Annotated in this window: 160 protein-coding genes, 2 tRNA genes and 3 pseudogenes (1 of these 165 running past the window's edge); 100 read left to right on the top strand and 65 right to left on the bottom strand. The window is 53.9% G+C overall.

Annotated features, from left to right (window positions below; genetic code table 11):
* The 5 genes from QEH53_RS09100 to QEH53_RS09080 all read right to left on the bottom strand — a co-directional run.
* On the bottom strand, positions 1 to 2,567 hold a 2,567-nt coding region (locus tag QEH53_RS09100), incomplete at its 3' end, for a hypothetical protein (protein ID WP_309022860.1).
* Positions 2,554 to 5,838, bottom strand: coding sequence for a VCBS repeat-containing protein (locus tag QEH53_RS09095; protein ID WP_309022859.1), 3,285 nt, complete (start codon positions 5,836 to 5,838; stop codon positions 2,554 to 2,556). The genes QEH53_RS09100 and QEH53_RS09095, both read right to left, overlap by 14 nt.
* A gap of 11 nt (positions 5,839 to 5,849) precedes the next feature.
* Positions 5,850 to 7,055: a tetratricopeptide repeat protein gene (locus QEH53_RS09090; protein WP_309022858.1), complete on the bottom strand. Its 1,206-nt coding sequence runs from the start codon at positions 7,053 to 7,055 to the stop codon at positions 5,850 to 5,852.
* A 176-nt stretch (positions 7,056 to 7,231) separates the two neighbouring features.
* Entirely contained in the window at positions 7,232 to 10,909 is a 3,678-nt protein-coding gene (locus QEH53_RS09085; protein WP_309022857.1) for a TonB-dependent receptor plug domain-containing protein, read from the bottom strand.
* Positions 10,910 to 11,530: 621 nt separating this feature from the next.
* Positions 11,531 to 12,448, bottom strand: coding sequence for a DUF1593 domain-containing protein (locus QEH53_RS09080; protein ID WP_309022856.1), 918 nt, complete (start codon positions 12,446 to 12,448; stop codon positions 11,531 to 11,533).
* A gap of 232 nt (positions 12,449 to 12,680) precedes the next feature.
* Here QEH53_RS09080 and QEH53_RS09075 point away from each other — a divergent pair, with 232 nt between their 5' ends.
* Complete coding sequence (locus tag QEH53_RS09075; RefSeq protein WP_309022855.1) at positions 12,681 to 14,039, top strand: Gfo/Idh/MocA family oxidoreductase; 1,359 nt, start codon at positions 12,681 to 12,683, stop codon at positions 14,037 to 14,039.
* Positions 14,040 to 14,069: 30 nt separating this feature from the next.
* Here the strand turns inward: QEH53_RS09075 and QEH53_RS09070 are convergent, their stop codons facing one another.
* From QEH53_RS09070 to QEH53_RS09060, 3 genes are all read right to left on the bottom strand, one after another.
* Positions 14,070 to 15,590: an SLC13 family permease gene (locus QEH53_RS09070; protein ID WP_309022854.1), complete on the bottom strand. Its 1,521-nt coding sequence runs from the start codon at positions 15,588 to 15,590 to the stop codon at positions 14,070 to 14,072.
* A gap of 58 nt (positions 15,591 to 15,648) precedes the next feature.
* Positions 15,649 to 16,353: a GDSL-type esterase/lipase family protein gene (locus tag QEH53_RS09065; protein WP_309022853.1), complete on the bottom strand. Its 705-nt coding sequence runs from the start codon at positions 16,351 to 16,353 to the stop codon at positions 15,649 to 15,651.
* A 251-nt stretch (positions 16,354 to 16,604) separates the two neighbouring features.
* Entirely contained in the window at positions 16,605 to 19,412 is a 2,808-nt protein-coding gene (locus QEH53_RS09060; protein WP_309022852.1) for a rhamnogalacturonan acetylesterase, read from the bottom strand.
* A 166-nt stretch (positions 19,413 to 19,578) separates the two neighbouring features.
* Between QEH53_RS09060 and QEH53_RS09055 the strand changes: the two genes are divergently transcribed.
* The 3 genes from QEH53_RS09055 (at position 19,579) to QEH53_RS09045 (ending at position 22,374) form a co-directional block, all read left to right on the top strand.
* Positions 19,579 to 20,922: a hypothetical protein gene (locus QEH53_RS09055; protein ID WP_309022851.1), complete on the top strand. Its 1,344-nt coding sequence runs from the start codon at positions 19,579 to 19,581 to the stop codon at positions 20,920 to 20,922.
* A 117-nt stretch (positions 20,923 to 21,039) separates the two neighbouring features.
* Positions 21,040 to 21,810, top strand: coding sequence for an EI24 domain-containing protein (locus QEH53_RS09050; RefSeq protein ID WP_309022850.1), 771 nt, complete (start codon positions 21,040 to 21,042; stop codon positions 21,808 to 21,810).
* 9 nt (positions 21,811 to 21,819) lie between these two features.
* A complete protein-coding gene (locus tag QEH53_RS09045) occupies positions 21,820 to 22,374 on the top strand; it encodes a sugar O-acetyltransferase (protein ID WP_309022849.1) in 555 nt (184 codons plus the stop codon).
* A gap of 121 nt (positions 22,375 to 22,495) precedes the next feature.
* On the opposite strand, the gene QEH53_RS09040 is transcribed toward QEH53_RS09045, so the two are convergent.
* On the bottom strand, positions 22,496 to 23,365 hold the full coding sequence (locus QEH53_RS09040) for a transposase (RefSeq protein ID WP_309022848.1): 870 nt from the start codon (positions 23,363 to 23,365) through the stop codon (positions 22,496 to 22,498).
* 142 nt (positions 23,366 to 23,507) lie between these two features.
* Positions 23,508 to 23,705: pseudogene (locus QEH53_RS24425) on the bottom strand (transposase); the annotation flags it as partial.
* A 436-nt stretch (positions 23,706 to 24,141) separates the two neighbouring features.
* On the opposite strand from QEH53_RS24425, the gene QEH53_RS09030 reads away from it, so the two are divergent.
* The 10 genes and pseudogenes from QEH53_RS09030 (at position 24,142) to QEH53_RS08980 (ending at position 33,910) form a co-directional block, all read left to right on the top strand.
* Positions 24,142 to 24,753 (top strand): LysE family translocator, encoded by a 612-nt coding sequence (locus QEH53_RS09030; RefSeq protein WP_309022846.1) that lies wholly within the window; start codon positions 24,142 to 24,144, stop codon positions 24,751 to 24,753.
* Positions 24,754 to 24,784: 31 nt separating this feature from the next.
* Positions 24,785 to 25,717, top strand: a pseudogene (locus QEH53_RS24160) (DMT family transporter).
* Between the two features lie 391 nt (positions 25,718 to 26,108).
* A pseudogene (locus QEH53_RS09015) lies at positions 26,109 to 26,895 on the top strand (IS5 family transposase).
* Positions 26,896 to 27,800: 905 nt separating this feature from the next.
* Positions 27,801 to 28,541 (top strand): hypothetical protein, encoded by a 741-nt coding sequence (locus QEH53_RS09010; protein WP_309022843.1) that lies wholly within the window; start codon positions 27,801 to 27,803, stop codon positions 28,539 to 28,541.
* Between the two features lie 53 nt (positions 28,542 to 28,594).
* Positions 28,595 to 29,176: a hypothetical protein gene (locus tag QEH53_RS09005; RefSeq protein ID WP_309022842.1), complete on the top strand. Its 582-nt coding sequence runs from the start codon at positions 28,595 to 28,597 to the stop codon at positions 29,174 to 29,176.
* Positions 29,173 to 29,973, top strand: coding sequence for a hypothetical protein (locus tag QEH53_RS09000; protein WP_309022841.1), 801 nt, complete (start codon positions 29,173 to 29,175; stop codon positions 29,971 to 29,973). The genes QEH53_RS09005 and QEH53_RS09000 overlap by 4 nt, the downstream gene beginning before the upstream one ends.
* Positions 29,974 to 30,016: 43 nt before the next feature.
* Positions 30,017 to 30,244: a hypothetical protein gene (locus tag QEH53_RS08995; RefSeq protein WP_309022840.1), complete on the top strand. Its 228-nt coding sequence runs from the start codon at positions 30,017 to 30,019 to the stop codon at positions 30,242 to 30,244.
* A gap of 206 nt (positions 30,245 to 30,450) precedes the next feature.
* Positions 30,451 to 30,702 (top strand): hypothetical protein, encoded by a 252-nt coding sequence (locus tag QEH53_RS08990; RefSeq protein WP_309022839.1) that lies wholly within the window; start codon positions 30,451 to 30,453, stop codon positions 30,700 to 30,702.
* 291 nt (positions 30,703 to 30,993) lie between these two features.
* A complete protein-coding gene (locus QEH53_RS08985) occupies positions 30,994 to 33,378 on the top strand; it encodes an ABC transporter permease (protein WP_309022838.1) in 2,385 nt (794 codons plus the stop codon).
* 343 nt (positions 33,379 to 33,721) lie between these two features.
* Positions 33,722 to 33,910, top strand: a complete 189-nt coding sequence (locus tag QEH53_RS08980; protein WP_309022837.1) for a hypothetical protein — start codon at positions 33,722 to 33,724, stop codon at positions 33,908 to 33,910.
* A gap of 52 nt (positions 33,911 to 33,962) precedes the next feature.
* Here QEH53_RS08980 and QEH53_RS08975 read toward each other — a convergent pair whose 3' ends face one another.
* Positions 33,963 to 35,048, bottom strand: a complete 1,086-nt coding sequence (locus tag QEH53_RS08975) for a hypothetical protein (RefSeq protein ID WP_309022836.1) — start codon at positions 35,046 to 35,048, stop codon at positions 33,963 to 33,965.
* A gap of 154 nt (positions 35,049 to 35,202) precedes the next feature.
* Between QEH53_RS08975 and QEH53_RS08970 the strand changes: the two genes are divergently transcribed.
* The 14 genes from QEH53_RS08970 to QEH53_RS08905 all read left to right on the top strand — a co-directional run bounded on the left by QEH53_RS08970 (position 35,203) and on the right by QEH53_RS08905 (position 64,616).
* The gene (locus QEH53_RS08970; protein WP_309022835.1) at positions 35,203 to 38,733 is read left to right on the top strand and encodes a DNA methyltransferase; all 3,531 of its coding nucleotides are present in this window, start codon (positions 35,203 to 35,205) and stop codon (positions 38,731 to 38,733) included.
* 439 nt (positions 38,734 to 39,172) lie between these two features.
* A complete protein-coding gene (locus tag QEH53_RS08965) occupies positions 39,173 to 40,786 on the top strand; it encodes a cation:proton antiporter (RefSeq protein ID WP_309022834.1) in 1,614 nt (537 codons plus the stop codon).
* Positions 40,787 to 41,111: 325 nt separating this feature from the next.
* Complete coding sequence (locus QEH53_RS08960; RefSeq protein ID WP_309022833.1) at positions 41,112 to 41,660, top strand: DUF3016 domain-containing protein; 549 nt, start codon at positions 41,112 to 41,114, stop codon at positions 41,658 to 41,660.
* A 460-nt stretch (positions 41,661 to 42,120) separates the two neighbouring features.
* Positions 42,121 to 44,907, top strand: coding sequence for a BTAD domain-containing putative transcriptional regulator (locus QEH53_RS08955; RefSeq protein ID WP_309022832.1), 2,787 nt, complete (start codon positions 42,121 to 42,123; stop codon positions 44,905 to 44,907).
* Between the two features lie 590 nt (positions 44,908 to 45,497).
* A complete protein-coding gene (locus tag QEH53_RS08950; RefSeq protein WP_309022831.1) occupies positions 45,498 to 47,150 on the top strand; it encodes a hypothetical protein in 1,653 nt (550 codons plus the stop codon).
* Positions 47,151 to 47,858: 708 nt separating this feature from the next.
* A complete protein-coding gene (locus QEH53_RS08945) occupies positions 47,859 to 49,907 on the top strand; it encodes a TonB-dependent receptor (protein ID WP_309022830.1) in 2,049 nt (682 codons plus the stop codon).
* Between the two features lie 172 nt (positions 49,908 to 50,079).
* Positions 50,080 to 50,868: a 4'-phosphopantetheinyl transferase superfamily protein gene (locus tag QEH53_RS08940; protein ID WP_309022829.1), complete on the top strand. Its 789-nt coding sequence runs from the start codon at positions 50,080 to 50,082 to the stop codon at positions 50,866 to 50,868.
* 78 nt (positions 50,869 to 50,946) lie between these two features.
* Positions 50,947 to 52,098 (top strand): HupE/UreJ family protein, encoded by a 1,152-nt coding sequence (locus QEH53_RS08935; protein WP_309022828.1) that lies wholly within the window; start codon positions 50,947 to 50,949, stop codon positions 52,096 to 52,098.
* Positions 52,099 to 52,114: 16 nt separating this feature from the next.
* A complete protein-coding gene (locus QEH53_RS08930; protein WP_309022827.1) occupies positions 52,115 to 52,366 on the top strand; it encodes an acyl carrier protein in 252 nt (83 codons plus the stop codon).
* Between the two features lie 6 nt (positions 52,367 to 52,372).
* On the top strand, positions 52,373 to 53,494 hold the full coding sequence (locus QEH53_RS08925; RefSeq protein ID WP_309022826.1) for an ornithine cyclodeaminase family protein: 1,122 nt from the start codon (positions 52,373 to 52,375) through the stop codon (positions 53,492 to 53,494).
* A complete protein-coding gene (locus tag QEH53_RS08920; protein ID WP_309022825.1) occupies positions 53,457 to 54,602 on the top strand; it encodes an acyl-CoA dehydrogenase family protein in 1,146 nt (381 codons plus the stop codon). The genes QEH53_RS08925 and QEH53_RS08920 overlap by 38 nt, the downstream gene beginning before the upstream one ends.
* Before the next feature lie 5 nt (positions 54,603 to 54,607).
* Positions 54,608 to 56,194 carry an amino acid adenylation domain-containing protein gene (locus QEH53_RS08915; protein WP_309022824.1) on the top strand — a complete coding sequence of 529 codons (1,587 nt, stop codon included), beginning with the start codon at positions 54,608 to 54,610 and terminating at the stop codon, positions 56,192 to 56,194.
* Positions 56,175 to 59,444: an amino acid adenylation domain-containing protein gene (locus tag QEH53_RS08910; protein ID WP_309022823.1), complete on the top strand. Its 3,270-nt coding sequence runs from the start codon at positions 56,175 to 56,177 to the stop codon at positions 59,442 to 59,444. The genes QEH53_RS08915 and QEH53_RS08910 overlap by 20 nt, the downstream gene beginning before the upstream one ends.
* A complete protein-coding gene (locus QEH53_RS08905; RefSeq protein ID WP_309022822.1) occupies positions 59,445 to 64,616 on the top strand; it encodes a non-ribosomal peptide synthetase in 5,172 nt (1,723 codons plus the stop codon).
* A gap of 61 nt (positions 64,617 to 64,677) precedes the next feature.
* Here the strand turns inward: QEH53_RS08905 and QEH53_RS08900 are convergent, their stop codons facing one another.
* On the bottom strand, positions 64,678 to 65,874 hold the full coding sequence (locus QEH53_RS08900; protein WP_309022821.1) for a KamA family radical SAM protein: 1,197 nt from the start codon (positions 65,872 to 65,874) through the stop codon (positions 64,678 to 64,680).
* Positions 65,875 to 66,014: 140 nt separating this feature from the next.
* Between QEH53_RS08900 and carA the strand changes: the two genes are divergently transcribed.
* The gene (carA, locus tag QEH53_RS08895) at positions 66,015 to 67,172 is read left to right on the top strand and encodes a glutamine-hydrolyzing carbamoyl-phosphate synthase small subunit (RefSeq protein ID WP_309022820.1); all 1,158 of its coding nucleotides are present in this window, start codon (positions 66,015 to 66,017) and stop codon (positions 67,170 to 67,172) included.
* A gap of 112 nt (positions 67,173 to 67,284) precedes the next feature.
* On the opposite strand, the gene kdsB is transcribed toward carA, so the two are convergent.
* A complete protein-coding gene (gene kdsB, locus QEH53_RS08890) occupies positions 67,285 to 68,025 on the bottom strand; it encodes a 3-deoxy-manno-octulosonate cytidylyltransferase (protein ID WP_309022819.1) in 741 nt (246 codons plus the stop codon).
* 95 nt (positions 68,026 to 68,120) lie between these two features.
* Here kdsB and QEH53_RS08885 point away from each other — a divergent pair, with 95 nt between their 5' ends.
* Complete coding sequence (locus tag QEH53_RS08885) at positions 68,121 to 68,420, top strand: HPr family phosphocarrier protein (RefSeq protein WP_309022818.1); 300 nt, start codon at positions 68,121 to 68,123, stop codon at positions 68,418 to 68,420.
* Positions 68,421 to 68,442: 22 nt separating this feature from the next.
* Here QEH53_RS08885 and QEH53_RS08880 read toward each other — a convergent pair whose 3' ends face one another.
* Positions 68,443 to 69,417 (bottom strand): TatD family hydrolase, encoded by a 975-nt coding sequence (locus tag QEH53_RS08880; RefSeq protein ID WP_309022817.1) that lies wholly within the window; start codon positions 69,415 to 69,417, stop codon positions 68,443 to 68,445.
* Here QEH53_RS08880 and trxB point away from each other — a divergent pair.
* Together trxB and QEH53_RS08870 are read left to right on the top strand one after the other, a co-directional pair.
* On the top strand, positions 69,416 to 70,354 hold the full coding sequence (gene trxB / locus QEH53_RS08875; RefSeq protein WP_309022816.1) for a thioredoxin-disulfide reductase: 939 nt from the start codon (positions 69,416 to 69,418) through the stop codon (positions 70,352 to 70,354). The genes QEH53_RS08880 and trxB overlap by 2 nt on opposite strands.
* Positions 70,355 to 70,520: 166 nt before the next feature.
* Positions 70,521 to 71,456, top strand: coding sequence for a hypothetical protein (locus QEH53_RS08870; protein WP_309022815.1), 936 nt, complete (start codon positions 70,521 to 70,523; stop codon positions 71,454 to 71,456).
* On the opposite strand, the gene QEH53_RS08865 is transcribed toward QEH53_RS08870, so the two are convergent.
* Complete coding sequence (locus QEH53_RS08865; RefSeq protein WP_309022814.1) at positions 71,439 to 72,812, bottom strand: M20/M25/M40 family metallo-hydrolase; 1,374 nt, start codon at positions 72,810 to 72,812, stop codon at positions 71,439 to 71,441. The genes QEH53_RS08870 and QEH53_RS08865 overlap by 18 nt on opposite strands.
* 135 nt (positions 72,813 to 72,947) lie before the next feature.
* Here QEH53_RS08865 and QEH53_RS08860 point away from each other — a divergent pair, with 135 nt between their 5' ends.
* Positions 72,948 to 73,613, top strand: coding sequence for a GPP34 family phosphoprotein (locus QEH53_RS08860; protein ID WP_309022813.1), 666 nt, complete (start codon positions 72,948 to 72,950; stop codon positions 73,611 to 73,613).
* A 25-nt stretch (positions 73,614 to 73,638) separates the two neighbouring features.
* Here the strand turns inward: QEH53_RS08860 and QEH53_RS08855 are convergent, their stop codons facing one another.
* A complete protein-coding gene (locus QEH53_RS08855) occupies positions 73,639 to 75,081 on the bottom strand; it encodes a hypothetical protein (RefSeq protein WP_309022812.1) in 1,443 nt (480 codons plus the stop codon).
* Positions 75,082 to 75,309: 228 nt separating this feature from the next.
* Between QEH53_RS08855 and QEH53_RS08850 the strand changes: the two genes are divergently transcribed.
* The 3 genes from QEH53_RS08850 (at position 75,310) to hemA (ending at position 77,753) form a co-directional block, all read left to right on the top strand.
* Positions 75,310 to 75,702: an ApaG domain gene (locus QEH53_RS08850; RefSeq protein ID WP_309022811.1), complete on the top strand. Its 393-nt coding sequence runs from the start codon at positions 75,310 to 75,312 to the stop codon at positions 75,700 to 75,702.
* 126 nt (positions 75,703 to 75,828) lie between these two features.
* Positions 75,829 to 76,707, top strand: a complete 879-nt coding sequence (locus tag QEH53_RS08845; protein ID WP_309022810.1) for a cytochrome c biogenesis protein CcsA — start codon at positions 75,829 to 75,831, stop codon at positions 76,705 to 76,707.
* Positions 76,704 to 77,753 carry a glutamyl-tRNA reductase gene (gene hemA / locus QEH53_RS08840; protein ID WP_309022809.1) on the top strand — a complete coding sequence of 350 codons (1,050 nt, stop codon included), beginning with the start codon at positions 76,704 to 76,706 and terminating at the stop codon, positions 77,751 to 77,753. Before QEH53_RS08845 ends, hemA begins: the two co-directional genes overlap by 4 nt.
* A 48-nt stretch (positions 77,754 to 77,801) precedes the next feature.
* Here hemA and QEH53_RS08835 read toward each other — a convergent pair whose 3' ends face one another.
* A complete protein-coding gene (locus QEH53_RS08835; protein ID WP_309022808.1) occupies positions 77,802 to 78,905 on the bottom strand; it encodes a PilT/PilU family type 4a pilus ATPase in 1,104 nt (367 codons plus the stop codon).
* 103 nt (positions 78,906 to 79,008) lie between these two features.
* On the opposite strand from QEH53_RS08835, the gene dapA reads away from it, so the two are divergent.
* From dapA to ruvA, 3 genes are read left to right on the top strand one after another with little or no spacing between them, the layout of a single operon-like run.
* A complete protein-coding gene (gene dapA, locus QEH53_RS08830; RefSeq protein WP_309022807.1) occupies positions 79,009 to 79,917 on the top strand; it encodes a 4-hydroxy-tetrahydrodipicolinate synthase in 909 nt (302 codons plus the stop codon).
* A 9-nt stretch (positions 79,918 to 79,926) separates the two neighbouring features.
* Positions 79,927 to 80,658, top strand: a complete 732-nt coding sequence (dapB, locus tag QEH53_RS08825; protein ID WP_309022806.1) for a 4-hydroxy-tetrahydrodipicolinate reductase — start codon at positions 79,927 to 79,929, stop codon at positions 80,656 to 80,658.
* A 10-nt stretch (positions 80,659 to 80,668) separates the two neighbouring features.
* A complete protein-coding gene (gene ruvA / locus QEH53_RS08820) occupies positions 80,669 to 81,289 on the top strand; it encodes a Holliday junction branch migration protein RuvA (protein WP_309022805.1) in 621 nt (206 codons plus the stop codon).
* A 140-nt stretch (positions 81,290 to 81,429) separates the two neighbouring features.
* Here the strand turns inward: ruvA and QEH53_RS08815 are convergent, their stop codons facing one another.
* Complete coding sequence (locus tag QEH53_RS08815) at positions 81,430 to 82,164, bottom strand: hypothetical protein (RefSeq protein WP_309022804.1); 735 nt, start codon at positions 82,162 to 82,164, stop codon at positions 81,430 to 81,432.
* Positions 82,161 to 82,763: a sigma-70 family RNA polymerase sigma factor gene (locus tag QEH53_RS08810; protein WP_309022803.1), complete on the bottom strand. Its 603-nt coding sequence runs from the start codon at positions 82,761 to 82,763 to the stop codon at positions 82,161 to 82,163. The genes QEH53_RS08815 and QEH53_RS08810 overlap by 4 nt, the downstream gene beginning before the upstream one ends.
* Before the next feature lie 367 nt (positions 82,764 to 83,130).
* On the opposite strand from QEH53_RS08810, the gene QEH53_RS08805 reads away from it, so the two are divergent.
* Positions 83,131 to 83,206, top strand: a tRNA-Lys gene (locus QEH53_RS08805).
* Positions 83,207 to 83,342: 136 nt separating this feature from the next.
* A complete protein-coding gene (locus tag QEH53_RS08800; RefSeq protein ID WP_309022802.1) occupies positions 83,343 to 83,840 on the top strand; it encodes an AAA family ATPase in 498 nt (165 codons plus the stop codon).
* On the opposite strand, the gene QEH53_RS08795 is transcribed toward QEH53_RS08800, so the two are convergent.
* Together QEH53_RS08795 and QEH53_RS08790 are read right to left on the bottom strand one after the other, a co-directional pair.
* On the bottom strand, positions 83,837 to 85,396 hold the full coding sequence (locus QEH53_RS08795; RefSeq protein ID WP_309022801.1) for a sulfatase: 1,560 nt from the start codon (positions 85,394 to 85,396) through the stop codon (positions 83,837 to 83,839). The two genes, QEH53_RS08800 and QEH53_RS08795, sit on opposite strands and share 4 nt — an antisense overlap.
* Before the next feature lie 174 nt (positions 85,397 to 85,570).
* Positions 85,571 to 86,578: a helix-turn-helix domain-containing protein gene (locus QEH53_RS08790; protein WP_309022800.1), complete on the bottom strand. Its 1,008-nt coding sequence runs from the start codon at positions 86,576 to 86,578 to the stop codon at positions 85,571 to 85,573.
* A 201-nt stretch (positions 86,579 to 86,779) separates the two neighbouring features.
* On the opposite strand from QEH53_RS08790, the gene nrfH reads away from it, so the two are divergent.
* From nrfH to QEH53_RS08745, 9 genes are all read left to right on the top strand, one after another.
* Entirely contained in the window at positions 86,780 to 87,415 is a 636-nt protein-coding gene (gene nrfH, locus QEH53_RS08785) for a cytochrome c nitrite reductase small subunit (RefSeq protein ID WP_309022799.1), read from the top strand.
* A complete protein-coding gene (gene nrfA / locus QEH53_RS08780) occupies positions 87,399 to 88,901 on the top strand; it encodes an ammonia-forming cytochrome c nitrite reductase (protein ID WP_309022798.1) in 1,503 nt (500 codons plus the stop codon). Before nrfH ends, nrfA begins: the two co-directional genes overlap by 17 nt.
* A gap of 63 nt (positions 88,902 to 88,964) precedes the next feature.
* A complete protein-coding gene (locus QEH53_RS08775; protein WP_309022797.1) occupies positions 88,965 to 90,245 on the top strand; it encodes a cytochrome c biogenesis protein ResB in 1,281 nt (426 codons plus the stop codon).
* A complete protein-coding gene (gene ccsA, locus QEH53_RS08770; RefSeq protein WP_309022796.1) occupies positions 90,242 to 91,027 on the top strand; it encodes a cytochrome c biogenesis protein CcsA in 786 nt (261 codons plus the stop codon). Before QEH53_RS08775 ends, ccsA begins: the two co-directional genes overlap by 4 nt.
* 100 nt (positions 91,028 to 91,127) lie before the next feature.
* On the top strand, positions 91,128 to 92,234 hold the full coding sequence (locus QEH53_RS08765; RefSeq protein WP_309022795.1) for an efflux RND transporter periplasmic adaptor subunit: 1,107 nt from the start codon (positions 91,128 to 91,130) through the stop codon (positions 92,232 to 92,234).
* A gap of 14 nt (positions 92,235 to 92,248) precedes the next feature.
* On the top strand, positions 92,249 to 95,389 hold the full coding sequence (locus tag QEH53_RS08760; RefSeq protein WP_309022794.1) for an efflux RND transporter permease subunit: 3,141 nt from the start codon (positions 92,249 to 92,251) through the stop codon (positions 95,387 to 95,389).
* Between the two features lie 43 nt (positions 95,390 to 95,432).
* Positions 95,433 to 96,797 (top strand): TolC family protein, encoded by a 1,365-nt coding sequence (locus QEH53_RS08755; protein ID WP_309022793.1) that lies wholly within the window; start codon positions 95,433 to 95,435, stop codon positions 96,795 to 96,797.
* Between the two features lie 170 nt (positions 96,798 to 96,967).
* Positions 96,968 to 97,426: a bifunctional nuclease family protein gene (locus QEH53_RS08750; protein WP_309022792.1), complete on the top strand. Its 459-nt coding sequence runs from the start codon at positions 96,968 to 96,970 to the stop codon at positions 97,424 to 97,426.
* Positions 97,427 to 97,519: 93 nt separating this feature from the next.
* The gene (locus QEH53_RS08745; RefSeq protein ID WP_309022791.1) at positions 97,520 to 97,759 is read left to right on the top strand and encodes a hypothetical protein; all 240 of its coding nucleotides are present in this window, start codon (positions 97,520 to 97,522) and stop codon (positions 97,757 to 97,759) included.
* A 38-nt stretch (positions 97,760 to 97,797) separates the two neighbouring features.
* Here the strand turns inward: QEH53_RS08745 and QEH53_RS08740 are convergent, their stop codons facing one another.
* Positions 97,798 to 99,345: an HDOD domain-containing protein gene (locus tag QEH53_RS08740; RefSeq protein ID WP_309022790.1), complete on the bottom strand. Its 1,548-nt coding sequence runs from the start codon at positions 99,343 to 99,345 to the stop codon at positions 97,798 to 97,800.
* Positions 99,346 to 99,548: 203 nt separating this feature from the next.
* Here QEH53_RS08740 and QEH53_RS08735 point away from each other — a divergent pair, with 203 nt between their 5' ends.
* On the top strand, positions 99,549 to 99,950 hold the full coding sequence (locus QEH53_RS08735; protein WP_309022789.1) for a hypothetical protein: 402 nt from the start codon (positions 99,549 to 99,551) through the stop codon (positions 99,948 to 99,950).
* A 46-nt stretch (positions 99,951 to 99,996) separates the two neighbouring features.
* Here QEH53_RS08735 and galK read toward each other — a convergent pair whose 3' ends face one another.
* On the bottom strand, positions 99,997 to 101,184 hold the full coding sequence (gene galK / locus QEH53_RS08730; RefSeq protein ID WP_309022788.1) for a galactokinase: 1,188 nt from the start codon (positions 101,182 to 101,184) through the stop codon (positions 99,997 to 99,999).
* Positions 101,185 to 101,287: 103 nt separating this feature from the next.
* Between galK and QEH53_RS08725 the strand changes: the two genes are divergently transcribed.
* A complete protein-coding gene (locus QEH53_RS08725) occupies positions 101,288 to 102,448 on the top strand; it encodes a XylR family transcriptional regulator (RefSeq protein WP_309022787.1) in 1,161 nt (386 codons plus the stop codon).
* A 386-nt stretch (positions 102,449 to 102,834) separates the two neighbouring features.
* Here the strand turns inward: QEH53_RS08725 and QEH53_RS08720 are convergent, their stop codons facing one another.
* On the bottom strand, positions 102,835 to 103,077 hold the full coding sequence (locus QEH53_RS08720) for a hypothetical protein (RefSeq protein WP_309022786.1): 243 nt from the start codon (positions 103,075 to 103,077) through the stop codon (positions 102,835 to 102,837).
* Positions 103,078 to 103,290: 213 nt separating this feature from the next.
* On the opposite strand from QEH53_RS08720, the gene QEH53_RS08715 reads away from it, so the two are divergent.
* Both QEH53_RS08715 and QEH53_RS08710 read left to right on the top strand, forming a co-directional pair.
* Complete coding sequence (locus QEH53_RS08715) at positions 103,291 to 103,656, top strand: hypothetical protein (RefSeq protein ID WP_309022785.1); 366 nt, start codon at positions 103,291 to 103,293, stop codon at positions 103,654 to 103,656.
* A complete protein-coding gene (locus QEH53_RS08710; RefSeq protein ID WP_309022784.1) occupies positions 103,653 to 104,762 on the top strand; it encodes a TlpA disulfide reductase family protein in 1,110 nt (369 codons plus the stop codon). Before QEH53_RS08715 ends, QEH53_RS08710 begins: the two co-directional genes overlap by 4 nt.
* Positions 104,763 to 104,841: 79 nt before the next feature.
* Here QEH53_RS08710 and QEH53_RS08705 read toward each other — a convergent pair whose 3' ends face one another.
* Positions 104,842 to 108,411, bottom strand: coding sequence for an FG-GAP-like repeat-containing protein (locus QEH53_RS08705; protein WP_309022783.1), 3,570 nt, complete (start codon positions 108,409 to 108,411; stop codon positions 104,842 to 104,844).
* Between the two features lie 170 nt (positions 108,412 to 108,581).
* Between QEH53_RS08705 and QEH53_RS08700 the strand changes: the two genes are divergently transcribed.
* Together QEH53_RS08700 and QEH53_RS08695 are read left to right on the top strand one after the other, a co-directional pair.
* Positions 108,582 to 109,904: a VCBS repeat-containing protein gene (locus QEH53_RS08700; RefSeq protein WP_309022782.1), complete on the top strand. Its 1,323-nt coding sequence runs from the start codon at positions 108,582 to 108,584 to the stop codon at positions 109,902 to 109,904.
* A complete protein-coding gene (locus QEH53_RS08695) occupies positions 109,901 to 111,343 on the top strand; it encodes a tetratricopeptide repeat protein (protein ID WP_309022781.1) in 1,443 nt (480 codons plus the stop codon). Before QEH53_RS08700 ends, QEH53_RS08695 begins: the two co-directional genes overlap by 4 nt.
* Before the next feature lie 172 nt (positions 111,344 to 111,515).
* Here the strand turns inward: QEH53_RS08695 and QEH53_RS08690 are convergent, their stop codons facing one another.
* From QEH53_RS08690 to QEH53_RS08670, 5 genes are all read right to left on the bottom strand, one after another.
* Complete coding sequence (locus tag QEH53_RS08690; RefSeq protein WP_309022780.1) at positions 111,516 to 115,121, bottom strand: TonB-dependent receptor plug domain-containing protein; 3,606 nt, start codon at positions 115,119 to 115,121, stop codon at positions 111,516 to 111,518.
* A gap of 1,080 nt (positions 115,122 to 116,201) precedes the next feature.
* Positions 116,202 to 116,948, bottom strand: coding sequence for a tetratricopeptide repeat protein (locus QEH53_RS08685; RefSeq protein WP_309022779.1), 747 nt, complete (start codon positions 116,946 to 116,948; stop codon positions 116,202 to 116,204).
* A 28-nt stretch (positions 116,949 to 116,976) separates the two neighbouring features.
* Positions 116,977 to 119,403 carry an ABC transporter permease gene (locus QEH53_RS08680; RefSeq protein WP_309022778.1) on the bottom strand — a complete coding sequence of 809 codons (2,427 nt, stop codon included), beginning with the start codon at positions 119,401 to 119,403 and terminating at the stop codon, positions 116,977 to 116,979.
* A gap of 175 nt (positions 119,404 to 119,578) precedes the next feature.
* Complete coding sequence (locus tag QEH53_RS08675; RefSeq protein ID WP_309022777.1) at positions 119,579 to 120,244, bottom strand: response regulator transcription factor; 666 nt, start codon at positions 120,242 to 120,244, stop codon at positions 119,579 to 119,581.
* The gene (locus QEH53_RS08670; protein ID WP_309022776.1) at positions 120,241 to 121,533 is read right to left on the bottom strand and encodes a sensor histidine kinase; all 1,293 of its coding nucleotides are present in this window, start codon (positions 121,531 to 121,533) and stop codon (positions 120,241 to 120,243) included. The genes QEH53_RS08675 and QEH53_RS08670 overlap by 4 nt, the downstream gene beginning before the upstream one ends.
* Positions 121,534 to 121,704: 171 nt before the next feature.
* Between QEH53_RS08670 and QEH53_RS08665 the strand changes: the two genes are divergently transcribed.
* Positions 121,705 to 122,154, top strand: a complete 450-nt coding sequence (locus QEH53_RS08665; protein ID WP_309022775.1) for a hypothetical protein — start codon at positions 121,705 to 121,707, stop codon at positions 122,152 to 122,154.
* A gap of 114 nt (positions 122,155 to 122,268) precedes the next feature.
* A complete protein-coding gene (locus QEH53_RS08660; RefSeq protein ID WP_309022774.1) occupies positions 122,269 to 122,778 on the top strand; it encodes a hypothetical protein in 510 nt (169 codons plus the stop codon).
* A 72-nt stretch (positions 122,779 to 122,850) separates the two neighbouring features.
* On the opposite strand, the gene kdsA is transcribed toward QEH53_RS08660, so the two are convergent.
* On the bottom strand, positions 122,851 to 123,693 hold the full coding sequence (kdsA, locus tag QEH53_RS08655) for a 3-deoxy-8-phosphooctulonate synthase (protein WP_309022773.1): 843 nt from the start codon (positions 123,691 to 123,693) through the stop codon (positions 122,851 to 122,853).
* 89 nt (positions 123,694 to 123,782) lie between these two features.
* On the opposite strand from kdsA, the gene orn reads away from it, so the two are divergent.
* Together orn and QEH53_RS08645 are read left to right on the top strand one after the other, a co-directional pair.
* On the top strand, positions 123,783 to 124,358 hold the full coding sequence (gene orn, locus QEH53_RS08650; RefSeq protein ID WP_309022772.1) for an oligoribonuclease: 576 nt from the start codon (positions 123,783 to 123,785) through the stop codon (positions 124,356 to 124,358).
* Positions 124,355 to 125,554: a S41 family peptidase gene (locus QEH53_RS08645; RefSeq protein ID WP_309022771.1), complete on the top strand. Its 1,200-nt coding sequence runs from the start codon at positions 124,355 to 124,357 to the stop codon at positions 125,552 to 125,554. The genes orn and QEH53_RS08645 overlap by 4 nt, the downstream gene beginning before the upstream one ends.
* Here QEH53_RS08645 and QEH53_RS08640 read toward each other — a convergent pair.
* Genes QEH53_RS08640 through trpD form a run of 3 tightly spaced genes read right to left on the bottom strand, consistent with a single transcriptional unit; the run spans position 125,536 to position 129,342 of the window.
* Positions 125,536 to 126,933: a tetratricopeptide repeat protein gene (locus QEH53_RS08640; RefSeq protein WP_309022770.1), complete on the bottom strand. Its 1,398-nt coding sequence runs from the start codon at positions 126,931 to 126,933 to the stop codon at positions 125,536 to 125,538. The two genes, QEH53_RS08645 and QEH53_RS08640, sit on opposite strands and share 19 nt — an antisense overlap.
* Before the next feature lie 10 nt (positions 126,934 to 126,943).
* Entirely contained in the window at positions 126,944 to 128,299 is a 1,356-nt protein-coding gene (locus tag QEH53_RS08635; protein WP_309022769.1) for a hypothetical protein, read from the bottom strand.
* Entirely contained in the window at positions 128,299 to 129,342 is a 1,044-nt protein-coding gene (gene trpD, locus QEH53_RS08630) for an anthranilate phosphoribosyltransferase (RefSeq protein WP_309022768.1), read from the bottom strand. Before trpD ends, QEH53_RS08635 begins: the two co-directional genes overlap by 1 nt.
* Positions 129,343 to 129,556: 214 nt before the next feature.
* Between trpD and rpmF the strand changes: the two genes are divergently transcribed.
* The 10 genes from rpmF to QEH53_RS08580 all read left to right on the top strand — a co-directional run bounded on the left by rpmF (position 129,557) and on the right by QEH53_RS08580 (position 137,191).
* Positions 129,557 to 129,736, top strand: coding sequence for a 50S ribosomal protein L32 (gene rpmF, locus QEH53_RS08625; protein WP_309022767.1), 180 nt, complete (start codon positions 129,557 to 129,559; stop codon positions 129,734 to 129,736).
* A 47-nt stretch (positions 129,737 to 129,783) separates the two neighbouring features.
* Positions 129,784 to 130,830, top strand: coding sequence for a phosphate acyltransferase PlsX (plsX, locus tag QEH53_RS08620; protein ID WP_309022766.1), 1,047 nt, complete (start codon positions 129,784 to 129,786; stop codon positions 130,828 to 130,830).
* Positions 130,831 to 130,888: 58 nt separating this feature from the next.
* Positions 130,889 to 131,887, top strand: coding sequence for a beta-ketoacyl-ACP synthase III (locus QEH53_RS08615; RefSeq protein ID WP_309022765.1), 999 nt, complete (start codon positions 130,889 to 130,891; stop codon positions 131,885 to 131,887).
* Between the two features lie 47 nt (positions 131,888 to 131,934).
* Positions 131,935 to 133,044 (top strand): tetratricopeptide repeat protein, encoded by a 1,110-nt coding sequence (locus QEH53_RS08610; protein ID WP_309022764.1) that lies wholly within the window; start codon positions 131,935 to 131,937, stop codon positions 133,042 to 133,044.
* Positions 133,045 to 133,093: 49 nt separating this feature from the next.
* Positions 133,094 to 133,600, top strand: a complete 507-nt coding sequence (gene lptE / locus QEH53_RS08605) for an LPS assembly lipoprotein LptE (RefSeq protein ID WP_309022763.1) — start codon at positions 133,094 to 133,096, stop codon at positions 133,598 to 133,600.
* Between the two features lie 76 nt (positions 133,601 to 133,676).
* On the top strand, positions 133,677 to 134,333 hold the full coding sequence (gene rpe, locus QEH53_RS08600; protein ID WP_309022762.1) for a ribulose-phosphate 3-epimerase: 657 nt from the start codon (positions 133,677 to 133,679) through the stop codon (positions 134,331 to 134,333).
* Positions 134,334 to 134,909 carry a hypoxanthine phosphoribosyltransferase gene (gene hpt, locus QEH53_RS08595; protein WP_309022761.1) on the top strand — a complete coding sequence of 192 codons (576 nt, stop codon included), beginning with the start codon at positions 134,334 to 134,336 and terminating at the stop codon, positions 134,907 to 134,909.
* 32 nt (positions 134,910 to 134,941) lie between these two features.
* Complete coding sequence (locus QEH53_RS08590) at positions 134,942 to 135,796, top strand: class I SAM-dependent methyltransferase (protein ID WP_309022760.1); 855 nt, start codon at positions 134,942 to 134,944, stop codon at positions 135,794 to 135,796.
* 104 nt (positions 135,797 to 135,900) lie between these two features.
* Positions 135,901 to 136,758 (top strand): polyphosphate kinase 2, encoded by an 858-nt coding sequence (locus tag QEH53_RS08585; RefSeq protein WP_309022759.1) that lies wholly within the window; start codon positions 135,901 to 135,903, stop codon positions 136,756 to 136,758.
* Positions 136,751 to 137,191 carry an NUDIX domain-containing protein gene (locus QEH53_RS08580; protein ID WP_309022758.1) on the top strand — a complete coding sequence of 147 codons (441 nt, stop codon included), beginning with the start codon at positions 136,751 to 136,753 and terminating at the stop codon, positions 137,189 to 137,191. The genes QEH53_RS08585 and QEH53_RS08580 overlap by 8 nt, the downstream gene beginning before the upstream one ends.
* A gap of 74 nt (positions 137,192 to 137,265) precedes the next feature.
* Here QEH53_RS08580 and QEH53_RS08575 read toward each other — a convergent pair.
* Both QEH53_RS08575 and raiA read right to left on the bottom strand, forming a co-directional pair.
* A tRNA-Arg gene (locus tag QEH53_RS08575) sits at positions 137,266 to 137,342 on the bottom strand.
* Positions 137,343 to 137,489: 147 nt separating this feature from the next.
* Positions 137,490 to 137,861: a ribosome-associated translation inhibitor RaiA gene (gene raiA / locus QEH53_RS08570; protein ID WP_309022757.1), complete on the bottom strand. Its 372-nt coding sequence runs from the start codon at positions 137,859 to 137,861 to the stop codon at positions 137,490 to 137,492.
* Between the two features lie 59 nt (positions 137,862 to 137,920).
* Between raiA and QEH53_RS08565 the strand changes: the two genes are divergently transcribed.
* The 3 genes from QEH53_RS08565 to QEH53_RS08555 all read left to right on the top strand — a co-directional run bounded on the left by QEH53_RS08565 (position 137,921) and on the right by QEH53_RS08555 (position 141,207).
* Positions 137,921 to 138,718: an SDR family NAD(P)-dependent oxidoreductase gene (locus QEH53_RS08565; RefSeq protein ID WP_309022756.1), complete on the top strand. Its 798-nt coding sequence runs from the start codon at positions 137,921 to 137,923 to the stop codon at positions 138,716 to 138,718.
* A 7-nt stretch (positions 138,719 to 138,725) separates the two neighbouring features.
* A complete protein-coding gene (locus QEH53_RS08560) occupies positions 138,726 to 139,514 on the top strand; it encodes an RNA pseudouridine synthase (RefSeq protein ID WP_309022755.1) in 789 nt (262 codons plus the stop codon).
* A gap of 328 nt (positions 139,515 to 139,842) precedes the next feature.
* Complete coding sequence (locus QEH53_RS08555; RefSeq protein WP_309022754.1) at positions 139,843 to 141,207, top strand: MFS transporter; 1,365 nt, start codon at positions 139,843 to 139,845, stop codon at positions 141,205 to 141,207.
* Positions 141,208 to 141,209: 2 nt separating this feature from the next.
* Here QEH53_RS08555 and QEH53_RS08550 read toward each other — a convergent pair whose 3' ends face one another.
* The 9 genes from QEH53_RS08550 to lpxK form a co-directional block, all read right to left on the bottom strand.
* Positions 141,210 to 142,220, bottom strand: a complete 1,011-nt coding sequence (locus QEH53_RS08550) for a hypothetical protein (protein WP_309022753.1) — start codon at positions 142,218 to 142,220, stop codon at positions 141,210 to 141,212.
* A 126-nt stretch (positions 142,221 to 142,346) separates the two neighbouring features.
* Positions 142,347 to 142,580 carry a hypothetical protein gene (locus QEH53_RS08545; protein ID WP_309022752.1) on the bottom strand — a complete coding sequence of 78 codons (234 nt, stop codon included), beginning with the start codon at positions 142,578 to 142,580 and terminating at the stop codon, positions 142,347 to 142,349.
* A gap of 78 nt (positions 142,581 to 142,658) precedes the next feature.
* Positions 142,659 to 145,205 (bottom strand): ATP-dependent helicase HrpB, encoded by a 2,547-nt coding sequence (gene hrpB, locus QEH53_RS08540; protein WP_309022751.1) that lies wholly within the window; start codon positions 145,203 to 145,205, stop codon positions 142,659 to 142,661.
* Between the two features lie 13 nt (positions 145,206 to 145,218).
* Positions 145,219 to 146,478 (bottom strand): diaminopimelate decarboxylase, encoded by a 1,260-nt coding sequence (locus QEH53_RS08535; RefSeq protein WP_309022750.1) that lies wholly within the window; start codon positions 146,476 to 146,478, stop codon positions 145,219 to 145,221.
* Between the two features lie 60 nt (positions 146,479 to 146,538).
* A complete protein-coding gene (menB, locus tag QEH53_RS08530; RefSeq protein ID WP_309022749.1) occupies positions 146,539 to 147,375 on the bottom strand; it encodes a 1,4-dihydroxy-2-naphthoyl-CoA synthase in 837 nt (278 codons plus the stop codon).
* A gap of 60 nt (positions 147,376 to 147,435) precedes the next feature.
* Entirely contained in the window at positions 147,436 to 148,365 is a 930-nt protein-coding gene (locus QEH53_RS08525; protein ID WP_309022748.1) for an RluA family pseudouridine synthase, read from the bottom strand.
* Positions 148,362 to 149,354 carry an adenosine deaminase family protein gene (locus tag QEH53_RS08520; RefSeq protein WP_309022747.1) on the bottom strand — a complete coding sequence of 331 codons (993 nt, stop codon included), beginning with the start codon at positions 149,352 to 149,354 and terminating at the stop codon, positions 148,362 to 148,364. The genes QEH53_RS08525 and QEH53_RS08520 overlap by 4 nt, the downstream gene beginning before the upstream one ends.
* A gap of 1 nt (position 149,355) precedes the next feature.
* Positions 149,356 to 150,471 (bottom strand): aminopeptidase, encoded by a 1,116-nt coding sequence (locus QEH53_RS08515; protein ID WP_309022746.1) that lies wholly within the window; start codon positions 150,469 to 150,471, stop codon positions 149,356 to 149,358.
* 60 nt (positions 150,472 to 150,531) lie between these two features.
* Entirely contained in the window at positions 150,532 to 151,743 is a 1,212-nt protein-coding gene (gene lpxK / locus QEH53_RS08510) for a tetraacyldisaccharide 4'-kinase (RefSeq protein ID WP_309022745.1), read from the bottom strand.
* Between the two features lie 300 nt (positions 151,744 to 152,043).
* On the opposite strand from lpxK, the gene QEH53_RS08505 reads away from it, so the two are divergent.
* Complete coding sequence (locus tag QEH53_RS08505) at positions 152,044 to 154,587, top strand: DNA topoisomerase III (RefSeq protein WP_309022744.1); 2,544 nt, start codon at positions 152,044 to 152,046, stop codon at positions 154,585 to 154,587.
* A 53-nt stretch (positions 154,588 to 154,640) separates the two neighbouring features.
* Here QEH53_RS08505 and QEH53_RS08500 read toward each other — a convergent pair whose 3' ends face one another.
* Together QEH53_RS08500 and QEH53_RS08495 are read right to left on the bottom strand one after the other, a co-directional pair.
* The gene (locus QEH53_RS08500; protein ID WP_309022743.1) at positions 154,641 to 154,961 is read right to left on the bottom strand and encodes a hypothetical protein; all 321 of its coding nucleotides are present in this window, start codon (positions 154,959 to 154,961) and stop codon (positions 154,641 to 154,643) included.
* A 214-nt stretch (positions 154,962 to 155,175) separates the two neighbouring features.
* Positions 155,176 to 156,555: a UDP-glucose 6-dehydrogenase gene (locus QEH53_RS08495; RefSeq protein WP_309022742.1), complete on the bottom strand. Its 1,380-nt coding sequence runs from the start codon at positions 156,553 to 156,555 to the stop codon at positions 155,176 to 155,178.
* Positions 156,556 to 156,712: 157 nt separating this feature from the next.
* Between QEH53_RS08495 and QEH53_RS08490 the strand changes: the two genes are divergently transcribed.
* The 3 genes from QEH53_RS08490 (at position 156,713) to QEH53_RS08480 (ending at position 158,563) form a co-directional block, all read left to right on the top strand.
* Positions 156,713 to 157,459, top strand: coding sequence for a M14 family metallocarboxypeptidase (locus QEH53_RS08490; RefSeq protein ID WP_309022741.1), 747 nt, complete (start codon positions 156,713 to 156,715; stop codon positions 157,457 to 157,459).
* Positions 157,460 to 157,565: 106 nt separating this feature from the next.
* The gene (locus tag QEH53_RS08485) at positions 157,566 to 158,111 is read left to right on the top strand and encodes a sigma-70 family RNA polymerase sigma factor (protein WP_309022740.1); all 546 of its coding nucleotides are present in this window, start codon (positions 157,566 to 157,568) and stop codon (positions 158,109 to 158,111) included.
* Complete coding sequence (locus QEH53_RS08480; RefSeq protein ID WP_309022739.1) at positions 158,108 to 158,563, top strand: hypothetical protein; 456 nt, start codon at positions 158,108 to 158,110, stop codon at positions 158,561 to 158,563. Before QEH53_RS08485 ends, QEH53_RS08480 begins: the two co-directional genes overlap by 4 nt.
* A 64-nt stretch (positions 158,564 to 158,627) precedes the next feature.
* On the opposite strand, the gene QEH53_RS08475 is transcribed toward QEH53_RS08480, so the two are convergent.
* Positions 158,628 to 159,794: an LptF/LptG family permease gene (locus QEH53_RS08475; RefSeq protein ID WP_309022738.1), complete on the bottom strand. Its 1,167-nt coding sequence runs from the start codon at positions 159,792 to 159,794 to the stop codon at positions 158,628 to 158,630.
* A gap of 115 nt (positions 159,795 to 159,909) precedes the next feature.
* Here QEH53_RS08475 and rlmN point away from each other — a divergent pair, with 115 nt between their 5' ends.
* The gene (gene rlmN, locus QEH53_RS08470) at positions 159,910 to 161,016 is read left to right on the top strand and encodes a 23S rRNA (adenine(2503)-C(2))-methyltransferase RlmN (RefSeq protein WP_309022737.1); all 1,107 of its coding nucleotides are present in this window, start codon (positions 159,910 to 159,912) and stop codon (positions 161,014 to 161,016) included.
* 136 nt (positions 161,017 to 161,152) lie between these two features.
* The gene (gene metF / locus QEH53_RS08465) at positions 161,153 to 162,043 is read left to right on the top strand and encodes a methylenetetrahydrofolate reductase [NAD(P)H] (protein WP_309022736.1); all 891 of its coding nucleotides are present in this window, start codon (positions 161,153 to 161,155) and stop codon (positions 162,041 to 162,043) included.
* 32 nt (positions 162,044 to 162,075) lie between these two features.
* Here metF and QEH53_RS08460 read toward each other — a convergent pair whose 3' ends face one another.
* On the bottom strand, positions 162,076 to 162,468 hold the full coding sequence (locus tag QEH53_RS08460; RefSeq protein WP_309022735.1) for a translation initiation factor: 393 nt from the start codon (positions 162,466 to 162,468) through the stop codon (positions 162,076 to 162,078).
* A 3-nt stretch (positions 162,469 to 162,471) separates the two neighbouring features.
* Positions 162,472 to 162,717: a hypothetical protein gene (locus QEH53_RS08455; RefSeq protein WP_309022734.1), complete on the bottom strand. Its 246-nt coding sequence runs from the start codon at positions 162,715 to 162,717 to the stop codon at positions 162,472 to 162,474.
* 262 nt (positions 162,718 to 162,979) lie between these two features.
* On the opposite strand from QEH53_RS08455, the gene QEH53_RS08450 reads away from it, so the two are divergent.
* From QEH53_RS08450 to QEH53_RS08435, 4 genes are all read left to right on the top strand, one after another.
* Positions 162,980 to 165,712, top strand: coding sequence for a 2-oxoglutarate dehydrogenase E1 component (locus QEH53_RS08450; RefSeq protein ID WP_309022733.1), 2,733 nt, complete (start codon positions 162,980 to 162,982; stop codon positions 165,710 to 165,712).
* Between the two features lie 27 nt (positions 165,713 to 165,739).
* Positions 165,740 to 166,990 carry a 2-oxoglutarate dehydrogenase complex dihydrolipoyllysine-residue succinyltransferase gene (gene odhB / locus QEH53_RS08445; RefSeq protein WP_309022732.1) on the top strand — a complete coding sequence of 417 codons (1,251 nt, stop codon included), beginning with the start codon at positions 165,740 to 165,742 and terminating at the stop codon, positions 166,988 to 166,990.
* A gap of 100 nt (positions 166,991 to 167,090) precedes the next feature.
* The gene (gene lpdA / locus QEH53_RS08440; protein WP_309022731.1) at positions 167,091 to 168,491 is read left to right on the top strand and encodes a dihydrolipoyl dehydrogenase; all 1,401 of its coding nucleotides are present in this window, start codon (positions 167,091 to 167,093) and stop codon (positions 168,489 to 168,491) included.
* A gap of 37 nt (positions 168,492 to 168,528) precedes the next feature.
* The gene (locus QEH53_RS08435) at positions 168,529 to 169,086 is read left to right on the top strand and encodes a hypothetical protein (RefSeq protein WP_309022730.1); all 558 of its coding nucleotides are present in this window, start codon (positions 168,529 to 168,531) and stop codon (positions 169,084 to 169,086) included.
* 18 nt (positions 169,087 to 169,104) lie between these two features.
* On the opposite strand, the gene QEH53_RS08430 is transcribed toward QEH53_RS08435, so the two are convergent.
* Genes QEH53_RS08430 through QEH53_RS08415 form a run of 4 tightly spaced genes read right to left on the bottom strand, consistent with a single transcriptional unit; the run spans position 169,105 to position 171,241 of the window.
* On the bottom strand, positions 169,105 to 169,428 hold the full coding sequence (locus QEH53_RS08430; protein WP_309022729.1) for a hypothetical protein: 324 nt from the start codon (positions 169,426 to 169,428) through the stop codon (positions 169,105 to 169,107).
* Positions 169,429 to 169,433: 5 nt separating this feature from the next.
* Positions 169,434 to 169,904 (bottom strand): hypothetical protein, encoded by a 471-nt coding sequence (locus tag QEH53_RS08425; protein ID WP_309022728.1) that lies wholly within the window; start codon positions 169,902 to 169,904, stop codon positions 169,434 to 169,436.
* A gap of 21 nt (positions 169,905 to 169,925) precedes the next feature.
* On the bottom strand, positions 169,926 to 170,693 hold the full coding sequence (locus QEH53_RS08420) for a cytochrome P450 (RefSeq protein WP_309022727.1): 768 nt from the start codon (positions 170,691 to 170,693) through the stop codon (positions 169,926 to 169,928).
* Positions 170,693 to 171,241, bottom strand: a complete 549-nt coding sequence (locus tag QEH53_RS08415) for a hypothetical protein (RefSeq protein ID WP_309022726.1) — start codon at positions 171,239 to 171,241, stop codon at positions 170,693 to 170,695. Before QEH53_RS08415 ends, QEH53_RS08420 begins: the two co-directional genes overlap by 1 nt.
* 187 nt (positions 171,242 to 171,428) lie before the next feature.
* Here QEH53_RS08415 and QEH53_RS08410 point away from each other — a divergent pair, with 187 nt between their 5' ends.
* The 7 genes from QEH53_RS08410 to QEH53_RS08380 all read left to right on the top strand — a co-directional run bounded on the left by QEH53_RS08410 (position 171,429) and on the right by QEH53_RS08380 (position 178,272).
* On the top strand, positions 171,429 to 172,541 hold the full coding sequence (locus tag QEH53_RS08410) for an amidohydrolase family protein (RefSeq protein ID WP_309022725.1): 1,113 nt from the start codon (positions 171,429 to 171,431) through the stop codon (positions 172,539 to 172,541).
* Between the two features lie 309 nt (positions 172,542 to 172,850).
* The gene (locus QEH53_RS08405; protein ID WP_309022724.1) at positions 172,851 to 173,282 is read left to right on the top strand and encodes a transcriptional repressor; all 432 of its coding nucleotides are present in this window, start codon (positions 172,851 to 172,853) and stop codon (positions 173,280 to 173,282) included.
* Positions 173,283 to 173,309: 27 nt separating this feature from the next.
* Positions 173,310 to 174,077 (top strand): Fe-S cluster assembly ATPase SufC, encoded by a 768-nt coding sequence (sufC, locus tag QEH53_RS08400; RefSeq protein WP_309022723.1) that lies wholly within the window; start codon positions 173,310 to 173,312, stop codon positions 174,075 to 174,077.
* A 45-nt stretch (positions 174,078 to 174,122) separates the two neighbouring features.
* Positions 174,123 to 175,532: a Fe-S cluster assembly protein SufB gene (gene sufB / locus QEH53_RS08395; RefSeq protein ID WP_309022722.1), complete on the top strand. Its 1,410-nt coding sequence runs from the start codon at positions 174,123 to 174,125 to the stop codon at positions 175,530 to 175,532.
* A gap of 43 nt (positions 175,533 to 175,575) precedes the next feature.
* Positions 175,576 to 176,934 (top strand): Fe-S cluster assembly protein SufD, encoded by a 1,359-nt coding sequence (sufD, locus tag QEH53_RS08390; protein ID WP_309022721.1) that lies wholly within the window; start codon positions 175,576 to 175,578, stop codon positions 176,932 to 176,934.
* A 50-nt stretch (positions 176,935 to 176,984) separates the two neighbouring features.
* Positions 176,985 to 177,563 (top strand): putative Fe-S cluster assembly protein SufT, encoded by a 579-nt coding sequence (gene sufT, locus QEH53_RS08385; protein ID WP_309022720.1) that lies wholly within the window; start codon positions 176,985 to 176,987, stop codon positions 177,561 to 177,563.
* An 85-nt stretch (positions 177,564 to 177,648) separates the two neighbouring features.
* The gene (locus tag QEH53_RS08380) at positions 177,649 to 178,272 is read left to right on the top strand and encodes an ATP-dependent Clp protease proteolytic subunit (protein WP_345785712.1); all 624 of its coding nucleotides are present in this window, start codon (positions 177,649 to 177,651) and stop codon (positions 178,270 to 178,272) included.
* Between the two features lie 136 nt (positions 178,273 to 178,408).
* Here the strand turns inward: QEH53_RS08380 and QEH53_RS08375 are convergent, their stop codons facing one another.
* From QEH53_RS08375 to QEH53_RS08345, 7 genes are all read right to left on the bottom strand, one after another.
* Positions 178,409 to 178,798: a CrcB family protein gene (locus QEH53_RS08375; protein WP_309022718.1), complete on the bottom strand. Its 390-nt coding sequence runs from the start codon at positions 178,796 to 178,798 to the stop codon at positions 178,409 to 178,411.
* Positions 178,799 to 178,814: 16 nt separating this feature from the next.
* A complete protein-coding gene (locus tag QEH53_RS08370) occupies positions 178,815 to 179,942 on the bottom strand; it encodes an N-acetylmuramoyl-L-alanine amidase (RefSeq protein ID WP_309022717.1) in 1,128 nt (375 codons plus the stop codon).
* 35 nt (positions 179,943 to 179,977) lie between these two features.
* A complete protein-coding gene (gene infC, locus QEH53_RS08365) occupies positions 179,978 to 180,664 on the bottom strand; it encodes a translation initiation factor IF-3 (protein WP_309022716.1) in 687 nt (228 codons plus the stop codon).
* 139 nt (positions 180,665 to 180,803) lie between these two features.
* Positions 180,804 to 181,181 (bottom strand): iron-sulfur cluster assembly accessory protein, encoded by a 378-nt coding sequence (locus QEH53_RS08360; RefSeq protein ID WP_309022715.1) that lies wholly within the window; start codon positions 181,179 to 181,181, stop codon positions 180,804 to 180,806.
* A gap of 64 nt (positions 181,182 to 181,245) precedes the next feature.
* Positions 181,246 to 182,157, bottom strand: coding sequence for a 4-hydroxythreonine-4-phosphate dehydrogenase PdxA (gene pdxA, locus QEH53_RS08355; protein ID WP_309022714.1), 912 nt, complete (start codon positions 182,155 to 182,157; stop codon positions 181,246 to 181,248).
* Between the two features lie 7 nt (positions 182,158 to 182,164).
* A complete protein-coding gene (gene lpxA, locus QEH53_RS08350) occupies positions 182,165 to 182,959 on the bottom strand; it encodes an acyl-ACP--UDP-N-acetylglucosamine O-acyltransferase (RefSeq protein ID WP_309022713.1) in 795 nt (264 codons plus the stop codon).
* A gap of 5 nt (positions 182,960 to 182,964) precedes the next feature.
* The gene (locus tag QEH53_RS08345; RefSeq protein ID WP_309022712.1) at positions 182,965 to 183,486 is read right to left on the bottom strand and encodes an NUDIX domain-containing protein; all 522 of its coding nucleotides are present in this window, start codon (positions 183,484 to 183,486) and stop codon (positions 182,965 to 182,967) included.
* A gap of 95 nt (positions 183,487 to 183,581) precedes the next feature.
* On the opposite strand from QEH53_RS08345, the gene QEH53_RS08340 reads away from it, so the two are divergent.
* Together QEH53_RS08340 and ovoA are read left to right on the top strand one after the other, a co-directional pair.
* Positions 183,582 to 184,037 carry a hypothetical protein gene (locus QEH53_RS08340; RefSeq protein ID WP_309022711.1) on the top strand — a complete coding sequence of 152 codons (456 nt, stop codon included), beginning with the start codon at positions 183,582 to 183,584 and terminating at the stop codon, positions 184,035 to 184,037.
* 165 nt (positions 184,038 to 184,202) lie between these two features.
* On the top strand, positions 184,203 to 186,335 hold the full coding sequence (gene ovoA, locus QEH53_RS08335; RefSeq protein WP_309022710.1) for a 5-histidylcysteine sulfoxide synthase: 2,133 nt from the start codon (positions 184,203 to 184,205) through the stop codon (positions 186,333 to 186,335).
* A gap of 172 nt (positions 186,336 to 186,507) precedes the next feature.
* Here ovoA and rpsU read toward each other — a convergent pair whose 3' ends face one another.
* Both rpsU and QEH53_RS08325 read right to left on the bottom strand, forming a co-directional pair.
* Positions 186,508 to 186,705, bottom strand: a complete 198-nt coding sequence (gene rpsU / locus QEH53_RS08330) for a 30S ribosomal protein S21 (RefSeq protein ID WP_008103948.1) — start codon at positions 186,703 to 186,705, stop codon at positions 186,508 to 186,510.
* A 48-nt stretch (positions 186,706 to 186,753) separates the two neighbouring features.
* Positions 186,754 to 188,880: an ATP-binding protein gene (locus QEH53_RS08325; RefSeq protein ID WP_309022709.1), complete on the bottom strand. Its 2,127-nt coding sequence runs from the start codon at positions 188,878 to 188,880 to the stop codon at positions 186,754 to 186,756.
* A gap of 160 nt (positions 188,881 to 189,040) precedes the next feature.
* Here QEH53_RS08325 and dnaE point away from each other — a divergent pair, with 160 nt between their 5' ends.
* From dnaE to QEH53_RS08290, 7 genes are all read left to right on the top strand, one after another.
* A complete protein-coding gene (gene dnaE, locus QEH53_RS08320) occupies positions 189,041 to 192,820 on the top strand; it encodes a DNA polymerase III subunit alpha (protein ID WP_309022708.1) in 3,780 nt (1,259 codons plus the stop codon).
* A gap of 115 nt (positions 192,821 to 192,935) precedes the next feature.
* The gene (locus QEH53_RS08315) at positions 192,936 to 194,051 is read left to right on the top strand and encodes a histidinol-phosphate transaminase (RefSeq protein ID WP_309022707.1); all 1,116 of its coding nucleotides are present in this window, start codon (positions 192,936 to 192,938) and stop codon (positions 194,049 to 194,051) included.
* 28 nt (positions 194,052 to 194,079) lie between these two features.
* On the top strand, positions 194,080 to 194,589 hold the full coding sequence (locus QEH53_RS08310) for a RidA family protein (RefSeq protein WP_309022862.1): 510 nt from the start codon (positions 194,080 to 194,082) through the stop codon (positions 194,587 to 194,589).
* 119 nt (positions 194,590 to 194,708) lie between these two features.
* Complete coding sequence (locus tag QEH53_RS08305) at positions 194,709 to 195,248, top strand: response regulator (RefSeq protein ID WP_309022706.1); 540 nt, start codon at positions 194,709 to 194,711, stop codon at positions 195,246 to 195,248.
* A gap of 240 nt (positions 195,249 to 195,488) precedes the next feature.
* Entirely contained in the window at positions 195,489 to 196,895 is a 1,407-nt protein-coding gene (locus QEH53_RS08300) for a DEAD/DEAH box helicase (protein ID WP_309022705.1), read from the top strand.
* 63 nt (positions 196,896 to 196,958) lie between these two features.
* Positions 196,959 to 197,120 (top strand): YqaE/Pmp3 family membrane protein, encoded by a 162-nt coding sequence (locus QEH53_RS08295; RefSeq protein ID WP_309022704.1) that lies wholly within the window; start codon positions 196,959 to 196,961, stop codon positions 197,118 to 197,120.
* Positions 197,121 to 197,250: 130 nt separating this feature from the next.
* Positions 197,251 to 198,015: a DUF5995 family protein gene (locus QEH53_RS08290; RefSeq protein ID WP_309022703.1), complete on the top strand. Its 765-nt coding sequence runs from the start codon at positions 197,251 to 197,253 to the stop codon at positions 198,013 to 198,015.
* Positions 198,016 to 198,020: 5 nt separating this feature from the next.
* Here QEH53_RS08290 and QEH53_RS08285 read toward each other — a convergent pair whose 3' ends face one another.
* Entirely contained in the window at positions 198,021 to 198,941 is a 921-nt protein-coding gene (locus QEH53_RS08285; RefSeq protein WP_309022702.1) for an SRPBCC family protein, read from the bottom strand.
* Between the two features lie 156 nt (positions 198,942 to 199,097).
* Here QEH53_RS08285 and QEH53_RS08280 point away from each other — a divergent pair, with 156 nt between their 5' ends.
* Positions 199,098 to 200,306, top strand: coding sequence for a glycosyltransferase (locus tag QEH53_RS08280; protein WP_309022701.1), 1,209 nt, complete (start codon positions 199,098 to 199,100; stop codon positions 200,304 to 200,306).
* Between the two features lie 8 nt (positions 200,307 to 200,314).
* Here the strand turns inward: QEH53_RS08280 and QEH53_RS08275 are convergent, their stop codons facing one another.
* Positions 200,315 to 200,433: the end of a DEAD/DEAH box helicase gene (locus QEH53_RS08275; protein ID WP_309022700.1), read on the bottom strand. The gene runs 2,275 nt beyond the window's last position; the window shows 119 of its 2,394 coding nt (coding positions 2,276-2,394); its start codon lies off the right edge, out of view; the stop codon is at positions 200,315 to 200,317.

Below are 200,433 nucleotides of genomic sequence, written 5' to 3'. Positions count from 1 at the left end.
AGCTCCGTCCAATCTCGAAGGTCCTCTGAATACTCGAAGCCATCTTCCACGCCTACCATAATGGCGTTCCGGCGATAGGAAACCGTCAAAGCCGGAGCCTCTGCCATGTCATTGAATTCGGCCTTTTCCAAGGCTTCACCATCGAAACGTAGCGGATTTCCAGCTCTCGCGAACTCGATCAAATTGGACGCGCCGTCACCATCGGGATCAGCGGAAACCAATGCATCCGCAGATTCGGAGTCCCAAGGGAACATGGACTTCCAGATGTCATAGCTCAGGCCGCTCGCTCCCTCTAAAACGACGTAGAGAGTGCCTTCTGGGAAATCGAACGTTGCGACTCCGTCTTCAATATCTAGAGGTAACTCCGCAATCGGCATTCCGTTGGCATCCAAAGCGTGAGCCGTTTGCAGGCCCGGATTCTTGACACTTATCTTGAGATCAGCCGACTCCAATCTCCAAGGAGCTTCGCCATAGCTAACGATCTTTCGTGCCGGTACTGGCTCACCGGATACCTCGATGGTCGCCTCTTCATCTTCCCAGCCCGTCGGACGGGAGCGTGTGCCAACTTGCACCAAGAGTTTACCTGAGGCAACGATCGGATAGCCGTCTAGGCTTATGACAGAAGCCGAAACGGATGGTCCCGAGCTTTCAAACGTGACCGCACTCAACGCTTGGACGGTGGGTTTATATGAGATCATCGATTGAACGTGCGACGCATCGACCGTAAACAGGTTTTGATCCGTATCCAAAAGGATCTGCCCCGTTTCGCTCCTAACCCTTTCACCGTTTTCAGTCCGCTCGATGTATGACTCCAAATCTTCCATCACTGCGTTGTCGCTTTCGCTACCTCCGAACTCCATAGTGACGGGCCCTACCAAAAATGCGAGCGGGTCGACACCGCCCTCCATGGACGAATCGGGAGCTTGGTCCCCGCTATCGCGGTTTGGGTCAAAGCTGGCGCTCTCTGCGATGATGGGCGACTTGCGCTGCCACAGCGATTCAAGCGAACGATGCTCCTGCACCACTGGCTTTCCCCGCTTGATATAGCCTTTGCGAAACGCTAACGCAGCCGCGGGCCACTGCCCTGCCATATCCGGGGTCAAACAAAGCCACTTCGCTTGAGAGGCATTGTATCCATTTGCCGAGCGCGGCGGAGTAAATCCTTCCGTCTGCCCCACAAACCAGAAATACGCATCGAAACCCGAAAGCGAAGAATAGGCTGAGAGCAGCATCGAGCTCTCAAAGCCAGTATCCGTCGGCATGACCCAAGTGCTTTCCGTCACCATCATGGGCTTACCCTTCACCTGCTTCACGCTAATCGGAAACGAGCGAGCCGCATCCTTAAGAACGGATCGATTTGTGTAAAAGTCCCCCGATTCAATCGCCCAACCGTTGTTGTCTCCTTGGTGGACTCCTCCGAAGTAGCGATTCACCGCGATCACGTCGCCGCTGGTCTGGCTGTACCGCTCACTGTCTTCCATCAAGATCACATCAGCTGTTTTCCAATTGCCGGGATTAATCAGCACAGGGCAATTCAGATCTTCTCGCACGAAACGGGCAATCTCCGCATTGAAGTCTCGCATAGTCTCCACCCAAAACTGCATCTGGTCATCTAAGCGAGGCGTCGAACCATGAGCAGCCTTACCGTCTCCCGTCAGGTCCCAAATATTGGCGATTCCGAGAACTCCGTTTTCGATGTCGTCATCTCCTGAATACGCCGTTCCCCAGTTTTCGAAGGCTGCTTCAATCGAACCATACTTGCCCTGCGCCCAAGTGAAGAACTGAGCGCCTAAGCGACGTTTTGGCCCCTCTTTAAGCGCATTGACGGTCCAAAACAGCAGGCTGTCTTCGTTCTGGATCTGGAACATCGCCAACGCAGGTTCCTCCGCTAAGGTCTTACCTCCGAGGTAATCGCTGGGCGTGGTGAAGAGCTGGCGTAGCCACTCTTTGTAGGCAGCTTGAATCTCCGCATCGAAGAAGAGCAGACCATGGTGACCGCCCTCCCAGTCCGTATCCCAACGGCTATCATTGCTCTCCATAGTGTTCGCCCAGTAGGGCGATACCATCGTGTACACGCCCGCTCGCTTCATGGCGCCGACCGAGCGAAAGATCCACTCCACCTCGCTGTCGTTCACCTCGTCCAATTCCTGCGTATCCGCACGCGGATTGATGTGGCTGTGCAAACGGATTAGGTTAACGCCACGCTTGGCCAACCATCGTGCATGACGATCAATATCAGGTGCGTCGCTCCATCCCGCGCCAGGTCGTGGTTGATATGGAAACTGGCGCGATACATCTGTATTCACCGCCCAAAAGCGTATCGATTCCCCATCGCCGCGCACAAAGTCGCCCGCATCGTCGACCTCAACCCAACCGCTCTGCCCGGCCTCGTCTTCGTTAAGCGATCGAAGATCAAACGATGCCGCAGCATCGAACGCATCGGGTTCCGGCTCGAAGGCCCAGCTATCTTGCGAGAAGGCTAGCGGCAACCCTTGAGAAGCAAGCAAGGCAGCTAATATCGCCTTAGCTCCCTGTATCCGAAAAAATGTTATATTATTCTTCATCATTTTGAAAAGTCTCTAGCGAAAACACCGCGGGGCTGCCTTCGCTTACGTTGATTATCAACTCAGGACGTTCATCACCCATGAGGTTACCCCACGCCAATCCCCTAGGACTGCCGTCGATAAGCAAACCGGATTTCCAGGAACTTACCGGGACCAGCCGACGGTCTCCCTCATTGAGCAACAGCTCTACCTGCCCATCCTCAAACCGTTCAGTCCAAGGCACCGGAGAGAGGTGCTCCAGCGATAGGATTACATCCCGGTCGCCATCGAGATCGAAATCTTCAACCATAAGCGACATCGCTCGCCCCGACTGCGCGAGATGCGGCAGAGCCTGCTTCTCAAATTCCCCGTCTTCTGTTTGCCAAAAAATACAACTCCTTAGCTCCACGACGGAAAGCTTCCGGTACTCCTCCTCTAAACTCGGGAAAATATCTCGAGGTGAACTGTTCGCGTATTTCTCGTAGCTAAACGAGCCGAGCTGTGTTGGAAAAACCTCCGCCATGCGAGCCTTCTCCGCCCGAAAGACTTCATCGCCGTTTTCGTACAATGTTTCGATTAACGAAACAGAGCCGTCGCCCGTTCTCTTATACCAGAGGTTGAGCGGACTCGATTCCGTAGTTCGATAAGTACTGTTCAAGCCTAGGTTGCCTGCCAGAATATCCTTTCTTCCATCGCCATCGATATCCTCCACGGCGATGCGATTCCAGAGCCCGTAGTTCTCACTCCGTGGCAAAATCGTGTCGTCCCGCTCAAGCATCCCTTCAACACTTCGCCAGATCTCCACCGCCCCCCACTCGATCGCGAGAACCAAATCGAGATCTCCATCGTCATCCAGATCGCTCCAGACCGCATCACTCACCCGGCCGGTATTCGCTAAGCCGGGAGCGATCGCGTCTGTAACTTCTTCGAGATTCCCCTCACGGTTTTCCCACAGACTGGAGGCGTCCGAAAGCGGATAGCTTCCCGGAATCGTGCGCACGCCGCAGAATACGTCCAAGTCTCCATCGTTGTCGTAGTCGGCGAAGCGGATCGCCGAAGTCGATCTCCTTAGAGACGAGAGCTCGCTCTCAAAGTCTCGCACGAAGTAGCCGTCACCATCATTCAAATACAGCCTATCCTCGTAAAACGCATCGCCCAACGGGGATTCGACTCCTCCAGACGCGACAAACAAATCGGGACGGCTATCAAGATTCCAATCCACGACCTTCAGATCCCAGTCTTCGCTTCCGAAATCGGTCTCGAAATCTAGATTGAAAACGTATTCAAAGTCGCCCTTTCCTCTGTTAAGCAGAATCGCGGTTTCCTGACCTTTGGCACCGGACAACGCGACATCCAAACGCCCGTCCTGATCGAAGTCCGCCAATACCATGTCTCCCCCCAGCCTCGACTCCGGAAAGGGCAAGAGCGGCTGCTCCTTGAAGTCGACAAAGTGCTCTTCCTTTCGTATCGCTTCACTTGGTAACGCCAACGCGACTCGCTGAAAAAAGGGCTTTTCTTTTTCGCGCTCTCTCGGCCCGGCGTCCTCTTCCGGCTCTGTCACGACATAGCGCCCGTTGGTCGGAAGATCTTCAAACTTCTGATATCCGCCACTCGGCCAAAAGACCTCGAGGCTATTCATCCTCTTGTGCTCACCCAGCCCGAACTGAAGGATTGGCTCATCCGTAGACATGTAACCTCTCATCGGATACAGTTCCTTCGTTTGCTTCAGCATGCCGGTCGTCGCAACCACTTTCGCGCCAACTCCGTAGGCATTGCTTCGCGTCCCGTGCAATCGGACCGTGATACGACTGTGTTGCCCTTCGTTGTTTCGAAAAACGGATACCGGTTTTTGGTAATTGTTGAGAACCATATCCATATCCCCATCTCCATCCAAATCGCCAAAAGCTACGCCAAAGCTCACTCCCAATTTCTCTAGCCCCCAAGCCTCGCCTCGCCTTTCGAAACGCAGGTTTCCTAGATTTTCGTAGGCCAGATTTCGTTCCTTGAGTACTGCCTCCCTTCGAAAAACTCGGAGAACCCAATTGCTACCGCCACGTTCGTACTGCTTCGCTGCCAAATCAGCATCATGAAAAGACCGAAGCATCCCGTTTGTAGCGAATGCATCCAGCCGTCCGTCATTGTTCAAATCCACCAAGCGTGCCGCCCAAGTCCAGTCCGTTTCCGCTAGGCCCGCCAAATAAGCGACATCCGCGAATTGGCTCGGAGATCGTTTGTGAATCAATACGTTTTTCGCGTATTGGTGCGGTAACTCGTCGCGACGACCGCGGTAGATATGCTGATGACTGCCAATGGTTCGCAGGTACTGCCGATGCGAAGTGGGAGCCATGTCCGCAACCCAGTAGTCCGAGTGTCCATCGTTATCGATGTCGCCAAAATCTGCCCCCATCGAATAATAGGGGATTTGAGACGTTACCTCAGTAATCACATCAGAGAAAGTACCGTCACCGTTATTCCGATACAGCTTGTCCGGTCTCTCATAATCGTTGGCTACATAAATGTCCGGATATCCGTCCTCATCGTAATCCCACCAAATCGCGGAGTGACCATACGCCGGTCCAGTAATGCCTGCTGCTTGCGTAACTTCCACGAATCGCGTGCCACGATTCTCGAAGAGCTGATCGGACAATTGCTCAAAGTGGTTGCCGTCGTTCACCAAGTTATTCTGCAGATAGAAATCGAGATCTCCGTCACGGTCGTAATCCACAAACGACGCCATCGTACTGCCGGTCTTAACCGCCACACCCCAGTCTTCCGCTCTCTCCTCGAAATGGCCCGTTCCGTCGTTAATCCAAAGCTCGTTTCCGCCTCTCACGTAACAGAGGTAGAGGTCAAGATCTCCATCGTTGTCGACATCGACGAAGCTGCATCCCGTTCCCGGATACGGCGAATCGAGAAAACCCGACTGGTCGCTAATGTCCTCGAACTTCATGTCGCCAACATTTCGGTACAACCGACTTTCTTCATCCTTGCTGGAAACGAACAGATCGGGAAGACCATCTCCATCGATATCGCCTAAGGCTATCCCTGTGCCGATCGTTCCCATAAAATACTCCCGCCAACGCTTTCCCCATACATCCGCCCCACTGTAGTCGTTGACAAAGCCGGACAAACCAGTCGCGTCTGGGTCGAGCTCTTCAAAGAGCGGTTTCCCCTCGATTCGATGCGAAGGAGCGTTTAAGTCTGTCCGTATCAGAGCGTCGCCCCCTTCTGCCACTGCAAACGGAAGCAGCGTCACTCCCGCCCACCCTAGGCAAATTGATCTCAAGAACGTCATCGTCTCACGAACTAGTTTGATCGAGCCTCTTGAAGTTGCCGCTTAGCCGTATTCGCTAGATCGCTACGAGTTTGCTCAAACAAACTCATCGCCTCCAAATCCCCGCGGGCTTTCGATGATTCATACGCTTTATCTATCACCTGAAAGGCGAGCTCGGGGTTGCCCAGCCCCAACTGCGTTCGAGCTAAATCGGCATAGTACTGGGGATCGCTAGGATAAGACTCCAATATTGACATGAACTGCTCATTGGCCGCTTCGAAATCCTCCACAGCAAGATAGGCCGAACCGAGGGCTTGCCGCGTCGAAGTATCATCTGGAGAGTACTCCAACGATCGATTGAAGTAGAGTGTGGCTCGGGACCAATCGTTTTCGCGCGCGGACTGCTCGCCAAGCAAGTGATAATAGCGAGCGAAGTAGTCGTCGAGCATCGGGTGCTCGGGCTCGGCTCGCCGCACTCGCTGCAACAATCGGGGAACCTCCTTCAACGCTCCAACCTCAAGGTGAGCTTCCAACAAACGAAGAACACGGTCGATTTCAGAAATTGTCCCGGCTTCCATCATTTGATCAAGCAGCGGAGTCGCGCCCTCGATGTCTCCCATTTTCAGATACAGACTTACCAGGCTTTCCGCATATTCTGTATTGTCGGAAAATTCTTCCACTAAGCTTCGATACAGTTCCACAGCGGGCTCTGTCTTACCGTTCGAAGCGAGGAGGCCGGCCAAGGTCCGACGCAGCGCTTCGTTCTTCGGCGATTGTTCAAGGGCTTTGCGAATCGTCGCAGTAGCTCGATAGAAACTGCCCTCCTCCGCATAAATCTTAGCCAATCCAAGCGACGCCAATTCAAGATCAGGCGCGAGTTCGAGGGCCTTCTGGAAACCAAGCTCTGCCGCATCCCTATCGCCCCGAAAGAGCGAACACAGCCCAAGAGCGTAGTGTACCCTCCCTGACTTGGGATTGGCCGCAGCTAGAACTTCGAGAGCCCGATAGGCCTCAGCAAGCACCGCTTGGCCCTTTTCGGTTTCCCCTGCTCTCAAGTAGGCCTCGCCCAGGCGTAGTTGCGGTAATACGCTCGCCGGATCTTTAGCCAACTCAGCGGCCATTCGTTCGGTAGGCGGCTCGCCTGAAAGTACCACGCAGTTCGCTAAAAGGAATATTGTAAGCGCAAGTCGAATGATCAAAGGGCTAGAAGCTTGTAAGGTTCGTATCATAAGATTCATGACAATACCCGTAGTTGCACATTGCCGTGGAGTCTCTTAACCGGGGGTAATTTCATTTAAAATTTGTAAACATCGGTGGAATATCAAATCCGCCAACGGAAAAGGAGCCCTGCATTCAAGCAGGGCTCCAGCTAAATGGTTATCCGTTCAGAGACAACAATCGTTTGATAGTTTCTCTAGAAGTCGAACGAGTTGCTTACCGACCAGCTCATGCCTTCTCGGATGCCTCGCAGACCGATTGATCCGTCCGGATTGCGGGAAAGCGGCACAGTCTCGTTGTCGCCAAACGCGTTGCGAACGTTCAACTGAATCTTCCAATCCAATTTGTCGTTCAATGCCTTGGCATAGCTAACCCAAAGATCGACTGTCTCACGCGCATCAGTTGCATAGGCTTGATCGATGTTCACTCCAAGATCACCGGTATCAGGATCAATCGTCGGCTCGTATCCGTAGACCTGCTCGTCTTCCCAACGAAGGGATCCGCCTAAGCCAAGCCCCTTAAATCGACCATCGCCGAAGCTGTAGTTGGTGATCACGTTAGATTTCCACTCGCGGATCTCTGGCTGGGCGGCGCCGTTGAGAGCCCTCGCCACAGCAACTTCCCCAAGGAACGGATTGAGGTGTGTGCCCACTTTGTTACCACCCTCCCACCATAGAGGAATCTCGCCGGCTGGTGTGTTACGCATTGAATCCACAATCAAGTCGATCACTGCCCCAAAGTCCTGGCCGGGGAGATTGGAACGAATCGCTTGCGTCTTCGACGCATTGAAGGCCACTCTCCAGTTTTCGGTTACGTTCGCTGTAAGCTCGAACTCGTAACCTTCCGAGACTTGGTCCTCCACGAGGGTGGCATTGTCCGGAAAACGAACCGAAGGTGCTTCTGCGTCACCCGGCTGGAATTCACTAAGGTACCAACCACGGGCAAGCGGGAAATTATTGAAGAGCTCGGCTTCGAACGCTCTCCAAGCAGGAGCCATGACTTCCTTTCGATACGCTCGCTCAGTATCGTATCCTGCCGCTTCGGCAGAAGCGCTAAGCGTTAGGTTTTCAGCGGCCCATCTACCAACATCAGTCTCAATCCTTCCAGCACCAACAGTACCCTGAGCGAGCACCTGCTCAATACGCCACTTCGCGTTATTTACCGTGGAGCTCGAAACTGCATCCTGCACGACCGTTCGGTAGTCCGTCGCGCGGAAGGACCAGCGACCATCATTGGAGATCAGCATAAGAGAAAGGTCCTCGGTATTACCCGTCGCGTTCGGCAACGTCCGACCAAACACGTCGATCCGTGATGGATCCGGCGTTTGCACCTCGCCCTCGGCGTAAAGAGCGTGTACCGAGAACGGAAGCTTGTCAGTAAGCCCGAAAACGTGGCTTACATTCAGCTTAGCAGACCAGTTGCGGCTCTGCACTTCCTGAGAACGGCTATTTACGCCTTCCTCGATCGAGAGATCGGTCTCGTGTCCATCGTCACGGTAGTCATGTCTAGGCCAAGCCTCGTAGGCGTCGTCCTTGCGCCAGCCGTACATTCCAACAAACGCACCGTCCCAGAAACGACCGGTCCAAACCAACGCAGTAGATTCCACGTCTTCAACATTAAGCGAACGGCGGGTAGTCAGGTACTCTCTCGATGCTTCGTCGTCGGAGGCACGTACAAAGGTATACTCTCCCACCGAATCCTGCCAACCCACATAATTTGCAGGATTGCGAGCCTGGTAGGCGAGTGCGTTACCATCATCGGCCGGTAGACCGCTGTACGCATTGTAAAAGGTCTCCATGGCAGCGTCTTCTGCGCTGAATCCTGGACGCGGTGTCCCATTAAATCCAGCGACTGTTACCTTGCCGGTCGGAACGTTGAGGCCATTCAATGCCCGTAAGCCAGTGTTCTGCGGACCGGTCGCATCGAGATAGATCTTAATCCCGCCGCTAGGGTCGCCAACCTCTTGAGCGAGTTCTGCCAAGCGATAATCAGAAGGAGGGAATCCACCCTCTGGAACTTCGTCACCTCGAAGCGTGGCATAGTCGTAACCCCATCCTACCGGACGGTAGTACTGACCTCGCGATTCCAGCTCGTACTGCTGAACCACACCCGTGAAATCTTGCTTGCCCAGCAAGCGAGACAAGAAGCCTTCGTTGTGGTGCTTCTCGAAATCATAAGAAAAGAAGGCCTGAAGGCGTTTAGATTCGCGATCACGAGATACCATGTTGCTTCCACCATGTGACGTATTCAGACCAATGTACGCACGTCCCCCGTACGGATTCGGAACCTGATTACCGATGGTCGCTGTTTGGTCGAGCGCGCCCACGTCGATTTCAATCGATGGTGTGTAGACGGTTCCGAGAGCAGCATTGACCTCGCTATCGTGCTCCTGTCGATAGTAGGATACATTCAAACCAAACATGTTGTCCTTGAAGGTACTCGACCAATCGAGCTCCAGAATGTTGAAGTCAGTTTCCTGACTCTTGAGGCCTCCATCGATCGTGTGGTTATAGAAATCGAAATAGGTGGTGTCGGCTAGCGAAGAGTCCTTCCAAAATCCTGCGTACTTTAATCCCATCGCGCCTGCCACCTCTTGCTTGGAACGCATCGAGAAGCTCGATGTACCGACAACCGAGCCTTGCTCAGTGTTGTCGATGGTCGCATACGGATCGAAATCTTCGTCATCGTCAGGTTCCGTCACGACATACGATCCACGAGCTTTGATGCCGCCCTCTCGAATCCTAGCCGGATTAGGAAAATTTGGCCCAGCCATATCGTAAGCGAACCCTGCGTCTGCACCAACGCTGCCGGTGAGCCACATGCTAACGGGCGTGTCGCTACTGTTGCCGTTGGTACGGGCTTCATTGCGGTAGATCTGGTTGATCAGTTGACCATTTTCTCCGGGAGCAAGTGTCTGTCCTGACTGTGCCTCTATCACAGAGTAGTTAGCCCACTCCCCGCCAAACCCCGTCTCACCCGGAGCCAAGTAGAAGGAAGAGATAGCGTCGACGGGAACGACATACCTCGGGCGGCTGCTCTCGCCAGTCCCTGTCTCGATGCTGGCTTTAAGCTTATTTAACATGCCATCCGAGTTGATGGCCTTAGGAGTGTAAGAAAGGGCAGCATAAAGACGACGGTCGTCATCATACGCCTCTTCCTGGCGGAAACGCTTGCGGTCGTTGAGCACAGCGACTCGAATCGCCAGTTCGTCTTCGACCAAAACCCGGTTCAAATTTCCGCTCATACGAGTGCTGCCGAACTTGTCGAAGCGAAGGTCGAATTTACCGCTGTTTCTAAAACTAGCCTCAGCTGTAGTGGCGTTAATAATACCTGCGGGACTCCCCAAGCCGAAAAGGATCGAATTCGCGCCACGTTGAATATCCACGCGGTTGATGATGTATCCATCCCACGAAACATCCGTCCTAAAATAATTGCGGGTGTTGTCCGCACTGGTCAGACCCCGTACGCGAGTGTTGCTATTTGGAGAGCTCAGGGCCGCGTTTTCCAAGCCGTTAGAGTTAGGGTTTACGAAGTTTCCGTTCGCGCCGCCGACTTCCGTTCCTAGACCATAGGCAAGCAGCGTCTCATTGTCCACGGCGCCTACGTCATCCAAGAAATCTTCCGTGTAAACAGAGATCGCTGAGCCGATATCGGCCAAGTCAGTCTTCAAACGCGTGCCGGCGAGTGAAGAGGTGGCACGATAGCCGACATCTTCTTCGCCGCTCACCGTAAACGGAGAAAGCTCGAAGACTTCGTCATCTTCTTGATCGGCTGCATCCTGAGCGGAGACAGAGCCGCCCGCTGCGAGCGAGGCGGCGAGCAAAGCGGCCGTGAAGGGGCCCACCCTGCTGGGATAGTTTTTGTTTTTTAGCATGATAGTTCGATTTGGGTAAGCAAGTCGCCCCGAGAACCTAAACTCACTTGAGAAATTAGCAGAAGAGCGAGCCACTAGAGCTCGATCCGCACGCAACCTTCTTAAGATGAAGCAAAGCGATTACCGAAAGGATACCGGGGTACGGGCAACTTGATTTTGATTGGGTGTGGGTATTTGAAAAACAGCGGCTGGAGCGAAAGCTCCGGGGCCCTCTGCGATTGGACTAGCAACGACGGGCGCAAGCGCCTGACGATCATTCAACTTTGTACTCCTCGTATCCTAAATCGAAAGGGTGTCCTGCATAAATCCGTTTACTAAAATGGGGTAAAAAAAGTTCCGAGCCAAACGCGACGGAGCACTGGGGTTCGTTCTAGATAACATTCAATCAAAACCCTAAGCTCAGCATTTCCCCGACCTAATTTGGACGTGGATAAGGGCGCTTACAAAATATTCCGATTTTGGATACACGGTCCGCTGCTAGGCAGCAAATCATTTGCTCAAGCTCCATTCGGGCAAGACATCGAGGCGCAGGCAGAAAACCGAGGGTCCCAGCAACCAAACCAGAACAACAACGATAGGCGCCAAGCTTACGTGTAACAGGAAGCCGGATTTCGCCCTTAGCTACCTTTCGAACTGAACTCGATCCATCCTCATTTTCCAGTCTCGCAAATAGTCAGCACGCCACTTGCTAACAGTTTTAGCTCCTGCTCGGCCGTTTGTATCAAAGCTGGGATTCGGGTCGTCATGCCAATAGGTCGGACGGTCCGGATAGGGTTGCACAAAGGCCCCGCCCCAGTGGTTTGCAGTCGGTGCGTCGGGATCGCCATGAAGTAGATAAAGCACGCTCGGCGTGTCGCCCATCTTTATCACTGGGAGCTTTTCCATAAACAGAGATCCGAGATGGCCATGCCCTGCTACATGGGCCTCCGGAAAGCGCTCATTGCTAAGTTCACCTGATTGATCTCCTCCCATGTACATACCGCGAAAGGTCGTATCGTTTTCTATCCACCAAAGATCTAGATGCTCGTTGAACAAGTAGTCTCGCGACCGTTTATCCTGCACTGTATTCCACGAACCGATCGAGTAGATTCTAAGCTTCGCCTTTATCCCCGGATCTGCGCGCACGGCTTGGGCAACGTCAGTAATCGAACCCCAAACGAGTACATACAACGGTCGTGGATCATCATAATTCGCCCGATCAATTAATAGCTTCGCTCCAGCGCTCAGATCGCCTTCTGTCGGCACTTCCCCAGACTGCGCTTCAATAGCTCCTTGACGCGAAACGCTGCGCAAGTAGTCGGCAGTCGGATAACTGCTAGAATAGGACTTTAAACGGGGATAGTCTTTCTCATAGAGATCGATGCACTCCAATATATTCCCGACTCGCCCAGCATGTGGAGGCGAACTGATTAATCCCTCAGTATCAAAAACGTCGGCGCAAACCAAATAATGCACCATCGATTGATAGTCATCGTTGTCGCTCCCTCCTATATCCGTGGAAATGACCACCCTCGGCCGTCCACCGTTATCGGAAGCCACTGCAGCGAAGCATACACTTGTAGCTATAAGTGATAAAAATGTTCTACCCATGGGAAAAATACGCTTTGGCGGATTAGAGGTTTCAACCATTCCCCGATGCACGGGCCGTGCGAACCTAAATTTACTTTACGCGTTTAGCCAACGTTCGCGTGCAGCCCGCTCCTTTACGATACATACGAGACTTGATTTGGCCTAATGAAACGGCCGAGACACTTTAAGACAGCTTCATTTCATGACAGACGATCTACCCAACGAAAAGCGGCGTTTTGCAATAGTCGGCACCGGCGCGCGCGCCTCGATGTTCCTAGTGGCCTTGACAAAAACATTTCAAGATAGGTGCGAGCTCGTAGCGCTCTGCGACAAGAACCCTCTCCGCATCCAAGCTTTTCAGCACGAGCAAGCCGCAAACCTTCCCGCCTTCCTACCAGAAGATTTTGAGCGGATGATCGCGGAGCTGAAAGTGCAAGAAGTGATCGTCACGACCGTCGACGCTACTCATCACGAGTTTATCTGCCGTGCCATGGAAGCCGGCTGCGACGTCATAAGCGAGAAACCCATGACTACTGATGTCGATAAATGTCATAAAATTCTGGATACCAAAAAGAAGACGGGAAGAAACCTCCGCGTCACTTTCAACTATCGCTACGCTCCAAGAAATTCGAAAGTAAAGGAGTTGCTCGATAGCGGAGCCATAGGGCACGTTCATTCAGTACACTTCGAGTGGCTCTTAGACACAAAGCACGGAGCCGACTATTTTCGTCGGTGGCATCGAGACAAAGCAAATAGCGGAGGGCTGTTAGTACACAAGTCGACCCACCATTTCGACCTCGTCAACTGGTGGTTAAACTCCAGCCCGAGCATCGTTTACGCCCAAGGCGACCTGTCCTTCTACGGCTCCGCCAATGCCCAAAAACGCGGCGAGGCGAGGCATTACGAACGCTCAACCGGCGCACCCGAAGCTCACAACGATCCCTTCGCCATCGACCTCGAGAGTGATGCCACCCTCAAGAGGCTGTATTTGGACTGCGAAACCGCCGACGGTTACCTGCGAGATCGAAACGTTTTTGGCGAAGGAGTCACCATCGAGGACGACATGTCAGTAATCGTTCGCTATGAGAATCGAGCTGTCATGACCTACCATCTCACCGCCTACTCCCCATGGGAGGGCTACCGCGTGGCCTTCAACGGCAGCAAAGGGAGAATGGAGCTAGCCGTAATCGAAAATCCATACGTTAGCGGCAGCGCGGGGGATCACAATTTTTCAAAAAACGTGCAAGGCGGCTCCGAGTCTCCCGTCCAAGAGCCAACCACTCTCACCGTTCAACAGCATTGGGCCAAACCAGTATCAGTCGCAATTGAACAGAGTAATGACGGCGGCCACGGCGGCGCGGACGCGATTATGCTAAAGGATATTTTCGATCCGACACCTACGAAAGACCCTCTCAAAAGAGCGGCCTCCCACATAGACGGGGCCACCTCCATTCTAACAGGGATCGCCGCAAATCTTTCCATGGCGAGCGGCCAAGCTATTGACGCGACGAAGATGGTCGAGCTCCATGGCTGTTCGCGACCAATGCCCATCTCCCATTGAATGTATATCTGGATACGTTTCTGACTCGAATCATTTGCCCAAGACCCACTCGGGCAAGACATCGAGGCGCAGGTCGAAAACGTAGGGTCCCAGCAACCAAACCAGAACAATAACGATAGGCACTAGGCTTAGGTTTAGCAAGAAGCCGGCCTTCGCCATTTGCGGTAAACTGAGGAAGCCACTACCGAATACGATGGCGTTTGGCGGCGTGCCGACCGGCATCATGTAGGAGCAATTTGCGGCCAGGGCGGTGGGTACGAGAAACAGGAGCGGATTTTGCCCAAGGCTGATGGCGACAGCGCCCACGATCGGCAGAAAGGTCGCTGCCGTAGCGGTATTGCTTGTCAGCTCTGTAAGCATCAGGATACCGAAACAAATGACTGCCATCGTCAATACTACGGGCCAAGCGTCGAGCGCTTTACACAATGTACCCAAATATTCTGACAGTCCATGAGACTGAATCATACTGGCCAAACTCAAGCCACCTCCGAAGAGTAAGAGCACGTCCCAAGGCAAAGCTTTGGTCGCGGCCCAATCCATTACGAATACTCCCTTGCGCGCATCGATCGGCAGCATGAAGAGAACCACTGCGCCAAAGATGGCTATCGTCGTATCCGAAAGGAAGGGAAGGTAGTTTGCCAACAAGGGACGAAAGATCCAGGCGAGGGCCGTGAACGCGAACACGATAGCCACCCAACTCTCCCCTCTCGAAAACCGTCCTAGCCGCGAGCGTTCTTCGACGATCAAGTCATCCATCCCCGCAAGCGGCTCTCGATTCAGACGAAAGATTACGCGAGTCAGCACCAAATAAACGATGGGCAGAGCCACGATCGTCATGGGGAGACCAATCATCATCCATTGGCCGAAACCTATCTCGTATTCATAAACTCGATTCAAGTAGCCCGCGAGCAAAGCATTCGGAGGCGTCCCGATCAATGTGGCCATGCCTCCAGTCGTCGCGCCGTAGGCAACTGCCAACATCAAGGCTGGCCCAAAGTCTTTTCCCGGCCCCCCACCCTTTTTCGCATCTCGGGCCAGGGCCACCACCGAACTCGCAATCGGCAGCATCATCAAGGCCGTTGCCGTGTTGCTGACCCACATGCTCACAAGGGCCCCTGCTAGGAGAAATCCAGCCAAGATCCGGTTTGGCCGCGTTCCTAAAGCTCCGATCAGGCCGATAGCAACTCTCCGGTGCAAATTCCATTTCTGCATGGCGAGCGCTATCACAAAGCCGCCGAGAAACAAAAATACTAATGGGTTCGCGTACGGGGCCGCTACTTCCTTGATGGTACCCAAGCGTAGCATGGGAAAAAGAGCCAACGGTACCAGTGCTGTCACGGGTATAGGCACCGTTTCGCAGATCCACCAAATCGCCATCAACGCTGCCGCACCAGCCGTGTGCCAGCCCTCGACTGACAGCCCACTGGGCGGCTCCGTGATCAAGGTAAGCAAGAGCGCTCCCGGTCCGAGCACCCAGCCCGACCATTGCCGCGCCCCATAGCTATCAGGGTGTTCTACGGCGTCTTGCACAGCTGGTATTCTGGCGCTCATAAATTAGGGCAGAGTTGGGATGAGGCTTGGCTAAAGCACTTATAAATACCCACGGGCATCAGTCCACTTCTTCGTACTTCCTCTCCGCAGGAACGATTTCCAAGCCTATAGCAGCGGCCCAAAGGTGGTATCCGACCGTGTTCAAATGAAGGTTATCTTCTAAAAAGATCTGTTCTCGGGGCTCGCCCTCGTCGTTCAACAAGAACTCGGCTACATCGATGAAGGTCAGCTTCTCGTCCTTCTCGCACGCTGCCTCGATTAAGCGATTGGTTTTCGCGATCCGCTTCTTTAGGTGCCAACGCGAAATGCTCGGCTTGACCCCGATGACGTAGATCCGGATGTCTGGGTCAAGCTCCTCTACCCGCTTCCGAAACGCCATGAAATCGCCTAGAACTTCCTTCGGAGTCATCCCGCTCCCTAGGTCGTTGTCACCTTCGTAGATGAGGATCGCTCGTGGTTTGTAAGCGGTCACCAACTTGTCGAAATGATAGAGTACGTCGCTAAATTTGCTGCCACCGAATCCGCGCGGAATCACAGTAAGCGGCGCCAAGTCTCTCTCGATCCGGTCCCCCCACATTCTCATGGACGAGCTGCCCACGCACAAGACCGCACCTTCCGGGATCTCGTTTTCAACCCGGTCCTTTTCGAAGGCGTCGATGTCCTTCTGGAAAGGAGGCTCCACGGGGTCTTCCGCGAAGCTAGATGAGGCAGCCAGAAAGAGGGCTGAGGATACGCACAGGAATACGAGCTTCAATTTTTGCATTAGAAATAAGGTGGGATATCAACTGTTGGGATAAGCCGAGGGGTGGCTGACCCGAAAACGAATCAGAGCGCTCGGAGGAGTAGGCTCCCTCAAAAAGACGGTGAGCAGAAAGCCTTCCAAGCTAAAATTGAATAGGCTGATACATAAACCCGTTAAGTTATTACGTAATTCCTCTTGTCACACAGCAAACTCAATCATGCGAAGACCAGCAATCCCCCGAAATCGCCATTTTGGAATATCTATTCGCGACGTCAGTTCCCAAGCGGAGCGAGGTCGCTGCTGAACGGGCTTGCCGCCATTTCAAACGTATCCACATCGTCGGGACGACTTGGGTCGTAGCCTTTGAAATCGGAGACCAAGGCCTTGGCCAGCGGTAGCTTCGCATCGATGATTCCCTGAGCCACGCACTTCGCTAGCTGGTAGGCACCGTAGTTGTTGTGATGAGTCGCGTCCTTGCCGCCGTTGCTGAAGGCCTTAGGCGCGTCCGCCGGTCCGAGCGCTTCGTAGAGGGCTACGCTCATCGGCTCCAGGTCGATTAGGGCAACTCCTTCGCTTCGGGCGACTTCACGCATGGCTTGCGGGTAGTCTCCCAATGTACTTACGATCTTTCCCTCGCTGTCGAATCGTCTCCGCTGCATGGAGGTCACAAGGACCGGAGTCGCGCCACGCAAGCGAGCCTCAGCGATCAAGACCTCTAAGTAAGCCTTATAAGTCGTACCCGCTTCGACGTAAGTCTGAGGCCATTGCTCTTTCTGGTCATTGTGGGTGAACTGTATGAAGAGGTAATCCCCTTCGTCCACTTCCTGCAAAACCTTGGCCAAGCGTAGTCCTGTCATAAACGACTTCAAAGTCTCCCCCGATTCCGCGTGGTTCGCCACAGCAACCTCGTCGTTGAAGAACCGAGACAACATCTGTCCCCAACTCGCCGCAGGCTCGTAGGGCTGGTCCGTTACGGTAGAGTCTCCAATCAAGTAAACAGTCGGCACGTCAACCCTCTGGATTTCCAAGGAACGCACCTCCGGAGCCCTGCCATTGAACTCGATCGTAAGCTTGCCATCCCAGTGCAGCTTTCCGATTTCTCGCTCGTTCAGGACAACCGACTTTCCGCCTGGAGCATACTTTTCCGGCGGGACCAAATCGGAGTTTCTCGTATTCGCGAATACACTACGCGTTGTGAAACGACCCGCTTTAGTTTTTACGTTTTCGAGTAGCAGTCGACGCGACTCAACCTTTACCGTATTACTTGACGCCTGCTCCTCGTCGCCAAACTCGATCGTCAAGCGGTAGTTTCCATCGGTCGCCAAAACCGAGAAATAAAAAACTCCGTCCTCAGAATCCGGGCTCGTCCCGAGATCAAAGCCGTAACCCCTCTCTTCGTTGTAGGTCATCGAGGGATCTACTATGATAGCTGCCTCCTGCGGCATTTCCGGAGAAAAGGTGAAGCGTACCGCGTCTCCGCTGCCGATATTCACTGTCATGAATTCCTGCAACGGATTCGGATCCAAGGCCCGCAAACCTACCGCCACGCACTGGGCGTTTAGGATAGCTCCTTCCCAGCTGGTGTGAGTGTGTGCGTCTCCAAAAAGTGGATTCACCGCGCTCTTTCCGAGAGCGTCGTATTTGTCAGCGACAAGAGAATTAAGATCGACGAAAGCGACACCGCCCTCATCGGCAACTTGCTTCGCCCAGTCGCGATAGCTGCCTACGCTGCGATTGATTTGGCCCTGTTCGTTCCAAGTCTTGCGCGGCACCAGCGAGCAAACGATCGGAGTCGCACCCTCAGACTTCGCAGTTTCGATGTACTGTCGCAGATACCAACCGTAGGTGTGCACCACCTCGGGCTGTCCTGTTAGCATGTTGTCGATTGCCTCCGTTTCGTCACCAGTCCCCTTGATCGTGCCTCGCGCCCGCTCGGCATCGTTGAGCGCGATATCGTCGTTGTGCCCAAACTGCATGATGAGGAAGTCTCCTGGCTTCATCATGCTCTTGACCCGCTCCCAGTAGGGTCCGGTGTAAAAGGTTCGGCTACTCAGGCCACCCACCGCTCGGTTTACGACGTTCACTTTCGTATTGTCGAAATGCGTATCCAGAAACGCGCCCCATCCCCATTGCCCATTCGATCCATCACCACGTCCGTTGCGGACTGTGGAATCTCCGATGAGGAAGATCGTCGGCTTTTCCGCATCCTCCGGAATCGGCAGCTTCAACCACGACAGTGTGTCGACCGGAACCGACTCGCCTTTTTCGGAAAGCCACCCGGCGACAGGATTGGGTCGCAAGCCTTTCAATCCCGAAAGAACCGCTTCCGCGTTAATCATCGCTCCTTCAGGACCCGTATGCACGTAGTCCTGAGGAAAATACACGTCGAGCGCTTCCTTGTTACCCAGCGGCTCGAAGCGGTCCACCACCGGATTCGTGATATCGATGAAAGGCACGTCCAGTTCCTTGGCCAACTGGTAAGTCCAGTAACCGTACTTGCCGGAACCGCGCTCCAGCCGACCTTCTTTCCAGAGATTTCGGGCCGTCAGCGAAAGGAGAACCGGGGTGGCTCCTTTTTCGCGCGTATCCGCAACCATCTTACGCATGTAGTGCCCGAAAGTGTAAACAATCTCCCGCTTGCCCGTTACCGCATTTAGGATTTCTTCACTCTCATCTCCCAGTCCCGGCAGACTTCCGCGGGCCCGTAACGGACGGCCTGAGCCCTCGGGCTCCCGGTTGATCGCACCGCCGTCGTTATGGCCAAATTGGATCAGGACCAGATCTCCCACTTCCACCTCCTGCAACATATCGTCCCAATGGCCTTCCGTAATGAACGTACGACTACTGCGCCCGCCTCGTGCTTTGTTGTGCACAGCCACCTTGCTTTCGTCGAAGAACTCGGAGAACGGATTCGCCCAACCCACGCGCCCCACTCCATCTCCAGGAGCCGCAGTGGAATCGCCCGCTACGAAAATGCGTGGCAGCGAACCTGCGTCCTCACCATCCACGGCAGCGATTGAAAAGGAAGCCAACGCACCGAAGGCGGCAGCGAGAATACAGAATGGGGAACGGAGTTTCATACCAATGCAAAAAAACGATCCTAGGATTATCCCACCCTCCAGCCAATCAAGCAATCCCGTACAGTCAGATCGCGTTCCCGAAGAGATCCCGCCAAATCGGACTGTAAACATTTATCGCCCGCTCTCGCCTTTGACTACAGCCGCGCGACATAGCAATCTGACTCTCATGAAAATCCCCTTACTCCTTCTGGCCATAGCCAGCTTTGCCGCCACAGTCACCCATCTCCATGCCCAGTCGCCCATCGGCACGAGGCTTCCCTCGGAGAAAAAAGTCATCGAAGATCCCGTTACCGGAGTGGAACTCGCCTTCCTCACGAGCAAACAATCCGGAGACTCGAAAATCTACCAAACCCACCCTCAGTGGACCTCTGACGGCAAATGGCTCGTCTTCCGCTCCGACCGCATCCCTGGCGAAGCGCTGGCGGTCAACGAAGAGACAGGCGACATCGTACAAGTCACCGAAGGCGGTTACTTCGGCATGCTCACCCTCGCTCGCAAAGCTATGAAGCTCTACGTTATGCGAGATCCAGAGATGCCCGCCACCGAGCAGCCCCGCTACGGTCGCGGAGATGCGGACAAAGCCATCGTCGAAATCGACCTCGAAACCCTGTTCATCGACAGTGCAGCTGGCTCGCTCAAATCCGCCGACCACTACCAGCGCATCGTCGGTAGGGTCGACGGCTCAATGGGAGCGGGAGGCGACATGGCGATCGACGCCAACGAAGACGTCATCTACTTCCGCATCGGTCCCGAGGAGGCAGCCAAGCACCTCGACTCCAGCGTGGAGATCAAGGAGAACTTCGGTCCTCGCGACATGGGAGCAGGCCCGACTGGAATCGCGTCCATGGACATCTCCACCGGCGAAATCGACATCGTCGCTGTGGCGCCCTTCCAAATGGGACACATCCAAACAAACCCTTGGGTCAGCGGAGAACTAGTCCTCTGCTGGGAAACCGGTGGCAAATCGCCACAACGCGTCTGGACCGTAAAAGTCGGCGGCGATATCGAGCCCCTGTATCCTGAGGCCGAATACGAATGGGTTACCCACGAAGCCATCATCTCGCCAGACGAGGTAGCCATTGCCATCATGGGGCACCGCGAGGTTGGCACCGACGACGAATGGGGCCCTTCTGGCAGTCGGGAAAAGCCCACCGGTCTCGGAATCGTAAACCTCCGTACCCGAGAAATGCGCATCGCCGGGCAAACGCGTAGCGGCAGCGGACTTTGGCACGTGCACGGTTCGGCCGACGGACGCTGGGCAGTGGGCGACGACTTTTCCCGAAGCCTCTACCTCATCGATCGCAAGACCCACGAGATGATGCTCCTGACCACTGGGCACAAGCCAAGCGCTCGCGACCACGTACATCCAACTTTCAGTCCCGGCGGCACCAAAATTCAAATACAGTCCGCTATGCTCTCGGAAGACGACCGCTCTATGAACATTTGCGTCGTCTATCTTCCCGAAAGTTTGCTGGACCGCGACTACAGCGGTGTGCTCCGTAAGGATTAACCGATAGTTTACGTATCCAAAAAACTTCCGCTGGCTGCCCTCGAAAAAGGGCAGCCATTTTTCTTCTGTAACGAAACCATCGACAAACGGGTACCGGATTCTCCAAAATCCGAAGCAATGATCAAACCCTTCATGCAAGGCCTGCACGCCTACAAACATGCACACCACCTCGTATGGAAAGAGGGCATGTGGAAGCACCTCATCATTCCAGGGTTCCTCAGCATGCTCTATTTTCCACTCGTCATCGGAGGACTCTTCGGAGGCACCTTCCTCGGCGTACAAGAGCTGAGCGCCCACATCAGCGAAAAGTGGTTGCCTAACGAAGTCGCAGAATGGGCAGCTTGGGGCTTGAGCATCATTGTCGGGCTGCTGGCGATCTATTTAGCCTTCCTGCTCTACCGCAGCGTGGTCATGATCATCTACGCGCCCTTTATCGGGCTCATATCGGAGACGGCAGAAGAGAAATACCACGGCACAAAAGGCCCCGGATTTTCCGTCGGTGGCCTTATCTACGACATTTATCGCGGATCGATGGTGAGCATCGTAATGCTGATCATATCGCTCATGCTCACCGTCGTTTGCTGGCTACTTTGGCTGCTCCCCGTCGTCGGCGCCGCCATTTACTTCGTCGGCATGTTCGCGGTCCAGGCTTTCTTCGCCGGAGCTGGCTTTATGGACCCCGTATTGGAACGCAGACGCTTAGGCATCCGGTCCAGCCTCGCCCACTCCAATCGCCACAAATGGCATGCATTGGGCAACGGCACCGGGTTCGTGCTCATGATGTTCATCCCGGTCATTGGCTGGTTCCTAGCACCCTCTTACGGAATCATCGCCGCCGCCATCAGCGGGGTCGACACCCTCTACGACGGCAAAACATTGAAACGCTGAAAACAAACGATGCCTACCGAGAAGGAAAAGATGATCGCGGGGAAAGACTACCTCGCAATGGATAAGGAATTGGCCGACGAGCGACTCCGCTGCCGCCAAGCCATCCACAACTACAACGCGACCCAGCCTGAGCAATTCAAGGAACGAGCCCAAATCCTTAAAGAGCTCCTCGGCACCTATCACAAAACCGCCTTCATCGAGCCCGTCTTTCGCTGTGACTACGGATACAACATCCACCTCGGCAAAGCATTTTACGCCAACTTCGGCTGCGTCATGCTCGACGTCTGTCCGATCAAGATCGGCGATAGCGTAAAGTTCGGGCCAAACGTGCATCTCTACACCGCAGCTCACCCTATCGATCCCGAAGAGCGAGCGACCTTCAAGGAATTTGGTAGGCCCATCACCATAGAAAACAAAGTCTGGATCGGTGGAGGAAGCATCGTCGTTCCCGGCGTCACCATCGGCGAAGGCACCACCATCGGAGCAGGAAGCGTCGTCACCAAGTCGATCCCCCCACGCGTAGTAGCCGCTGGTAACCCCTGCCGCGTCATTCGGGAGCTCTAAGCCGTCGTGTCTGCTGCGCGACACCCTCGCCGCATATTTCACCCCTAGACGAATCCGCCGGCTAACCTCGAAATCAAACTCTTCAACTGCAACCCGAATGCTTTAGCTCTACTTTGTTAGATTAAGATGGCGGTTGTCGGAGTCTATGTCGATCGATGTCTTTCTGCCTTCGTTTGTGCCTCTGCCTCATCGCTTCGAAGACCTCTTGCTCGGTCCTTCCTTTTCTGGGCAGGTAGTGCTCCAGCAGCTCGACGATGTCCCGCACGCTGAGCAGGGGCAGTTCGCTTTCGGCTAGCAGCTGTTCTTTGAGCGAAAACAGGCACGCCATGCAGACCAACGCCATGTGGTGGTGCCAGCCCTGCCATTTGCGCACCTGGTATTGCCCTATTCCTAGCTCGCCCTTGGCCTGACCGAATGCGTGCTCGATCCAAAACCTCTGGCGCTGCATGTAGACCAGCCTGGACGTATCCTCGACTTCGATACAGTTACCCAGGCTTAACTTGCGTTCCCCGTCCATGTCCTCGCTGACGATCAGCACCCGTTCGCGCGAGGCCTGGTCGTCGCCGCCCCAAGTCCATACCTTTAGCTTCCAGGCTCGGCAGCGCAGCTTGCCCTTGGCCCCCTCCCGATAGACGAGCATTTCGCATTCGCTCTCGAAGCGTTCGTCCTCCAGCTCGCCTACGCGGCGGCGCATGCCTTCGCAGGCGGGGTCCAGGACCGGTTTCTTGCGAGGGCGCCCCATCCCCGGCTTTGGGAAGCTGAAGGCAGGGCGAACCGTCCATACCCTCTGCGAGACGGTCACGTCGCCGACGTAGGTTTCCCCCGCGTCCTCGAGCCGATTGCAAAGCTTCTGGTCGGCCCCGTAGGCGGCGTCGAAACCTACCCACGCGTAGCGCAGCCCCCTGGCTCGGCTTCGCTCCTCCAACTCGAGCGCCAAGTCCTGCTTGCGCGCGTAGCGGCGTTCGCTCTCGGGCACCCCCGCCTTTGCCAAGCGCTTGGGGCTGGCGATCCATGCCTTGGAAAGGTGCAGCCTGAAGTCGCATATCCCCACGCCTGCCCTTGCCCAAGGCGGCGAAGACGCCCATCTGGCAGTTGTCGATCTTGCCGGTGGCGCCGCAGTACTGCCGGCCTACGCCTACCGACGAGTCGCCCTTCTTGCGGAAGGAGGTCTCGTCGATGTAAAGGGCGCTGTCGGCGTCGCCGCCGATCAGCTCGTCGAGCCGGGCGGCGACCTTGGCCGTCACCGCATGGAGGCTCCACGGGGAGGCCCCGACGAACTGCTCCATGCCTTGGTAGTCGCAGTCGAGAAGGGATTGGCTGAAGGCTTCCATGTTCTTTTTCCGGGCCGTGGAGAGCAATCCGCTCAGATAGCTGGCCGCATGGCCCGACCCGTTCATCCCCCTGGAGACGAAGCAATCGGAGAAGTCTCCGCAAAGATCGACGAAGCGGCCCGCCGAACCGCGAAGCAAGATGGCGTCATTTTTTTGTTCCTCTGCGTGGAGGAAATACAGATTAGCTCTTATGTAGTTGAAAAATAGATACTGTAAGGATGAAAAAACTCAAGACCTAATCTAACAAAGTAGAGCTTAGGTATGGCTGGGAAAACGTAGCCGCGGGGAATCTCTTTAACAAAGCTGGCATCCCCGCCTCTCCTTTCCGCACCGATTTCGAATGAAGATTAACTTGCTCACCTTGGCAACCAGTGCAAGGTTGCCCGCGTCTCGAAGTACCAGTGATCATCATGAGAACTCGAAGTTCGACGAACGCATGGAAAACTATCTACTTTATCTAAGTATCGCCGCTGCAACAGTCTTAATACCTGGACCTGCAGTGATGCTCACAATAAACAATTCGATACAACGAGGACTTGGTAAATCACTCGCTGGAGTCCTAGGGATTGCATCAGCAATTCTACTCGTAGCGGTGATATCCGCGACTAGCCTAGGCGTCATTCTGGCAACTTCGACAAAGGCATTCGCAGTAGTGAAAACAGCTGGTGCTCTCTACCTAACTTATCTTGGCGTTAAGATGTGGCGAGCGAATGCGAAAAATTCGAATTCTACCGATGCTAATAACAAAACACCAACAAGGTGCTTCCTCGAAGGGTTTTTCATTTCCCTATCTAACCCCAAGGCTGTTGTGTTTTTTATGTCAATCTTCCCGCAGTTCATAAATCTGTCGGAAGCATACTTGCCTCAATTCACATTGTTAGCCGTCAGCTTCAGCGTTCTGGTAATCTTGATTCACACTACTTATGCTCTCTCTGCATCTTTAGTGAAAGACAAGCTCTCTTCCCAGAAGAGAAAGACACTGCTTAGCAAGCTTAGCGGGACTGTCTTCTTCAGTTTTGGAATTGGATTGGCTGTATCCAGCAAGTAAAACTTGCGACGATCAAACGAACGCAAATTCGATGAATAAAAACTCGAATCACAAGACCTCCGGCTGGGGAAGCGGCCTCATCGGCGTTATCATATTCAGTGGATCGCTACCGGCAACTCGAGTTGCTGTTGCAGACTTTTCGCCAATATTTCTGACCTCTGCTCGAGCTGTCATTGCTGCAATAATCGGGCTAACTCTTTTGATTGTACTTCGACAACCACGCCCAGCACAAAAAAGTGTTCCGTCGCTGGCTATCGTGTCGCTCGGGGTGGTGGTTGGATTCCCACTACTGACCGCTCTTGCATTACAATATATAACAGCAGCCCATTCAATAGTGTTCATTGGTTTACTCCCGCTCTCAACAGCGATTTTCGGAGTGTTGAGAGGAGGAGAACGACCCAATCCCGCTTTTTGGGTATTCTCAATTTGCGGAGCAGCGACAGTAGCAGGCTTCTAAATTCTCAACGGAGGTGGAGGCTCCCTAGCAGGCGATACTTTTATGGTCGCTGCTATTCTACTCTGCGGATTCGGGTACGCGGAAGGAGCAACAATGTCTCGCCAGATCGGAGGCTGGCAGGTGATATCGTGGGCTCTACTGCTCTCTGCGCCTGTGATGGTTTTGATTTCCATCATCACCTTTCCCGATAAATTGAGTGAGATTGGGATCCCCGCTTGGGCAGGCCTAGCCTACGTGTCGATATTTAGCATGCTTGTGGGGTTTATATTTTGGTATCGAGGCCTTGCTTTAGGAGGAATTACCGGAGTTAGCCAATTGCAACTTCTCCAACCTTTTTTCGGATTACTGCTTGCGTCACTATTACTGCGTGAAGCTGTCGAGTGGACAATGTTCGCTTCTACGATCGTCATCATTTTTTGCGTCACAGGAGCCAAGCGCTTTGCGTCAACCTCGCTCAAAATCGATGTAAAAGAGGTATACAGAACTGCAGAAACCAGAGATATTTAGCCCTCTTCCGTACATATCAAAATGCTGGAATCCACATCGAGAGCAACACCTTCAGGCAATCAGATTGCACCCCGATTTTCCCAATGATTACCAGAGAAATTAACGACGCTTCCAAAGAATACAAAGAATCACTGATCCTAAGATCCGATGTCCTTAGAGTCCCTTTGGGCAAGGAGTTATCAGCATCGGACACAGTGAGCGAAGAAGACCAGCTACATTTCGGCTGCTTTAGCGATCATCATCTCAACGGCTGCATCGTAGCCAAACCCACAGAGCACCAAGGGCTGGTCAAATTAAGAGACTGTCCAATAAGTCGTGAGTCCGACATTTTTTTGATTTCCATTCACTTTGTTAGCGCTTTTTCTAAAATCCTTCCTACTATAGGGAGTCGATGGAAAAAGATTCATATCCAAGCGACCTCTCCGATACCGAATGGAACGTAATTGAACCCCTGATACCGGGCCTTCGAAACTCGGCCGTCCGCCACGTTACCACAAGAGGCGCGTGCTCGACGGGATCTTCTACGTGGCTCGAAGCGGTATCGCGTGGCGGATGATGCCCAAGGACCTGCCGCCTTGGCGGATTTGCTACCATTACTTCTCGAAATGGAAGGACGAAGGGATCTGGTTGAAGGTCCACGAGGAGCTTCGCGGGTTCCTTCGCTACCGCAGCGGTAAAAAAAAGCTCCCACGGCCGCGATCATCGACGCGCAAAGCGTGCGAGCTGCTGGCCACCCCGGCCTTCGCGGATATGATGCAGGAAAGAAGGTTAAGTGAATCAAACGACATCTACTCGTGGACACGCTTGGACTCGTGCTTTTCTGCGTGGTCCACTCGGCGTCAGTCAGGACTGGGACGGGGCTCGACTGGTCCTAGCGAAACTGGAGACGGCCTTCGGGTGGATACGCAAGGTTTGGGCCGACGGCGGGTACTCCGGAAAGCTGGTCCAGTGGGTATCCGAGATTCCAAGACACCGCAAGGGCGAGGTGAGATCATTCGCAGGAGCGACAAGGCCGTAGGCTTTGAGCTGCTGCCGCGTCGCTGGGTAGTCGAGCGGACCTTCGCTTGGCTCTCGCAGCAGGGAAGGCTAGTCGTGGATCGGGAGACCAAAACCTGCTCTTCGAAGCGATGATACACTTGGCAATGATAAGGCTCATGGTGAGGAGACTCGCAAATTAGGACTTATTGGACAGTAGGACTTATTGGGCAGTCTCTTAGAGCGTTGGATTCGCCAGAGTTCTTTGAACTGGAGTGATTGATTCACAGAACCAAAATATCGATGCGGAGAGACGCCAGAACCGAATTGTATCCATAACAAAGGTGAAACACAGTCCACTCTCCAACCTTAAGGCAGTTCCAAAGATGACAATCATCGATATCAACGTCTACTACTTATAGCTATAGACTGTTCCCGTTTCATCAGAAATCAGGCCAGCAATCCAGCGTCTCGAAAGAATCGATTTTCAATCTGCGAATGCCTGAAATCAAACGAGCTATTAACCCTATCCATCGGCGAATCTTAGCAGCAGTAGGTGAAACCCAAGGACTGCCATCCATCGAACTCCCCCCAATGATGCCAATAAAGTCCTGTGGTCCTCACCACTCCACGGAGTTTCTAACTAGAGAATGCGACGTAACGGAGTGAATATGGCCAATTAAACTAACCCCTTAGCCTCGCCTCCGGATCAAATCGGAATCATTGTGCTGTACGAAGCGATACTTTCATTTCCTATCGGCTCTCCGATCCCATGGTCGCTTGCCCAACGCTTTGCCTGATATACTATCCAAGAATTGACGCCTAGAATATGAATACAATTCCAACGATCTTACAGAATTAGAACAACCTGGGCCCGCCGCCGTCTTTTACTATTTGAACCAAAGCGATTGCCTCGAAATGTTCAGGAACGTCGTCACCCTCGAAGAGATGGTATACAGCCCTTCCCCCGACGCGTGTCGATTGCGGCGGGGTCGGAAAAAGAACCTTCCCAGACCTCAAATGTCGGCTTCAGTAAGAAGCCACGCTAGTACCGCAGCTCTCCCGCTCCACAGATTACCTCGGAACACGATATCCACCCCCCACCCCAATGGAAAAGCAATCCACCACCCCGCGTCCCAACCGATTGGCCTGGGGCTCTCTGCTGGTCATCTCCGTCGGACTAATGGGAATCATCGCAGGCGCATTCCTCGGCGCCCGTTTTTTCGTACCGGACAACGCAGGCTTAGCGGGCGGCGCCATGGTACTCTGGTATGCCATTCTCGGCTCCTTAGTTGGAACCCTCGCCGGGGCCGCGTTGGCTCGCTGGCTGCCGCGCCCTTGGCTACCCCGCAGTGCCATCGCCTGCGGGATCGGCGGCCTGGCGGCCCTCACCTTCATCGGCGTCGCCGTCTCCAAGAGCGCCAAGGAGCAGCAAATCGCCCGGAAGGAGTCGCTCGAGAACCTGCTGCGCTTCGAGTTCGACCTGAACTGGTCCGTCGACCACGACGACCGCCCCTTCGACCGTCTCGTCTACCGTTCGAATACGAATACAATGACCGTAGTGGGTCGTGACCGCGAAACCCGCACAGGCACGCTCCCGCTCGAAACTCGCTCTACGCTGCTCGGTATCCTGCGCCAATTCGATCTATCCGGCGTTCTCCGCACCCCCCCGAGCTGTCAACAAACCGGCCCGCAAATCGGCGAACTCCGCCTCACCATCTACGAAGGCATGCCCCCCAACACCTCCGGGCAACTGAAGATAACCGAAACCTGCCTAAACGAAAATTCAGAGCTTCAGCAGCTCGCCAAGGAGGCAGCCCGCCTCTGGAAAGCCGCAGAAAAGTCGTGAAAACGCCTCGAGAACAAGATCCTGATTAGCTACCCCCGTAAGCTAGGAGTAAGATGCCCCGACTGCACGTAAAACGCCTATTCCCTCTTTTCACGCTACCGGTCGCGTTAGCACTCGTCGGTGCGTTGCACGCGGGCGAACCGCATACCTCGCCCGCTCGCTGGTCCGGATCCCGGCTGTTCCATATCGGACCTCCGCCGGCTGATATCGCAAACCGTGTCCGCTTGCAGATCCACGAGCGCGCCGAGGCCGCAGGCAGCGCTACGTTCACCCCACGAAATCCCGACACTTCGGTCGAGGGACCTTGGAACGCAACCGTCTCCATACTTCTGGAGAATGACCGCGCATTGGAACTCCATCTAGAAAACGTTGCTGGCCCGGTTTCACCCCGCAACGTCAGCGACTCGCTGGTCTTCGTCCGCGTCCCTTTGGGGCGCGTTGCCTTCAGCGACCTGCTGATCGAAACCCGCCACGGCGAGCTGGTCTTCCACGAACTGCTGCTCGACGGCCAAATCGCCTTCGAGCAATACCAAGAAGCTCTCGCCCACCCTGACTTCGCCAAGACCTTCAATCACCTCGACGAGCCCCCGTATCCACCGACCAACGACACGCCTGAACAAAGCGACCGTCCATGAACAACGCCTTTATTCGCCTCGCAATCATCCTCGCAGTGCCCCTCCACCTCTCGTTGGAAGCCTGCCGATGCGAACAGCGCCCGCTCGAAGCCTATTTCGAATCCGCCACGCTTGTCGCCCTCGCAGAAATCCAAGGCGCGCAAACGATTCCGGACGAAATGCGCGGCGAGCGAAATGCATTCGAAATCCGGATCGACACCTTGTACAAAGGTTTCCAGGTCGATCGCCTCTATAGCGCAACTTCAACCGCTGCCTGCGGCGTAACTGCGGGTCCGGGTGACCGGCTCTGGATCTTCGCTTCTCCCACCGATCCCGGTTCCCGCGAGCTTTGGATTGACACCTGCAGCGGCACTCGCAGCGCCCGGGATGGGTTTCTCGACCTCGCTCCCGAGCGCGTCGCTGAATCCCTCCGCAGCCTATCGCCCGTGCCCGAAAATGAGGTCCACTCGGAAATACTCCAAAAAATCCGTCTGCTTAAAATCAACCGCGACCGCCTCGACCAACGCCAGGCCAACGCCCTGCAAAGCACCGAACTCATCGCTCCCAACAAAGCCTACCGCGCCGCCGTCCTGGCCCAACCCAAGATCAGCCGACCGCCCCGCATCACCCGAGTGCTCATCGATAGCGAAGCGAGCGAAATCGGGATACTCGAACTCCACAGCATAATCCTTCCGCAATCGCCCGAGTGGATCAACGAAAAGCTACTGCACGTACGCGGCGTCCTCGGCCAGGACATCCGCATCGAACTCGTTATAGACGTCGAAGCCAACGCTCTCGTCTACTCGCGTTTCGACTAACGTCACTCCGCTCTATCAATAATCCACCCAGCCCTACTAACCCATGAGACTCCTGACCGTTCTTCCGCTGATGCTACTTCCCTTGGTCACCCTCTATTCCGCCGAGGAGTTCACCGGAAGCTTCGACCTTGTCGCTTCGCAAAAATATCCATCCGGTAGCGAACGCAGCGACACCACCTCCTACCACTTCGGAACGGACAAGACCGCAATAATTATTCCAAGCCGGGCAGCGATCCCGAATTCCGCCTGGTATTCGATCCGGACGAAATGACCATAACCGGTCCCTTCGAGATGCGAGGCAAAAAGAGCGGTTACATTCTCCCCATGAACGAGCAGCAGTGGCCGGGCATGTCCCAGGCACTGTAAAAAGTCTTCAGCAACCCGAGCGACGACCTCAATTAAATCGGTGAACAGAAGGAGATCGAAGGATTCGCTTGTCGGGAACTCGTCGCCGAGAACGACGCCTATAGCGCTCGCATGTGCATCGCCACCGACATCCCGCTAAGCATGAAGCGGGTGCTAAGCTATCAAAGCGTTGGCAAAGGTGAAGCAAATGAGGAAGCCGCCCTATTCGATGAGTTCGCCGTCGATGACCTGCCTTTGGAGCTCTTCCTCAAAAGCGAGCAAGGCAAGGCTGACATCGCCCTTCGCCTTATCAGCGTCAAAAAGACCGTCGATTCCTCCGTATTCAATTCTGAAGGACATTCGCTCGCCGAGCCAAACCAATAACAGGCGCGGATCAAACCGGAAGCCGTAAAACGGGTCGGAATGTTATAACAAGGATTAGCCAGAGAGGGTCAGAGGTCAACGGGCTGTTGCCCAAATAAGTCGAAGTTGGTTTTGCTGATACCTTTCGGTCGCCAATGTTAGATGTCCTGAGACTTGAAGATGCATGAGCGCCCCAGCCTTAGTCCGCGCCTAAAATTCGAGACCTCCTAGCGGAAGAGCGCTTTTTGCAAGATTGGATTGGACTGTTTCCGCGAGGCGAGGTTTGGTCACCGGGTCCCCAACTCTTTTATTGTGTATATAATACGGAAAATTCTTAACTCGCGTTTGGTGAGCGGGTCCGTGGTTGTTATTTTGTCGTGTGCGACGGCCGCGGTTTTGATCGGGCTGCTGATGGTCGATACGGTTCTGCTGAAGAAACTCGATGTCGACGATCCGGATGCCTTGGTACGCATAAAAATTCCTTCGCCGACGGGTGGTATCAGCAATCCGGTTTTCAAGGAGCTGCAGAGAAGTGCAGATTCGTTCGACGAGCTCTTTCACTATATGGCGCTCAACCAGTTTGGCATAGGTGTAGATGGGAATGATATTATACTGGATGGAGCTTCCGTTTCGGGGACTTATTTCGAGTCGCTAGGTTTAGTCCCTACGGCGGGGCGACTGCTGCAGGAGGCAGACGGCGGCGAGGGTTCGAGCCCTGTGATTGTGATCGGTCACTCGTTCTGGATAAGAGAGTTGGCTGGGGATAAGGACTTGATGGGGCAAACGATTCAAATGGACGGAGCGCCGTTTACATTGGTCGGGGTTGCTCCGGAGGGCTTTAATGGACTGGATCCTTTGTCGCGGGAAGATTTTTGGATTCCCAGTGAGCACATCATTGATAAGTGGCAACTCACCAACCGTAGCTATCCGTTGTTTCACTCCTTGGGCCGCTTGACGGATGGCTACAGCCGTGATGCGGCTCAGCAAGAGCTGAACCAGATCGGCGAAGCGATTCGGAGGGAGTTTCCAAACGACGGCCCGAATTGGATTGTCACTTTACTTTCGCAGGACGAGTGGGTTCGCAGCGGCGGGGGAGCAAGGACTATTAATACGATCCTGCTCATCTTCGGTTTGGTATTGGCTCTGCTGGTGATTGCTTTGAGCAACCTGATGGCTCTCGTCGCCACAAGGACGGAGTCACGGAAAGTTGAATACGCGACTCAATTGGCGGTCGGCGCTCGGAGGGGACAAATCGTGAAGGCCTATCTGCTTGAGAATTTTGTCCTCTGTCTCTTGGGGTTTGGTATTGGTTTCGTCCTCGCTTGGGCCGCTCAGGCATATTTTGTGGCAGAGTTATTGGACGGTGTTTTGGTTTTGAATTTCGGCGACCTGTTTAGAACGGATCTTCTAATCTTCCTTATACTGATGCCGATTGCCTATGGCGTGGTGCTGAGTGTGGGTGGTCTTGGGACGATTTATCGTTTGAAGCCTGCTGTTGAGTTGAGGTCAGGCGGCAAGGCTTCGCGCTCCTATGGAGGACGGAAGTTGCTTATTTTTGTACAAGTCGCTCTGGCGATCGTCGTGGTATCGGCTTGTTCTTGGTTTGTCGAGTCGCTCAAAAATGTGGAGAGGCATGATTTTGGTTTTGAGAGTGAGCGCCTGGTTTTGGTTTCTACCAACCTTAAACTGAGGGGACCCAAGTTTAGCTATGCGGGCAATGCGATTACGGAGTATCGGAAGCTGAAGGAGTGGATGGAAACGGTTCCCAACGTTGAGACCGTAGGCTTGGGCACCCATCTCCCCCTGAGGCACGTCGGTATTTGCAAGGTCGATGTGGACGGCTTTGATCGTCGCCTCGAGCCGGATGAATGCATAGTGCGGCTTGTGTATGTAGGCCCTGGATACTTCAAAACGATGGGTGTCGAACTCTTGGAAGGAAGGGAGCCTCGTTTTGAGGAAATGAACTATCCCATGACGAAGGTCGTCGTGAATGAGGCGTTTGTGGACCGCTACTGGCCAGGGCAAGCCGTACTGGGCCGCGCATTCCGCCCGTGGCAGGGTGGGCCCGAGGTCACTGTCACCGGGGTCTGCGCGAACTTTTCCCAAGAGTTGGGCGAGGAAGTAAAGCCACAGATTCTGGTCGGATTCGCTCAAACATCCATGGTGTTTCATTTGAAGACCAGCATTCCGACAGAATCGTTTCTGCCGACGTTTCGAAGGCTGCTGCAAGAGAAAGATCCGTTTGTGCCGGTCCTCGAAACGACCTCTTTGCAGGGGAGTTACCGGGAAACCTTTTCCGCAATGCACTTATCGTTTTACACGGCAGCTGTCATCGCGGGACTATCGGTAATGATTGCTGCGTCGGGCTTGTTTGCCCTAGTGCGGCATTTTATTGAAAGTTCGCAGACGGAGATCGGCATCCGCATGGCGTTAGGGGCGGAGCCTTCTAACATTCTTAAATGGATTTTGAGGGAATGCGGGGTACCGGTGGTTTTTGGTTGTTTGGCGGGGACGGCGCTCGTGTATTTAATTTTCCCTTACGCTTCAGGATTACTATTCGAGGTGAATCGCTTGGAGCCACGCTTGCTATTGTGGGTGCTCGGGACCCTTCTGGCGGTGGCCCTCGCTTCTCTGCTCGGACCAGCCATTCGGACAGCGTACTCGTCGCCGGTGGCGTGTTTAGGCGGGCGTCGGTAGATCCGAATCCGCTCTCAATGGAAGGTGCAGGGCCTTTTTTTCAAGGCCGGTGAGAGAGTTTCATGAGCTGCGAGGCCTACCTGGACGGAGTGGTCGGCATCACGGACACACCAGCCGGAAGGAGGAAATACACACAGTACCTCGATTGGCTCAGCGGGAACGACCAAGCTCCCAAAGGACGCGGCTGTTCAAAAAGATAAACAAGGGCTGGGCTATCGCCACCAAGGACTTCAAGCAAGCGGTGATTGTAGACGAGAAAAATCGGCTGGCCGCAATTGAAACAGGCGACAGAAATTTCGCTAAAATAAGAGAGGAAACCTAGGAGGCAGAGGTCTCGCGTCGCATGGAAGCGTGGGGGAAATCGGAACAGAACGCAGCCCAAGAACCGAAGGCATCCGACTGGAAGATCGTAGTTGAGACGCGGCTTCAAACCAAGCACCTCTGCAAGAATCCACGGCTGTCCAGGCGCCTAAACATGGGAGCTACCGCAGGAGTCATCTGCTACCGTTCCGAGCTGAAACTGATCAGTTAAAACGTTACGGTCCGACCCATTAGAACTTCTCCCTTCCCTAGGATGCACGCGATCAGTCGCCCAAAGCCTCAAACAACCCATCAAACGCGTCGTCACATGCATCGCACGGCCCGTACTCCACCTCCACCTCGATCTCCGCAAACCAGGCCTTCGCGAGTTCCCGCATACCACGTTCATCCACAAAGACCCTGCCCGGACGACATCCGGCACGGTCCATCGATTCCAGCAATGTCACTAGGATCGCTTTGGTTCGGTCCTCCCTCCGACAAATCTCCGTAGCCAAAACCGCCCCGTACTCCCTCTCGCAAACCATAACCACATAGGGAACGTAAGGGCGCTTATCCTTCTCTTTGATCGGCGCCGGAGACAGCGAACTCGCCAATTCCCAATGAACCTGCTCGTTTTGAGGCAGTGCCCTATACTTCTCACGCGAAAATTCGTCGAGCTCCAGCAAGGGCTCGGACTGCTCGCCACGACCCGAGATAAGAGGTTTGAGCGCTTCCCAAATGATATCGCAGTCCGCCTCTGCCCCGAACTCGAGCACCGGAATCTCCCGCGAGGGAAAATCAGGGCAAAACGCCGGATCCTCTTCCAGGAAGCTCAGCCCACTGGCTACCCACTTCAACACCTCAGCAAACTCCCGACCTTCCTCGGCCTCGAGCCGCCAAGGCAAGTATCCAGGTTGCAATGACAAGAAACGCGGAACCATCGCGTTTCGTTTCGTCGGCAAGGATCGGCCTACCTTCTTAAGCGCCTTCCTATCCCAGCTATCCAGCTCCCTTTTCGAAACAAACTCCAATTGGAACATGCACTGCTCCAAGCCCACTCCGATCGGGTCGTAGTCATCCCCATCCTCTTCCGCCGCGATCAAAGCTCCCATCAACACAGACAAGCCCGCCATCCCCTTCGCGCCACGATACACATTGACTGCGAACACCTCGCCAGCTCCGCCAATCACGTTGACCCAGTACACCTCTCCCTTACCACCCTTTGCCCGGAGTCCGAACACTTGCTCTTCGAACAGAAACTCCCAAGGCGACAAGCGAATTATGAAGTCCGCCGAGGCGAACAAACGCTTCAAATCTGAGGCTTCGACGGGATGATCCTTAGCTGGAACTCGTTTCTTTGGGGCAGCCATGCGCCAGCCCAACCTAGTCGCCACCCAGTTGGCAAACCCATTTTCAACGTCTTTTCGGGCACGGCACTTAGATCGTCCCGCACTCTCCGAGTCATGCCAAAAACGCCGTGACATCCCCTACGCCATCCCCACACTCCGTAGTTTTCCCGATAAGATGCCAACTCCCTCCGACTCCTCACCCGACCCCGCGCAAATCCAAGCATTCATCGACCGCTGGCACGAGTCCGGCGGCCACGAGCGCGGCACCGCCCAACAATTCATCCTCGAGCTCTGCCAACTGCTCGAAGTTGAAACACCCCGCCCCGCCCCGCCCGAAATCGAAGCCCGCGAGTACTGCTTCGAACGCGGTATCCCCCGCGTCGATACACTCACCGGCAAGGAAACCACTGTTCGCATCGACTGCTACAAACGCGGCCACTTCGTCCTCGAAACCAAGCAAGGTATCAACCCCGACGAAACGCCCGAAGAACTCAAGCGCGTCAAAGACCGCCTCGACCAACGCCAAGCCAAAACCACCAAGCCCCGCGGTCACGGCATCCGCGGCACCCGCGGTTGGGACAAGGAAATGCAAAAAGCCAAAGGCCAGGCCGAAGGCTACGTGCGCGACCTCCCCGCCTCCGAAGGCCGACCGCCTTTCATCGTCGTCTGCGACGTCGGCTACATGTTCGAACTCTACGCCGAGTTCTCCCTCACCGGCGGCCGCTACGTCCGCTTCCCCGATCCCAAGTCGCACCGCATCTACCTCGAAGACCTCGCCGACCCCGCCAAGCTCGACCTGCTTCGCACCCTCTGGACCGATCCCCTCTCCCTCGACCCCTCCAAACGCGCCGCCGCCGTCACCCGCGAGATCTCCGACTACCTCGCCACCCTCGCCCAAAGCATGGAGGCCGACGGCCATAGCTCCCAGTCCACCGCCCTCTTCCTCCAGCGCTGCCTCTTCACCATGTTCGCCGAAGACGTCGGCCTGCTCCCCGCCAACGGCTTCCTCGACCTCCTCCTAAAACTAAAGGACAACCCCGCCGCCGCCCCGCAATTCCTCACCACCCTCTGGAAGGAAATGGCCACTGGCACCCCCACCTCCCTTCTCCTCTTCCAAGAAATCGCCTACTTCAACGGCGGCCTCTTCGAAGACGTCCACGTCGACGATATCACAAAACCGCAGATCGAGCTCCTCATCGCCGCCGCCAAGACCGACTGGTCAAACGTCGAGCCCGCCATCTTCGGCACCCTGCTCGAACGTGCCCTCTCCCCCAACGAGCGACACAAGCTCGGCGCCCACTACACCCCGCGCTCCTACGTCGAGCGACTCGTCAAGCCCACCATCATCGACCCGCTCCGCAAGCAGTGGGACGACATCATGCTGGAAGCCGCCAAATTCCAGGAAGAAGGCAAAACCGACAAAGCCATCGCCGCCGTGCACGAGTTCCATCACGAGCTCTGCCGTATCCGTATTTTGGATCCCGCCTGCGGCTCCGGCAATTTCCTCTACGTCACCCTCGAGCACATGAAACGCCTCGAAGGCGAAGTCATCGAGCTGCTCCAACAACTCGGCGACTCCGAACTCACCTTCGAAATGGAGGAATTCAAGGTACGTCCCCAGCAATTCCTTGGCCTCGAGATCAACGAACGCGCCGTCGCCATCGCCCAGCTCGTCCTCTGGATCGGCTACTTTCAGTGGCACAAGCGGGCCACCGGCTCCGCCGACACCAACGACCGCCCCCTCATCCCCAAAGCCCGCACCATCGTCCAGCAAGACGCCGTGCTCGCCTACGACGACTGCCAGCCTAGCAAAGATGCCCACGGAAACTTCGTCTGCATCTGGGATGGCCGCACCACCAAACCCCACCCCGTCACTGGCAAGGAAGTCCCCAACGAAACCGCCACCAAGCCCGTTTACGATTACCTAAATCCCCGCCGCGCCACTTGGCCCGATGCCGACTACATCGTGGGCAACCCGCCTTTCATCGGCACCTCCCGCATGCGCGACCTACTGGGAGATGGATACACCGAAGCCCTGCGAAAAGTGTGGAAAGGCGACGTGCCCGAGTCTGCCGACTTCGTCATGTTCTGGTGGCAAAAAGCCGCCGAGCTCGTCCGCGACGGAAAAGCCAAACGCTTCGGCTTTATCACCACAAACTCGATACACCAAACCTTCAACCGCCGCGTCCTCGAACCCCACCTCGCCAACGAGAAAAAGCCCCTCCACCTCGCCTACGCCATCCCCGACCACCCCTGGGTCGACTCAGCGGACGGCGCTGCCGTCCGCATCGCCATGACCGTCGCCACCACCGGCCAAGGCGAAGGCCAACTCGAAGCCGTCATTGCTGAGCACGAGCTTCCGGATGGTGAGCATGGAGTGACTTTGTCATCAAAATCCGGACTGGTCGTTCCCAATCTCAAGATTGGGGCAAACGTATCCAGTTCATCATCACTTCTGGCAAACACTAAAATTAGTTGCCCTGGAGTAAAACTGCATGGTTCAGGCTTCATCGTTACAGCAGAAGATGCAATAAAGCTGGGATCTTCTACATCGAAGGAGGTTAACAACAGGATCAAAGAATATAGAAACGGAAAGGACCTCACTAGCATCTCAAGAGGAGTAAAGCTGATAGATCTATTCGGATTAGATGAAAACCAAGCCAAGGATAAGGTTCCCAGTCTTTACCAATGGCTCCTCAATCGAGTTAAGCCTGATCGAGATGCAAAAGCCCATACCAAGGATGGAGCCGCATACGCTAAGCTTTGGTGGCTCCCCGGGAAACCACGACAAGAGCTTCGTAGTGCAATTTCAAATATCCCCCGCTACATCGCCACTGTCGAAACCAGCAAGCACCGCTTCTTCACTTTCCTCGACCAATCGATCCTTCCGGATAACATGCTCGTCAACATCGCGACTGACGACGCTCTGTTTCTCGGGGCACTCTCCTCGAGCATACACGTTAAATGGGCCCTCGCTTCCGGCGGCACCCTCGAAGATCGACCCCGCTACAATAAAACTCGTTGCTTCGAAACCTTCCCCTTCCCCTCACTTGAAGAAGGTGAATTGAAAAACCGGATACGCGAACTTGGCGAGCAACTCGACGCCCATCGCAAAGCCCGCCAAGCCGAACATGCCGACCTCACGATGACCGGCATGTACAACGTGCTCGAAAAGCTCCGCAAGGAGGAGCCGTTCACCGAAAAGGACAAGAAGATCCACAACGACGGCCTCGTCACCCTCCTCAAGCAATACCACGACAACATCGACGACGCCGTTCTCCAAGCCTACGGTTGGCAGGACCTCGCCACCTCAACTCCCATCGCCGACCGACTCGCCCGCGGCGACGAAGAGCTCGAACAGCAAATTCTCACCCGCCTCGTCGCCCTCAACCACGAGCGGGCCGCCGAAGAAAAACGCGGTCTCATCCGCTACCTTCGCCCCGAGTATCAGAATCCCAACTACCAAGCCGAGCACACCGAGCAAGACGACCTCGCCATCGAAGCCCAAACTGCCCAGCCTGCCGCCAAAACGAAGCTCAAGTGGCCCAAGCAAGTCCGCGAGCAAGGCGCCCTACTCAAGCAACTCCTCCCCACCATCGGCCCCAACACCACCTGCCTCAGCGCCCAATTCGGACGCAAGTCAGCCAAACGCGAAGCCGAAATCCAGCACCTCCTAAAAATCCTCTCCGACCTCGGCCAACTCTAGGCATTTTACGACTCAATCCGAACTTCCCCTCTAAGATAGCAAAAGACCTTACCACCTCGAAGATCGACCGTCAGAATATCCTGAACAATCCCTATGCTCCCCGCGGGCCAAGATTGCCGTAGACTTCATCGCCGGCAGATCGCCAGTGGGCTGCCAAACCATCGACGCGTACAAGGTAGGGCCAGCGAGTCGGGCGGATGACCTGATACGTCACGGGGGCGAGCGCCGGACCTTCCACAAGACCTCACGACCCGTCAATCGATCGCAAAGAGGAGCCTAGTACCAAGCGTGCGAATAGGATTTTCAAGGAGTCGAGTTAATACATCACGAGATGACATGGGGGGCTCTGCCCTTGTTGAGAATCGACTTTCAGAAAACCGGCCCTAGGAGAGCTCCGGCTCTCGACACGCAGCAGGCATAGATCTAGCTCACGACCTATATGGATGCCCTACTTCTCGCCATTGCCTTTTGCTTCGGACTGATAGCCCAACGGTTTCGATTGCCGCCCCTGGTTGGGTTCTTGGTCTCCGGATTCGTCCTGCAAGCGCTGGGCAAGACGGGAGGTCCCATGCTGGACGATATCGCGAATTTGGGCGTGACCTTGATGCTCTTCAGCATCGGAGTGAAACTTCGCCTGCGTACCTTGGCCCGGCCGGAAATCTGGGCAGGCACCACCCTCCATACGGGCTCGGTGCTTCTCATTTTCACACCTGTCGTCATCGGCGTGGCGGCCTTGTTTAGCGGAGCCACCGGGCTGGACTGGCAGACCGCCCTGCTGCTGGCCTTCGCCCTTAGCTTCTCAAGCACCGTCTTCGCGGTGAAAGCCCTTGAGGAAAGCGGCGATATGGGCGCTATGCACGGACGCATCGCGATCGGCATGCTGATCATGCAAGATATTCTCGCAGTCTTGTTTTTAACCTTCTCCACGGGGAAGATCCCAACCTTGTGGGCAATCCCCCTCTTGATCGCGTTGCTATTCGGCCGAAAGTTAATCAGAGCCCTTATAGGCTGGTCAGGACACGGAGAGATGATCGCCCTTTGCGGGTTGTTTCTGGCGCTGGTGGTCGGCGCCGAGAGCTTCGAAGTCGTGGGCATGAAAGCGGACTTAGGAGCTTTGTTTATCGGAGTCCTGGTCGGTTCCCACCCCAAGGCGAAGGAGCTCAGCAAGTCTTTGCTGGGGGTCACCGATTTGCTGCTGGTTGGCTTCTTCCTGCAAATCGGCTTGCAGGGGTCCTTGTCGCTCGAGGCGACGCTTTGGGCATTGCTCCTGATCGCGATGTTACCTTTGAAGAGCCTCGCCTTCTTTTTCATCCTCACCCGCTTTCACCTGCGAGCCCGTACCGCATGGATGGCCGGACTCAACCTCTCAACCTACAGCGAGTTCGGCCTGATCGTACTCGCGCTGGCCGTAAGCAAAGGCTGGCTCGGCAGTGAATGGCTCATCGCCATGGCGCTATCGCTCTCGCTGAGCATCCTGATCATGGCGCCGCTGTCGCGGAAGGCGGAAGAGTTCTATGACCCGATAAGCGAATTTCTAAAACGGTTTGAGACAAAGGGGCAGCATCCGGACGACCTGCCTATCCAGAACAACGGCGAGCGCATCGGGATCTTCGGAATGGGCCGGGTCGGAGTCGCTGTCTACCGAAGCTTGCACAGCCGTTTCCCCGGCCAGATCATCGGTTTTGACCGCGACCAGGCATCCGTCGAGCGACATCAAGCGGAAGGACGCAACGTGGTGCTAGCGGATGCGACCGACTCGGACTTTTGGGAACGGGCCCGGGTGAAGGACACCCTCGATCTCGTCGTGCTGGCGATGCCGAAACACAGCGCCAATGTGCATGCCTCTCAGACCCTCAAGCGACACGAGTTCGAGGGAGTGGTCGCGGCCACCGGAAAGTTCGACGACGAGGTGAAAGAGCTCCGTATCGTTGGCCTGGATACAGCGTTCAACCTGTACAGCGAAGCCGGAGCAGGCTTCGCCGATCACGTCTTTCAAGTATTCACTCAACAACGACCCGACCTCGCCAATCGCTGGCGGGGCCGCGATGAGTGAGTCACCCGAGGAGAGCTATCTCTCGAGAACCCAATTATCGAATTGCCCGAGAGGCAAGGCGATCAACGTGGGGTTGGGTTTAGGAAACCCGAGCAGCGCTGATGGTAAGCAGAAATGCTACGATCCCTTCGAGGGACCGCAGGAGTGATTCCGTCCCGAAGCGCTGAGATTCCTTTGCGAATTGCAGGATACGGGGTTGCTACCTGCATCCTCTCCTTCAATTGCAGCGACTATATCTGCTTGGTATGGTTACTGCGGATGTGGACACGTAATGATTCGGATGCGAAAATTCGAATGGAAACGAAAGCACCAACCACGTAGAAGCATGAAAAAATTAAAGATTGATAGTCTTAACAGAAAATTGATTGGCAGCCTTTTGACCATCAGTGCGGCGACGTCGCTCTCCGCTGCATCGCTAGAGATCAAATTCGACGAGCCGGAACGATTCAGTGACTTCGAGCAAAGTGGTCTCTACACGGACAAGCTTCCGGATGAATTCCGGGAGGAATTGCAAACAGAGGTCGCTTCGGACTTGAACAGGACCCTACCCGATGGGGCACACCTTCAGATTACCTTCCAGGATATCGACATGGCAGGCGAATACGAACCATGGCGGCCACAAGCCTACGACGTGCGCATCGTACGGGACGTTTATCCGCCCCGCTTGAAGTTCCATTACAAGGTTGTAGCGCCGGACGGCACTATCATGACCGAAGGATTGGCTCAGCTAACGGACAACTCCTTCCTTTGGAACCTGCACAGTCCGGAATCGCACAGCGAATCCTTCTATCACGAGCAAGAGCTTGTGGAAAATTGGGTAAATGGAAAGTTGGACGACCTGATAGAAAACAAATCTGGCGTATCAACTTCATAACTACGCATTCGCTTGCCAAGTCGAAAAAGCGGTCTCGCAAGAGACCGCTTTTTTTGCTGTCCGGGAAACTCTCGGCCTGAACGATCACTCTGAAGAGATCAATTAATGCTTAATAAAACCCGCGAAAGCCGCAAGGAAAGGTCGATCTCCGGAAGAGCTTGCCCTAAGAGGGTTAAAACTTCGGAAATCAAATGAACACCTAAGACCTGTCATTTACAGTCAGAATTTAAGCGTTCGCTGCTTTGCTTGTCCAAGAAAAGCAAATACGCGATTCCCGATTGATCCGTATCAAATGCTGCCCTTCGCAGTCGCTGCCGAGACCTCCCCAGAGCTACGCGTTGATCGTCGAGCTCCCCCTCTCTATTACAGCCCTCATCGCCAATTCAAAGATTGGAAATCCCGAGAAACTAGATACTCTTACGAGCAATCCTAATCTCTCGTACCTTTCCAACTCTTCTTCGTGAACCCTGAATTGCCGATACGCCTTCGCATCCAGTTACTGGGCGGCTTCTCCGTGACCATCGACAGCCAGCCGGCTCGATCCCTCGAAAAACCGCGTCAGCGCTCCCTGCTCGCCTACCTCGCCTTCCATCAAGGAAAACCGCAATCCCGCTCCCACCTGGCCTTCACCTTTTGGCCAGACTCGGAGGAGAAACAGGCCCTCACCAACCTGCGCAACCTCCTCTATGGCCTACGCCAAGCTCTTCCGGAGATCGACCCTTTCCTCGAAGTCGACAAACTCTCGATCACCCTTCGCAAGGACCCCGCCTGCTCCGTAGACTTAACCTCGCTCCAAGAAACATTGCTCTCAGCAAAACGCGCCACGATTGACGGGCGCAAAGACGACGCGCGCGTGCACCTCGAACAGGCCTCAACGCTCTACGGCGGAGACCTCGTACCAAATTTCCACGACGAGTGGATCCATACCGAGCGCGACTCACTACGCTTAAGGATCGACGAGGCCCTCGCTCAACTCATCGAGCTGCTGCGAAAGGAGGGCGACTTTTCCGAGGCCATTCGTTACTCCAAAATCCGAATACAAATCGAAAGCCTTAGCGAACGAAGCCACCAATCCCTGATGGAGCTCCTCGCCCTCAGCGGCGATCGAGCCGCCGCCCTACTTGCCTACCAAGCCTACACAAAACACCTACATGCAGCGTTGGATATAGAACCGGGCGAAGAAATCCAAGCCCTCTACCAAAAGATTTCCCAAGCCCGCCCCTCAACCCAAATTGCCGAACCCAAACCCACGTATCCAAACAACGAATTCACGCTCGCTCCCGCCCCCGATACGATATCGAAAGCTCCAACCCACCTTCCAAAAACCAAAACACCCGCCGCCCACTGGGTCGTTTGGTCGAGCGGCTTACTCGCCCTCCTGCTTTCCATCCTCTACTTCGCCAAAGACGATAAGTCACCAGCCCTTATCCTCGAAAAGTCCATCGCTATCCTCCCCTTCGAGAACCGCAGCGACACAGAAGACGATCGGTACTTCACCGACGGATTCCACGACGACCTCATTACCCGAGTCTCCCACATCCCCGAGGTCAAAATCATCTCCCGCACCTCCGTCATGAGCTACCGCGACCCGCAAAAAGACCTGCGGACGATCGCCCAAGAACTCGGCGTCGCCAACATCATCGAAGGCAGCGTGCAACGCTCCGGCGACCAGATCCGCATCAACATCCAGCTCATTGACGCCGCTTCCGGATTCCACATCTGGGCCAAGAACTACACTAAACAGATGTCCGCCCAAAACATCTTCGCGCTGCAAACCGAAGTCACCGAAGCCATCGCCGGCGAACTCAGCCCTCAACTCTCCCCCCTCTCGCTCAACCCGAGCGAAACCATCCCCACACGAAACCTAGCCGCCCTCGAAGCCTACTTCCGCGGAAAATCCGCCGCCAGCGCTTACACCAACGAGAGCCACGAGCAAGCGATCGACCACTACAGTCGTGCGCTCGAACTCGACCCCAATTTCGCCCAGGCCCACGCCGCCCTCGCGATCGCCTACCTCAGTCGCATCCACTACCAAGGTCTCCCCGTCGAGGAACAGGTCGCCAAAGCCCAACCGCATGTCGACCGCGCGATGCAATTGAATCCGCTCCTCAGCGAAGCGCACGTCGCCCGAGGTTTCCTCGAGTTCACCCAATTCAATACCACAGCAGCCATCACCGCTTTCGAGCGGGCCACCGAGCTCAACCCCAACTCCGACTTCGCCTACCAGCACCTCGCCCTCGCCCACATGTACCATCTCGGCGATCCCGCAAGCGCCTTGCAACTCGCCCAAAAAGCAGCCGAACTTAACCCAAACAACCTATCCGACCCAACCCTCGTCCCGGACATCCTCGTCGCCCTCAGACGAATCGACGAAGCGAAGTCCATCCTTGACGCCCTGCTAGAAAAGGACCCGCAAAACATCAAAGTCCTTTCCTCGTTGGGCCGCCTCTACCACCACGGCCTCTACCGCTTCGACCTCGCCATCCGCTACTTCCGGGAAGCTTTCGCCCTCGACCCAGCGAGCTCAAACATCTGCAGCGACATCGCATACGCCTACTTCAACCTTGGCGACACCGCCTCCTTTCTCGAATGGAGCGAGCAATACCTCGCCATCGCCCCGAGCTCCAACCGTTCCACCTTCCTCCGCGGTCTCGCCCACGAATTTAATGGCGAAACCGAACTCGCCGTCGCCACCTACTCCGCTCTCAAAAAGAGCGACGACTACTTCGACTGGTCCGCCTACAAAATAAGCGCCATAGCCATCCAGCAGGGCCAGCCCCAACACGCCCTCGAACGCTACCTTCAATCGTATCCCTGGGTCGCCGATCCAGAATGCCCGATAGACAAGAAGAACTTCATACTCGTCGTCGAATTCGCCTTTCTCCTTCACGCAGCTGGCCAAACCGAGCGAGCCCAAGCCCTAGCCTACCGCCTCAAGCAAATCGCTCCCCAGATGAACCGCTGGGGCCCCACCGGCTACCATGCCTACGACGTGCCCCTCTACATCGCGCTTGGCGACATCCCAGGAGCCATAGGCACCCTCAAGGAATTCATCGACGGCGGCGGCGCGCTCGCCCACGTCGCCACCGATCCCTACACCGGCGAGATCCACGACGAACCCGAGTTCCAGCACCTCATCGGCATCATGAACGCCCGCCTCGCCGCCCAAAAAACCACCCTCCGAAAAATGGAAGCCAACGGCGAACTCGCCCCTCTGCCAAAGCTCCCCACCACCCAAAAATTTTAAGAGCAATACCCTGGGGGAAGCGACCTCTTGCCGCGAATAAAGCAACGAAAAATAGCTTCCCACCAAGGCCACCCCCCAACAAAAGGTTCATCTCCATTAGGCGGGAAACATCTCTGACTAGACTCAATCGTAGGGCTGGAGCTCGCGCCACGCCGCGAGGCAAGAAGGAATTCTCCAGTTTGACCGTACAGCATCTTCCACCGCTTTTGATGAGGAACCAAAAAAAAGGTTCATCACCAAATGCAGGCGAAGTTGCTGTTTATTGATTCCCAGCTTATATTTGGTAGGGCCGTCGCTTGCGACGAGACGCAAGTCCCACATCAATCGCTCCTGCATAGCGGCTTGGCGCAAGCACCAGCCCTACAGTTGAGAAGTCAAGCTAGGCATATTTCCCGCATAATGGTGAGGAACCAAAAAAAAGCGACGTTTCTCCCCCAGAAACGCGCCGCGAAACGCTCTCGAAACGCACGCCCCCTAAAATAGGCCCACACCCAGAGGACGGAATTCGACTCACCGAATTCGCTCCACGCCTCTGCAAATCCTCAAGCCACCCAAAGCGCTTGAGATCCAACCACCACGCCTGCTTGCTCATGAAACTAATAACTCTTCGAACCACCGCCGCGCTCCTCGCGACCTTCCTCTCCGCCGCCACCGCCCACCCCCAAGCGAGCGAAGCCAAACGCTACGAAGGCTTCGGCAACTACGAACGCCCCATCTCCACTACATCCGCCGACGCCCAAACCTGGTTCAACCAAGGCATGCAGCTGCTCTACGGCTTCAACCACGACGAAGCCATCCGCTCCTTTCAGGCCGCCGCCGAAGCCGATCCCGCTGCCGCCCTACCCTGGTGGGGCATCGCCTACGCCAACGGCATCAACATCAACGATCCCATGATGACTGACGAGCGCTCGAAAGCTGCCCGCGAAGCCGCCGACAAAGCTCTCTCCCTCATCGAGAATACAACACCCGTCGAAGCCTCCCTCATCCAAGCCGTATCCGCACGCTACGAATACCCCGCGCCCGAAGACCGTTCGTCTCTCGACCAAGCTTACGCCGACGCTATGGAAAAAGCCTACGCCAAACATCCCAACGACCCCGACGTCGCCGCCCTCTTCGCCGAATCCCTCATGGATCTCCAACCTTGGGACTATTGGGACAACGAAGGAAATCCACGCAAACGCATCCTCGAAATCGTCGGCGCCATCGAGCACGCCATGGAACTCGAGCCCGTTCACCCCGGGGCCAATCACTTCTACATCCACGCCACCGAGGCCTCCCAAGATCCCGACCGTGCCGAAAAATCCGCCGACCTGCTCCGCACCCTCGTCCCTGGTTCCGGACACCTCGTCCACATGCCGTCCCATATCTACGTTCGCGTCGGACGCTACAGCGACGCCGTCGATTCCAACTCCCAAGCCGTCGAAATAGACCGCGCCTATTTCAAGCAAGCGCCCGAGCCCACCAACTATATTGTCTACTACGCCCACAACCTCCACTTCCTCGCTTACTCCGCCATGATGTCAGGACGCTATCAAGACGCCATGACCGCCGCCCGCGACCTCGAGCGCGAAGTCCCCGAGCCCGCCCTCAAAGAACTCGCGTTTCTCATCGAAGGCATCATGCCCACCACTTTCCACGTCATGATCCGCTTCGGCAAATGGGAGGAAATCCTAGAGCAACCTGCATATCCAGACTACCGGCTCGTCAGCAACGCCGTCCGCCACTACGCCCGTTCCATCGCCAACTCCGCCCTTAGCCGCACTCAAGAAGCACGTTCCGAAATGGCAGCCTTCGACGAAGCCATGACAGCCGTCCCCGAAGAATGGTATATCTTCAACAACCCCGTCGCCAACGTCCTTCCCATCGCCAAAGCCATGATCGAAGGCGAGCTGCTGTATCGAGAGGGCAAGCACGACGAAGCCTTCGCTATCCTTCGTAAAGGCATCGCCGCCGAAGACGCCCTCGTCTACGACGAACCTCCCGGCTGGATGCTCCCTGTTCGTCACGCCCTCGGAGCCCTCCTAATGGAGCAGAAACGCTACGCCGAAGCCGAAGACGTCTACCGCGAAGACCTCGCTCGCAACCGGGACAACGGCTGGGCCCTACTCGGACTGCAAAACGCGCTCCGTGCCCAGAAAAAGAATACAGGCGAAGCCATTAACCTCTCCGGCCAACTCGCCGAAGCCTGGATAAAAGCAGACACCCTCCCCGGCTCCTCTTGCTACTGCGCCCCTGTCAACTAGGAGGTCACCTCTCTGTCGTCGCCAGATCTGCATGATCCCGTTGGCTCGCAGACCGACCGACTCGTACTCTCGAGAGGGGGACGGTGTTTGCTTGCAAACGGAGGGCGTCGTCACTCGATATCAAAGTTGCTCCCACACTACCCGCTCTCTAGCACCGTCCATATCAGTCCTCTCTTTACTAAGATTCCCTCTGAGCCTCATCCTAAGAAGAGGGGCGGCAGTCTTACGCCAGTTCATGACAGCCTAAGGTGTAGTCTTCCGTAACCGCGTATTCTAAATTTTGATACTTTTAATGTTCAGGGGGGTTAGGATCCGCTTCATTCGCTTTGAGCTGCGATTGTAATGAAAGGAAACATTGCGACAGTGAAAGCTATAAGAGGCCTGTCTGAGAACTGAGCGCTGCTGTGAATCGCATACTTCATCTCGTATGAAAGAGGCTAAGGCGTGAAAGGAGAGTGTCGCCACCTCTAGATACCTGTGACGGCCTGGAGGTTACATGAAACAGCTTAGCGAACTGAACTACTTCTTTAGGAGTAGTTCGTTTTTAACTACGAAGACGCCGTCTTTTTGCTCAATCTTCGGTGCTAACTGCAATAATCTCCCCAAATTAGGTAGGTAAATCCCTGTCATTAGCAAAAGTATGCACCCGTTGCTCGTTCTTGCGCGTACATCTTCCGAACCCTCGCAAGAATCCAACCTATTCAAGGCATGCCACTTAAACCTACTCTCTTATTTCTAATCGTTCCTTTCACACTAGCCGCCCAAGATGTGGTCGAGCTCGATACAGTTAATATCGAAGGACGAGGCTCGCTACTCGTGGGGGAAGCGCTCTCAGCCTCGCAAGGCGTGATCGGCCAGATCGATCTTCAAACGCGCCCGATGCTCCGCACCGGCGAGATTCTGGAAGCTGTTCCCGGAATGATCGTCACGCAGCATAGCGGCACCGGAAAAGCGAACCAGTATTTCCTTCGCGGCTTTAACCTCGACCACGGAACAGACTTCGCGACCTCGATCGACGGCATGCCCGTCAACATGGTCTCCCACGGGCACGGGCAAGGCTACACAGACCTCAACTTTATCATTCCCGAACTGGTCGACAACATCAGCTATCTGAAGGGCTCCTACTACTCCGAGGTCGGCGATTTCTCGTCGGCGGGCTCGGCGAGCATCCAAACCATGCGAGAGCTCGACAAGGACATGGTTTCAGTCGACTACGGCGAGGACGGTTACCTTCGCGTATTCGGCGCCGCCTCACAGTCAGTTGGCGATGGGACGCTACTCTTCGGAGCGGAAAACGTAGTGAACAACGGTCCTTGGGACATCGACGAAAACCTGAACAAAATTAACGGCATGGTCACCTACAGCGCGGCCCCTCGCGAGGACCTCGAGTATGGTGTAACCTTGATGGCATACGATTCGTCTTGGGACTCCGCAGACCAAATCCCAGACCGGGCCGTTCAACAGAACTTGATTACGCCATTTGGCTCGATTGACGACACCGTGGGCGGCTCTTCCTCCCGCTACAGTCTCTCGGGAAATGTCATTAAGAACGGAGCGGAGAATACGACGAAACTGTCGGCTTACACGATCTATTACGACATGGCGCTGTGGTCTAACTTCACCTACTTTCTGGATAATCCCGTCGAGGGCGACCAGTTCCAGCAATCTGACCGACGCACGATCTACGGCGCCGAACTCGCTCACTCTATGAAGCACGCCCACCTGTTTGGATATCACATGCAACAGACCTTCGGCCTGCAAACCCGATACGATGCCGTCGACAAAGTCGGGCTCTACAACACTCAGGCTCGACAAATTCTCAGCACCAACCGAGAAGACAGCGTAGATGAGTACAGCCTCTCCGCATACTACGACGCCGCCCTAAGTTGGAGCGAAAAGTTCAAGACCAATTTCGGCGCTCGTATCGACTACTTCAACTTCGATGTGGAAAGCGATTTCGCTCCGAATTCCGGTAGCGCTAGCGACACTCTCTTCAGCCCGAAGTTCAACGCTATCTATACGCCAACCGATGATACCGAGCTCTATTTCAGCGCCGGATACGGATTTCACAGCAATGACGCCAGAGGCGCCACCATTTCAATCGACCCCTCCGACCGCGTTACTCCAGTTGAGAGCGTAGATCTCCTCGTACAATCGTTAGGCTACGAGCTCGGCATCCGCCACCACTGGACGGAACGCTCGAACACATCCGTCGCTCTTTGGACGCTCGATCTCGACTCCGAGCTGCTCTACGTCGGTGATGCAGGAAACACAGAGGCCTCGCGACCCAGCGAACGAGTCGGCATAGAATTTGCCAACTATTTTGTACTAACCGATGAGCTCTCGCTCGATCTCGACGCAGCGTTCACCGACGCGTCCTACAGCGATGTCTCTCCTGACGGCGATGAAATTCCCGGTTCCATTGACTCGGTTCTCAGCCTTGGCCTTAACTACAACGCTCCCAGTTCTCCTTGGTTTGGCTCAGCCCGCTATCGTTACTTCTCCGATCGCCCCCTCATCGAGGACGGAAGCGAAACGTCCGATTCATTCGGTTCTGTGAACCTGAAAGTTGGATACAAGAATGACGATTGGCGAATCAGTCTCGATCTTTTGAACACGTTCGATACAAAAGACAGCGACATCACCTACTTCTACGGTTCGCGGCTGCCCGGCGAACCAGCTGGAGGAATCGAAGACAAGCATTATCACATAATCCAGCCTCGCTCTCTTCGCTTGAACGTAACCAAGCTTTTTTAGCTTGCCGGACCTAGGTTTCTCAATTTTCGGGACGGCCCTCTTGCCGTCCCGAAGGACGCTTAAAAACGATCTCAGTACATAAAAAACAAGAGTTTTCGGCCTAATTAACACCCCTAGTCGCTCAACTATCCCCAAGACCGAGCGCTAGAAAAACTACACCAATCATCCACTAGTGTCGGCTATCCATTCAATAGAATCCTCAATCCACGTAGACCATCGCGATATTACTCACCCTCAGCTCTACTGCAAAGTTAGCGATGGAGAGCATCTTTGCAGGGCTGGTGCCGACACCGTCGATCTTTGGATAGCAGATTTGGACAGTTCCATAGACCAAGCCTGTATATCGGAAGCTGAGTACGAAGCCTCAAGACGATTCCATTTCCCGAAAGACCAGCAACGAAGTAGGAACACGAGGGCTCTGACTCGACTCATCCTCTCGAAATACCTCAACCGGTCTCCAGAGGTTCTAGAATTCAAAAGAAACGATTGCGGGAAACCTTATTTGGAGGGCCAGGACAACCGCCTCCGGTTCAACCTTTCCCACGGCGGCGGGAAGTTATGCATTGCGGTAGCTTGGGACTGCGATCTCGGCGTTGACCTCGAAGTGCGTCGACCGATCGACGACGCGAGTGATTTGGTCGATCGTTTTTTCCATCCTAACGAAGCCACTCGGTTCAGGAGATTGCCAAAGCACCTCCAATTGGAATCATTCCTAAGGACCTGGACCGCGAAAGAGGCCTTGCTGAAGGCTACAGGCATCGGGTTGAATGCCGATCTAAGTTTTTCCGAATTAACAACCTACCCGCTCTCACCCCTTCGATTGCTGAACGTCGACCCCGAGTGGGGCCACCCACAGAACTGGACGCTCATTTGCCCCCAAGTCGCTCCGGATCTTTTCTTGTCCCTTGCCGTACCTCGACCAGTCGAAGGTTTAAAGATATTCAAAGTCGATGGAATCTGACCGGCCGCCCACACGTAAAGCCTAGAAGAACTCCACTACGTACCCCCTCCCATCAACCCGATCCGCCAACGTCCAATCATGATAAAACGCCTTATCTTCTCAGTTACCCTTTTGCTAGGTTGCCTTCTTCCCAGCAAGCTCTCCGCTCACGCTGAGGGCGAAAGCTACGTCTTTTTAGAATTTCTCGAAGACTCGATTCGCGGAAGAGTCGAAATCGACATCGACGACCTGGCCGAGAAACTCGGACTCGACATCGAGGAAAATGGTGTAGTCACCGAAAAACGCATCATCGAAACAAGCGAGTCGGTGATCGACTTCATTAGATCAAACGTATCAATCGCCCCCGCTGGCGAATCGGAGTTCCCGCTAAATATTTCAAAAACGACTTACTTCGAACGGGAAGGAGGCTGGGCCCAGTACCATTTCAATATCCCCGTATCTCCCGTTCCTGACTATTTGGATATCGAGATGACCATGTTCTTAGACGACTACGTCATGCATCGATGCTTGGTAGTCACCGAAAAGGGGGTCTGGCCAAGCGAAGACTACCAGATGAATGTCGCTATGGTGTACAACAGATCGAGCGGCACCCAAACCCTGGACGTTCAAAACCCTCCTTCTGTGCAGACCCCTGCAAGCATGATCTGGCAAGGCATCCTTCACATTTGGATCGGCATCGACCACATCCTCTTTTTGGTGGCACTGGCCCTGCCAATCGTTCTCGTTCGCCAAGAGCAAATGTGGCAGCCAGCCCGCGGGCTCGGCAGGACTCTCTATTCGCTCCTGAAAATCGTAACTATTTTCACGATCGCCCACAGTATCACCCTAGCTTTGGCCAGCTTAGGATTCATCCAGCTCCCCTCTAGGTTGGTAGAATCGGTCATCGCGCTTTCGATCATTCTTGTGGCGGTCAACAATTTCCTCGGCCGAAGCCAATCCTTATCGATGGCAATAACATTTGCGCTTGGGCTTTTCCACGGTCTCGGTTTTGCCAGCGTTATGTCGGACCTGCCTTTCCGCATTGCGGAAACGCAGAACTTTCTGCTGATTATCCTAGCGTTCAACGTCGGCGTCGAGCTCGGTCAATTGGCAATCCTCGTCATCCTCTTTCCCATCATTTTTGCTCTCAGGAAAACATCCCTGTACGTCCCAGTAGTCTTAAAAGGCGGTTCTATTGTTCTCACTCTAATCGCCGGCTACTGGTTTATCGAAAGAGCATTCGCTCTCTAGTATTATGCTTACTTACATGACCCCAGAACAAACATCAGAACGGATTTTTTCTATCATTACGAATGAGCTGGCAATCGCAGAGGCGGATGAAATCGAGCCGGATACCAATCTCATCACCGGAGGTTTCCTAGACTCGATCAATGCAATGCGGCTGGTCAGCCAGATTGAGCGAGATTTTGATACCAAGATCCCGCCACGCGACTTGATCCCAGCCAACTTCTTATCGATAGATGCCATAACGCGTTACCTGTCCAACCGACCGTCCTAAACCCCGATGCAATCAAAAATACTCTCCCAAAAAGATATAAATTCGATTGTAAGCCAGGTCGGCCTCAATGAGCTCTTGGACGAACTAATTTCCCGGCTTAGGACCGCGTTCACTGAGCTTAGCGCGAAGAACGTCCAAATCCCAACAAGGACTGGGATCCACTACTCTAATCCAGACCTGGGTCTCCTAGAGTGGATGCCCGCATCCATCGACGAGGGTCAGGCGTCTCTAAAGATCGTCGGGTATCATCCTTCCAACCCCATCAAAAGGGACCTCCCAACGATCCTTTCCAGTATAGGTATCTTTGATACACAAACCGGACACCTGCAGTGCTTGCTTGATGGCACTTTTGCCACCGCACTCAGAACCGGTGCGATGTCAGCCATTGCGAGTGAATTGATGACAAGAAGTAAATCCAGCATCACTCTTGGCGTAATCGGGTGCGGAGCTCAAGCAGTCACACAGATCCACTCCCTCTCTCGGCTTTTTGAAATAGAGCGTATCATAGCTTACGATACAAACTCGTACGCTTCAAAATCGCTAAGTGATCGGGTAGCGTTCACGGGTATCCAGGTCGAAAGCGTTTCGGAGTCGAACGTGGTTTCAACTCTCCTGGAAAAAGCTGATATTCTTTGTACCTGTACCTCTGCCGATCCTGGAAGCGGACCACTATTCAAGGACTTCGCAAACAAGCCCCACCTACACATAAATGCGGTAGGCTCCGACTTTCCTACCAAAATTGAGCTTCCGATCAACCTGTTGAGGCGAAGTTTCGTCTGTCCCGATTTCAAGGAACAAGCGATGGCTGAAGGCGAATGCCAGAAACTGCTCGAACACGAGATAAGTACCGACATTACCGGTTTGCTAAATTCAAGAGCGCTTCAACAAACGGCCAAGGACGGTCTAAGCGTATTCGATTCTACAGGACACGCCTACGCCGATTACATGACGGGTCTCATGTTCCACGCATTCGCTACAGACATGGGCTTAGGAACTGAGATAGAAATCGAAAGTGAACCACCAGACCCGATCGATCCCTACTCCTTTCTCTCTAAACCAGCGGCAACCTGCGGCTCCTCTCCAGCCAAACATGCAATTCGACCTATCAGCACAGCAAGCAGCCGCTAAGAAAGAAGCCACTGAAGTTGCCGGAACGTACTTTTCCGAATTATCGCCTGAGGAAGATGCCAGCTCTCATTTTAACAAAGCGGGTTGGATCGCTCTTTCGCAGAGCGACTTCCTGCGCGGTTTCATACCAACAGAGTACGGCGGCCGTGGCTGGGATACCCTAACCAAAGCTGTCGCTCTAGAGGCCTTTGGATACAAATGTGCGGACAATGGCCTTGCACTCGGCTTCTCGTCACTCGTTTGCACTATCCTACCACCCTTATTTACTTTTGGGAGCGAAGATCAGATAGCTCGTTATCTTCCAAAGATCATTCGCGGGGAGTTGATGACTGCGGACTGTATTACTGAGCCACAAGCCGGCTCGGATGCTATGGCTATGGAGACGACGGCAGAGGCCAATGACTCAGGATTCATTCTCAATGGCGAGAAAGTCTACATCGGCCTGGCTCCAATCGCTGACTTGCTCCTCGTCTATGCGAAAACCGATCCTGACGCCGGAGCTTGGGGGCTCTCCGCATTTTTGGTAGACTGTCCGAGCGACGGTATTCACAAATCGGATAACAGGGAAAAACTCGGTCTTCGCACGTTGCCCATGGGCGATGTCCGCTTCGACCGATGTCAAGTACCTGCCGAAGCTAGGCTCGGTGGAGAAGGCTCGGGACTGAGCCTCTTCAACGAATCCATGGAGTGGGAACGAGCTCTTATCCTCGCAACCCAAGTGGGCGTACTCGCTAGACAGCTCGAAACCTGCGTACACTTCACACAGTCTCGTAAGCAGTTCAAGAAACCCATCGCCCAATTCCAGAGCGTATCGAACCGTATCGCCGAAATGCGAGTTCGGCTCGAAACCTGCAAACTTCATTTGTACAAAACCTCTTGGCTCATCGATCAAGGCAAGTCGATAGCCGCAGAGGCGGCGATGACCAAGCTGTGCATCTCCGAGGCCTTCCTGGCATCAAGTATGGATGCAATGCGAATCCACGGAGCAGCTGGCTATATGAGTGGATCTCAAACAGAGAGAGACTTGAGAGACTCGGTTGGCGGCGTATTATACGCCGGTACTTCAGACATTCAACGAAACCTGATCGCTCGACTCTCAGGGGCCTAAATCAAATGTTGCGCACTCTACTACATCACTCGCTAGAACGCTGGGCCAAGTCGGCTCCAGAGCATCCTGCTTTTCGATGTCGAGGTGAATCGATTAGCTACGGCGAGTTCTTTTCACGTGCCTGCCAATTAGCCAACGTACTCAGGAAAAATGGACTGAAGCCGCTTGACCGCGTCGGTATCCACATGGGTAAGTCAAACGAGATGGCGATTGCGGTCTATGGAATCTTGCTAGCTGGTGGAGCGTATGTGCCAGTAGACGTTTCAGCACCGGCTCAAAGAGTCGAGTTCATCATCAACGACTGCGGTATCCGCATTCTGGTTACTGCTAGTGAAAAGATACGAACTCTAAAGTCCTTGGAGTCTAAAGATTATCTACCGCTTCAAACCGTGATCGGCCTAGAACGCTCTTCGACTTCGGCGCTTTCATATATAAGCTGGAACGAAGTTTACAGATCCACTTCTGACCGACCCGAAGAACATACGCGAGAAGACGACCTCGCATATATCATGTATACCTCCGGCTCAACGGGCACTCCTAAGGGCCTGATGCACACCCACCGTAGCGGCTTATCCTACGCCCGTTATTCAGCAGACCTATACGCCGTCTCTCAAGCTGATATTCTTGGGAATCATGCTCCGCTACATTTTGATATTTCCACTTTCGAATTCCTCGTCGGTCCTTACGCCGGAGCAACCTCGGTGCTCATTCCCGAGGAGGACATGATGTTTCCGACAAGCCTAGCGAGGCTGATTGAGCGAGAGAGGCTCACCTTCTGGTATTCTGTACCCTTGGCCTTGATACAACTATTTACTCGAGGCGAGCTCGATGGACTGAATTTAACCTCACTACGATGGGTAAAGTTCGGGGGTGAACCTTTCCCACCGAGCTATCTGCGCGAGTTAATGAAGCGACTTCCGCAAGCTCGTTTTTGCAATGTCTATGGGCCAGCAGAGGTGAATCAATGCACCTTTTACAACCTCCCAGAGCAATTGACCTCCAGCGATGAGGCGATTCCCCTTGGAGAGATTTGGCAAGGAGCGAACGCCCTCATTCTAAACACTGAAGACCAGCGAGTTGAGGGAGCAGGCAGTGGCGAGTTGCTGATAGCCTCCTCTACGATGATGCAAGGGTACTGGGCTCGAAAAGACCTGGATCGGAAAGCATTTTATTTCGAAGAGCCCGTATTAGGATTCTCTCGACGTTACTATCGCACAGGAGATCTCGTGCGCCGTGATGAGAAGGGAGCCCTTCACTTCATAGGTCGTAAAGACCGACAAATCAAATTACGAGGATACCGAATCGAGCTAGACGAAATAGAGGCGGCATTCGTAAGGCTACCTGAAATCGAAGAAGCAGCCGCAATCGTAAGGACTGATGACGATGGAGAGAAAACTATCTTAGCCATTGTCTCGACCGCGCCTGGCTTCGAAGTGTCGCTGGAAAGTTCTCGAAAATCGGTCAAAGCGACCCTTCCAAGTTATGCGGTTCCCTCGCAAGTAATTATCACCGATAGCTTCCCTCGGACCGGAAGCGGGAAGATCGATCGAACAACGCTGCAGAACCAATACAATGAACGATCTGTCATCTAAAACTGAGAGTCTGATAGACACGATCCGAAAAGAGTCCGGATTCACCCACTCCCAGTTGCAAATCTGGACGGGGCAAAAGATTCATCCGAAGAGTCCCCTCTACAACATGACCTTCGCCATCGTTATTGAGGGTGAAATTGATCCAGGTGTCTTTGCAAACGCATGGTTGGAAACGGTTCGTGAAGAGGAGTCTCTACGCCTGAGCGTAGTCGAAACAAACGGGTTCCCGCGGACAAACGTTCTAGAAACGCAAAACTACGAGATGCAGACTCTCGACTATCGAGAGCGATCCAATCCTGACGCCGATTTCCGTGCCTTGGCGGAGGAAAAAGCAAGAACCCTGATCCCGCTCGATTCTCAGCTCGCCCAATCAATCGGCGTTCAGCTGTCTGACCTGAGATTTGGCTGGATCCTCAACCAGCACCATCTGGTCACCGACGCCAGTTCAACGGTTGGACTCTTTAAGACTGTATCCAATAACTACGAGAAGTTGTCCCGACAGGAGCAATCGACACCTTCTCAAAAGTGCTACCGAGACATAGCCAGAGATCAGGAAGAGGCTTCTAAACCAAACGATCATTGGGAAAAAAAGAAGAAGCAACACCAGTCCCGATCGAATCCCATTTACGGCAAAAAGGGAGATCCCTCGAAAACGAATAGTGTGCGTCATCAAGTTAAGCTGAACGAGCAGCAATCTGATGCTATCCGGAAACTGGCCGAACACGAATCGTTTGCTAGCTTTTTCCCAGACATATCAATCTACGCAGTTTTCTCCACTCTTCTCGGGGCTTTCTTGCGCCGGGCCACAAACCAGGAATCCATCACTTTCGACTCGCCAGCGGGAAATAGGGTAAGCAAAGCTGCCAAGCAGTCCTTGGGTTGCTTCATCGAGATATTCCCACTGGACATGGAATTTCATTCAGGCGACACCTTCGCTAGCCTAGGCCAACGTTGCATGGAGGAGGTAAGCAGTTTTCTCACAAACGTTTCACCTGGAAAGAGTAATCCCAACGGAGCCACCAGTAGCAATGCAGTACTGAACTACTTCCCGCTTTCGTTCGGAAAATTTTCTGGCCATTCTGTAACTGCCGATTGGATACATTCTGAACACATCGACGGTGCGTACGATTTTCAGCTCCAGGTGCACGACTACAACGGAACGGGCAACTTTGTCTTACAGTTCGACTTGAGCAGCAGCACCTTTTCGGACTACGACCAAAAGCGAGTGGTAGAGCATTTCCAAAGCCTGCTGAACACGATGCTCCAGGATTTGGATACCCAAATCGACTCGATACCAATACTCACAGAGACAGAGCAAGATAGAGTTATATATCAGTTCAATAACACCTCTAGGGCGACTGGCGCTGCCAATAGGACGGTGATCGATTTCATAGCTGAACGAGCCAAGGAACAGCCAAATGACACCGCGATTCGAGAGGGTTCAAAAAGTCTCACCTACAGAGAATTGTGGGAGAAATCAGGGCAGATCGCCCGCGCCTTGAGCTCTGTCGGTGTCAGTGCCGGCGAAAACGTGGCGCTGCTTCTCCCCCGCTCCGCCGATTACGTTTTAGCGATACTTGGAGTTCTTCGAGCTTGTTGCGCCTACGTGCCAGTAGATCCAAAATATCCGCAAGCTAGAATTGACCGGATCTTAGGTAGTTCAAATCCAACCGTGGTGATCGCGCAGCGAGACTCTAAAGAACCCCAAGATTCACCCTCCTTTTTTTCCGTTGAGACCCTTCTTCAAATCGGGGAAAACTTAAAAGCGGATCTGCCGTCACCCGATTCCAATCAACTTTCCTACATCATCTACACTTCCGGCTCTACCGGCGAGCCTAAGGGCGTGGAAGTTGAGCATCTGGGACTGCTTGAATACTTGATTTGGGCCGAACGGGTTTACGTGAGAGGACATCGTCTCTCATTCCCGCTCTTCACCTCAGTCGCTTTCGACCTAACAGTGACAAGCGTTTTCTTGCCGCTGATGACCGGAGGAAAGTTAATCGTGTACCCACAGATACAAGAAGAAGTCGATCATGGCGTGATTGATGTGATCAATGAAAACGAGGTCGACTTCATAAAACTAACACCCTCTCACCTCAACTTGCTGCGCCAACTCGACCTATCCGAATCTCGACTCTCGCGTTTGGTCTTGGGCGGTGAGGATTTGAAGCAAAAATTGGCCAATGAGATCACTAAGCAATTTGGAAAACCCGTTGAATTGTACAATGAGTACGGGCCAACTGAAGCCGTAGTGGGCTGTATGATACATCGTCATGATCCTAGCGATACCCACCTTAGCGTTCCAATTGGAAAGCCGGCTGACAACGTTGAAATATTGCTCTTAAACGATAGCTTCCAGCCCACCCCCGAAGGCACACCCGGGGAAATGTTTATCGCCCGCACCGGTATCGCCCGTGGGTACCACAGAGACGGAAAAAAGACCTCATCGTCATTTCTCGAAAGCGAGCTCACTCGCTACGGAAGGCTGTACCGCACCGGCGACCTGGCTCGCTTCGCGGAAGACTCAAACCTCATCTACCTCGGTAGAATCGACTCGCAGGTCAAACTGGCTGGATTCCGGGTGGAACTCGGGGAAATTGAGACTACCATCGGCGCCCATCCGAAAATCCGATCCGCTCACGTGGCTTTGCTCAGAAAGTCGTTGCCGGAGAAAGACTCCGAGAATGCGGCACACTGCTCGAAAAACGGAATCTCAACCAACTACCCGTCGATCGGGTCAGACTCTCCGCGTACCGAACTGACAGCCTACTACGAGGCAGACGAGAAAATCCCCAACTCCGAGTTAATTGCTCTGGTAGACAATGAATTGCCAGTGCAGATGCGTCCCGCCCATTTCGTCCACCTTAAGACGTTCCCTCTCACCCGAAACGGAAAAGTCGATACGAATGCGCTCCCCCCACCGGATGCTGAGGAAAACACCAGCAAGGACGATTTTGAACTGCCCGAAGGAGAAGTCGAAGAACACGTGTTTGAAGTGTGGGCCAAATACCTCGGTACGCGATCATTTGGGACTAAGCAGAGCTTTTTCCAAATTGGCGGTGTTTCCCTCGCCGCGATGGAGATTGTTCTACAATTGTGTAAGGACTTCGAAATCGATCTTCCTCTCCAATGTATCTTTCAAAATCCCACAGTCGCCAAATTGAGCCAGTTTATCGAATCAACCATCATGGAAGAAATCGATAAGTTGAGCGAAGAAGAGGCCCAGCAGCTTATCGACGAATCTGTCTAGATGCCCGAAACCGAAAACAGTGGAAAAAACTCTACCGCAGAGCTTTCGTTAGCAGAAAAGAAGAAGCTGCTACTTCAACGGCGACTCGGTAGAAAAATAGGTGGCAACCGGACTTCCACGGCTAGTCTTCCCAAACGGCCTGCCGACGAGCCACCGGCAGCGTCCCTCGGACAAACTCGAATCTGGTTCCAAAGCGATCTCACCGACCACTCGGCTAGCAACAATATCACTTCAAGCTTCTTACTAAGAAACTCCGTCGATATTGATCGTCTCCAAACCGCAGTAAACCTGGTCATCGCCAGACACGAACCTCTGCATAGTACGTATTCATGGGATGGCGACACTCTACTTCTCCAAGAGCAAGTAAACCCGTTTTCTGGAATCGAAAAGATTACTGCTCGCGACTCGAAAGAGTGCCACGCTCTCGCTCAAGAATTTGGGAGAAGGACTTTTGATTTGGAAAAGGGTCCCATCCTTAGAATGGCCCTCGTCTCGCGAGACGACAACTATAGCATTCTAGTACTTTCCATTCACGATATCGCCTTCGACAAGTGGTCTCTGCTTCAATTCTGGAAAGAAGTCAGCCAAGGCTACAACACCCCAGACGCCAAACTACAGCCTCTCAGTCATTCCTATTCAGACTTCTCATACTGGCAAAAGTCGGTGCTAAGTGGCGAAGAGAAAGCGAAGCAACTGGACTACTGGTGCCAAAAACTCGCCAGCCCACCTTCGCCTATTCCCCTCCCTACCGACAAACCGTATCCAAAAATCATTACGGTCGAGGGTAGTCTACAAAGACTAAAGCTACCAACCGAATTAGCGGAAGCGGTTCGGACTTTCTCAGCGGAGAACGATACCTCGCTTTTTGTAACTTTGCTTCTTGCTTTTAAGATCCTGCTTTGTCGCTACGCCCAAGTAGAGGATGTCCTCGTTTCAAGCCCCGTAGCAAATCGCCGCAAGAGCGAGACGAAGGATCTAATAGGTTTTTTTCTCAATACCTTGGTACTTCGATCTGACCTACAAGATAATCCCTCTGTCTCAACCGCCTTAACTCGCACCAAAGAACACGTACTCGAAGCGCTCGATTTCCAAGACCTGCCGACCGACGCTATCGTGGAGTCCATCAAACCCGAACGCGTCGCGGGACGTCACCCATTGTTTCAAACCATGTTCGTATTCCAACGCGAAGATGAGGGGACTCCTAAGCTCTCCCTCGAAGGGTGTGAGATCGAACCCATTTTTGTCGAGACGAAGACTTCCAAATTCGACCTAAGCCTATTCGTCGCCGAGTCAGGCAGTACCTTCGAAACCATTGTCGAATACAGAACAGATTTGTTCGAAGAGGAAACAATACTGCGTTTCCTTACCTACTATAGGACGCTCCTAGAAGACTTGGTAGCCAATCCAAGCAAACGTATCCAGCATCTGGATTTCATTCCGCAAGAAGAACGCAACACACTCGTTACTCAGGCTCATGGAGCGTATCTGGAGGTCGATGAGAGAAAGAGTATCTGCGAACTGATTTTGGGATTCGCCCAAAGCGATCCACAACGGATAGCACTCTCCGACGGACAAACCGACATAACCTATCGCGAAATGGGAGAGCGGGTTAACGCTCTCGCAAAACGGATCGTCGAGAGTATAAACCCCGATCGAAATCGAGTCGGCATTTACATGGACCGTTCGCCAGGGGCGATTATTGCCATCTTGGCCACATTACGTGCAGGGGCCGCTTATGTACCGATCGATCCAAGTTACCCTGAAACACGAAGGGCACAGATCCTTGAGGACTCGAGGTCAAGCTTGGTCATCGCTGATGAAGCCTATAGACTCGGTCTAAAATCCTCCTCGGGCTCAACTACGATCACTTGGACAGAAGAAGGAACGCCTTCAACAGTTCTTCCTGATATCAAGCAGGAACAGCTCGCCTACTTGATCTATACTTCCGGTTCTACCGGTACCCCGAAAGGAGTGGAGATCACGCACCGCAATCTACTCTACTCCACTGCAGCCCGGAGCAAGGTCTACGAAAACTCACCAGAGAATTTCCTCCTTCTATCGAGTCTTTCTTTCGATAGCTCAGTAGCAGGAATTTTCTGGACCCTCTCCACGGGAAACACCCTTTTCCCAGCGCGAGCGAACCACGAGCGGGATCTAGACAAAATCCGCGACATCATTCACTCCCGGAAAATCAGTACCCTTCTCTGCATTCCAAGCCTGTATCAGGAGATCCTGACAATAGACACCGATAAGCTCAACTCGCTGCGAGATGTCATCGTAGCAGGAGAAGATTGTCCGGAGAGCATCCTATCCCTCCACCAGTCTACACTTCCCCAAGCCAAACTTCACAACGAGTACGGCCCCACCGAAGCCACTGTCTGGGCTACGCACAAATGCCTGCCTCCATCTGAAAAAATCACGATCGGGTCCCCAATCCCCAACTACAATTGCCAAGTCCTTTCGAAGTACGAGCAGCCACTCCCCGCTGGTCTAGCGGGTGAACTCCATATAGGAGGACCCGGGCTAGCACGCGGATATTTTGAGCACCCATCGCTCACTGCGGAGAAATTCCCAACTTTGTCGGTCGGGACCGGAGAAACTATCCGTTTCTACAAAACAGGCGACCGGGTTGAGCGAACCTCGACAGGCGAATTGCGTTTTCTCGGAAGAATCGACGAGCAAATAAAACTCAATGGCCACCGCATCGAGCCACGAGAAATCGTCGCAGTTCTTAGAAAATGTCATTCAGTGAAAGAGGCGTTCATTAAACTCGTCTCGGTCGAGGACCGCTTACCTCAGTTAACCGCGTATTTGGCTGGCGGCGCAGCCTCCGACAGCGAATCACTGGAAGCCGAAGCTCGGAAACTCATCTCTGAAAGCCTTCCTCAACACTTCCGTCCAAGCCACTATGTAGTGGTCAATTCACTACCAAAACTTCCTAACGGGAAAATAGACGTAAATCTGCTTCCGGCTCCGAAAACCATAAAATCGTCGAAGCCAGAAAACGACAGGGAGCCAACCCAGACGGAAATGGAACTCCTCAAAATATGGCGCGAAATTCTGAGCGTTGAAAAAATTCCGCTCTCCGAGAGTTTTTTCAACCTCGGAGGAACATCGCTCCACGCTATTCGACTCTTTTCTAGAATCCGAAGTACCTTTGGACGCAAGCTCTCACCGAGCCGCCTCGTAGAGCATCCCAGCGTTGAAGCCTTGGCTAAACTCCTCGCTCCCGGCAAACTCGAACAAGGCTATAAATACCTCGTTCCCTTGAAGCCCGAAGGAACCCTACCACCCGTCTTCCTCATACACTCTGGTGGCTTGCAAGTCCTATTCTATCGTGACCTTGCGGAACACATAGATGACCGAATCCCCCTTTACGGCTTGCAGCCAGACTCGAATTCAGGAAAGGAGCCCTTCCTCCGAGACATAAAAGCCATGGCTACCGCCTACCTTCAGGAGATCAAAAACTTCCAGCCAAAGGGTCCGTACGTCCTCTTGGGCCATTGCTTCGGAGTGACGATCGCCATTGAAATGGCAAAACAACTACAAGCTTCAGGCGACTCCGTTCCACTGCTGGTCTCCATCGACGGAGAAGCTCCTCTCGACCTCGGAAGCGTATACCCAGATCCACCGAAAGCTTTCCAACACTACCCCGTAGTTCTTCGCGAGGCCCGCATCGCGCTCCGTCGCGCCAAGAGACTCGCAGAACGATCCGTAGAGCCTCTTCGCTTCCGATTCGGGTCGGTAGAAACTAGGACACAACTTCTCTTAAAACGTACTGCCGATTCCATCCGCCGCGCTTTCAAGTCATATCATACGGACGCTTACCAGGGAAAAGTACTCGGATTCCAAACCATCGATTCCGAGAATTTCGCTAACCACCGTTTGGAAGACTGGAAACGTGCCGCTCCACAAATTTCCATTGTCAATCTCGATTGCGGGCACTGGGACGTTATCTCACCTCCTTTCGTCGAAGACACCGCTACTAAAATCCATGAATTCTTGTCATTAATCCCTGAATACAAATTAGTCGCCAGTCCCGACCCTCAGAAAACAGCATCCAAGCTTCTGAAAAACATCCGACCGGCAAGTGATCTCGACTTTGCTGACGGAGACTCTGCAGTAGCGCTCCTTAGAATTTCAGTACACGCTAAGACCTTGTATCGGACCGCTCGGAAGCTGGTGAAGCTCCCCCCTTCGCTCATCGCCCCACAAGCGCTCTCCCTAGCTCAACAAGCGGTGCTTACGTGCGAGCATATACGTAAATCTGTATTCGAAAGTCAAAACAACGCTATCTCCCTACTCCGAGAAGTCGGGATTGAAGCTCAAAGAGTCGAATCGAACAACCACTATCAGTTCCACGAATTTGGACTCAAGATTGGGTATCACCAGATTGAACCTACTCTCAAGGTTTTGATAAACGAGGGATTTTACCGTACCGACGCTCTGGAGCAAGGAGCCTGGACCGTCTACAAATTTAACCAAAACCAGTGCTCGCTTATCAAACGAGACTCACACACGACGCGAGTCAACCTCCACTGGGACACTCCCTTTCTCGCGAAACGAGTCCCCGAAAAGCTGCGTCCGCGCATCCGCGACCTTCATGCGTTCCGCGCTCCCGTCCCCTTATGGCCTGCCTACTACATGGTGCGCGTCATCAACATGATCAAAAGCGGGTTCGGCAGCACCTCAAAAACCGCGGCCGACAAATGGCCTTTCCTCGGAACTCCAAGCGAATTAATCCCCCAGCTTCTGGAATTCGCTCACATCCAAAAAACGGATACACTAGTGGATATCGGTTGCGGAGACGGAAGAATCATCATCGAAGCAAGTAAACGGTACGGCTGTAACTGTCGCGGAGTCGAACTCGATGCAGATCTCGCCAAGTTCGCGAGACGTAACGTACAAGCCAGCCAAGTCGAACACCTCGCCCAGATCGAGCAATCCGATGCTGGCGAGCTATCTTATACCGATGCCAGTGTGGTCTTCCTTTTCCTTCCCGCCAAAAGCATTCCTGGTCTCGTAGAGAAGTTGCATGCGCAACTTCGTCCCGGAGCTCGGATCGTGGTCCACGAACAGGAGGAAATCCAGCACCGCATGGAACCGACAATTTCGTCGCCTATTTTTGGCGATTCCGGATTAACCGTCGCGCATCTCTGGCAAGTCGAGTGACCCCAAGCAAATGAGACAGAATCAGCGTTAGGCTTTTCGCTTTTCTAGCAAAAAGAGAGCGTCATAACATGATCTCTTCCGCATCACACTTGCAGTCGTCATCGTCGTCCGACTCCAGCGGACCGAATGTCTTGAGCGGATACCGGTAGAGCTTGCCTTCGAAATTCTTGAAGTGGATCGCTTCGTCGTCGATCTTGGTGATGTACTGCGGATTGATGGGTACCTTCCCGCCGCCGCCTGGGGCGTCGATTACGAACTGTGGTACGGAGTAACCCGTCGTGTGTCCGCGCAGCTGCTTCATGATCTCAATGCCCTTGCAGACATTGGCTCGCAAGTGAGCGCTACCCGTGATCAGGTCGCACTGGTAGATGTAGTAGGGACGGACACGCATCCGAACGAGTCGGTGCACCAGGGCCTTCATTACGTCCGCGTCGTCGTTGACATCCTTCAGCAGTACGGACTGGTTGCCCAGCGGCACGCCGGCGAAGGAGAGCCGATCACAGGCCTCTTTCAAAGCCTGGGTGCACTCCCTCGGATGATTCGAATGGATGCTCATCCATATGGGGCCGTGTTTCTTGAGAATTTCGCACAGTTCGGGAGTGATACGCTGCGGAAGGAATACCGGGATACGCGAACCGATACGGATAAATTCCACGTGCGGAATCGCCCGCAAACGTCCCAGCAAGTAATCGATCTTCTTGTCGGACAAGAGCAGTGGGTCGCCCCCACTGAGTAAAACGTCACGCACTTCCGGGTGTTCCTCGATGTATTTGAGGCCCTGCTCGAATTCTGGATGGAAATTGTAGTCCTGCGCATTGCTCACCAAACGGCTACGCGTGCAGTAGCGACAATAGGCCGCGCAGCGGTCCGTCACGAGAAAGAGGACACGGTCAGGGTAACGGTGCACTAGCCCCGGTACAGGCGAATGGCCGTCCTCTCCGACCGGATCGAGCATCTCTTCCTGACCCACCGTCATCTCGCCCTCTCGGGGGATCACTTGCTTGCGGATCGGGCAGTTCGGATCCTCACGGTCGATCAGATTGAAGAAGTACGGCGTAATTGCCATCGCCAGCTTGGTGTTCGCATGCTCGCAGCCCGCCCGCTCCTCCGGAGTTAGCTCCATTTGCTCTTCCAGTTGCTCAAGCGTGGTGATGCGGTTCTTCAGCTGCCAGATCCAGTTGTTCCAGTCAGATTCGGGTACGTGCTCCCAAAGGCCTTGGCCTGATTGCCAGTGTGTTCGGTCTTCTGTATACGGCATAGTTACGAAAAAATCAGTAGTGGAAAAGTATGGATTAGGCTGGGATTCGACGACCTCGGCACTGGTCGGCGATTTTATTTCGAATAAGTCACAAAAAGGGATTGTAGCCCCACCGCAAACCAACTTTTGTCCCAAATCTAATGAACGACAGCCAGACAGGTGTACTAGCATTAGAAGATGGATCCGTATTTCGAGGCATTGCTTTCGGAGCTAAAAAGACGGTGGTAGGTGAAGCTGTTTTTAATACCAGCATGACCGGTTATCAGGAAATCCTCACCGATCCCTCGTACTACGGCCAAATAATTACCATGACTGCGCCGATGATCGGCAACTATGGTGTCAACGAGGAGGATATCGAAGCCGACCAGGCAATGTGCGCGGGATTCGTGGTCCGAGAACTCAGCCCTGTGGCGAGCAACTGGCGCAGCACTTCTTCCCTCCCAGAATACCTCGAAAAAAGCGGGATCCCGGGAATCGAAGGGGTCGATACACGAGCCATCACGAAAAAGCTTCGCGTTTCAGGGGCCATGAAGTGCTGCATCAGCACTGAAGACATTTCGGACGAGGAAGCGGTCAAGCGCGCCAAGGAATGGGTGGGCATGGTCGGAGCCGACTTCGTGAAAGAAGTCACCTGTAAAGCGACCTACGTTTACGGCCCCGCGGAGGCTGGCTGGCCGTACAACCCTGTGCAATCCACCGTCCGCAAGCCTTGCCGCGAGCGCGAGATTTTCAAGATTGCCGCTCTCGACCTTGGAGCCAAGAAGTCGATTTTCCGCGAGCTTTCCCACCACGGTTTTGAAGTGCACGTCTTCCCAGCCACTTCAACCGCTGAGGAGATCAAAGCCATCAATCCAGACGGAATCTTCTTATCCAACGGCCCGGGTGACCCCGAACCTGTGACCTATGTACACGAGACTGTTCGTGCCCTTATCAACGACTATCCGATATTCGGCATTTGCCTCGGCCACCAGATCATCACCCACGCCATCGGAGCCAAGACCTACAAGCTCAAGTTCGGCCATCGAGGCGGAAACCAGCCGGTCAAGAACTTCGAAACCGACTTTGTAGCGATCACCGCTCACAATCACGGCTTCGCAACTTCAGAAGAAGGCCTCGAAGCATGTGGGGCGATCGTCACCGAGAAGAACCTCAACGACAACACCATCGCCGGCATACGACTCAAGGATAAGCCCGTTTTCTCCGTGCAGTACCATCCGGAAGCCGGCCCTGGTCCTAGCGACGCAAACCCGAACTTCGAAAAGTTCTACCAACTGGTCGCCCAGTCGAAGAAAGCGTAACTTTCAACAAACAAAGCGCGGTTCGAGAGAGCCGCGCTTTTTTGTGTTTTTTTGTTCTTTTCCGAAGTTGGAGAGACCGAATCCTAACCGGTCGCCTACGGTTACTCCCAGCCTAACTCTTCAGGTGGACCTCGAAGGCCTCAGCATCCTCGGCCGTATCGATCCCGATAGATAGCTCATCCGTCAGGCCGACTTTGATGGCGACCCCATTCTCCAAGGCTCGCAGTTGCTCCAGCTTCTCGATCACCTCCAACTTGCCTGGCGGGAGGGAGCAAAATTCTCTCAGGAACTCCGAGCGATAGGCGTACAAGCCCAAATGGCGGTGAGCGGGCGATGAGGCCACCCAGGCATCGTCGAAATCGGCAAACCCGTCACGCTTGTAAGGGATCGGGGCCCGGGAGAAGTATAGCGCGTCACCACTCTCGTTCATCACCACCTTGACCTGATTCGGGTCTAGGAAGTCCTTTCGCGTGCGAAAAGGCGTGGCCAAGGTCGCCATAGTCGCTCCTTCGTCCATAAACTTCGCCAACGACCCGATTTGAGATGCCGCCACCAGCGGCTCATCCGCTTGCACGTTGATCAAGACATCCGCACCGATCTGCTCGTTAGCCTCCGCCAGACGGTCGGTCCCGCTCTGATGATCGGCTCTCGTCATGATCGCGTTGAAGCCCGCCCCTTCCACGACACTGCGCAGTCGCTCGTCGTCGACCGCAAAATACGCAGGGATGTCAGGGGCTTGGGAGCGTATACGCTCAGCGACCCACAGGATGAGCGGCTTGCCGCAAATCGGATGCAAAAGCTTCTCAGGAAAGCGAGTAGAGGCGAGACGTGCAGGAGCGACGATAGCTAGCATTTTATGTCAGGGTAAAAATATCCGTACTTGTACTTGGCCTAGTGCATACGTATACAAAACCTTTACTCAAAGTTATTCTAACGACTTATCAGCTTATGGATTCTGCGAACTTACAATCAGACGGCAAAGCGCTCGAACGCATGCTCACGGTGCAAAACCAAATGGGCATCCACGCTCGTCCCGCTGCCATGATTGTAAGAGTAACCAATAAGTACACCTCCGAAGTCTTCTTCGAAAAGGATGAAGAGCAGGTGAATGGTAAGTCGATCATGGGCCTCATGATGCTGGCTGCCGGAAAAGGCTCCCAGATCAAGACCATAGCCAGCGGCCCAGATGCAGTCCAGTGTCTCGATGCTCTCGAAGAGCTCTTCGCTACTAAATTCGACGAAAAATAGATAGGAGCGACCTTGGTCGCGATCAACCCAACCCGTAAAACGCCTTCGCTCGAGTCGTAGTCTTCTCCGCAAACACCTCCGGCGTCACACCAAAAAGCGCGGCGCAAAATGCCGCCGTGTACGCCAAATAAGCCGGCTCGTTCGGTTTGCCTCGTTTAGGCATCGGCGCCAAGTACGGCGCGTCCGTCTCGATCATCAATCGATCCAGTCCTTGCAGTTTGGCTGCCTCCCGAACACTTTCGGCGTTCTTGAAAGTGATCACGCCAGTGAAGCTTCCGAAGCCGCCTCGATCCAGCAATTGCTTCATTTCGCCTGGCCCTTCCGAAAAGCAGTGGAAAACCACCTTGGTCCAGTCGATTCCGCTCCCGTCGATCAGCGACACGCATTCTTCGAACGCGCCCCGCGAATGGATCACCACCGGCGCGTCTAGATTCTTCGCTAACTGCAGCTGGGCTTCACAGGCCGCCACCTGGAGACTGAAAATCTCCTTTGCCGCAGCCTCGTCGTTTCGCGGCAAATGAAAGCGATCCAAGCCGATTTCCCCGAGAGCCACCGGCTTTTGCTTCCGCGACCAGAAGGCTTCGATTTGAGAATAGCGAGTCTCCCAATCGGCGTCCACTGAACATGGGTGAATCCCCACCGTATAGTCGACCTGAGGATACTTCTCCGCCATTCCCGCGTAGCATTCCCAATCGTCCGAATCGGTGCCTACGGTCACCAGCCGTCGGAGCCCAGCTTCTGTGGCAGCCTCCAAGGTAGGATCCAAAATCCCTTTCAGGGCGAAACTATGCAAATGCGTATGCGAATCGACGATTCCAGCCATACTCACAAAACCGCCAAGGACCTGCCCGAACCGCAACCCCAAACTAATGCGGCGGATTCCCGTTGGATCTATCTCCTTCGTTGCCAATTCTCCCATTGCCAAAGCCATCAGCTTCGCTTTGCTGCATGACTTTCCGCATACCCTTCGTTCATAAGTTTCTAGAAAAACACTCATGTCTGCCGAAGTCGAAAACGTCATCATCATCGGAACTGGTTGCTCGGGACTCACCGCTGCCATTTACACCGCTCGCGCGAGCCTGAACCCGCTCGTTTTGGAAGGGACCTTGCCTGGCGGCCAGCTCACCCAAACGAGCGAAGTGGAAAATTTTCCCGGCTTCCCGGAAGGGATCGACGGATTCATGCTGATGGATAACCTCCGCAAGCAAGCCACCCGTTTCGGAACTCGCTTCGGCCAAGCTACCATCGATAGCGTAGACTTCTCACAATCGCCTTATACTCTCAAAGCTGGTGACAAGGAGTACAAAGCCAAGTCAGTCATCATCTCCACAGGCGCCTCGCCGCGCCTGCTCGACGTGCCGGGCGAAAAAGAGATGTACGGTGGCAAGGGCGTGACCACTTGCGCGACCTGCGACGGAGCCTTCTACCGCAACATGGACGTAGTCGTGGTGGGCGGCGGAGATACCGCCTGCGAAGAAGCCCTCTTTCTCACCCGCTTCGCCTCCAAAGTTTACCTGATCCACCGCCGCGACGAGCTCCGCGCTTCCGCTTTGATGGCAGAGCGTACACTCGCCCACGATAAGATCGAGATGGTGTGGGACACCGTCGTCGACGAAATCGTCGCTGACGAGCAGGGCTTCGCAACTTCCGTCACGGTAACCAACCGTAAGTCCGGTGAAAGCAGCTCCATCGACGCCAAGGGCATCTTCATCGCGATCGGCCATATTCCCAACACCGGGCCCTTCGCAGAAGCCCTCGACACGGATGACGAAGGTTACTTCAAGCCAACACTCGGCAGCCAAGTGAGAACCAACATCCCCGGCGTCTACGTCTCTGGAGACTGTGCCGACCACGTCTACCGCCAGGCTATCACCGCTGCTGGCATGGGCTGCCAGGCCGCCATCGAAGCCGAACGATGGCTCGCAGAACAGTAGTGGGTGTCACGACCGCACCGCAGCAGCTTCAAAAGAATCTTTTAAAAACTAAAAGCCGCATCCGATCCGATGCGGCTTTTTCGGGTCCAGTTTTTCCTCCACACGTTTGATTGCGTTGCGAGACGCCAGCAAAAAGCAAATGATGCATTCGATCCAAGCACTCTAGATGCCTCCCCATCCCAAATCAGTCCGCACGTTTTTCGCTCTCGCCGCCGCTGCTCTCGCAATGACGCATTTTTGCATAGCGGCTCCCAGCAAACGCGTCGTCGTGAAGTCGAAAGCAAGCGCCAACTTTATCGAGATAAGGAAGCAAAGCGACTTCGCTGCCCTAAGCTACGTTTTCGCACAAGGAGAACGCTTCTCAGATTCCAGCCGTGGCGATGCTGTGAGCAATGTGGACTTTCAATCTATTGCCGAAACGCTGGCTATCGATCTCGGAGAGCAAAATTTCATCCCCACCAAAGAACCGGAAAATGCGGATATCCTTCTCGTCATTCACTGGGGAGGTATAGAGCGGTTCGAGGACCCGACCAAAATGCTCGCGCTCGAGCGAGCCTACGAGGGAGTCCAGCAAAGCGTCGACAATGTGGGATCAGACTATGTCGCATACGATGCCTGGGAAACCCGCTTCGACCTTGTCCAACACGAAAGCGACCTCATTCACGAGCGCATGAACGATGCCAAGATGGCCCGACTTCTCGGCTTCGACGAAGACATCGCCCGCGAACGAAAAAAGCCTTTCTCCACCACCCTCGAAGAAACCTTGCTCGTACAAATGCAGCAGGAGCGCTACCTAATCATCATTATGGCTTGGGACAACCAAGTCCTGAGAGCAACCGGTGAAAAAAAACTTCTCTGGTCTACTCATATGAATATGAAAGCCCTTGGAACGAATTTTGAGGACGCCATCGCATTCATGAGTGGTGCCGCCGTCGGCTACTTCGGAACGGAGAGCGACGGAATCAAATCTCAACTGTACAAGCAGGACGAATACCAGATCGAGATGGGCGAACTCGAGGTGATCGAAAGCGGCACTTCTCTCAAATCCTCCGAATCAAGCGAAGCATCCGACCGACTCGCTAAGTCAAACGCCCGCAACTGACTTCAGCACCCGTTTCGACACCTGTATCCCCTTCTTCAATACATCAAGAGACATGCTTTCATTGGGGGCGTGCAAATTGTCCTCGGGCAAGAATAACCCAATCATCACAGAGTCTAGACCTGTCACTCGTTTCACGTCCGCAATAATCGGAATGCTTCCCCCCTCTCGCAAGAACAAGGGTTTCTTTCCAAAAACCTCCGTCACAGCGGCCTCAGTCGCGCGATAGGCATTCGCCAAAATTTCGCTCTGGCCCGCTGGCGTATTCGGACGGTCGGGCGGCACAACCAAGTACGGTACCCCTTTGTGGCCCATCTTAACCTTGGCCTTCAACCCTTTTGGCACGCGCGACATGATAGCATCCGCGACCAACTTCCCGACGACATCGGGCTTCATGTTTCCGACTAAGCGACAGGTGATTTTCACCGAAGCTTTCGAAGGTACAATCGTCTTGCTGCCCTCCCCGGTGTAGCCACCCCAAAGTCCATTAAACTCAAGCGTTGGCATATACCGAATCGCTTCGAAAGGCGTGTATCCAGATATCGGATGCAAAGCATCCACCCCGACACTCGCCGCGTAGGCGTCCATGTCGGATCCTAATACCTTGAGCTCATCGCGCTCCCAATCCTCGACCTCGGTTACATCGTCGTAAAAACCAGGAACGTTCACCCGGTTATCCGGTGTGTGCAGCGAGGCGCAAATTTCTGCCATCGCCTGCAAAGGATTATAGACCGCTCCGCCATGCAGACCCGAGTGCAAGTCAGACTTCGGCCCAATAAGCTCGACTTCCATATCAACAATGCCTCGCAAGCCAACTGTCACCGCGATTTGATCAGCGCTCGGGCTCAGGGTATCGGACAGCAAAACGAAATCCGCTTCGCTAAACTCCTCCTTGCGCTCTTCCAGCATGGGCAAGAGGCTGGGACTTCCCACTTCCTCTTCACCCTCAATCAAAAAGGTGATGCGTAGCGGCAGATCCGGATTTTCCTCCAACAGCTCTGCAACCGCCGCGATGTGAGCCATTTGCGGACCTTTATTGTCTGCTGCCCCACGCCCGAAGATTCGATCACCCTTGATCGTCGCCTCGAAGGGTTTTGTCTCCCAGAGCTCAATTGGATCGATCGGCTGCACATCGTAGTGCCCGTAAATCACTACGTGAGGCCAAGCTGGATGGCCCGTACGACGGGCCATCACGATCGGATGCTTGTTCGTATCCACGATTTCAACACTCAGTCCCAAATCACCCAGCATTTTCGCAACGAAATCCCGTGTTTGCCCCATCCCTTCCTTGTAGGCCGAATCGGCAGAAACGCTTTGATATCCAATGTACTCCTTTAATTTCTCGATCGCATCAAACATGGAGACCTAACCAAAACAAAGCCCCGCCAATAGCAATCCAAAGCTAATTTCGAACGAATATCCCGAAACCGTAACAAACCAGTAACAAGCTTCCTATACTATGGCAACCGACCCACCCCTGCCTATCTTATCCCCATGCTGCATCTTTACCAAGAAATCACCCTCCTCGCCCTCCGCGACGAGAAAGGAACTGTTTCCATCGATCACCTCGCGCAAGTTTTAGCCGGTGCCCTGGTGGCAGAGCTTGTACTGGAAAAGAAAATTGTAGTATCGAACGATAAGAAAAAGTGGGTCGATCTCGTCGAACCGAAACCTACCGGCGACCCTCTGTTAGACGAGTGCATTGAAAAGCTGGCCAAAGCCAAACGCCGGGCCCGCCTGCAAACTTGGGTCGAGCGATTCTCGTCGATAAAAAAGTTCCACCACAAAGCCGCACAAAGCCTCTGCGATCTCGGCATTTTGGAGAGAAAAACCGGAAAATTTCTGCTGGTTTTCAACAGGAGGATCTATCCTGAAAACAACCCCCAGCCCGAAAGGCAAATCATCGAACGCCTAGAAACGGCAATCTTCGCTCCGGCCAAGGAGCTGAGTGGTAGGGACGCGTTACTCGTTTCCTTGGCACACGCCAGTAAACTACTCGATCAAGTATTTGGACACAAACGTATCAAACTCCAACGAGCCCGCATCCAGCAAATCATCGAAGGCGAAGCGGTGGGCAAAGCAACTCAAGAGCTGATAGCCGCCATCCAACTCACAATCATCACCGCTGCCGTCGTATCAGCTGTCGTCGCCGGCTCTTAACAAGACCCAAATAGGTCACCGCAGGCTACAGACGGCGCATCCCTTTGCTGATACCGAGCAAAACCAGTCCACACTCGTTCGCAGCGCTTTGTAGAGCTGCCTCATCCCCTCCCAATGGGAGGAGAACTGCCCTGACACCTAGCTGCTTCATCCGCGCTAAACATCTCGGCTCGACCTCAGGTACATCGAAAACCGCTACCGTATTGGCCAAGCCAATACCGCTCTCTTCTACACTATTCCAAGCGACCTTCGGAGCGTAGCGACCAGCCTCTAGCGAAACCAGATTCTGTCCCGAGACGATCGCCAAAGCGGCAGAATCCGCGTGCCGCACCACCTTCGCCCCAAACATCAGCGATTCCCAGTCTTCAACCAAAGGTTGAGCCAAACTGAGAATGGTCCACTCCATAGGATTGATCGCCGCCCGGTCCCGGTCTTGAACCAAGACGCCTCCCGCGATACTTCGAATCTCCTGCAGCGCTTCGTAGCCCATTCCGGAAATCGAAGATAGGGCTGTCACCGACATATTGTCGCTCAAAACCGCCAGCTCTTCATCAGAGAAGTCTGGAGCCAAGATGCCCGCCACCTTTCCGCTCACTGCTAGCCGCAGTTTTTCGCATCCCATACTTCCGTTGAGAACCAGCCATGAGTCCGCAAAGTCTTCGTGCCCGAGAACTTTAGATAAGATGCTGTCCAGACTATCTCCGACGCTTGCCGTTAGAATCTTTCCGTTTCGCATCAGGGCGGCGGCCGGCTTCTCGAATTCCCCGATCAGGTATGCCGCCTTGGAAACAGTCAGCACTGACGAATAGTCGAGCTTTGCTCCCGACTTTTGCTCAAAGTGGTCAAAAAATCCGCCATACACAGCCGCAAGCTGATGGCTATTTTCACCCGTATCCAGTAGTTGGGCACGCGGCCAAGCAAAACGCATCGCCTTCGAGTAACCGCTTAGGGCCCCCATATCGGGAGCGTCCGCACCCTGTACTTCGAGGTATTGAGCCACCGCGAAATCAAACTCGCTGGCCGCTCGCAAGGCCGCCGTTGCTCGCTGCATGCGAAACGTTTGACGAAACTTGCCGTCATGCTCCCTCAACTCTGCCAAAGCGGCCTCGTAGTCATTCGGATTACCGAGCAAAGCTACACGCTCGACCGCCCAAGCCGCAGCTCTGATCGTTTCTACGATTCCACGGTCGAAAGCGCCTAGAGCAGCCTTCCAGGACATAAATGACCGCCCCGCCGATTCCACGTCTATAAAATTGGCCACCACTAGAGAAACGCCTTGTTCCTTGTCAGAAACGAGGGCTGCCGCGGCTTCGCACTTCACCTGTTGGAATTCGATTCCTTTACTGCGGATCGCTTCGCCAGCGATTTCGTTGGCCAGAACCTCGAAGCCGAACTCGTTCACCAGTCGCTCTGCTAGAACCGCAACACCGGAAAGATCTTTCACTACCAACAACGCTCGTTTCACCATGCCCTTTATCTCGCGACCGACTCCAACTCCCTCAAGCCTAATCCGTTTGCTCGCACTCCCCAACGACTATCTCACATAAACGGGTCCGCTAAATTCTGTTTTCCTATTGAACTCCCGCCGGGCCCCGCTGAGATTCCCCGCCACCCGCGCATCATGCAACTAACGACACAGCCTAATACGACCATACACAACGCGTTCGCCCACTGCATCGTCGGGGGCTGCTAGCCTATGGAAAGCAGCCCATCCGAAGAACTTGACGGTCTCATCGTGCGACTCGACGACCTGCGCTACCAATACGGAGGTCCGAACGTACCGCCCGAGACACCCCATGTATTCATCTATTTCATCACCATTGAAAACCAGTCGGAGCGTACCGTTACTCTGCTCGGCCGTAAGTGGATCATCCAAGACGTGGAGGGCGAAACCCTAGTGGTCGAAGGCGACAAGATAGTCGGTGAGGAACCTGAACTCATACCTGGGGAGAGCTTTTCCTACAACAGCTTCCATATCGGCTCCTGCAATGCCACTGCCCACGGCAGCTTCCACGGACAGGACTCATTCGGAAACAAGATCCATTGCCTGATCCCTATCTTCGAATTGGCGATCCCCGAAACCGACTGAGTGTAATCAGGGAGAGATCCGCTTGACCTCGCTCCCGCCACTATAAAGATCGGCTTTATTTTACCGGCTACGCCTTAACCGAAAACCACGAGTCACTGCAAGCCACTTGCAATTTCTACCAAACTCATGAGCAACATCCTCTTCGGCCTCGCCGATAAACAATGGATTTGGGTCGCCACGGTTGTTTTCGCCTCGACCTTCGTTCTCGGTAGTTACTCAGCCCTTAAGCTGCGTCGAAAAACAGGGCGCCCCTATATCCTCGGGCTCGTCACCTTCGGCTGGGTACTGCAAACGATCGGGCTCTACGCACGCGGTTTACAGTATGGAGGTTGCCCCCTCTCCAACCAGTTCGAACTGGTTCAATTCATGGTCTGGTCTGCCATCGCTATCTACATTTTCGTCGGACCTGCTTTCCGCGTCAGCCTACTCGGAGTTTTCACTTCTGGCTTCGCCTGTATCTTTTCAATCCTCTCCCTCGTGCTACAACACTGGGACAATCCCAGCCGCGAACCGATCTTTGGCGACTCTCCGTGGATTGAAACCCATGCTGCTCTCGCTCTTTTTAGCTACGGGGTTTTTGGAGTGCTCACCCTCACCTCGGCCATGTATCTGCTGCAAAGCCGCAGCTTGAAAACGAAAAACGTAGTGGGCGGACTCTTTCCATTCCTGCCCTCAATCGTCGAACTAGTCAGTATCAACCGCCGGCTCCTCCTCATGGGTTTCGTGATCCTGACAGTGTCATTAGCGATTGGGTACAAATACTTCATTCAAGATTTAGATTCCGTACTGACCATTAAGTTAGCAGCCACCATCGCCGTCTGGCTCGCCTACGCTGCTACCCTTTTGCTTCGCCAAAAATTCTCCCTTTCTACCAAAAAGTTCGCTTGGGCCTGCATCGGCATCTTCGTAGCCGCCCTCCTCTCGCTCGCAGCTGTCAACCGAAGCACGCAACCCAACGGTTCGCACGCTTCCCTAGCCACGGAGCATTCTCAAGACGCCCCATGAGCCGCGAGCACGACTCATTTTCCGTAATCAGCATCAATCACGAAGTCGCGCCTCTAGAAGTGCGTGAGCGTTATTCGATGGATGATACCAAGGTGGGTGCCTTGTATGCCAACTTGCGGGCTAATTCTCAAATCTCCGAATCTCTCGTGCTGAACACATGCAATCGCTTCGAGCTCTACACCGAAACCGGAGAACACGCGTCCGAGCAATGCGTGCTCGAAACCTTGGCAAAGGCTTACCAAGTAGACATCGAGGATCTCAAGGCCCACCTTCATCTACGATCGGGCCGCGACGCTGTGCAGCATCTCATAGAAGTCGCTGCAGGTCTTCGCTCGCAAATAACTGGAGAGGCCGAGATTTTCGGCCAAGTAAAAGCCGCCTACGCCGTGTCGCAAGATCACGGATACGCGGGCAAGACCATTAATCGGGTCTTTCAGAAAGGGTTCCAAGCGGCCAAACTGATTCGCAATACCACTCCGGTCGGACAAGGCCAGATCAACATCGCCAATGTCGCAGTGGATCTAGCAGGTAAGATTTTTGGCGATCTAAATGCCGCCGCTGCACTATCGCTCGGCACCGGAGAAATCGGGGAAAAAACGGTCAAAGCCTTGCGCAGCCGCGGGGCGGAGACATTTGGTGTCGCCAGTCGCAGTCAAAAGCGCGCTGAAGAAGTCGCCCGAGAGTGGGGAGGAATTCCTCGCCTTCTACAAGACTTGGAAATGTATTTGCCTGAGTATGACATCGTCATTGCATCCGTCGGGGCTGACGAAGCAGTGATAACCCGGCAAATAATCAAGCGGTGCTTTGCTCGCAGAAAAGGCCGGCCATTGTTTCTCATCGACCTGGGACTACCTCGCAACATCGAGAAGGGCTGCGAAGATTTTGATAACGTCTTCCTCTACAACTTAGACGACCTCGCGACCATCGCCGACGAAAACCTTGCCCAAAGAAAACAAGCCGTCGTCGACGCGAGGACTATCGCCGAGCAGAAATCCGAGTTCATCTGGAACGCTATCGTAAAACGTCGCGAACACGAAAAAGGGTAGATTCCCCGCGTTCGAAGCGAAACCTCTCACATCCCGTTGAAGACGGAATTAGTTACCTAGAATTCGGTTCGAATCGCTGAGGTATATGCCCTTCAAGTTCATGTCGAGCGCTTGCGGGTTCGGCGAGTTCTTCATGCCGGTCTTCTTGCTGATCTTACCTTCTTTGATCAAACGAGAGAGCTCCTTGTTGAAGGAACGTGAACCGCTGTCCGCCGAAACATCGAGCAAGGTGCCAACCTTGTCGAAGCGACCTTCGCGGATAGTCGTACGCACCGTTGAGTCACCGATCAAAATTTCTTGCGCGGGCACGCGACCGTCGCCTTCGAGGTTAGGAAGTAGCTTTTGCACGATGATACCACGTAAGGTCTCAGACAACTTACGCTGCACGAGATTGTGCTGCTCTGCGGGAAAGTACTCGAAAAGGCGCGTGATCGCCTGCTGGGCGCTGGCTGCGTGCAGCGTAGTGAAAACGAGGTGGCCGGTTTCCGCGGCGGCAAGAGCGGTTTCGAAAGTCTCCTTGTCGCGCATTTCTCCGATCAAGATCATATCTGGATTTTGGCGGAGGACTGCCTTCAGAGCCTTCTGGAAGCTCGGGGCGTCGATCCCCACTTCGCGTTGCTGGAAGACCGACTTGGAATCGATAAAGTTGAATTCGATCGGGTCTTCCAAGGTCACCACGTGCTTATCCATGTTGTGGTTGATCCAATTCAACAAGCACGCGAGAGTCGTAGACTTGCCGGAACCCGTAGCGCCACAAACGAAAACAATGCCGTCCTTCTTTTGGGCAAGATTCAACAGAACATCTTGATCAAGAGCCAGATCCTCGAAATTTGGAATCTTGCTCTTGATGTGGCGAAATACGATGCTGACCGTGCCGCGCTGCAAGAAAGCGTTTACGCGAAAACGTCCCGCGCGCTCGAGGAAGTAAGCGAAGTCAACCTGCCCCTCCATTTCCCAAGTGTCCTTGTAGTTGCTCGGTACATTGTCATCGACAAACGCGAGAACCGTCTCGCCATCTATCGGCGGCATTTCGACCGGCTCCAAGTTACCGTGCAGGCGCAGGTAGCCAGGTTTGTCGCTTTTCACGACGATGTCGGAAGCGCCGTTGTCGACAGCGAGATAAAGAAGTTCGTCGAAGATTTCTGAAGCCATTATTCTAAAGTGTCTGCGGGTCGGAGAAAAGAGCCTCCCTATAGGTATAGGGTTGACCGTCCTTATAAATCGGCTTGGAACTCGAATCCTTCACTTTCGAATTATGAGCGCACAAAAGTATACCGGATCAATGACCGCACTAGCGACCCCTTTCCTCGGAGACGGGTCCTTAGCAGAGGCCGATCTGAAAAAATTGGTCGAAGCCCAAATTCAGGCGGGAATCAACGCGCTCGTGCCGGTTGGAACCACTGGAGAGTGCCCCACCCTTAGCCACGCAGAGCACGAACGCGTCGTGGAGCTGACAATCGAAACCGCCGCTGGTCGCGTACCCGTGATCGCTGGTGCCGGTTCGAACTCGACTCGGGAAGCGGTTTCCCTTACCAAGGCCGCCCACAAGGCCGGAGCCTCTGGGATGCTACACGTTGCACCTTACTACAACAAGCCGAGCCAAGAAGGTCTATTTCGCCACTTCTCCGCCATCGCGGAGGCGACGGACCGCTCCATCGTTCTCTACTCGATTCCTGGACGCTGCGGAATCCAGATCGACGTCTCCACCGTCGAGCGCCTCCTCGCCAAGTTTCCGCACGTCAACCACATCAAGGAAGCGGGAGGCAGCGTCGAGCGTGTCGACGAACTCAAGAAGGCCATGGGCGACGATCTCGTGGTCTTAAGTGGCGACGACAGTCTCACCCTGCCCTTCATTTGCGCTGGAGCCGAAGGCGTTATCTCAGTCGCCTCCAACGTGATTCCCAACGAAGTCGTAGCTCTCGTAAAGGCTTCACTTTCTGGCGATCTGAAGGCCGCCAGCGCCTGGCACCAAAAGCTCTTTCCGCTTTTCAAGAACCTATTCATCGAGCCCAACCCAGTTCCGGTTAAGGCATGCATGGTAAAGGCTGGGCTTTTCGAAACCGGACGCGTCCGTCTCCCCCTCTGCGGCCTCCAGCCTGAAAACAAGGAGTTAATCCTCTCCATTTTCGGTGCCTTGCAGGCAGAACTATCCGCTCAAGCGTAGAATCCTGCCATGTCACTAAAGATTTGCATTGTTGGCGCCAATGGGCGCATGGGCCAAGCTATCGCCGAAGCGACTGAAGAAGCAGGGCACACAGTCATCGCCAAAGTCGACCAAGGCGACGACCTACGCGCCGGGATCGAAGCGGCTGACGCTGTGATCGACTTCTCCTTCCACACGGTCACAGAATCGGTCTTCAGCACAGCTGCGGAGCTCGGCAAACCTGTCGTTTGCGGTACTACTGGGCACAGCCAGGAAGAAAAAGCCAAGCTTCTGGAGATAGCATCTAAGACCCCCACCGTTTGGGCTGGCAACTTCTCGATCGGAGTTAACCTCCTTTGCTACCTTGTGGAAAAAGCCGCTGAAATTCTACCGCTCGACTACAATGCCGAGATTGTTGAGATGCACCATCGCCTTAAGAAAGACGCTCCGAGTGGAACGGCTCTGATGCTCGCTGAAACCGTTCTCGAGCCGCGCGGCCTCAACCACGACGATCTACGCCACGGGCGGGAGGGAATCACAGGAGAACGTACTGAGCGAGAAGTCGGAATGCACTCCCTGCGAGGCGGCGATGTCGTGGGCGACCACACCGTTATTTTCTCTGACGTCGGCGAACGTGTAGAACTCACCCACAAAGCCTCGAGCAGAGCGATCTTCGCCCGAGGAGCTGTACGGGCTGCCGCTTGGTCAGTCGGCAAGAAACCTGGAATCTACGGCATCCGCGAGGTACTCGGACTCGCCTAAGAGTACGCCGATGATCGTATCCATCGAGGGAATACTGGAGCGGGCCACGCCCCTTACCGCTATTATTAATGCTGGCGGGCTCGGCTACTTGGTGAACATACCAGTGTCCACAGCCGCCAAGCTCCCAGCGAATGGCGAAAAGGTTAAGCTGCACACTCACGCAGTCTATCGCGAAGACTCCCAGTCACTTTACGGGTTCGCTCAGGAGGAAGAACGCAATTTCTTCCAGCTCCTTATCGAAAAGGTTTCTGGTGTCGGCCCAAAGGTCGGCATCAGCATGATGAGCAAACTGGATCTTCCTTCGCTCATATCTGCGATCGGCAATGAGGATTCGGTGTTACTGGCCAAGACTCCCGGCATCGGTAAGAAAACTGCGGAGCGAGTCATTATCGAGCTCAAGGACAAGATTGGCACCTTTGCTCGCGCATCGAGCACGAATCAGCTTCAAGGTTTGGCAACCGACGCTGGCACAGCGGCGAACTATGGTTCCAACCATACCGATGATGCTATTCTCGCTCTACTCGCACTCGGCTACAAGCAGAGCGACGCCTCCAAAGCCGTCGGCAAAGCTGTCGATGCTCTCGGACCCAACGCCTCGACTGAAGCTCTCATCAAAGCAGCTCTCGGATAAATGGGACCGAATAGCGTTTTGCCCGACGCGTAGCTTCAGCAGCTCAACAATTCCCGCGGCTTCGAGAAAAAATAAAAAACGCAGGCGTCTCAGCCTGCGTCTTATCGGCAACAGTGGATAGCTGCTGTCTAAAGTTCTGCCTATGGCTTGGCGGCCACGTTGGTCGCAGCTGCTCTGCCTAGCTCATAACGGACGTTTTCACCCTCTGAATCGAATGCAGATCCGACGGATTGAACCGTAAAAGTCGCCTCGACGGCATCCTGTAAACTCACTTCCTCGTGTGCAAAAGTCGATGTCTCCACCGCATCGCCGAAAGTGAAAGAGCGTTTCTTCCAAACGTCTTCTATTTGCTTGTCCTGGACTACGGTGAAACTCGCAAATTTGACGTCAGACTCGCTTCCGAAATTGTGAGGTTCACCACTCCGGCCGAATGCACCGTCCAAGTCGAAAGAGACAGGAACGAGCCTATCACCGAGTAAAACGGTGCGGCCGTTGAGTTCGTTGACATCCATCACACGAAGCGGCTCCGAGAAATCGGCGTTGACGCTCTGTGCAGCGGGTGTCGCCATTGCTAGTTCGCCATCGAGACCGTTGAGCAAGGGCGATAGATTTCGTGCCGCAAGTAGCAACAGAGCGACCGCTGCCGCCATCCCACCATAGGCGTAAACTTTTTGACGCCACTGCCCGACCGCCTTCGGGGCGGAAAACTTGTCACCCAGCTGCGAGCAAGCGTTAAAGAGCTGACAGTACTGGACGTAGATCCGATGGTAATCGGGATTCACGCGAATTTCCGCTAGGAGCTCCTCCGATTCCTCGGGAGACAACTCCTCGTCTAGGTGTAGGTTCAAGCGTTCGACGAATTCCTGCTTGTTCATAAAAGTTCGTGTCCCATTTTTTCGCGGAGACTTTCGCGAGCGCGGGCGATTCTGCTTTTGACGGTTCCAATACTGATTTGCAACTCATCAGCGATTTCTTCGTAGGTGAGATTCTTCACATTCCGCATGACCAAGGCTTCGCGGTGCTTCTCGTTCAAGAGCTGCATCGCAGCAGCGACGCGATCTTTAAACTCGTTAGTGATAGCGATATCCTCTGGAGATTCTACATCGGCGGGGAAGACCTCCGCCAAAGTGGTGGTCGACTCGGAGGCGATCGGCTGATCAAACGAAATCGACTTGTCACGCTTGCGACGCCACCAATACCAGTAGCGATTGCGGGCAAGGTTAGTGGCGATCTGGTAAAGCCAGGTCGAGAAGCTAGAATCACCGCGGAAGTTCTCCAACCCCCTATGGGCTCGGATAAATGCGTCTTGAGTAACTTCTTCCGCGTCTTGGGTATTACGCAAAAGCTTGTGCACCATCGCATAAATGCGATCCCAGTATCGAGAAACCATTTCTTCAAAGGCCGATTCATCTCCGGCCTTGAATCGCGCTACCAGCGCTTTGTCTAAGGCGACTTCTTGAGCTTTAGTTGACATAGCAGTTGTCGCTTTGGGACGTTGTTTATCAGCAATTGTTCCCATTTTTTCCCTTTCTTCCAAGTTTTTTCAAGATCCTCCTTTTCAGGAACTTATCATTCCAGATCACCGCCCCTCAGCGGTTCGGAGGAAACATCCCACGTTTTTAAATTTTGATCCAATCACTTGCCGCTTCTAGAGAAGAAGTTACGGCAGGCTTCTTTGAGGCTTATACGTGCGAACAGCGTGCTCGGTTGCTCAAATTAAGAGCGAAACCATAGTCGAGATTGCGATTAACAGCAACTCCTGAAAGTTGTAAATTTGGACTTGCCATCCCTTTATGCACATCCTGTATTCCCCAACTTCCGAACGCCCTCTGGGCGCTGATGGGTCGATAGCTCAATCGGTAGAGCAGTTGCCTTTTAAGCAATTGGTTCTGGGTTCGAGTCCCAGTCGGCCTACCAAAAAGCCCTTGCTAGCCAAACGGTTGCAAGGGCTTTTCTGCGGGAGGGCACTGGCAACGCTCACCCCTAATCGTGTTTCCATCCCATCGTCTCGCAAATGTTGAATACGGCACCCTCGCCCGCGCCCACGCCATTGATGATAAGAACTATCATATTCGGAAATTCAGGCTCAGGGAAATCAACCCTAGCCCATCGCCTTGCTTCCTCAGAGAGAGTCGAGCATCTCGATCTGGATACCCTAGCCTGGAAAGAACCTGGGGTCCGTCAAGATATCGAGCTGAGTACAGCTCAAATCGTAAATTTCATTTCGCGAAACGAACAATGGGTGATCGAAGGCTGCTACGCTTCGTTGATCGAAGCGGCGATCGAGCACGCCCGAGAGATTATCTTCCTCAATCCGGGAACGGAGTCCTGCCAAAATAACTGCCGCTCTCGCCCTTGGGAGCCCCACAAATACGCCAGCAAGGAAGATCAGGATAAGAACTTGGCGATGCTACTGGATTGGGTCGCGCAGTACCCTACCCGTGGTGACGAGTTCTCTCTCGCAGCCCATCAGGAATTGTTCGCCTCATTCTGTGGAAAAAAGCACGAACTCAAGTCTAACGAAGAGGCGCAGTCGTTTACCTGCGGCTAGTCAGCACTGCTTCTTTCCGGCTTATCTAGGACCAATGCCCCTGGAAAGTCGGAAGCTTGATCACCACCAATCTGTCCGAGACGCTTGTTCCTGCGATGCGCACTTGGCTTTCGCAGCGGTACGAAATCCCCACCCATATCTTCCATCATAGCGTAAAGCCGATTCTCCATTTCGAGGATTTGCTCTTCGTAATTAGGATCATAAATAAGGTTATGCTGTTCGGTTGGGTCCGCTCGGATGTCAAAGAATTCATCCGTGTCCCACAGTCCATAGTAAGTGGTATATTTGAAACGGTCGCCGCGAAGGGAAAACTGAGTAGGCGTTTGCGGGAAGTTCTTTTCCCAATAGTAGACATAGAGAAAATAGTCACGCCAAGGAATCTCTCTTCCCTCAGCTAAGGGTATGAAGCTCTCCCCATCCATATGTCGCGGCTTTTTCAACCCCATCGCTTCCATAACCGTGGGGGCGATGTCGATATTAGCTACTACTTCTTCGACCTCTGACCCCGCCTCAAAGAGTTCTGGGCACTGCATGAGCATGGGTACACGAATCGAGGTTTCGTACGCAACCCGCTTGTCTATCAGGCCATGCTCACCGAACATGAAACCGTTGTCGCCCATATAGATCACCAGAGTTTGATCGTAGATCCCCATCTCCTTGAGCTTATCGAGCACGGCGCCGACACTATCGTCAACCGAACTCAGAGCCTCGCAATAACGTCGATAGAGGTAGTCGATGTCGGCATCGCTGTGGTAAGGAAAGTCCACCCCATGCCAGCTATTCCTCTGGTCGAGCAACCAACGCGGACGATTAAGAGAATTCTCAGTTAATTTTCTTTCGCTAGCCGGTTTCTCAAAAGGCTTGTCGCCAAATGAGCCTTCGTACTTGGGCTCTGGAGTGAAATTCGAATGAACTGCCTTGTGCGATAAATAGAGGAAGAACGGCTCTTCTTGGTCCTTTTGCTGATCTAGAAACTCTAGAGCTTGTTCCGTAAGAAATGTGGTGATGTACCCATCCTGAGGAACACGCTGACCGTTCTTGTTGAGCGTGTAGTTCTCGTTCGGCGGATAATAATGACCCTGCCCTCTGAAGCTAACCCAGAAGTCGAAGCCAGGACGCGGATCGTCGTTGTGCGCGCCCATGTGCCATTTTCCTACGAAACCAGTCTTGAAACCTGCCTTCTGCAAATACTGAGGAAAAAAGAGCGTACCCTCCGGCACCAGCCGCTGGTTGTCGATCACTTGGTGTCGAAAGGTGTATAGCCCCGTCAAAATAGAAGCCCGGCTTGGAGAGCAAAGCGAGGTCGTGACGAAAGCATTCTTCAAATGCACTCCATTCGCCGCTAAACTGTCGAGATGCGGGGTCTCCGCGAAAGGATGCCCCATAAAACTCATCGCGTCGTAGCGGTGATCGTCAGACAAGATAAATACCACATTCCGCTTACCTGCTCCGTCCATGTGTGCCGGTAATACGTCAGCCGGAACCGGCGATACAGACGTATAAGCTAGCGACGAACAAACAGATAGGAAGCTTAGGATGCAGAGGTAAACTTTCATGACTAAACAATGGGGCAAATGGAACACTTCGAAGCTACACTTCAACAAACGGAGGGGCAAAGGGAAGCTGACTCTTTCAGAAGACCCTCGCCCCAAACATTCATTCGAGAGAAACCGTACTTGCTCGTATCCAATTTTTTAAACAACGGTAACAATTTCAATTATCGACGTTCCTCATGACCGGTGCGACTCGCCCGCCGAATAATCTACGCGATCGTAGTAAATCGTCTTCGGCCGCGACTCCTCCTTACGATGACGCTCTTCGCTCTGAGCCCGGTATTCTTGCGGCGAAATTCCTAGGAATTTCTTGAAAACCCTGGCGAAGTACGCCGGATCCGAAAAGCCGCTCGACCACGCGATTTCGGATACATAAAGAGGTGTGGTCTGCAGGGCCAAAGCCGCTCCTTCAATCCGAATCCGTTGGATGTAGTGGGTCAGCTTCTCTTCCGTCTGGGTATTGAAAAGATGGGACAAGTAATCGGGCGAGCACTGCAGCCGCTCCGCCAGCATCTTCACGTTGAGCTCCGTGTTTGAAAGCTGCTCACGGATCAGCCACTTCGCTTGGAAGACCTTACCGATGTCCTGGTTAATTCCCTCGTTCCCGCTCTCAACTAGGCCCTTTAACATCGCGAACAGCGCAATGCTAAGCCCCTTCACCACGTGATCTCGAGTGGATCCGCTCTTGAAGCTATTCTCGACGAGACCGTTGGTCAGACTTAGAAACACGTCCAGATTCGGAGCATCGTAGAACTCTATCACGTCGATCTCCGGCTTACCCCGCTCGACCTCGAACGCCAAGTGCACGCTGATTGCGTTACTGTAGAAGCCCACAACCAAATTCCTGAACGCCCCTTTTTCAGAAGAAATCCTTTCGTGATGAGGAACCCCTGCCGGCATGATGCAAGCCTCTCCCGGACGCACGGTTACCGTTTCGCTCGGTACTTTGAACTCCGTCCAACCACAAATCTGCACGAATACCTCCGGCTTAAAGTGGTAGTGCATTCCCGCACGTTTCTGCAGGCGCCCCTCGGCGCTGGGAACCTTCAACTTTAACTGGTTGTATTCCGATTCCCGAACACAACGACTTAAGGTCTCGATAATCTCGATACGGTTAGCTTTCGACAGAGGACTGCCAATTTGGCTTCTGGTTTTTGCTGCAGTTGAAGGCTTGGGGTCGCTCATGTGCGTTCGAAGCGGAATTGGGGTAACGAGCCGTTAAATCGGAATCCATAGATACCTATCAACACGCTTTATGCAATGCTGGCTGTAGCTCGACTTATGGAGGCCATTCATTTGAAGAGTAAATGGTCTTTTTTTCTTGATAACAAGGTCAGCGAACCTAAATCTCCTCCTAACTTAGCAAACTCGACTTTGATACGAGTCATGCAACCAGCTCCTCAACGTCACTCCTCCAAATTTTCCCTCTCAAGGCTTTGCCCCCCACGTTGGCGGTTGCCAGTCATCCTCGCTTGCGGAGCTCTCTTCGGACTGAACATCGTTCTGTTGCGAGTTTCGAACGCGACCTCCTACCTCTCCGACGACCCCAAAGCCTGTGTCAACTGCCACATCATGACGCCCCAGTTCGCGACTTGGGAGCGAGGCAGCCATGCCCGCGTCGCCACATGTAACGACTGCCACGTCCCTCACGACAACGTTCTCAACAAGTACTACTTCAAAGCCAAGGACGGCGCGCGACATGCCTTCATGTTCACCTTCCATCTGGAACCACAGGTCATCAAGGTTCATGAGCCAGGCATGGGCGTAATCCAGCAAAACTGCATCCGATGCCACGAGCACCTGCTCGACGAAGGCACTCACCTCGCGATCTCGCTCGCCCAGGCAGAAACCGGGCAAGGAAAACTCTGCTGGGATTGCCACCGCGAAACCCCGCACGGCAAAGTCAATAGCCTTTCATCCGCAGAGTGGGCGCGTACGCCTGATCTCGATTCCGTGATGCCAGACTGGCTGCACGGACAACTTTCCGACCAATCCCCTTCCGAAAATGAACCAGCAAAATAAGAAAACCGGCAATTCCAGCATGGGCTGGATTCTCTTCCTCTCGACCCTTGTAGGTGTCGCCATTGTCGGCTTCCTCATCACCACCGTCATGGAACGACGCGGCGAAGCCAAGCAAGCCAAGATGACCAATCCGATCGGCGAGTGGGAACCACGAAACGAAGTTTGGGGAGCTAACTTCCCAAGGGAATACGAGACTTGGAAAAAGACACTCGAGACCGACTTCAAGTCAGCTCACGGAGGCTCGGCCAAAACCGACTATTTAGAAGAATATCCGAATCTTGTCGTATTGTGGGCTGGATACGGATTCTCCAAGGCCTACGAGCAAGGCCGGGGCCATGCTTACGCTGTCGAAGACATCCGCGAAACCTACCGCACCAACGCTGGCATGCCAGCCACCTGCTGGACCTGCAAAAGTCCTGACGTTCCTCGCGTCATGAACGAACTCGGCGTCGCTGAATACTACGACGCAACTTGGTTCGATCGCGGCGACCAAATCGTCAACGCCATCGGCTGCCAAGACTGCCATGATCCGAAGAACATGAACCTTCGCATTTCCCGCCCTGCGCTGGCGGAAGCGTTCAAGGCCCGCGGAGACGACATCAACGAGGCGACCCATCAGGAAATGCGTTCGCTCGTCTGCGCCCAATGCCACGTCGAATACTACTTCGAAAAGGAGCCAGCCAAGTACCTCAAGTTCCCTTGGGAAAAAGGCTTTTCCGCCGAAGCCATGGAGGCTTACTACGACGAGCTCGATTTCAAGGATTGGACCCACAAACTCTCCCGAGCCCCCATGCTCAAGGCCCAACACCCAGACTATGAGCTCTACATGACAGGCGTGCACGGCCAACGCGGCGTCTCCTGCTCCGACTGCCATATGCCTTACAAGAATGAAGGAGGTGCCAAATTCACCGACCACCACGTGCAAAGCCCCCTCAACAACATCGCCAACTCCTGCCAAGTTTGTCACCGTGAGTCCGAAGCCACGCTCATGACCGACGTCTACTCTCGCCAAAACAAGGTTATGGAACTCCGCGGTATCGTCGAAGGAATGCTGGCAAAGGCGCACATCGAAGCGAAAGCCGCTTGGGACGCTGGCGCCACGGAGGAAGAGATGAAAGCTTCCCTCACCCACATACGACACGCCCAATGGCGGTGGGACTGGGTCGCCGCTGCAAACGGAGCCGGCTTCCACGCACCAAACACCGCCCTGCAAGTCCTCGGCACAGCCATAGAAAAAGCAGGCGCCGCTCGACACGAGATCGCTCGCGTCCTCTGGAAACACGGCATCACCGATGAGATCGAAATGCCCGACATCTCCACCAAGGACAAAGCTCAACGCTACATCGGCCTCGACCCCGACGAGCTCAAAGCCACCAAGGCAAAACATCGCGAAGAGCTATTTCCCGAATGGGATCAAAAAGCCGCCGAACGCCAAGAAGCCATGGGTCTTCCCGACAACGTTTCCGACAAAAAGAGCATCTACTAACACGGTTCAAGAATCCTAAAGGGCTGCTCGCAATCGACGCGCGCAGCCCTTTTTCTTAAGCCAGTGAGTTCCGTGGTTAAAAAGCAACTACAAGAAAAAACGCACCCAGTACGCTCCGACTACTTAATCGCTGCCGCGATCTGCGTGTCTACGAGTCTTTTCGCTTGCGGTTTATCGATCTACCAAGACGGAGCTCCGCTCGTAGCTCCACCCTGGCCTACCAACGCCATTCTTCTCGTGCTCGTTTCAGCCTGGCTTTTTTTCATCGGACTCAAAGGCCAACGCTTCGCGCCTACCCGACTCCTAGGTGGCCTGCCATTCGCACTCTGTGTCATCGCCCATTTCTTCCTTTGGGTGCTTGTCGCCGGGATACTACCTGCCAGCGATGGCTCGCAACTGCCCGAAATCGTGCGTCTGCTAGGACTCTCGCACCCGATAACGTCGATTCCATTTAACGCAGCCCTTATCCTCTTCCTGCTAAACCTCGGCCTCGCTACCGCGGGACGACTCACGAAACTCAAGAAGGCTCGCCTCAAATTCTACGTCAGCCATGGAGGCATGTGGCTGCTCATCGCTGCCGGCCTACTTTCATCCAGCGATCTCGAACGCTGGGAGCTCATAGTCTCCGAGGGCAACGCCACTGCACAAGTCAGTCGTGGTGACGGTTCCGAAACACGATACCTGCCATTCGGTGTCCTGCTCTCTGACTTCAGTATCGAATTTTTCACGACACAACTCACTCTCGTCGATATCGAGGAAAAGGTAATCATCTGGCAAAAAGGCGAACCCCTCATCGACCTCGAAACTGGAAACACTTCCTCGATCCGCGGCTGGGAGGTCGAAGTCTTGCGAAGCTTTCCCGGAGCCCTGCCACAGGGCGACGGCTACCAAGCTTCCGATTCTCCTTACGCACCCCCAGCTGTAAAACTGAGAGCCACTCACCTAGCATCTGGCAAGACACTCGAAGGATGGACGACCTGCGGAAACGACCAAGTCCCCACTCAAACAATTCTAGCCGAAGGCAGCGACTTCCGCTTCGCCATGGCCCTGCCCCGTCCCAAACGTTTCGCATCCGAGATCACCATCCTAAAAAGTGGCGATGAGCCCTACTCCGTCACCGTCGAAGTCAACAAGCCAATAAAAATCGACGGTTGGGAACTGAACCAACTTTCATACGACGAAACAGCTGGCAAAGCCTCCCGATGGTCGGTGTTGGAAGCTGTAAGAGATCCTTGGATACCCATCGTATATACCGGCATTGCACTCCTCGCATTCGGAGCGATCTTGCACCTGCTCGATCGAGTGATCGCTAAACGAGGTGAACACGGAGGGTCAAAGAAGTGAACCTCATCCAAACGTTTCCCTTCACCGCCGGCTTTGCTCTCGCAGCTTGGGCTCTCGGCCTTGCTACACTTCCCCGTAAACGCCTTCTCGGCACAGCCCTCCTCGCGATTGGTACCCTAACTCTTGGCGGCATTCTTGCCACCATTTGGATTTCCCTCGACCGTCCTCCCCTCCGAACCCTCGGAGAAACCCGCCTTTGGTACGCTTTCCTTCTCCCTATCGCAGCCGGCGTCGTCTGTATCCGCTGGAAAATGACATGGCCAATCTACTACGCCATTCCCTTGGCAGGTCTCTTTCTAGGCATCAATCTCGCCCATCCAGAATCGTGGGACCGCACGCTCATGCCCGCTTTGCGAAGCATACTATTCGTGCCACACGTCTTGGCCTACCTGCTGGCCTACGCCTTTCTATCAGCTGCCTTCGCCGCCAGTATCCGCGGCTGGCGAGCGCCGGCTGGCAGCGATAGGTGCGAGCAAGCCCTGGAGTTTGCCGACCGCTCCGTACAAATCGGCTTCGCATTCCTTACTCTTGGACTCTGCATCGGCGCCGTCTGGGCTAAGGGAGCTTGGGGACACTATTGGGCGTGGGACCCGAAGGAAACTTGGGCTCTCCTAACATGGCTAGGCTACCTTGGGTACCTACATTTTCGTTTGCAGCATCCAAACCAAGCCAAAGAAGCTTTTCTCTTCCTCGGAGCCGCTTGGATAGTGCTCCTGCTCTGCTGGTTTGGTCTCAATCTCATGCCCATCGCGGAGCAAAGTGTTCACACGTACACTCGTTAATATTCTGGCCGCAGAAAAGAATTAGTGCAGGAGTCACGCAAGCACTCGGCGTAGTTTTTCGTAGCGATACCAAAGATATCAAACTCACCTCTCGCATTCCGTGATAAAAGCATTCCTCACTATACTCGGCCTTCTCGGGCTGATCTTCGCAGCGATATTCTTGGTCAAGGCCAAGCAATTTGAAGCAGCGCCACCTATGGCGTTTCCTCCGGCGGTCATCACCACCGCGATCGCAAGCGAGCAAACTTGGGAGCAGACCGTCCGAGCGACCGGTTCGTTCCGGGCCTCTAAGGGCGTAATGGTCTCGGCCGAAGTCGCCGGATCAGTCGCCGAAATCCACTTCGAGTCGGGGCAAGAGGTGAACGCAGGTGACCTGCTCCTGACCCTCGACGACTCTACGGAACAGGCTCAGCTGCGATCCGCTGAAGCCTCCGCCAGTTTGGCCAATGTCAACCTCAAGCGTTCCAGCGAACTGCTCAACTCGCGAACCATATCCCAATCTGAGTTGGACCAGTCCGAAGCCACTGCGTCCCAAGCCAACGCTCAACTAGAGCAAATCAAGGCTGTCCTAGACAAGAAGCGCATCCATGCCCCTTTTTCGGGCACCCTCGGTATTCGATTGGTGGATATCGGCGAATATCTCAGCCCGGGCATCGCTATCGCTTCACTGCAGCAGCTCGACCCCATCTACATAGACTTCAACCTTCCACAAAAGCAGCTTCAGTCCGCCGCCAAGGACTATCCAGTAGAAGTCTCTATCGACTCCTACCCGGACACCACATTCCGTGGCACAGTCGAAGCGACAAATCCCGAGCTCGACACCGTCACCCGAACCTTCCGTGTCAGAGCGATCCTTCCTAACCCGGATCACAAGCTAAGGCCCGGCATGTTCGGCAGCGTGGAGGTCGTCCAGCCCGAGCCGCTGGAGATCGTTGCCATTCCTGCCACTGCCATCTACTATCAAGCCTACGGAAACTCAATTTTCGTTATCAAGGCTAGCGAGGACGGCTCCAGCAAAACGGTCGAGCAGCGCTTCGTCAAACTAGGCAAATCCAAGGGCGATTACGTATCCGTAATCGAAGGGCTGGAACCGGGCGAAGAAGTCGCCACCGCGGGCGTGTTCAAACTCTCAAACGGTCGCGCCGTTGTCGTCGACAACTCCAAGGCTATCGAGCCTTCCCTCAATCCAAAGCCTGACAACGCCTAGCCGGACTCGCTCCCATGAGCTATCATAAAAAAGCCTTCACGGATCTATTCGTCCGCCGGCCCGTCTTGGCGATTGTCGTCAACCTGGTCATCATCATCGCTGGCGGACAAGCCATCTATACCGCGACTCAAGGGGGCGAGGGATTCACCGTCCGCCAGTACCCGAAAAGCGAGAACGCGGTCGTTACCATCAGCACCCCCTACATTGGGGCCGACGCAGAACTGGTACGCGGATTTATTACAGCGCCGCTGGAACGCGCCATCGCAGCGGCCGACTCCATCGACTACTTGGAGTCCACCAGCCAACAAAGCTTCTCCACCATCTCGGCTCGCCTCAAACTCAATGCCGACGCCACCAAAGCGCTCGCGGAGATATCTTCGAAAGTCGACCAGGCCCGAGCCGATCTGCCACCTGAGGCAGAAGTCCCGGTCATCAATATCGAGACTGCCGATAGCGAACGGGCCTCCATGTACCTGAGTTTCCGCTCCGATTCGCTAGATCGAAACGAAGTCACCGACTACCTCGTACGCGTCGTCCAGCCAGCCCTCACTGCCGTAGAAGGCGTGCAACGGGCCGATATCCTAGGCGCCCGCACCTTTGCCATGCGCATCTGGCTCGACCCCGCTAAACTGGCCGCCTTCAACATTTCCGCGTCGGAAGTCCGTGCCTCTTTGTCCGCCAATAACACCTTGGCAGCCATCGGCCAAACCAAGGGCAACCAAATCCAGGTCAAGCTATCTACCAATACCGCCTTGGAATCCGCCGAAGGCTTCCGCCAGCTTGCGATCCGCCAAGAGGGTGCCACTATCGTAAGACTCGAGGACGTAGCTGAGGTCGAACTCGGCGCCGAGACCTACGACACTAACGTCCGCTTCGACGGCGAGGAAGCAGTTTTTATGGGCATTTGGTCCCTCCCCTCTGCCAACTCCCTCGACGTTATCGCCCGCATCCGTGCCGAGATGGCTAACCTCCGCGAGCGCTTTCCAAGCGGCTTCCAAGGCGAAATCGCATACGACGCCACCAAGTACATTGACAACGCCCTCAACGAAGTCGTCACCACGCTAGCTGAAACTCTCCTCGTGGTCGTCCTCGTCATCTTCCTCTTCCTCGGCTCCATCCGTTCGGTTCTGGTGCCGCTGATCGCCATCCCAGTTTCCCTGATCGGGGCCGTGTTCTTGATGCAACTTTTCGGCTTTTCGATTAACCTCATCACCTTGTTGGCCATCGTGCTTTCAGTGGGGCTGGTTGTGGACGATGCCATCGTGATCGTGGAAAATGTGGAACGTCACCTCCGTGAAGGGAGATCCCCGTTCGATGCGGCCCTCATCGGAGCTCGGGAGCTCATAGGCCCCATCATCGCCACCACACTGACCCTGGCGGCCGTTTACGCCCCGATCGCTTTCCAAGGTGGATTGACTGGTTCTCTTTTCCGAGAATTCACCGTCACGCTTGCCGGCGCCATCGTGATCTCCGCCTTCGTGGCCCTCACCCTTTCGCCGATGTTGGCTTCTAAGGTCCTAAATCCGAAAGCCGAGGACAAAGGCCTCACCGGTTTCATCAATCGTTTCTTCGATGGCCTGAAAGAAAAGTACCAAAAACTTGTAGAAGCCACATTACGCACACGCCCTGCTATCTACACAGGTTGGACCTTGGTGACTCTGGCCATTTTCCCACTCTTCATCCTCTCCTCGATGAATACCCAGCTAGCTCCCACCGAAGACCAAGGTATCGTCTTCGGCGTGGTTAGCACCGCCTCGAACTCGTCCATCGAAAACACCTCGCACTACACCGAACAAGCCCAGGAAGCTTTCGAATCGGTTCCCGAGTACGACTACTCTTTCCAGATCACCTTCCCGACCGGCGGATTCGGCGGTATGATTGCCAAGCCTTGGGACGAGCGTGAACGAGATATCTTCCAGATACGTCAGGAACTTATGCCAAAGCTGAGCTCCATTCCCGGCATTACCATTTTTCCGGTTCTACCAGCCGCCCTCCCAGGTGCCGGAAACTTTCCGGTTGAAATGGTGATCGCTTCCACAGCTGACACCAAACAAATCGCAGCCCTCGCCCAAGAAATCGCCGGAAAGGCTGCCAAGAGTGGTCTCTTCGCCTTCCCTCCCGAGCTAGACGTCAAGATCGACGAGCCACAGTCACGCATCGTTTTCGACCGCGACAAAGTTACCGCCCTCGGGCTCGACATGGCCACGGTAGGGCGCGACGTCGCAGCCAATATCGGAGGCAACTACATCAACCGTTACCCGATGGACGGACGCTCCTATAAGGTCATCTCCCAAGTCGAACGCGCCAGCCGACTGACCACCGACGACCTCAACGACATTCAGGTTCGCGGGGCAAACGGCCAGCTCGTCCCGCTCTCCAGCTTCGCGACCATCGTCGACTCCGTCGAGCCCCGCAACCTCAAGCGCTTCAACCAGCTCAATGCCGTCAAGATCACTGGCGTGCCAGCCGCGCCTCTCGACGCCGTGCTAAGCTTCTTGGAAAACGAGGCCCGCCAGATACTACCGCTCGACTACAACGTCGACTACGGCGGTGAATCACGTCAGCTGCGTAAGGAAGGTACAAACTTCCTACCCTCGCTCGGACTGGCATTGGTGCTCATATTCCTGGTCCTGGCGGCCCAATTCAATTCCTTCCGCGACCCGCTCATCATCCTGCTGGGATCCGTGCCGCTGGGCATGTTCGGAGCCTTGCTATTCACCGCTCTGCGAGCTCCGGGTGACCCCTGGACTCCCCACTGGAGCTGGGGTTGGACCACCTCTTGGAACATCTACTCCCAAGTTGGCGTCATCACCCTGCTAGGTTTGGTATCCAAAAACTCCATCCTCATCGTGGAATTCGCGAACTCCTTGCAACGCCAAGGCCGCAACAAGCTCCAAGCCGTATCGGAAGCATCGGCTGTCCGCCTACGCCCGATCCTCATGACCACCGCAGCGACCGTGTTCGGTCACATGATGCTTATCTTCGTGACGGGTGCCGGTGCAGCCGCTCGTAATTCGATAGGACTCGTTCTCGTCTGCGGGATGGCAATCGGAACGCTCTTCACGCTCTTCTTCGTTCCCTCGCTCTACGTACTGCTTGCCAAAGAACACCACGGAAAAGAAGATGCCATTCCAGATCCTAACGCCCAAGCGTAATTCCAGATCACATTTCACTGTTCACCACTTACTCTTTCCTCCCGTGTATCCAAAACTCAAACGCGTAACCGCTAGCCTCGCTGCCTTTTTGGCAACGCTAGCTCCCTTGCAAGCTCAAAAAACTCCCGAGGTTCCAGCCACACTCACGCTGCAAACCACCCTCGAGTTCGCTCTAGAGAACAACTTCGCCATCAAGCAGGCCATCGAAGCCATCAAAGAGCAGGAGGGACTCATTGTCGAAGTGAAGTCTCGAGCCCTGCCAACTGTTGGCCTCAACGCTTCCTATCGCCAGCTCGACGAGGGACTCAGCGAGTCTGATAGCTTCTTCCCAGCAACCACCGAGTCCTGGGGTATCACTCTCACCGCCCGCCAAGCCCTTTATGAAGGCGGAAGCATCCGAGCTGCCTTGGACGTGCAAGATCTCTTGCGAGAGTCTAGTCTTCTCGCTCTCGAATCGACCGTGCTCGACGCCTTGCTCGACGTGCGTACTCGCTACTATGCAGCCCTTCTAGCCCGTGACCAAATCGGCGTCGAAGAGCAAAACATCGAGCTGCTCGAAGAAACTCTCAACAACGCCACGCTCCGCCGCGACGCAGGAGATGTCTCTGATTTCGAGGTACTGCGGGCCGAAGTCGCGCTCGCGAATGCCCAGCCTGCCCTCATCCGTCGACGCGGTGCCTACCGAGTGGCTATCGAGCAGCTGCGCCAGAGCATGGGCTACCAAAACTACCGTCGCGATTCCCAAAATCTCGAACGCGTCCCAGAACTCACCGATGCCCTTGTCTACAATCCAATCGAATACGATTTGCAGGAAGGCCTAGATCTCGCGCTGGAAAGCCGCGCCGAACTCAAACAATTGGAGGCTATAGCAAAAGCTCGGGAGGCCGGACTCGAGATTGCGAAATCCGGACTCAGGCCTTCGCTCGATCTTGTCGGTACATACGGCAAGCAGCGCTCAAATTTCTCCTCCAGCTTCGACGACGGACCAGACGGCTGGACCATCGGAGTAGAGGCTAACTGGAATATCTGGGACGGACGCAAGACCCGTGGGCAGCGTATCCAAGCACGTTCCCAACTCGAGCAAGCACGCATCCAGCAACAATCCTACCGCCTCGGAATCGAGGTCGAAGTCCGACAAGCGATATCCGCGCTCCAAGAGGCGGACCAGCTCGCCCAAGCCGCTGTTAAGGTTGTTGCCCAGGCGGAGGAAGCCGTACGCATGGCGGATAGCCGTTTCGAGACAGGCTCCATCAGCCAGCTGGACGTTTTGGAAGCTCGTGTCGCCCTAACCGAGGCCCGTACCAACGCCCTAGCTGCAAATTATCAGCACCTCGTAGCGGTGGCCCAGTACCGCCGCGCCCTCGGCCGGGAGTCAATCTCCCGCGAGTCCTGGCCCAGTGCCGAGTAGTCTGGAGGGGAGGCAGACACGCAGTCTGCTGCAACTCTTCTTGATCGGGGGTAAAAGAGCAAAGAACCTCAGCGAGAATTCAAAACCTTCGCTAAATGTTTGCCCATTTGGGACGATCCCTGTTTAGAGTAGACTCAACAGGCACCACGACTCTTGCTGCCATTCCCCACATGAATACCAGCGTAATCCAAATCTCTGTTAAAGGCGTCATGCCCACCGTTAACGGCTGTGCCGTGTTCTTGGGCAATGAAGACAAGGTATTCGTCATCTACGTAGACCATAGCGTGGGCAATGCCATCTCAATGGCTCTGAACGGAGTCAAAAAAGAGCGCCCCCTCACCCACGACTTGATCTCCTCCATGCTGATCGGTCTTGAGGCAAAGATCACCCGCATCGTGATCAACGATGTCGAGGAGAGCACCTTCTTCGCCCGCATCTTCATCGAGATGAGCAATGAAGTGGATACCAAGATCATCGAGCTCGACGCGCGGCCCAGCGACTCTATCGTACTTTCACTGCAAAACAATGTGCCGATATACGTGGCAGAAAAAGTCTTCAACTCCACCGAAGACATGTCCTCCATCCTCGAGCGCGTGCTCAAGCAGCAAAACGAGGAGTCGAACGACTAGTAGCGACCTCGACGCATCGCTTTGATCAAAGCATAGGTTAGAAAGAAAAGATCAGTTGTGTTTCAATGTGGAATCCTATCCGATGGACCACCTATGAAAACGATGACCTGCCATCAATTGGGCGGAGCCTGCGACGAAACCTTCCGTGCCGAAACTTTCGAGGAGCTTACAGAGCTTAGTAAAGCCCACGGGATGGACATGTTCCAGAAACAAGATCCAGCTCACCTCGAAGCAATGAACAAGATGATGCAGCTAATGCAGAATCCGGAAGAGATGAATAAGTGGATGGACGAGCGGCGAAAGGATTTCGAGGCTCAACCTGACGACGTTTAGTCAGCTCGCAATTGGGCTTAGAAGTAAGTTGCGAGATCCTACCGTCGCGCCTGCATCTTCGCCAGCTGTGTCCGCAACTGTTTCAAGCGCTGATGGGTCGCCGGCGCTATTTCAATGGCAGAGCCATCCAATTTAACACCCACGAAAATAGCGAATAGCTTGTTGCTAAGAGAGGCGGGAAGGATGATAAGCGAGTTCACATCGCCTCGCTCGTGTATCCATTCAGGGATTACTTTTGAAATTTTCCCAGCTTTAGCATCTTGGATTAAGATGTCCTCTCTACGACCGAGACAGATGGAAAAAATATCTTTGTTATCGGAAGAAACAAGGGGTCGGTTTTTTATCCGATCATAGAGCAAGCCGTTGCCGTGACGCGCAGAAAACCTGACGCTCCTACTGTTCTCTTGGTCCTCTAAAAAGGTCATGCAGCAATCAAGCTCCAGCTCCGCTGCGATCGCCAAGTTTAGGCTTCCGTAGAGTGTCTTGACTTGTTCGTCGTCCAGAGGTTCCTCGCTCTCGAGCATACCCTCTAGAATCTCGTTCAAGTCACGTTCTGGTTCAGTATTTGGTTTTCCAATACCAATTTCTACGCCTTTCTTTGAGGACTGAGCGACAGTGCGAACAGAGCGACCGTCGATGCGAGCTCTCAAGGCGCGATTGGCGGGAGAGTTCTTAATCCCGATCACTTCGTTGAGTTGGCTCATGCTAGAGTCCACCTCCTCGAGTCCCGCAAGTACCATATCAACGTCGATTGGAATGCTATCGCCAAACATCTGGACCAGAGCATTCAGCTCTTTCTTGAAGGCCTCCGGATTCAAGGTCTCGTCGAAAGAAAGCTCGCAAACCTTTACGCAAAACTCAGCGGCAATAAGGATCTCCTCGGAATCAGTTTGAGCGGACCGGGCGAGCTTTTCTTTGGAGACGCTCTGCAGCGACTCCATTATGATGTCGGGCAAGTTCGTGCTCAACAAAAGCGTGTGACCCAGGTCCAGCGGCGTCATGCCAAAAATATCGCAGTAGGCGCTATCGTCACCTCCTTGGCGGGCGAGATCCCGAGCTTCGGTGTATTCGTCTACGAAGAAAGTCGACATCAGAAGCTTGCCGTAATTTCTCAGCGAACCGCTCACAAAAGCGATATCCGGGTCCGCACTGAACCGCTCTGAGCTGGAAACAAGATTTTGAGCAAGCAATCCGCTGCAAACAGATAGCGACGCCATTTCGCGCTGCGTATCGCTGTCCATACCTTTGCCCGCGTTTTGCGCGAGCATGACGGTAAGCGTTAGATTCCGGATGCGATCGAATCCTACCGTGTGGATAGCTTCAGTTATGGTCCCGATTTCGATACCGTTGGGATTGTAGCCAAAAGTGTTCGCCGCACTGATAACCTTTTCAGTCACGCTTGGATCTCTTTCAATTATCTCTGACAAATCTTGGATCGAAACCGTTGCGATCTGTCCGGAGAGCTTTCGCACCGTTTGCACGATCTCCGGCATTGCCCCAGTCTTTCCGCCTTCCAAAGCCTCGTTGAGGCGGCGCAATGTCTTCCGAGCAAGTGGGTTCAGGGTATCTGGTATGGGAGCTGCCACAGAGATTGAAGTTGAAGATGCCGTTACTATGAACGGTGGACATGGATCTGAGTACCTATCGGCAAAATAACCTACTAAGTTTAGAGCTGAGACACAATTAGGCCTAGGGTAAATCAGACCTACTTTTATTTACACCCCAATGCCTAATCCTCTGGGCTCGTATACGGTCCGCCTTACCGTAAGGTGCCGCTATAAGAACTTGTATGGACGAAAACGAATCCCAGCTGAATAATCTCTCCGTCGCTCACTACGCGGTCGGAGCACTCACCGTGGTCTTCGCTTGCATGCCTCTCTTCTATATGGCCATTGGCTTGTTCATGGTTTTCGGTGAAGAGAGTTTCCTCCCGGATACAGAGCAAGTACCGCCTGAATTTATTGGATGGTTCTTCTTTGGGATGGGATTGATCTTCTTTCTGCTTGGCCAAGCGACAGCCGGTTGCGTGATCGCGTCTGGCCGCTATCTCAAACAAAGAAAGAACTACACCTTCAGCTTCGTCGTAGCTTGTTTTAGTTGCGCGATATTTCCTTTCGGAACTATCCTTGGCGTATTCACAATTATAGTACTATCTCGTGACGCTGTGAAACGCATCTACGGCAGACTGTGAGCTAAACTAACGACTGGAGCTGGAGGCAAAACAGCGTGAAAGCCGTTCAGGCTTTCCAAGCTCGGGTACCGCCCATGGGGCGGGTCTCGAAGATCTTCGGATCGATTCCGAATTCAGCCCGATAACGTTGCTCGATCAAGCTCGTGAGCGAACCGACAGAATCGCGACGGACCAAAGCAATCGCTGATCCACCAAATCCGCCCCCTGTCATACGACAACCCGCAACCCCCTCTTGCGATTGGGCTAGTTCGGAAATGAAGTCCAACTCCGGACAGCTGACGCGGTAGTCATCGCGCAGAGAGACGTGGCTCGCGTTGAGCAGTTTACCGGCCCGATAATAGTCGCGAAGACCAAGCGCTTCCACCGTCTCTTGCGTCCGAGCGATCTCGGTCACCGCATGGCGGACATAGCGTCGCATGTCTTCGGTGAGCTTCGCATTCTCGAGGACTTCCTCCACATTCGCAGGTTCGATCTCCCGCAACGTTCCTACTCCTAAAATGCGAGCAGCCGCATGGCAACCATCGCGCCGCACCGCGTATCCCCCATCCGAAAGCTCGTGGCTAACACAGGAATTGATGATCAAAAGTCCCCAGTCAGGATCGTCAAAGGGCGCATGCTGGAAGCTGTCATCTACGCAATCGAGCATCAGCAACTTACCTTCTTCGCAGAGAATGACCGCTGCCTGATCCATCAAACCGCAAGGCACCCCCGCAAAATCATGCTCTGCCTTCTGGCAAAGCTTGGCCAACTCCAAGCTGTCCATCTCCGCTCCGATCAGTGTGAGGATGACTTTCCCAAACACCGCCTCTAAAGCGGCGCTACTGCTCAAGCCTCCTCCGACAGGTACCGTCGAAATCACAGCGGCTTCGAATCCGGGCACCTCAAAGCCAGCTGCCTTCAAGCCTGTAATCACACCTTTGACATAGTTGCCCCAGCTCTTGCCTTCAGGCGCCAAGTCTTCGTTCACAGAAAATTCCACTACCTCGCCCGGAGCCTGAGCGGAAACCAAGCGCACCAAATGATCATCGCGGCGGCGTATCGCAACGTTCACCCAGCGATCGATGGCGGCGGGAAGCACGAGACCTCCGTTGTAGTCGATGTGCTCGCCGATCACGTTGACCCGTCCTGGAGCCACGCCGAAAACCTCAGGGAGTCCAAATCCGGATTCCGCAAAGAGGTCTCCGACTTCTTCTAGCATTGCTTGATTCTGAGAAGGGAGGGTTTCGGTGCTCATATTAAAAGATTCAATCAGGTACGGATCGGCATGCTACCAACTATTTTTAACTTGAACAACGATTCCGTCGGTCAATCTTTGTAGAAATCAGGTCAAGCATCAAATGCCCGACAAGAACATAGCCATCCTCGTAGAAACCTCGCTCAACTCGGGCCGGCAAATCGTACGCGGCATTTCGCGGTTCGCTCGCGAGAGGAACGACTGGACGATCTACTACCACACTGGACCGCTCGGCGCCATGGCCCCCGCTTCATTGGACAATTGGCAGGGAGACGGCATCATCGCTCGAATCGCCAACTCCGACATACACGAAAGAGTGAAAGCCTGTGGAGTTCCTGTCGTTGACGTGCTGGGAAACGTTGCCAACACCGAATACCCAGTCGTCAAGTGCGACGAAGCCGCTATATCCGCCCTCGTCGGAAACCACTTCAAGGATCACGGATTTCGCAATATGGCATTTTTCGGCTTAAGCGACGAACAATGGTCGCTTACTCGCCGCCTAGAGCTGTCCGCCTTTTGCCGTGAAAATTTGCAATCCGAGATTTCCTGCTTCGAGGTCGGACACGACGAACGGAGCTCCCAGGTTTGGGCAGCCTACATCAACCGCATCCAGACCTGGATCAAATCCTTGCCGAAACCGGTAGGCATCATGATCGCGAGCGACCAGTTCGGACCGGACGTGCTCGCCGCCTGCCAATCTTCCGGTCTGAGCGTACCCGATCAAGTGAGTCTCGTCGGCGTCGACAACGACCTCCCTTTCTGCGAGATTTGCCAACCTCAGCTCAGTAGCGTGGAGCCCAACCACGAACTGGTAGGCTACGAAGCAGCTCGCACGCTTCACTGCATTCTCCAAAACGAGTCTGACATTCCAGAAAGCACGCAAGTTTCACCGCACATCCTTCACGTGCGACAGTCTAGCGACGCGACCGCCTTGGAGGATAACGCCCTAGTAAAAGCCCTCCGGTTCATTCGTAGCAACGCTTGCGATCCGATCAGCGTCGACGATATCGCTCGCGCCGCCGGTGTGTCACGGAGCGTGCTACAACGTCGATTCCGCAGCTCACTCAACAAGACCGTCCTCGAATCGATCCTGACAGTGCGGGTCAATCGAGCAAAAGAGATGCTATCAACCACCAGCTTGCCCTTGTCCGACCTCGCCGAACGTTGCGGATTCCGCCATCAAGAATACCTCGGCTTTGTATTCAAAAAACGAATAGGCTGCACCCCAGGCCAATATCGAAGCCAACACACTCGACCTCGCTAAATCCAATTTCGCCTCGCCTGCGTACCGGCAAGCGTCCCCTCCTTTTCCCCTTCACGAAGTTCCTCGTCCTATTCCTCCTTGGAAGCCTAGGCAGCAGTTTAGGCTTGCCCGAAACCGATTACAAAGAGCTCGCGAAACGGCTCTTCAAGTAGCCAGACGTATCGGAAGTACGCACTACGCCAGGTAACAACGGACTAAGCTACCAATCCGCAGAGAACGGCAAAAGACGACTTGAGCTTATCGACCTCGAGACGGGGCATGTTTACGACGCCAACGTCGAGGGTAATCCCGACGTCTATGGCTACCATTGGATCGATAGGGAAACGATACTGTTCCTTGTACAAAAGCTAGGGTAGCCCATAGGGGCCTAAACCGCGAGTTTCAAGCTAACCAGCGTGAAGCAATCGACCTTCTCCCGCGTGTACGACACACTTCCCGACCGAGCAAATACCTGAATTGCCAAGGACGATGACTACGACGAGAAGTTCAACGATCTCTACCAGATCAACGCCTACACCGGCTCCCGGAAACGAGTCGAGAAAAACGACGGCAGCATTCTCGCCTGGTTCACCGATAAGGATGGGGTCACCCGGATCCGCTACACGATAGACGAGAACGAACGAAACCAAAATGCCTATCGCTCAGGTCCGGATGGAGATTGGAAGCCCATCGATATAAACGGACACCCCGTCGGCGTCCTCTTCCACGGGGACACAGATGAGTTCATCATTTTCATTCGTCGAGACGGTTACGACCGTTTCGCCGCTTATACTTTCAACGGTGCTGCCAATAGCTACGTCGACACCGTTCTGGAGCACGAGGACTACGACATCCTCTACAACATGTTCGTCGTCGATCCGGAAACAGAAGAATCGCTCGGTTTCCAATACGACCTCGAAAAACCCGAGATGCACTGGTTTGAACCCGAGCTCGCCACCATTTCGGAGCGTATCAACAAGCTGCACCCACGCACAACCAACGAAATCCTAGGATACGACGCCGAGAGGATATCCGTTATCTGTAAGCAGTACAGTGACATCGTACCGGACCGTTGGATACGTCACTACATAGAAACACATTTAGAGAATACGCCGCTTCGATCGCACCCCGATATCGACTCAGCCCAAAACGCGAATACCCAACCCATCACCAATTCGCGCAAGCACTTTCCAGCTTGGGACGTCACTAGGGCGTGTGCTACTATTTGAAGCTATTCATCGCCTTGGGGCTTGGGGTCGCCGCCTTCCCCTTTTCCGCATCAGCAGCGTTTACACTGACAGCAGAACCCGGAGCATTGCCAGCGTCAGTTACTGTTAGCTTATCCCGACACGACATCGACCAGCGCTCGACCATCCGCATTACCACCGCCACCACTGAGGCTGATGGTTCCTTTCGGTTCGAGAGTGACGAAGAGGCCGGAATTTTTGTTCTCAAGTTGGAAGACACCAGCGACTTTACTCTCGCGATAGCTGAAAACGAGAAGATCAAACTCAGCCTGAGCGAAGGATCCCTGAGTACTATCGGCTCTCCGGGTACTAAGATCCTGCAAGCTTACGAGACCTTTCGAAAGGAATCGCTCGCACGCTTGGTGTATCCAACTCGCACCGACATAAAAGACGCCAAAGCTCGAAATGCCACAGACGATGAAATCGTGCAGCTCACTCAAGCAGAGGTAGACGCCTACCAAGCTCATCTAGAAGAATTGAACGATTTCGTAATCGCAGAAGCCGGCGACACCATGGCTCTATATGGCAGCTCCCTCCGCTTGAGCGGCGACTACCGCTTGGACGAATTGGCGGAACAAGTGAAATCGTTCTCCGCACGTCATGGAGACATCGGAGCGACGCGAAGCCTCCAAAGGCGTATCAAAACCGCTCGCGATGTTGCTCTAGGAAACACCGCCCCTGAACTTGAAGGTAACAACTTGAAGGGGGAAACAGTAAGACTTAGCGACTTTAGAGGGCGCTACATCCTCGTCGATTTTTGGGCAAGCTGGTGTCCACCGTGCAGACTTGAAAACCAACATTACGCGAAGCTCGTCGACCGCATTGACGCCAGCAGTTTCGATATTTTCGCTGTAAACCTCGACACCAGCAAAAGAGTCTGGAGCCAATCTGTCTCGCGGGATCGGGCTGATTGGATTCACATTTCAGACCTCGAAGGCTGGACCTCCCCACTAGCCGCGACCTACGGAGTAGGCGCCCTTCCAGCCAGCTTCCTAATAGACCCCCAAGGCCGTATCGTCGCCAAAAACCTGCGTGGCGAAGCCCTCGACGCGAAGCTCCAAGAGCTTGGCTTGCTCACTGAGGAATAGAAAATTCCCTCACAACGAATCGTGTTGAGAACGAGTTCACCGGGTCCTTCCATCTACTTAGCTCGTAAAGCGGATCGGCTCACTTTCGGGGACTAATCAGTTCCATGTTGGATTCACCCGATGTATAGCGGTGAAAGGTAACCGACCCTTCCGGCCAATCGACTTTTACTTCACGAGGCGGGTCGTCTTGGGGAAAACCAAAGAACAGCGAGGGCGTTGATTGACTCAAGTATCCACTTCCAGCATACACTTCAGCTGTCTGCACGGCGCCGCTCTCTAGCGACACCGTCACCCGCGCGCCTGCACCCGTCGGATTGCCTTTCTCTCCCTGAAGTCGCACGCTTACAAACCTTCGTCCCTCTGCCGGCAGATTTAGAAATGCCATCGTCGGCGCGCTCGGTCGCGAAACCACGAAATCTGGCCAAGCGTCGAGATTGAAATCCTTGATTACTAGTCCACGCGCCTCTCCACCGACGACGAGTCCGCTCTCTTGCGGGTCCACCGTTGCGAATTCTCCCTGTCCATTCCCCAGCATGAGTTGACTGATCCCTCCGGAAAACCTTCCGATCTCCGGGTGCGCCGCATGCGAGTTTTGCACAGCGTAGAGATCGGCGTGCCCATCGCCGTCGAAATCGCCGGCAACCAAGCCAAAAATAGGAGCGATTTGGGCGACGCGAGGCAGTGGTTTGAAATTGAACCGGTGCGCTTCTCCCTCAACAGAACTCAAGAACACGCCGCTGCGCATTTCCGTTACCTCTAGGCGGCGGGCAGCTGCGAGCAGCTCCGCGCCGAAAATCTCCTTCGCCGTCGCTCGCGAGTAAGCCTGATAGCTAGGCACGTGCTGTCGCAACGACGGCAAGGCTGCGAGGAGCGAGTCGCGCGCTCGAATCGGCATCAAGAACCCCTCTACCGTTTCGCACTCGATCAACTGAGCACGCCCCGTCGGGTCGAAGACACCGGAGAAAAGCACCACCGGCTCCTCGGGCGTGGCTCGATATCTTGTATTCAGCCCTTGGTTACCTACCGCGTAGTCGACGATTCCGTCCGCGTTGAAATCGGCAGCGGCGATTGAATTCCACCAGCCGGAACCTGCAGCGGCGAAACCGAGTTCCTCCCCGGATTCGGCAAAACGCTTTCCTTCCTGGTTCAGCCAACAGCGTACACCATCCCAATGCGTCGCAATCAACAAATCTAACCAGCCGTCCTGATTAACGTCGCTCCACAAGGCCGCTTGCGCCCGGCCGACTTCGGAGAGTCCCGGAGCGATGGAGTCCGTAATGTCCTCGAAACGGCCACCGATATTTCGCCAAATCGCGCTACGTGGCGTCGCTCCGTAGTCGCCGGGCACCACTCTGCCGCCGATGAAGACATCAAGCCGACCGTCTCGGTCGAAGTCTGCGGCAACGGCCGGTCCTGCGCTTTCAGAAAAATCCGGCAACGCGCCCGTCGGCACTTCCGTAAACGAACCGTTTCCGCTCCCCAGCAAAAGTCGCGGCTGGTAGGCACCATCAGACGCGGGCCTGTTGACCCCGCCTTTCACGATGAGCAGATCAATGTGTTCATCGCCGTTTACTTCAACTATCAGCAGCGAGGCGTCCGGTGCCTCCGCGGCAACCTTCAAAGCTGAGCTGGTCGAAGCGACGTGCTTGATTCCCGACTGCAACAGCGAACGGCGTTCTTGGCCGGAGACACCACCGACAATCACATCGTCCAGCCCATTTCCATCCAAGTCGCCAACTGCGAGGCTTGGACCAAGCGTGTGCTGACGTACTGGAAGCAGCGGCTGCTTCGAAAACTCGTTCACTGGCTTTTCGGGCATGACAACCGACATTGCGGCTTGATCAGAGATGTTCTGAAACAGAGGGGACGGCCGTGGTGCCGCCCCTCCCGGTTCGACAGAGGATTCGGTGATCGTGTAGCGACAGTCTGCTACGAGCGCCTCGAGTACTTGAACCCGCCCGCTTGGCCAGTAAATCGTCATTCGGTCGATCTTATCAACCGTTCCGAGGCCGAAGTGAGCAACCGGTTCGCTTGTCGAAAGATATCCTCGGGCAGAGCTTATCGTTCTCACCTGCGTGCCAGCGGCCGTCTCGATTTGCAGACGCGCCCCGATTCCGAACCGATTGGATTCCACTCCTCGAAGCTCAACCAGCACACGGTGCGTATTGAAGGAATCATTACGACACACAGTCGGCACTCCATCGTAATTGGAGAAAACCAAATCCAAGTCGCCATCGCCATCGAGGTCGCCGAAGCTCGTGCCGAAACTGATGCCGGCGTGATCCAATCCCCAGCGAGCGCCGACACTCTGAAACTGCAGGTCCCCGCCATTGCGAAAGGCCAGGTTCTTTTCGCGCAATTCTGGAGCCGTCCGTACCAGTTGCTTACGTTTCGCGACATTCAACTTGTTAACGCGGGCTAAGAAGTCTGCATCCATAAAGTCGCGGAACATGCCATTGGTGACGTGCAAATCGACACGACCGTCTTCGTCCAGATCCTCGAATCGAACCGACCAAGTCCAGTCAGTGGCGGAGATTCCCGCTAGGATTGCAGCCTCTTGGAGGCGAGAGGTACCCGTGTTGAGATAAAGCACGTTGCGCATATACTGAGCTGCTGCATGGGATGGAACGTCAGCTGCGGTTTTCGCCTGCATATTAAGCATGCCGCTAACGTACTGTTCCCGAGAGGCAGGCAACATGTCGGACACAAGCAGGTCGAGCTTCCCATCGTTGTTCACGTCCCCCACGTCCATCCCCATCGCGAAGTACGGAAAGTAAGGCGCCACCAAATCGACGACGTCCGTAAAGCCGGATCCACGACGGTTAAAATAGAGTTGATCGGGTGTCGCGAAATCGTTGCCGACGTAAAGATCCTGCCAGCCATCCTGATCCGGGTCCCACCATATGGAAGCATGGCCTTGGCTCGCTCCAATGATCCCGGCGGCATCTGTCACCTCCTCGAACGTTCCGTCCCCGCGATTCCGAAAGAGACGATCACTTTGCCCGTGTGGGGCAACTTTAATGTCGAGTAGATTTGTTTGGAGGTAGACATCAAGCCAGCCATCACGGTCGTAGTCGCCGAAGGCTGCCATGACACTGGCATCTACAATCCCTAAACCCGCCGGTTCAGCAGCTTCCACAAAGATACCATCGCCCTGATTGACGTACAACAAATTGGCTGCGTACGTGCGACAAACGTAGAGATCGAGGTCTCCATCATTGTCGATATCCGCGAATGCCGCGCCTAGCTGCCACTCGGCCTTAGCCTCGGAAAGTCCAGCGGCTTCTGTCACATCCTCGAATCGCCAGTCGCCGAGGTTCCGGTAGAGTCGGCCTCCCTCAGTCTTTCCCGCGAAAAAGATATCCGGTCGCCCGTCGGCATCAAAATCCCCGATCGCAACCCCTGTGCCAATCGAGCCGAAAGCGAACGCCTCGTAGCGCTGGTCCCACATTCGAGGATCATCGTAGCTGTTGCGAACATCGATCCCAGTTTGCCCAGGCGGCAGCGTAGCGAACAAAGTGCCCTCCCCGTCTGGCTTGCGTACGGGCAAAGAGCACTGCTCGACACCTGGGGTTGCTGCATCAGCAACCGAGACGAAGCTGGAGAAAAGAGCGAGGGCCAACAGGGCAAAACGTTCGTTTCGAGACATAGGTGGTAACAAGTTTAGTTGGTCAAAATCAAAAGGTTGCATGGCATTGCGTTGCAATGGAAGAAACTAACGGCACGAGACGCGGAACGAACCACTGCCCTTAGAATGAGCTTCCACAGGCATAAGTCTTTCCTTTTCAAGACAGGGGTATTCAGTTGGTCTCAAACCCTGTGAATTCTTCTAGAAAAGCCCCCAACGCTCACCAGCAGCCTACCCCTAGCGCACTCCGTTGGGCATGGAGTTTCGGGATCGCGCTATTGCTGGCGCTGGCCAGCGGGTGTCGACCACCGGCGCCCGATTCATCAGGAGCCTCCCAAGCGGCAGAGAGTGTCGATCCGGTGAACCTCCTGCAGGCTGCGCCGGTTGGCCAACCTCTAAGCGGCCGGCCATGGATCACCCACCTCAACGTCTCGGATCTCGATCAGGACGGCCAACCGGAAGTCCTTTTTTGCGATGCAAAGGAAAACTCGATTGGTTGGCTGCGGCAGTCGGAACAGGGATGGACCGAATCAACGCTGGCGACCGGTATATCCGGACCCGTGCATGTCGAACCCTCGGACATCGACCAGGACGGAGATCTAGATTTGCTGGTCGCTAGTATGGGTCAGATTTTTCCCAATAACGACAAGATCGGAACCGTGCTCATTCTCGAAAACGCTGGAGCCTCACATTTTACGAAACATGTCATCATCGACCAAATCGCCCGGGTGACGGATGTCCGCGCCGGGGACTTCGATAAGGATGGACTCATCGACCTGGCGGTTGGTCAGTTCGGCTACGAACAAGGCGAAATCCGCTGGATGCGCAACCGAGGCGAGTGGCGCTTCGAGAGCCATACCCTCCTTCACGCGGCGGGCACGATCAATGTTTGCGTAGCAGATCTCAACGGAGACAGCCACTTGGACATTGCGGCGCTCGTCTCCCAGCAGTGGGAAGAGATTTACCTGTTCGAAGGAGATGGCGCCGGGAACTTCGAGAAGAAGGTTATCTTTGGTTCCACCAACGAAGATTTCGGAAGTAGCGGCATCGCTCTCTACGATTTAAATCGAGACGGGCGACTCGACATCCTCTACAGCAATGGCGATGGCTTCGACTATGCACGCCCCGGGCCTCGTCCCTGGCATGGAGTACAGTGGTTAGAAAACCGGGGTAACGGATTCTTCGCCTACCAGCGGATCGGCGATTTCGCTGGAGCGCATAGTCCGGTCGGCGTCGATCTGGATCAGGACGGAGATATCGACGTCGTGGCTGTCAGCGCGTTCAACGAGTGGGATCGTCCGCATTCAGCCTCTATGATGCTTTTCGAAAACGACGGCCAAATGAATTTCACATCACGCGTACTCGCTCGAACACCGACTCACCTGCTTACCTGCGTAGCGGTGTATTTAGAAGATGGTGACACTCCGACCTTGTTTACAGGAGGTTTCCACGCTTACCCGCCATGGGACCGCATGAGCCGGCTTTTAGCCTGGCGAGAAGAGCTAACACAATGATACGGAGCAGAATGCAGTTACGAATTATCGCCGGAGCGCTGTTTGCGGCAGCCCTGCTAGCCAGCGGTTTTTGGGTCTGGCGGGCAACAGAGATGCGGGCTACCGTCGTAGCGAACCTGCCCGAGCGTCCCGTTTTGGAGGGGTTCGCGCCAGAACTTGGACGTCGCCTAGACGCGGCAGCAGCACGCGGCCGAAGTGTCTGGAGCGCTCGTGGAGGATTGTCCGAACTCGCCCGCTTGTATCACGCAAACGGATTCCTAACCCAGGCAAGCGCCTGCGAAGATACACTCATCGAGATCGAACCAGAGAACCCGCACTGGACCTATCTTCGAGGGCATATCGCAGGCGGCTACGGCGATCTCAAAACCGCACTGCCATTACTCAAAAAAACGGTTCAATTGGCCCCTGATTATTTGCCCGCGCGAGTGAGACTCGGAGATACTCTACTGAAGAGCAACGAGGAGGTAGAAGCGGCATCTGCCTATCGCGAAGCATTGGAGCTCGTTCCAAATAATGGATACGCGGCGATCGGACTGAGCCGGACCGAATTGAATGCTGGAAATACGCAAGCAGCTAAAAAGCGTCTGCTCCAACTCGTTCAGCGACAACCAACATTCGCTCCCGCGTGGGGATTGTTGATCAGCATCGAGGAACGACTCGGCAACAAGACAGCGGTAGAGGAATACAAGCTTCTGGCTAAAGGGGCAGGACTCCAGCGGGAGATGCCCGATCCGTGGATCGACGACTTGATGGAAGAATGCTACGATCCGTATCGATTGTCAGTGGCAGCCTCAGCCGCAGATCCCAACGACAACCACGCTCGCGCCCGGCAACTGCTCGAACGTGCCGTGACGATCGCTCCGAACGACGACCTTCCTATTCGCTTGCTGGGAAATCTCATGTCGGACCTCGGGAAGTTGCAGTCCGCGCGCAACTATCTCGAACGGGCCGCCGCAATAGCCCCTGAAGAGCCGGATAATTGGAGCTATCTCGTCAGGGTACTCAAAGCAATCGGCGATATGCCCGCAGCGAACCGCGCGCTCGATGCCGGATTGGCGAAGTGTCCCGAGGCTCCTGTGCTGCATCTTGAGAGAGGCCGTCGACATGCAGCGGCTGGACAATTCGACGCGGCAGCCAGGGCCTTCGTTTACGCTCGAGAAAACCTGCCGGAAGATTCGACCGCGTCGATGGAACTCGCGGTCGTCTACTTCAAGCAGGAGCGACTCGAAGAAGGTGTCGAAGAATTACACAAAGTGGTGAATACGGATCCAAACCACCCTGTCGCAGTCATCCTTCTGGCGCGCTACGCGATCAGCAATGGTAACGCTTCAGACGCCGCGAGTTGGATCGAACGAGCGCGCAAGCAACCGCAAATAGCTCCTCGCGACTTGGCGCAAGTGATCGAAGAGTATCGAGCGCGATTCGACCGATTACCCTGAGCCAGGTTCTCTCAAACGGTGCCGACGACTGCATTAGCGGGCTCAAAGCCTTGCGGAGGCATTGAGCGTTCTGGAGTTGTCGACAAAGCGCTGCCGCAAAAAAGCACCGGGCTGGAGGCCCGGCGCTGAAATTGTCAAGACTAGCGGATCACTCCGCCTGCGCTTCTGACTTCTAGAAGGTAAACGTGTTCGATACTGACCAAGTCGTTGGTTCTGGAATGCGGCCCACGGCCATCGAGCCGTCCGGCTGCGTAGAGATTGGGATGAGATCATCATCACCCACGACATTCCGGACATTCAACTGAATACGCCAGTCGATTGAGTCAGTCAGGGTACGTTCGTAGCCAATCCACAAGTCGAGGGCATCCTCCGCCGGTCCATAGTACTTCTTGTCTACGTCCCAAGCTTCGTCTTCCGTACCAGCATCCGCCAAGCCAAAGCCTATCACAGACTTGTCCTGCCAGCGGTAGGCGCCGCCGATATTCACGCCCTTCAAACCGCCATCCTTGAAGGAGTAGTTCGTGACTGCGTTGAACCGCCATGGGCGGAGCTCAGCGACGTCGGACCCCTCGAGCTGCTTGTATAGGAGGTATGAGGAATAGAACTCCTGAAGCCATACACCTCCCACTGTCTGCTGGCCAAAGTTACCATTCCAGAGCTGGACCTGTCCACCGGGACCGCTGAAGAACTCCGCACGCTCTTCAGCCCAATCCGCAAAGCCTTTTGCGAGATTGCTACGCGACGCAGTCGTCTTGGATGCATTGATCGAGACGTTCCAGTTAGGCTTTGGGTTTGCGGTCAATTCCATCTCCAAGCCCTCAGAGAACGTGTCGCCGGTTACTGCTAGCGAGGAGGGTTGGTTCGCGCCAATGTGCGTTCCCCAACCGCCTGCCCAGTCTTGCTCGAGCTGGATTGTCCAGTGAGCCGCGAGATTTGATGGCGGCGGATTTGAGAGCAGCGTGTCGATAGCGTTGGTCTGACGCCCAAGCGCTTCGGCAATCGTCTCCGTTGGAGATGGCTGATAGCGAAGATCCCCGATGTTGGGGTCGATACGCGGATTGGTAGCGCTTTCTGGCAGGGCAGGATCCTGGAGAGCGTAGTTGTTGTCGAAGCCGGTTCCGGGAACTTTTTGCTTCGCCCAATTTCCGAAGGCACGACCCCAGTTTTCATTCAAGCCAATGCGATACACTGCTTGGAGGCTGCCTGTTCCGGGTTCGATCGTGGCATTCTGCACTGAGGTTTCATACCACGTTGCCCGCATATTGACCTTTCCCTCGAGCAAGCTCACTAGGAATCCATAATCCGTGGTCTCGCCAGCGGGGTTGGAGATCGTGTTTCCGTAAACATCTGTGCGTCCTGTCAGAGCCTCGAAATTGTCTGAGTTGTTGTAGAACAAACTGATGTCGGAACCGAAGGGCATGCGATCGCGGATGGAGTTCGGCGTGTGCACCACGATGCTCCAACTGGTCGAGTCGCCTTCCGAGCGCGAATAGCGTTCATTGCTTGGCCCAACTAGCGTGACCGGATCGAGACGCGGGTCGTTCGCGCCAGATGTGATTGTCCAGTCGGGGTCAAAGACGTATCTGGACTGGTCGACTGGATCTTGCGGGACATCGCCTGCGTTGAAGTTTTCGGCGACATCTTTACGCAAGCCTACCGTCGGAACCACCATACCATCGAGGAAGAACCCCTGCCACACGAACGCGGTCGACTCGACATCGTCACGCGTCTTATTGGCATTGTTGTATAGCTGGTCGCGATCGCGGCCCGAGAAGCCATCTAGGACGCGCATGCGGTGAGGCTCCCAGCCAACCACATCGTCGACCGTGTAATTTCCTTCGCCATCCGCCACAGCATCGCTCTTCAAGCTCGTATTGAAGTCATAGATAGTGCCGGTCGTGGGAACCTGTGGCACCTGAATCCGGCTGATGTCGACGTTACCCAGCGCGCTGCCGGACAAGTTCGGACTGAGGTAGTGGATCGAGTTCACGCGTCGGCTATCGAGCGTCATACTTATGCCCGACTTGTAGTCCTCGTTGAACACATAGTTGTACCAGTTGCGGGTTTGCAGATCCCGACGCTGATGCATGTACAGTCCAGTGAAGACATGACGGCCGAGCACGTTCCCGATACTAGAATCATCCATAATCTCCCTGAAGTCCACTTCGCCAAATGCGGTGAAGCGCATTGCCTCGCGTTCGGACCAGCGACCTTGGTTTCCTCCGTTTGGAAGACCGGCAACGTAAGCGCGTCCGGCGTTGGGATTTTCCCGGCCGTCAGGCAGCACTCCCATGATTTCCACCGTCAGCATAGGATCGCTTCCGAGGAGCTGGCTCACTTCGTCGTTGTAGGATTGCTTATCGAATGCCGCTTCGACGCCGAATTTGTTGTCGAAGAAAGTCTGCGACAAGGAAGCGTTCATCGCTTCGAACTCGGTTAGCTCGTGCTTGGTCGGCCCGTCGATCAAGTGGTTGTAGAAATCGAAGATCTCTCGGTCTTGTAGGGTCGGCGTTTTAACTGCGCCAACTGCTGTGCCCGGCAAGGAAATAGCTCCCTGCTCGGCCCAAGTACGGTAGTTCGTGATACCCATGTAGACCGTCCACGGAATCCCGACACCCGGCGGCAAGGCGGGCTTGCCCGTAGTGCTGAGCGATGGCTCAAAAATGCCAACCTGCTCCGAGTTACCCACATTCTCAAACCATGCGACTGGCTGATCGAAGATACCGCCGCCCGCGCCATTCTGAATCCAGGCGGAATAGTTTGGGTTAGGCGTAACATTATCGGGAAGATATCGAGTATTGGCACCCGTCGTGCCGGTTGGGTCGGCCGCGATTGCTTCCGGCGTGTTGTCGGAGATGGTTTGGGCATCATAAATCTTTCCTGCTAGGCTCGGATCCGTGAACCAAGGCGTGATGGAATCGCGCGGCGGAGTGATGCGAGGCCGATTCGCGTCGATGTCACCTTTTTCGTAGTTTACCTTGATAGAGGTGCGAGCCGATCCTTTGGCAAGCCACTTCGGGTCGTAACGCAAAGCAGCGTACGCCCGCTGCTGGTGCGAAAAAGCGGGATCCTGGCGATAGAACGTCTTATCGTTCAAGGCGGATACACGCACCGCAAGCTCTTCCTCCATGAGGACCTTGTTCACATCCACCGAACCGCGGTAACTTCCAAATGAGCCAAAGCGCAATTCCACCGAGTTTTCATCCTCGAAATTGGCACTATTGGTCGTAGCGTTCACCATACCTGCCGGAGATCCGATACCGAAAAGGATCGAGTTCGGACCGCGTTGCAGATCGATTCGTCCGACATTATAACTGTCCCATGGGATTTCCGTAATAAAGAAATCGCGGGAGTTGTCCGCGCGCGCCAAACCGCGGACACGGGTGTTTTCGTGCGGCCGGAGACGCGGCTCGGTCGTATCGCTACGCCCACCCGTACCCGAAAAATTGCCGCCGGTGCCGCCGACTTCAGTGTTCGTCGTATATTGGAGCAGCGTGCTGCTATCGGTCGCTCCCGTGTCTTGCAGAAACTGGTCCGTTATGACCGAAATCGCCGAGCCTACGTCTTTGAGGTCGGTGCGGATACGTGTGCCGGCGAGGGTTGAAGTGGCTCGATAGCCATTTCCCTCATCGCCCGTAACTTCAAAGGGAGAGAGTTCAAAAACCTCGTCCTCCTCGTCAATCTGATCTTGCCCGTATCCACCCGAAGCAGACAGAGCGCACATCAGAAGCATTGCTCCGGTCAGCTTGTAACCGGAGAGTTTTTGGGGTCTATTCATATTTGGTTTGTTTTTTCGTTTCTTGGTTTGGCTTGTGGGTCGAATGCTCTCTATCCGCTACTCTAACGAGACTAACCGGTAGGGAGATTCGAAAGAAATATAGAACGGCTATAGAAACTAGCCTTCGTTTGATTTAACGTTATAGGGTTTTTATCTAAAAAGCAGGTAATTGATAGGGGGGGATTGCAAAACGGTGACAAAAGCAGTTGGCTTTACCGTGAGGGAGCAAAGGGGCGGATCACTCCAAACTAAAGCGTACGAAGCCCGACAAAGTTAGCCGAATCAATCTAATTCCATCGATATTCTCTATACAATTAAGCATCTTTCTCTGGCATGAGAAATTGCCTATCGTATTTGAGATTTATATCGCAAATTGAGACTCTATATTGAAATAGACCCCATTAAATCAGACCTACCCGTCTTCAACACAACTGCCAACTCTAGGTTCTGACTCTAGGCTCCGACTCATGGAATTGTCGTGGTCCCTATTATCAGGACCTCAATTAACGCTCCGCAACACAACTCCTCAACGTCGATACCCAACTCTGGGAGTCGCTCGATTATTGGCTGCCTTGCTCACGTCTTTTGTAGAACCCAGACGCTCTGCTTGAATGCGACAGCTAGAGTACTACGGACCACAGCAAAAATGCTTCGCGTCAGACGCAAAGGAACACCGATTGTCCGACAATCGCCGTCTCGTTAATATTTCGCTTCACGCATTTCGTCTGGTTTCGGCTGCGGAACGGCTAGTTGCTATCGAAGCCAAACTTCGATCCTCATCCAAGCTATTGCTTTTGCTAATTGCTCCTCAGCAGCCGGTAAGATGCCGCATCTCCAGATACGGTAAATGCATACTCAAAGTGTAGCAGCACGATCGGATAGAAGAACTAAGTCATCTCGGATCCACTCTAACAGCAGCCTTGTGTGAGTCTAGAGCTTCAAGGATATTGGCCCAGCTTGGGACATTTTCACTTTCTGGTCCCGAATGACTAGGTCTCGTTCTAGCGGTAACACGAAACTAATATGGGACCCATCACAAGATGGGTCCTTTGTTTTTGAAGGGACGACTACCAGCCTTGCCTAAAACGCAGACAAAGCCGCCTTCGCGCCTTCGTGGCTAGGATCCAGCGCCAATACCTTTTCGTACGAGCTTTTGGCGTCCTGCATTTTGCCGACCATTTGCTGAAGCTTGGCTAACTCGAAATAAACCCAAGCTTCGTCCGATTTCATGGCAATGGCAGCAGCGAACTCGGCTTCCGCCTCTTCGTTGCGACTCTCTTTCTGCGCTATCATCGCGTGCTCAATGTGACCCAAGTAGGGATTGATGCGGGCGATCTCCGCAGCATGATCCTTCGACTTCTTCATGCTGCCACCTCCAATCGCAGGCGCGTTCATATAGTAGCGAGACAGACCGATATGGGACGCCAGATGGTCAGGGTCAGCCTTGACCGCCGCTTTGTATTGATCCATGGCCCGCATATAGACGGGGCCAGCTTGGAACATATTCATCTCTTGGCCACGCAGAATCAAAGCGTATCCATAATCCGCTAGATAATCTGCGTTGTCCTCTACAATCGTATTGGCCTTCTTGAGTGCAGCGACAGCGGCCTCGTGTTCTCCCAGTCCCACATAAGCCTTGCCCAACAGGTAAAACGCTTCGCCGCCTTCTTGATCCGCAGCTGTCAACGACTCGCCCAGAGCCTTTGCGTTTGTCCATTCGGTAGCCTCCACTGCAGAGCGCAGCTCTTCGATTTCGCTTCCCGAGATCAGAGCCGGCCCCATTAGCAGAACGGTAACTGCCACTATTGTATCAATTGCTTTCTTCATTTTTGTATCAGTTTATTGGATTCATATCTCAAATTGATCTCAAAATTTCTTGCGGGTTAGAACGAGTGATGCGGTCAGAAACGAACCAGGTCGTTGCTACGCTCGCTACAACGATGACCGCAATAAGCAGAGCGCTAGCCAAAAGTAAGAATACATCGAGCTCTCCACCGAACTGGCGGTAGAAGCGAAAGCTGCCAGCGAACAGCGCTATTCCTATGAGGCAACCCACCGAGAGCGGAACCACAAGGCGACGCACCACCAGGCCATTCAGCTGCCCAATCTTGGCCCCGAGAGCCAAGCGGATTCCCCACTCGCGGGATCTCTCCGATACGTTAAAGGCCATCTGCGAACCGATCCCAAAAAGCGAAAGCAACAGGGTCGCTGCTCCAAACCCTACGAATACAATATACATTAATGACAGGATGGACAACTGGCGCTCGAGCACGGAGTCTATGCCTTCCATACTGACCCCAACTTCTGGATAGCGCTGCTTCATTTCTGTTTCGAACCTCTCCAAATTAAACGTATTCAAGTCTCTGACACGAGACACGAAGGTCCCAAAGACCCAAGGGCTTTGCTCGTAAGGCACGTATATCATTGGCTTGGGATCATCGGTCACGTTCGTTTGGGCATAGTTGCCCACGACCCCAACCACCTGACGGAATTGCGGAACCATCCAAGGCATGATTTGTAACTGTTGAGCGAGCGGGTCCTCGCCAGCAGCAAGAAACTTATCCACAAAGGCCTGATTAACCATGGCCACTTTCTGGGATTCGCGGTTGTCCCAGTCCGAAAAGCTGCGTCCTTGAACCAAGGAGATTTCCAGAGACTCGAGAAAGTCTCGGCTTATCGTATTGTAGACCGCGGTAATAGCTTCCTCGCGCTCGGCGGCGAGGTCGCGGCCCTGTAGTTGAAATCCAAATTCAAGATCGAATCCCGCAAGCGGTGGACTCGAGGTGAGAACGCTATTTTCAATAGCACTTCTGGACTCGATCCAGTCATCCATTTCCGAGTAAAACTCAGCCAATCCGGGCAGGTCGAACATGCGAGACTCGCCGGGCGAGACGGTAATCATCAGCAAATCGTCTTCAGCGAAACCGAGGTCGAGGTCTTGCAAGCGACGGTACTCGTGGACCACGAGCAACGCCGCCTGCAAGATTGCTACTGCTACCGCTATCTGGCCGACAAGCAGCGCTGCACGACTTCGACCGCTCTCGCGGCTGAGTCCATGGCGGGATTCCCCGCTCTTGATGATGTCGTTCGTATTCGCGCGAATCACCTGCACCGCTGGCAATAGGCCAAAACTCAGACTGGATAGGAGCGCGATCAAACCGATCGTCCAACCAAGAGTTCCGGACATGCCGACTTCGTTTAATCGCGGCAGGAACATAGCCGGAAGCACCGAATCGATATTGGCTATGAACAAAGCCGCTATGCACCAACCTAAGCCGCAACCCACGAAGCATATGACACAGGCTTCCATAAAAGCGCGAGCCATTGCTTGCTTCGGGCTCTCGCCGATCGCTTGCCGCACCCCATTCTCGGAGCGACGCTGAAGGCCGCTGATCAATTGAATGTTCGCCAGGTTCAAACACGTCGCAAACATCACCAAACTCACCGCCACTAGAATTAACATCAACGGAGTCGAATAGTCGCCTACGATGATGGTCTGAAGCGAGTCCATCGTAGCACCGCGGCGACGATTGGTCGCGGGGAATTGTTCCTCCAAATCATTAGCGATTTGTGTGAGCTCCTGCTTCGCCGCTATGGGAGTGACTCCTGGCTTTAAGCGCCCCACCACATTCCAATAGCGGGCATCGCGAACGAAGTACTCTCCAGTGACATCAGGGAAAGGAGTCCAAAGATTTACAAAGGACGGCTCGTTAAACGACTTTGGCATTACACCCACCACTTGATAAGCCGCTTCGTCCAGCCAGATCGATGTACCGATCACATTTCTGTCCGAGCCAAACTCCTTGCGCCAGAGATCGTAGCTGATCACTACCGAACGAGCAGCTTCCGATGAAAAGTCATCCTCGCTGAAAAAGCTTCCCAGCTCCGTATGAATCTTCAGCACATCCGCAAAGTCGCGAGTTACCCGTGCACCTAAAAGCTGGCGGGTATTGTCGAACCTGTCCTTGTAATTCAAATACTGAGATCGGTATCCAAATAACCCGGTAAAGGATTCCTGCCGCTCTCGAAAGTCTCGAAAGTCTGCCAGAGCCATGAAGTTCACGACTTCGCCCGACTTTTCGTCGACCGACTGAATCCCATAGAGTTCGTGGCTGTCGGGAAACGGAAGCGGTTGACGAACCACTGAATCCGTTATCGTCCAGAGAACGGCTACGGCCGCGGAGCCGAGAGCGAGGAGCACCACTGAGAGAAGTGCTTGCAGAGGTTTGCGTTTCCAATAACGAGCGGAATCGCGAACGAGGAGACCAAGGTAAATCGACATGAGAGGAGTATGCCAGAGGTTAGAGGACTTGTGACGTGCCAAAGGTCATGTTCGGGGCCGAAATCCCATAGGCCCTTAGTCACCTAACTCTACACCCTACCCCACAGGGAGGGTCTAGGTTACGCAACACGAGCAACGATCGCTTTCCGAAACACCAGACGGACTCGCCGCTGGCTTAAATCAACCCCAGGTCCCGAGCCATTAACGCGGCTTGGGTACGATCCAGCACGCCCAACTTGCCCAATACATTGGAGACATGATTCTTCACCGTGCCTTCCGCCAGCGAAAGATGCCCCGCAATCTCCTTGTTGCTACAGCCTCTTGAAAGCCAGACCAGCACCTCTTCCTCCCGCGATGACAGTGGCTCCAGTAGTTTGACCGGCTTCTCTTCCGCTGTTTTTACTGGTGTAGAAATTCGCGAAAACTCTGCCAAAACCTTCGACGCGATCGAGGGTTGGAGAAACGACTCTCCCGCACTCACCGTTCGAATGGCGTCTACCAATTGCTTCGAGGGCGTATCCTTAAGAAGGTATCCAGACGAGCCAGCCTTGAGGGCTTCGAACACGCGTTCATCGTCATCGAAGGTCGTCAGCGTTAGAACGTTCACCTCCGGCATCTCCTGCTTGATTGCCTTGGTTGCGGCCACACCATCCATAATCGGCATATTGAGATCCATTAACACGATGGATGGCCTCACTCGCCGACACGTTTCCAAAGCCTCCTGTCCGTTTTGGCATTCGCCAACGATGTCCAACCTATCGTCAAGGGACAACAAGGTTCGCAATCCCTCCAGAAACAGGGATTGGTCGTCGACTAAGACTATACGAATTCGCTCGCTCATCTAGGAACCGAAATACTCAGGCAAAATCCATTCCCTGGCGAGGTATTAAAAGAGACTTTACCATCCAAAAGTTGGATACGCTCCCGAATTCCCATGATACCAAAGCCACCAGAGACAACGGAGCATCCCTTGCCGTTGTCCTTAACCTCGAGCGAAACAATCCCTTGACCGGAAAGGTCGAGCGAAACGGAGACTTTGGATGCCTCTGCGTGCTTGCGGACATTGGTCAACGCCTCCTGAGCAGATCGATACAAAGCCGACTCGACGAGAACCGGAATAGAACTGAATCCTTCTTCGAGTTCAAAACTAACCGCCACCTCAGTCCCAAAGGAATCGCTTAACAAAGTTTCCAAGGCTCGGTCCAAAGCGCTGCCGTCGAGCGGGGACGACCGCAGAGAAGCTACCGACGATCGCACGTCCGCCAACCCTTTTTTGGTCACCTCCTGAGCCTTCTCCAGAAAGGCTCCGGCTTTTTCTTTATCCGATACCAGCAAGGCTTTGGCCGTTTCGAGCTGCATATTTACGACCGTCAGAGAATGTCCAATCGTATCGTGGATCTCTCGAGCAATGCGGTTTCGTTCCTGGGTAGCAGCGAGTTCTTCCACTTGCCGACTGAATGCTCTCAGCTTCTCGTTGGCGTTGTTCAACTCCACCGACAAGGCAAACGCACGACTACGAGATTTTCGCTCCCGCCGAAAGATGTAGAACATCATCGCCGAGAAAAAGTAGCCCGCGATCATGTTGACGATGTCATCCAGCTCCATCCATCCACCCCACATCAGGCGACCCACCAAAACCCACGCCACGCACTGGTAGACCAGGTAAAGAGTAGCCAACCAAAGCGGAAACAAAAGTGTCGCAAAGCCGGCGACCACGAACATCAGAACGTAGTTGAATCCAAAATACGATGTGTTGACGTGGGCAACGTATATGTAGGCGAAACAACTCGGCCCAAATACAAGCAGGTACAACAAGGTCTCCTCTATACGGGAAGGAATCTCCGGCTTCAAAGCCGAGTCTCTCACATCGAAGCCAACCCCTGCTTTTTCCACCAAAAAACCTTGGCGCAACCAAGCGGCGCAAAACACGGCCCAGAGCAACACCTGCAAAACCGAGAGCCCCCAACTCGGCGTCTTCTCCGCATAGGCGAATGGCAGGATGAGAGCCATCAACATAAGGATACTGCCGAAAATCGCGAAGATATTGTTGTTGTTGCGCTCGACTCGATTCGCCTCCGCACCCGCTCCTTCTTCCTCCGACTCTCGCTGCCCTATCCCGTTCTCAACCATTAGCTAACGAAACTAGCACAGAATAGAAGGGACTGTCATGTGCCAAAAGTCATGGATATCGCTGGATAGAAGAATCACGCAAATTTTCGCTGAAAAGATTGAATAATGCCTGCGAAGGCTTCGTCCCAAACCACGAAAACACGAATTTAACCCGAACACCGTTTTATGAAAATGAAAGCAATCAGCACCCTTACCCTACTAGCAGTAATCGCAGCCTTCACTTTCCCCAACACTGCCCAAGCGGGCGACAAGGAGGAAGCCCTCATCGGCGGCCTCATTGGAGGACTCATCATTGGAGCCGCCATCGCCGACGACGACACACATGTCAGCGTCGGATACAGAAGCGGCGGTCACTACGGCCAGCGCGACTCGCATGGCTACTGGGATTGGGTTTCCGTTAAGACCTGGGTTCCCGGCTACTACGAACGTAGCTGCGATCGCCATGGGCACGTTCGCAAGGTTTGGATCTCCGGCCACTACACTTTCCACAAGAGAAAGGTCTGGGTAGACACCCATCGCCATGGAAGCCACCGCCCCAGCTACCGTGAAAGCCGTCGCTACGATAACCACCGAGACCACGGACACCACGACCGAAAAGGTAGGATTGTAAGAAGATTCTAACACACCACGTGCAACTGCGAGTGGCCTCGATAAACGGGGTCACCTTTTCCCTACAAGCCAACCATTCGATCCTTCCCTTTTTAGCCTTTTGAGCCCATAAACAAGTTTCCACCCATGAAAAACGTATCGGACATCAGCCAAGACCATGCACGGTTCCTCATGAGCCAGTTGCTCGATGGTGAATTGGACGCATCCGATGCTGAAGCTCTCGACCGCTACCTGAAGACTCATCCGGATGAACAAAATTGGATGGAGAATCTCGATCTGCTTCGAGATGCCCAAGTGTCTAGCGCCTCGCGATTGGACCACTCCGAATCCATTTCCTCGATACAGGATGCCATCTCATTCAAGAATAGGGGAATCGCTAAAAAGAGGAGTTCTCTGCTCACATTCCCAGCTCTCATCCGCTCTATGGCCGCAGCGGCTGCTATTGCGATTGTCGGCACCCTATCTTGGATCGGCTTGCACCCTGACGCCCACGCTCATTTCGAGCCAAACGTCGTCGAGTTCGTAGCCACGGATTTGCCCGGTGCGAGCACCTACATCTACCCGGACGAAGAGACCGGTTGGACTGTCGTTTGGGTCGACTCAGATCCCGTCGAATTCGAAGCGACAAAGGGCTAGGTCCCTTTTGACAAGCAATAGGCAGAAACGCCCGCAGCATACTCACTGCGGGCTTTTTTTCGAGCGAGACTCTCAGTCTATCTCAATCGCCGGCTGGCTTTTCACGAGGTCGTCGATCTGCTTCATCTGCTCGAGGAAACCTTCCAGGCGGTTCAGTGGCAGCGCGCAGGGTCCGTCGCACTTAGCATTCTCGGGATCGGGATGCGCTTCCAGGAAGAGTCCGGCTATTCCGACCGACATTCCCGCTTTCGCGAGGTCGCAAACCTGGCGGCGACGCCCTCCTGCAGCCGTGGAAGTGCCTCCCGGAATCTGCAGCGAGTGCGTTACATCGAAGATGACTGGGTAACCGAAACCCTTCATTATCCCGAAGCCAAGCATGTCCACAACGAGGTTGTTGTAGCCGAAGCTAGAGCCGCGCTCGCAGAGCATGACTTTATCGTTCCCGGCTTCGTTCAGCTTCTTGATGATGTGCCCCATCTCGCGAGGGGAGAGGAATTGGGCTTTCTTAACGTTGATGATCGCTCCCGTTTTGGCCATGGCAACCACGAGATCTGTCTGGCGACAAAGGAACGCTGGGAGTTGGATAATGTCGCAAACCTCTGCCACCGGAGCCGCTTGGTGGGGCTCGTGCACGTCAGTGATAAGGGGCACGTCGAACTTTTCTTTGATCTCTGCCAAGATCTCTAGCCCCTTCTCCATTCCGGGACCGCGATAGCTGGTGACGGACGATCGATTTGCCTTATCAAAGGAAGCCTTGAAAACGTACGGGATGCCGAGCTTGTCAGTCACTCGTTTGTACTCGCTAGCGATTTCGAGAGCGAGATCACGGGATTCGAGCACGTTCATACCTGCTAGCAGGGTGAATGGCAGCTCATTGCCGCATTTTAGTTTTCCGATTTCAATCACCTTAGACATGGCCCCGTTCTTCCCTGTTTGATTGACTTCGCCAACCAAAATCAACACCGCTGCCCATAAATCTTAGCAAAAACCTATTTCAATTCCCTATGTCAAAACGCCGCTATTTCTGGATCGACCTGGAAATGACCGGACTCGATCCGGCCAGCGACCGCATCGTCGAAGCTGCCGTCATCATCACAAATAAACAACTCGAACCGGTCTTCGAATGGGAGAGCCCTGTCCGTCAACCACAAGAGGTCCTCGACGGAATGAACGACTGGTGCAAGCACCACCATGCTGCAAGCGGATTGCTGGACCGTATTCAGGATGGAATTACAGAGCAGGAACTAGATGAGAAGCTTTCAGAAATAGCTCTCAAATATTTCAAGAAAAAGAATCCTTGCGTGATCGCTGGCAACTCAATTTCCCAAGATCGGAAGTTCATTGACGCCTACCTGCCGCAATTCTCACAACGCCTACACTATCGCATGCTCGACGTGTCCAGTTTCAAAATCGTTTTTCGCGATATGCTCGGACGCGAGTTCAAAAAGGATAATACCCATCGAGCCATTGACGATATCCGTGAATCAATCGCAGAACTGAAGCACTACATGAGTGCCATCGACGCTTCCAACCTAGCCCCAATCGACAACGCCCCAAAGCCCGAGGAATCCAACGAATGATCCGTTATGGAAGGCTAGGCCTTGCAGCTGTCGCGCTCTTGGGGACGATCGCTTGCCTTCCTACGTCCGCCCATGGAGAACTCTCTACCGAACAAAAAGAACGCTTGGTCGAGGCAGTCGGAAAGAAACTCTCCAAAAGGGCTTACGCTTTCGAAACCGACTTTTCAAAATGGTCGGAAATCTCTGCCGACCGATCCTTCGAAATTGCTGAAGCCAAAACAAAGGAAGAACTGGCCAATGTCCTCAGTGAAGGTCTGGATACATTCGGACTTTCCCACCTCGCAATTTTCGCACCTAGTACCGTAAAAAGTCGTCGTGCTGGAAAACGCTCAGGCATGGGGATAACCATCCACCCTCTGGATGAGGATGGAGGGCTTATCAGTTACGTCCTCGCAGACAGCCCAGCCGAACGCTGCGGACTTAGGAAAGGCGACATTCTAGTAAGCATCGACGGTGAACCTCTCGCCGACATCAAACAGCTTGCAGGCGAGCTTGACCAAAAGAGGCAAATCACCTGGACGCGAGGCGACGAAGAACTGTCATGCGAAATCGAATACGCGAGTTTCTCCCTTTCAGAGCCGAGCACTATGACTTGGGTCCGCCAAGACGTAGCTCTTGTTCGTGTGCAGAGCTTTCTCCCAAAATTTTATAAGGCCACAAAGATCAACAAATTCTTCAGGCAAGCTCGGGATGCGAGGGGAATCATCATCGATCTTAGAAACAACCGCGGTGGGCTCTCCTTCTACTCGCGACACCTCGCATCAAAAATAGATTCGCCCAAGGAAACCTTCGCTTTGCTAGCAAACAAGAAGAGTGAGGACCGCGGCAGAAAACGCCGCACTGTTCATCCGCTCCCTTTTTCCAGAGCTTACTCTGGAGAGGTCGTCATCCTCGTCGATTCCCTTTCGGCTAGCGCAGCAGACATCGTCCCCGCATTCGTGGCCGATAACGATCGCGGCATCGTGATAGGACAACGCACCAGCGGTGCCCTCCAGCTGGCAAAAAGCTACCCTTTGCCGTATGGGTTTCGAATCTACCTACCCATCGCCGAAATGCTCACACCCAACGGAAACCGGCTAGAAGGAGTAGGACTCGCCCCGCATCTCGAGCTTAGTCTGGAAGAGACCACCCATGACAAAAAAATTCTGCAAGCCGCCCTGAACGCAATCGACCGTAGCTACGACGGGTCGGAATAAAAGCCATCTATTTTGCCGGCGACATCCCTAAACGAAATATCGTTCGCGTAGATGAGCTTGTAGCGCCGGGCCGCCTCCTCTTTCCTGCCAAGCGCCTCGCAACATTGGGCAGATGAGTAAAGCACGTCTTTCTTAAATTCGTCCATTCCGTGCGCATCCGCAATCGAACGGTCGAATTGCTCAAGAGCAAGGTCGTACAAGCGCTTTTTTGAGAAGCTTCGACCGAGCATCACACAGGAGCGTTGCTTCAAGCTCGAGCCACGCTGAGCTACTTGGAATTCCTTAATCGCTTCATCAACCTTGCCAGCAGCCAGTAAAAGTTCTCCCAAGTTCAGGCGCTGGGCATAGTCGTTCGGAAATTGCTCTACCATCTTACGAGACTCCTCCAGCTTGAGAACATCAAGTTCTGCTTCCAACTTCTGGATACGCTCTTCAGTGGCCGGTCCAGACCCGCTGTGGAGTTTGCTGAGCTCTAGCTCAGTCGCCTTGATCATGATCTCGCTGCGAAGTTGCTTGAGACCGATGTCCGACTCCGCTTGAGGCAGCATAGCAGCCTTATCCAGCCAAACCAACGCCTCGCGGTAGTCGTCTGCATACAGGTAGGCCTTAACCAGCTGCTTGTAGAGATCCAGACTTTGTGGGTCCTCGTGTATTTCCTCAATCAGCTCACGAGCCCGCACCCTAGCTCCTTGGACATCCTGAATCAGGCGACTCTGCTTTTCCAAAGCTTCCGATAGTTCCTCGTCCTTGAGCTTCGAACGAAAGTCCTGCTCTTCCTCGGCCCACTTCCCCCTATTGATCGAATGGGCAACCGAGGCAGATTTGACAAGTTCCTGGATAAGAGAGCTCTCCGGCTTCAAACGCTTCAAACGCTCCGCGATAGCAACTGCTTGATTCGTTTCCCCCACCTTGATGAGGGCCTCGCAATAACGCTGCAGGAGAACGAGATCCTTTGTCTCGTTTTCATAAATCTTCTTGAGGCAGAAAACTGCCGTTTCATTAAATTCCAAAGCCGCGGCACCGGCAGCGACTAGAGACAGAGCCCCTTCGTGCAAAGGGTCTCGGGTGAGCGCCCGCTCTCCGTAAGCCATCGCCAGCGCAGCATCCTTCTTCAAATAAGGTTTCCCGTAGAGAACGATGAAACTCGCTTCGATTTTCGAGAGTAACCGGTGAAGAAACCCTCGTCCCCGTTTCGTAAATACGCTTTGCTGAGCCTGACGTAGCAACTCTCGAACTTCCAGGCACCCAGGATGTTCCAGCAGCAAAGAGGAACAAATCTCAACGCAATACTCGAAGTTTCCGCGCTCCACCGCAGTTCGGGCATTGCCGACCTGTTTGCGAACTCTAGCGTCCAATTCCTTTAGCGAAACTTCAGGCATAAACGTGACGTTAACTTAATACTAAGTCCGAATCAACCGCCGCACGCAACTCTTCGAAAGCAGCAGCTACTGCCTCATCAGTTCGCGCCTCTACGAGCAAGCGAATTTTGGGCTCCGTTCCAGAGTAACGGATTAGCAGTCGCCCATCCTCTCCTAGTTTTGAATCCAGTTTCTCGATACAAGCAGAAATCGCTCGGCAATCAGCAAGGGGCGGTTTCTCGGCGACCTTGAACGCCTTGGATATTTGCGGAAAGGCGGAATAAACACTGGCGAGACGAGAAACGCTCCCCGCGCTCCGAGCCACCGCTTCCGCCATGGCTAAAGCTGCTACTAGACCGTCACCTGTGATCGCGAACTTTCCGACAACCAAATGTCCGGACTCCTCCCCCCCCAACAGGTATCCCGTGCGAAGCATAAGCCTCGCGATATGCTTGTCACCGACATCGGTCCGTTCCGTTCTTATGCCGTTTTCCTTCAACGCCGCATCCAGCCCGAGATTGCTTTGCACGGTCGTCACCAAAGTGTCGCCAGGAAGCTCCGCTCGTTGCTTCGCGTCGATCGCAAGAGCTGCCAAAAGAGCCTCGCCCTCGATTTTCTTCCCCGTCTCGTCAAACATAACAAGCCGATCGCCGTCTCCATCGAAAGCGAATCCATAGTCAAATTTGCCAGATGAATACAACGCCCCAAGAGTCTCAGGATATTCGCTGCCGACGCCATCGTTGATATTGGAACCATCTGGCTTTTCCCCTACCACTTCCAATACCGCACCTAATTGGCGAAACACTACCGGAGCAATTTCCGACATCGCACCATTGGCGCAATCGAGAGCGATCCGCTTGCCAGCAAGCAACCCGCGCGGAAAAGCAGACGCTACCGCCCGCTGGTACTGCGAGCGAAGTTCACTTCCATCGATCACCGAGACCTTTTCGCTCGGGTCAAAATCGTCTGCTGGAATTTGTTCGACCATATCGTCAAGCGATTGCTCGAGATCTTCCGACGGCTTCACGCCGCTTCCTTCAAAGAACTTTATTCCGTTGTCGCAGGCGGGATTGTGCGAGGCAGTGATCGAACAAGCCAGAATCGCCTCGCTTGAACGAGCCGCAAACGCGACACACGGTGTCGGAGCCACCCCGAGGTCGATCATCTTGCCCCCTTCGGATGCCACGCCCGCAGCAAATGCGTTCAGCAATGCAAGTCCAGAGGCGCGAGTATCCCGTCCCACCACGATCTGGGGAACCGGTGCTGAAAATCTTTCTCGCGCGACTCGCACCGCCGCTTTGCCGGCGCGAAAAGCGACATCATCATTCAGGACCGCGCTGCCATACTGGCCGCGGATGCCATCCGTTCCAAAGTGCTTCAAACTCATCAGGACGCGTAAAAGTCTTTGGTGTCTGCTAGTTTTGCTTTGAGAGCTCCGCCCAGCAGCACATCACGGGCGATTGCAACGCCTTCCTCTATGGTATCGCACTTACCGACGATCATCAGTCCTGCAGCTATATTAAAGGAGATTGTATCTTCTAGTCCCTCGGGAGCCTTGCCAGCAAGCAGCGTGTCGAGAATTCGCAGATTGTCATCGAGCTCCCCACCCAAAAGTTCAGAGACGTCAGACGCGCGTAGCGAGAATTGCTCGGCATTCCAAATGCCGTCGATATTCGAAAGGGCTCCGAAGCCGCGCACTCGATTTGCACCGACCACACTAAGCTCGTCCATCCCGCGACCGTCGTCCAACACCGTATGAGCTACAACGCCCGACTTGAGCCCGAGCGAGTCCAATGTGCAGGCTAGCATATCTACGACCGAAGGAGAGAACACACCTAGTAACTGGTAGGCCGGCTTCGCGGGGTTGATGAGCGGACCAAGTATGTTAAAAACAGATCTCTGCCCCTTGGCCGCCAACTCCTGACGAACCGGCATAATCTCCCTGAACGCGGGGTGGAATGCAGGGGCAAACATGAAACAAAAACCAAGCTCCTCCATTGACCGGGAAAGCGTTTCGTCATCAGCCATCAAATCGACTCCAAGCGCCTCGAGAAGATTGGCGCTACCGCATTTGGACGTAATGGACTTGTTGCCATGCTTCAGAACGGGCACTCCCGCAGCAGCTAGGCCAAACACCACGGCAGTGCTTATGTTAAAGCTGCCGATTTTATCTCCTCCCGTTCCACAAACATCGATCGCCACATCCTGCCACTTCTCAAGCCCGGGATTTCTGGCAAGCTCGCGGAATCGCTTAGCGAATCCTGATACTTCCTCAGCTACTTCACCCTTCTGGGCGAGCGCGGTCAGAAAATTAGCCTTAGCAAAAGGATCTACGTCCACCGATGCGAGGAGGTCAGCCGAGGAAGATGCCTGCGTCTGCGAGAGGTTTTTCCCCTCTTCTACGAGTGAGGTGAGCTCGTTCAATTCCATAGGAGGGAAGATGTAGGCCTCTCCTTTCTGTAAAACAATGCAAAACACGCTCGCCAAAACAGCATCACCTAGAGCAGTTTGAGCAACTCCCAGAGAAGCTCGCCAGCCGCCCTGCTTATTTTGAAACAATAACTTGACGGGTGATTGGCCAAGAGTTATCAAGCGCAGCTTTTCTTTTAAGTAGAAGAACAAACGACGAACGAATTTACGTACAATGGCTAATCCAAAACGCAAGCAATCCAAGCGCCGCAGCCGCCTCCGCAGAGGTGCTAACCGTTTCGAGGCTCCCGAGCTCGCGAAGGACCCGATCGACGGTTCCGCATTTCGCCCGCACCGCGTAAATCCGAACAACGGAATGTACCGCGGTCGCCAAGTTCTAGACGCATCCGTCTAGAAGCTTATCCTTCGGCTACCCGCTAGACTCAGCTAAGCCAGCTTCACATGCTCGAACAGAAGAGCTCTTGCATCGCGATCGACGCAATGGGCTCCGACAAGGGTCCTGCTGAAATAGTCGCCGCTACGAAACTGGCGGTACAAAAAGTAGCCAACCTGAGGCCGATCATCTTGGTCGGCGACGAAGCTATCTTAAAGCCCTTGCTTGAAAAAGAAGGGCTTTCTTCGTATCCGGATATTTCGGTTTTCCACGCGTCCGAGGTCATAACCATGGACGACAAGCCATTGGTAGCCCTCAAGAAAAAGAGGGACGCCTCCATGCTTCGTGCCATCGAGCTGGTAAAAGATGGCCACGCCAGCTGCGTACTCAGCTGCGGCAACACAGGCAGCCTCATGGCAGCTGGCACCATAAAACTTCGCACCCTCGAAGGCGTAGACCGACCAGCCCTCGCCACCGTGATGCCACGAAAACGGGGACACTTCGTGCTGATCGACGCTGGAGCAAACCCCACCGCCAAAGCCGAGCACCTTGTGCACAACGCAGTTCTTGGCAGCGACTACTGCCGCCTCGTGCTCGGAATCGAAAAACCGAAAGTCGGTTTGATGACCATCGGCACCGAGGAAGGTAAAGGCACCGATCTAGTAAACCAAGCCCACACCCTTTTGAAGAAGGTCAACGGGCAGATCCACTATGAAGGCCTGATAGAGGGCTTCCAAACTTTCGAAGAAGGCGTAGACGTAGTCGTTTGCGACGGTTTCACTGGCAACATCCTGCTGAAGGCTTGCGAGTCGCTTTTCATGCTTTTGAAAGGCTTCGTGACGGAAGAGATTCAGGCCAATTGGATGAGGAAAATGGGTTACCTCCTTTCAAAAGGGGCATTCGACGCCATCAAGACCCAGCTCAATCCCGAGCGTTACGGCGGTGCTCCGCTACTCGGCCTAAAGGGTAATGTGCTGAAAGCTCACGGATCCAGCAATCGGGAGGCCGTCATGAACGCCATCCGCATTGCGAACGAAATTGTCAGCAACGACCTCAACCGCCACATCCTCGAAGACATCGAGAAGGCGAACAACATTATCTACAACGTCGACTGATTCGCCCTGCAATTTGCAGGTTGCATGAACAGTGAGGCTTCCCCATTGAGACAATCGCATGAGTTCTGCGCCTAGATCCGTACAAATAAAAGGGACCGGTTCCTACACACCGCAAAAAGCGCTTACCAACAACGACCTGTCCAAGATCGTAGACACTTCTGACGAATGGATTTTTACGCGTACTGGCATCAAAGAACGCCGTATCGCGGATGAAAATGAAACGTCGTCCAGCATGGGCGCCGAGGCGGGTAGACGGGCCATAGAAAACGCAGGACTCAACATCGACGTGATAGATGTCATCGTTGTCGGAACGATGACGCCAGATATGCCCTTCCCCTCAACGGCTTGCCTCGTCCAAGAGAAGCTTGGCATCAAAAACGCCGTTTGTTTCGACGTCGAGGCGGCCTGCTCAGGCTTCCTTTACATCATGGAAATCGCGTCCGGACTCTTGCAAACTGGACGCTATCGCAACGCCTTGGTCATCGGGTCGGAAAAGCTCTCTAGCATTCTCGACTGGGAAGATCGTACCACCTGCGTACTCTTCGGAGACGGAGCGGGTGCTGCCGTGCTGGGACTTGGAGAGGAAGGCGATACCGCAGGAATCATCGACTTTAAGCTCGGAGCCGATGGAAGCAAAGCGGACATGCTCCACCAACCAGGCGGAGGGTGTGCGATACCTCCATCCACTGAGTCACTGGCGGGCCGTCAACACTTCCTGAAAATGCGTGGAAAAGAGGTTTTCAAACAAGCGGTCCGCGTTATGGGCCAAGCTGCCGTCGAAATCCTTGAACAAAATGGCATAGAATCGGACCAACTCGCATGCGTCGTTCCACATCAGGCGAATATGCGCATAATCGAATCTCTTTCGTCACGACTTCACATTCCAATTGAACGCTTTTTCCTAAATCTAGACAAATACGGAAATACATCCGCCGCCTCCATACCCATCGCCTTGGACGAAGCTGCCCGAGCCGGGAGAATCAAACGCGGAGACATAATACTGCTCGTAGCCTTCGGGGCTGGCCTCACTTGGGGCTCATCCCTCATCCGCTGGTGAGCCTCCTCCCTGAAAAATAACGATCCCAAGCAACAGTCCTTCCATTAATGAACACCGCAATTTCACGCCAACGCTCTCTCTTACGGGCCGGCATCCTCTCGTCACTTTTTGTTTTCGTCTTGTCTTTCGCCAGCAACCTTCGGGCTGAATCGAAGATAACTTGGTCATCTGAAACTGGTTACGTGTCCGAGGAGGTCGATCTTTCAGGCCTGCTCCCAGAGGAGCAACAGAAAATCCTAAACTGGATGAACCGAGCGCGAACCGCCGAGGAAAAGAAGAACTATTCCCGCGCGGTAAAACTCTACAAAAGAGTCTCTAAGAAATACCCAAAAAACCAATATTCGCCCGAGGCGTTATATCGCACCGCACTCATCCAGCTCGAACGCAACAATGTCGACAAGGCTTTCGAAGCATTCAACACCATCGCATGGGTTTACCCTAACTATGGAAGCTTCAACGAAACGCTTGGTGAAATGTACAAAATCGCCGTAGCTCGCTTGGAAACCTACCGTGACAAGATTTTTTGGGTCATTCCCGGCTTCAAAAACACAGATCGGGCCATCCAATATTTCGAACGAATAGTGGCCATCGCACCATACAGTGACTACGCCCCACTCTCTCTGATGAACGTCGCCAAAGCATGGTCGGACAAGAATAGCGACGCCATGACGATCTACGCCCTAGATCGCTTGGTCACTAACTACCCGAACAGCTTCCTCACCTCCGACGCCTATCTCAAGCTCGCCCAGACCCACTACGGCTTGATCAAAGGCCCAGAGTACGACCAACGCGCCACAGAGGACGCCATCACCTTTTTCGAGGACTTCCTAATCCAGTATCCGGAAAACCAAAACGTGGACCAGGCAGAAGACGGTTTGTCAGGCGCCAAGAACATCCTCTCGCTCTCCAAACTTAAGATGGGAGACTTCTATTACTACAAGCGCTCCAAGTACGACGCGGCGAAGATCCTCTACAACGAGGCAATCACTATAGCACCTCTTTCCAAGACCGCCCAAACGGCTAAGACTCGACTAGAAAAAATTGACGCGATCGTCGCCAAGAACGAAGAGACCGTCGAAGAAGACGCACCATCCAACGAGGAAATCCAAGAACAGGCCCGCAAACGCGCCAAACGCCGTATCCTAGGCATTTTCTAGTTCTAGGATCTTGCCAACGCCACGGATCAAAATCTCGAATCCATCACTCATGCGTACGCTAGTATTATTCGGGTTCATCGCATCCATCCTACTTGGGGGATGCGCAACATACCAGATGGGCAACCCTGTCACATTGCCGTACAGCAGCATATACGTAGCTCCTCCCCAGAACTATTCTAATCTTCCACAACTGGAAGGTCCGCTGAACGCCGCACTCCGCCAAGCCATTCAGAGTAGCGGGGACCTTTCCCTAGCTTCCGGGAACACTGCGGATGCTACGTTGGAAATTTCCATTCTCGAAATTCGAAGAAACATCGCCGCAGTATCCGCCTCCGACGTGGGACGCGGTAGAAAGTTCGAGATCCTAGTCGAACTCGAAATCAGCCTTAGAAAAGGCGACGGATCTGGACAGTACTTTTTCGAATCCCGTCCACTCTCCATTACTCAAGATGTCTACACCGAAAGCGGTTTGGTAGATGCTGAATACCATGCCGTCCCAGAGATCAGTCGCCAGATTGCCGATCGCGTCGCCCAATCGCTCGTAGACCTTTGGTGAGTGAGTAGCTAGCCTTACACAAATTCCAAGCGTCTAGACTTGAGCATCGCGTCATACGACGACTAAGGTGCGCTCAATGGGTACACCAATTCTAGCGCCATCTATGCTAGCGGCCGACCACACTCGGCTCGCGGAGGAAATCAAAGGCGTCGAAGGGGCCGGATGTTCCTGGCTCCACGTCGACATCATGGACGGGCACTTCGTGCCCAACCTGACCTTCGGACCTCAAATAGTAGCCGACCTGCGCCCTAAAACGGAGCTTTTCCTCGACGTTCACCTGATGCTCGACAACCCGCAGGATTTCGTCGAGCTCTTCGTCAAAGCAGGTGCCGATCAAGTGACCATACACGTCGAACCGGAATACGACATATCCGCCTGCCTCTCGAAGATTCGAGACTTGGGAGCGAAGTGCGGCGTCGTCCTCAACCCAAGCACTTCAGTTTCAGCCGTGGAGCCCTACTTATCCGAAGTCGACATCGTACTGGCAATGACAGTCCAGCCCGGCTTCGGGGGCCAATCTTTCCAAGAAGGCGTGCTCGCGAAAACCGCCCAGCTAGCCGCGTGGCGCCAAGAACGTGGACACAATTTCCGAATCGAAGTCGACGGTGGAATTAACGCCGACAATGCCCCACTATGCCGTAAGGCTGGTGTGGATACATTCGTAGCTGGCACTGCTTTCTTTAAATCATCTGACCGCACCCTTTTCCGTAAGAACATCGAGACTCTCGACTAAATGCAAATAAACCAACCCAGCTACAGCGAGGCCGACCTCGAAACAACCCTCGTCTCGCGCGAGGAAATAAGAACGCGAGTGGCAGGGCTCGGCGTCGAATTGTCAGAACATTACCTGGGCAAAGATGTAACCATTGTTTCGATACTTAGCGGAGCCCTGATATTCACTGCGGACCTGATACGCTCCTGCGATTTCCCAACCCGCTTGGATTGCCTGCGAGCCGAGTCCTACGGAAACGCGACCGCTGCGCAAACGCCGCCGCGGATCACCAATCCCCTAAAAACGGATATAAAGGATCATCACGTTCTCGTTGTTGACGACATACTTGATTCCGGAAACACGCTCAAGGCGATCATTGCCCACCTCGAAAAACTCTCGCCAGCTTCGCTCAAGACCTGCGTCCTTCTGGACAAGCCTGCACGGCATGAAAAGGATTTCTCGGCCGACTTCTGCGGCTTTAGCATTCCGGACCAATTCGTCGTCGGCTATGGCCTAGACTTTGCCGAACGCTATCGCAGCCTTCCCTGCATAGGTGTTCTGAGAAAAGAGCTCCAAGACGCAGCGACTCACACTTAGGCGACCCGAGTAGCCGACTGATACTAAGAACGATGATTCTCGCGAATAAATGGGAGGATTACGAAATCCTCGAATGCGGCGAAGGCATGAAAAAGGAACGCTGGGGCGACGTCGTCCTCGTGCGTCCTGACCCTCAAGTCATTTGGCCAAGGGCTACCCCCGACTGGGGGAAGTATGACGCCCTCTACCAGCGTAGCTCCAAAGGGGGAGGCAACTGGGACTACCGCAAAAGCCTACCCGAAAGCTGGATCATAAAATATAAAGATCGACGCTTCAAAATACGTCCAACCAACTTTAAGCATACCGGCCTGTTCCCTGAGCAAGCAGTCAACTGGGATTGGTTTGGCAAAAAAATCAAAGATTCTCCCAAGCCGGCAAAGGTACTCAACCTCTTCGGCTACACTGGTGGTGCGACTGTCGCTGCTGCAGCCGCCGGCGCAGAGGTTTGCCACGTCGACGCGGCAAAAGGCATGGTAGCCTGGTGCCGAGAGAACGCGGCCCTAAGCAACCTCAGCGAAGCACCCATCCGCTACATCGTCGACGACTGCATGAAGTTCGTGGAACGCGAAATTCGCCGCGGCACAAAGTATCAGGGTATCATCATGGACCCACCCTCCTACGGTCGCGGCAGCAAAGGCGAAGTCTGGCAGTTCGAGCGAGATCTCTACGGGTTACTACAGAAGTGCACTAAAATATTCGACTCGTCGGGTCTCTTCTTCCTCGTCAATGCTTATACGACCGGAGTTTCGCCAACCGTAGTTGGAAACTTATTACGCGAATCGATGTCAGCCTTCCAAGGAAACGTTAGCTCGGGCGAAGTGGGCCTCCCCATTTCTGGTACTTTAAACACCCTCCCATGCGGACTTTACGCTCGCTGGGAAGCCTAGAATACTGACACGATTGTGTTACAATACGCCTGCCTAAGTGGTTCAGGTTTGCATGCAAATATACCGGAGGCACAGATTCGACGTTTCAACAACGACCATCGACAATGCCGAAATACGACTTCGTAAAGAGCAAGTTCTTCAATTTCTACCGTAACATAGACTACCCGACCTATAAGCAGGAAAAGGAGGCTCTACAAATTGAGCTCCTTAAAATGCAGCACTGGGTCGTGGAAAACAATAAGCGGGTCGCAATCGTTTTCGAAGGAAGGGACGCCGCTGGCAAAGGATCGTCCATCAAGCGCTTCATCGAGTACATGATGCCCAAGGACTTGCGCGTCGTAGAGCTTGGCATTCCCACCCCGGGCGAATCCAAGTACTGGTTCAGACGCTATGAAAAGCATTTCCCAAAACCTGGCGAAATAGTATTCTTCGACCGCTCCTGGTACAACCGAGCCATGATCGAGCCGACCATGGGGTACTGTAAAAAAAGTCAGTACAAGTATTTTATGAGCAAGGTGCTCGACTGGGAAGAAAAGCATATCGACGACGGTCTTATCCTCATAAAACTCTACCTGTCCGTCAGCAAAGAAACCCAACTGGTCCGCTTCCAAGAACGTATCACCAATCCCCTCAAGTATTGGAAATACTCCACGAACGACGAAAAGGTTCGCGAGTATTGGGACGTTCTCACCAAATACAAAGAACAGATGTTCGAGCGCACTTCGTCAGTGAAAAGCCCTTGGGTCGTCATCGGCTCGAATAACAAGTTGGAAGCTCGGCTAAAAGCGATGCTGTACGTCCTAACCACAATCCCCCACGACAGTTGGAAGAAATTCCGGCCACTCTCCAAGAAGAAGACGCGAACCCGCTACAGCAAGACCATCGAAGGTGTACAATTCAACAACCTGAACTATCGCCAATTCAAACTACTCGAAACCTTGCAAGCCCTCTACGATGCATAAACTAGGCAAAGTCGAAGCCGCTGGTGGACTCACCATCGACAAAAACGATCGGATCCTTTTCATCTTCAAAGACGGGAAATGGGACTTACCCAAAGGCTTGATAGATCGGGGAAAATCCGCCTCAAAAACAGCGCTGCAGGAAACCGCTGAGGAAACTGGCCTCGACCCCGACAAACTAAGCGTATTGACCGAGTTGATACCCACCGTACACATTTCGAAATACGCAAAAACGAAGTCGCTTAAAGAGACCCGCTGGTTCCTGATCCAGTACACAGGCTCGAAAACGTCATTCGAACCGCAACGCGACGAAGGCATCGAACATTGCGCATGGATCCCGCTTTGGGACCTCGAGCGGCCATTGGCAAACTGCGCTGCTCGTATTCACTATTTGGTGCACTTCTGGCTTAAGTTCCGCAAGGAGCTGGATTACTAGGAGCGTGACGCAGTCGTATCCAGCATTTGGACACAACAACGGCGGCTTATCTTGCGATAAGCAGCCGTCTGAAGTGGCACGGAGTAAGGGAGTCGAACCCCTAACCTCCTGATTCGTAGTCAGGTGCTCTATCCAATTGAGCTAACCCCGCTTCAGTGGTAACCGCCGTAGTGGCGATCAGGGTCAGGAAGAAAGTAGCTTTAGCTCCTCCTGACAAGGACTTTTTTCAAAAAAAATAAACCGCCCGATTTCCACCGGGCGGTCTCCTTAAATTTGTGTATTACCTTAATTGAGAAGCCTAGACTTTCGGCAAGCTTGCCGGGATATCGACTTCGTGCGTGTCCTTACGCTTGACTCTCTGGAGGCGTGAGCGGCGGCGCAGCATGCGATCAAGCTTGTCGACAAGCAGATCTACCGCTTTGTAGCAATCAGGGTCTGCCACAGAGACGTTCATCGACGGACCATTGATCTCAATGTGACCTTTCGCGATGAACTCGTGCTCGCTACCACCCTTTCCGTAGACGCATTCTAGTTCAACCTTGACCCGTATGATGCGCTCCTCATGCCTGAAGAGTCGTTCCACCTTATCCGTGACGCTCTGCTTGATTGCCTCAGTCAGATCCATATGGATACCGGTGATAATTAGGTCGTGGTTGTTCTCAGTGTACATGATACTCCTTTGGTTATTAGGTTTTCGATGGAAAGCCCCAGCAATTCAGAGCAAAACGTATGGGCTCTAAATACAACCTAGTCATAGTGACTGGAGGTTCGTCTGGGATTGGAAAATCAATCATCGAGGATATTTCGAAGCTAGATCCGGAAGCGTCGCTTTTCAATCTTTCTCGTCGGATTCCGGCATCTTTTTACAACGACCCGAAGAGAGTTCACCTTGAGTGCGACCTAGCGGATCGAGCCTGCCGCATTCGGGTATTAGACGATCTTGAGCGACGCATAAGTGACTCCACCCAACAAGGCCCAATACTTCTCGTTAATAATGCCGGCTTCGGAATCTACGGCGACTTGGGAAGGAATTCTCCGGCCGAACACCTGGAGCTTCTCGAGGTGAACGTATGCGCCTTGGTCGAGCTCACCACCCGACTGCTACCTTTGATTAAGAAACGCGGTGGAGCGATTATGAACATCGCCTCTACCTCGGCTTTCCAACCGACTCCCTACCTTGCGACCTACGGGGCAAGCAAAGCTTTCGTACTCAGCTGGACCCTCGCCCTTAACGAAGAACTCCGCGGCACCGCCGCCCATGCGATTGCGGTCTGCCCCGGCCCCACGAAAACGGAATTCTTCAAGCGAGCCGGTTTCGCGAAGCGAGTCGTCCCTGCGGGTTATTCCCACAGTCCCGAACAAGTTTCGAGTATGGCATTGAAAGCCCTCGAACGCCGCAGGACCTTCACGACCACGGGCACGTTAAACAAAGTTTTGTCCCTGCTCGTCTTTATCCTTCCACTCTCGCTTCGCACACGTGCGGCCGGAAAATTTATTCGACGCTTTCGCTCCGATCCAAGCAACTAGTAAACTTATGCCCGCAACAGAATGGGGATGGCTCGTAACGCCTGAAGAACTCGAGGATTGGATCCTACAAAACGACGACCATGTCATCTTGGTCAACAAGCCGGCCCTGCTGGTGTGCCACCCGTCCAAGCAGGGCCCTTGGTCCTCCCTCGCGGGAGCATGCCGCGAATACCTCCAGTCCGATCGCTCTCACCTCGTTTCCCGTCTCGATCGCGAGACGAGCGGCATCGTGCTCTTCGCCAAGCACCGCCTCAAGGCACGCCACTTGCAGATGGCGTTCGAGCAGCGCAAGGTAGAGAAAACCTATCTCGCCATCGTAGAAGGAGAGCTCACTAAAGAAGTCCTCGTCGACGCTCCACTTGGCCCCGACACACAAAGCATCGTGCGAGCGAAAAACACAGTTCGCCACGACGGTAGACGTCAAGAGGCCCAGACGAAGTACACACCCTTGCACAGCAACGGACACTACACCCTTGCCAAGGTCGATCCTATCACTGGTCGAAAGCACCAAATCCGCGCTCACGCCCTGCACATCGGGCACCCAATCGTCGGCGACAAGCTCTACGGACCCGACGAAGGCCTATTCCTCGATTTCATCGAAGATGGTTGGACCAAAAAGATGGCGGAGATCCTTCCGATCAATCGTCATGCCTTACATGCCTATCGGATGATATTCGACATCGAGACGGGACCGGAGACCTACATTGCGCCTCTGACTACAGATTTGGTCGATTTCTGCCGCGAAAAACTCGGCCTTTCCACCGAGGCGTTAGACGATATCCTCCGAAGCGTTTAAGGGAGAGCACTCTACTCCAATCCCCTATCTGTAAAGCGATTGTGAATTTACACTTTATTTAACAGGTCAAATCGGTTCTAATCCGAACATGAGATTCAACATGTTCGGCATCATTTCCCTCATGATCTCCGCGATCTTCATCTGGATTTACGTGGTAGACTCACTCTGGACAATTGCCCGCTCGTTGGTCGCATAGGAAAAAGATCAGCTATCCCAAACCTCGATTTAAAAGGAGGCCGCTCTCACAGATAGAGCGGTCTTTTTTTGGTCCACCGACAATCAAGCGCCACAACTCAGCGTAGAGGTAGCCAACCAACCTCCTACCACTGTGCAAGATTCCTCCAAGCAAGATCCGCTGGCCCTCTCCAACGTCAAACGCTTCATTGCGTTCCGCCTCCTATTCAACGCCCGCTTCTACTACCCGATCTTTACGATACTCTTTCTTGATTTCGGACTCACGCTCGAGCAGTTCGCCATATTGAATGCAGTTTGGGCGATCACGATAGTGCTGCTTGAAGTCCCATCTGGAGCGTTGGCAGATACCATTGGACGACGCAATCTCGTGGTACTCTCCGCCTTCATCATGGTGGCAGAGATGCTGCTCATCGCATTCGCACCGATCGGCAATTCACAGGTCGTCTTCTATCTTTTCCTAGCCAACCGCATCCTGAGTGGTGCTGCTGAAGCTGCGGCTAGCGGTGCCGACGAGGCCCTAGCGTTTGACTCGCTCAAAGAGAGAGGTCTCGAAGAAATGTGGGGCAAGGTGTTGGAACGGCAGATGCGTTTCCAGTCAATCGCTTTTGTGATCGCAATGAGCACCGGTGCTATTCTTTACGACGTTGATAAGCTAAATGCGATCATCCAATTCTTCGGGGTCGAATGGGAGCTGACCAAATCCACAGCAATGCGACTTCCGATACTTGGAACACTCGGCCTCGGTATTCTCGCAGTCATTACGACGCTTGGCATGCGAGAGACGAGCGGCACCGAGCCAGTGAGACATTCTTGGGCGACCGTAAAGAAATCGTTCACCAACACACTAGAGGCTGGCAACTGGATCCTGAAAACGCCCCTCGCCTTCGTGATCATTTGCGCCGGCATGCTCTTCGACCACGTCGTACGCATGGTGCTGACCTTGAATAGTGAATACTACCGGCAGATCGACTTACCAGAGTTCAGCTATGGCTTCATCGGAGCCGGGCTCGCCCTCCTCGGCACCATCATGCCGAAGCTCGGCGAAAAGATGGTGGATGGACGCAGCAAAGCCTTCAATTTCATAGCCCTTGCTCTCACTATCTCGGTTGGACTTTGGGTTATGTCCCAATTCATTCCTTTCTGGGGAGCTCTGCCTATGATCCTTGTGTACGGCGGCATATTCCTAAACGGATTCTTCGTAAGCCACTACCTGAACCAAATCACCGACTCAAGGCACCGAGCCACCGTGCTAAGCTTCAAGGGACTATCTTTTAATCTAGCGTATGGCGTAATCGGATACATTTACGCGGCTTCGATTGCCCGGCTTCGGGAGAGCGACCAAATTGCGTCGTTGCCAGATGAGGAAGTCAGCAAAACCCTTTTCCAAACTGTCTTCGCATGGGGACCCACATATTTTTCAATCCTTGCCGTCGCCGTTTTTTTCTTCGCAATGATACGCTTGAAGAGCAGCGGGATAAAGCGGGAGACGGCCCAATAATCTCAGGCGACCTCAGAATGAGTGCCCAGTTCCAGTTCTTGGAACCATTCGGGAATACAAGCTAAAATCCGCAGCACAGTGCCAACGTGGATCACTTGGCTAAGAGCCAGTCCATTTTCGCTCACTTGCTGAGTGTTTTCTGTTATTCCATCGGAAAGGCGGGCCACAACCTCTAAGCGAACTCTTAGTTGCTTAAACTTTTTGTAGTACTCCGTATCCGTAATTTGGACCTTCCTTGACTTACGCGGACGCATCTCGGCTTGTAGCTTCACGACTTGCTCGTTGATCCAAACCTTGCATTCTTCCTGGAAACTGTCGCGAAAACTGCCTACCGCTTTGAGTAGCTGCTCTTGCAACGTTCGAACTTTATCCTTGGGAACCACACGCATCAACGCCACCAATTCTTGGGATCTTAACAACTCCGGGCTTAGGTCCGCGACTTCATTGTTGGAGTGTTTTTGCCCGTCAAGCATACGGTGATTCGTGAGGATGTGACGCAGGTGATCCTGGATATCCATGTATGATACGTACCCAATATCGCTTCGCAAAGCGCCCCATTGCCGTTCACAGACCGACAGGAACTTCTTGCTGCGAACTGCATGTCCCTCGCCTTCATGCCCAAAGGAGTTCGAGGCGTATCCATCTGCGACTTGATTGAAAGTGTCCTCAGCGACCTGAGCAAACTCCTCAAGTTTGCTTTGACCCTCTTCCACGACTTCGAGGAAGAATTTCTCGCAGTGCTTTTCTAGCTCTTCGAGCTCGTTAACCTCTATTTTAGGCTCTGCTTTGGACTTTTTCTTCTCTTCCTCCTCATAAAAGTCGTTCATCGAAGTCGAGACCGGCAGACTCTTGCCGGTACTGTCCTTAAGCACCTGCATTGCGATGTAGCAAGCAATGCCGAAAAACGCGCAAACGGCCACGATTCCCAACACATCAGTGATGGCATCGCTTGGGTGGCCTCCCGGTAATTTGGCAAGCAGCATCAAGTTCATGTTCTCGAGGAAAAGGTACATTAAGACCCCCTATAACTCGGCAAAAAGCTAAGATTATTTACAAAACTCCGCAAACGAAGAGCAGGGGAAAAGTCCCTAGCCGAACATTGACGGAACTTTTACGAAAAATGACCAGCTTATCGGCGTTTAGCCCTTTGTATCCAGCAGTGTTCCTAACATCTCGTGATGGGCTTGAATCACCCGAGCGTTCGCACCGTACATCGCTTCGGCATTTGCCATCTCGATTATTGGATTCGGTCCAAATTCGCCACGAGCGATTTCTGCAGCTGCCTTTTCATGCTTACGCATGCTCCGGCCCATACCCTCTCGAGCTTTGTCGAAAATGGTTGATGCACTCGTTGTTACTGGGCGGATTGCCATGCTTTATTCTAGCAAATCCCAACCAGAAAAACCATCGAGCAATCTGCTCAAAATGCCATGAACGCGTCACTCTATCGACTAGCGCCATTCATGCTTAGGATAACGCCCCTTTAGCTCCTTCTTTATCCCCTCGTACGAACCTGTCCAGAACGCAGCCAGATCGTTGGTCATCTGGATCGGCCTCATGTTCGGAGCGAGAAGCTCAATCCGCGGCTGCGCTCTTCCTTGGCAAAATTTAGGTGTATCCGGAATGTCATACAAACATTGAATCTTCGCCGATAGTGTGAGCTGACCTTCCCCATCGACTCTCAAGCGAGCAGGTTTCCCATTGGGCAGCTTGATTCTCTCCTGCAGCTCGCGCTCCACCATGGCGAGCGTTTCTGGCCCCACCCAATCCTTTAGAATAGGCAGCACGTCCTTACGCTTCAAATCCTTGACACTTTTGACTCCTTCGCAGCACTGCTCCAAAATAAAATCGCGCGATTCATCATCGATCGCATCAAAACCGTATTCAGAAAACGTTGACGCGACAAAGTTCACCTTCCGGATAAAATGCTCAACCTCATCATCCCATTTTGCTAGCTTTGCCTTACCTTCCTTTATCAAACGAGCGAATGCTTCCGCAGCCTTTGAAGGGTCAGGTTCTAAACTTTCCTTCGATGAGATCTCTAAGTCCTGGAAACGTATCACTTGACGTTCCACCACTCGCTTTTGTTTTTCATCGAAAACCGTTTCGACCTCGTCCGTGAACAAATCAGGGAAGAGTTCCTCCAACCAAGTAACCTCAATTGCCGAGCAAAGGTTAAAAACGGTGTTCACCTTACCCCCTTGGCGTCCGATCTCGTTCACTTCGCAGGCCACAAACAACTCAGCATCGCCAACCTGGCTTTCGCGAGCTAGATCGCCCCTTCTCTTACCGACCATGGAACAGCGAAGCGTTCCTCTGTCTAAACGTCGACACACGCGATCCGGAAAGCCAAACAACACGCACTTTCGCACCGCTACATCCTTATCGCTTCCTTCCTCCACGCCTCCTGTCGTCGCCATCAGGCCGCTCGCCTCAGCGTATTGAGAAAGTTGATTCGCGACCTTCAAGACTTGGCGAGCACTTTGGGCGTGCACACCGATCTCTTGGCAGAATCGCAAATCGAAACGTTCCTTGAGCGCGGCTTCCCAAGCCGACATTTGAGCGATAATATCGCTTTCGCCAGCATCGCCCCAAAGCGTTTCGCGGCGCTTCTCTACCGACTTGTCCACCTTGCGTAGCAGAATACTGCGGGACTGGGCCAAAGCGGCCGCGAGGGCTATTTCATCGACGCAACCAAAATCCTGTGCGGCCATCAACATGGAGGCGTATCTTGGATGCAGCGGAAATCCGCTCATCTTTCGGCCACGCTTCGTCAACCTTCCCTGCGAGTTGATCGCCTCAAGCCCATGTAAGAGTTGCACTGCATCTTTGAGCCGTTCCTCGTTCGGGCGCTCGAACCACTCGAACGCATCCACAGATTCAATACCGGTAGCTAAAAGCGACAATAGCATCTCGGACAGATCGACCCGACGCACCTCTGGCTCCTCAAATCGAGCGCGCCCTGCATGTTCGCGCTCGCTCCAAAGTCGAATCGCCCGCCCTTCAGCCGTACGACCCGCGCGTCCGGCACGCTGCTTGGCAGAGGCGTCGCTAATCTTTTCGATCCAAAGCGTGTTGATTCCACGAACTGGATCGTAGCGGGCGACGCGAGCTTGTCCGCTATCCACGACTAAGCGCACATTATCAATTGTCAGCGAAGTTTCCGCTACATTTGTGGCAACGATGACCTTGCGGCGCTCTCCGCCCTCCACCGCCTTGTCCTGATCCTTCACGCTCAATTCGCTGTGCAATGGAAGTAGCTCAAACTCCCTCGACGATAAGCGACTCCCAAGAGCCACTATCGTTTTGCCGATTTCAAAGGCCCCCGGCATAAACACAAGCGCATGCCCTTCGGCCTGATGCGCCAATGCCTCTACTGTCGCTTTCGCTGCAAGCTCCCAAACGGGCAGGTCGCTGTTGGCCAATCGATTTTCTAGGTACTCAATTTCGACCGGATAGGTCCGTCCTTCGCTTCTGAGAACTTCGCATGGACTCAAGTACTCCTCGAGCTCCGAAGTATCAAGGGTCGCGGACATGATGATCAACTTCAAATCTGGACGGCTGCTCCGCTGCAGCATCAGGGCCCGGGCCAACGTGAGGTCAGCGTGCAAGCTCCGCTCATGAAATTCGTCGAAGACGATACAAGAGACCCCTTTGAGTTCTGGATCCGCAATCATTCTCCGCAATAAAATCCCTTCCGTTACGAAATGGACCCTGGTGTCGCGGGATGTCACCCGTTCATGTCGAACTTGGTAGCCGACGGTCTTTCCGAGCGGTTCGTCGATCTCCCAAGCAACTCGCTTGGCCAACATACGAGCAGCGATGCGCCGGGGTTGAAGAACGATTGCATCGCCTTGCTCCAAAAATCCGTTCCTCAGCAGGAACTGGGGCGTTTGCGTAGACTTGCCGGACCCAGTCGGAGCTTCCAGCACCAATCGGTTCGTATCCGTTAACTTCTTACAAAATTCGGACTCGATTTCCAGAATCGGCAAATCCATACTTTAGCTCGTCTTACAGAACCGCGACTTCGTTCGCCCAGATCTGTTCTAAAGGCTGACGCTCGCGAATGATCGCTATTCGCCCACCTTCACGAACAAGCACTTCTGCTGACTCTGGAAAGCTGTTGTAGTTCTTTGACGACATCGATGAACAATACGCGCCAGCTCCGCCCACTACAAGGTAGTCACCCAGTCTGGCTTCCGTTAAGCGACGCGGCAGTAGTGCTTCTGGGTCGCCTGGCTTGGGGGTCAAAATATCACCCGACTCGCAGCAATGCCCTACCACGATGTACTCTTCTTCGCCGCGGCTAGAATCATCCGCTGGCAAAAGCCACATCGGATGCTGTGCCCCGTACATTGAAGGACGGGTATTATCAGTCATCCCCGTATCCAGCTTGATAAACTTAAATCCAGATTCTCCTGTCGATGTCTCGTCCTGAACACGCGACAAGATTGATGTACAGTTAGCCACGAGATAGGTACCTGGCTCCACCTCAAGGTGAATCTCCCGTCCCGTACGAGATGCGAATGCCTCAAACTCGACCTTCATCTTATGTCCGATTTCTTGCAGGTCCGTAGTCTTCTCGCCCTCAATGCGTCCCACCTTGTACCCGCCGCCGAGGTTCAAGTTAGTGACAGATGGAAACTGATCCACTAGGTCGAGATTCATGCCAACCACTCGGATCCAGACTTCCGGGTCGCTTCCACTACCGATATGTGAGTGTATTCTGAATACATCCAGTTCGAACTTCTCGACGAGTTCTTTTACTTCCTCCAGCTGTTCGTGCCAAATACCAAAAGACGATGCGGGACCGCCTACATTGGTGCGCTGAGTCCCACCAGATCCAAGACCTGGATTGAAACGAAGCCCCACCTTCCCACCGGGAATTTCCGATCCGAATCGCTTGAGCTGGCTGATCGAGCAGACATTCACCGAAATTCCGGACTCGACGAGACTAACGAAATCTTCCGGAAGCTCTTGAGTGCTCAACGAAATGCGTTGCGGCTCGATACCCGCCGCGATGGCCCGACGCACCTCGTGGCCAGAGCTCGCGTCGAAATGAAGGCCCATCGAAGCGAAAAGTCGTAGAATATTCGAGTTCGGGCTCGCCTTCATAGCGTAGCGAGCCGTCAACCCATAGGCATTGGGAAAAGCCAATACTTTGGCCGCGCTATCGCGCAAAGCCGCTTCGCTGTACACGTAACACGGCGTACCTACCTTGCTCTGTATTTGTTCCGCGAGTTCGCGGTCTATGAAATTCTCTGCACTCATTTTATCAAAATTCTAAAAGTCATTTCGCCTTCTCCGAAGACGCACGCCCGTCTGACCCACCTACGGCATCCAAGGGTACTTGGAAAAGTCTGGCTTACGCTTCTCGAGAAAGGAGCGTTTCCCTTCCGTACCCTCTTCCGTCATATAGTACAGATAGGTCGCGTTTCCTGCGAGCTCTTGAATACCAGCTTGCCCGTCGAGTTCCGCGTTGAAAGAGGACTTGAGCAAACGGATTGCCGTTGGGCTATGCTGCAAAACTTCTTGAGCCCACTTGACCCCCTCCGCCTCGAGTTGCGCAACAGGCACGACCGTGTTTACCAAGCCCATGTCCAGCGCTTCTTGAGCGCTGTATTGGCGGCAGGTATACCATATTTCACGAGCCTTCTTTTGTCCCACCATGCGAGCGAGGAAACTGGCACCGAAACCGCCATCAAAGCTGCCTACTCGAGGACCAGTCTGGCCGAAAATAGCATTATCCGCCGCGATTGTTATATCGCAGATGACGTGCAAAACATGTCCGCCTCCGATCGCATAACCAGCCACCAGAGAAATCACGACCTTCGGGATCGAGCGGATCATCTTCTGCAGATCGAGCACGTTGAGACGCGGCACTCCGTCGTCACCTACGTATCCTGCGTGCCCACGCACGCTTTGGTCTCCACCTGAACAGAATGCGTATTTGCCGTCAGTATGCGGACCCGCCCCAGTGAGCAAAATGACTCCGATGGTCTGGTCTTCTCGGGCGTCGCAAAACGCGTGAAACATCTCGCTGACTGTTTGCGGGCGAAAGGCATTCCGCTTTTCCGGCCGGTTAATCGTGATCTTCGCGATACCATTCCACTTGTGGTAAAGGATATCGTGGTACTCGTTGACGGCTTGCCATTCTGCTTGAGACATAGGGCCGGATTCTGGGATCAGAGAAGCTACCTGCAAGCACGAAGCGTCGCAGCGATTCGTCTAGATAAACGACTGGAAATCCGCCGGCGGCTTAGCCTCAAGCTCCAATTCCTCCTCCGTAAGAGGGTGGATAAACTTGAGGTAGCAACTGTGGAGCATGACACGCTCGGGCTGCTTTTCCAGTTTAGGAAGCGGTTTGTAGCCGTAAACGATATCGCCCAAAATGATATGCCGGATACTCTTTAAGTGCACCCGAATCTGATGTGTACGCCCGGTATGAATGCGGCAACGCAGCAAGCTGTAACCCTTGTCTTCAAATGCTTTCACCAAGGTCCAATCCGTCTTGGCCTCGCGAGCGCGACCGCGACCTTCGAAACCGACTCGCATTTTGTGGCGCTGGTTGGGATTTCGCTCGATTGGACGTTCCACCGAACCGCCCCTCAATTCCGGAACGCCGCAACCAAGGGCAAGGTATTCCTTGATCAACGATCGCGACTGGAAGAGCTCACTCAATGCCCGATGCGCAACATCGGTTTTGGCCGCCATTATCAGCCCAGAGGTTTCGCGGTCCAAGCGATGCACGATCCCCGGTCTCTCTATTCCTCCGATGCCGCTAAGTTGTCCCGCGCAGTGATGCAGCAGACCGTGGGCGAGCGTCGGTTCGGCAGGGCCGGCTCCTGGATGCACGACAAGACCAGCTGGCTTGTTGACGACCACCATGTATTCGTCCTCATAGATGATCTCCAGGTCCATGTCGACTGGAGTCATGTCAAGCTTCTCGACTCGAGGCATGGAGAATTCTACGACATCGCCCTCCGAAAGCTTGGCTTTCTTCTCGATCGGATTTCCGTCCACCAAAACCAGGCCTGCTTCGAATGCTCTCTGGAAGTCGGCACGGCTGTGGTTCGGAAACGCGTCCGACAGCATTTTATCAATACGCGCCTTGTAGACGCCTTCGGGAATTTCCCAGGAGATTGTATCGCTCATCATCTTGAGGCCGCGTCTATTTGCGCGATGTATTCGCGTTTCAACGACGCGTCGAGTTGAGAATGCTCAAACCCGTTCTTTGCAAATTGTGCCAGCTCTGCTTTGCTGAAGCCCAAGCGCTGGGCCAGGGAGCGGTACTCATCTAGAATGTCGTTGGCGAAGCAGAGTGGATCGTCCGTGCTGATGGTACAGGTAACTCCAGATTCCATCAACTCCCGCAGCGAGTGATCCTCCAGCCTAGGGAAGACGCCTAGTTTTTCGTTACTCAGCGGGCAGACATCAAGCACAGCGCCTTCGTCCGCTAACCGTTTTACAAGAGTCTTATCTTCAACAGCTCGTACGCCATGCTGGATGCGAAGCGAACCGAGCTGGTCCAGCGCCTCGTAGATTTTGTCTGGGCCTCCAAATTCGCCGGCATGACACTTTATGATTTTCCCCGCATCGCGGCAACGCTGCCAGATCGGCGGGGTCCAGTCCTCAAGATCAAGCCACTCCTGCCCATGTAAATCGATGCCATCGAGCTCCTCCCACTTATGCAGTTTGGCAAGTATGGGCTGCATCGTTTCCGTGTATCCATTGCGGACCATGCCGCCGATAACCCTTACTTCCAGACCTTCCGGAGCGGCCGACTTGATAGCAGAGATTATCTCCGGTCCGTCGACACCAATGAACTCGATCATGTGCAAGTGAAAGCTGGTCTCAACGTATTTGATATTCAACGACACCATTTTCTCGAACATACGCTTGCATGCGAGGTGATAGCGTTCCGCTGAGTCAAACCAAACCACGGCGTGATCGATAAGCAAGTTCTCGAACTCTACGAAATTGGGAAAACGATAATTCGACTTGCGGAAATCCGGGATAGCAGGAAACCGCTCTCCGTCGAGCTCGTTCAACAATTCGTACGGTAAAGCTCCCTCGACATGCAGGTGCGTCTCCGTTTTGGGGATACGCCGGATAAAGTCCTCCAGATCTGGCAGGCTTCCGCTCATGCTACTTGGCAACCAAATTGTTCGGATTGAGCGACAAGAGCTCTTCCGTTACGAACAAGCCATCTTTCCTGATCAACTCGTCGTCGAACCAAATTTCACCACCTCCGCACTCCGGGCGTTGAATACAAACCATGTCCCAGTGAACTTGCGACTTGTTGCCATTGTTGGCCTCTTCATAGGCTTGGCCGGGAGTAAAATGGAATGAGCCGGCGATCTTTTCGTCGAAAAGGATATCGCGCATCGGCTCTTTGATGTACGGATTGAAGCCGATCGCAAACTCGCCGATGTAGCGGGCTCCTTTGTCGGAATCTAAAATCTCATTAAGGCGTTTTGTATTGTTCGCCTTGGCATCGACAATACGGCCTTTCTTGAATTCGAGGCGTATGTTATCGAAAGATACGCCTTGATAGACAGAAGGAGCGTTATACTGCAGCACGCCCTCGACGGTGTCGATCACCGGGCAAGAGAAAACCTCGCCATCCGGTATATTATGCGTGCCCACGCATGCGACGGCTCCAATACCTTTGATAGAAAACTTCAAATCGGTGCCCGGCCCCTTCAGGTGGACGCGATCAGTCTTCGCCATGAGATCCTTCAAAGCAGAGCTCCCTTTCAGCATTCGTGAGTAATCGAGGTTGCAAACCTTGAAAAAGAAGTCCTCGAACGCTTCCGTGCTCATCATGGCCTGCTGGGCCATGGCCGAGGTAGGCCAGCGCAAAACACACCATTTTGTCTTGTTCACCCGCCAATCGAGAACGGGCTTCATCACTTGCGAGACGAGCTGCGCTTGCTCGCTGGGTACATCGGAAGATTCGAAAATATTGTTGGACCCACGGAGCGCGATGTACGCATCCATGTTCTTCATACGCTGCAGCTCGATCGCGCTTTGGATGCGGAGGGATTCTTCGGTCGTCTCGAGAGAGAGTTCACGGTTAACTCGCGCGTGGTTGAGATTCACATACGGGATGGCGCCAATCTCGCGGGCGGAACGGATAAGCTCTACGATGATCTCATCCGGCACGTCGAAAGCGTCGATGAGCACCCGCTCACCTTCCTTCAAGTTGGTGGAATAGCGCGTCAGGTTTTTGGCCAATTGCGAAAGGCGTGGATCGATCATGCCTACTCTACGAATGCATTTGCCGCCATGTTGCAACGCTATAGCTGCAATTAGGACGAGCTAAACAGTGAGTTTACGCTCCACCTTCTCAGTGAAGCACACTCGGGAAACCGCTTCTTCGAAATCGTCCGCGCCACGCATGATGTCGATCTCGAGCCTCAGGTAGTACAGGGGGATGGAAAACGAAATCGTATCCGGAATCCGGACGGCGTCCTTTTCGGTGGTTACGATGTACTCTAGGCCGGCTGCCTTAGCTTCGTCCACGATCTCATGGAGCTCATTGGCGTCAAAGCGGTGGTGATCAGTAAAACGGCGGGTGTAGAGAAGGTTTGCACCGAGGTTTCGCAGGAATCCTTCGAAACTCTGCGGGACCGCGATCCCGCTGAATGCGCCGATGCGACGATTCTTGAGCTCCGCAAGCTCCTTGCGCTGTGTGCCGTTAACTTCCTGCAAGTACTGCGGCCGGTGGGCGCATTCGATGATGTCTACTCCCGGATTGTGCTTTTGGATGAGTGCTTCTAGCTCGGGATCGGGGCGACCGTCGGATTTGGTCAGGAAGACATAAGAAGCACGCTTCAAGTGACGAACCGGCTCCCTCAGGATCCCACGTGGCAGCAACTTTCTGTTTCCAAACGGGTTACTCTTGTCGACAAGCAGAAGATTGAGCCTGCCTTTCAGCGGCAGGTACTGCATCCCGTCGTCGAGGATTAGCGTGTCGCAGCCAAATTTCTTGATTGCGTAGGAACCACTCTTCACGCGGTCCTTATCCACCAAGACCACCACCCCCGGAAGATTTTTGGCGAGCATGAAAGGCTCATCGCCAGCGAGCTCGGAATCCAACAAGACGTGCTCGCCATCGCTCACAATCTTCGGCGGCGGCGCTTCTCCTCCCGTCACGTAAGTTCGCCAAAGCCGATCTTTCAAGGACTCCTTTTTGACCGCTTTGCTTTTGTATCCGCGACTAAGGATCGCAACCTTACGTCCTCGGTTGTGCAGCGAACGGGCGAACTTCTCCACAACCGGCGTCTTTCCAGTGCCGCCCACTGTGAGATTACCCACAACCACCACGAGACAACCGAGCGGTTGATCCTTAAGAAGGCGGTTTCGGTAGAGAAAGAAACGCAGGTGTACCAGCCCGCCAAATACAACGGATAGCGCACGCAACAGGATTTTGAAGGCAATCGCACGCTTGCCACGACGACGGTCATTGACCACTTCGACCGCGAATTCCTCCAGCTGGTTGAGCAATCGCTTGGTGTTGCTGCTGCTCATTCGCTAGGTTCGGAATCGGTTAATCTGGCAGTGCCCCAAAGTCATGAAAGGCCAATGCTTAGACACCCCTACCCAGCTCGCCAAGACCAATCGCGAACCTGGGCCATTTGAAGCCGCTCCCAGACCGTCGTTCCAAAATTGTACTTGCAAGGCTCCGAATTTGTCCTCATCGACCGAAAAATAGCGACCTTTCCACCCCTCCCTCGCTCAAAGCGAGTAAAAGAGGGCCGAAAATTGCACGCTTACTCGCCTCATCGCCGCCTTCGGTAAACAAATTTTTCACCAACTACACTATATATAATGAAGTCCCTTGTCATCGCGGAAAAGCCGAGCGTAGCTCGCGACCTTTGCAAAGCAGTCGGCGGAAAGTTCGCCAAGCACGACGAGTACTTCGAAAGCGATGATTACGTGATCACTTCCGCCGTTGGTCACATCGTCGAGCTCTGCATGCCGGAGGACTACGACAAGCGAGACGCGTTCTGGAGACTGGCAAACCTGCCTATCATTCCCGAACAGTTTAAGCTCAAGCCGATCGAGAAAACGGAGTCGAAATACAAGTCCATCAAAAAGCTGATGAAGCGGAAGGACATCGAAACCGTGGTCAACGCATGTGACGCCGGTCGAGAGGGCGAGCTGATTTTCTCATACGTCTACAAGCTGACGAAATCGAAGCTACCCGTAAAGCGCTTGTGGATGCTTTCCATGACCCCTGCTGCCATCCGCAAAGCCTTCGACGAGTTGCGTGACGGGGAGGAAATGAAGAATCTTGCCGACGCCGCCCAATCTCGCTCCGAAGCGGACTGGCTTATCGGAATCAACTGTACCCGTGGCGTAACCAAGCGACTCTACGGCTCGCGTGCGGGCAATGTCGCCGGTGTTGGCCGTGTGCAAACCCCCACCCTCGCCATCGTCGTCGAGCGAGAGCGCTTAATCGAATCCTTCAAACCTCGTGACTACTGGCGCATTGTAACCGACTTCGGCATCACCAACGGTAGCTACCAAGGCGTTTATCAAAAACCGAACTTCAAGAAAGGCGACGACGAACACAACCGGATTGATCGCATCTGGGATGAAGCGGAAGCCAAGCAGGTAGCCGCTGACTTAGAGGGCAATCCAGTCGCTCTCGTTTCCGAGGAAAAGAAAAAGTCGAGACAAGCCGCTCAGCGCCTCTACGACTTGACCACCCTACAGCGGGAAGCGAACAACCGATTTGGCTTCTCTGCCCGCCGCACACTGCAGCTCGCGCAGTCGTTGTACGAAAAGCACAAAATGATCACTTATCCGCGTACCGACTCTCGAGCGTTACCGGAGGATTATCCCGACACCGTTCGCAGCACCCTGCAGAATCTTGAATCTACGCTCGGCGAGGTTGCGACGCGTCCTGTATCCAATAATTGGGTAAATCCTGGCGATAAAAGAGTATTCAATAACAAGCAGATATCCGATCACTTTGCGATCATCCCAACTGCTGACTCCGCAAAGAAGCTCAATGACGACGAAGCAAAGATCTTCGACATGATCAGCCGCCGCTTCGTCTCAATATTTTACCCGAGCGCCGAATTCGCAATCACCACTCGAGTGAGCGAGATAAACAGGCACAACTTCAAGACCGAAGGTAAGGTTCTCGTCTCTCCTGGCTGGCTGGAAGTCTACGGCAAAAGCGTGACGGTCGCCGGTGTCGACGACACCCTTCCCGCTCTCGACGAGAAAGATGGCGAGCCGGCAAAGGCCCAGGTTGACGGTTTCGAGCTTCTGGCCGAGGAAACCAAACCACCTCCAAGATACACAGAAGCCACCCTTCTATCTGCAATGGAAGGTGCTGGCAAACTGGTCGAAGATGACGAACTCGCCGACGCAATGAAGGAAGGCGGACTAGGCACACCAGCGACCCGAGCCCAAATCATCGAGCGCCTCATTGCTGAGCGCTACATCGAGCGTGATCACCGAGCTCTCTGCCCCACGCCAAAAGCGGAAACTCTGCTCGACTTCCTCACCTGCATCAACGCCGAGGCTCTCACCAAACCTGAGCTCACTGGCGAATGGGAGTATAAGCTGCACAAGATTGAGGATGGCGAACTCGACCGTGAAGCCTTTGTGAAGGAGATCATCGGCATGACCGAGAAGATCGTCGACAGTATCAAAAACTTCCAAGAAAACGACGACGACTTGCTGCCGAGCGACTTGAAGTCGCCGATCGACGGGCAGCCACTCTTCGAATCGATGAGAGCCTTCAAGACCAAGGGCGACCAGAAACCCGAGGAAGGCGAAAAAGACACGCGCTTCGCCATCTACAAGATCATCGGGAATCGAAAAATGGATGTCGCTGAACTCCGCGAGCTGCTCGAAAAAGGAAAGGTCGGACCGATAGACAATTTCCGCTCGAAGTCCGGCAAACCCTACAGCGCAAATCTATTCCTCGATCCAGAGACGCGCCGCGTTAAATTCGATTTCGGAAACGGCGATGGCGATAGCGGATCCGCAGACTTCTCGACAATGACGCCGGTAGCTAAATGTCCTCGCACCGGCGGAGATGTCTTCGAAACGCCAGCTGCGTACGTGGTTCGTGTAATGGAGGGAAGCAAGGAAACGACCCCTATCCGCGTCAGCCGAAAGATACTCGATCGCGAGATCCCTCTCGATCAAATGATGAAGCTTCTCGCGGACGGGAAAACGGACCTGCTGGACAAGTTCTGGTCGAAACGCACCAAACGTCCCTTCGACGCTTACCTCACCTTGCAGGACAGCGGTCAGACCAAGTTCGAGTTTCCGCCAAGAGCCGCTAAAAAAGGAGCTAAGAAGGCCACAAAAAAGGCAGCTAAGAAAGCTACCAAAAAGGCCGATTAGTCCGGTCGATAATTTAAATTCGGGCCGTTTTCCAATGGAAGGCGGCCTTTTCGCTATGCGACGATCATCGGATCGATCGCACTGGTCAGATAGGTAAAAACCGAGAGGACCGTTGTCGCGAAAGAGTATTTCCAATCTTGTGAACGCTTCACGACGAGAAAGGCAATCGCCGCGCCGAGAAGTCCGTTGGCAAGCAACTGCGAACCTGCTAGTAAAGCGATCGTGTCATAACCGAGCGCCGAAGACTCTGCGATCACGTAAAAGCAGGACGCTGCCGATTTTAGAACTCCAAAAACGATAGCAGGCAGTACGATCTTTTTGCTCTTGTAAGCAATGACCGCTAGAATGATGAGAAAGAGGAGGCTGAGCAGCATAATGTATGAAGTTAAAATTGAAAGATGGCTCAGTACTGCTCATCGGTAAATCCGCTTAAAACCTGAGTTATCCCAAATAAAACAACCACGCTTTACTTCCGAACGAGCTCTACACCCTATTGGCATTCGTAAGTAGCTCTCCCTTAGCGCGCAAAAAAGCGGATCACCCGAACGAGTGATCCGCCTCTTGAAGAGAGTTAAGATTACGCCAGACCTAGCGTCCGATAGCGTATACTACGAATCCGATTTTGCGTAGCTTCTCGTGGTCGAGAATATTGCGTCCGTCGAAAACGAAAGCAGGTTTAAACATGCCATCGTAGATCTTCTGGAAATCGAGCTCTTTGAAGGAATCCCATTCGGTCATGATTGCCAAGCCGTGGGCGCCCTTGGCCGCGGCGTACGGATCTTCGCAGATATCGATCTGCTTGTTTGGGTTGCCGCTTCCGTCAGTCTCAGACTCCTTGAGGTCCCTGAACATTTGATCTGGAGAAACCTTCGGGTCGTGAATCGCGAGTACCGCTTGCTCGTCGAGCAAATCGCGCCCCACGTACATGGCAGCCGTTTCGCGCGTGTCATTCGTATCCTTCTTGAAAGCGAAACCGAGCATGGCGATCCGCTTCCCGTTTACCGTATTGAAAAGGGTCGAGACGATTTTCTGCGAGAAGCGACTCTTCTGCCAATCGTTCATAATAATCACCTGCTCCCAATAAGCTGCCACATCGGGTAGACCGAAATGTTCGCAAAGGTACACGAGGTTCAAAATGTCCTTTTGGAAACACGATCCGCCGAAACCGACAGAGGCCTTCAGGAACTTGGGGCCGATACGGGAATCAGTTCCGATCGCGTAAGCCACTTGATCCACATTCGCTCCAGTGCGCTCACAGAGGGCGGAAATGGAATTGATGCTGGAAATACGCTGTGCGAGGAATGCGTTTGCTACGAGCTTGGACAGCTCGGATGACCAAAGATTCGTCGTAATGATGCGGTCGCGTGACACCCAATTCGCGTAAACGTCCACGAGCGTTTGAATCGCCTTTCGCCCTTCCTCCGAGTCCTCGTCGCCGCCGATGAGAACGCGGTCTGGCTCGTTGAGGTCCTCGATAGCAGTGCCTTCAGCTAAAAACTCAGGGTTTGAAAGAACCTGAAACTCAAGCCCTGCCCGAGAATTGGCCTGTAAAACGGTCTTCAAGCCTTCTGCAGTTCTCACAGGCAAGGTCGACTTCTCGACCACGATTTTCGAACCTTCCGAGTGCTCGGCGATGTCGCGAGCGCAAAGTTCGATGTATTTCAAGTCAGCCGCTTTGCCTGCGCCCGCACCATAAGTTTTGGTAGGGGTGCCCACACTAACGAAAATAATATCAGCCTCTTTGATTGCTCTAACCTTGTCCGTAGTGAAAAAGAGATTACGTCCGCGAGCGGTCTTTACGACGTCATCGAGTCCTGGCTCGAACACAGGGAGCTCCTCAGAGTTCCAAGCGTTGATGCGCGCTTCGTTAATGTCGGCAACCGTAACGGTGATGTCCGGGCACTTGTAGGCAATCATAGCCATCGTTGGGCCACCAACGTAGCCAGCTCCTAAGCAACAAATCTTCATGGTAATGTTAGAGTTGAGAAATCGCAGACCCAATAAGAAAGGCAAACGAGGATTAGACAAAAGTAGGTTTAAATCCGGTTAGATCGCCGCATAAACCAAGCCTAATTCGTCAGCTCTTCAATAAAACTTTAACAAATATCACCTCCACAACCCTGCTATGATCCAGCCTGAACCCTTCAGCGCCTCCCTCATCGAGCTCTCCGAGCGGAGAGGTTTCCAGCTTCGCACTATCGGAACCGTATCCAAACACTCAATTTACGCCCTATCGCGGAACAGCGCGAGCGCCTCTCAAAGACCTTATCGCATCTATATTTCCTCAGGGATTCACGGAGATGAACCCGCCGGACCCCTCACCATCGCTCACTTGCTCGAGGAAGACCTACTCCCTTACGACTGCGACATCACCCTCATTCCCCTCATCAACCCTACCGGCTTCGAAGCACGGACGAGGGAAAATGCGATAGGACACGACCTCAATCGCGACTTCCGCTACCCGAAAAATCCTGAGAGCGAGGCGGTGAAACTTTTTCTTGAGCAAATCGACCCGTTCGATCTGAGCCTTGCCTTGCACGAGGACTGGGAAAGCACGGGTTTCTACCTGTATGCTATCGTCGCAAACGCCGACACTAGCAAAGCTCAGGAGATTTTGGATACGATCGAAAAGATCGGCCCACTGGACCTCGCTCTCGAGATCGACGGCAGCGCCGCAACCGCCGGATTGATTAGCCGCCCTGCAGATTTCGATATTTACGAGCGGGATGACTGGCCTGAGGCTTTCCTTCTGTATTCAAAGTCCAGACACGCACACTACACGTTGGAAACGCCAAGTTCAGCTCCCCTCGAACAACGCGTTGCTGAGCACACGGCCGCCGTACTTCGAGCGATCGAACTCCATAGGGTCTGAATATTTCTACCAAATACGCGTCTTACCTCGCAAATAAAGCGAAGCTATTGAAACTCACCGACGATTAGAGCAACAGGTGGCAACCGATGAAAAAACAGAAGCGCTCGTGTCTTTAGCGCTGGAAGGCGACGATTCAGCCTTCAACCAACTCGTCACCCTCCACTACGATAAGGTGTACGGCCAAGCGCTCCGCATGACCAAGTCCGAGGAGGATGCCAAAGACGTGGCTCAACTCACGTGGATCAAGGTTTGGAAAAAGCTTTCGACCTTCAAAGGCGAGTCGGCCTTCACGTCTTGGGTGTATCGTATCACCACTTTCACCGCTCTCGATCTAATCCGGAAGCGAAACAGCAATCGCGAATCCGCCTCCGAGCCGGATTACCTCGAAAACGCGGCAAACTCAGACGCATCGTCGATTGCGTCCCCCGAACAAGTCCGTAAACTCGAAGGTAAAGAACTAAAAGCTCGCATCGACGACGCCTTTTCCAAACTCCCCGAAAAACTACGCACGGCCCTCCAACTCAGAGAGATCGAAGGGCTCACTTACGAAGAAATGGCCCAACAGCTCCACTGCAAAACCGGCACCGTCATGTCCCGCCTTTTCAACGCGAGAAAAACGATACAAAAACACTTAGCAGATTTAGTCTCATGAAAAACTATCGCGCCCCTAAACTCGCGTCCCTCGTCCTCATCGCGATCTTCAACTCCCTCTTTGCCAGCGTATCTGTCGCAGCCGACAGCATAAACATCAGGGCCACCTTAATCCTGGGCTCTAACGAGGGAGGTGGCGTCGACGCCTCTCTCAGCCAGTACGAGCGAAACTTGAAAAAGATCCTCCCCTTCGACACTTTTAAAAACCAAGGCTCCAGCAGAGCGAGCGTCTCCGTGCCTGGTTCCAATATCATCGGCCTCAGCGGCGAGCACGATGTCAGCGTAAAGGTCGACCCCGCCGGCGATGGAAAATTCCGGATATCCGCCCAATGGAAACGCAGCGGACACACCTTGGTAAATACGACCGTGGTAGCCTCGAAGGACCGACCCACCGTCCTCGTCGGTCCGAATTCCGGAAACGGGCGAATCATTTTGCTCTTAATCGCTCACTGAGCACGGGAGCCCCCCAATCAGCGGTGCCTCCCCATTTGAGATATCGCGGCGAGCCGACTTCCCGTTATTTTTTTGACTTCCGGCCATGGTCAGCCCGAAGGAATAGCCACGTACCGTAACCTTGGTACAACAAGTTCGGCACCCAAAACAGCAGCTCCGGCCGCGCCTCAGGCTTGCCGTCAAGCCATCCGATAGAGATCATGGCGAGGTAGTAAAGCAACCCCATCCCAACCCCGATGCCAAGGTTCGCCGATGTTTCCTTGCGTGAGGTTTTTAACCCCAAAGGAACTGCGATGCACGCAAACGAGAGCACCGCGAAACCCATTGCGAAGTTCTTGTGGAAAACCATTTTCGCCTTCAGCAAATTCTTCGATGCCTCTTCGCGTACCTCGCCCGACGAGGAGGCTATAATACTTTCGTAGCGGGCGACCTCCGCCTGCAGCTCGTCAAAGGTCATCCACGTCAGCTTGCGAGCTAGAGTTTCCTCGCCGATGATCTCTGACATCGGAAACATGAATGGCACCCGATCCATGGAAAGCGGATAGAATTTCTTGGTCCGAAAGCTCTCGGGATCCTCCTTATCGCGGTATTCTACGATCGTTTGCTCGGTATCCAGCTGCAACTCCGCGCTCCCTTCGATGAAGGCGAAGCGGCCCTTCTCCGCTCGGGCGAACAAGGTTACTTGGCTCTTTTCGTTGAGCTTCCAGATCCAGACGTCGTAGAGCATCTCGTCTTCCTTCTGGCCAACGTAGATCACCGTGTCCGAAAAATCCCGGACAAAGGTCTTCTCCACGATAAAGCCTAGCGGGTTTGTCTGGATAACGTCCTTGAGCTCTTGACGATACTGCGTCTTGGCTAAAGGCCCGTAATAGAAATTTACCACCAAAGAGGCGGTCGTGCCAAGGATCGCCAAAAAGAAAACTGAACTCGAAAGCCGGATGACGCTGACACCAGCTGCTCTGAGCGACGTTATTTCGTTCTCAGCTGAGAGCCTTCCCATGGTCAGCAAAGCCCCCGTAATAAAGCCCATCGGTAGGGCGTAGACGAATACGAATGGAAACAACTGCCAGGTCAGCCGAAAAAAGGAATGCAAGGTCAGCTGTCCCTCTGCTAAAAGATTAAGCATATCCTTGACCATGCTCATGGTCAGAATCAAGAAGGCGAACATCGCCACCGACGCCATGCAGGAGGTAAATACGTTCTTGAAAATGTAGCGATGGATAAGGCTCACCGCTGCCTACACTTATTCTCCGCCACCCATCCGCAAGCCGAAACCACCAACCGAGAAAACTCGCAACCAAGACTTCCCCTTTTCACCATCACCATCCACTCTCCGTCCCGCTCGAATGAAGTACGTTCCTGAAAAGCCACCTATCTACGGCGAATCGCTCGAAAGCCTGCAAGATCGCTTCGTGGAACTCGGCGAACCCAAGTTCCGTGCCAAACAAGTCCTCGAATGGCTCTACAAAAAACGGGCAAAGACTTGGGACGCCATGACAAACCTCCCCAAGCCGCTGCGCGAAAAGCTAGCCGACTCCTTCGAAATCGCCCCCTCCAAACGAGTTCTCGCCAAGGAATCGGCTGACGAAACAGAAAAGCTGCTCCTGCAAATGGGCGACAACTCCATGGTCGAGACCGTCGTTATCCGAGCCCCGCAAATCGGCGTCGGTCAGGAAAGCTCCCGCAAAACTATCTGCATCTCCACTCAAGTCGGCTGCGCCTACGGATGCAAATTCTGCGCGTCAGGACTCGCTGGCTGGAAACGTGACCTCTCCGTCGGGGAAATCGTCTCCCAACTCATACACGTCTGCCACCTCGAAGACGCCACCACCGAACGCGCTTCCGAAGAAATAGCCTCCTTCGACAACATTGTCGTCATGGGGATGGGAGAGCCCATGGCTAACTACCAGAACCTGCTCCCTGCACTTCGCATCCTCAACGCGAAATGGGGACTCAATTTCGGGGCCCGACGCATCACGATTTCGACCTCTGGAGTCGTTCCTCGCATTCTAGAGCTGGCGGACGAACGAGAGCAATTCCGTCTCGCCGTCTCACTGCACGGTGCGACCAACGAGGTCCGCGATCAGATCATGCCAATCAATCGCAAGTACCCGCTCGAGCAGCTGCTTCCCGCCATCCAAAAGTACGCTCAGACCAAGGGCCGCATGATCACCCTCGAGTTCATTCTCATCGAAGAGATCAACGACATGCTCGAACAAGCCGACGCCCTCATCAAAATCGCCCTCGACCTCAAAGCACACGTCAACCTCATCCCCTACAACACCGTCGATGGACTCGATTGGAAGCGCCCCTCCATTACCCGCCAAGACACCTTCTACAATCGACTCAAAAACAGGGGAGTCTCCGTGACCATCCGCCGGGAAAAAGGCCACGATATCGCAGCAGCATGCGGCCAACTCAAACTCAAGACTGAAACCGACCTTGCAGTGTAGAATCGACCCTGATCGCGAACTAACTGGCCAACACCCTTCCAACCCACCGCGAAATTCTACTTGATTACTAGGAATCTAATTACATATCAACAAATACTGATACGTTGATATATCTTTTGAATCATTCCAATTTCGCATGAGCCAGACACCCATCAGCCAACTTTTCTCGGCAAGCAAACCTCTTCTCTCGGTAGAGTTTTTCCCGCCCAAAACCGACGAAGCTCTCGCTACCCTAATGGATTCGGCGGACGACCTCGCCATCTATCAGCCTGATTTCGTGTCGGTAACCTACGGAGCAGGCGGCAGCACACGCGATCGCTCCGCCAAGGCCTGCGATCTTCTACGCGAGGATCATGAGTACAACATCATGCCCCACCTCACCTGCGTGGGAGCCAGCCGCGACGAGCTAGCGGAGACCATCAACGGTCTCTACGACACCGGCTACCGAAACATCATGGCCCTGCGCGGCGATCCGCCCAAGGACAGCGACTCGTTCGTGGTGGCAAAGGACGGTTTCGCTTATGCCGCCGATTTGGTCGCCTTTATCAAGGAACTCCATTCCGATATCTCGATCGGTGTCGCTGGCTATCCAGAAAAACATCCCGAAGCCTTGGACCTCGCTACCGATCTCCACCACCTGAAGACCAAGGTAGACGCTGGAGCATCCTTTATCACCACCCAGCTCTTCTTCGACAACGGCGACCTCTACCGCTTCCTCGACGAAGCGGACAAGCTCGATATTACCGTACCGGTCATCCCCGGCATAATGCCCGTGCTTTCGATCAAGCAGATCAAACGCATCACCAGCATGTGCGGAGCTAGCTTACCAGCCGAACTCGAAAAACACCTCAACACTGCCGGCGATAATGCGGACCTCGTCCGCCAAATCGGCATCCGCTGGGCTACCGAGCAAATTCAAGACCTCATCGAGGCGGGACTCCCGGGCGTTCATCTTTACGCCTTAAATCGCTCCGATGTGGCGACTGAGCTCATGTCGGCGTTCCGCACGGCGACGACGTCAGACTGAATGACGACAGGCGGCTCACTGCCCTAGTTTCGTTAGCCACCCGCAAAAACCACCCGAAACCCGGCATCTTCCAAGATGGTCCGAGTTTCTTCGCGTTTATCGCCTTGAATTTCGATATTGCCGTTTTTCACTGCTCCACCGACTCCACAACGTTTTTGTATCGACTTAGCCAATACAGATTTCTCTTCCGCTGAAATCCCTTTCCAACCGGAGACAACAGTTACCGTCTTGCCACCGCGACCTGACTTTTCACGCTTCACGTCGAGGCGGCCGCGATTCTTCTTTTCAGCCACCTTGCTAGCTGCTGATTTAGGCGATGGAACGGTAGGCCCGCTGGGAAGGCTCCCCAGATCGAGAGAATCAAATGGGTTCGCTCCAATACCTTCGCCACCGTCTGTGGAAACGCGCTTTTTTCCCTTACCCATTTTTTAGGAAAAATCCTTGCGGCCCGCGCAGCGACCTCTCGGAATTTCGTTCTCGTTGTTCAGAAACGCCAAAGCCTTCATGTAGCTTCGGTTCTTGAGGAAGTGCCGAAGCTGAGGATTGATCTCGCGGCGATGCTCCTCCAGAGCCCCATCGATCACTCCCATGCTTCGCTTGATTTCAGCTGAGTCTGCATTCGCGATGGCGTCCTTCAGCTGCTGCAACGATTCCCTGATCTGCGTTTCAATCATCTTGACTGATCAATCAATCAACGCCTCGCCTCGCAGCAAGAAAGATGTGCACCCCACGAAGATTCCCGGAACCCTCCAAGTCCTGCTATCCATTCATAAAACTCCTACAAAGTGCAGAAAACGTTCATACACCGATGCGTTGTTAACTGATAGCTACTATTATTTAACCCGTTTTGCTTTACTCCCTACACCAGCGGGCTTAACGGTGGTGTTTTCTTTTAACAATCTCCCAACACCATCACACCCATAGGGACATACAGGAATGGTCACATTCGCAACGCGTTCTAACGCTGACTTGATCGATCTCAACTACGAGAAGTGGAAAGCAGACCCCGCTTCGGTAGACGAGAAATGGCAAGCTTTCTTCGAAGGTTTCGAGCTCGCTATGGCGACTGCTCCAAAAACCCCTAAAGGCGCCCCCGCGCAGGTGACCAGCAGCGCCGCCAAGCAGATGAACGTCTCGAGTCTCATCTACGCTTACCGCAGCCTTGGCCATACGCAGGCGAAGATCAATCCGCTCGACGAAGCTCCCATACAGAATCCAAATCTTTCTTTAGAGGAATTTGGTCTCAGCGAAGCCGACCTCGATGCCTCCTTCAATTCGGGCCACTTCCTTGACGGACAGCCCATGAAACTGCGCGATCTTATCGACAGCCTCAAGAAGACCTACTGTTCGAGCATAGGATATGAATACATCCACATGCAGAACACGGAGGCACGCCGCTGGATCCAGACCAAGATCGAGCCGCTGCAAGGCGGCATCGACTTCTCCGACTCGGTTAAGATACGCATCCTTCGCAAGGTCTTCGCTGCAGAAGCCTTCGAAAGCTTCCTTCACACGCGTTATACCGGACAAAAGCGATTCTCCCTCGAGGGCGGCGAAACCCTGATCCCCTGCTTGGACAACGTCCTCGAACACTGCGGACGTCTCGGCATCAAGGAGGTCGTCATGGGCATGGCCCACCGCGGTCGCCTCAACGTACTCGCCAATACACTCAAGAAATCCTACGAATTCGTCTTCGAAGAATTCGGGGAGGAATACATTCCCAATACCGTCGGCGGCGATGGAGACGTGAAGTACCACCTCGGCTACGAGAAGGTCATCGAGACCAAGGAGGGCCACTACGTCGAAATCCGCCTTGCCTCCAACCCTTCGCACCTCGAAGCGGTCGATCCAGTCGTCGAAGGTAAAGCTCGAGCTCGCCAGCGTATCCTCAACGACACCAAGCGCGAAAAAGTCCTGCCTGTGCTTATTCACGGAGACGCAGCCTTCGCCGGCCAAGGACTCGTCACCGAGGTCCTCAATTCCTCACAGCTCCCAGGCTACCGCACCGGCGGCACCCTGCACATCATCGTCAACAACCAGATCGGATTCACCACAACTCCGAAAGAGGCCCGCTCCACTCGCTATTGCACGGACGTGGCTAAGATGATCGAAGCCCCGATTTTTCACGTCAACGGCGACGACCCGCTCGCCGTCGTTTACGTCACCCTGCTCGCCATCGAGTACCGCCAAAAGTTCGGAGCCGATGTCGTCATCGACATGTACTGCTACCGCAAACACGGCCACAATGAGGCGGACGAGCCGATGTTCACAAACCCGGATCTCTACGACAAGATCTCCAAGCACCCTCCCGTCAGCGAGATCCTCACCAAACGCCTCATCGACGAAGGTACTTTATCCAAAGACGAAATCGCCAAGATTCAACAAGAGTACGAAACCTCACTCGCCAACTCTCTCGATCGAGTCAAAAAGGCCGCCGAAGCTCAAATCCAAGTCAAAAAAGCCTTCGCTGGTTCCAACGCAATTTTCCAGCCTAAGTTCAATTTCGAACCCGTCGAAACTGGCGTCAGTAAGGAGATTTTGAGTACAGTCGTACAGGGCCTGACCCGCCTTCCCGGCAACATAAAGCCCAACCGCAAGATCAAGCGTTTCCTCGACACCCGGAAAACAGCTTTCGAAAACAACGATCCTATCGATTGGGCCTACGGAGAAGCGCTCGCATTCGGAACACTTCTCAATCAAGGCACCCCCGTCCGCCTATCTGGCCAAGACTCGGAGCGAGGCACTTTCAGCCACCGCCACGCCGTCATCCACGACGTGAAGACTGACGAGCGATACATTCCGCTGCTCAATATCGACAAGGACCAAGCACGTTTTTGCGTTTATAATTCGCTTCTATCCGAGGCGGCGGTACTGGGCTTCGACTTCGGCTACTCCCTCGACTACCCACGCATGCTCTGCATCTGGGAAGCCCAATTCGGCGACTTCGCCAACGGCGCCCAAGTCATCATCGACCAGTTCATCACCTCCTCTGAATCCAAGTGGGGACGCGTTTCAGGATTGGTTCTGCTACTCCCGCACGGCTACGAAGGCCAAGGCCCCGAACACTCTTCAGCCCGCCTCGAACGATTCCTGCAATCTTGCGCAGAAGACAATATCCAGGTCTGCAACATGACCAACTCCGCACAGTACTTTCACGTGTTGCGCCGACAGATGATGCGCGAATTCCGCAAGCCGCTCGTCATAATGTCGCCTAAATCGATGCTACGCCTCAAAGACGCTGCGTCTCCATGGGAAGACATCGAATCAGGTTCTTTCCAGGAAATTATCGACGACAAGCAAGCCACGGCATCGAAAACGAAGCGATTGATTCTCTGCTCCGGAAAAGTCTACTACGACATCCGCAAAAAGCAGGCCGAGATAAAGGATAAAAGCACCGCTGTCATTCGCGTCGAACAGCTTTACCCGCTGCATGCCGGGAGACTCGCCGAGATCGCGGAGAAGTACGGCAAAGCCACGAAGATTGTCTGGTGCCAAGAGGAATCCCAGAACATGGGAGCTTACACTTTTATCGCTCCAAAGCTCGAAGAGATCTTCAAGAAGAGGCCCGTCTACGCAGGTCGCGGCGAGTCCGCCAGCCCGGCTGTCGGCGTCATGGCTCTCCACAAGAAGGAACTCGCTCAACTCTTGGACGACGCTTTCACCCTATAATTTTTGTAACGACAATTCTGATACAGCATGGCAACTGAAGTAAAAGTGCCCGCCCTCGGCGAATCTATCACGTCCGGCATAATCGCCTCGTGGAACGTTAAAGACGGAGACTACGTCGAAAAGGACCAAGTCCTTTACGAGTTGGAAACCGACAAGATCACATCAGAGGGTCTCGCCGAAGTCGCAGGAGTCATCAGCCTCGCCGCAGCGGAGGGTGACGAAGTAGACATCGGCGCTGTAATCGCCAGCATCGACGAATCAGCTTCCGCACCTGATAAGGCGGACAAAGCCGAGAAGGCGGACGATTCAAAACAGGAAGCTAAAGCGGAAGACAAAGAAAAGACAGAGGACAAGAAGGAATCCGTTCCCGAGAAAAAGTCCGACGCAATTTCTCCGGCTGTTCGCCGTATCGCCGAAGAGGAAGACATCGACCCGGCGAGGGTTACAGGCACCGGTAAAGACGGACGCGTCACAAAGGGCGACATGCTAACAGCGACGCACTCCTCCCGCATGCCTGCCGAGGAAGAAAAGAAGCCCGCCGCTTCAGCGCCTTCAGCTGCCAAGCCCGTTCCTAGCGGCGAACGCACCACTCGCAAAAAGATGACGCCGCTTCGAGCCAAGATCGCCGAGCGCCTCGTTTCCGCTCAACAAGAAGCGGCCATGCTCACCACTTTCAACGAGGTCGATATGAGCGCGGTTATGGGACTTCGCAAAAAGTACCAAGACGCCTTCGTTAAGAAAAACGGGGTCAAGCTTGGATTCATGTCCCTCTTCGTCAAAGCGGTCGTCAACGGCCTCAAGGAAGTTCCTGGGATCAATGCCCAGATCGACGGCAACGAGATCGTACAAAACCACTTCTACGACATCGGCATCGCCGTATCCACTCCCAAAGGACTAATGGTTCCTGTCGTTCGCGACTGCGATCAACTCGGCCTCGCGGAAATCGAACAATCTATTATCGGTTACGCCAATAAAGCCCGCGAAGGCAAAATCAGCATCGACGACCTAACCGGCGGTGTTTTCACAATTACAAATGGCGGCATCTTCGGCTCCATGCTCTCCACTCCGATCTTAAATGCGCCACAGAGTGGTATCCTTGGAATGCATACAATCCAAGAGCGCCCGGTCGCCATCAATGGACAGGTAGAAATCCGCCCTATGATGTACCTCGCCGTCTCCTACGATCACCGCATCGTCGACGGAAAGGAAGCGGTCACCTTCCTCGTAAAGGTCAAGCAAGCACTCGAAGACCCAGCTCGCCTCTTGCTCGAAGTCTAGAGAGACCTTCGGCGAGCCACGCAAATCTCCGCGAATCCCGAGATTAGATGTTCTAGCAAATTCGTGCGATTCGTGGACATAAAACTTACCTAATTACATAATGTCAGATTCATCCACATTCGATGTAGCCGTAATTGGCGGTGGCCCTGGTGGCTACGTTGCCGCAATCCGCTGTGCTCAGCTCGGCCTCAAAACCGCCATTGTTGAAAAGCGAAAGGCGCTAGGCGGAACTTGCCTCAACGTTGGCTGCATCCCCAGCAAAGCCCTGCTCCACACCAGCGAGCAATTCGAGTTCGCCGCCCACAACGCCAAGGCGGCCGGCATCGAAATCGACGGCAAGGTTTCGCTCAATCTAGAGACAGTCATGGCAAAGAAGGACAAAGTGGTGAAGCAACTCACCAGCGGCGTCGACATGCTGGTCAAGAAACGCGGCATCACTCGCTTCGAGGGACATGGCAAGCTGCTCGGCGACGGCAAGATCGCAGTAGACGACAAAGAAGCGCTTTCCGCCGAGAACATCATTCTCGCCACCGGCTCCGCAGCCGTGGACCTACCTTTTCTTAAGCAGGACGGCGAAACAATCGTTTCCAGCGACCAAGCGATCGCCTTCGATTCCGTTCCCGAAAACTTCGTTGTTATCGGAGCGGGAGCCATCGGACTAGAAATGGGTTCCGTCTGGTCGCGCTACGGAAGCAAAGTCACCATATTAGAATTCCTTCCAAATGTAGCCGCCGGATTCGACCAGGACGTATCCAAACTCCTCGAGCGCAGCTTCAAAAAACAAGGTCTGACCATCCACACCAATACCAAGGTCACTGGAACCAAGGAAATCGACGGCAAGCTCAACGTAGTCGCCGAGAAAAAGGACAAAGAGGTAACTGTACCCGCCGACAAAATCCTCGTCGCCGTCGGCCGTAAGCCGTTTACCGAAAACCTAGGACTTGATACCGTCGGCATCGCACCCGACAAGCGCGGTTTCATCGAGATCGACGACCACTTCAAAACCAGTGTCGATGGCATTTTTGCAATCGGCGATATCGTTCGTGGTCCCATGCTGGCCCACAAAGCAGAGGAAGAAGGCGTTGCCATCGCCGAGCTCATTGCAGGCAAAGCGGGTCACGTAAATTACAACGTCATTCCCAACGTCATTTACACTGAACCGGAAGTAGCGGGAGTCGGGCTGACCGAAGCCCAAGCCAAAGAAAAAGGTATTTCTGTAAAGGTAGGAAAATTCCCACTACAGGCCAACGGTCGTGCCATCGCTTCCGACGCAACCGACGGGATGGTCAAGATTATCGCGTGTGCCGAAACCGATAAAATCCTCGGTGGCCAAATCATTGCCAAAGGTGCAAGCGAAATGATTTCCGAGATCGTGACTCATATGGAATACGGCGGCAGCGCCGAGGACCTCGGTCGAACCGTCCACGCACACCCTACGATCTCGGAAGCAATCAAGGAAGCTGGTCTCGCCGTGGACGGAGCTGCCATACACTCCTTGTAACCTTTGGCAAGCGGCCTTGTGCCGCTAATTCTCCGACATGACCCAGCACGCCACCATCGACTTCCTCAACGCTCGGCGTGATTGGGTCCTTGCGGCACCGAAGGACAACGCTCCCATTCTAACCCTCTGCGTTCGTCCCGACGAAGGCGAACGCACCTTCGTTTCCAAAATACAGCTCGACCCCGAACAAGGGGTCGTAGGCGATCGATGGATACGCAAGACTTGGATATACACTGACGACGGAAAGCCCGACCCGCGTATTCAAGTTTGCCTACTCGGTTCCCGTATCCTCCAGCTCATCCGACGCGACCCCGACGGCATGACCTACCCAGGCGACAACATCATCGCCGACATGGACTTCTCAGAAGAAAACCTCCCCGTCGGAATTCACCTCCAAATCGGCACCGCTATTCTCGAGGTCTCCGACGTCTTCAACCACGCCTGTTCCAAGTGGAGCGAACGCCACGGCAACGTCTCCTTCAAGTGGATCAATCTACCGGAAAATAAACCCAAACGCTTCCGCGGCATCCTCTGCCAAATCATCCAAGCCGGCGAAGTCACCTTAACTGACTCCATCCGCAAACTCACCCCCTAATCGCGTTTTACCCCGCACCTACCGCACCTCGCGACTGATTAGAGTAAACCGGATCACCTGTATCACTGCAATCGCTACCAAATAGCCGGGCACCGCGCTCCAAACCGGACCGAGCCCCGTCGTAATGTCGATGTCGATCACACGGAAGTTGTGCAAGATTCCCAGCGCCAAAAATCCCGCCGCCGCCAATAGCCAACCCCAAACCGCCGTAAACTTGCGATCGATGATCGAAGCCAAAACGATCGAAGCATACATCCAACCTTGCTCGAGCGCGAAAATCCCCACCGCAAAAAATCCGTCATCTCCCGTCAGCTTTTGCAGAAAATCCTCAGTAAACGGCATCCCTTCTACGCCAACGCCGACAACAACGCCGCCCGTGCCGCCACCTTGCGCAAATGGTGCACGAAAAGCGCCCCCACCTCCTCGATCAATCCGGAACCGAAACATGCCAGCACTCCCGCTATCCTCGATATCGTATCCGCTTCTTCCTTACTTGCTCCCTCCGCCAAGGCAATCTGCTGAGCGGGAATCATCACGTAAAACGTGAAGAAGAAAATCGGCAGCAGATTGATGCCATAAGGCAACGCACAAACATCGTCTCGACCTATCCGCGTCGCGAAGCCCTTAGCCTGCCACGCGTAAAACACGTTCCCGAAAATCAAGCCAATCGCCAAAGCCGGCAACACCCGAGTCGCCACAAATTCAGGACTAAAACCAAGTGCAAAAACGCAGAGGTTGATGATCAGTAGTAAATTTACGAAGTTGTTCAGTCCCAGACCAAAGAACCCGTCCCAATCACCCTTCGTTATCCATTTCATCCTTTCGCGAGAAACCGCTCACTAGATCCGAGCCACAAAACGTCCCAAAATATCGGATACTTGCGGCACGCCATAGTTAAAGTTCACCTTTATCTCATCTTTGGATTCCTGCCGCAGTTCGTATCCAGATAACACATTTGCCAGCACGATCGGCATGTGAATACGCGCCAAGTTCATCCCGAGGCAAATATGCGTGCTCCCGCCAAAACTCCCCCGACTCTTCTTGGAATACTTGTTTTCGATCCAACGAATCGGCTTAAAGCGATACGGCTCCTCGTAAACTTCCTCCCAAAAATGAGGCAAGGTCTGCAAGTGTAGCACCTTCTCTCCCCTCTCCAATCGGTACCCTGCGAACTCGAACGGCTTCGCCACCGTACGAGCCAACACCGGAGCCGCCGGAAACATGCGCTCGATCTCGAAGATCGTGGCCTTAAATTTTGGATACGCCTTTATTCCTCGAGCAAACGAATCCTGACCATATCCGGCCAATTCTTCGCGGAACTCCCCCAGCCACTCGCTATCCGCCAAGATGTGCTGCAAGCCGCAATTGAGCAGCTTCGCCGTATTGCCCGTCCCCGCCATCAAGAGAAGATAAGCCTCGGAAATCAATTCCTGCAGGTCGACCTCTCCGTCATTGTCTTCCAAAGTCCGAGCCAACACTTCCGAAAAATTATCGTCCACACCAGCCTCTTCCCCGGCAATTCTCCGTTTCACAAAATCTCCCAGCAAACCGAAGACGAAGTCCTTGTCCGCCAAGAACGCCTCGCTCTCGTAAATGCCTTTCGCCACTACTTCTCCCAAACCGTCGCCCCGATAAAGCTCTCTTCGAACCGGATAAAAACACGAACCGCCTCCTCGCTCAGCGGAGCCTTCAACACCGTTGGCGAATTGGCATCCGTCAAAGTCGCCATGAAAAAGTCAGCCAGCGAGGTCGCCCCATCCTCCGCCGACCGCAGTCGCTCCTTCACGATCCCATCGATGCTAGGAATCCAACGAGCGATCGCGCTCATCGCGAAGCCGGGCTTGAGCTGTTTACGCTTCTGCCGATGCTCCTTCCCGTCCATTCGCGTCACATGACGCTTCCCCATCACATCCCGAAACGGCGTCAAGGCAGACTGATAATCCCACATGTCCGGATTCCTCCGAGCTGCCGCGTTCGCATCCACCCCACCCATGCAAATCCAACGCTCTCCTCGAAACTGCAGCGAGTAGATCGGCCCCAGCTTCCGGTACGCGGACAAATGATCAAACGAATCCAAACCCGCAGCCTCCACGGAATCCAATCCTGCAAAATCGACTTCGCACGAGGGAACCTGTTGGAAAGAATCATTAGCCATAACGACCTCTCAGCCCGCCGCATGCCGCGCAGTCCCACGCGCGATTCCAGCACTGAACCAACCGCGCACCGTGCCTTCTAAGGACAAGTCTGCAATGGCCCCCGCCTCAGCGGGTCTACTGGGTAAACCCATCGCACGTTGCTTCTCTCGCCCAACCATACTCCAAACAAAGCCAAGCCCTCCAACTATGAAAAGCCGACTCTACGCCACCACCACCCCAATCGCCCTCGCAGCTCTCAGCCTCCTCCCTAATATTGTCCCCGACTCCGCAGCCCAAAGTCTCGAATGGGAAGCCTACGACCCGCCTTCCAGCCTCGTCGTGCCGGAACATATCGTCACCCGCGCCCGCTTCCCCTTCATTGACGTGCATTCGCACCAGTGGCAAATGGACTCCCAAAACCTTACCCAGCTCGCCACCGAGATGGACGCCATGAACATGGCCATCATGGTCAACCTCTCTGGCCGTGGCGGCTCCCGCCTCAAGGCCATGACCGACAACGTCGCCCAACACTACCCCAACCGCTTCGTCGTATTCACAAACCTAGACTTCAACAACGTCGATCAAGCCGACTGGAAAGTCCGTACCCTCGCCCAGCTGCAGACCGATTTCGAAAACGGAGCCAAAGGCCTCAAAATCTTCAAGGGACTCGGTATGTCCAACACGGATACAAAAGGAAACCGCATCGCCGTCGACGACCCGCGTCTTGGTCCCGTTTGGGACAAATGCGGCGAACTCGGAATCCCCGTCCTCATCCACTCCGCCGACCCCAAACAGTTCTGGCTTCCACAGGACGAGCAAAACGAACGCTGGCTCGAACTCAAAACCCACCCCCGACGCAAACGCTCCGACACCGATCCCGCCCCCTGGGCCCAAATCATGTCCGAGCAACACCGCATGTTCAAAGCCCACCCTAAAACCCAATTCATCGCCGCCCACATGGGCTGGCACGCCAATGACCTCGACAAGCTCGGCCAGCTTCTCGACGAAATTCCCAACATGCACGTCGGCATCGCCGCCGTCATCGCTGAACTGGGACGCCAGCCCCGCGCCGCCAACCGCTTCTTCGAGAAATACCAGGACCGCGTCCTCTTCGGAAAAGACGCCTACCACCCCCAAGAATTCCACACCTACTTCCGCGTCCTCGAAACCGACGACGAGTACTTCCCCTACTACAAACGCTACCACGCCTTCTGGCGCATGTACGGCCTCGATCTCCCCGACGAAATCCTCAAAAAGCTCTACTACCAAAACGCCCTCAATCTCATCCCCGGCCTCGACGCATCCCTCTTTCCCGAATAGCCCGCCGATCAAATCCCCTTTGGAAACGACCTCCCTTCGCCGAATAAGCAGCCCGATCAACGCACTGCCCCCAATTACCAGCTGCACTCACCTCGCGAAGCCCCCATACACCACCCACACGCCCTTAGACCCTAAAATCCGGAATCTGGCACCCGGAACCTGAAACCTAGCACCCAGAACTCATCCTCCAATTAAACACCTTTGTCTCCTTTATTTGGAACGATTCCAATTTTCACTTGATATTTAGAATTATTCCATTTCGATACTGCGACTTAGAGTTATTCCAAATAAACACGCCACCAAGAAACAATGAACAACGAAGTCAAAACAGAGATCCTGCATCAGAAGCTCGCCGCTTCCGGTCTTCGTTCGACTCGCCAGCGCGAGATCGTATACGACGCGATCCTAACTAAGCGAGACCACCCCACCGCTGACGAGATCTTCGCTCGAGCCAAGCAAGAGATGCCAACCATCTCGTTAGCAACCGTTTACAATTGCCTCGACACACTCGTACAGTGCGACCTCGTCAAGCAAGTTCACCTCGAGCGAGAATCCACTCGCTACTGCCCAAACCTCACCGAGCACGCCCACTTTCACGACAACGAGTCCGGAACGATTTATGACGTCCAGCTCGATCCCGCTACCATTTCGAAGCTGACACACCTCCTTCCACAGGGTTTTGACGTCAGCTCTATTGACATTACCTTCCGCGGAAAAGCGGCTGCTGAACCTATCGCCTAACCAAAAGAACCAAAATTTTAAATTACCATGAGCAACAAACTCGAAATAAAGAACCTCAACGTAAGCATCGGCGACAAGCAGATCCTAAAAGACTTCAGCCTAACGGTTCCAAAGGGTGAAGTTCACGCCATCATGGGTCCAAACGGCACCGGCAAGAGCACCCTGGCGAAAGCTATAGCAGGCCACCCTGACTACGAGGTCACAAGCGGTGAGGTCATCGTCGACGGCGAGAGCATCATGGACATGGAGGCGGACGAGCGCTCTCGTGCCGGACTTTTCCTAGCCTTCCAGTACCCGATGGAAATACCAGGCGTTACCATCGCTAACTTCATTCGAGCGGCCCTCAATGCTCGCCTGCCAGAGGACGAGGAGCTCAATGCCCCCGACTACTACAAGTCCCTCTATGCCAAGATGGACATGCTCAAGATCGACCGCAAGTTCACCGCCCGCTCCGTAAACGATGGTTTCTCCGGCGGCGAAAAGAAGCGCTGCGAAATTCTCCAAATGGCAATGCTTGAGCCCAAGTACGCAGTGCTCGACGAAACCGACTCTGGCCTCGATATCGACGCCCTCAAGATCGTCGCCGAAGGTGTAAACTCTATGCGTGGCCCGAACCTCGGTGCCCTCGTCATCACCCACTATCAACGTCTCCTCGACTACATCATCCCCGATGTCGTGCATGTCATGTATGACGGCCGTATCGTCAAGAGCGGTCCCAAGGAACTCGCCCTCGAGCTCGAAAGCAGGGGTTACGAGTGGGTCAAGGAACTCGCTGGCGAAGTCGCCGCATCGTAACGCTAGCGAATCGCTAGTCACGAAAACATTCAACGTACCAAAATTATGGTTACACCAAATTCAGAAATCGAAGTCGATCGCGAGAAAGGGAATTTCCGTTTCACCGAAAGTCATAAATTCGACGCGGGGATCGGACTTTCCGAGAAAGTCATCGACTACATTTGCGACGTCAAAGAGGAAGACCAATGGATCCGCGACTTTCGTAAGCGTGCCCTGAAGGTCTTCGAGTCTAAGCCCATGCCGACTAACTGGGCGACCAAGGACCTTGAAAACATCGACTTCAACAAGATCCGCTACTACCTCTCTGGGGGTAATCGTGCATCCAAGACGTGGGACGACGTTCCCGACGATGTGAAGCAAACCTTCGAACGCCTCGGTATTCCGGAGAACGAACGCAAGTTCCTCGCCGGTGTCGAAGCGCAGTTCGACTCCGAAGCCGCGTATTCAAATATCAAGGAAAGCGTCGGCAAGCAGGGTGTTATTTTCGTGGGTTCCACTGAGGGGCTCATGAAACACCCCGAAATTTTCAAGAAGTGGTTCGGCAAGGTCATCCCTACCGGTGACAACAAGTTCTCTGCTCTCAACAGTGCCGTTTTCTCCGGCGGTTCATTCATCTACGTCCCTCCAGGCGTGAAGGTGAGCCACCCGCTGCAAGCCTACTTCCGCATCAACGCGGAAAACTTCGGCCAGTTCGAACGGACTCTCATTATCGCCGACGAAGGCTCTGAGGTCACCTACATGGAAGGTTGTACCGCTCCGAAGTTTGACACAGCCACTCTGCACTCCGCAGTCGTCGAGCTGGTCGCCATGCCCGGCGCCAAGATCGAGTATGTCACCGTGCAGAACTGGTCTTCAAACGTTTTCAACCTGGTAACCAAACGTGCCATCGCTCACGAAGGAGCGACCGTCAAATGGATCGACTGCAACATCGGCAGCCGCCTAACCATGAAGTACCCAGGTGTCGTTCTGAAAGGCAAGAAGGCTCGTGGTGAAGTCCTCTCTATCGCCCTCGCCAACGACGGACAGCACCAAGACACGGGTGCGAAGATGATCCATGCTGCGGACGAAACCACCAGCAACATCATCTCCAAGTCGATCAGCGTCGGCAAAGGCCGTTCGACATACCGGGGACAGGTCCACATGCCGAAAAACTTGAAAGGCTGTAAGAACAACACCGAATGCGATGCCCTTCTCATCAGCGAGAACTCACGCACCGACACTTACCCAGCCATCACCGTTCGCGGCAACAAGAACGCCGTGCAGCACGAAGCCTCCGTCTCCAAAGTATCTGCCGAGCAGATATTCTACATGCAGCAGCGCGGCCTGAGCGAAGGTGAAGCGATGAGCCTCAGCGTTAACGGATTCGTCAACGATCTCACGCGCCAATTCCCCATGGAATACAGCGTCGAGCTCAAGCGCCTCATCGAACTGGAAATGGAAGGCTCTGTCGGATAAGCGACCTAGCGCCAAAGACCGAAAACCAAACACCCATTTAGAAGTGAGTTCACTTACAAAAGACACACCCATGAGCGAAAGCAGCGACGCGATCAGTCCGATCAAAGAGGCATTCAATCGCCATATCGAAGATTTGGATACAGCTCCATCATGGTGGAAAAAGAGCAAATCCGAAGCCTTCGACACGTTCGAAAGTATCGCTTTGCCTACCCGCCGCGATGAGCCTTGGCGCTTCGCGACCGTGAAAGGCCTCGAATTGACAGACGTCAGGTTCGCCGCTCTGCCGAGCATTAGCGACGCCGCTTCCCTCGTAGCCCGCTCGAATTTCATCGAGAACTTCTCCGGACGCTTCGTATTCGGCGACGACCAAACGCTGCAGGCGGATCGCATCTCTCCCGAGCTTGCCGAAAAAGGCGTCATCTGGGCACCGTTTCGGGAGGCAGTCTCCAAACACGGCGACATCGTTAAAGATTACTTCATGAAGCAAGAGGCCGCCCTCGGCTCCGAGAAGTTCGCCGCCCTACACCGTGCCTTCATGGAAAACGGAGCTCTGCTCTACGTTCCAAGGGGCGTCGAGATCGAGGATGCCTTCGTAGTCTACAACTGGAGCATCAACGCTGGATCCGCCATCTTCCCGCACACTCTCGTGATCACCGAGGACTTGGCGAAGGTGAAGCTTGTCGAAGCCAACCTATCTGCCACCGAAGACGCAGCGGCGTTTTCCTGTGGGGTTAACCACATCTTCGCCGGTGTGGGTTCCACTGTAGACTACACGCTCCTACAGAACTTCAATGAGCAGACACTCGGCTTCCAGATCAACTCCAACGTCGCGGGCAAGGACTCCAACGTGAAGACCATCAGCGTCAACGTTGGCTGCAAACGCTACCGCTCCGAAACGCACGGGCAAATAAAAGGAGCTGGCTCCAAGGTCGAAATGCTCTCCCTCGCGGTCGCAGACCACGATCAGGAGATCGACCAACGCACCCTGCAGACCCACTCCGCGCCAAACGCGGTTTCGGACTTGCTCTTCAAAAACGCTCTGGTCGATAACGCTCGCACCATTTTCTCGGGCTTGATCAAGGTCGATCCTGGCGCCCAACAAACCGACGCCTACCAGACAAACCGCAACTTGCTGCTCAGTGGCACCGCGGAGGCAAATTCCCTGCCCGGGCTCGAAATTGATGCCAACGACGTCAAGTGTAGCCATGGTGCCACTACATCTCAGATCGAGGACGAAGAAATTTTCTACATGCTCGCTCGAGGCATCACTCGCGAAAAGGCTCAGGAGCTGATCGTGTACGGCTTCTTCGAAGAAATACTCGAGCGTATCAGTTGCGAAACCGTTGCGGAAAACGCACGCCAAATCATTCAAGACAAGTTCAAGAAGCGCCTCAGCAAGTAGGAGCAAGCTTGTCACGCGAACCGGAATCAGCGAACTCTAATCAGATTACCATGCAGACCGAAGAACAGCAGCAACGCAGCCTCACCCGCGAGGTTGAAGCGGTACAAATTCCAAGTGGCGACCCCATTCAGCTTCCCGCCCTTTCGAAGGTACACATCACCCAGCAATTAGGCGGCAGCTACACCGTCATGACCGACTACGGGCTAGCCCGCATAGACGGTCGCGACGCAGACGCTCTCGGATCCGATATCGCGGAGGAACAAGCCGCTGCCGCAGAAGCTGCCAAGCAGTCCAAGGCTGAGCCCTCAGGGGAGTCGCCCGACGAGGAAGCAATCTGGCAGCAGCTCCGCAACGTTTACGATCCTGAAATCCCAGTCAACATCGTGGATTTAGGACTTGTTTACTCCATGGTCGTTGAGGAAACCGAGAACAGCGCCAACAAGGTCGTCGTACAAATGACCCTCACTGCTCCTGGTTGCGGCATGGGGCCCGCCATAGCCGAAGACGCCAAGAGCAAGATAATGCTCGTACCTGGCGCTGACGAAGCCGAGGTCAATCTTGTCTGGGAACCAGCTTGGGACCAAAGCATGATCAGCGAAGAAGGCCGCATGATCTTGGGCCTCGTGTAAGTCATCACTCGAAAGCGGTTGTCACTAGATATTTAGGCAATGACGAGGACTTCAGTTCTCGTCTTTCGCGTCGAATTCCTTGCCAATCGCAGCTTGTTGGCTACCAACAACTACAACCAACAAATTACAGATGCCCAAAAAAGAAGAAAAATCATCAGAATCCCAGATCGGCTCGCAGATCCAAAAAAAGTTTCTCGAAGAGCGCAAAATCTTCCTGTGGGGACAAGTTTCCGACGAAACCGCCAAGGACGTCACAGAAAAGCTCCTCTATCTCGAAGCGGACGCGCCGGGAAAGGATATCACCTTTTATATCAACACTCCAGGTGGCTCCGTGACAGCTGGCCTCGCCATCTACGATACGATCAAGCTCATCACCTCAGAGGTGACCGTCGTCGTCACAGGCCTCGCAGCCTCGATGGGATCAATCCTTCTTTCGGCCCCTAAAAAAGGGAAACGTCTCCTCTACCCACACGCTAAAGTACTGATCCATCAGCCACTCATCGGCGGACAGTTCCAAGGTCCAGCGGTAGACATTCACATCTTCGCTCAAGATATGGAGAAGACTCGCGAGGAGCTGAATCGCATTCTTTCTGAAGCTTCTGGTCAGCCGTTGGAAAAGATCCAAACCGATACCGACCGCGACTTCTACATGAGTGCTCAAGAAGCGATCAACTACGGTCTCGCTGACAAAATCATCGAAACGATCTAATCAGAACCGAATTTTACTTTCACAAAGCCGCGTATCCAACATCTGGAACGCGGCTTTTTCGCACCGTAGGGCGGAGCCAAACAAAGCCGACAGGGTTGACTTCAGCCCCTGGGCTGCAAATCGCGTTCAAGGCCGCCTAGCCCCAAATCATTTGCCCCAGCTTCCACCCGCAGAAGACCGCCAGTAAACAAGCGAAGAAACTCCCGGCAGCGTTCAGGCCTGCCAACCCATAGTACCCTCCCTGCAACAATTTGAGCGTCTGCAAAGAAAAGGTAGAAAACGTGGTGTACCCACCAAGTAGTCCAAATGATAGAAAAAGAGGAATCGCCTCTTCCTTTCCCCATCCAAATTTCGAATACATCGGAAGCAACAATCCGATCAAAAAGGAGCCCACCACATTCGCGATCAAAACGCTCATTGGGAAATCTCCCGTAGCTCTACGGTCAATCCACATCACCGTCACATAGCGAAGACTGCCTCCCAACGCGCTCCCAAGACCGACGAGGAGAATAGATTTAGGATCCATGATTGTACGGTCGCCCCTACTCGCTTTTTTCCACGCCTGCGTAAGCGACTATTGCATCCGCCAATGCCTGAGAAACTCGCTCCCGATAGCCGGCAGTGCTAATGAGCAAAGCTTCGTCATCGTTTGATACGAAGCCGCACTCAACCAGCACTCCTGGACAATCCAGAGTCTTAAGTACTGCCCAACGTCCTTTCTTCACGCCTCGATCTTCACGGCCGAGCCGGGTCGTCATCGTCTTCTGCATGGCGTAAGCCAACTCGAAACTCTGCTGGTCAAAACGATTCACAGGGTAAAAGACAGCATCATCGCCCGATTCCGAATCAGAGCTGCTTGGATTTCCTTCCGGCGTAAACATATAAGTTTCCAGCCCTTTCGGATCGGACTTGCCAGCAGCATTAAAATGAACGCTCACAAATAGGTCCGCCTTTAAGCCATTAGCGATCGCGGGACGTTCCTTGAGCTCAACGTGGCGATCGTCGTAGCGCGTCAAAACCACCTTGAAACCGTTCGCTTCCAAATGGCCTTGCAGCCGTAGCGAAACGTCGAGGGCCAAATTCTTCTCCAATATGCCGATCGATTGGTTTTTGGCTCCATCGTGCACGCCCCCATGGCCCGGATCGATGACGATCGTGCCCGCTTCGATTCCGCCCGCTTTCGAAGCTCCGAATGCCGAGTTGAGAACGATCTTCTGATCGCTCTCGCCTAATCGCCAATTTCCCCGCTCACGCTTGAGTGGCGTATCCAACATCACCTTCACGCCGTCAAGAGACGCGTTACGACTGCCTTCCTTCAGCATTAAGATTCGGTCGCCCTTCGTCAGCTTCCACTCCTTGCTTTGTTCGAGACGCGTCACTTTGGCTCCATATAATTTTGCCTGTTCCGTGATGGAGCGCGGCTCTCTCAACTTTGGCTGAGATTTCGCCTCAATCGCCTCCTCCAATTCCCGCAGTTCCGCCGCACTTGGCTTTTCAACATTTGTCTCCGGCGGAGTCTCACTCTGTAAGTCGGCTGGCATCTCCTCCGCGGGAGGAGGAACAACTCTCTCTTCCACCTTGGTGGACTCGGTACTCTGGCAGCCGTAGAATAAAAAAGAGGCGGCAACGCTTACCAATGTGAGCGTGCCGCCTCGTTTAAAAAGTTGCATCCGAAATTAGTGTATCAGGAAGCTGCAGCGTGCGACTAATCCTTCGCAGGTTCAGATTCGCCACCTTCGTTATCGTCGCCATCTTCATCATCATGATCGTCTTCATGATGCTCAGAAGCTTCGATTTCGTCGTGGTCGTCGTCGTCGCGGAGGAACTTAGGCTTGCGCTTGTTGGCTGGTAGTGGCGAAACCATTACGTTGATATTACGGCCAATCAAGCGAGGCTGATTGTCCGCATGCCCCATTGTCTCGAGATCAACGATAGCGCGACGAATGGTTTCGAACCCAATTTCCGTGTGCGACATTTCGCGACCACGGAATGAAAGCGTCAGCTTCAGCTTGTTCCCCTTGGAGAGGAAGAGCTCTGCTCGGCGCAGCTTGGTCTCGTAGTCATGCTGCTCGACGCGGGGGCGGAACTTCACCTCCTTCACCTTGCTCGAGGTCGTCTTACTATCCTTAGACTTCTTCTGCTGCTCGTACACGTACTTGCCGAAGTCCATAATACGACATACGGGCGGGCGGGCTTGGGCCGCTACTTCGACCAAGTCAAGTCCAGCTCCTTGAGCGACTTCCAAAGCCTCCTTCGTGTCCATGACACCGTACTGCTTTCCATCCGGTCCAACGACTCGAATTTTGGGAACCCGTATACGGTGATTTCGCCTGATCTGGGCGAATGGGTCTAGTTTACGTGGGGGTCTACGCTTACCTCGTGGCTTTGGCATTCAATATTTATACTTCGATTAAAACGACTTAAAGCAGCATCTAATCGTGGCTTTCCCCTGATGATCAACACTATTTACTCCTAAACACTTGAAATCCAAGTGACAAAAGCTCAACTGGGCACGCAAATCGGAGAATACCCTAAACGCTGAAGCTCTCTCCGCAAGAGCAGCTAGAGGTCGCATTCGGGTTGCTGAACTTGAATCCGCCGGAGATGAGGGCATCCGAGTAATCGAGGTACGTCCCTTTGAGGTAAAGCGCGCTCTTGCTGTCCACCACCACCTGGGCATCGCCAAAATCTACGAGGATGTCGCCTTTCCTCGCGTCCGCCACAAACCGCATTTTGTAGGATAGACCGTTGCAGCCGCCGCCAGAAATTCCCACTCGAAGGTAGGGTTTGTCCGACTCCTTGGCGGCGAGCTTGGCCACTTTCGACACTGCTGCCGCGGTAAGCTTTACTAGGCGCTCATCGCCTCTGCGCACGCCCTCAGGCAATTGGATGGTCTGTTGTTCTGGCACGATGGAAATATCGGCGTGTCTTCGCCTAAAATCAAGTCCTGCCTAAAACAGTCGCTGCGCGGTTTTAACGCATCTTGCAAGCAAGCTGGATCGCATGATGGGTGCTGCCCCGGCTAGCGACCCCTTTTCCAGCTATTTCGAATCCCGTCCCGTGGTCCGGACTCACTCGCAAGTGCTTGAGCCCCAGCGTAACATTCACTCCACTGTCAAAGTCCACCGCCTTGAAAGGGGCCAACCCTTGGTCGTGGTACAGTGCCACCACCACATCAGCCTGCCCTTTCATGGCACGGCCAAAAGCAGTGTCGCCAGGGACACAGTCTTCGATTGAAGCAGTCAGTTCTCCACGCAGCTCCGCAAGCCATGGGTTCAAAAGCTCGATTTCTTCGCTTCCAAGGAGCCCTCCTTCACCAGCATGCGGATTCAGCCCACACACTAGAATGCACGGACGTTCGAAACCGAGCCGCTGACCGAGCTGAGTCGCCGAACGGACACTGTGCTTAAAAGTCGTCTCGTCCAATGCTGCCGGCACCGCGCTGAGCGGAATGTGCCATGTCGCAAGGCAAAGCTTCAAGTTTTCCCCCACGAAAGCCATGGTTGGCTCCCCTCCCCAGCGATCCGCAAAAAACTCAGTTTGCCCCGGAAAAGCATATCCAACATTGACGCAGAGAGCTTTGGAAATCGGTCCTGTTACCACTGCATCGCACTCACCATCGCTGCAGGACTTCGCCGCAGCTTCCATAGCAGCCATGGCCAGAAGAGCTCCTTCGGGACATGGCTGGCCCGCCACAAAATCTGCATCAATGAGACTAACTCCGCGAATCCGCCCTTCGCCTTTGGCCTCCAAGCGTTCACACCATGACTTGCTACCGAATACCACAAAGGTAGCCTCCTCGTAGTTTTCCTCGCGGAGGCAGGCTTCGATTAATTCCGGCCCCAGTCCGGAAGGATCGCCGCAAGTGATAGCTATTCTTCTCATGATTGGATTACTTGGATGACCGGCCAGGTGTTGCGAATCCACGCTTACCACCCGCAAAAAAGTCGAGGAATCGCATGGCTTCAGGAGATTGCCCCGTCTCGCCTTCCTTCAGTGCCGCCGCCAAGGCGCGCATATTGCCTGTACCCAAAAATACTTTTCGGTAGCAGCTCTGCAGTTCAGCGATCGTTTCCTTTGCGAAACCACGGCGACGCAACCCTACTAGGTTCAAACCGAACAGCGAGTTGCGCTCCGCGAAAATCGTAAAAGGAGCAACATCCATGGTGGCAGTCGATTGACCACCAAACATCACGCTCTCGCCAATGCGACAAAACTGGTGAACGCCCGAGCATCCCCCCAGGAAGGCCTTATCGCCCACGCTAACGTGGCCGCCCAACAAGCTGGCGTTGCCAATGACAACCCCGTTTCCCACCACCGAATCGTGTCCGACGTGAGCTTCCGCCATGACGAAGCATTTAGAGCCCACCACTGTGGATCCGCCTTCTTTCGTCGCGCGATTGATGGTAACTCCCTCTCGCAGAGTCGTGTCATCACCAACTCTAGCGAACGTACGGATAGTAGGATCGAAACTCAAATCCTGCGGCAATCCCGCAACAACCGCAAAATTTCCCACCGTAACGAAATTCCCAATACGCGCTCCATCCTTGAGTACCGCATGAGCCTCGATCTTGGAGTTCGACCCTATTTCGACGTCTCCCTCGACGATCGCGTAAGGGCCGATTTCGACGTCATCGCCGACGATGGCAGACGGCGAAACGATCGCGGATGAGTGAATTTTCGCCATCGGGTTTAAGAGGAGGCTGGCAGCAGCTGCAGTGCCTGGAGCCGTACCATGATCAAACGCAAAGCGCTGGAATAACGCTGGGGTGTGAACCCAATCCCTTCCAGTAACTTCGAGATCGGCTTCCACTCGCCGATTTCGATCTCGTCGTGATTCAAACGAAACGGGCCATTGCCCTTCACTCGGTATACGTGTATAAATTCTTCCCCCGTATCTTCGCAAGGAAGCAGTTTGAATAGCATTTCCAAGTCCTGCTCAGTGGCGTAGCCGAGCTCTTCCTGGAGCTCCCGATGAGCTGCCGTCAAATAGTCCTCGCCGCTGTCAACATGCCCCGAGCACGAAGAGTCCCATGCTCCTGGCCAAGAATCCTTGGACATGGAGCGCTTCTGCAAGAAAACCTCTCCTTCATCATTGAAGATGAGCACGTGCACGGCTCGGTGTCGTAGCTTCTTGGCATGGGCATCGGAACGGGTCGCTTGGCCAACGACCCGATCGTTTTCGTCAACGATGTCGAAAATATCTTCTTGCATGGAGTGGGAGGACAGGAAATCTGAGAAGCCTGTCTGAGATAAACGCCAGCAGAGCGCGTACCACGACACGAGTAAAAAATCTCCGAAATACCACCATGCCAAAAGTTTCCGTAGAACTGATTCACGAAGTCCTCACCAACAACAATCTCGAGCCCGATATGATCCAAGCCGTGCTCAAGCAAATCGAGGAGCAGGCAGCAGCAGAAGCAGAAGCGGAAAAGGCCAACAAGGAGCCCACGGTCAAAAAGCAATTCGTGCTCATCGTTTCCGATCCGAACGGCACAATCCCCGACCAAGACTACGTCGGTTGGGTCGCTCAAATCCCAGAGGACGACTCCGTAACCGAAACCATGGACCGCCTCATTCGAGCAACCTACGAATACAACATCTCAAAGAAAGGGCGTAAGTATCCATGCAAGACAGTGGGCGAAGCCTGCGAGGCGGTCGGAGCCCGGTTCCTGAAAGAGCAAAGCATCGCTATCAAAAACAAGATTCCCGTCACCGTCGTCAAAACCGACAACAAGATCCCGGAAATCGAAAGCGATTTCTAGACTCCTCTTTCGCATAGCGGAACGCGAAAGCTCCGTCGTACACAACCATGGTGGATCAATTCAATTGGTCCGATTTTGTCACGAATAGGACCACATCGGTATTGCCTGCAGCCACACGCGAACACCATTCGTAATAGTGGGACAACTCCAACCGACCAGACCACTATGATTACGAAATCGGCTCCCTCTGATATCAAGACGCCCTACACGGTCAACCTCGCCGAAGGCGACCCCGAAGCAAAGCGCGAAGAAATTCGACGCTACTTCCACGAAACGTACGACGCCTATGAGGCGCTCTTCGAAACCCTCCTCGAAAAAGTGGCTTACCGAACCCGAGCCGACGCGCTTCGCCACCCCCTCATCTTCTACTACGGCCACACCGCAACCTTCTTCATGAACAAGCTGGTGCTCGCGAAACTAGTCGACCGAATCAATCCGAACTTCGAATCCATCTTCGCCATCGGTGTAGACGAAATGTCATGGGACGACCTAAATGAGTCCCATTACGAGTGGCCCGACCCTGACGACGTTCGGGAGTACCGCCACCAGGTTCGTGCTTGTATCGATAATCTCATCACAAACCTTCCGATAACGCTGCCGATAGGCTGGGAGAGCCCTTTCTGGCCCATCATGATGGGGATAGAGCACGAACGCATCCACCTCGAGACCAGCTCTGTACTCATTCGCCAACTACCACTGAAGCTTCTCAACGGTGAACACCCAACATGGCAAATCTGCGGTCGTGACAGCGAACCAGTTGCTAACGAGCTCCTTGAAGTTCCCCAAGGCACCGTCACATTGGGCAAATCTCGTGACGATGCCTACTATGGTTGGGACAACGAATACGGCAGCTACAGTAGGGACGTCACAAATTTCACTGCTAGCAAGTACCTCGTATCCAACAAAGAATTCCTCGATTTCGTCGAAGATGGCGGCTACGCCACCCGTGATTACTGGACCGACGAAGGCTGGAATTGGGTGACCTACGAAAAGGCGACCTGCCCCCGTTTCTGGTTACCTCAAGAAGATGGGAGCTACAAGTTCCGCACCATGCTCAAGGAAATCAACATGCCTTGGTCTTGGCCCGCTGAAACTAACTACTTGGAAGCCAAAGCATTCTGTAACTGGAAAGCCGCTAAGACAAGTCAACCTGTCCGCCTCCCTACCGAGGAAGAGTGGTATCGACTTCTCGACTACAGCGAACTTCCCGACGCACCCGATTGGGGGCAAGCTCCTGGTAACCTAAACCTTGAAGGTCCTGCTTCCTCTGTTCCGGTGGACACTCACGAGTTCAAGCACGGTTTCCACGATATCGTCGGAAACGTCTGGCAACACACCGAAACCCCGATCCGCGGCTACGCAGGCTTCGAAATTCATCCACTTTACGACGATTTCTCGACTCCGACCTTTGACACCAAGCACAACATAATCAAAGGCGGTTCTTGGATTGCCACTGGAAACGAGCTCATGCGCGATGCGCGCTACGCCTTCCGTCGCCACTTCTACCAACACGCAGGCTTTCGCTACATCGTGAGCGACGCGCCCGTCGAAATTCCAGACGACTCATGGGAGACTGACCCTGAAGTAATTCCGTACTGTGAATTTAACTACGGAAAGGAATACTTCGGAGTAGCTAACTACCCTGAAAGAATAGCTCAAATCTGCCTCGATCACGCGAGTAAACGTACTCGGGCCAAAGCGCTCGCCTTGGGCTGCAAAACAGGGCGTTCAGCTTTCGAGCTAGCAGCCGGCTACCAAAGTGTCACTGGCATCGACTTCAGCGCACGAATGATTCGCATCGGCGTGCAAATGAAGGAAAAAGGATACACCCAGTACACCCTTCCGGAAGAGGGTGAGATTGTGTCCTTCCACCAAGCCAATTTACAGGATCTCGGACTCGACTGCGTTCGCGACAACGTGGAGTTCATGCAAGGCGACCTAGCCAACCTGAAGCCAATTTACACGGGCTACGACCTTGTCCTGCTGGATACCCTACTGGAGCGTTCCTACAACCCGCAGAAATTCTTGGAGTCGGTGCACGAACGTCTCAACGACGGGGGACTTCTTGTTATCTCCTCGACCTACGACTGGCAAAGAAGCGTGACTGAGCAAGAGCACTGGCTCGGAGGGTTCAAAGTCGACGGCGAGAATGTCACCACACGCGATACCTTGGATAGACTCCTGTCATCTAACTTCAAGCAGCTCGGCAAAGCCCAGGACATCCAATACGTACTCCGCAAAACGGCGCGTACCTTCGACCACAATGTGGCCGAACTAACCGTCTGGGAAAAACAATAGGCGACAAACTTCAGCCTAGAGGGACGGATCCTAACCCGTCCCCTTCTTTTGTCATTGCCAGAGAATCGGCCTCGTCGATCTCCGTTCCACGATCGAAAGACCTCTTTCGGACACAAAAAAGACGCAACCCTACAGGGTGCGTCTTTTGGAAATTTAGCCTCGATGCGGACGACTAGTTGTCGTACTTGCAGCGGATCATGTTGTTGAAGGCAGCTACCTTCTTCTGGCGGCGCTTCGTTTGCGAAGGCTTTTCGAAGTAGCGGTTGGCGCGTACGTCCTTGATGACGCCTTCGCGGTCGAGCTTCTTCTTCAGACGGCGGAGTGCACGTTCTACAGGTTCGTTTTTGCGGATTTTTACTTCGATTGCCATGATGGAAAAATTGAAAGACGCCCAACAAGGGCCTTTTCCTCCACCTCGTCAACCCTTTTCGATGCGATCTGTCCTTGAGGCGTCGAATAGCAGGGTACCTGCTCGATCAACCTCTCCCATTAGGACCTTTTCAATCGCAGACTTCAGCAACGGCCTACGCAATGGCTTCGTCAAGTACCCGTCCATACCAGCGGCGAAACAGAGCTCGCAGTCACCCTGCAACGCGTTTGCGGTCAATGCGACAATCGGAGTTCTACGGACTTGGTTCGCGCGCCCCGCTTCCCGCCCGCGGAAGCGGCGAGCAAACTCATAACCGTCCATGCGAGGCATTTGACAGTCAAGAAGGATCAGATCAAACTCTACCCTTTCGCAGACCTCCAAAGCCTCAACACCGTCCTCCGCGAGATCGCATTCGTGGCCGAACCGCTTGACCATACGCTCAGCCAGTCGTCGGTTTATGGGGTTATCCTCGACTATCAAAATCCTGGCGGAGCGTTCCGGAGCCAGCATCGCAGCCGGAGCGTTGCCTTTCGGCTGGCAGGCAGTCTCGTTTCCACCTTCCCATAGGACTGTCTCCACACTTCTCCCAAATTGGCTCGGCCGAATCGGTAAATATACATGGGCATGCCGACAACAGCTCGATCTCACCAGCGGCAATCCATGACTTGAGTATACCGATATCCAAGCCTTGATTCGCATCGTGCTCACCTGTAGGTTGCTCGAGCATTCTGAATCGCACACAACCAAATCAATCCTCACCTCTTTGCTAGAAAGCAGTGTTTTGAAAGAGCTTTCGCTGTGGGCGATTCGCGGAGTGATGTTACGGCATGACAGCTCCCGCTCTATCTGCCGCACTGCGACCTTGTTCTTCACGAAGACAAGAGCAACTTCCCCACCCAAGGATTTGCGCGGCGGATAGACATTCGCCTCCTTCTCGCAACGGCCAGCTTTAACTGTAAACCAAAAGGTCGATCCCTGGCTTACCTGGCTACGAACGCCAATCTCGCCACCAATCGCCGAAGCCAGTCGCGAGCAGATCGCTAACCCCAATCCGCTGCCTCCAAAACGTCGCGTCGTCGACGAATCAGCCTGCATAAATGGTTCAAATAAGCGGTGCTGCGCTTCTTCGGATATGCCGATTCCTGTATCCTCGACTTCGAACCGCAATAAGTCAGCACCGACGCCCTTTTCCCACGTCACTCCAACGCGTACCCGCCCTTTCTGCGTAAACTTGACTGCATTGCCCAGCAGGTTGGCCAAAACTTGTCGAATCCTCCCGCTGTCCGAGACGATCGACAACGGCACTCCGGGGTCTATGTCGCAAACGACCTCCAAACCTGATTCGTGGGCCGACTCCAGCATTAAAGTCAAAACCGACTCCACCAATTCTCGAATCTCAAAGCTACGGGTCTCGATTTCGAAGTGTCCCGATTCCAAACGCGAGAAATCGAGAATGTCGTTCAATATAAGAAGCAATGCCTCCGCGCTCTGGTTCGCCGTCCCTAGCAGTTCCCTCTGGTCCGCATTCAACTCCGAATCCTCCAGCAAGGTCATCATTCCAATGACGCCGTTGAGAGGCGTACGAATCTCGTGGCTCATCACCGCCAAAAATTCGGATTTCGCCCGAGCCGCTTGGAGACCCGCATCCCTCGCCTTTTCCAGCTTCAAGTTCGACAGCTGCAAAGCTCGAGTCGTCTCCTCCAGCGCATGTTTTTGCGACTGCAAGTGTTCGATCTTCTCACCTAGGAGCTCGCTCTGCAATCCCACCAGCACATTCGCGCTCAGCAAACCAACATAATTCCCGTCCCGGTCAGTCACCACGACATCATGCCAATACACCCCCTTATCCCGAGAAAAGGCCCTCACTAGTATCGCCTCCACGCTATCGCCCATCATCACAGTCATGCTGCCTTCCTCCAAGAAGTCCCTAACCTTGGAGCGAGAGTGCAACGCAAAACCGAATTGCGACCCGAGCAAAGTCCCCAGCTTCGAACGACTACACACCCCCAAAACCTTCCCGCAATCGACCACCGCCAAGTACCGGCAGTCGAGTCTCTTAAAAAAATCGGAAGCTTCGGAAAGCAACGCTTCACCGTCCAGGCATTCCTGCTCAACCATCAACTTGTATAGCTCAAACTCCCTGCTCGCAGGTGAAAAATCAGTAATGAAATCCATCGCATACACGTTCGGTTTTTTACAAAACAAGCCAAGCTATGAGCGTTACGGTAAAGTAAACTTTCTGCGACAATATCGATTAGAAGGCCGATTCCAGATGTGAATAACTCCTAGAACCTTTCCCTTTTCACTCTCCTACTTTCCAGCTTCACTGCTTCACATGTCCAATCCCGCCGAAGGTCCCTTCGTCCATCTTCACAACCACACCCACTACTCTCTCCTCGACGGATGCGCCAAACCTGCCCGCGCCGCCCAACGCTGTGTTGAGCTCGGCATGCCCGCGCTCGCCATGACGGACCATGGTAACCTCTTTGGAGCCATCGACTTCTATCGCTCCTGCAAGAAGGTCGGTATCAAGCCGCTTATCGGCTGCGAGCTCTACTACGTCAACGACCACAAGCAATCGGAACGCCCCAAACGCGAACGTAAGCGCACCGACGACATCGGCGACATTCCTGAAGACTACATTCCACCCAAGGAAGATTTTCCAAAATACCAGATCCACCACAAAGGCGTCATCGCCAAGGATTTCGAAGGCTATCAAAACCTCTGTAAGCTCGTCTCAGACGCGCACATAAACGGCGTATACTACAAGCCACGGGCCGATATCGACACCTTGGCCAAATACTCCAAGGGCCTTATCGGACTCTCCGGATGCATCAACGGCGTCGCCGCCCAGTACCTCATCTACGGCGACGAAGAAAACGCTCGTAAAGCGACCGGCACCTTCGTCGACATCTTCGGCAAGGAAAACTACTTCATCGAAATCCAAGATCACGGCATGCCCGTCCAGCGCCGCATCATCCCTGGACTGCTCAAGCTCGCCAAGGAATTCGACCTCAAGGTCATCTGCGCTAACGACTCCCACTACGTCTACAAGGAAGACGCCAAGCCGCATGACGCCCTCCTTTGTATTCAGACCGGCAAGATCATAGAGGACGAAAACCGCATGAAGTACCCCTCTCAAGAGTTCTATCTCAAGAGCCGCAAGGAGATGTACGAAATATTCAAAGAGGTCCCCGAGTCGCTCGACAACACCGTGCACGTGGCCGAAATGGTCGACCTCGTGATCCCTTTCGACGAAAACCATTACCCCGTTTTCGAATGTCCACCAGAGCTTGGATACAAGACAGACGACGACGCCTTCGATCGCATCCTCGACATCTACGAATTCGAGAAAACCAAAGTTAATAAACAAAACGGCGACGACACCGTATGTAAGCTCACCCCAGAAGAAAGAGCCAACCATAAGAAAAACGGGTACGTTTTGCTCGACCTCTGCAAAAAAGGGCTGAAGGAACGCTACGGCGTCGACTACGACGACCGCGCTTCATACCTGCCAAAGGAAGGCGAGCGCGAGGACTTCGCAGAGTTCGTATGCGGCCAGATGGATTTCCAGCTGGCCATCATCACGGGTACCGGTTTCGTCGACTACTTCCTTATCGTTTGGGATTTTATCAACTTCGCCCGTAGCCAAGGCATACCCGTTGGTCCCGGTCGAGGATCCGGAGCGGGTTGTATCATCGCCTATGTATTGAAAATTACAGACATCGATCCCCTCCGATTCGGTCTGCTCTTCGAGCGTATGCTCAATCTAGAGCGCGTATCCCCTCCTGACTTCGATATCGACTTCTGTATGCGCCGCCGCGACGTAGTGGTAAACTACGTACGCGAAAAGTACGGACACGACTCGGTGGCGAACATCATCACCTTTGGTACCTTTGGCGCTAAGATGATCGTGCGCGACCTTGCTCGCGTTAACAACCTGCAGTTCGCCGAAGCCGACAAGATCGCTAAGATGATCCCAGACGAGCTCAACATCTCGCTGGACGACTCGGTCGAAAAATCGTCCGACTTGCGCAACGAGATCGCGGTCAACCCCGTCGCCAAAACCATTGTCGAACACGGCAAGGTCATCGAAGGCATGGTGCGCAACACTGGCAAGCACGCCTGCGGCATTATCATCGGCGACCAGCCCATCTCAAATCTTGTCCCGGTCACCCTCCAGGAAGGCGACCTCACCACCCAATACCCAAAGGGCCCTTCCGAGGACCTCGGTCTGCTCAAGATGGACTTCTTGGGACTGAAGACCCTCACTGTCATTTCCGACGCTCAGGACAATATTCAGAGCACTCGGAACATGCCGGACTTCGATATCGAAAAGGTATCCCTCGAAGACCCTAAAACCTATGACTTGCTCAACGCGGGTAATACAGTCGGCGTGTTCCAGCTCGAGTCGGGCGGCATGCAAAACCTCTGTAAGCAAATCGGCCTCTCTGTCTTCGAGGAAATCATCGCATTGATCGCCCTGTACCGACCAGGGCCGATGCAGTTCATTCCTCAATTCATCGAGGGCAAGCGCGACCCAAAGAAGATTCAGATTCCCCACCCTCTCCTCGAAGAACTCGTATCCGAAACCTACGGCGTCCTCGTCTATCAGGAGCAGGTCATGGAGTCAGCCAGAATCATTGCCGGCTACACATTGGGAGGCGCAGATATGCTACGCCGTGCCATGGGCAAGAAGATCGCTTCCGTAATGGAGGCCCAAAAGCAAATCTTCGTCGACGGCGCTGCCGCTACCCACGGAATCAAGGAAAAGGAAGCTCTCAACATCTTCGCGATCCTCGAAAAGTTCGCCCAGTACGGCTTCAACAAGTCCCACTCCGCCGCCTACGCGATGCTCTCCTATCGCACCGCGTTTCTTAAGGCAAATTATCCCGTCGAGTTTATGGCCGCCCTGCTCTCCGCTGAATTGGGCAACGCGGACAAGGTCTCCCATTTCATCGATGAGGCCAACAGTATGGGCATCCGCGTCCTTTCCCCGGATATCAACAAGTCGAAGGAAATGTTCACTCCGGTAATCGACAGCGAGGAAGACATTGCCGAGGGAAAGCTAGGCTCAATCGTATTCGGAATGGGCGCCGTCAAAGGGGTCGGAGACTCCGCCGCCAAGACCATCATAGCCGAGCGCGACGCCAACGGCCCCTACGAAGGCCTCGACGATTTATTAGAACGCGTCGACACGAAGGCTGTTAACAAACGCGTACTAGAAAACCTGATAAAAACCGGCGCCTTCGACTTCACCGGCGAACCGCGCGGCTCCCTCTTCCATCGCCTGGAAGGAGCTATGAACCAGGCCGCCGAAGCGCAGCGCGACAAGGAGCGCGGCCAAGAGTCGTTCTTCGACATGATCGTCGAAGAGCCCAAAGCCAAGGACGCTCCCAAATGGGACCTCAGCAAGCAATTCTCCAAGAGCGAAATGCTCCGCTTCGAAAAAGAGCTTCTTGGATTCTACGTGTCTGGGCATCCGCTCGATGAATACAGAGGGCTCGCTGAAGCTCTCACAAACTTCGACCTCGAGAAGGTCGACAACCTTGGCGACAAGGTGGAGTTCCAAGCCTGCGGCGTCGCAGGCGGCGTCGTTAAGAAACTCTCTCGCAAAGACAACCGCCCATGGGCCTTCTTCAACTTGGGTACCCGTAAAACGTCCCTTACCGTCAACTGCTATGCCGACGCCTTCGACGAGTACGGTCACAATCTAGAAAACGATAATCTTGTGCTCATCAAAGGCACCGTCATTCGCCGCGATGGCGAGGTCCGCCTCAACGTCCTGGAAGTCCACCCTCTCGAAGCCTTCATGCCAGGGCAAATCAAGCACATTACTTGGGTGCTCGACCCCGAAAAGGACACCGACAGCTTCCTCTATAAGTATAGAGAAGCACTCGACCGAACTCGCGGCTCAACTGCCAGTGATATCGCATTTCGTATTTCCGATACCTGCATCACCTCCGCCCCTGCTGCCAGCTCCCTCAAATGGCGAGTGAACACTAAGGAATGGACTGAACTTAGAAAACACAAAGCAGTCATCGGTTGCATCGTACAAACCGAGCCCGTCAAAGTGAAGCAACGCGAACGCCGCTGGGCCTCAAAAGCGAGCTAGGCCGCCATATCGAGAGTGGGAGCACGTTCAAAGCGGAAGCCAATGCTCCAAAAAAAGCGCCACCTCTCCGTGGCGCGAAACCCGCTTACGGTAGACACAAAAAGATGTCTACCTTATGAACCGACGCGCCTGGATCAAATCCGCTTCGATGGCCGTGGGGGCTACCTGCGTTTCGCAGAGAGCCTTCCCGCAAACGGCAGCGATTACCCCTCTCACAAGCTCACACGGCTTTACTAATCTCTCTATAAACGAGAACCAGTTCGGACCCTCCATAAAAGCGATTTCTGCTATCCGGTCTTCGCTCGTTTATGCCAATGAATACCCTCTCGACTCTCAGGAAAGGCTAAAGCAACTAATAGCGGAGCGCGAAGACGTCTCCCCATTTCAGGTGATTTTAGGAGCAGGCTCTTCCGACATAACGATGGGGGCCGCAAGCGCATTCAGCGCACCGGGTAACAACATGGTGAGCTCGGATCCGTCTTTTCACCCCTTGATGCTCTGGGCCAAGAAATTCGGCGTAGAGCATGTCAAGATTCCCTGGACCTCGGACCACCAAGTAGACCTTACTCGTATCGAGGAATCAATTACGGTAGATACCAGCCTAGCCTACGTTTGCAACCCCGAGAATCCAGTCGGGACTCTTGCCAACCCCAACGAACTCTACAGCTTCTGCAAAAGCGTCTCCGAGCGGTGCCCGGTCCTCGTGGACGAGGCTTACATAGACTATGCGGGCGATGTCAACGAGCTGTCCATGATGCGCTGCGTTCGCGAGGGACTGCCCGTCATCGTCTTGAGAACCTTCTCTAAAGCATACGGACTCGGCGGCATGCGCGTCGGCTACGCCGTCACCACGCGAGAGCTAGCGGAGAAAATATCAAGCTACTACGTTACCGGCATTGGCTGCGGCTGCAGCCACACTTCGCTCGAAGCTGCCATCGCCGCCTATCAGGACCAAGAATGGCTGGCGACCGTCCGACGCCGGACTGCAGAATCTCGCAAATATCTTTGCAACTACTACGAATCGGTCGGGCAAAGCTTTATCCCTTCAGTCACCACATTTGTGCTATCTCCTACCAAACAAAATTCCAAGATGATCGCTGACGCAATCTTCGGAGCTTACAATGTAAAGGTCAGCCCTCGTAGCTACTTCGGACAAGACTACTTGCGGGTAAGCATGGGGCGGATGGAACAAATGAACAAACTCACCGAAGCTCTTTCATACCTGCTGTAGCTTCCATAGATTACTCCGAAACGTATCGATTCTTTCGATACTGCTATATTCCATTCTGCCGAGCACCTTCGCCGAAGACTCGCCGGAGCAAAAGCTGAAGGCCCTCGGGATCGAACTGCCGCCTGCTTCCAAGTCGGTCGCGAATTACGTGCCGGCGGTCCGTTCTAGGAATATGATCTATCTCGCTGGAGCCATTGCCAAAGGTCCGGACAACAAGTTCATCAAAGGCAAGCTCGGTGAAGACTTCACGGTGGACGAAGGTTACCAAAGTGCCCGCCTCGTTAGCATCGCTCTGCTTTCCGCTTTGGTCGCAGAAATCGGCGATCTGGATCGAGTCGAGCGAATTGTAAGAGTGGAAGGTTTCGTGAACTGCACGAGTGACTTCGAGGAGCAGTCTTTGGTCATCAACGGTTGCTCCGATCTTCTCGTCGAAGTCTTCGGTGAGAAAGGCCGGCACTCGCGCATGGCGGTTGGTGCCCAATCCCTTCCCTTCGGAGCACCTGTTGAGATCGCGGCCATCGTTCAGTTAAAGGAATAGCGGTGCGCCAACTACCCCGTTTTGAAAATATTTTAACTGAAACCCAGTAATATTAGCTAAGTCAGTTCAAGAACTTCGCAGGGGAGACGATTCCAGCCTTGTCCCACAACCTCCTCCTCATGCAGCAAACTAGTACCAGATCCAAGCACCGCGTCGTCGTAGTTGAGGACGATCGTACCTCGCGCAAGCTCATAGCCCGCATTCTCGAACAAGCCGGCTACGACGTCCTTGAGTGTGGCACAGGCAAGGATGCATTGCATATCGTGGAGATGAATCCCCCGCGAGCTATGATCGTGGATGTGATGCTGCCCGACATGAAGGGAACACGCATCGTTCAGGAGCTTACCCACAACAAGGATTGCCGCTTCACCAAATACCTCTTCCTGACGGGCATCCTCGCTAAGAAAGACCAAAAACCTAACTACTTTTTCGAAATAGAAGGTATTCGCTACCGAGCATTGCCAAAACCGATACGGAAAGGGCAACTCCTACGTCATCTTGCAGATGCGGTCACCCATTCGATGGAAATGGAAATTGCAGAGAAGCGAGCCAAGGAAAGAGAGCAGCTCGACCGCAGAAGGCCCGAAACTGTCGCGGCTCCGATCCAAGAAGAAACGATTCCCGACGGTCAAGTCATTCTCTCAGAAGGCCTTTATTGAGCCTCTCTGGAGCAGCCATAGAAAAAAGACTTTATCTTTTTCCTAGGCGAATCCACTCCTTTGCGCTAACCCTCCGCTCCTAACTCGCGTTTGCCTTCTGATCGGCCGACGCATCGCTCCGGTAGGAAATGACTTTTACCGAGGCGAAACTTAACCACGCCTCACAGGCCATCGGAAGTCGCTAGATCGGAGCCAACGTTCGCAAAACGTGTGGCCGCGACCCGCTACTACCGCACACATATGCCATTCGCAACTCTCGGACTCCGTCCGGAAATATCTGCCGCTGTCGCCGCAAAAGGCTACACCGAGCCTTCTCCTATCCAGGCCCAAGCCATACCAGCCATTCTCGAAGGACGCGATGTCCTCGGGGGAGCCCAAACCGGTACCGGCAAAACCGCCGCATTCAGCCTGCCCCTCCTGCAACGTCTCTCTGAGTCCAACTTCAAGAACAAGCGGCCCCGCGCTCTCGTCCTCACGCCGACCCGCGAGCTCGCTGCCCAAGTGCACCAGAGCATTATCGACTACGGCGACGGCCTGAAGCTGCACTCAGCCTGCTTCTTCGGAGGCGTAAACATCAACCCTCAAATCTCCAAGCTCCGCCGAGGACTCGACATCATCGTAGCCACGCCAGGACGCTTGCTCGACCTTTGCCAGCGCGGAGAGGCCAATTTGGGAGCCATCGAAACCCTCGTCCTCGACGAAGCGGACCGGATGCTCGACATGGGCTTCATCCACGACATCAAGAAGATCCTCAAGCTACTCCCGCACGATCGCCAAAACCTCTTCTTCTCCGCCACCTACGCAAAGGAGGTCAAAAAGCTCGCTGACACCATCCTTCGCAATCCCGTCGAAGTGGAAGTCGCACCTCGCAACGCGACGGTCGACATGATTTCCCAAGAGGCCTACTCTATCGGCCAAAAAAGCAAGCGCGACGCACTCTCTTCATTGATCCAGAATGGAGACTGGAAACAAGTCCTCGTCTTCACCCGTACCAAGCACGGAGCTAACCGGCTCGCCAAGCAACTCGAGTCCGACGGCATTACCGCAGCAGCAATCCATGGCAACAAAAGCCAATCCGCTCGCGAACGCGCCCTCGAAGATTTCAAGACCAATTACATCCGCGTTCTTGTCGCAACCGACATCGCCGCCCGCGGCATCGATATAGCAGATCTTCCTCATGTAGTTAATTTCGAACTACCCAACATACCCGAGGACTATGTACACCGTATAGGTCGTACTGGCCGCGCCGGAAAGAAGGGCAAAGCCATTTCCCTCGTCTGCTCTGAAGAGGAGGCCTACTTGGTCGCCATCGAAAAGGTTCTCAAGCACGAGATCAAACTCCTCGAACTAAGTCCCAAGGGCGTGATTGGACGCGAGGCCCAGCGCATCGCCAACCCACAAAAACCCAAGAAGGTCCAAGTATCCAGAGGACCACGACAAGGTGGCGGACGTCCTGACGGTAACCGAAGCGGCAAACCTTCTCCACGCCCAACAGGAAGATCCGGTGGACGCCCTGGACCAAAACAAAACGGCCGCTCTAGCAGTAAGCCAGCCGTGCGGCCAACCACCGATTCGAACGCCGCTCCCACCGCAGCTCCCGTTAGTACCCGACGCAATCGCCGCCCGCCGAATCGTCCGAAATTCTAGATTAGGTCCGTTTACTCATCGTCCTTGACCCTCCTTAGGTAGCCGTTTATCAAGTTCTTCGCTATGAGTATCCTCGACATAATCCTTGCCATCTTCCTTCCCCCTGTTGCCGTTTTTCTCAAAAAGGGCGCTGGGAAGGATTTCATCATAAATATCCTGCTTTGGGTCCTGCTTTTCGGTCTCGGCGGTATTATTCACGCCTTCATCGTGCTATCAAAAAAATGAACATTTAAAGGCTAAATGGTATCTATCGATCGATGCCGCCAGACACGCACCGCTATGTTAGCCGTGCGTGTTTTTTTGCGACACATCTCAAGCTCGACCTTTCCACCCATCGCAACCTATCGTTTCGTCTATGATCCGCTCCATAGACGAGGTGATTTTGGAACTCGACCAAATCGTTCTCACCTGTATCGACAAGCAAGACCCTCTCGGCTACTTTGCCTCGCTCTACAAAAGGGTCACGATCGCCGTGAAAGACGGAATCGCGAATAAAGCCTTCGAGGACAACGCTCGTATGGAGAAATTGGATATTATGTTCGCGAGCCGTTACATGGAAGCTTACCGCGCTTTCCAAACGGGAAAACCAACTACCCAATCCTGGAACGCTGCGTTCTCTACCAAATCCAAGCGACTTATTACCCTCCAGCATCTCCTGCTCGGCATGAACGCTCACATCAGCCTAGACCTCGGTGTCGCCGCTGCGAGAACCTCACCCGAAAATCCCTTGGCTCTTAAGAACGATTTCTACTCGATAAACCGTGTGCTCGAAAGCCTCATCGAAGATACCCAGCAACGCCTCACACACATCTTTCGGCCTCTTGGGCTTGCGGATCGACTTCTCGGTCCGATCGACGAGAAGTTGAGCATCTACAGCATCGCCTACGCCCGAGACAAAGCGTGGACTCAGACCCTTGAGCTCTCGTTAGCAAGCTCGGAGAACCAGTCACAACTGATTCTAGAAAGAGATATAGCGGTCGCCAGATTTTCAGCGTGTCTACGCAATCCCAAGAGATTGTCCGTGCGTTTAATTCTCCTAGCAATTCGTTTACTCGAACGCGGTGACACCGCCTATCGTATCAAACTTTTAGATACATTATCCCCTACAATCGACAGTTAAACGGTCTACTTGGCAGGAAAGCAAACCGATGTAGAGAGCTCCTCTTCAGCCACATTCGCCGGATCGCTAAGATAAATTTCGAACGGAGAGGTCGATTTGTTCTGGGCAAAGAGTTTGGCGCGTTGATGCATCGTCCCTGCAGCCCATGGATTGCCCAAGTGACGATAAGGTCCGGTGTGGTGGATAGCGTAGCACTTTTGGTCGGGCATCGTCCCGCTTATCAAACCTGTCGGACAAGGTGAACCTGCTTCTACCGGAAGAGCGACCGTATAACTCGCGGTTCCTTTCGAAACCTCGAACGTATCATAAAAACAAACAGGTGGTCCCGAAATCTTTAATCCCGATTCCTTCGCCAAGGCAGTCGCCTTCTGCATGTCCTCACCCAAGCGAACTGAAATTTCAGGGATTCGACAGTCGTTGCTCAGACCCACGTACTCGAACCCATCGATCATTTCAAAACCAGCGAATTTCATAAGCGAAGGCACCCACCCCAATTCGATTTTATCTTTCAGCATCCGCAAGCCGCGGTCATAATCCATCGAGATAGCTGCTACCGTCATCTTCTTCATCCAAAATAGAAAGAACGGCAAATCGCCTGACATCGTCCAACGAGTATTCGTCTCTTCACTACACTCGTCAAAGAAGAACGAGACCGACGAGACCGACTTGAAGGGCTTAAGAAACGTCAACCGATAATGAAGCTCTCGATTTTCAACGGTATCCATAACTTCCATTTTACCTGATCCGATTATGTCTCCGGACCAGCTATAGCCTCTACCATCCTCGGAATAATCTAGCTTGCACATCGGCTCCGCGAGAATCCACGGAGACCAGCCTGCCCAGTTCTGGAAATCCTTAACGTTCGCGAATACTGCAGCTGCTGTCGCTCTGATCATAATAGAACGTTCGAGACTAAATTTTGGCATGGCTAATCCTTAATTCGAGGGCTGCAAAACGAAAAAACTAACACAGCGGAAACTAGGCCAGCCGGTATCACATGTAAATTTTTGATCACTATCCAACGCTCCGCGCACCCACTTTAAACTGGTAACACACTCGCCAAACTCGAATAAGGGAGCGGCATGAGAGTTCTGATCCTAGGCAAAATTTGGCCCGAGCCCACGTCATCTGCAGCCGGCACGCGTACCTTAGACCTCATTCGCAGCATCAGCCAAACCAATTGGGAGATCCATTTCGCCTGTGCCGCTCAAGTCTCGGATCACAGCCACGATCTCGGCAAGGATTTTGAACTCACGACGCACAGCATCGCTTTAAATGATTCATCCTTCGATACTTGGGTAAGCAAGCTTGCACCACAGATCGTCATCTTCGACCGCTTCATGACGGAGGAACAGTATGGTTGGCGTGTCGCCCAAGCACTCCCAGACAGTCTACGAGTAATCGATACTAGCGATCTACATTGCCTGCGGGAAGCACGCCACCAGAGCTTGAAAACCGGCGGTACCCTGAACTTGCATAACCCGATAGCTCTGAGAGAAATCGCGTCACTCCTCCGCGTAGACCTTTGTCTGATTATTTCAGAATTCGAAGTGCAGCTGCTAGAGCAGAACTTTCCCATCGCAAACTCCAGCCTCGCCTATTGGCCGTTCGCTTTGCCAAAGCCCAACTCCGAGAATCTTAGCTACGACAATCGAAGCAACTTTGTCATGATCGGTAGCTTCATGCACGAGCCGAACTGGGACGCTGTGCAATTTTGCCGCCATGAAATCTGGCCGATCATCCGACACAAACTGCCGCAAGCGGAAGTGGATGTCTACGGATCTTACACACCCGATAAAGCAAGACAGCTCCACAACGAGAGACTAGGGTTCTGCATAAGCGGGCGGGCCCCAAACGCGGTCGAAACATTATCCCATTACCGCGTCAACCTAGCTCCTCTACGGTTCGGAGCTGGCCTCAAAGGTAAACTCGCGGACGCTTTTCTCGCCGGTACTCCGAGCATCGCATCCCCTATCGCGGTAGAGGGAATGTGCGGCGACCTCGAATGGGGAAGCAGAGTATCCATCGAACCAGGACAATTCGCAGATACAGCAGTAGAAACGTACCTCAATCCCACTGCGTGGAAATACGCCCAAGCGTGCGGCCATGAGATCGCAAAAAAGCGTTTCGCTGAGGAGATCTGGCTTCCCAAGCTACCTCAGATCTTGGAACAAGCCCACGAATCGATGCACACGAACCGAGACAAAAACTTTGTCGGCAAACTCCTGAATCACCACCAACACCGCTCGACCGAGTTCATGAGTCGCTGGATCGAAGCTAAGAACAAATAGACCCTGCACTACGCTTCCAATAAGGCTTCTATGTCGTCCAAACTCAGATTGTTATTCGGAGAATTTTCGCTGAACACGGCTGCCGCGAGGTTGGCTTTCTCATCTTGGATTTTCCTGATTTTTTCCT

It is taken from the genome of Pelagicoccus sp. SDUM812002, from assembly GCF_031127835.1.
Lineage (GTDB): Bacteria > Verrucomicrobiota > Verrucomicrobiia > Opitutales > Opitutaceae > Pelagicoccus.
The sequence above is the reverse complement of the archived record's forward strand: the minus strand, read 5'-3'. Positions and strand labels throughout refer to the sequence as shown.

What these genes read in the sequence shown, in the direction of transcription:
- QEH53_RS09085 (WP_309022857.1), bottom strand. Translation starts at nt 10,909, where the DNA reads ATGCTAAAAAACAAAAACTATCCCAGCAGGGTGGGCCCCTTCACGGCC.
- QEH53_RS09005 (WP_309022842.1), top strand. Translation starts at nt 28,595, where the DNA reads ATGCCCCGACTGCACGTAAAACGCCTATTCCCTCTTTTCACGCTACCG.
- QEH53_RS08870 (WP_309022815.1), top strand. Translation starts at nt 70,521, where the DNA reads ATGCCTCCCCATCCCAAATCAGTCCGCACGTTTTTCGCTCTCGCCGCC.
- lpdA (WP_309022731.1), top strand. Translation starts at nt 167,091, where the DNA reads ATGTCAGATTCATCCACATTCGATGTAGCCGTAATTGGCGGTGGCCCT.
- lpxK (WP_309022745.1), bottom strand. Translation starts at nt 151,743, where the DNA reads ATGAGCAGCAGCAACACCAAGCGATTGCTCAACCAGCTGGAGGAATTC.
- QEH53_RS08790 (WP_309022800.1), bottom strand. Translation starts at nt 86,578, where the DNA reads ATGAGCGACCCCAAGCCTTCAACTGCAGCAAAAACCAGAAGCCAAATT.
- QEH53_RS08665 (WP_309022775.1), top strand. Translation starts at nt 121,705, where the DNA reads ATGAAAGCAATCAGCACCCTTACCCTACTAGCAGTAATCGCAGCCTTC.
- QEH53_RS08280 (WP_309022701.1), top strand. Translation starts at nt 199,098, where the DNA reads ATGAGAGTTCTGATCCTAGGCAAAATTTGGCCCGAGCCCACGTCATCT.
- QEH53_RS08315 (WP_309022707.1), top strand. Translation starts at nt 192,936, where the DNA reads ATGAACCGACGCGCCTGGATCAAATCCGCTTCGATGGCCGTGGGGGCT.
- QEH53_RS08880 (WP_309022817.1), bottom strand. Translation starts at nt 69,417, where the DNA reads ATGAGTGTTTTTCTAGAAACTTATGAACGAAGGGTATGCGGAAAGTCA.
- QEH53_RS09055 (WP_309022851.1), top strand. Translation starts at nt 19,579, where the DNA reads ATGAAAATCCCCTTACTCCTTCTGGCCATAGCCAGCTTTGCCGCCACA.
- QEH53_RS08850 (WP_309022811.1), top strand. Translation starts at nt 75,310, where the DNA reads ATGGAAAGCAGCCCATCCGAAGAACTTGACGGTCTCATCGTGCGACTC.
- QEH53_RS08525 (WP_309022748.1), bottom strand. Translation starts at nt 148,365, where the DNA reads ATGATGAGCGATACAATCTCCTGGGAAATTCCCGAAGGCGTCTACAAG.
- QEH53_RS08810 (WP_309022803.1), bottom strand. Translation starts at nt 82,763, where the DNA reads ATGTCAACTAAAGCTCAAGAAGTCGCCTTAGACAAAGCGCTGGTAGCG.
- ruvA (WP_309022805.1), top strand. Translation starts at nt 80,669, where the DNA reads ATGATCGTATCCATCGAGGGAATACTGGAGCGGGCCACGCCCCTTACC.
- rpmF (WP_309022767.1), top strand. Translation starts at nt 129,557, where the DNA reads ATGGCTAATCCAAAACGCAAGCAATCCAAGCGCCGCAGCCGCCTCCGC.
- QEH53_RS08545 (WP_309022752.1), bottom strand. Translation starts at nt 142,580, where the DNA reads ATGGCAATCCGCCCAGTAACAACGAGTGCATCAACCATTTTCGACAAA.
- QEH53_RS08580 (WP_309022758.1), top strand. Translation starts at nt 136,751, where the DNA reads ATGCATAAACTAGGCAAAGTCGAAGCCGCTGGTGGACTCACCATCGAC.
- nrfA (WP_309022798.1), top strand. Translation starts at nt 87,399, where the DNA reads ATGAACCAGCAAAATAAGAAAACCGGCAATTCCAGCATGGGCTGGATT.
- QEH53_RS08285 (WP_309022702.1), bottom strand. Translation starts at nt 198,941, where the DNA reads ATGCCAAAATTTAGTCTCGAACGTTCTATTATGATCAGAGCGACAGCA.
- orn (WP_309022772.1), top strand. Translation starts at nt 123,783, where the DNA reads ATGTCAAAACGCCGCTATTTCTGGATCGACCTGGAAATGACCGGACTC.
- hemA (WP_309022809.1), top strand. Translation starts at nt 76,704, where the DNA reads ATGAGCCGCGAGCACGACTCATTTTCCGTAATCAGCATCAATCACGAA.
- QEH53_RS08990 (WP_309022839.1), top strand. Translation starts at nt 30,451, where the DNA reads ATGTGCATCGCCACCGACATCCCGCTAAGCATGAAGCGGGTGCTAAGC.
- QEH53_RS08505 (WP_309022744.1), top strand. Translation starts at nt 152,044, where the DNA reads ATGAAGTCCCTTGTCATCGCGGAAAAGCCGAGCGTAGCTCGCGACCTT.
- QEH53_RS08680 (WP_309022778.1), bottom strand. Translation starts at nt 119,403, where the DNA reads ATGTCGATTTACCTTGGTCTCCTCGTTCGCGATTCCGCTCGTTATTGG.
- QEH53_RS08425 (WP_309022728.1), bottom strand. Translation starts at nt 169,904, where the DNA reads ATGAAATGGATAACGAAGGGTGATTGGGACGGGTTCTTTGGTCTGGGA.
- QEH53_RS08305 (WP_309022706.1), top strand. Translation starts at nt 194,709, where the DNA reads ATGCAGCAAACTAGTACCAGATCCAAGCACCGCGTCGTCGTAGTTGAG.
- QEH53_RS08490 (WP_309022741.1), top strand. Translation starts at nt 156,713, where the DNA reads ATGATCCAGCCTGAACCCTTCAGCGCCTCCCTCATCGAGCTCTCCGAG.
- QEH53_RS08480 (WP_309022739.1), top strand. Translation starts at nt 158,108, where the DNA reads ATGAAAAACTATCGCGCCCCTAAACTCGCGTCCCTCGTCCTCATCGCG.
- hrpB (WP_309022751.1), bottom strand. Translation starts at nt 145,205, where the DNA reads ATGGATTTGCCGATTCTGGAAATCGAGTCCGAATTTTGTAAGAAGTTA.
- QEH53_RS08590 (WP_309022760.1), top strand. Translation starts at nt 134,942, where the DNA reads ATGATTCTCGCGAATAAATGGGAGGATTACGAAATCCTCGAATGCGGC.
- QEH53_RS08715 (WP_309022785.1), top strand. Translation starts at nt 103,291, where the DNA reads ATGTTCGTCGTCGATCCGGAAACAGAAGAATCGCTCGGTTTCCAATAC.
- galK (WP_309022788.1), bottom strand. Translation starts at nt 101,184, where the DNA reads ATGAGCACCGAAACCCTCCCTTCTCAGAATCAAGCAATGCTAGAAGAA.
- pdxA (WP_309022714.1), bottom strand. Translation starts at nt 182,157, where the DNA reads ATGAGAAGAATAGCTATCACTTGCGGCGATCCTTCCGGACTGGGGCCG.
- ovoA (WP_309022710.1), top strand. Translation starts at nt 184,203, where the DNA reads ATGATTACGAAATCGGCTCCCTCTGATATCAAGACGCCCTACACGGTC.
- QEH53_RS08905 (WP_309022822.1), top strand. Translation starts at nt 59,445, where the DNA reads ATGCCCGAAACCGAAAACAGTGGAAAAAACTCTACCGCAGAGCTTTCG.
- QEH53_RS08910 (WP_309022823.1), top strand. Translation starts at nt 56,175, where the DNA reads ATGAACGATCTGTCATCTAAAACTGAGAGTCTGATAGACACGATCCGA.
- QEH53_RS08860 (WP_309022813.1), top strand. Translation starts at nt 72,948, where the DNA reads ATGCTGCATCTTTACCAAGAAATCACCCTCCTCGCCCTCCGCGACGAG.
- QEH53_RS09090 (WP_309022858.1), bottom strand. Translation starts at nt 7,055, where the DNA reads ATGAATCTTATGATACGAACCTTACAAGCTTCTAGCCCTTTGATCATT.
- QEH53_RS08835 (WP_309022808.1), bottom strand. Translation starts at nt 78,905, where the DNA reads ATGGCTTCAGAAATCTTCGACGAACTTCTTTATCTCGCTGTCGACAAC.
- trxB (WP_309022816.1), top strand. Translation starts at nt 69,416, where the DNA reads ATGTCTGCCGAAGTCGAAAACGTCATCATCATCGGAACTGGTTGCTCG.
- QEH53_RS08960 (WP_309022833.1), top strand. Translation starts at nt 41,112, where the DNA reads ATGAAAAAATTAAAGATTGATAGTCTTAACAGAAAATTGATTGGCAGC.
- QEH53_RS08430 (WP_309022729.1), bottom strand. Translation starts at nt 169,428, where the DNA reads ATGCCGTTTACTGAGGATTTTCTGCAAAAGCTGACGGGAGATGACGGA.
- QEH53_RS08515 (WP_309022746.1), bottom strand. Translation starts at nt 150,471, where the DNA reads ATGATCGATCCACGCCTTTCGCAATTGGCCAAAAACCTGACGCGCTAT.
- QEH53_RS08685 (WP_309022779.1), bottom strand. Translation starts at nt 116,948, where the DNA reads ATGAAGAAAGCAATTGATACAATAGTGGCAGTTACCGTTCTGCTAATG.
- rpe (WP_309022762.1), top strand. Translation starts at nt 133,677, where the DNA reads ATGGGTACACCAATTCTAGCGCCATCTATGCTAGCGGCCGACCACACT.
- sufB (WP_309022722.1), top strand. Translation starts at nt 174,123, where the DNA reads ATGGTTACACCAAATTCAGAAATCGAAGTCGATCGCGAGAAAGGGAAT.
- QEH53_RS08735 (WP_309022789.1), top strand. Translation starts at nt 99,549, where the DNA reads ATGGACGAAAACGAATCCCAGCTGAATAATCTCTCCGTCGCTCACTAC.
- QEH53_RS08615 (WP_309022765.1), top strand. Translation starts at nt 130,889, where the DNA reads ATGAGTTCTGCGCCTAGATCCGTACAAATAAAAGGGACCGGTTCCTAC.
- QEH53_RS08550 (WP_309022753.1), bottom strand. Translation starts at nt 142,220, where the DNA reads ATGTACCTTTTCCTCGAGAACATGAACTTGATGCTGCTTGCCAAATTA.
- QEH53_RS09065 (WP_309022853.1), bottom strand. Translation starts at nt 16,353, where the DNA reads ATGCAAAAATTGAAGCTCGTATTCCTGTGCGTATCCTCAGCCCTCTTT.
- QEH53_RS08750 (WP_309022792.1), top strand. Translation starts at nt 96,968, where the DNA reads ATGAATACCAGCGTAATCCAAATCTCTGTTAAAGGCGTCATGCCCACC.
- lptE (WP_309022763.1), top strand. Translation starts at nt 133,094, where the DNA reads ATGCGTACGCTAGTATTATTCGGGTTCATCGCATCCATCCTACTTGGG.
- QEH53_RS08930 (WP_309022827.1), top strand. Translation starts at nt 52,115, where the DNA reads ATGACCCCAGAACAAACATCAGAACGGATTTTTTCTATCATTACGAAT.
- QEH53_RS08645 (WP_309022771.1), top strand. Translation starts at nt 124,355, where the DNA reads ATGATCCGTTATGGAAGGCTAGGCCTTGCAGCTGTCGCGCTCTTGGGG.
- lpxA (WP_309022713.1), bottom strand. Translation starts at nt 182,959, where the DNA reads ATGGCGAAAATTCACTCATCCGCGATCGTTTCGCCGTCTGCCATCGTC.
- kdsA (WP_309022773.1), bottom strand. Translation starts at nt 123,693, where the DNA reads ATGTCTAAGGTGATTGAAATCGGAAAACTAAAATGCGGCAATGAGCTG.
- QEH53_RS08690 (WP_309022780.1), bottom strand. Translation starts at nt 115,121, where the DNA reads ATGAATAGACCCCAAAAACTCTCCGGTTACAAGCTGACCGGAGCAATG.
- QEH53_RS08635 (WP_309022769.1), bottom strand. Translation starts at nt 128,299, where the DNA reads ATGAGTTTGAAGCACTTTGGAACGGATGGCATCCGCGGCCAGTATGGC.
- QEH53_RS08705 (WP_309022783.1), bottom strand. Translation starts at nt 108,411, where the DNA reads ATGTCTCGAAACGAACGTTTTGCCCTGTTGGCCCTCGCTCTTTTCTCC.
- QEH53_RS09070 (WP_309022854.1), bottom strand. Translation starts at nt 15,590, where the DNA reads ATGAGCGCCAGAATACCAGCTGTGCAAGACGCCGTAGAACACCCTGAT.
- infC (WP_309022716.1), bottom strand. Translation starts at nt 180,664, where the DNA reads ATGCCAAAGCCACGAGGTAAGCGTAGACCCCCACGTAAACTAGACCCA.
- QEH53_RS08670 (WP_309022776.1), bottom strand. Translation starts at nt 121,533, where the DNA reads ATGGTTGAGAACGGGATAGGGCAGCGAGAGTCGGAGGAAGAAGGAGCG.
- QEH53_RS08520 (WP_309022747.1), bottom strand. Translation starts at nt 149,354, where the DNA reads ATGAGCGGAAGCCTGCCAGATCTGGAGGACTTTATCCGGCGTATCCCC.
- plsX (WP_309022766.1), top strand. Translation starts at nt 129,784, where the DNA reads ATGCTCGAACAGAAGAGCTCTTGCATCGCGATCGACGCAATGGGCTCC.
- QEH53_RS08535 (WP_309022750.1), bottom strand. Translation starts at nt 146,478, where the DNA reads ATGAGTGCAGAGAATTTCATAGACCGCGAACTCGCGGAACAAATACAG.
- QEH53_RS08405 (WP_309022724.1), top strand. Translation starts at nt 172,851, where the DNA reads ATGAACAACGAAGTCAAAACAGAGATCCTGCATCAGAAGCTCGCCGCT.
- QEH53_RS09060 (WP_309022852.1), bottom strand. Translation starts at nt 19,412, where the DNA reads ATGAAACTCCGTTCCCCATTCTGTATTCTCGCTGCCGCCTTCGGTGCG.
- QEH53_RS08970 (WP_309022835.1), top strand. Translation starts at nt 35,203, where the DNA reads ATGCCAACTCCCTCCGACTCCTCACCCGACCCCGCGCAAATCCAAGCA.
- QEH53_RS08935 (WP_309022828.1), top strand. Translation starts at nt 50,947, where the DNA reads ATGATAAAACGCCTTATCTTCTCAGTTACCCTTTTGCTAGGTTGCCTT.
- QEH53_RS08660 (WP_309022774.1), top strand. Translation starts at nt 122,269, where the DNA reads ATGAAAAACGTATCGGACATCAGCCAAGACCATGCACGGTTCCTCATG.
- raiA (WP_309022757.1), bottom strand. Translation starts at nt 137,861, where the DNA reads ATGTACACTGAGAACAACCACGACCTAATTATCACCGGTATCCATATG.
- QEH53_RS08585 (WP_309022759.1), top strand. Translation starts at nt 135,901, where the DNA reads ATGCCGAAATACGACTTCGTAAAGAGCAAGTTCTTCAATTTCTACCGT.
- dnaE (WP_309022708.1), top strand. Translation starts at nt 189,041, where the DNA reads ATGTCCAATCCCGCCGAAGGTCCCTTCGTCCATCTTCACAACCACACC.
- QEH53_RS08995 (WP_309022840.1), top strand. Translation starts at nt 30,017, where the DNA reads ATGAGACTCCTGACCGTTCTTCCGCTGATGCTACTTCCCTTGGTCACC.
- QEH53_RS09010 (WP_309022843.1), top strand. Translation starts at nt 27,801, where the DNA reads ATGGAAAAGCAATCCACCACCCCGCGTCCCAACCGATTGGCCTGGGGC.
- QEH53_RS08980 (WP_309022837.1), top strand. Translation starts at nt 33,722, where the DNA reads ATGGAAGCGTGGGGGAAATCGGAACAGAACGCAGCCCAAGAACCGAAG.
- QEH53_RS08375 (WP_309022718.1), bottom strand. Translation starts at nt 178,798, where the DNA reads ATGGATCCTAAATCTATTCTCCTCGTCGGTCTTGGGAGCGCGTTGGGA.
- QEH53_RS09050 (WP_309022850.1), top strand. Translation starts at nt 21,040, where the DNA reads ATGATCAAACCCTTCATGCAAGGCCTGCACGCCTACAAACATGCACAC.
- QEH53_RS08675 (WP_309022777.1), bottom strand. Translation starts at nt 120,244, where the DNA reads ATGAGCGAGCGAATTCGTATAGTCTTAGTCGACGACCAATCCCTGTTT.
- carA (WP_309022820.1), top strand. Translation starts at nt 66,015, where the DNA reads ATGAACGACAGCCAGACAGGTGTACTAGCATTAGAAGATGGATCCGTA.
- QEH53_RS08410 (WP_309022725.1), top strand. Translation starts at nt 171,429, where the DNA reads ATGAAAAGCCGACTCTACGCCACCACCACCCCAATCGCCCTCGCAGCT.
- dapB (WP_309022806.1), top strand. Translation starts at nt 79,927, where the DNA reads ATGTCACTAAAGATTTGCATTGTTGGCGCCAATGGGCGCATGGGCCAA.
- nrfH (WP_309022799.1), top strand. Translation starts at nt 86,780, where the DNA reads ATGCAACCAGCTCCTCAACGTCACTCCTCCAAATTTTCCCTCTCAAGG.
- QEH53_RS08695 (WP_309022781.1), top strand. Translation starts at nt 109,901, where the DNA reads ATGATACGGAGCAGAATGCAGTTACGAATTATCGCCGGAGCGCTGTTT.
- QEH53_RS08560 (WP_309022755.1), top strand. Translation starts at nt 138,726, where the DNA reads ATGCCCGCAACAGAATGGGGATGGCTCGTAACGCCTGAAGAACTCGAG.
- QEH53_RS08415 (WP_309022726.1), bottom strand. Translation starts at nt 171,241, where the DNA reads ATGGCTAATGATTCTTTCCAACAGGTTCCCTCGTGCGAAGTCGATTTT.
- QEH53_RS08800 (WP_309022802.1), top strand. Translation starts at nt 83,343, where the DNA reads ATGATAAGAACTATCATATTCGGAAATTCAGGCTCAGGGAAATCAACC.
- QEH53_RS08450 (WP_309022733.1), top strand. Translation starts at nt 162,980, where the DNA reads ATGGTCACATTCGCAACGCGTTCTAACGCTGACTTGATCGATCTCAAC.
- QEH53_RS09045 (WP_309022849.1), top strand. Translation starts at nt 21,820, where the DNA reads ATGCCTACCGAGAAGGAAAAGATGATCGCGGGGAAAGACTACCTCGCA.
- QEH53_RS08345 (WP_309022712.1), bottom strand. Translation starts at nt 183,486, where the DNA reads ATGCAAGAAGATATTTTCGACATCGTTGACGAAAACGATCGGGTCGTT.
- menB (WP_309022749.1), bottom strand. Translation starts at nt 147,375, where the DNA reads ATGTCTCAAGCAGAATGGCAAGCCGTCAACGAGTACCACGATATCCTT.
- QEH53_RS09030 (WP_309022846.1), top strand. Translation starts at nt 24,142, where the DNA reads ATGGAAAACTATCTACTTTATCTAAGTATCGCCGCTGCAACAGTCTTA.
- QEH53_RS08900 (WP_309022821.1), bottom strand. Translation starts at nt 65,874, where the DNA reads ATGCCGTATACAGAAGACCGAACACACTGGCAATCAGGCCAAGGCCTT.
- QEH53_RS08745 (WP_309022791.1), top strand. Translation starts at nt 97,520, where the DNA reads ATGAAAACGATGACCTGCCATCAATTGGGCGGAGCCTGCGACGAAACC.
- QEH53_RS08460 (WP_309022735.1), bottom strand. Translation starts at nt 162,468, where the DNA reads ATGGGTAAGGGAAAAAAGCGCGTTTCCACAGACGGTGGCGAAGGTATT.
- QEH53_RS08495 (WP_309022742.1), bottom strand. Translation starts at nt 156,555, where the DNA reads ATGAAGATTTGTTGCTTAGGAGCTGGCTACGTTGGTGGCCCAACGATG.
- QEH53_RS08885 (WP_309022818.1), top strand. Translation starts at nt 68,121, where the DNA reads ATGGATTCTGCGAACTTACAATCAGACGGCAAAGCGCTCGAACGCATG.
- metF (WP_309022736.1), top strand. Translation starts at nt 161,153, where the DNA reads ATGAGCCAGACACCCATCAGCCAACTTTTCTCGGCAAGCAAACCTCTT.
- trpD (WP_309022768.1), bottom strand. Translation starts at nt 129,342, where the DNA reads ATGGAATTGAACGAGCTCACCTCACTCGTAGAAGAGGGGAAAAACCTC.
- QEH53_RS08370 (WP_309022717.1), bottom strand. Translation starts at nt 179,942, where the DNA reads ATGCAACTTTTTAAACGAGGCGGCACGCTCACATTGGTAAGCGTTGCC.
- QEH53_RS08725 (WP_309022787.1), top strand. Translation starts at nt 101,288, where the DNA reads ATGCCCGACAAGAACATAGCCATCCTCGTAGAAACCTCGCTCAACTCG.
- QEH53_RS08945 (WP_309022830.1), top strand. Translation starts at nt 47,859, where the DNA reads ATGCCACTTAAACCTACTCTCTTATTTCTAATCGTTCCTTTCACACTA.
- dapA (WP_309022807.1), top strand. Translation starts at nt 79,009, where the DNA reads ATGAGCGCACAAAAGTATACCGGATCAATGACCGCACTAGCGACCCCT.
- QEH53_RS08340 (WP_309022711.1), top strand. Translation starts at nt 183,582, where the DNA reads ATGCCAAAAGTTTCCGTAGAACTGATTCACGAAGTCCTCACCAACAAC.
- QEH53_RS08965 (WP_309022834.1), top strand. Translation starts at nt 39,173, where the DNA reads ATGGATGCCCTACTTCTCGCCATTGCCTTTTGCTTCGGACTGATAGCC.
- QEH53_RS09095 (WP_309022859.1), bottom strand. Translation starts at nt 5,838, where the DNA reads ATGACGTTCTTGAGATCAATTTGCCTAGGGTGGGCGGGAGTGACGCTG.
- sufT (WP_309022720.1), top strand. Translation starts at nt 176,985, where the DNA reads ATGCAGACCGAAGAACAGCAGCAACGCAGCCTCACCCGCGAGGTTGAA.
- odhB (WP_309022732.1), top strand. Translation starts at nt 165,740, where the DNA reads ATGGCAACTGAAGTAAAAGTGCCCGCCCTCGGCGAATCTATCACGTCC.
- QEH53_RS08290 (WP_309022703.1), top strand. Translation starts at nt 197,251, where the DNA reads ATGATCCGCTCCATAGACGAGGTGATTTTGGAACTCGACCAAATCGTT.
- QEH53_RS08565 (WP_309022756.1), top strand. Translation starts at nt 137,921, where the DNA reads ATGGGCTCTAAATACAACCTAGTCATAGTGACTGGAGGTTCGTCTGGG.
- QEH53_RS09000 (WP_309022841.1), top strand. Translation starts at nt 29,173, where the DNA reads ATGAACAACGCCTTTATTCGCCTCGCAATCATCCTCGCAGTGCCCCTC.
- QEH53_RS08760 (WP_309022794.1), top strand. Translation starts at nt 92,249, where the DNA reads ATGAGCTATCATAAAAAAGCCTTCACGGATCTATTCGTCCGCCGGCCC.
- QEH53_RS08915 (WP_309022824.1), top strand. Translation starts at nt 54,608, where the DNA reads ATGTTGCGCACTCTACTACATCACTCGCTAGAACGCTGGGCCAAGTCG.
- QEH53_RS08455 (WP_309022734.1), bottom strand. Translation starts at nt 162,717, where the DNA reads ATGATTGAAACGCAGATCAGGGAATCGTTGCAGCAGCTGAAGGACGCC.
- QEH53_RS08640 (WP_309022770.1), bottom strand. Translation starts at nt 126,933, where the DNA reads ATGCCTGAAGTTTCGCTAAAGGAATTGGACGCTAGAGTTCGCAAACAG.
- QEH53_RS08435 (WP_309022730.1), top strand. Translation starts at nt 168,529, where the DNA reads ATGACCCAGCACGCCACCATCGACTTCCTCAACGCTCGGCGTGATTGG.
- QEH53_RS08295 (WP_309022704.1), top strand. Translation starts at nt 196,959, where the DNA reads ATGAGTATCCTCGACATAATCCTTGCCATCTTCCTTCCCCCTGTTGCC.
- kdsB (WP_309022819.1), bottom strand. Translation starts at nt 68,025, where the DNA reads ATGCTAGCTATCGTCGCTCCTGCACGTCTCGCCTCTACTCGCTTTCCT.
- QEH53_RS08845 (WP_309022810.1), top strand. Translation starts at nt 75,829, where the DNA reads ATGAGCAACATCCTCTTCGGCCTCGCCGATAAACAATGGATTTGGGTC.
- QEH53_RS08975 (WP_309022836.1), bottom strand. Translation starts at nt 35,048, where the DNA reads ATGGCTGCCCCAAAGAAACGAGTTCCAGCTAAGGATCATCCCGTCGAA.
- QEH53_RS08925 (WP_309022826.1), top strand. Translation starts at nt 52,373, where the DNA reads ATGCAATCAAAAATACTCTCCCAAAAAGATATAAATTCGATTGTAAGC.
- QEH53_RS08855 (WP_309022812.1), bottom strand. Translation starts at nt 75,081, where the DNA reads ATGGTGAAACGAGCGTTGTTGGTAGTGAAAGATCTTTCCGGTGTTGCG.
- rlmN (WP_309022737.1), top strand. Translation starts at nt 159,910, where the DNA reads ATGAAGTACGTTCCTGAAAAGCCACCTATCTACGGCGAATCGCTCGAA.
- QEH53_RS08865 (WP_309022814.1), bottom strand. Translation starts at nt 72,812, where the DNA reads ATGTTTGATGCGATCGAGAAATTAAAGGAGTACATTGGATATCAAAGC.
- QEH53_RS08950 (WP_309022831.1), top strand. Translation starts at nt 45,498, where the DNA reads ATGAAACTAATAACTCTTCGAACCACCGCCGCGCTCCTCGCGACCTTC.
- sufC (WP_309022723.1), top strand. Translation starts at nt 173,310, where the DNA reads ATGAGCAACAAACTCGAAATAAAGAACCTCAACGTAAGCATCGGCGAC.
- QEH53_RS08795 (WP_309022801.1), bottom strand. Translation starts at nt 85,396, where the DNA reads ATGAAAGTTTACCTCTGCATCCTAAGCTTCCTATCTGTTTGTTCGTCG.
- QEH53_RS09075 (WP_309022855.1), top strand. Translation starts at nt 12,681, where the DNA reads ATGACAGACGATCTACCCAACGAAAAGCGGCGTTTTGCAATAGTCGGC.
- QEH53_RS08300 (WP_309022705.1), top strand. Translation starts at nt 195,489, where the DNA reads ATGCCATTCGCAACTCTCGGACTCCGTCCGGAAATATCTGCCGCTGTC.
- QEH53_RS08920 (WP_309022825.1), top strand. Translation starts at nt 53,457, where the DNA reads ATGCAATTCGACCTATCAGCACAGCAAGCAGCCGCTAAGAAAGAAGCC.
- QEH53_RS08610 (WP_309022764.1), top strand. Translation starts at nt 131,935, where the DNA reads ATGAACACCGCAATTTCACGCCAACGCTCTCTCTTACGGGCCGGCATC.
- rpsU (WP_008103948.1), bottom strand. Translation starts at nt 186,705, where the DNA reads ATGGCAATCGAAGTAAAAATCCGCAAAAACGAACCTGTAGAACGTGCA.
- hpt (WP_309022761.1), top strand. Translation starts at nt 134,334, where the DNA reads ATGCAAATAAACCAACCCAGCTACAGCGAGGCCGACCTCGAAACAACC.
- QEH53_RS08325 (WP_309022709.1), bottom strand. Translation starts at nt 188,880, where the DNA reads ATGGATTTCATTACTGATTTTTCACCTGCGAGCAGGGAGTTTGAGCTA.
- QEH53_RS08500 (WP_309022743.1), bottom strand. Translation starts at nt 154,961, where the DNA reads ATGCTGCTCAGCCTCCTCTTTCTCATCATTCTAGCGGTCATTGCTTAC.
- QEH53_RS08815 (WP_309022804.1), bottom strand. Translation starts at nt 82,164, where the DNA reads ATGAACAAGCAGGAATTCGTCGAACGCTTGAACCTACACCTAGACGAG.